The 180,106-nt window shown below is 67.5% G+C and carries 183 protein-coding genes; 107 read left to right on the top strand and 76 right to left on the bottom strand.

All coding sequences use genetic code 11. The features are described from left to right. Positions 1-212: 212 nt before the first annotated feature. Both AB0M15_RS34690 and AB0M15_RS34685 read right to left on the bottom strand, forming a co-directional pair. Positions 213-770 carry a GNAT family N-acetyltransferase gene (locus AB0M15_RS34690; RefSeq protein WP_363828223.1) on the bottom strand — a complete coding sequence of 186 codons (558 nt, stop codon included), beginning with the start codon at positions 768-770 and terminating at the stop codon, positions 213-215. Between the two features lie 30 nt (positions 771-800). Continuing rightward, positions 801-2,123, bottom strand: coding sequence for a hypothetical protein (locus AB0M15_RS34685; RefSeq protein ID WP_363828219.1), 1,323 nt, complete (start codon positions 2,121-2,123; stop codon positions 801-803). 229 nt (positions 2,124-2,352) lie between these two features. On the opposite strand from AB0M15_RS34685, the gene AB0M15_RS34680 reads away from it, so the two are divergent. The 6 genes from AB0M15_RS34680 to AB0M15_RS34655 all read left to right on the top strand — a co-directional run bounded on the left by AB0M15_RS34680 (position 2,353) and on the right by AB0M15_RS34655 (position 6,282). Further along, on the top strand, positions 2,353-2,541 hold the full coding sequence (locus AB0M15_RS34680; RefSeq protein WP_363828215.1) for a hypothetical protein: 189 nt from the start codon (positions 2,353-2,355) through the stop codon (positions 2,539-2,541). A gap of 64 nt (positions 2,542-2,605) precedes the next feature. Further along, positions 2,606-2,959, top strand: a complete 354-nt coding sequence (locus AB0M15_RS34675) for a hypothetical protein (RefSeq protein ID WP_363828211.1) — start codon at positions 2,606-2,608, stop codon at positions 2,957-2,959. A 294-nt stretch (positions 2,960-3,253) separates the two neighbouring features. After that, complete coding sequence (tgmA, locus tag AB0M15_RS34670) at positions 3,254-3,526, top strand: putative ATP-grasp-modified RiPP (protein ID WP_363698768.1); 273 nt, start codon at positions 3,254-3,256, stop codon at positions 3,524-3,526. Then, complete coding sequence (tgmB, locus tag AB0M15_RS34665) at positions 3,526-4,503, top strand: ATP-grasp ribosomal peptide maturase (RefSeq protein WP_363828206.1); 978 nt, start codon at positions 3,526-3,528, stop codon at positions 4,501-4,503. The genes tgmA and tgmB overlap by 1 nt, the downstream gene beginning before the upstream one ends. A gap of 50 nt (positions 4,504-4,553) precedes the next feature. Further along, a complete protein-coding gene (gene tgmC / locus AB0M15_RS34660) occupies positions 4,554-5,681 on the top strand; it encodes an ATP-grasp peptide maturase system methyltransferase (RefSeq protein ID WP_363828201.1) in 1,128 nt (375 codons plus the stop codon). Positions 5,682-5,802: 121 nt separating this feature from the next. Next, a complete protein-coding gene (locus AB0M15_RS34655) occupies positions 5,803-6,282 on the top strand; it encodes a hypothetical protein (RefSeq protein WP_363828195.1) in 480 nt (159 codons plus the stop codon). A 147-nt stretch (positions 6,283-6,429) separates the two neighbouring features. Here the strand turns inward: AB0M15_RS34655 and AB0M15_RS34650 are convergent, their stop codons facing one another. From AB0M15_RS34650 to AB0M15_RS34635, 4 genes are all read right to left on the bottom strand, one after another. Next, on the bottom strand, positions 6,430-7,653 hold the full coding sequence (locus AB0M15_RS34650) for a DNA recombination protein RmuC (protein ID WP_363828190.1): 1,224 nt from the start codon (positions 7,651-7,653) through the stop codon (positions 6,430-6,432). 62 nt (positions 7,654-7,715) lie between these two features. Next, positions 7,716-9,131 (bottom strand): MFS transporter, encoded by a 1,416-nt coding sequence (locus AB0M15_RS34645; RefSeq protein ID WP_363828187.1) that lies wholly within the window; start codon positions 9,129-9,131, stop codon positions 7,716-7,718. Between the two features lie 39 nt (positions 9,132-9,170). Further along, positions 9,171-9,959, bottom strand: a complete 789-nt coding sequence (locus tag AB0M15_RS34640) for a polysaccharide deacetylase family protein (RefSeq protein WP_363828184.1) — start codon at positions 9,957-9,959, stop codon at positions 9,171-9,173. A 74-nt stretch (positions 9,960-10,033) separates the two neighbouring features. Beyond that, positions 10,034-10,918, bottom strand: a complete 885-nt coding sequence (locus AB0M15_RS34635; RefSeq protein WP_363828181.1) for a DUF817 domain-containing protein — start codon at positions 10,916-10,918, stop codon at positions 10,034-10,036. Between the two features lie 71 nt (positions 10,919-10,989). Between AB0M15_RS34635 and AB0M15_RS34630 the strand changes: the two genes are divergently transcribed. The 9 genes from AB0M15_RS34630 (at position 10,990) to AB0M15_RS34590 (ending at position 22,347) form a co-directional block, all read left to right on the top strand. Then, entirely contained in the window at positions 10,990-11,514 is a 525-nt protein-coding gene (locus AB0M15_RS34630; protein WP_363828178.1) for a GNAT family N-acetyltransferase, read from the top strand. A gap of 34 nt (positions 11,515-11,548) precedes the next feature. Then, complete coding sequence (gene ychF / locus AB0M15_RS34625; RefSeq protein ID WP_363828175.1) at positions 11,549-12,625, top strand: redox-regulated ATPase YchF; 1,077 nt, start codon at positions 11,549-11,551, stop codon at positions 12,623-12,625. Positions 12,626-13,023: 398 nt separating this feature from the next. Continuing rightward, positions 13,024-13,404 carry a helix-turn-helix domain-containing protein gene (locus AB0M15_RS34620; RefSeq protein WP_363828170.1) on the top strand — a complete coding sequence of 127 codons (381 nt, stop codon included), beginning with the start codon at positions 13,024-13,026 and terminating at the stop codon, positions 13,402-13,404. Beyond that, complete coding sequence (locus AB0M15_RS34615; RefSeq protein WP_363828167.1) at positions 13,397-14,662, top strand: type II toxin-antitoxin system HipA family toxin; 1,266 nt, start codon at positions 13,397-13,399, stop codon at positions 14,660-14,662. The genes AB0M15_RS34620 and AB0M15_RS34615 overlap by 8 nt, the downstream gene beginning before the upstream one ends. 190 nt (positions 14,663-14,852) lie before the next feature. Then, positions 14,853-16,325 (top strand): DUF3375 family protein, encoded by a 1,473-nt coding sequence (locus AB0M15_RS34610; RefSeq protein WP_363828164.1) that lies wholly within the window; start codon positions 14,853-14,855, stop codon positions 16,323-16,325. After that, positions 16,322-17,107 carry a DUF4194 domain-containing protein gene (locus AB0M15_RS34605; RefSeq protein WP_363828161.1) on the top strand — a complete coding sequence of 262 codons (786 nt, stop codon included), beginning with the start codon at positions 16,322-16,324 and terminating at the stop codon, positions 17,105-17,107. The genes AB0M15_RS34610 and AB0M15_RS34605 overlap by 4 nt, the downstream gene beginning before the upstream one ends. A 17-nt stretch (positions 17,108-17,124) precedes the next feature. Next, entirely contained in the window at positions 17,125-20,475 is a 3,351-nt protein-coding gene (locus AB0M15_RS34600; RefSeq protein ID WP_363828157.1) for an SbcC/MukB-like Walker B domain-containing protein, read from the top strand. Continuing rightward, entirely contained in the window at positions 20,475-21,635 is a 1,161-nt protein-coding gene (locus tag AB0M15_RS34595; RefSeq protein ID WP_363828154.1) for a Wadjet anti-phage system protein JetD domain-containing protein, read from the top strand. The genes AB0M15_RS34600 and AB0M15_RS34595 overlap by 1 nt, the downstream gene beginning before the upstream one ends. Continuing rightward, positions 21,628-22,347 carry a class I SAM-dependent methyltransferase gene (locus AB0M15_RS34590; protein WP_363828149.1) on the top strand — a complete coding sequence of 240 codons (720 nt, stop codon included), beginning with the start codon at positions 21,628-21,630 and terminating at the stop codon, positions 22,345-22,347. The genes AB0M15_RS34595 and AB0M15_RS34590 overlap by 8 nt, the downstream gene beginning before the upstream one ends. Positions 22,348-22,618: 271 nt before the next feature. Here AB0M15_RS34590 and AB0M15_RS34585 read toward each other — a convergent pair whose 3' ends face one another. Continuing rightward, positions 22,619-23,266, bottom strand: a complete 648-nt coding sequence (locus tag AB0M15_RS34585; protein ID WP_363828141.1) for a LysE family translocator — start codon at positions 23,264-23,266, stop codon at positions 22,619-22,621. A 167-nt stretch (positions 23,267-23,433) separates the two neighbouring features. Here AB0M15_RS34585 and AB0M15_RS34580 point away from each other — a divergent pair, with 167 nt between their 5' ends. The 8 genes from AB0M15_RS34580 to AB0M15_RS34545 all read left to right on the top strand — a co-directional run bounded on the left by AB0M15_RS34580 (position 23,434) and on the right by AB0M15_RS34545 (position 30,054). Then, the gene (locus AB0M15_RS34580) at positions 23,434-23,613 is read left to right on the top strand and encodes a DUF5302 domain-containing protein (protein ID WP_328328093.1); all 180 of its coding nucleotides are present in this window, start codon (positions 23,434-23,436) and stop codon (positions 23,611-23,613) included. Positions 23,614-23,725: 112 nt separating this feature from the next. After that, positions 23,726-24,427: a GntR family transcriptional regulator gene (locus AB0M15_RS34575; protein WP_363828131.1), complete on the top strand. Its 702-nt coding sequence runs from the start codon at positions 23,726-23,728 to the stop codon at positions 24,425-24,427. Positions 24,428-24,531: 104 nt separating this feature from the next. Beyond that, entirely contained in the window at positions 24,532-25,632 is a 1,101-nt protein-coding gene (locus tag AB0M15_RS34570; RefSeq protein WP_363828124.1) for a TIGR03364 family FAD-dependent oxidoreductase, read from the top strand. After that, the gene (locus tag AB0M15_RS34565) at positions 25,629-26,309 is read left to right on the top strand and encodes a phosphonatase-like hydrolase (protein WP_363828121.1); all 681 of its coding nucleotides are present in this window, start codon (positions 25,629-25,631) and stop codon (positions 26,307-26,309) included. The genes AB0M15_RS34570 and AB0M15_RS34565 overlap by 4 nt, the downstream gene beginning before the upstream one ends. After that, complete coding sequence (locus tag AB0M15_RS34560; protein ID WP_363828114.1) at positions 26,309-27,349, top strand: 2-aminoethylphosphonate ABC transporter substrate-binding protein; 1,041 nt, start codon at positions 26,309-26,311, stop codon at positions 27,347-27,349. Before AB0M15_RS34565 ends, AB0M15_RS34560 begins: the two co-directional genes overlap by 1 nt. Then, positions 27,346-28,419, top strand: a complete 1,074-nt coding sequence (locus tag AB0M15_RS34555; protein ID WP_363828105.1) for an ABC transporter ATP-binding protein — start codon at positions 27,346-27,348, stop codon at positions 28,417-28,419. Before AB0M15_RS34560 ends, AB0M15_RS34555 begins: the two co-directional genes overlap by 4 nt. Continuing rightward, positions 28,419-29,273 carry a 2-aminoethylphosphonate ABC transporter permease subunit gene (locus AB0M15_RS34550; RefSeq protein ID WP_363828102.1) on the top strand — a complete coding sequence of 285 codons (855 nt, stop codon included), beginning with the start codon at positions 28,419-28,421 and terminating at the stop codon, positions 29,271-29,273. Before AB0M15_RS34555 ends, AB0M15_RS34550 begins: the two co-directional genes overlap by 1 nt. Continuing rightward, positions 29,257-30,054 carry an ABC transporter permease subunit gene (locus tag AB0M15_RS34545; protein WP_363828099.1) on the top strand — a complete coding sequence of 266 codons (798 nt, stop codon included), beginning with the start codon at positions 29,257-29,259 and terminating at the stop codon, positions 30,052-30,054. Before AB0M15_RS34550 ends, AB0M15_RS34545 begins: the two co-directional genes overlap by 17 nt. On the opposite strand, the gene AB0M15_RS34540 is transcribed toward AB0M15_RS34545, so the two are convergent. The 4 genes from AB0M15_RS34540 to AB0M15_RS34525 are packed head-to-tail and all read right to left on the bottom strand — an operon-like array spanning position 30,014 to position 33,981. Continuing rightward, positions 30,014-30,451 (bottom strand): SRPBCC domain-containing protein, encoded by a 438-nt coding sequence (locus tag AB0M15_RS34540; protein ID WP_363828096.1) that lies wholly within the window; start codon positions 30,449-30,451, stop codon positions 30,014-30,016. The two genes, AB0M15_RS34545 and AB0M15_RS34540, sit on opposite strands and share 41 nt — an antisense overlap. Next, positions 30,441-30,758 carry a metalloregulator ArsR/SmtB family transcription factor gene (locus AB0M15_RS34535; RefSeq protein WP_363828089.1) on the bottom strand — a complete coding sequence of 106 codons (318 nt, stop codon included), beginning with the start codon at positions 30,756-30,758 and terminating at the stop codon, positions 30,441-30,443. Before AB0M15_RS34535 ends, AB0M15_RS34540 begins: the two co-directional genes overlap by 11 nt. A 37-nt stretch (positions 30,759-30,795) precedes the next feature. Beyond that, entirely contained in the window at positions 30,796-32,886 is a 2,091-nt protein-coding gene (locus AB0M15_RS34530) for an alpha/beta fold hydrolase (RefSeq protein WP_363828080.1), read from the bottom strand. A 27-nt stretch (positions 32,887-32,913) separates the two neighbouring features. Further along, positions 32,914-33,981, bottom strand: coding sequence for a class I SAM-dependent methyltransferase (locus AB0M15_RS34525; protein WP_363828074.1), 1,068 nt, complete (start codon positions 33,979-33,981; stop codon positions 32,914-32,916). A gap of 90 nt (positions 33,982-34,071) precedes the next feature. Between AB0M15_RS34525 and AB0M15_RS34520 the strand changes: the two genes are divergently transcribed. The 5 genes from AB0M15_RS34520 (at position 34,072) to AB0M15_RS34500 (ending at position 41,232) form a co-directional block, all read left to right on the top strand. After that, positions 34,072-37,002, top strand: coding sequence for an AAA family ATPase (locus AB0M15_RS34520; protein ID WP_363828071.1), 2,931 nt, complete (start codon positions 34,072-34,074; stop codon positions 37,000-37,002). A 10-nt stretch (positions 37,003-37,012) separates the two neighbouring features. Beyond that, entirely contained in the window at positions 37,013-38,194 is a 1,182-nt protein-coding gene (locus tag AB0M15_RS34515) for a cytochrome P450 (RefSeq protein WP_363828068.1), read from the top strand. 114 nt (positions 38,195-38,308) lie between these two features. Continuing rightward, the gene (locus AB0M15_RS34510) at positions 38,309-39,280 is read left to right on the top strand and encodes a hypothetical protein (RefSeq protein ID WP_363828065.1); all 972 of its coding nucleotides are present in this window, start codon (positions 38,309-38,311) and stop codon (positions 39,278-39,280) included. 53 nt (positions 39,281-39,333) lie between these two features. Further along, positions 39,334-39,963, top strand: a complete 630-nt coding sequence (locus tag AB0M15_RS34505) for a DedA family protein (protein WP_363828062.1) — start codon at positions 39,334-39,336, stop codon at positions 39,961-39,963. A 75-nt stretch (positions 39,964-40,038) separates the two neighbouring features. Next, positions 40,039-41,232: a hypothetical protein gene (locus AB0M15_RS34500; protein ID WP_363828059.1), complete on the top strand. Its 1,194-nt coding sequence runs from the start codon at positions 40,039-40,041 to the stop codon at positions 41,230-41,232. On the opposite strand, the gene AB0M15_RS34495 is transcribed toward AB0M15_RS34500, so the two are convergent. Then, the gene (locus AB0M15_RS34495; protein WP_363828056.1) at positions 41,195-42,049 is read right to left on the bottom strand and encodes an acyltransferase domain-containing protein; all 855 of its coding nucleotides are present in this window, start codon (positions 42,047-42,049) and stop codon (positions 41,195-41,197) included. The genes AB0M15_RS34500 and AB0M15_RS34495 overlap by 38 nt on opposite strands. A gap of 129 nt (positions 42,050-42,178) precedes the next feature. Here AB0M15_RS34495 and AB0M15_RS34490 point away from each other — a divergent pair, with 129 nt between their 5' ends. Next, entirely contained in the window at positions 42,179-42,718 is a 540-nt protein-coding gene (locus tag AB0M15_RS34490; RefSeq protein ID WP_363828053.1) for a GNAT family N-acetyltransferase, read from the top strand. 1 nt (position 42,719) lies between these two features. Here AB0M15_RS34490 and AB0M15_RS34485 read toward each other — a convergent pair whose 3' ends face one another. The 4 genes from AB0M15_RS34485 to AB0M15_RS34470 all read right to left on the bottom strand — a co-directional run bounded on the left by AB0M15_RS34485 (position 42,720) and on the right by AB0M15_RS34470 (position 47,204). Beyond that, positions 42,720-43,007: a 4a-hydroxytetrahydrobiopterin dehydratase gene (locus AB0M15_RS34485; RefSeq protein WP_343982505.1), complete on the bottom strand. Its 288-nt coding sequence runs from the start codon at positions 43,005-43,007 to the stop codon at positions 42,720-42,722. Between the two features lie 20 nt (positions 43,008-43,027). Continuing rightward, a complete protein-coding gene (locus AB0M15_RS34480; protein ID WP_363828049.1) occupies positions 43,028-44,422 on the bottom strand; it encodes an MFS transporter in 1,395 nt (464 codons plus the stop codon). 34 nt (positions 44,423-44,456) lie between these two features. Beyond that, on the bottom strand, positions 44,457-46,433 hold the full coding sequence (locus AB0M15_RS34475; protein ID WP_363828046.1) for an AarF/UbiB family protein: 1,977 nt from the start codon (positions 46,431-46,433) through the stop codon (positions 44,457-44,459). 195 nt (positions 46,434-46,628) lie between these two features. Continuing rightward, positions 46,629-47,204, bottom strand: a complete 576-nt coding sequence (locus AB0M15_RS34470) for a TetR/AcrR family transcriptional regulator (RefSeq protein WP_363828043.1) — start codon at positions 47,202-47,204, stop codon at positions 46,629-46,631. Between the two features lie 57 nt (positions 47,205-47,261). Here AB0M15_RS34470 and AB0M15_RS34465 point away from each other — a divergent pair, with 57 nt between their 5' ends. Then, the gene (locus tag AB0M15_RS34465; protein ID WP_363828040.1) at positions 47,262-48,065 is read left to right on the top strand and encodes a deoxyribonuclease IV; all 804 of its coding nucleotides are present in this window, start codon (positions 47,262-47,264) and stop codon (positions 48,063-48,065) included. Between the two features lie 31 nt (positions 48,066-48,096). Here AB0M15_RS34465 and AB0M15_RS34460 read toward each other — a convergent pair whose 3' ends face one another. From AB0M15_RS34460 to AB0M15_RS34440, 5 genes are all read right to left on the bottom strand, one after another. Continuing rightward, a complete protein-coding gene (locus AB0M15_RS34460) occupies positions 48,097-48,849 on the bottom strand; it encodes a succinate dehydrogenase/fumarate reductase iron-sulfur subunit (protein ID WP_363828037.1) in 753 nt (250 codons plus the stop codon). Further along, complete coding sequence (locus AB0M15_RS34455; protein WP_363828035.1) at positions 48,846-50,726, bottom strand: fumarate reductase/succinate dehydrogenase flavoprotein subunit; 1,881 nt, start codon at positions 50,724-50,726, stop codon at positions 48,846-48,848. The genes AB0M15_RS34460 and AB0M15_RS34455 overlap by 4 nt, the downstream gene beginning before the upstream one ends. Before the next feature lie 19 nt (positions 50,727-50,745). Continuing rightward, a complete protein-coding gene (locus tag AB0M15_RS34450) occupies positions 50,746-51,549 on the bottom strand; it encodes a hypothetical protein (RefSeq protein ID WP_363828032.1) in 804 nt (267 codons plus the stop codon). A 76-nt stretch (positions 51,550-51,625) separates the two neighbouring features. Next, positions 51,626-51,919: a hypothetical protein gene (locus tag AB0M15_RS34445; RefSeq protein WP_363828029.1), complete on the bottom strand. Its 294-nt coding sequence runs from the start codon at positions 51,917-51,919 to the stop codon at positions 51,626-51,628. Positions 51,920-52,026: 107 nt separating this feature from the next. Further along, positions 52,027-52,653: a hypothetical protein gene (locus AB0M15_RS34440; RefSeq protein WP_363828026.1), complete on the bottom strand. Its 627-nt coding sequence runs from the start codon at positions 52,651-52,653 to the stop codon at positions 52,027-52,029. Between the two features lie 40 nt (positions 52,654-52,693). Here AB0M15_RS34440 and AB0M15_RS34435 point away from each other — a divergent pair, with 40 nt between their 5' ends. From AB0M15_RS34435 to AB0M15_RS34410, 6 genes are all read left to right on the top strand, one after another. Then, entirely contained in the window at positions 52,694-53,083 is a 390-nt protein-coding gene (locus tag AB0M15_RS34435; RefSeq protein ID WP_363828023.1) for a (deoxy)nucleoside triphosphate pyrophosphohydrolase, read from the top strand. 165 nt (positions 53,084-53,248) lie between these two features. Next, positions 53,249-54,295, top strand: a complete 1,047-nt coding sequence (locus tag AB0M15_RS34430; RefSeq protein ID WP_343982555.1) for an ABC transporter permease — start codon at positions 53,249-53,251, stop codon at positions 54,293-54,295. Between the two features lie 3 nt (positions 54,296-54,298). Next, complete coding sequence (locus AB0M15_RS34425) at positions 54,299-55,303, top strand: ABC transporter permease (protein ID WP_363828020.1); 1,005 nt, start codon at positions 54,299-54,301, stop codon at positions 55,301-55,303. A gap of 19 nt (positions 55,304-55,322) precedes the next feature. Then, on the top strand, positions 55,323-56,390 hold the full coding sequence (locus AB0M15_RS34420; RefSeq protein WP_363828017.1) for an ABC transporter ATP-binding protein: 1,068 nt from the start codon (positions 55,323-55,325) through the stop codon (positions 56,388-56,390). Between the two features lie 28 nt (positions 56,391-56,418). Further along, a complete protein-coding gene (locus tag AB0M15_RS34415; protein ID WP_363828014.1) occupies positions 56,419-57,456 on the top strand; it encodes a dipeptide ABC transporter ATP-binding protein in 1,038 nt (345 codons plus the stop codon). Between the two features lie 187 nt (positions 57,457-57,643). After that, positions 57,644-59,356, top strand: coding sequence for an ABC transporter substrate-binding protein (locus tag AB0M15_RS34410; protein ID WP_363828011.1), 1,713 nt, complete (start codon positions 57,644-57,646; stop codon positions 59,354-59,356). An 80-nt stretch (positions 59,357-59,436) separates the two neighbouring features. Here the strand turns inward: AB0M15_RS34410 and AB0M15_RS34405 are convergent, their stop codons facing one another. Then, positions 59,437-61,797 (bottom strand): tetratricopeptide repeat protein, encoded by a 2,361-nt coding sequence (locus tag AB0M15_RS34405; protein WP_363828008.1) that lies wholly within the window; start codon positions 61,795-61,797, stop codon positions 59,437-59,439. Between the two features lie 130 nt (positions 61,798-61,927). On the opposite strand from AB0M15_RS34405, the gene AB0M15_RS34400 reads away from it, so the two are divergent. The 5 genes from AB0M15_RS34400 (at position 61,928) to AB0M15_RS34380 (ending at position 68,009) form a co-directional block, all read left to right on the top strand. Then, positions 61,928-62,224 (top strand): LuxR C-terminal-related transcriptional regulator, encoded by a 297-nt coding sequence (locus AB0M15_RS34400; RefSeq protein WP_343982572.1) that lies wholly within the window; start codon positions 61,928-61,930, stop codon positions 62,222-62,224. A 44-nt stretch (positions 62,225-62,268) separates the two neighbouring features. Beyond that, positions 62,269-63,180, top strand: coding sequence for an N-acetyl-1-D-myo-inositol-2-amino-2-deoxy-alpha-D-glucopyranoside deacetylase (gene mshB / locus AB0M15_RS34395; RefSeq protein ID WP_363828004.1), 912 nt, complete (start codon positions 62,269-62,271; stop codon positions 63,178-63,180). Between the two features lie 49 nt (positions 63,181-63,229). Further along, the gene (locus AB0M15_RS34390) at positions 63,230-65,593 is read left to right on the top strand and encodes a tetratricopeptide repeat protein (RefSeq protein WP_363828001.1); all 2,364 of its coding nucleotides are present in this window, start codon (positions 63,230-63,232) and stop codon (positions 65,591-65,593) included. 56 nt (positions 65,594-65,649) lie between these two features. Further along, on the top strand, positions 65,650-66,165 hold the full coding sequence (locus tag AB0M15_RS34385) for a flavin reductase family protein (protein ID WP_363827997.1): 516 nt from the start codon (positions 65,650-65,652) through the stop codon (positions 66,163-66,165). Positions 66,166-66,230: 65 nt separating this feature from the next. Beyond that, positions 66,231-68,009, top strand: a complete 1,779-nt coding sequence (locus AB0M15_RS34380; RefSeq protein ID WP_363827994.1) for a VanW family protein — start codon at positions 66,231-66,233, stop codon at positions 68,007-68,009. 46 nt (positions 68,010-68,055) lie between these two features. Here AB0M15_RS34380 and AB0M15_RS34375 read toward each other — a convergent pair whose 3' ends face one another. Continuing rightward, complete coding sequence (locus tag AB0M15_RS34375; RefSeq protein WP_363827991.1) at positions 68,056-68,487, bottom strand: type II toxin-antitoxin system PemK/MazF family toxin; 432 nt, start codon at positions 68,485-68,487, stop codon at positions 68,056-68,058. Positions 68,488-68,546: 59 nt separating this feature from the next. On the opposite strand from AB0M15_RS34375, the gene AB0M15_RS34370 reads away from it, so the two are divergent. Then, positions 68,547-69,935: an MFS transporter gene (locus tag AB0M15_RS34370; protein ID WP_363827987.1), complete on the top strand. Its 1,389-nt coding sequence runs from the start codon at positions 68,547-68,549 to the stop codon at positions 69,933-69,935. Here the strand turns inward: AB0M15_RS34370 and AB0M15_RS34365 are convergent. Further along, positions 69,912-70,850, bottom strand: a complete 939-nt coding sequence (locus AB0M15_RS34365) for a GNAT family N-acetyltransferase (protein ID WP_363827984.1) — start codon at positions 70,848-70,850, stop codon at positions 69,912-69,914. The two genes, AB0M15_RS34370 and AB0M15_RS34365, sit on opposite strands and share 24 nt — an antisense overlap. A 130-nt stretch (positions 70,851-70,980) precedes the next feature. Between AB0M15_RS34365 and fdxA the strand changes: the two genes are divergently transcribed. After that, entirely contained in the window at positions 70,981-71,307 is a 327-nt protein-coding gene (gene fdxA / locus AB0M15_RS34360) for a ferredoxin (RefSeq protein ID WP_131285641.1), read from the top strand. Between the two features lie 108 nt (positions 71,308-71,415). On the opposite strand, the gene AB0M15_RS34355 is transcribed toward fdxA, so the two are convergent. Beyond that, positions 71,416-72,393, bottom strand: a complete 978-nt coding sequence (locus AB0M15_RS34355; protein ID WP_363827980.1) for a hypothetical protein — start codon at positions 72,391-72,393, stop codon at positions 71,416-71,418. Positions 72,394-72,487: 94 nt separating this feature from the next. Then, the gene (dapD, locus tag AB0M15_RS34350; protein WP_363827976.1) at positions 72,488-73,426 is read right to left on the bottom strand and encodes a 2,3,4,5-tetrahydropyridine-2,6-dicarboxylate N-succinyltransferase; all 939 of its coding nucleotides are present in this window, start codon (positions 73,424-73,426) and stop codon (positions 72,488-72,490) included. 89 nt (positions 73,427-73,515) lie between these two features. Between dapD and AB0M15_RS34345 the strand changes: the two genes are divergently transcribed. The 5 genes from AB0M15_RS34345 (at position 73,516) to AB0M15_RS34325 (ending at position 77,499) form a co-directional block, all read left to right on the top strand. Then, positions 73,516-74,352: a nucleoside hydrolase gene (locus AB0M15_RS34345; protein ID WP_363827973.1), complete on the top strand. Its 837-nt coding sequence runs from the start codon at positions 73,516-73,518 to the stop codon at positions 74,350-74,352. A gap of 42 nt (positions 74,353-74,394) precedes the next feature. Next, complete coding sequence (locus AB0M15_RS34340; protein WP_363827970.1) at positions 74,395-75,255, top strand: phosphotransferase; 861 nt, start codon at positions 74,395-74,397, stop codon at positions 75,253-75,255. Beyond that, a complete protein-coding gene (locus tag AB0M15_RS34335; RefSeq protein WP_363827967.1) occupies positions 75,252-76,133 on the top strand; it encodes an NAD-dependent dehydratase in 882 nt (293 codons plus the stop codon). Before AB0M15_RS34340 ends, AB0M15_RS34335 begins: the two co-directional genes overlap by 4 nt. Before the next feature lie 78 nt (positions 76,134-76,211). After that, complete coding sequence (locus AB0M15_RS34330; protein WP_363827964.1) at positions 76,212-76,976, top strand: TipAS antibiotic-recognition domain-containing protein; 765 nt, start codon at positions 76,212-76,214, stop codon at positions 76,974-76,976. A gap of 100 nt (positions 76,977-77,076) precedes the next feature. Next, positions 77,077-77,499, top strand: a complete 423-nt coding sequence (locus AB0M15_RS34325; protein WP_363827961.1) for a hypothetical protein — start codon at positions 77,077-77,079, stop codon at positions 77,497-77,499. A gap of 179 nt (positions 77,500-77,678) precedes the next feature. Here AB0M15_RS34325 and AB0M15_RS34320 read toward each other — a convergent pair whose 3' ends face one another. Genes AB0M15_RS34320 through AB0M15_RS34310 form a run of 3 tightly spaced genes read right to left on the bottom strand, consistent with a single transcriptional unit; the run spans position 77,679 to position 80,279 of the window. Next, positions 77,679-78,680 carry a LacI family DNA-binding transcriptional regulator gene (locus AB0M15_RS34320; RefSeq protein ID WP_363827958.1) on the bottom strand — a complete coding sequence of 334 codons (1,002 nt, stop codon included), beginning with the start codon at positions 78,678-78,680 and terminating at the stop codon, positions 77,679-77,681. Between the two features lie 49 nt (positions 78,681-78,729). Further along, complete coding sequence (locus tag AB0M15_RS34315; protein ID WP_363827954.1) at positions 78,730-79,656, bottom strand: ribokinase; 927 nt, start codon at positions 79,654-79,656, stop codon at positions 78,730-78,732. Further along, positions 79,653-80,279, bottom strand: coding sequence for an SIS domain-containing protein (locus AB0M15_RS34310; protein WP_363827951.1), 627 nt, complete (start codon positions 80,277-80,279; stop codon positions 79,653-79,655). Before AB0M15_RS34310 ends, AB0M15_RS34315 begins: the two co-directional genes overlap by 4 nt. A gap of 157 nt (positions 80,280-80,436) precedes the next feature. Here AB0M15_RS34310 and AB0M15_RS34305 point away from each other — a divergent pair, with 157 nt between their 5' ends. Genes AB0M15_RS34305 through AB0M15_RS34295 form a run of 3 tightly spaced genes read left to right on the top strand, consistent with a single transcriptional unit; the run spans position 80,437 to position 83,514 of the window. Beyond that, entirely contained in the window at positions 80,437-81,783 is a 1,347-nt protein-coding gene (locus AB0M15_RS34305; protein WP_363827946.1) for a sugar ABC transporter substrate-binding protein, read from the top strand. Then, complete coding sequence (locus AB0M15_RS34300; protein WP_363827938.1) at positions 81,780-82,727, top strand: sugar ABC transporter permease; 948 nt, start codon at positions 81,780-81,782, stop codon at positions 82,725-82,727. Before AB0M15_RS34305 ends, AB0M15_RS34300 begins: the two co-directional genes overlap by 4 nt. Next, positions 82,717-83,514: a carbohydrate ABC transporter permease gene (locus AB0M15_RS34295; RefSeq protein ID WP_363827933.1), complete on the top strand. Its 798-nt coding sequence runs from the start codon at positions 82,717-82,719 to the stop codon at positions 83,512-83,514. The genes AB0M15_RS34300 and AB0M15_RS34295 overlap by 11 nt, the downstream gene beginning before the upstream one ends. 35 nt (positions 83,515-83,549) lie before the next feature. On the opposite strand, the gene AB0M15_RS34290 is transcribed toward AB0M15_RS34295, so the two are convergent. Next, the gene (locus tag AB0M15_RS34290; RefSeq protein ID WP_363827926.1) at positions 83,550-83,882 is read right to left on the bottom strand and encodes a TraR/DksA C4-type zinc finger protein; all 333 of its coding nucleotides are present in this window, start codon (positions 83,880-83,882) and stop codon (positions 83,550-83,552) included. A gap of 11 nt (positions 83,883-83,893) precedes the next feature. After that, complete coding sequence (locus tag AB0M15_RS34285; RefSeq protein WP_363827923.1) at positions 83,894-84,553, bottom strand: maleylpyruvate isomerase family mycothiol-dependent enzyme; 660 nt, start codon at positions 84,551-84,553, stop codon at positions 83,894-83,896. 55 nt (positions 84,554-84,608) lie between these two features. Between AB0M15_RS34285 and AB0M15_RS34280 the strand changes: the two genes are divergently transcribed. From AB0M15_RS34280 to AB0M15_RS34245, 8 genes are all read left to right on the top strand, one after another. After that, the gene (locus tag AB0M15_RS34280; protein ID WP_363827919.1) at positions 84,609-85,265 is read left to right on the top strand and encodes a CGNR zinc finger domain-containing protein; all 657 of its coding nucleotides are present in this window, start codon (positions 84,609-84,611) and stop codon (positions 85,263-85,265) included. Between the two features lie 17 nt (positions 85,266-85,282). Then, a complete protein-coding gene (locus AB0M15_RS34275; RefSeq protein ID WP_363828255.1) occupies positions 85,283-85,531 on the top strand; it encodes a hypothetical protein in 249 nt (82 codons plus the stop codon). Beyond that, positions 85,426-85,983, top strand: coding sequence for a VOC family protein (locus tag AB0M15_RS34270; RefSeq protein ID WP_363828252.1), 558 nt, complete (start codon positions 85,426-85,428; stop codon positions 85,981-85,983). Before AB0M15_RS34275 ends, AB0M15_RS34270 begins: the two co-directional genes overlap by 106 nt. After that, positions 85,970-87,031: a succinyl-diaminopimelate desuccinylase gene (dapE, locus tag AB0M15_RS34265; RefSeq protein WP_363827916.1), complete on the top strand. Its 1,062-nt coding sequence runs from the start codon at positions 85,970-85,972 to the stop codon at positions 87,029-87,031. The genes AB0M15_RS34270 and dapE overlap by 14 nt, the downstream gene beginning before the upstream one ends. Before the next feature lie 44 nt (positions 87,032-87,075). Further along, the gene (locus AB0M15_RS34260; protein ID WP_363827912.1) at positions 87,076-87,945 is read left to right on the top strand and encodes a TIGR00730 family Rossman fold protein; all 870 of its coding nucleotides are present in this window, start codon (positions 87,076-87,078) and stop codon (positions 87,943-87,945) included. A gap of 109 nt (positions 87,946-88,054) precedes the next feature. Next, positions 88,055-89,062, top strand: a complete 1,008-nt coding sequence (locus tag AB0M15_RS34255) for a DivIVA domain-containing protein (RefSeq protein ID WP_363828249.1) — start codon at positions 88,055-88,057, stop codon at positions 89,060-89,062. Continuing rightward, positions 89,062-89,499 carry an SRPBCC family protein gene (locus AB0M15_RS34250; protein WP_363827909.1) on the top strand — a complete coding sequence of 146 codons (438 nt, stop codon included), beginning with the start codon at positions 89,062-89,064 and terminating at the stop codon, positions 89,497-89,499. Before AB0M15_RS34255 ends, AB0M15_RS34250 begins: the two co-directional genes overlap by 1 nt. Beyond that, positions 89,496-90,059, top strand: a complete 564-nt coding sequence (locus AB0M15_RS34245) for a DNA-3-methyladenine glycosylase I (protein WP_363827906.1) — start codon at positions 89,496-89,498, stop codon at positions 90,057-90,059. Before AB0M15_RS34250 ends, AB0M15_RS34245 begins: the two co-directional genes overlap by 4 nt. On the opposite strand, the gene AB0M15_RS34240 is transcribed toward AB0M15_RS34245, so the two are convergent. After that, positions 90,056-90,934, bottom strand: a complete 879-nt coding sequence (locus AB0M15_RS34240; RefSeq protein WP_363827903.1) for an MBL fold metallo-hydrolase — start codon at positions 90,932-90,934, stop codon at positions 90,056-90,058. The genes AB0M15_RS34245 and AB0M15_RS34240 overlap by 4 nt on opposite strands. A 102-nt stretch (positions 90,935-91,036) precedes the next feature. Between AB0M15_RS34240 and AB0M15_RS34235 the strand changes: the two genes are divergently transcribed. Continuing rightward, positions 91,037-91,897: a LysR substrate-binding domain-containing protein gene (locus AB0M15_RS34235; protein WP_363827900.1), complete on the top strand. Its 861-nt coding sequence runs from the start codon at positions 91,037-91,039 to the stop codon at positions 91,895-91,897. Positions 91,898-92,110: 213 nt separating this feature from the next. Then, positions 92,111-92,779 carry a snapalysin gene (gene snpA, locus AB0M15_RS34230; RefSeq protein WP_363827897.1) on the top strand — a complete coding sequence of 223 codons (669 nt, stop codon included), beginning with the start codon at positions 92,111-92,113 and terminating at the stop codon, positions 92,777-92,779. A gap of 65 nt (positions 92,780-92,844) precedes the next feature. Here the strand turns inward: snpA and AB0M15_RS34225 are convergent, their stop codons facing one another. Beyond that, positions 92,845-93,636: an enoyl-CoA hydratase-related protein gene (locus AB0M15_RS34225; protein WP_363827895.1), complete on the bottom strand. Its 792-nt coding sequence runs from the start codon at positions 93,634-93,636 to the stop codon at positions 92,845-92,847. A 32-nt stretch (positions 93,637-93,668) separates the two neighbouring features. Beyond that, positions 93,669-94,499, bottom strand: a complete 831-nt coding sequence (locus AB0M15_RS34220; protein WP_363827892.1) for a PaaX family transcriptional regulator C-terminal domain-containing protein — start codon at positions 94,497-94,499, stop codon at positions 93,669-93,671. A gap of 185 nt (positions 94,500-94,684) precedes the next feature. Here AB0M15_RS34220 and AB0M15_RS34215 point away from each other — a divergent pair, with 185 nt between their 5' ends. Both AB0M15_RS34215 and AB0M15_RS34210 read left to right on the top strand, forming a co-directional pair. Further along, on the top strand, positions 94,685-94,852 hold the full coding sequence (locus AB0M15_RS34215; protein WP_012923066.1) for a DUF3117 domain-containing protein: 168 nt from the start codon (positions 94,685-94,687) through the stop codon (positions 94,850-94,852). Between the two features lie 120 nt (positions 94,853-94,972). Next, the gene (locus AB0M15_RS34210) at positions 94,973-96,508 is read left to right on the top strand and encodes a leucyl aminopeptidase family protein (protein ID WP_363827890.1); all 1,536 of its coding nucleotides are present in this window, start codon (positions 94,973-94,975) and stop codon (positions 96,506-96,508) included. Between the two features lie 18 nt (positions 96,509-96,526). On the opposite strand, the gene glgA is transcribed toward AB0M15_RS34210, so the two are convergent. Beyond that, complete coding sequence (gene glgA / locus AB0M15_RS34205) at positions 96,527-97,681, bottom strand: glycogen synthase (RefSeq protein WP_363827887.1); 1,155 nt, start codon at positions 97,679-97,681, stop codon at positions 96,527-96,529. A gap of 157 nt (positions 97,682-97,838) precedes the next feature. Beyond that, positions 97,839-98,378 (bottom strand): GNAT family N-acetyltransferase, encoded by a 540-nt coding sequence (locus AB0M15_RS34200; protein WP_363827884.1) that lies wholly within the window; start codon positions 98,376-98,378, stop codon positions 97,839-97,841. Between the two features lie 65 nt (positions 98,379-98,443). Between AB0M15_RS34200 and glgC the strand changes: the two genes are divergently transcribed. The 8 genes from glgC (at position 98,444) to AB0M15_RS34160 (ending at position 106,793) form a co-directional block, all read left to right on the top strand. Then, positions 98,444-99,670: a glucose-1-phosphate adenylyltransferase gene (gene glgC / locus AB0M15_RS34195; RefSeq protein WP_363827879.1), complete on the top strand. Its 1,227-nt coding sequence runs from the start codon at positions 98,444-98,446 to the stop codon at positions 99,668-99,670. Continuing rightward, positions 99,667-101,112 (top strand): kynureninase, encoded by a 1,446-nt coding sequence (kynU, locus tag AB0M15_RS34190; RefSeq protein WP_363827872.1) that lies wholly within the window; start codon positions 99,667-99,669, stop codon positions 101,110-101,112. The genes glgC and kynU overlap by 4 nt, the downstream gene beginning before the upstream one ends. After that, the gene (locus AB0M15_RS34185; protein WP_363827865.1) at positions 101,109-102,425 is read left to right on the top strand and encodes an NAD(P)/FAD-dependent oxidoreductase; all 1,317 of its coding nucleotides are present in this window, start codon (positions 101,109-101,111) and stop codon (positions 102,423-102,425) included. Before kynU ends, AB0M15_RS34185 begins: the two co-directional genes overlap by 4 nt. A 178-nt stretch (positions 102,426-102,603) precedes the next feature. After that, entirely contained in the window at positions 102,604-104,112 is a 1,509-nt protein-coding gene (locus AB0M15_RS34180; RefSeq protein ID WP_363827862.1) for a 2-hydroxymuconic semialdehyde dehydrogenase, read from the top strand. Further along, complete coding sequence (locus tag AB0M15_RS34175; RefSeq protein WP_363827859.1) at positions 104,109-104,525, top strand: RidA family protein; 417 nt, start codon at positions 104,109-104,111, stop codon at positions 104,523-104,525. The genes AB0M15_RS34180 and AB0M15_RS34175 overlap by 4 nt, the downstream gene beginning before the upstream one ends. Before the next feature lie 5 nt (positions 104,526-104,530). Then, positions 104,531-105,049: a 3-hydroxyanthranilate 3,4-dioxygenase gene (locus AB0M15_RS34170; protein WP_363827856.1), complete on the top strand. Its 519-nt coding sequence runs from the start codon at positions 104,531-104,533 to the stop codon at positions 105,047-105,049. Beyond that, positions 105,049-106,059 carry an amidohydrolase family protein gene (locus AB0M15_RS34165; protein WP_363827853.1) on the top strand — a complete coding sequence of 337 codons (1,011 nt, stop codon included), beginning with the start codon at positions 105,049-105,051 and terminating at the stop codon, positions 106,057-106,059. The genes AB0M15_RS34170 and AB0M15_RS34165 overlap by 1 nt, the downstream gene beginning before the upstream one ends. Beyond that, positions 106,059-106,793, top strand: a complete 735-nt coding sequence (locus AB0M15_RS34160; protein ID WP_363827850.1) for an alpha/beta hydrolase — start codon at positions 106,059-106,061, stop codon at positions 106,791-106,793. Before AB0M15_RS34165 ends, AB0M15_RS34160 begins: the two co-directional genes overlap by 1 nt. A gap of 37 nt (positions 106,794-106,830) precedes the next feature. On the opposite strand, the gene AB0M15_RS34155 is transcribed toward AB0M15_RS34160, so the two are convergent. The 3 genes from AB0M15_RS34155 to AB0M15_RS34145 all read right to left on the bottom strand — a co-directional run bounded on the left by AB0M15_RS34155 (position 106,831) and on the right by AB0M15_RS34145 (position 109,651). Next, a complete protein-coding gene (locus tag AB0M15_RS34155) occupies positions 106,831-107,889 on the bottom strand; it encodes a Fic family protein (RefSeq protein WP_363827847.1) in 1,059 nt (352 codons plus the stop codon). Between the two features lie 146 nt (positions 107,890-108,035). After that, positions 108,036-108,710 (bottom strand): O-methyltransferase, encoded by a 675-nt coding sequence (locus AB0M15_RS34150; protein ID WP_363827842.1) that lies wholly within the window; start codon positions 108,708-108,710, stop codon positions 108,036-108,038. Between the two features lie 158 nt (positions 108,711-108,868). Next, the gene (locus tag AB0M15_RS34145) at positions 108,869-109,651 is read right to left on the bottom strand and encodes a DeoR/GlpR family DNA-binding transcription regulator (RefSeq protein WP_328327915.1); all 783 of its coding nucleotides are present in this window, start codon (positions 109,649-109,651) and stop codon (positions 108,869-108,871) included. A 101-nt stretch (positions 109,652-109,752) separates the two neighbouring features. Here AB0M15_RS34145 and AB0M15_RS34140 point away from each other — a divergent pair, with 101 nt between their 5' ends. Continuing rightward, entirely contained in the window at positions 109,753-110,655 is a 903-nt protein-coding gene (locus tag AB0M15_RS34140) for an SIS domain-containing protein (protein ID WP_363827830.1), read from the top strand. Continuing rightward, positions 110,652-111,125, top strand: a complete 474-nt coding sequence (locus AB0M15_RS34135; RefSeq protein ID WP_363827827.1) for a polyketide cyclase — start codon at positions 110,652-110,654, stop codon at positions 111,123-111,125. The genes AB0M15_RS34140 and AB0M15_RS34135 overlap by 4 nt, the downstream gene beginning before the upstream one ends. Here AB0M15_RS34135 and AB0M15_RS34130 read toward each other — a convergent pair. Together AB0M15_RS34130 and AB0M15_RS34125 are read right to left on the bottom strand one after the other, a co-directional pair. Next, positions 111,058-111,447, bottom strand: a complete 390-nt coding sequence (locus AB0M15_RS34130) for a GNAT family N-acetyltransferase (protein WP_363827824.1) — start codon at positions 111,445-111,447, stop codon at positions 111,058-111,060. The genes AB0M15_RS34135 and AB0M15_RS34130 overlap by 68 nt on opposite strands. Positions 111,448-111,676: 229 nt before the next feature. Next, a complete protein-coding gene (locus AB0M15_RS34125; protein ID WP_363827820.1) occupies positions 111,677-112,846 on the bottom strand; it encodes an MFS transporter in 1,170 nt (389 codons plus the stop codon). A gap of 74 nt (positions 112,847-112,920) precedes the next feature. Here AB0M15_RS34125 and AB0M15_RS34120 point away from each other — a divergent pair, with 74 nt between their 5' ends. The 7 genes from AB0M15_RS34120 to AB0M15_RS34090 all read left to right on the top strand — a co-directional run bounded on the left by AB0M15_RS34120 (position 112,921) and on the right by AB0M15_RS34090 (position 118,493). After that, complete coding sequence (locus AB0M15_RS34120; protein ID WP_363827817.1) at positions 112,921-113,496, top strand: CGNR zinc finger domain-containing protein; 576 nt, start codon at positions 112,921-112,923, stop codon at positions 113,494-113,496. Beyond that, positions 113,497-113,718 (top strand): biotin/lipoyl-binding carrier protein, encoded by a 222-nt coding sequence (locus AB0M15_RS34115; RefSeq protein ID WP_363827814.1) that lies wholly within the window; start codon positions 113,497-113,499, stop codon positions 113,716-113,718. A gap of 330 nt (positions 113,719-114,048) precedes the next feature. Then, positions 114,049-114,732 (top strand): RNA polymerase sigma factor SigE, encoded by a 684-nt coding sequence (sigE, locus tag AB0M15_RS34110; protein ID WP_363827811.1) that lies wholly within the window; start codon positions 114,049-114,051, stop codon positions 114,730-114,732. Then, on the top strand, positions 114,729-115,343 hold the full coding sequence (locus tag AB0M15_RS34105) for a zf-HC2 domain-containing protein (RefSeq protein ID WP_363827808.1): 615 nt from the start codon (positions 114,729-114,731) through the stop codon (positions 115,341-115,343). The genes sigE and AB0M15_RS34105 overlap by 4 nt, the downstream gene beginning before the upstream one ends. A 17-nt stretch (positions 115,344-115,360) precedes the next feature. Continuing rightward, on the top strand, positions 115,361-116,434 hold the full coding sequence (locus AB0M15_RS34100) for a sigma-E factor regulatory protein RseB domain-containing protein (protein ID WP_363827805.1): 1,074 nt from the start codon (positions 115,361-115,363) through the stop codon (positions 116,432-116,434). A 79-nt stretch (positions 116,435-116,513) separates the two neighbouring features. Beyond that, complete coding sequence (locus AB0M15_RS34095) at positions 116,514-118,079, top strand: trypsin-like peptidase domain-containing protein (protein ID WP_363827800.1); 1,566 nt, start codon at positions 116,514-116,516, stop codon at positions 118,077-118,079. A gap of 75 nt (positions 118,080-118,154) precedes the next feature. Next, positions 118,155-118,493, top strand: a complete 339-nt coding sequence (locus AB0M15_RS34090; RefSeq protein ID WP_344842194.1) for a sec-independent translocase — start codon at positions 118,155-118,157, stop codon at positions 118,491-118,493. Between the two features lie 386 nt (positions 118,494-118,879). Here the strand turns inward: AB0M15_RS34090 and AB0M15_RS34085 are convergent, their stop codons facing one another. Beyond that, on the bottom strand, positions 118,880-120,025 hold the full coding sequence (locus AB0M15_RS34085) for an Mrp/NBP35 family ATP-binding protein (RefSeq protein ID WP_363827796.1): 1,146 nt from the start codon (positions 120,023-120,025) through the stop codon (positions 118,880-118,882). A gap of 116 nt (positions 120,026-120,141) precedes the next feature. On the opposite strand from AB0M15_RS34085, the gene AB0M15_RS34080 reads away from it, so the two are divergent. Beyond that, complete coding sequence (locus AB0M15_RS34080; protein WP_363827793.1) at positions 120,142-122,145, top strand: hypothetical protein; 2,004 nt, start codon at positions 120,142-120,144, stop codon at positions 122,143-122,145. Here the strand turns inward: AB0M15_RS34080 and AB0M15_RS34075 are convergent. From AB0M15_RS34075 to AB0M15_RS34055, 5 genes are all read right to left on the bottom strand, one after another. Then, the gene (locus AB0M15_RS34075; RefSeq protein WP_363827791.1) at positions 122,117-122,653 is read right to left on the bottom strand and encodes a DUF1003 domain-containing protein; all 537 of its coding nucleotides are present in this window, start codon (positions 122,651-122,653) and stop codon (positions 122,117-122,119) included. The genes AB0M15_RS34080 and AB0M15_RS34075 overlap by 29 nt on opposite strands. After that, positions 122,643-123,908, bottom strand: coding sequence for a CBS domain-containing protein (locus tag AB0M15_RS34070; RefSeq protein WP_363827788.1), 1,266 nt, complete (start codon positions 123,906-123,908; stop codon positions 122,643-122,645). The genes AB0M15_RS34075 and AB0M15_RS34070 overlap by 11 nt, the downstream gene beginning before the upstream one ends. Positions 123,909-124,123: 215 nt before the next feature. Beyond that, positions 124,124-124,651 (bottom strand): hypothetical protein, encoded by a 528-nt coding sequence (locus AB0M15_RS34065; RefSeq protein ID WP_363827785.1) that lies wholly within the window; start codon positions 124,649-124,651, stop codon positions 124,124-124,126. Positions 124,652-124,663: 12 nt separating this feature from the next. Then, a complete protein-coding gene (locus tag AB0M15_RS34060) occupies positions 124,664-125,473 on the bottom strand; it encodes a hypothetical protein (protein WP_363827782.1) in 810 nt (269 codons plus the stop codon). Then, positions 125,463-126,419: a LuxR C-terminal-related transcriptional regulator gene (locus AB0M15_RS34055; protein ID WP_363827779.1), complete on the bottom strand. Its 957-nt coding sequence runs from the start codon at positions 126,417-126,419 to the stop codon at positions 125,463-125,465. The genes AB0M15_RS34060 and AB0M15_RS34055 overlap by 11 nt, the downstream gene beginning before the upstream one ends. Before the next feature lie 152 nt (positions 126,420-126,571). Here AB0M15_RS34055 and AB0M15_RS34050 point away from each other — a divergent pair, with 152 nt between their 5' ends. Continuing rightward, positions 126,572-127,546: a CoA ester lyase gene (locus AB0M15_RS34050; RefSeq protein WP_363827774.1), complete on the top strand. Its 975-nt coding sequence runs from the start codon at positions 126,572-126,574 to the stop codon at positions 127,544-127,546. Here the strand turns inward: AB0M15_RS34050 and AB0M15_RS34045 are convergent. From AB0M15_RS34045 to AB0M15_RS34035, 3 genes are all read right to left on the bottom strand, one after another. Further along, positions 127,543-128,163 (bottom strand): VOC family protein, encoded by a 621-nt coding sequence (locus AB0M15_RS34045; RefSeq protein WP_363827771.1) that lies wholly within the window; start codon positions 128,161-128,163, stop codon positions 127,543-127,545. The genes AB0M15_RS34050 and AB0M15_RS34045 overlap by 4 nt on opposite strands. A 48-nt stretch (positions 128,164-128,211) precedes the next feature. After that, positions 128,212-128,880: a peptidylprolyl isomerase gene (locus tag AB0M15_RS34040; protein WP_343982782.1), complete on the bottom strand. Its 669-nt coding sequence runs from the start codon at positions 128,878-128,880 to the stop codon at positions 128,212-128,214. 74 nt (positions 128,881-128,954) lie between these two features. Next, complete coding sequence (locus AB0M15_RS34035; protein WP_363827765.1) at positions 128,955-129,344, bottom strand: hypothetical protein; 390 nt, start codon at positions 129,342-129,344, stop codon at positions 128,955-128,957. Between the two features lie 211 nt (positions 129,345-129,555). On the opposite strand from AB0M15_RS34035, the gene AB0M15_RS34030 reads away from it, so the two are divergent. Both AB0M15_RS34030 and AB0M15_RS34025 read left to right on the top strand, forming a co-directional pair. Further along, positions 129,556-131,160: a protein kinase gene (locus AB0M15_RS34030; RefSeq protein WP_363827762.1), complete on the top strand. Its 1,605-nt coding sequence runs from the start codon at positions 129,556-129,558 to the stop codon at positions 131,158-131,160. Between the two features lie 138 nt (positions 131,161-131,298). Continuing rightward, positions 131,299-132,489 carry an acyl-CoA dehydrogenase family protein gene (locus AB0M15_RS34025; RefSeq protein WP_363827759.1) on the top strand — a complete coding sequence of 397 codons (1,191 nt, stop codon included), beginning with the start codon at positions 131,299-131,301 and terminating at the stop codon, positions 132,487-132,489. Here the strand turns inward: AB0M15_RS34025 and AB0M15_RS34020 are convergent. Further along, a complete protein-coding gene (locus tag AB0M15_RS34020; protein WP_363827756.1) occupies positions 132,477-133,460 on the bottom strand; it encodes a winged helix-turn-helix domain-containing protein in 984 nt (327 codons plus the stop codon). The two genes, AB0M15_RS34025 and AB0M15_RS34020, sit on opposite strands and share 13 nt — an antisense overlap. A gap of 126 nt (positions 133,461-133,586) precedes the next feature. Here AB0M15_RS34020 and AB0M15_RS34015 point away from each other — a divergent pair, with 126 nt between their 5' ends. Next, positions 133,587-136,367, top strand: coding sequence for a BTAD domain-containing putative transcriptional regulator (locus AB0M15_RS34015; RefSeq protein ID WP_363827753.1), 2,781 nt, complete (start codon positions 133,587-133,589; stop codon positions 136,365-136,367). Here AB0M15_RS34015 and AB0M15_RS34010 read toward each other — a convergent pair. Both AB0M15_RS34010 and AB0M15_RS34005 read right to left on the bottom strand, forming a co-directional pair. Next, positions 136,364-137,395: a helix-turn-helix domain-containing protein gene (locus AB0M15_RS34010; RefSeq protein ID WP_363827750.1), complete on the bottom strand. Its 1,032-nt coding sequence runs from the start codon at positions 137,393-137,395 to the stop codon at positions 136,364-136,366. The two genes, AB0M15_RS34015 and AB0M15_RS34010, sit on opposite strands and share 4 nt — an antisense overlap. Before the next feature lie 220 nt (positions 137,396-137,615). Beyond that, positions 137,616-138,722: a magnesium and cobalt transport protein CorA gene (locus AB0M15_RS34005; RefSeq protein WP_363827747.1), complete on the bottom strand. Its 1,107-nt coding sequence runs from the start codon at positions 138,720-138,722 to the stop codon at positions 137,616-137,618. A gap of 74 nt (positions 138,723-138,796) precedes the next feature. Between AB0M15_RS34005 and AB0M15_RS34000 the strand changes: the two genes are divergently transcribed. Further along, complete coding sequence (locus tag AB0M15_RS34000) at positions 138,797-139,315, top strand: general stress protein (protein ID WP_363827740.1); 519 nt, start codon at positions 138,797-138,799, stop codon at positions 139,313-139,315. On the opposite strand, the gene AB0M15_RS33995 is transcribed toward AB0M15_RS34000, so the two are convergent. Beyond that, on the bottom strand, positions 139,312-140,295 hold the full coding sequence (locus AB0M15_RS33995) for a helix-turn-helix domain-containing protein (protein ID WP_363827733.1): 984 nt from the start codon (positions 140,293-140,295) through the stop codon (positions 139,312-139,314). The genes AB0M15_RS34000 and AB0M15_RS33995 overlap by 4 nt on opposite strands. A gap of 162 nt (positions 140,296-140,457) precedes the next feature. On the opposite strand from AB0M15_RS33995, the gene AB0M15_RS33990 reads away from it, so the two are divergent. Next, complete coding sequence (locus AB0M15_RS33990) at positions 140,458-140,961, top strand: MaoC family dehydratase (RefSeq protein ID WP_343982806.1); 504 nt, start codon at positions 140,458-140,460, stop codon at positions 140,959-140,961. Here AB0M15_RS33990 and AB0M15_RS33985 read toward each other — a convergent pair. Genes AB0M15_RS33985 through AB0M15_RS33960 form a run of 6 tightly spaced genes read right to left on the bottom strand, consistent with a single transcriptional unit; the run spans position 140,954 to position 148,488 of the window. Continuing rightward, a complete protein-coding gene (locus AB0M15_RS33985; RefSeq protein ID WP_363827722.1) occupies positions 140,954-142,750 on the bottom strand; it encodes a xylan 1,4-beta-xylosidase in 1,797 nt (598 codons plus the stop codon). The two genes, AB0M15_RS33990 and AB0M15_RS33985, sit on opposite strands and share 8 nt — an antisense overlap. Positions 142,751-142,761: 11 nt before the next feature. Continuing rightward, a complete protein-coding gene (locus AB0M15_RS33980) occupies positions 142,762-144,354 on the bottom strand; it encodes a glucoamylase family protein (RefSeq protein ID WP_363827715.1) in 1,593 nt (530 codons plus the stop codon). Positions 144,355-144,369: 15 nt separating this feature from the next. Further along, positions 144,370-145,182, bottom strand: a complete 813-nt coding sequence (locus tag AB0M15_RS33975; RefSeq protein ID WP_363827712.1) for a carbohydrate ABC transporter permease — start codon at positions 145,180-145,182, stop codon at positions 144,370-144,372. Continuing rightward, positions 145,182-146,135 carry a sugar ABC transporter permease gene (locus AB0M15_RS33970; protein WP_363827709.1) on the bottom strand — a complete coding sequence of 318 codons (954 nt, stop codon included), beginning with the start codon at positions 146,133-146,135 and terminating at the stop codon, positions 145,182-145,184. Before AB0M15_RS33970 ends, AB0M15_RS33975 begins: the two co-directional genes overlap by 1 nt. 6 nt (positions 146,136-146,141) lie before the next feature. Beyond that, entirely contained in the window at positions 146,142-147,434 is a 1,293-nt protein-coding gene (locus tag AB0M15_RS33965) for a sugar ABC transporter substrate-binding protein (RefSeq protein ID WP_363827706.1), read from the bottom strand. A 13-nt stretch (positions 147,435-147,447) separates the two neighbouring features. Continuing rightward, a complete protein-coding gene (locus AB0M15_RS33960) occupies positions 147,448-148,488 on the bottom strand; it encodes a LacI family DNA-binding transcriptional regulator (RefSeq protein ID WP_363827703.1) in 1,041 nt (346 codons plus the stop codon). 128 nt (positions 148,489-148,616) lie between these two features. On the opposite strand from AB0M15_RS33960, the gene AB0M15_RS33955 reads away from it, so the two are divergent. Further along, positions 148,617-149,204, top strand: a complete 588-nt coding sequence (locus AB0M15_RS33955) for a histidine phosphatase family protein (protein ID WP_363827700.1) — start codon at positions 148,617-148,619, stop codon at positions 149,202-149,204. Between the two features lie 16 nt (positions 149,205-149,220). Beyond that, on the top strand, positions 149,221-149,607 hold the full coding sequence (locus AB0M15_RS33950) for a hypothetical protein (RefSeq protein ID WP_363827697.1): 387 nt from the start codon (positions 149,221-149,223) through the stop codon (positions 149,605-149,607). Positions 149,608-149,658: 51 nt separating this feature from the next. Here AB0M15_RS33950 and AB0M15_RS33945 read toward each other — a convergent pair whose 3' ends face one another. Further along, a complete protein-coding gene (locus AB0M15_RS33945) occupies positions 149,659-150,204 on the bottom strand; it encodes a TetR/AcrR family transcriptional regulator (protein WP_363827695.1) in 546 nt (181 codons plus the stop codon). A gap of 88 nt (positions 150,205-150,292) precedes the next feature. Here AB0M15_RS33945 and AB0M15_RS33940 point away from each other — a divergent pair, with 88 nt between their 5' ends. After that, complete coding sequence (locus AB0M15_RS33940) at positions 150,293-150,727, top strand: DUF4267 domain-containing protein (RefSeq protein WP_363827692.1); 435 nt, start codon at positions 150,293-150,295, stop codon at positions 150,725-150,727. Here the strand turns inward: AB0M15_RS33940 and AB0M15_RS33935 are convergent. Next, entirely contained in the window at positions 150,653-151,444 is a 792-nt protein-coding gene (locus AB0M15_RS33935) for a GNAT family N-acetyltransferase (protein ID WP_363827689.1), read from the bottom strand. The genes AB0M15_RS33940 and AB0M15_RS33935 overlap by 75 nt on opposite strands. A gap of 41 nt (positions 151,445-151,485) precedes the next feature. Next, a complete protein-coding gene (locus AB0M15_RS33930; RefSeq protein ID WP_363827686.1) occupies positions 151,486-151,902 on the bottom strand; it encodes an NUDIX domain-containing protein in 417 nt (138 codons plus the stop codon). A gap of 242 nt (positions 151,903-152,144) precedes the next feature. On the opposite strand from AB0M15_RS33930, the gene AB0M15_RS33925 reads away from it, so the two are divergent. From AB0M15_RS33925 to AB0M15_RS33895, 7 genes are all read left to right on the top strand, one after another. Then, positions 152,145-153,029, top strand: coding sequence for a PHP domain-containing protein (locus tag AB0M15_RS33925; protein ID WP_363827684.1), 885 nt, complete (start codon positions 152,145-152,147; stop codon positions 153,027-153,029). Next, complete coding sequence (locus tag AB0M15_RS33920; RefSeq protein WP_363827681.1) at positions 153,026-153,643, top strand: MarC family protein; 618 nt, start codon at positions 153,026-153,028, stop codon at positions 153,641-153,643. The genes AB0M15_RS33925 and AB0M15_RS33920 overlap by 4 nt, the downstream gene beginning before the upstream one ends. Continuing rightward, positions 153,643-154,542, top strand: coding sequence for a PD-(D/E)XK nuclease family protein (locus AB0M15_RS33915; RefSeq protein WP_363827678.1), 900 nt, complete (start codon positions 153,643-153,645; stop codon positions 154,540-154,542). Before AB0M15_RS33920 ends, AB0M15_RS33915 begins: the two co-directional genes overlap by 1 nt. A gap of 123 nt (positions 154,543-154,665) precedes the next feature. Further along, positions 154,666-155,508, top strand: coding sequence for an alpha/beta hydrolase (locus AB0M15_RS33910; RefSeq protein WP_363827675.1), 843 nt, complete (start codon positions 154,666-154,668; stop codon positions 155,506-155,508). Further along, a complete protein-coding gene (locus AB0M15_RS33905) occupies positions 155,505-156,344 on the top strand; it encodes an alpha/beta hydrolase (protein WP_363827672.1) in 840 nt (279 codons plus the stop codon). The genes AB0M15_RS33910 and AB0M15_RS33905 overlap by 4 nt, the downstream gene beginning before the upstream one ends. 182 nt (positions 156,345-156,526) lie before the next feature. Further along, positions 156,527-157,357 carry a hypothetical protein gene (locus tag AB0M15_RS33900; RefSeq protein WP_363827669.1) on the top strand — a complete coding sequence of 277 codons (831 nt, stop codon included), beginning with the start codon at positions 156,527-156,529 and terminating at the stop codon, positions 157,355-157,357. After that, on the top strand, positions 157,354-157,665 hold the full coding sequence (locus AB0M15_RS33895; RefSeq protein ID WP_363827666.1) for a hypothetical protein: 312 nt from the start codon (positions 157,354-157,356) through the stop codon (positions 157,663-157,665). Before AB0M15_RS33900 ends, AB0M15_RS33895 begins: the two co-directional genes overlap by 4 nt. Here the strand turns inward: AB0M15_RS33895 and AB0M15_RS33890 are convergent. The 3 genes from AB0M15_RS33890 to AB0M15_RS33880 are packed head-to-tail and all read right to left on the bottom strand — an operon-like array spanning position 157,642 to position 160,228. Continuing rightward, positions 157,642-158,607, bottom strand: a complete 966-nt coding sequence (locus AB0M15_RS33890; RefSeq protein ID WP_363827663.1) for an ATP-binding cassette domain-containing protein — start codon at positions 158,605-158,607, stop codon at positions 157,642-157,644. The two genes, AB0M15_RS33895 and AB0M15_RS33890, sit on opposite strands and share 24 nt — an antisense overlap. Positions 158,608-158,610: 3 nt before the next feature. Next, the gene (locus AB0M15_RS33885) at positions 158,611-159,438 is read right to left on the bottom strand and encodes an ABC transporter permease (protein WP_363827660.1); all 828 of its coding nucleotides are present in this window, start codon (positions 159,436-159,438) and stop codon (positions 158,611-158,613) included. Then, entirely contained in the window at positions 159,431-160,228 is a 798-nt protein-coding gene (locus AB0M15_RS33880; protein ID WP_363827657.1) for an ABC-2 family transporter protein, read from the bottom strand. Before AB0M15_RS33880 ends, AB0M15_RS33885 begins: the two co-directional genes overlap by 8 nt. Before the next feature lie 294 nt (positions 160,229-160,522). On the opposite strand from AB0M15_RS33880, the gene AB0M15_RS33875 reads away from it, so the two are divergent. Both AB0M15_RS33875 and AB0M15_RS33870 read left to right on the top strand, forming a co-directional pair. Further along, a complete protein-coding gene (locus tag AB0M15_RS33875; protein WP_363827654.1) occupies positions 160,523-161,029 on the top strand; it encodes an RNA polymerase sigma factor in 507 nt (168 codons plus the stop codon). Further along, positions 161,026-162,090 (top strand): hypothetical protein, encoded by a 1,065-nt coding sequence (locus tag AB0M15_RS33870; protein WP_363827651.1) that lies wholly within the window; start codon positions 161,026-161,028, stop codon positions 162,088-162,090. Before AB0M15_RS33875 ends, AB0M15_RS33870 begins: the two co-directional genes overlap by 4 nt. Positions 162,091-162,284: 194 nt before the next feature. Here AB0M15_RS33870 and AB0M15_RS33865 read toward each other — a convergent pair whose 3' ends face one another. After that, on the bottom strand, positions 162,285-163,142 hold the full coding sequence (locus AB0M15_RS33865; protein WP_363827648.1) for an alpha/beta hydrolase: 858 nt from the start codon (positions 163,140-163,142) through the stop codon (positions 162,285-162,287). Between the two features lie 107 nt (positions 163,143-163,249). Between AB0M15_RS33865 and AB0M15_RS33860 the strand changes: the two genes are divergently transcribed. Beyond that, positions 163,250-163,999, top strand: coding sequence for a ParA family protein (locus AB0M15_RS33860; protein WP_363827643.1), 750 nt, complete (start codon positions 163,250-163,252; stop codon positions 163,997-163,999). Between the two features lie 14 nt (positions 164,000-164,013). Here the strand turns inward: AB0M15_RS33860 and AB0M15_RS33855 are convergent, their stop codons facing one another. Together AB0M15_RS33855 and AB0M15_RS33850 are read right to left on the bottom strand one after the other, a co-directional pair. Next, on the bottom strand, positions 164,014-164,997 hold the full coding sequence (locus tag AB0M15_RS33855; RefSeq protein ID WP_363827640.1) for a DUF4349 domain-containing protein: 984 nt from the start codon (positions 164,995-164,997) through the stop codon (positions 164,014-164,016). Between the two features lie 116 nt (positions 164,998-165,113). Further along, a complete protein-coding gene (locus tag AB0M15_RS33850) occupies positions 165,114-167,147 on the bottom strand; it encodes a DEAD/DEAH box helicase (protein ID WP_363827637.1) in 2,034 nt (677 codons plus the stop codon). 322 nt (positions 167,148-167,469) lie between these two features. On the opposite strand from AB0M15_RS33850, the gene AB0M15_RS33845 reads away from it, so the two are divergent. Further along, complete coding sequence (locus AB0M15_RS33845; RefSeq protein WP_328335020.1) at positions 167,470-168,144, top strand: ferritin-like fold-containing protein; 675 nt, start codon at positions 167,470-167,472, stop codon at positions 168,142-168,144. A gap of 81 nt (positions 168,145-168,225) precedes the next feature. On the opposite strand, the gene AB0M15_RS33840 is transcribed toward AB0M15_RS33845, so the two are convergent. The 4 genes from AB0M15_RS33840 to ligD form a co-directional block, all read right to left on the bottom strand. Then, positions 168,226-168,504: a GlsB/YeaQ/YmgE family stress response membrane protein gene (locus AB0M15_RS33840; RefSeq protein ID WP_328327789.1), complete on the bottom strand. Its 279-nt coding sequence runs from the start codon at positions 168,502-168,504 to the stop codon at positions 168,226-168,228. Between the two features lie 131 nt (positions 168,505-168,635). Further along, entirely contained in the window at positions 168,636-168,863 is a 228-nt protein-coding gene (locus AB0M15_RS33835) for a DUF3107 domain-containing protein (protein WP_328327787.1), read from the bottom strand. Positions 168,864-168,966: 103 nt separating this feature from the next. After that, entirely contained in the window at positions 168,967-169,596 is a 630-nt protein-coding gene (locus AB0M15_RS33830; protein ID WP_363827632.1) for a TetR/AcrR family transcriptional regulator, read from the bottom strand. A gap of 81 nt (positions 169,597-169,677) precedes the next feature. Next, positions 169,678-170,604, bottom strand: coding sequence for a non-homologous end-joining DNA ligase (gene ligD / locus AB0M15_RS33825; protein WP_363827629.1), 927 nt, complete (start codon positions 170,602-170,604; stop codon positions 169,678-169,680). 18 nt (positions 170,605-170,622) lie between these two features. Here ligD and AB0M15_RS33820 point away from each other — a divergent pair, with 18 nt between their 5' ends. The 3 genes from AB0M15_RS33820 (at position 170,623) to moeZ (ending at position 175,940) form a co-directional block, all read left to right on the top strand. After that, positions 170,623-171,531 carry an alpha/beta hydrolase gene (locus tag AB0M15_RS33820; RefSeq protein WP_363827626.1) on the top strand — a complete coding sequence of 303 codons (909 nt, stop codon included), beginning with the start codon at positions 170,623-170,625 and terminating at the stop codon, positions 171,529-171,531. Positions 171,532-171,793: 262 nt separating this feature from the next. Continuing rightward, the gene (locus tag AB0M15_RS33815) at positions 171,794-174,538 is read left to right on the top strand and encodes a Calx-beta domain-containing protein (RefSeq protein ID WP_363827623.1); all 2,745 of its coding nucleotides are present in this window, start codon (positions 171,794-171,796) and stop codon (positions 174,536-174,538) included. 226 nt (positions 174,539-174,764) lie between these two features. After that, a complete protein-coding gene (gene moeZ, locus AB0M15_RS33810) occupies positions 174,765-175,940 on the top strand; it encodes an adenylyltransferase/sulfurtransferase MoeZ (protein WP_343983017.1) in 1,176 nt (391 codons plus the stop codon). A gap of 36 nt (positions 175,941-175,976) precedes the next feature. Here the strand turns inward: moeZ and AB0M15_RS33805 are convergent, their stop codons facing one another. The 3 genes from AB0M15_RS33805 to AB0M15_RS33795 are packed head-to-tail and all read right to left on the bottom strand — an operon-like array spanning position 175,977 to position 178,386. Next, a complete protein-coding gene (locus tag AB0M15_RS33805) occupies positions 175,977-176,930 on the bottom strand; it encodes a GNAT family N-acetyltransferase (RefSeq protein WP_363827620.1) in 954 nt (317 codons plus the stop codon). Between the two features lie 17 nt (positions 176,931-176,947). Continuing rightward, on the bottom strand, positions 176,948-177,751 hold the full coding sequence (locus AB0M15_RS33800) for a maleylpyruvate isomerase family mycothiol-dependent enzyme (protein ID WP_363827617.1): 804 nt from the start codon (positions 177,749-177,751) through the stop codon (positions 176,948-176,950). Continuing rightward, positions 177,748-178,386 (bottom strand): TetR/AcrR family transcriptional regulator, encoded by a 639-nt coding sequence (locus tag AB0M15_RS33795; protein ID WP_363827614.1) that lies wholly within the window; start codon positions 178,384-178,386, stop codon positions 177,748-177,750. The genes AB0M15_RS33800 and AB0M15_RS33795 overlap by 4 nt, the downstream gene beginning before the upstream one ends. An 87-nt stretch (positions 178,387-178,473) precedes the next feature. On the opposite strand from AB0M15_RS33795, the gene AB0M15_RS33790 reads away from it, so the two are divergent. From AB0M15_RS33790 to AB0M15_RS33780, 3 genes are read left to right on the top strand one after another with little or no spacing between them, the layout of a single operon-like run. Further along, complete coding sequence (locus AB0M15_RS33790) at positions 178,474-178,740, top strand: DUF2277 domain-containing protein (protein WP_344115569.1); 267 nt, start codon at positions 178,474-178,476, stop codon at positions 178,738-178,740. Positions 178,741-178,755: 15 nt separating this feature from the next. Further along, positions 178,756-179,103: a hypothetical protein gene (locus AB0M15_RS33785; RefSeq protein ID WP_363827611.1), complete on the top strand. Its 348-nt coding sequence runs from the start codon at positions 178,756-178,758 to the stop codon at positions 179,101-179,103. A gap of 46 nt (positions 179,104-179,149) precedes the next feature. Beyond that, on the top strand, positions 179,150-179,776 hold the full coding sequence (locus AB0M15_RS33780) for an LLM class flavin-dependent oxidoreductase (protein WP_363827608.1): 627 nt from the start codon (positions 179,150-179,152) through the stop codon (positions 179,774-179,776). Positions 179,777-180,106 lie beyond the last annotated feature (330 nt).

Raw genomic sequence — 180,106 nt, 5'->3', positions numbered from 1 at the left:
ACAAGAACAAGAACAAGAACAAGAACAAGAACAAGAACAAGAACAAGAACAAGAACAAGAACAAGAACAAGAACAAGAACAAGAACAAGAACAAGAACAAGGGTGCCTGCTGCCGCTGTGGTTGCCGCGGTGCCGGCGCTCAGGTTATGTCTGTGGCGCAGTAGAGAGGCTCATCTGCATATCGAGGCTGGGCCAGCCGAGCCTTGCACTTCTCATGACGCCGACAACCTCAAAACAAGCCGATCGAATACCGGTGAGTCCGGAAACGGCTGCTTCTCTCCGAGCTGGACCCAGCCCCAGGAGCGGTACGCAGCCTGCGCCGGAACATTGTCCTTGCGCACCAGGAGTTCAGCGACAGGCTCAGGTCTCCCTTCGAGCAGCGCGTCATGGACACGGCGGCCAATGCCTTTCCGCTGGTGACCCGGATGAGTGGCGAACTCCCGGAACATGTAGAGCGGAACCGACTCGATAGGAAGATCCCACTCCGGGTACGTCGAGCGGAGTTCATCCCAGATCGCGCCATGTTGATCGCGCGGGCTGCCGAAGGCATAGCCGGCGACGGTGCCGGCGATCCGGGCGGCAACGAGCTCGAAATCGCGGCCGGGGAGGTACAGCTCCACCAGGCGCTCCCAGAACTGATCCGGGTGGAACCAGGGATCGTGCATCTGATCGGCATGCGAAGCGGCATACACCGGCAAGATGTCGTCCCGAAGTTCCAAGGTGGAGGTTGCGTCGTGCCGCTCGATGGTTAGCTGGTCGAGGTCGCTCATGCCGCTCTGACTACCCCTCTTCAAGGCGGATCAACCTGCACTGAGCTCAAGACACTCACGGAACTCCAGGACCGCCGGCTTCGAGATCTGCGGCGCTGGTACTGCACCGAGTACTTCCTTGGCGAGGGCAACGATCGGTCGAATCCGGTCCCTGCTCGGCAGGCTCTGGAGTGCGGCCGATGCATGCTCGATGCCAGTACTCACATCGCCGCTGTTCACCATCCACAGAGCCCGTTGCAGTTCGATCTGCGCCGGACCGCGCCGGTACTTCGAGGGGTATGCCTTGATCGCCCTGTCCTGAGCAGCCGTCGCTTCGTTCGCGTCCCCGAGGTACGTGTAGACGTAGCTTTCAGTGAAGCGGAGACGATCCTCTGGCCAGCCGTAGATGGAGTCCCGATTGTCGATCGTTTCGGGAGGCAGACTGTCGTAGATTGCGCGCACCTCGTGCAGCGCTGCTTCGGCCTCGGCACGGCGGCCGGCGAGGGCGAACGTCTGGGCCTTGCCTGACATCAGCTCGGCGCGGTCTGTGGGAGTGGAGCCGTTGGCGAACGACTCAGCATGCTCGATCATCTGCAGAATGGCCGCGGTTGGCCGCGCTTCGTAGAGACCACGGACGACTTCACGACCGCGAATCCACATGATCGTGCTCGGGTCGCCAGACTCTTCGGCAAGGTTGCGAGCAGTACGCCACCAACGGCGCGCTTGACGGACGTCGCCGACATTGGCGATCGTCATGGCCATCAGGGAGGCGAGCGTTGCGCCGTACTGACGAAGCTCTTTCATCGGAGCAGGTCGGCTGCCGCGCTCCAACGCCACTTGCAGGCCTAGCATGTCCACCATCAGCGACTGCAACAGCTCCTGCGGCGGCATGCTGATGTAGCTGTAGCCGTACTCCCAGACGATCTCTCGCCACTCATCCGCAGCGGTGTCCGCTCGTTCTTCGGCGAGCCCGAGAGCTAGTCCGTGGCGGGTTGCTTCTAACGCAAGCCCCGGCGCAAGGGCACCGAGCGAGGTTGCACTTCCGAGGCCCAGAAATTGGCGGCGATCAAGCATGTCAGCGTCTCCTTCGGCTGCCAGCAGCTGCACCGCAAGAGCGGTGTAACTGCGCGCATCCAACAAGGGCGGCTCAGCGCTTGGCGGCGGGAGCATGTCCGCCAGTGCTCGAAGCTCACCTTCGGCCTCTAACACCCTATCCAGATGATCAGCCATCTCAGGGCGAGGGGCGCGGACGCCGCGCTCGAGGTCGGAGATCTGCGACTTGCTTGTAGTGGGCGAGATCAGCCAACTGGCGAAGGGAAAGAGCACGCTTGGCGCGCAGAATTTCAGTCCCGCGCCGAACGTCTCCCCGTCCATTGAGATCCTCTCGCCGTGTCCGAGTGTCCATGGACACTCAGCGGACACTCCGCATCTTCCATGACACGCATCGTGACGGGCAAGGTGAAACACGGCATCACCGTCCGTGATCAACCAACCTACCGGGGAGCTGTCGGATCATGACCGCACCTATCTGGATCTTGGCGCTTGTTGCGGCCACGGCCTATGTCTTCATCGTGCGCGACATCATCGGGGAAGTGCGGGGCCGATGACCACGCTCGCGGAAGCCCCACTCCCAACCGACCGCTGCGTCCGCGTCTGGTTTGGTGAGCACGTCATCGCGGAGTACACAGCTGAGCCACAGACGGCGATGCGATACCAGGCCGCAATGGCTCGCCGCTTTGCCAGCCTGCGGGTAACCATCGAGCCGGCGGTGGCAGATGCTGACCTCTCGTGAAAGGCCAGCGTCGCCGCCCTTGGTGGGATCGACTCTGGGAGCGGCTGGTCGCCAAGTTCCGGCAGTGGATGGACGAGGAGCGTTGAGTGGCGACGTCGACTACACACGGCCGCTCCTCCTCGGCTACATCCTGAAGCACCTACTCATGACCGATGGTGAACTGGTCGACATCAAATCCCAGCTCGAGGACTTCGCTCGAATCGAGGGGTTTGCGATGGGGACGATCTACACCGAGGAGACGGACACCTCGCCGGCCGCCTTTGAAGCCCTGATCGAGGCTGTAAACCGGTACGAGGTGACCACCGTCGTCATCCCGAGCCGACTGCACTTCGACGCCCTGGCCGTCGCGCACGACGTCAAGAACACCTTCGAGCGAGCGACCGGCGCTCGCGTCGTCATTGCGAGTCCCGTCCCATGAGCTGGCGAAACCGGTGGGGAGTCGTCGTCCTGAGCCCTCACCTGCAGAAGATCACTGCACACGTACCGGTTCCGCCTTCCTCTCCTCTGTGGAGGGCTCGGCCGCAGATCCCAGAAACCGGCCAATCCATCTCCATGACCGGGATTGCAGTCCTGATGAGAGGCAGATAGGGCCTGACCGCGCGGCCGTCCCTCATCGAACGCGTCTGACGAGGGATTGCACGCGCCCCAACGCGCACCGTGCCAGTTGGTACAGAGCGACACAGTAATCAGCTACCGACCGAGGGTGAAGTTGATGACTACTACGAAATCGATCAGGCCGTGGGGTCTCAATCGTGCGAGTGACTTCGCGGAGACTGCTCAGCTCGACTATGTCGAGGTAGATGTCGATCCGGCGACTCAACTGGGCCGCTTCAAGGATGCCGGTGGCGCCGAGATCATCCCGCTGATGGCATCTCCGAAGCACGGGTCGGGCACCACCACCAACCCGCGTACGGCAACTGGCCAGGACGGTGGTGGCGGTCCGGCTCCGGACAGCGACAACGGGTACGACAGCGACCGCGACTGATGTCCGCCGCTGCCGGTAACCAGCCAGTGGTCCTCGTAGTCACTGGAGCAGATGACGTCACTGCGGATCCTGTGATCGCTGAGCTGAACCGGCGCGGCACGTGTGAAGTCGCTCGGGTTGATCCGGGCGACTTCCCGCACGACGTCGCGATGTCGGCATCGCTCGATGTCGAGCGCGGACGGTGGGGCGGCCAGTTGACCACTCCCAGCCGCACGATCGAACTCGCAGAGGTCGCCGCGGTCTACTGGCGACGACCAACACCGCACAAGTTCCCAGGCCTGGATGATCAGGACGCAGAGTTCGCCAAGGTCCAAGCACGCGAAGGCTTCGGTGGAGTGTTGGCGAGCTTGCCAGGATGCCGCTACGTCAACCACCCTCACCGCAACTGGGCAGCGGAATACAAACCGAGCCAGCTCACCGTCGCTGCAGAGTTGGGCTTCACTATGCCCCCGACGCTGATCACGTCCGATCCCGATGCAGCTCGGGCGTTCGCTCGAAAGCACTCACCGGCCATCTATAGGCCCCTGCGAGTAACTGCTCTGATGAGAGACGGGCGACCGCAGGCAATGTGGACGCAGCGCGTCGAGCCCGAAGACCTCGATGAGACGGTGGCTGGCACCGCGCACATGTTCCAAGCCGAGGTCGTTGGCAAGGTGGCAGATCTACGCGTCACTGTCGTTGGCAACCAAGTGTTCTGCGTGCGGATCGAGTCCTCTGACGGTCGACTTGATTGGCGATCAGACTACGACACGTTGAAATACGAGGTGGTCGACCTGCCGCACGCGCTGATTACGAAGCTGAAGGAGTACCTGCGCCGATTCGGCCTCTCCTTCGGCTGTTTCGACTTCGGGGTGAGCGACGACGGCACGCCATACTTCTTGGAGTGCAATCCCAATGGACAGTGGGCATGGATGCAACCACCCACCGGACTGCCGATGACTGAAGCCTTTGCTGATGCCCTGGAGGGAACGCAGTGAGCCTGGACGAATTAGCCAAGGAAGCCTCAGGGCTACGACACGACCTTGCGGTGCGGCTGGAACGTGATGGCTACATCCGTACGCCGCAGTGGCGAGCGGCCGTCGAGGAGGTCCCACGGCACGAGTTCGTTCGGCAGTTTTTTGATCGAGTGGACGTGTCCAACGCGCCGACGCTGTGGGATCCAACGAGCCCTGAACGGTCGACGATCGATCGCTGGTTACTGCTGGCGTACAAAGACGCATCCCACGTCACCCAACTCGACGGCAGAGTCGCGCCAGGCGATGTCGCCGGCCCCGTCGAGGGCAACCCCACGTCGTCCTCGACAATGCCGAGCCTCGTCGTGCGGATGTGGGAGGACCTCGAGGTCAGGGATGGCGACCGAGTCTTGGAGATCGGCACCGGCACTGGGTACTCAGCAGCTCTTGGCTGTCACCGACTCGGACCGGACAACATCACCTCGGTCGAGTTCGATCCGGGAGTCTCTGAACGAGCGCGGCAAGCTCTCGCGCGCGCCGGTTACCGCCCGCAGTTGATCGTCGGAGACGGCGAGAAGGGTTCACCCGGCAGAGCTCCATACGACCGCATCATCGCGACGTGTTCCTTCCGATATGTGCCGCAGGCGTGGCTAGAGCAGTCCAAGCCCGGCACGATCATCCTCGTGACGCTGTCCGGCTGGATCGGCGCAACAGGCCTGGTGAAGCTGACTGTGACTGGCGACGGGTCGGCTGAGGGACAGTTCTTGCCGGGATACGTCAGTTTCATGCCATCCCGAGCACACAGCCCGGAGCCTGCGCTGATCCCAGACATGCTGGGTGACGCCGACACCCGGAAAACAGGTCTCGGGCCGGACGTGCTGATGACCTACGGCCCAGCCCAACTCGTCGCACAACTGGCCTTGCCCGAGGCGCAGTACATCCACTTCGGCCACGGCGGCGACCTTCCTGAGCATCTACTTGTGCAGCCGGACGCGTCGTATGCAGCATTCACAGGCACCGCGGGCAACTGGACTGTTCGGCAGGGTGGGCCGCGTCGTGTCTGGGATCAGGTCGAGCGCGCTGTCGAGGACTGGCACAGTTCCGGCGAACCAAGGATCGAAACGTTCCGGGTGATCGCCGCAGCGGCTGAACAGCGGGTACAGATTCTCAGTGGGCATAGCTGGCGACTGCCAAGTTCCTAGAGGTCGCGTGCGAGCCTCGGGCTCACTTGAGCTCGCCTGAATCCGCTCAGGTCACTGCCCGGAGGCCAGGGACCTGGCGAGTAGCTATGCAGCTACCGAAGAAAGAGGAGCGTTGTAGGCGATGAGGATTGGCATTACCGGGCACTCGAATCTGACACCACCTTCCGAGAAGTTGGTCTATGACGCAATGCGCGGAGTTTTGAAGCCGTATCTGCAGGAAGAGGTCAGCGGGGTAACGTGCCTGGCGCGAGGAGCGGATCAGATATTCGCCCGGGTGATCGGTGATGTCGGTAGTCAATTCGCAGTTGTTCTCCCTTCGCGGAATTACCGTGACAAGAAGGTAAAGCCTGCCAATCGCGATCTGTTCGATGAGCTGCTCTCCGCGGCGGTCGAGGTGACCTATCTGCCGTTTGATGAGCCGGGCCGGGATGCATATATGGCCGCGAGCGAGGAATTGGTGTCCCGCAGCGATTTGCTGATCGCTGTGTGGGATGGCAAGCCTGCAGGTGGGTACGGCGGGACGGCTGATGTCGTGGCCTATGCGCTGAGCCAGGGACGCCGAGTGCTCGTTCTCTGGCCGGAGGGAGCTGAGCGGGACTGAGTGCCGTGCCCACATAGCCTGAGACGGTCCTCGCCGGTCGATGCTTGAGGTCGGCGGACTGCGGGTCGGGTGGCGAACTCCGCGAAGCAACTCGGGTCGTCTGGCGATGGGATGCAGGGCTAGACAGGCGTGGGGGGTCTTTGCTCGTCAGCCGGTTTGGGAGTCGAGGCCTGGGAGGGGTGGGGGTTCTCGGTGGGTTTTGTCGATGGGTGGGCTAGGGAGCCAGCGGTGGGTGTCGGGGGTTTCGTCGAGGGCTAGGAATTCGGGGGCGGTGAGGGGGCGGGCGGAGGCTTCGATGGATTCCATGGCGGTTAGTTCTGCTTCGGTGACGTGGAGGTCTCGGAGTTTGCGGGCGGTGGTGAAGACTCGGCGTTCGAAGGAGCCGACAGTGGAGTTGTAGGCGTCTACGGCTGAGGTCAGGGAGCGGCCTACGCGGTTGAGGTGGTCGCCCATCGTGCCTAGGCGTTCGTAGAGTTCTCGGCCTAGTTCGAAGACCTGTTGGGCTGATTCGGTCAGGGCTGATTGGTTCCAGGCGTAGGCGGCGGCGCGCAGGGTGGCGATCAGGGTGGTGGGGGTCGCCAGGATGACGCGGCGTTCGGCGGCGTACTCGAGGAGGGAGGGCTCGACGTCCAAGGCGGCGGAGAGGAAGGACTCGCCGGGGACGAAGAGGATGACGAACTCGGGGGTCGAGGGGAGTCGTGACCAGTAGGCCTTGGCGGAGAGTTGGTCGACGTGGGTGCGGAGGTGGCGGGCGTGGGCGCGGAGGCGTTCCTCGCGGAAGTCGGCGTCGTCGCTCTCGGCGGCTTCCAGGAAGGCCGCCAGCGGGACCTTGGAGTCGACGACTAGGTTCTTGCCCTCGGCAAGTCTCACCACCATGTCGGGACGCAGCAAGCCGTCTTCGCCGACCGTTGTGGTCTGCTCGGTGAAGTCGCAGTGGGCGACCATGCCGGCCAGTTCGACCGTACGCCGGAGGTGCAGCTCGCCCCATCGCCCGCGCACCTGTGGTTTGCGCAGTGCGGTCGACAGTGAGGCGGTCTCGCGACGGAGCGCCTCGCCGCTCATCCGCACCTCGTTGACCTGTTGGTGCAGCTGGCTCTGCCAGGCGGCGCGGCCCTTCTCCAATTGGTTGAGCTGGGCATGCAATCGGTCGAGCGACTCCTTGACCACCGCTTGCCCGGACATCTGTTGCCCGACCGTCGTCCGCTCCTGCGTGAGCTCGACCACCCGATCCTCGGCTGCGTCGCGCTCAGCGGTGATCCGCGCGAGCGACGCGCCGTCGCGCCCTCGCGACCAGAGCAGGCCGAAGACCCAGCCGAGCCCGAGCCCGACCAGGAGGAAAACCAAGAGCAGCAGAACCGCGGTACCGGTCATGTCACAGACAGTCGCAGACCCCGCCGACAATTTCCGCACGACAAGCCCGGTACCACCGAACCTCAGTGTGTGAGCTGCGCCGCGGCAGCCTTGCGAGCCGCCCCTGAGCGAGCGATCCGCCAGGCGGGGAAGGCGCCGAGCAGGGCAACAATCGCGAAGACCGACAGCAGCAGATGAGCCGAGGAGAGGACTGACGGTTCGCCGAGCTTGACCAGTACGCCGGCCAAGGCCGCGCTGAAAGCACTCGACATCAAGAAGACCGTATTGATGCCCGCGGACGCCTTGGCTGCCTCCTCCGGGTCCTCGACGCTGCTGAACGCCGCGACGGCCAGGTGCGGGAAGGCGATACCAATCCCGGCGCCGGCCGCGAACAGGGTCACGAACCACAGAGCAACCACCAAGGCGGACGGCCCATCAGCCTGCAAGGCGGCGTACGCCGCAAGCCCGATCGCCAGCAACATGGGTCCACCCACGATCAGCCGGCGTACGACGGCAAGGCGGGTCGCATTAGCGCTGACCGTCTGGCTGAGCGACCACCCAAGCGACAATGCGGCACCGAGGAACCCAGCCAGCAGCGGCGACAACTTGCCCAGCTCCTGCCCGAAGAGCGGGATGAACGCCTCGGTACCGATGCCAAAGGCAAGGATCCCAACGGTCAGGTAGACCCACTTCAGCGACTTCCCCGCAGCAAACGTCACCCGCGGCAAGACAGCCGCCTTGGCGGTCCGCTCGAACAAGACAAAGACGACGCCAAGCCCCAATCCGACCACCAGCACCACCGCGGTCGCCACCCCAGCCGGCACGATGCTCGCTATGCTGACCATGGCGACCGCCGCGGTCAGCAACACCAGCGACACCCCCGGTACTGCGGAGCCGACCGCCGCACGCTCAGTACGAGGAATCACCCGTACAACGACCACCATCAGTACTGCGGCCAGCGCAACGAGCAACCAGAACGCCGGCCGCCAAACGCCCAGTTGCCCGAATGCGCCACCGGCAGACGGCCCGACCAGGTTGCCCACACCCCACATCGCCGACACGAGCGCCGCCGCCTTCGCCCACAACCGCTCCGGCAGCGCCCGCTGGATAAGCGCATACCCGAGCCCCGCGAGGAGACCGCCACCGAATCCCTGCACTGCCCGCCCGGCCAGGAAGACCCCGATCCCCGGGCTCACCGCTGCGATCAGGGAGCCGAGCCCGAACAGCCCGAAGGCGAGCAGATAGGCAGCCAGGGAGCCGCGCGTGATCAGGATCCGGCTGACCAGCATCGAGCTGATCACCGACGCGACCAGGAAGGCCGTCATCGTCCAGGCGTAGAAGCCGGTACCGCCGATGTCGCCGACGATCGTCGGCAGCAGGCTGGTGGTGAGGTAGACGTTGCTCGCCTCCATCAGCACGCCGCCGGCCAGTACCACCGCCACGGGGGCGTAGGTGAGGCCGAGGAGTTCGCGCCAGGAGCCGTTCGTCTTGGTGTCCATTGCTGGACAGTAAGACTTGAAGCAAGGTTGAGATCAAGGTCAGCAGGCCATCGCGGGGAAGCTGTAGCCCTGCGCCTTGAGCAGGCGGAGCGCCTTGTCGAGCGCCGCCACGGTCTGGCTGCGGTCGCCGCCACCGTCGTGCATCAGGATGATGTTGCGCTTGTGGGCGTGCGTCATGATGTTGTTCACGATCGCGTGCACGCCGGGCCGGGCCCAGTCGCGCGGGTCGACGTCCCAGAGTACCTGGACCATACCGGCGGCCTTGATGTCCGCGCGGACCTTCGGGTTCGAGGCGCCGAACGGCGGCCGGAAGCACTTGGACAGCGGGCCGTCGAAGATCTCGTGGTGCCGCTTCGCCGCCGAGATCGCGGTCAGCTGCGGGTGTGAGATCGAGTGGCTGCCGATTGTGTTGCCTGCGGCAAGTACTTGCTCGCGAAGCCCCGGGTGCGCTGCCTGCATGTTGCCGAGTTCGAAGAAGGTCGCGTGGGCGCCGTACTTCTTCAGCACCTGCAGGATCTTCGGCGTCCAGTACGGATCCGGGCCGTCGTCGAAGCTGAAGAACAGCACCTTCTTGTTGCCCGCCGACGCCGCGAGCGTCGGGTCGCCGGCCGGTTTGCGCGGCTTGCCGCTCTCCGGCGAGCCGGAATTGGTCGGCGGCGTGGGCGTCGTGGTCGGCGTCTCGATCGGCGTCGACGACGGGCTGCTCGGTGACGACGCGGAGGTCGGCTTGGGCTGGTTCGTGTGTCCCAGCGCCAGGGCGATCAACGAGCCGACGACCAGCGCCGAGGCGGCGGCGGTGGCGATGATGGCGGCAAGCTTTCGGGACATGATGCTCCCTTGCAGATCAGGCGGATGTTCCCCAGATACGCTCCCCCTCAAGGAGCTTTCGTTGGTAAGACGCCTTACATCCGGGCCCGGTTGGCATCGCTGTGTTGCGGGGAGATCTCAGTAGCTTTCGGAGTCGCAACAGTGGCGAGCGTGCCGCGGTGGTACAGCCTGCCCTCCAAGGACTTCACGCTCGCGACCAGCACGAAGCTCATGCTGACCAGCAGCGCCCACGCGCCGAACTTCGCCGGGTGCACCAGGTGCCAGACGTTCACCTGGTCGGGGTAGTTCCAGGCATCCAGGAAGGTGCCGAAATTCTCCGCGATCCAGAGGAAGAAGCCGATCAGCGCGAACCCCAGAGCCAGCGGCATTCGGTACCTCCGGGTGCCTACCGTGTAGAAGACCCACGTGCGCCGCAGGACGAGCATAAGAGCCAGCGCGATCGGGATGCGCAGGTCGACGATCCAGTGGTGGGTGAAGAAGTTCGCATAGATCAGTACTGCGAGCACGGTGGTGAGGACCGGTCGATAGCCGCTGACCCGCAGGTCGAACCGGCGCCACGCCTGGCAGATATAGCTGCCGACCGCGGCGTACATGAAGCCGGCGAAGAGCGGTACGCCGGCGACCTTCGTCACGGCGTCACCGGGGTACTGCCAGGAGCCGATCTGGACCTTGAAGAGTTCCAGTCCGAGGCCGACCAGGTGGAAGCCGAAGATCACGGCGACCTCACGCCAGGTCTCCAGGCCGGCCAGCCAGAACCCGAAGGTGAGCAGGATCGAGTAGACCAGCAATGCGTCGTACCGGGCGATCGGCAGGTCGACGTACTTCGAGAGCGCAAGGCCGGCGAACAGCGCGGCGGCGAACAGGCAGGAGACCAGCTCGGTCCAGCCGAACCGCAGGAATTGCGAGCAGGCGAACACGATGCGTGATCGGTTGGGTGCGAGTTTTCTCCAGCTGGTCACAGAAAGGAGACGCTGCTTGCTCTCGGCTGGTTGGGACGGATAGATCACTTCCAACGGTTGGAGGTGCTGCGATGGATCCGAAGGTGGTCTACCAGACGGACCGGCTGGTCGTACGCGACTGGGCGGAGAGCGACGGGGACCGGGTGTTCGACATCTACCGGCGCTGGGAGGTGTCGCGCTGGCTGGGCGCGGACCCGCGGGTGATGACGGATCGTGACGCGGCGTCACGGACGATCGAGCGGTGGAACACGCGCAACTCGGATGACCTCTACGGGATCTGGGCCGTGGAGGAGAAGGCGACCGGCGTGGTCGCGGGGACGGTGTTGCTGGTACCGCTCCCCTCTGACGGCCCGTCGTCGAAGGGTGAGGTCGAGGTGGGGTGGCACTTCCACCCCGACTCGTGGGGGCGCGGGCTCGCGACGGAGTCGGCGCAGGGGGCGATCGCGCATGGGTTCAAGGCGGGCCTTGGGGAGATCTATGCGGTCGTACGGCCGGACAACGGTCCGTCGATCGCGGTGTGCAAGCGGCTCGGGATGCAGCCGCTGGGGTTGACGTCTCGCTGGTACGACGCGGAGCTGGAGTCCTTTGTGATTTAGGTCGAGTGGGCCACGCCGCGTAGTCTTGCTGCCCGTGGCACTCTCCATCGGAATCGTCGGGCTCCCCAATGCGGGCAAGTCCACGCTCTTCAACGCGCTGACCAAGAACAACGTGCTCGCGGCGAACTACCCGTTCGCGACGATCGAGCCCAACGTCGGAGTGGTCGGCGTACCGGACGCGCGGCTCGCGAAGCTGGCTACCTTGTACGACTCTGCCAAGGTGATCCCGGCGACGGTGCAGTTCGTCGACATCGCCGGCATCGTCCGCGGCGCGTCGGAGGGCGAGGGGCTGGGCAACAAGTTCCTCAGCCACATCCGCGAGGGCGACGCGATCTGCCAGGTCACCCGGGTGTTCCGCGACGACGACGTCACCCACGTCGACGGCAAGGTCTCGCCGGCCGACGACATCTCCACGATCCAGACCGAGCTGATCCTGGCCGACCTGCAGACGGTGGAGAAGGCGATCCCGCGGCTGGAGAAGGAAGCCCGGCTGAAGAAGGAGAGCGTCGCCGTCCTGGAGGCGGTGCGCGAGGCGCAGAAGCACCTCGAGGCCGGTACGCCGATCATCGCCACCAACGTCGACCGCGACGCGATCCGCGAACTGATGCTGATGACGGCCAAGCCGTACATCTTCGTCTTCAACTGCGACGCCGACGAGCTCGCCGACGAAGCCCTCAAGCAGAGCATGCGCGACCTGGTCGCCCCCGCCGAAGCGATCTTCCTGGACGCCAAGTTCGAAGCCGAGCTGGTCGAACTCGACGACGAAGCCGAAGCCCGCGAAATGCTGGCCGAGATGGGTGTGGAAGAGCCCGGCCTGGACGTCCTGGCCCGAGTAGGCTTCGAGACCCTAGGCCTACAGACCTACCTGACGGCAGGCCCCAAAGAGTCCCGGGCCTGGACCATCAAGAAGGGCGCCACCGCCCCCGAGGCCGCCGGCGTGATCCACACCGACTTCCAACGCGGCTTCATCAAAGCCGAGATCGTCTCCTTCGACGACCTGATGGAAGCCGGCAACATGGCCGCCGCCAAGTCCGCCGGCAAGGTGCGCATCGAAGGCAAGGACTACATCATGGCGGACGGCGACGTCGTGGAGTTCCGCTTCAACGTCTAAAGGACACCGCCTCCGGCGGCGACTAGCCTATTGGCGCCTCCGGCGCAAGCACGCGACGCAGCCTTCGCCAAACCTCGGCGGCGCGCCGCAGCCGTCCGCCGAGGCTTCCAGTGGATCTCGAGCTCGAATCTACGGAGCAACTCGAGGAAGCCGTCTTGAAGCTCGCCGCCATCGGTACGACAGTCGTCAAGCCGCCTACCAACTACCCTTGGGGCAGCTCTTCAAGATGGTGCACGGTCCCGATGGCCACCGCGTAGGACTCAAAGCGCCCAAGCTATGAGCCGTCATGGTATTCGGCTTCGCGATGTTGTCTTCGTTCGAAGACAGCTATCTCTTGTCTTCGTTCGTGGACAGAGGGATGATGTCTACGTTCGGAGACAGCGCTGGAGGGAGGGCTCATGCGTGATACAGCGATTCCCGACTGGAACAAGTTCGGGGCGACCATCAAGGCTGAGCGTGAGCGTCTGGCGTTTAGCCAGCATGAGTTGGCTGCGCGCGCGGGCGTGTCCCGATCGTGGCTAGCGAAGCTTGAGGCGGGTCACCGCGGTGCGGAGTTCGAACAGATCCTGCGTCTTCTCGAGGCACTCGGGTTGTCTCTCATTCTTCGTTCGTCTGCACCAGCTGGAAGTGAGGCGAACGCGAGCATGGCTCCGGGCAGTCGGCCCGCTCTGGACACGCAGGCCATGCAGGAGTTGATGGACAGGCATCGGCTCAGCGCTGAGAACCGTCGGCGCGCCTGGTCTGACGCCCATCGCTCGGGTTCCTCAGACCATGACTGAGTCCTTGGCGGTTCTGCTCTACGGGCAGCTTGTGGGGCGGCTGGACCGAACGAGTCCAGGTGCTCTGCCAACCTTCAGGTATGAGGACGCCTACGTTGCTGCGGGTGGTGTTCCGCTGTCGCTGCGGCTCCCGGTCGCGCCAACGACCTACCCGGCACGCCGCGTCGAGCCGTATCTGCGTGGTCTGCTTCCAGAGAATCGGGAGACTCTCGCTAGATGGGCCGAGCGGCTCGGAGTCGCAGTGGACGACATCTTCGGGATTCTGGCCGAAATGGGATGGGAGTGTCCCGGTGCGGTGCAATTTTGTCGTTCCGAGGATGTCGAGGAGTTGCTCGATCGAAGTGGGGAGTACTTGCCCGTCGATGACAGCTACATCGCCAAACGCTTGCGTGAACTCATTGAGGCGCCCGCCTCGTGGACCATGCCAGACGAGCATTGGTCGCTGGGAGGGCAACAGGAAAAGTTCGCTTTGATGGCGGTCGAAGGTCGCTGGCACGAGGCGCAGGGGTCCGCAGCCACCACGCACATCGTCAAGCCGGGTATCAAGATCTTGCTCCACCAGGCACTCGTCGAACATCTGACTATGTCGGCGGCATCCGACCTGGGGGTCGATGTCGCGGCAAGTCGCATCATTCAATTCGATGATCAGTGGGCGCTTGTGATTGAGAGATTCGATCGGATTGTGGGCGATAGCTCAATAGTTCGCGTCCATCAGGAAGATTTCTGCCAGGCGCTCGGCCGGCTTCCGGAGGCGAAGTACGAGGCGCGTGGCGGTCCCGGGCTCGCTGATATGTCGGGCCTCGTCAAGAGGTGGTCATCACAGCCGGACGACGACTTGATGGCGCTCGCCGACTTCGCAGCTGTCAATCTCGTCGCGGGGGCGCCTGACGGACACTCGAAGAACATCTCGCTGCTTTTGGCTCACGACGGACAGCGTCGAATTGCACCCCTCTACGACCTGGCCACTGGCTTGAGTTACGACCGTGGGTCGGTCGAACGAACCGTGGCGCTTTCCATCGGCGGTGAGCGGATCTTCAGCCGGATAAGGCGTAAGCAGTGGGAGAGGGCGGCAAGAACTCTAAGTATGGACCCCACTCTGCTTATCGATCGTGCCAGCGGATTGGCCGAGCAGTACCCGGCTGCCTTCGAGCGAGCTGTGGCCAACGCCCAAGACGTCCCAGGAGCGGACGAAGTCGGCAGCCGTACACTCCCGGCGCTGCGCGAACACTGTAAGAGTCTCTTGCAACAGATCGGGTAGATAAATGAGGTGATACGAGCTTCGCGGCACGAACTGAAGCCGTGTGTGCCCTCTGCGGCGGGCGGACTGGGGTGTGCACACCACGAAGATCGACAGAATCTTCAGAGGTGTCACGAAAAGTGTCGGCGGTGACATCTAGTCTCTCGAGCAGAGAACTAAGATGCATGCCACCGGGGCGGGGAGGGGGGTCGTGGCGGACATTGAGGGCGAAGTTGCGCGTACGCAGACCGCGCTGAACACGCCGACGTTGAAGTTACTCACTCATAAGTGGGCCGCCATCGCGGTGCCGATCCTGGCTGTCTCGTTCCCAGACGGCGGAACCCCGATTCCGGTCGAACGGTTCCACGCGATGGTCGATGCGAGGCTCGATGAATTGAGGGTCGCCGGCTACGACGTGCCAGCCGGAGACGGCAAGGCGCTCGCGATGTTCTGGGTGCGGGAGAAGTGGCTGTTCCGCGACCCCGGCGACGGTGAAGAGACCTATCAGGCGGCCGGCGATGCGAACCAAGCCGTTACCTACGTGGCCCGTGCGAGTCGCACCCAATTGAATGTGTCGCTGTCTCGCATCGTGACGCTGATGGATGTCGTCTCCCAAGCGGCGCTGGCGGCCAACCCGAACCGTGAGGAGCGGGTGCTGCGACTGTCGGAGGAAATAGCGCGGCTGACGGCTGAGCGTGACCGCCTCGCCGAGGGCGGGGAGATGCCGGAAGCGACCGAGGCTGAACTGTCGGAGCAGTTCTCCAACGTCCTTCGAGAACTCGACGGTCTGCCGTCCGACTTCCGGCGTGTCGAGGAAGCGGTCCGTGCCATGCACCGCGTCATTACCCGCAACTTCCGTGAAGAGTCGCGGCCCATCGGCGAGGTGGTCGATGACTACCTCGACCGCTCCCGGAACTTGCTTGCGTCGACACCGGAGGGTCGAGCCTTCGCCGGGGCGCTTGACCTTCTGCGCAACCCGGATTGGGTGTCACGCCTCAGGCAGGACTTGAACACGATCCTGGGACATCCTTGGGCCGGCACCCTGTTGCCCGACGAGCAGCGACAGATGAAGACGACAGTCGACGTTATCCGCCGAGGCATCTCAGATGTGCTCTCGCAGCGGCAGCGGCTGTCCTCGACGTTGAATGACCACATCGAGAACTACGACCATGTCAAGAACCGCGAACTCGAATCGGTGCTTCGAAGCATCAACAGCGAGATGCGGCTGTGGATGCGGTCCGCGCGACCCCGCGCCCACGTCGAGGTCGAACTAGTGCCGCCTGCACTTGGCATCGAGGGGTTGAAGCTCAAGACGTTCGATCCTGAGAGCGAGCGACCCCCGGAGCCCTTGGAGGACGTGACTGACGAAGCCCCGGAAGCCTTGTCGCTGGACGACATCAGGAAGCAGGGAGGACCGTCATTGGCTGACCTTCGCTCCGAAATCGCTGACCGCCTCACGACGGGGGCCGTGGAATCGGCGGCGGCACTGTTCAACACGCTCCCGGAGGACCTGCGGCGTCCTGTCGAGATTCTGGGCCTGCACTACCTGCTCACCGGGATGGACGCGAATGTGGACACCTCGGTTCGGGAACTTGTTTCTGCGGTTCGTCCGGACGGCACTACTCGCCAGTTCCTGATGCCACATGTCAACCTGTCTGACTCGGTGCACGGAGACGACGAATGACGACCGATCAGTGGGACCTCGACGACCTTGCTCCTGATCCCAGCGACGACGCGCTGGAGCGGGAGGGGTTGGAGGACGAGCCGACCTCGACGGCCATGTTCGAGGGGGACGGCAGCACTATCTACCCCGAGCAGCGTCGCTGTCTCCACGCTTTGCTCAAGCACCGCTACATCTCCGCAGACAAATACCCCGAGCATTGGGCCGTCCTGCTGGCGAACGAAGAACTCATCAAGAGTCGCCTCAACGACATCTTCTTCGACCTCGTGGTTGAGCGCTCCTATCAAGTTGCGTTCAAACGACAGGCCCGGACCGATTCTGACGACCCGCTACCGACGCTCTTGCAAGACCGTGCGCACACGAAGGAAGAAACCATCGTGTTGATGTTCCTTCGCCAACGGTTCTTCGCGCAGCGCCAAGACGGAGACAACGCGGTATTCGTTGAGCGCAGCACCCTCCTCGACGAGGTTGCGACCATGCGCCCCGAGGACGCCACCCACCGGGCGATGGACCAGAAACGAGCCACCAAAGCTATCGACGGACTCGCCACCGCCGGTGTCCTACTCAAGACCGGAGACACCGACCGGTTTCGCATCTCACCCATCATCGAGGTTCTGTTGCCCGTTGAGACGTTGCTGAAGCTGCAGAGGTGGTTGATGGCGCAGAACGGAACCGACGCACTGACTCCCGAGGCCCGTGAGTCGGCATACAGCACGTTCGATGCGGAATTTGACCTCGACTCCGAGATCGAAGATGGCGCCGGCGGCGAGGATGATGACCAATGACACTCATTCCTGAGGCGATGCTCACCGAGGGCGCCACCCGGTGGAAAGCCGAGTCCCTCCAGATGGTGAATTGGGGTGGATTCCAAGGTCGCACCGAGACTCGCTACTCGCTGACCGGCTCGACCCTCATCTCCGGTGCATCCGGAACTGGGAAGTCGACCATGCTCGACGCCTACCTCGCACTGATGATGCCGTCGGACACCCCATTCAACGGCGCATCCAACGATGCAGGTGGGCGTGCTCGCTCAGTCGAACAACGCAACCTGGTGACGTACCTGCGAGGCAAGACCGACACCAGTAGCGTTGACGGCAGCGACGAACTCCGTGATCAGGTGCTGCGCGGCAGGGACGGTGGTCCGGTCTGGGGTGCGCTCGGCATGACGTTCGTGAACACGAATGGCCGCAAGTACACCGTCATGCGCGTGTACTACGTGAAGGCCGGTGCGCGCCTCAACGGCGAAGTCGCCACCACCTTCGCGGCCCTGGACGGATACCTCGACCTATCGCGGCTCGAACCCCTCGCCGCCACTCGATTCGACAAGCGGAGTATGCGGGCTGCGTTCGCCAGCATCATCTTGTTCGACACGTTCGCCCAGTTCGAGCAGAACCTGTACACGCGCCTCGGCATCGGACCAAACGGTGGCGAGGGTCGTAAAGCGCTCCGATTGCTAGCTCGTGTGCAGGCCGGCATGCAGGTCAAGCGGGTCGACAACCTCTACAAGTCGATGGTCCTTGAAGAACCGATTACCTATGCTGCCGCTGACAAGGCAACCCGTCACTTCGCCGACATCGAAGCCTCGTACATGAAGATGGTGGACGAGGCAGAGAAGGTGAAGGCTCTGCGCCGTCTACCGGACCTGCAGAAGGAATTGGCCGACGGCGAATCCGAGGGCGAAATGATTCGCCAGTTCGGTGCCGACCTTGACGGTCCGTCGCCGTTCCGGCTGTGGAGCCTTCGCAAGGAACGAGACCTCCTCGACGGCGCCGTGGTCGCCAACCGTCACGAGCACGCCGAAGTAACGACACGTCACAGCCAAGCACGCACCAATGAAGTGTCGTACGGCGAACGGCTGCGTCAGATTGCCGGCGAGAAGCGTGCCAATGGCGGGTCGGCAATCGATGAACGCACCCAACGCATCGCGGCCCTCCAACGGTCGCGGCACGGTGTATACGAAGCCAACATCAGGTTCCAGACACGAACCGAGCCAATCGGCCTCGTCGTCCCGGAAACAGTCGATGAGTTCGTGCTCGCGCAGGTCGCCGCGGCCGACTTTCTCAGTGGGTTCGAGGAGCGTCAACGAGGCCTCAACATCGAGGCGAACGGGCTCCGCGAAGAACAACTCGCACCGTTGACCGAACAGCAACGGAGCTTGCTTGGCGAACGCGGCTCACTTCAGGGCCGCGCAGGTATGGTCCCGCGTCCATTGCACGAAGCGCGCGTCGGGATGGCCGAGGCAGCCGGGCTCGACCCGATGAACGACCTACCCTTTGTCGCCGAACTCATCGACGTTCGCCCCGATGAAGAACCGTGGCGTCGTGCCATCGAGACCACTCTCGGCGGATTGGCACGGGTCATCCTCGTGGACCGAAACACCCGCGATCACCTGTCCCGCTCCATCGATGGGGTCCGCATCCGGCCCCGCATCCAGTTCCAAGCCGTGACGCTCGCCGACCACGAAGATTGGTCCGGTGAGCCTGAGTACGTGTCCGGGAAACTCCTCTTCAAGGAGTCGCCGTTCTCTCGTTGGGTCCAAGGTCGCGTATCCGACGACGGTAACGACCACCTTTGCGTTCCGGACAGCGGTAGCCTGACCGGGCCAGGAGCCCGGGTCACGCCATCCGGTCAGACACGCAACGGTGACCGTGGCGCGCACGGTGAATCCGGTGAGGGCAACATCATTGGATTCTCCAACAAGCGCCGCCTGGCTGACATCGAAGAACTCCTTGCCGTGCTCGACCCTCAGATTGAGACTGTGCGGAAGCGCATCGAGGACGTCGAGCGACGGCTCGCTGACTTACGCCGTCAACGTGACGCCACCAGGTACGTCCAGGACGTCACGTGGGAGTCCATCGACTACCTCGGCATCGACAAGCAGGTCGAAGACCTCGAAGAGGAAATCCGGCGGCTCCGCGACGCGAACCAGATTCTCGATGCCCTCCAAGGCGAGGAAGAGCGCCTCAAGCCACTCCACGCCGCCGCGAACAAGGAACGTATCCTCACCGAGGAGCGACTCGAAAAGCTCGGGAAGCAGCACGGCGACCTCGCGTCCGACCAAGACGTCGTCCAGGACGGCATCGACAACATCGTGGCCAACCAGATCGCCGACGTCTCACCAGGACAACAGGCATATCTCGACACCCTCTACGCCACGCACTGGGGCGACACCGACCCCGAGTTGTTCCGTCGTCGCCATGTCACCCAGATGAAGACCCGGCTCCGCGAAGACCTGGGCAAGGTCCAAGCCAGCATCAAAAAGGTCACCGACTCGATGGAATCGATGTTCGAGAACTACAAGGCACGGTGGGTCGAACACAACCTCGGCACCAGTGTCGCCTCCGCCGACGGCTACCGAGAGATACTCGACCGCATCCAGGCCGAGGGCCTGCATGAGCGACGCGACAAGTGGCGACGTGAACTCGCCAAATGGTCCAGCGATGACCTCCTCGAACTGAACGACGCGTTCGAAACCGCTATCGAAGACATCGAAGCCCGACTCGAACCGGTCAACGAAATCCTGTTCACGCTCCCGTTCGGCGGCAAGGGACACCTCCAAATCAACCTCCGCCGGTTGCCGTCGGAGGAAGTCACGAAGTTCCGGCGCACACTGCGAGCGCTGTCCTCCGGTATCGCCCTCGAAACCACCGATGAGCAGGTCGGGGCCCGGTTCAAGCAGTTGCGCGCCTTCATGACCGACATCTCCGTCCCGGAGGGGCACACCAAGTCCTCCACCTCAAAGCGTGACCGGCTCCTCGACGTACGCCAGCACGTTTACATCACTGCCGTCTGCCTCAACGACCGTGGCAACGAAGTCGCCACGTACGACACCCTCGGCAGCAAGTCCGGCGGTGAGACTCAAGAACTCGTAGCCTTCATCGTCGGCTCTGCGCTTCGTTACCAGTTGGGTGACGAAACCCGTTCATGGCCGCGATTCGCGCCCGTCTTCCTCGACGAAGGATTCGTGAAGTCCGACTCCGAGTTCGCAGGCCGGTCGGTCAAAGCATGGCAAGACCTGGGCTTCCAACTCATCATCGGAGCTCCGCTCGACAAGGTCACCGCCCTTGAACCCCACATGGATCTCATCCTCACTGTCACCAAGAACAGCAAGGGGTACTCCTACATCACCGACCTGCCGGACGGAGCCCAGTAGTGAAGACCCCGGCTCAGGTCATCGCCGACATCGAACGACGCCTCACCAACAACTGGCACCTCGATGTCGCGGGCAGCAAAGACTCGTTCCCTCACTCGTTCCCGCTCGGTAGGCCGACAAAGGCAGACCTCAACGCCAACTTCACCGCGTTCTACGACCGAATCGTCGAATGGCAAGACTGGGCCCAAGCCACCGAAACGGCCCTGACCTTCGAGAACAGGTCTGTCAAAGGGACCATCCAGCCCGTCCCCACCCACCTGACCGTCGACAGCATTGACCATGCCGTCGAAATGGTGGCGGGGGAGTGGCCCGACCGGCTGCGGCGGGGCCGGACACGCCTCGCGACCTTGCGACGCTGCTACCCACACCTCGCGGACCACGGGCGCGCGCTCCGGCTCCTCGACAGATACAGCCCGGTGGACTACGACCTCACGCTGACGGTCGCTGACTGGTACCTCGAAGACCCCACCCGAGCCACCGCCGGCGTAACCCCACGACAAGTGCCTCTTCCCGGCGTGCATGCCAAATGGCTCCAAATCCGCACCGCTGGCGTGCTGGCACTCACCGGCCTCGACACTCTCGGACTATTGCCACGCCACCCTGCCCGCATCCACTTCACTTACCTCGATCCAGACCACCGCGGCGCAGGCCGTCGCTGGCACGACTCTGCCACCGTCGGCGACTCGTTCGAACCCGCCTACCAGCCGACCGTCGTCGTCATCTCAGAGAACAAGGACACCGCTATCCATTTCCCGCCGCTTGCCGGTGGTATCGCCGTCGAAGGCGACGGATTCGGCGGCAGAACCGCGGCCGCGTTCCCCTGGCTCGCGAGAGCACGCCGACTCCTCTACTGGGGCGATATCGACGCCCACGGCTACGAAATCCTCAATGGCTACCGAGCCGACGGTCTCCCCGTCGCGTCTATCCTCATGGGCCCTGCAACCTACAAGGCGTACGAGCCATACGGCACCAACATGGACAAGAACAACGTCCCGCTCAGACCTGGCACCGCTAAATCCCTCCCACACCTGACCGACGCCGAACGAGCCGTCTACGAGACTCTGCTCGACCTCGTCAACAGCGGCCACCGACGCATCGAACAGGAGCGCATCCCATTGAACGTGGCGCACGCAACCGTGATCGCGAGCGAGCATGCCTGATGCCTTGTTTGCTGTACCTCGGTTGGCGGAGATCTATGACGCGTTGGAGCCGGAGCGGCGTGATCTCGAGGCGTACGCGGCGATGGTTGACGAGTTCGGGGCGCGGCGGGTGCTGGACGTCGGGTGTGGGACGGGCGTCTTCGCGTTGATGCTTGCCGAGCGGGGGATCGACGTCGTTGGGGTCGATCCGGCGTTGGCTTCGTTGGAGGTGGCGCGGGGGAAGGCGGGGGCTGAGCGGGTTCGGTGGGTACATGGGGATGCGGGGTCGTTGCCGTCGGCGCAAGGTGAGTTGGCGGTGATGACGGGGAACGTGGCGCAGGTGTTCGTCGGGGATGACGAGTGGATGGCGACCCTGAAGGCTGTCCGGCGGGCGTTGGTGCCGGGCGGTCGTTTTGTCTTTGAGACAAGGGATGCGGCGCGGGAAGCGTGGCTGGGGTGGAACCGGGAGGAGACCTACAGCCGGGTTGAGCTGGCCGGTGTCGGTGTGGTGGAGCACTGGACCGACTTGGTGGAGGTTCGGTTGCCGTTGGTGACGTTCAAGCGGACTTACGTTTTCGCCGACGACGGCGCGGCGCTGACGTCGGAGTCGACGTTGCGGTTCCGGTCCCGGGCCGAGGTCGAGGAGTCGCTGGCGGACGCCGGGTTCGCGGTTGACGAAGTACGGGATGCGCCGGATCGGCCGGGGCTCGAGTTCGTCTTCGTCGCCAGTTAGGTGGAGCGGCCAGGGTGCCGGGCAGGGGATGGGGGATCACCGGCACCCTGACCTGTCAGGGGGCCACACGGAGGTGGCGGACGGCCGCGGCGGAGCGTTGGGCCGGTGGGGATCGCCGCGCTGAGTGGGGTGATCGAGGTGTACCGGTGGTCCGGGGGCCGTAGCAATAAATGTACGTCGGTGGACCAAGGGGGAAACGGGCGTCAGCGAGAGGAAAAGGCGCCTCAAACGCTTGAAAACGCGGGAAGTTGGGCGGCGGGTAGCCGGTGGGCTACGGAGCGGCGACCGGCTGGGCCCGGTCTGTGGCGAGCCTCACTGCGAAGACAGCCAGCGCGGTACCGGTGAGGTACCGGTGGATGCGGGACCAGAGGGGTTTGCGGCTGAAGAAGGTCGCCACCGAGCCGGCGGTGATGACGAAGATCGCGTTCACCGCGACGCCGACCGCCAGTTGGGTGAGGCCGAGTAGCAGGCTCTGGGTGCCGACGTGGCCTCGCGACGGGGCGACGAACTGGGGGAGCAGCGAGATGTAGAGGATCGCGATCTTCGGGTTGAGCAGGCAGGTCAGCAGGCCCATGCCGAAGAGCTTGCGAGGACGATCCGGGGTGAGCTCGGACGGGGTGAAGGCGGAGCTGCCGCCGGGGCGGAGGGCACCCCAGGCGAGCCAGAGCAGGTACGCCGCGCCGGCCAGCTTCAGGATCAGGTAGATCTCCGGTACCAGCGCGAAGAGAGTCGCCAGGCCGGCGGACGCGGCGAGCAGGTAGACGAGGAAGCCGACGCCGACGCCCGCGAGCGAGGTGAGCCCGGCGCGACGGCCCTGGACGACGGAGCGCGAGACGAGATAGATCATGTTCGGGCCGGGGATGACGACCAGGCCGAGCTCGACCAGCGCGATCCCGATGAATGCTTCCGTGCTGACCATGAACTGTCCCCTTCGCCGGTCCGTCGCCCGCGACGCTAACAGCCGGGCGGGGGCCGGTCGGAGGCATTTTCGGGGGCTGAGATGGGGGCCGCTGATAATCGGTGGCGTGGTGGTAGGCACAATTGGTTAGCTAGAGGTTGAATGCCTGACGGTTTGAAGGAGACGGTATGAGCGACACGCCCAGCGAGCCGGCCAAGGACGATCTGCAGAAGAAGTTCCGCGAGGCGCTGGCCAAGAAGAACCAGCAGCACGACTCGCACCCCGGGAGTGGGCCGCGGCACGAAGGTGTCGGCGAGGCGCACAACGACAAGCAGAAGCGCCAGTTCCGGCGCAAGTCCGGCAGCTGAATTCCGCCGCCCATCCATCCACCTCGAGCCCCGGGTTGCCGCCCGGGGCTCTACTGTTCCGTGAGCGATGCAGCTCAAGGGACAGTAGCTTTTGCCGGGTATCGTCTGGCGGGTGAGCGTGCCGTTGCATTTCGCTGTCAAGACCCGGCTGGTCGAGTTGCTCGAAGAGCTCGGTGAGGGGGGCGCGCTGCCGCCCGAGCGGACGCTGGCGAAGGAGTTCGGGGTCTCCCGGTGGACGATGCGGCAGGCGATCCGTGAGCTGATCGCGGACGGCCGGCTGCGGGCGCGGCAGGGGCAGGGGACGTTCGTGGCGACGCCGAAGCTGATCCAGCCGCTGGCGCTGGTGAGCTACACGGAGGCGTTGCGGGCGCAGGGGCAGCAGCCTGGGCGCGAGCTGGTGGCCTTCGAGGAGATCGAGGCCGACGAGTTGCTGTCCGAGCAGCTCGGGATCGAGGTCGGCGATCCGGTGCATCGGCTGGAGCGGGTGCTGCTCGCCGACGGACAGCCGATCGGGCTCGAGACGACGTACATGTCGGTGGCGCGTTTCCCGACGTTGCGCGACGTGCTCAAGCCGGAGGGGTCGCTGTATCGCTGCCTGACGGATGAGCTCGGGGTTCGCTTCGGCGAGGGCGAGGAGCTGGTCGAGACGGTGATCGCGACCCCGCGCGAGGCCGATCTGCTGAAGGCGACCCAGTCGCTGCCGATGCTGCTCCTCCACCGCACCAGTCGCGACACCGACGGCCGCCCGATCGAGGCGGTCCGTTCGCTGTACCGCGGCGACCGGGTCGGGTTCCGCGCCACCCTCCGTCCTTAGCCGGTACGCCGTCCGCGGTGCCACCCCGCGTGTTTGCCTCGGGTTCATTTCGGGTTCGGGGTGTGTGGGCCTGCCAGTAATTGGTCCGGACCAATCTTTGGGTCATGCGGATTGTGGTGGTCGGTGGTGGCGTACTGGGGACGTTTCATGCCTGGGAGGGGGTGAGGCGCGGGTACGACGTGGTCCAGATCGAGCGGGAATGCGAGGGCCGCGGCGCCAGCGTCCGGAACTTCGGGCTGGTCTGGGTCAGCGGTCGAGCCGACGGGGCCGAGCTCGAGACCGCGTTGCGCGCCCGGGAGCTCTGGGAGGGCGTACCGGGAATCGGCTTCCGCCCGGCCGGGTCGCTGACGGTCTGCCGGACCGAGGGCGAGTTGGCGGTGGCGAAGGATGCCGCCAGCCGGCCTGAAGCGGCTGCCCGCGGATTCCAGTTGCTCGACGCCGAGCAGACCCGGCTACGCAACCCCGCGCTGAAGGGCGATCTGTTGGGGGCGCTCTGGTGTGAGCGGGACGCGATTGTCGAGCCGCGGAAGGTGCTGCCTGAGTTGCGGGCGGAGTTGGAGAAGTCGGGGCGGTATCAGTTTGTGCCGGGGCGTGAGGTTCGTGAGGTTCGGACGGGGGAGGTTCGAGACGATCACAGTGAGATCCACGCCGCCGACGAGATCTTCCTCTGCACCGGCGCTTGGCACGGTGGCCTGATCCGCGAGTTGGCCGGCGAGTTGCCGGTACGCCGGGTCCGGCTGCAGATGATGCAGACGGCCCCGCTCGACGAGCAGCTCACCACTGCGGTCGCCGACGCGGACAGCTTCCGGTACTACCCGGCGTACCAGGGACCGGCGCTCGATGCGCTCAATCAGACGCCTCAGGCAACTGTTGCCGCCGACAATGCGATGCAGTTGCTGATGGTCCAGCGCGCCGACGGTGGGTTGACCATCGGCGACACGCACGAATACGCGGAGCCGTTCGGCTTCGACGTACAGAACGATCCGTACGACTACCTCAAGGAAACCGTCGAGAGCCTGCTCGGGCGCGAGCTGCCCCCGGTCGTACGCCGGTGGGCCGGCGTCTACTCGCAGTCCACCGAAGGCGAGATCGTCGTACGCCGAACTGTCGCCGACAACGTCACCCTGGTCACCGGCCCCGGCGGCCGCGGCATGACCATGTCGCCCGCGATCGCCGAAACCAGCTACTCGGAGGCAGGACTGTGATCCAGCTCGTAGTGCTCGACATGGCCGGTACCACGGTCGCCGACGACGGCCTGGTGGAGAAGGCCTTCACCCAAGCGATCGGTGCTCAAGGCATCGAAGAAGGCAGCCCGAAGTACGACGAGATGCTGGCCCACGTCCGGGCGACGATGGGCGAGTCGAAGATCACCGTCTTCCGGCACCTGCTGGACAACGACGAAGCGGCCGCCCAGCAGGCCAACAAGGCGTTCGAGACCGCGTACGGTGCACTGGTCGACGAAGGTCACTGCGCGCCGATAGCTGGCGCGGAGGAGGCAATCCGGGAGATGCGGCAGAGCGGCGTCAAGGTCTGCCTGACCACCGGGTTCGCCGAGACGACCCAGCAGCGGATCCTCGCCGCGCTCGGCTGGAAGAACCTGGCCGACCTCACCCTCTGCCCGGCGCAGGCGGGTCGCGGCCGGCCGTACCCGGACATGGTCCTGAAAGCACTGCTCGAACTGAAAGCCGATGCCGTGGCCGGCGTGGCCGTGGCCGGCGATACGGCGTACGACATGACCTCGGGGGTCCGGGCCGGTGCCGGGATCGTCGCCGGGGTCCTCACCGGTGCCCACGGCAACGATCAGCTCGTTGCCGCGGGTGCCACGCATGTACTCGAGTCGGTCCGGGACCTGCCCGGCCTGCTAGCCAAAACGGAGTTGTGATGTTCCGCTCGCGTGTCCTCACCGGTCTGCTCGCCGGTGCCCTGCTCACCTCACTCGTCGCCTGCGGTGGTACCGGCGCAGCCTCCACCACCTCTGACAACAGCGGCAAGGTCGTCACCGTCTACAGCGCGGACGGTCTGGCCGACTGGTACAAGACCCGGTTCGAAGCCTTCACCAAGCAGACCGGTACGAAGGTCCAGCTGGTCGAGGCCGGTTCGGGCGAGGTCGTCTCCCGGCTGCAGAAGGAGAAGTCGAACCCCCAGGCCGACGTCGTCATCACGCTGCCGCCGTTCATCCAGAAGGCGTCGGCCGACAAGCTGCTGCAGGACTACCAGGTCCCCGGCAGCGACCAGGTCAAGGGCCCGAAGGCGGCCGACTACGTGACGGTGATCGACAACTACCTGAGCTTCATCGCCAACCCGTCGAAGGGCGCGCTGCCTCGGACCTTCGACGAGCTGTTGGATCCGCGCTTCAAGGGCAAGATCCAGTACTCGACGCCCGGCCAGGCAGGCGACGGTACCGCGGTACTGCTGTTGCTGCAGCACCTGCTCGGCAAGCAGGGTGCGCTCGACTACCTGAAGAAGCTCGAGGCGAACAACGTGGGGCCGTCGGCGTCGACCGGCAAGCTGCAGCCGAAGGTGAGCAAAGGCGAGATCTACGTGGCCAACGGCGACGTGCAGATGAACCTGACCTCGATCGCCAACGACAAGTCGGCCTTCCAGGTGTTCTTCCCGGCGACGGCTGATGGCAAGCGCAGTACCGTCGCGCTGCCCTATGTGATGGGTCTCGGCGCGGGGGCGCCGAACAAGGATGGCGGCGAGAAGCTGATGACGTACCTGCTCTCGCCTGAGGCGCAGCAGACGGTCTCCGGTGATGCCTTTGGGATCCCGGCGCGGTCGGACGTCAAGCCGACTGATGCGAACTACCAGTTGGTGCTGAAGGCAACGACTGGGGTGGAGGTCTGGCAGCCGGATTGGAATGCGGTGCTCGCCTCGCTGGACGCGGACGTCGCCGACTACAACAAGGCAGTCCAGGGATGACTGTTCGGCTCGAGGACGTGACCGTTCAGTTCGGTCACACGGTCGCGCTGGAAGGGCTCGACCTCACGGTCGCGGCCGGTGAGACGGTGGCGTTGCTCGGGCCGTCGGGGTCTGGCAAGTCGACTGCTTTGAAGGCGGTCGCGGGGTTCGTCCGGCCTAGTCGGGGGCGGGTCTGGCTGGCCGGGCGGGACGTTACCGACGTACCGCCGGCTCGGCGGGGGATCGGGGTGGTGGTTCAGCAGTACGCGCTGTTCCCGCATCTCCGGGTCGCCGACAATGTCGCCTTCGGGCTGAAGGCTGCTCGCAAGCCGAAGGCGGAGGTTGCTCGGCGGGTCGCCGAGATGCTCGAGATGGTGGGGATGGCGATGTTCGCGCGGCGGTACCCGCGGGAGCTGTCCGGTGGACAGCAACAGCGGGTCGCCATCGCCCGGGCTCTTGCCATCCAGCCGCCCGTACTGCTGCTCGACGAGCCGTTGGCCGCTTTGGACGCGCAGTTGCGGGCCGACATGCTCGGCGAGCTGCAGAAGCTGCGGCGGGAGGTACCGGACGTGGCGATCGTGTACGTCACCCACGACCAGTCGGAGGCGCTCGCGCTGGCCGACCGGATCGCTGTCATGCGCGATGCTCGACTTGTCGACATCGCGCCGGCCGCCGACCTGTATGCCGCTCCGCCGTCGGCTTTCACCGCCTCCTTCCTGGGTGGCGCCAACTTGCTGCCGGTCGAGGTCGTGGACGAAGGAGTCCGCCTGGCGGGGCAGACGGTGAAGGGTCTTCGGCCCTCCGCGGCAGCCGCCAGCCGCCGGTCCGGCGGCGTTGCGCCGGGTGAGGGGCTGCTGCTGTGCATCCGCCCGCATGCGATCAAGCTCGGTACGGAGGGATGGCCGGCTCAGTTGGTTGCTGCGCAGTGGCGGGGGGCTTCTAGTCGGTTGACTTGCACGATTGATGGGCTGCCGGGAGTGCCGGTGCAGATTGATGTGGCGGCTGATGGGCGGGTGCCTGCGGTTGGGGCGAAGGTATCGATCGAGTTGCCGGTTGAGGCGTGCACGTTGGTTGCGGCGGAGGGGCGCTGATGGCTGTCGAAGCGCTGGGGACGCCTATTGCTTTGGGGAAGCAGGCGCAGTCGAAGCGGGTTAGCCGGACGGTGTGGTTGTTGCCGCCGTTGGTGGTGTTGGCGGGGTTGGTTGTCTATCCGTTGGTGTTGGTGGCGCAGGAGTCGTTCACCGGTGGGTTCGCGACCTGGCGGGCGGTGGTTGGGTCGGGGGAGTTTCGGGATGCGTTGGTGCGTACGGTGCAGATCGCCGTTTGCTCGACGGTCGGGTGTTTGGTGGTGGGGACGTTTCTGGCGGTGGTGATCAGTTTTGTGCCGTTTCCAGGAGCGAGGGTGATCTCCGGGTTGGTGGACGCGATGTTGGCGTTGCCGTCGTTTCTAGTGGCGTTGTCGTTCACGTTCATCTACGGATCGGCGGGCGTGCTGGGGGCGCTGGTCGGGGACAGCGGATTCTTGACGACGCCTTGGGCCGTGATTCTGGCCGAGATCACCTTCTACACGCCGTTCGTGATGCGGCCGCTGCTCGGGGCGATGGCGCAGATTCCGCGGGTGCAGCTCGACGTCGCGGCCAGCCTCGGCGGTGGGCCCTGGCGGGTACTTCGCCAAGTCGTACTGCCCGAGGTGAAGCCGGCCCTCGCGGCGGGCGGCGGGCTGACCTTGTTGCTGACGCTCAACGAGTTCGGCATCGTGCTGTTCCTCGGAGCGCGCGATACGACGACGTTGCCGATGCTCGTGCATACCAAGGGCATCGTGATGTTCGACTACCCGGGCGCGTGCGTGATCGCTGTCGTCCAGGTGCTGCTCTCGATCGGCCTGTACGTCGCCATGCGGGCCGTCCTGACCCGGCAAGGAGGCCGCCGTGCTGCTCTGGACTAGGCCCGGCAAGGTCATCACGTGGGTCGCGTTCGCCCTCGTCTTCGGCGTACTCGTCCTGGCGCCGTTCGTCGTCGTCGCGGCGGCCGCCTTCGCGGGCAGCTGGAACGGCGTGTTCCCGTCGAGTCCGACCGGCGAGCATCTGAGCGAGGCGTTGTCAGGCGATGAACTGGCGTCGCTCACAGTCAGCCTGCAGACGGCGTTCCTCGGTGGGTTGCTCGCTGTGGTCCTCGGCACGTGGGCCGCGCTCGCCGCTCGCAGTGCGCCGAAACCCCTGGCCCGGTTGGCGGACGCGCTGCATCACCTGCCGATCGCAGTACCGTCCGTGGTCGTCGGCCTCAGCCTGCTCGTCGCCTTCTCCCGCCAGCCGGTACTGCTCAACGGCACCAAGTGGATCGTGGTGATCGCCCACCTCGTCCTGATGGTTGCCTTCAGCTACGGAACTGTCGCCGCCGCGCTCCAACGAACAGACGACGCGTACGCCGACGTCGCGGCCTCGCTCGGCGCGTCGTCCGCGCGAGTGCTCTGGCAGATCCGGTTGCCGATGCTCCGTCCGGCGATCGTCTCCGCCGCCAGCCTGTCGATCGCGCTCTCGATGGGTGAGGTCGGCGCGACGATCATGGTCTACCCCGCCTCCTGGCGAACCCTGCCGGTCAGCGTCTTCGCCCTCACCGACCGAGGCCAAACCTTCACCGCCGCAGCCGAGTCGCTGGTGCTGCTCGCTGTGACGTTAGTACTGGTCGTCACCCTCGATCGCTTACGCGGCCGCTCGGTAGAGCGCTGACCAATTCGGCTAGCCGGTTGAGCTGGAGCTCCCAGCCTTCCAGGTGACCGGCGGCGTCCTCGGGGCTGCTCAACGCAGTGTGGTTGAGCAGCATCCGGGTGCCGCCCTCGACTTCGGTCAACTCGACCCGGACCTGCGACGGCCCACCTTCGTGATCCCACTGCCAGGTGAAGGCGAGCAACTTCGGCGGATCGACCTCGGTGTAGCTCCCGCGAACGACGTACGGGCCCATCGTCACGACATACTCGCCGCCCACCCGCACCTCCGCCTCGACCTTCAGCTCCAGCGCCGGGTTGGGGCAGTACCACCGAGTCAGCAGCTCAGGCCGCGTCCAGGCGTCGTACACCCGATCAATCGTTGCCTTCAGCAACCGCTCGATCCGGACGTCAGTGCTCATCGTCACTCCCCAAGAGTTCTTCCAGCCGATCGACCGCGCCGTTCCAGTACGCCGTGAGATCACCGAGCCAAGCCTGTACCTCGGTCAGCGCGGCAGGTTGCAAGGTGCACACGACGGTCCGCCCGAGCTTGCGCCGGGTGACCAGGCCGGCGTCGACCAGGACGCCGACGTGCTTGGTCATCGCGGGTGGGGTGATGGCGTGTGGGGTGGTGAGCTCGCTCATCGTCGCCTCGCCCTGGCTGAGCCGCTGCACGATCGCCAACCGGGTCGGGTCCGCGAGTGCGGCGAAGGTGGTGGCCAAGGGCATGAGTGACACTTCACCAAGTGGTGAAGTATTTGTCAAGCTACAGCAGTTCGTTGAGCAGGGTGGCGGCGCGGACGGCTGCGTTGGTGGGGATGGGGAGGTAGTCGATGGGGTGGGTCAATTGTTTGGCGATGGCTTCGGCGAGGAGTTGGGGGTTGCGTGCTGCTTCGTAGGGGAGGTGCTGGCCTGCGTTGTGGCGGTCGAGGCGGGCTCGGACATGGAAGTTCTGTTCGAAGTGGTGTTCTAGCGGGACGTAGATGAAGGGGATGTGGAGGGCGGTCAGCTCCATGCAGGTGGAGAGACCGCCTTGGGTGATGGCTAGGTCGGCTACTGCGAGGTGTTGGTTCAGGTTGGGGAGGTAGCCGTGGGTGGTGACGCCCTCGGTGGGTGGCAGGTCCGTTGGGTCGATGCGGGGACCGGTGACGAAGACGAAATCCAGGCCGGGTACCAGGCGTCGGGCCAGGGGTACTGCGTCTAGTACTCGGTGGAGTAGAGCCTGGCCGGCTGCTGAGCCGCCAACGGTTACGACGCACAGCAGTTGGTTGGTGCGGTAGCCCAGGTCCTGCCGAGTCACCGGGGCAGTGGGCGGGGTTATGTAGCCGGTGAAGGTGTAGTTGGTGGTGGCCCAGTCGCGGATCGAGGGGAGGCCTTGGCCGAAGGTGGTGGTGACGATGTCTTCCGGGTCGCCGACGAAGATCGAGTGGTCGCGGAGGCGCGGGTAGCGGGCTCGGTGTTCGAGCATCTCGGCGTTGTAGTCGGCGGTCAGAGCGGCTTCGGCGGGACCGCCGTCCGGCATCGGGAGCCAGCCGATGAAGTCGGTGAGCCAGGCGTAGCTGAAGTGCTTGAGCTCGGGGTTCTCGTGCAGGAAGTAGTCGACCTCCCACGCCTCGTCGGCGATCACAAGGTCGTAGTACCGGTCGTCGACCAGGTCGGCGAAGGTGAGGAAGTTCGCGACCAGGATCTCGTCCATCCGGCGGATCGCCTGGAACGCGTGCAGGTCGTGGTCGTCGGCCTCGAAGTCGACGTGCGCGGCTTCGCTGATCAGCAGGCCGGAGGCAGGGTGCACTGTTTCGCCGGCATCCTGCAGGACTCTAGTGACGGGATGCTGCGCGAGCCAGTCGAGCTGCAGCTCCGGGCGCAGCACCCGGAGCTCCTGGGCGATGGCGAGGTCGCGCTTTGCATGTCCGAGGCCGATGGGCGACGAGAGATAGAGGGCTCGGCGGGGGCGGTTGAGTGCCCGCACCCAGGTACGCCGCACAGGCTGGGATGTCGCGATGAAGTCTTTGAGGAGGCGGTTGAAGAAGACCGGATCGCGGGCGTGCGGGGCATGGCCGCCGCCTTCGACGGTGACCAGGGTGCCGCCGGTCACCTCGGCTAGCCGTTGGGCCTCGGCGAACGGCCGTACCGGGTCGTCGGTGCCGTGGACTATGAGCACTGGGCATTGCACAGCTGGAATCGACGGCTGCTGGGCTTGGCGAGCGGCTTCGGTGTCGACTAGGCGGTCGGGGCCGATCTGTCGGCCCCACCGGATGCTGTCCTCGATCTGCTTGCTCGAGTGCGGCTCGTTGAAGACCTGGCCGAAGAAGAACTCGAGGAAGTCCTCGTAGCCGCCTTCCTGCCAGTAGTGGCGGTTGTACTTCGCCCAGCCCTCGCTGGACGGCTGGCGCTCGCTCCACAGCCCCTTGGGATCCGGGAGGAGGCCGGGTGCGCTCCCCACGCAAACAACCCCGCGCACCCGACCCGGCTGAGCTGCAGCCACCTGCAAGGCCCAGGGAGCGCCGCGGGAGAAGCCGACCAGCACGCACTCGGTGACCCCAGTAGCGTCCAGTACCGCGAGCGTGTCAGCCACGTACTCCGCTTCGGCGTACGCCGCGGCTCCTACCGGCTTGCTGGACGCCCCGGAGCCCCTGCCGTCGAAGGTGATCACCCGGAAGTGCCTGGCCAGGTACGGCACCTGCGCCTTCCACATGCGGGACGGCACGATCGACCAGGTCGGCATCAGGACGACCGTGGGCCCGCCGTTCCCCCTCTCGACGGCGGGCCCGTCCCGCACCTGGTACGCGATGGTCACCCCGTCCCGCTCGACCGTCCCCACCTGGTCAGCCGGTCGAGCGGGACGTTCGGGTCTCATCTGCATTCCCCCCATTTCGGCACTGTCTCAGGGCCGGACCTCGAAGACCAGGTTGAACGGTGTCTCGGCGGCGGTACGGAACCGGGTGAAGCCGGCGGCCGTGGTGACGTCGTGGATCCTGGCCGGCCCGGCCTGGGTTCCCAGCGCCAGACCGACGTCCTGGGAGAGCGAAGCCGGAGTACAGAGCAGCGTGGAGAAGCCGTAGTACGCACGGCCGACCGGGTTGAGGTTGTCCTCGACACGATCGCCTGCCATCGGCTCGACGACCATCCAGGTGCCGTCGGACGCCAGCGACTCGCGTACGTGCTTGGCGGCGCCCACCGGGTCGCCCATGTCGTGCAGCGCGTCGAAGGTCGTCACCAGGTCGTAACCGCTTCCGCTGTACTTCGTCGCGGGCGCCACCTCGAAGGTCACGCGATCTGCGACACCCGCCTCGGCCGCGCGCTGGCGGGCCGTCTCGATCGACTCCGGGTGGTAATCCGAACCGATGAAGGTGGACTGCGGGAACGCATGTGCCATCAGGATGGTCGAGGCGCCGTGGCCGCAGCCGATGTCGGCCACTCGGGCTCCCGACTGCAGCTTCTGCACCACGTCGTCGAGCGCGGGGAGCCAGCCGGCGATCAGGTTGGCGTTGTAGCCGGGGCGGAAGAACCGCTCGCAGCCGAGGTGTACGTCGGAGTTGTGCTCGTGCCAGCCGATCCCTGCGCCGCTACGGGCCGCCTCGATCGTCTCGGTGGTGTGTTGCACGGTGCCGAGCGCGATCTGGAAGAAGCCGGGCAGGAAGGCCGGGCTGCTCTCGTCGGTCAGTGCCACTGCCTGCTCGGGTGGCAGTAGGTACTTGCCTGTCTGCGGGTCGTACTCGACGAAACCGCCTGCTGCTTGGGCATTGAGCCACTCGCGGGCGTAGTGCTCGCTGGTGGAAGTCTTCTCCGCCAACTCGGCCGGTGTGGTCGCGCCACCGTCGGCCAGTGCATGGTAGTAGCCGAGGCGGTCGCCCATCACCACCAGCGCGGCGTTGAGTGTCGCGCCCACCTCACCTACCGCCTGGCCCACGAAGGCCATCAGCTTGTCCATGTCGATCGCAACTGTCGTCATCTCAGTTCCCTCCCTGGATCTGTACTGCGAACCTAGGAAGCGCGGGTATTCGCTCGCATCAGGTGACCCACCTGGTGTGTACTGCCAGACATGCTGATCGGGCGGGAAGCCGAGCGGCGGGCGATCGAACGGCTGGTCGCGGGGGCGCGGGTGGGATCCAGCGGGGTACTGCTGATCACCGGGGAGCCGGGGATCGGCAAGACAGCTCTCGTGACGGAGACGGCGATGCTCGCCGCAGGCCTGCGCGTCCTCAAAGCCCAAGGCACCGAAGCCGAACAAGAACTCCCCTTCGGCACCCTCCTCCAACTCCTCCGACCAGCCCTCGGCGAACTACCCCGCATTCCCGCTCCACAACGCAGAGCCCTCGCCGCTGCCCTCGCCCTCGACACCGCTCCGCCTACGGCGGAGGAAGAGGACGGGCTGGGCCAGGCGCTCCGGGCTGAGGTCAGGGAAGGCGAGGTGGCGCAAGGGCAGCGCCCCGATGGTGGGACGGGGGCGCCGGGTCACGCCAGTGTTGAGCGTGGGGCGGGGGCACGGGGGCACGCCAGTGTTGAGCGTGGGGCGGGGGCACGGGGGCACGCCAGTGTTGAGCGTGGGGTGGAGGCGCCTGGGCGTCCCAGTGCTGAGGAGCGGTTTGCGGTGGGGGCTGCGGTTTTGAGTCTGGTGTGCCGGTATGCCGAGGGGGCGCCGGTGGTGTTGTTGGTGGATGACGCGCAGTGGGTGGATCTGCCTTCGGCGGAGGCGCTGTTGTTTGCGGCGAGGCGGTTGGTGGCGGACCCGATCGGGCTGGTGATCGCGGCGCGGACGGGGGAGCAGCATCCCTTGGCCCAGGCGGATCTGCCGGAGTTGCGGTTGGACGGGGTGGGGCTGGCGGCGGCTCAGGAGCTGGTGGCCGGGTTGCCGGTGGATCTGGTGGCCAGCCTGCATCGGACGGTGGCGGGGAACCCGTTGGCGCTGCTAGAGCTGGCGAGGGATCCCGAGCAGCTGCAGCGAGTACCACCTGGTGTGCCGGTCCCCGTACCGGCTCTGCTTGCGGATGCCTTTGCTGCAAGGGCTCACAAGCTCAGTGAGGCTGCGCAGCGAGCGCTGCTAGTGGCCTCGGTAGAGGACGGGGACCTGGGAGTAGTGGCGAGAGCCTGCGCCGAGCTGGGGGTAGACGTCGCAGTGCTGGGTGAAGGCGAGCAGGCCGGACTCATCCACCTCAGAGATGGACGGGTGGAGTTCAGACACCCCCTGGTGCGGTCTGCCATCTATGCCAACGCGGAGCCCGCGCAACGCCGTACTGTCCACCTCGCGGTCGCCAACGCAGTACAGGATGCCGACCGCCGCGCCTGGCATCTCTCCGAGACAGTGCTCGGCACAGATGACGCAGCAGCCGCCGCACTAGAGCTAGCAGGCGACCACGCCGTCGACCGAGGAGCCCACGCAGTAGCGGCGACCGCCTACGAGCGAGCCGCCCGCTTGACCGGTACTACGAGCGCTCGCGCGCTGCGCCTGGTCGCGGCCGGTCAAGCAGCCTGGTTCGCCGGCCTGCCAGACCGTGCCGACGCCCTACTCAACGAGGCGCTCACCCTCGACCCACCCGGCCCCGTCCGCACCCAGGCCGACGAGCTCCGCGGTGACATCGCCGTGAAGTGTGGCTCCCCAGCACGCGCCCGCGACATCCTCGTCGCCGCAGCAGCCGAGACCACCGACCCGGAAGCAGCAGTGGGCCTCCTCGCGGACCTAGTGAGCGCCTGCTTCCGTCTAGGCGACGCATCGACAGCACTGAAGGCCGGAGCCGACCTGGCCGAGCTACTGCCACAGGTGGAGCGCCCGGGCACCCGCGTCATCGGCCTACTGGCCAGCGGCATCTCCAAGGTGCTCGGCGGCCGCGGTGGCACGGAGGAGATCCGGCAAGCCATCGCTCTGGCACCGTCGGTCGCCCTGGATCACGACCGGCGACGGCAGATCTGGATGATGCTCGCGCCGCTCTTCCTCCGCGAGACCGGCACCGGCCGCGCACTGATCGAGGAGGCGATGCGGGAGCGCCGTGACCAGGTGGCAGTAGGAGTACTACCGGGCGTGCTCTTTCACCTGGCGCGTGACGACGCCACGACCGACCGCTGGGCCGACGCAGCGGCGTCGTACGACGAAGGTGTCTGGTTGAGCCGGGAGGCTGGACAGACGACCGAGCTCGCCATCAGCCTGGCCGGCCTGGCGTGGTTGTCGGCGCACCAGGGACGCGAGAAGGAGTGCAGGGAGAGTGCGGCCGAGGCGATGGAGATCTGCGCGGAACGGCAGATCCATCTCGGGCTGGTCTGGTCGCTGTTCGCGTTGGGGGATCTCGAGCTGGGCAAGGGCGATCCGCAGCGGGCCCTACCGCAGTACGAGCGGTTGGTGGAGGTACTGGCTTCGCTGGGGGTCCTGGACCCCGACCTGTCGCCGGCGCCCGAGTTGGTGGAGGTCTACCTGCGACTGGGGCGAGCTGAGGACGCAAGGAAGGCGGCGCAGGCGTTCGCAACGCAGGCGACCCAGAAAGGGCAACCCTGGGCGCAGGCGCGAGCAGCCCGCGCACTGGGGTTGGTCGAGGACGACGAGCAGCAGTTCCAGGAGGCGCTGGAGTGGCATGCGCGAACACTGGACGTCTTCGAGTTCGCACGCACTCGCCTCACCTACGGCGGCTGGCTGCGCAGGGCTAGAAGGAGAGTGGACGCCCGCGAGCAGCTACGCGAAGCAGTAGCGGCCTTCGACCGGTTGGGCGCACCCGGCTGGGCAGACCAGGCTGCTGCGGAGCTCAAGGCGACAGGGGAGACAGCGCGCCGTCGCGAGCCCAGTACTGCGGACGACCTGACTCCACAGGAGCGGCAGATCGCACTACTGCTCGCCGGCGGCCAGAGCATCCGTAGTGTCGCGGCCCGGCTCTTCCTGAGTCCCAAGACGGTCGAGTACCACCTGCGCAAGGTCTACACGAAGCTCGGCATCCACTCCCGCCCCGAGCTGGCCGAGATCCTCGAGAAGGCTGGCCCGGACCGTACGTAGGCTGGCAGGTGTGAACTCCTCGCCTTTCGTCGAGACCAGCGGGATCGCCCGGCACCAGAGCTTCGCGGAGCTCGGCGCGAAGGGCCCGATCCATCATCTCCAGCTGTTCACCGGGGTACCGGTCTGGCTGGTGACGGGCTATCCGGAGACGCGTGAGTTGCTCGCGCATCCCGACGTGGTCCGCTCGATGACGGATGGCCCGCATCGCGACGAGATCAACAGCGAGTTGATCAGCGCGATGGAGTACCACATGCTCAGCGTCAATCCGCCGGATCACACCCGGTTGCGCAAGCTCGTCTCGGCCGCCTTCACCCGGCGCCGGATCGAGCTGCTCGAGCCCCGCATCCGCGAGATCGCCAGTAGCCTCCTGGACGAGATGGCGGCCGCGGGCGGTGAGGCCGACCTGGTCGAGGCGTACAGCTACCCACTGCCGATCACAGTCATCTCGGAGCTGATCGGCATCCCGGCGATCCGGCGGGACGACTTCCGGCGGTGGTCGTCGATCACGGTGAACGCCGCCGTGCACCCGGCCGGGGTCTACATCGAGGCGGCGACGGCGATGCTGGCGTTCATCCGCGAGCTGATCGAGACCAAGCGCGAGACGCCGTCCGACGACCTGCTGTCCGACCTGATCGCGGTCCGCGAAGGCGGCGACCGGCTCAGCCAGGACGAACTCACCTCGATGGTCTACCTGCTGCTCGCGGCCGGCCACGAGACGACCGTCAGCCTGATCACCAACGGCGTCCACGCCTTGCTCCGGAACCCGGACCAACTCGCCCTGCTCAAGTCCGAGCCCGAGCGGCTCCCGGCCGCCGTCGAGGAACTACTCCGGTACGACGGCCCGCTCCAAGCCGCGATCCCGTACGCCGCCCAGGCGCAGATCCAGATCGGCGACGCGATCATCGAGCCCGGCGAGGTGATCGTCTTCGCGCTGCTGGCCGCCAACCGCGACCCGGAGAAGTACCCCAACGCCGACCAGCTCGACATCGCCCGGGACTCCTCGCATGTGGCGTTCGGCCATGGCATCCACCACTGTCTCGGCGCCCCGCTGGCCCGGCTGGAGGGCCGGATCGCGCTCGGCCTGCTCTTCGACCGCTTCCCCGACCTGCAGCTCGCCGAGCCCGACCAGGACCCGGTCCGCAACCCGGCCCTGATCATGAACGCCATCACCCGCCTGCCCGTCCGCCTCTAGGACGGAGTCCCCGGGCAGCCGGCCGCCTCTAGGGCGGAGCCCCAGGGGCAGCCGTCCGGGCAGAGGCCCAGTAATTGGAAGGCGATCCGGTCCGGGGCGTGGCATGGTCCGACTGTGGATGCTGCGACCTGGACGTCTGAAGAGTGGCTCAGTCAGGCACAAGCCTGGCTTGACGAGCAGCTGGCGGCTGCCGGCACCGAGCGCGTGGGTGAGCTGGCCCAACCGCGGGTACGCGCCTGGGGGACGGTGCTGCGCGCCGACACGACCGCCGGCCCGGTCTGGCTGAAGGCTCCTGGCCCGGCAACGGTCTTCGAAGTACCGCTCTACCGACTCCTGGCGACGCTAGTGCCGCGGTTCGTGCTGGACCCGATCGCTGTCGACGTGGAGCGCGGCTGGGTGCTCCTACCGGACGGCGGACCCACCCTGCGCGAGCAGTTGGGGGACCGGGACCTGTCCGAGGTGATGACCCGAGTACTTCCGCAGTACGCCGAACTGCAGCTCGAACTGCAGCCGCACGCCGAGGATCTCCTGGCCGCCGGTGTCACCGACATGCGGCCGGCTGTGATGCCGCAGCGCTTCGACGAGGCGCTGGAGGCCACCGGCCGGTACGTCGATACGTCGGGCGACGCGGAGGCCAAGGAGCGACACGAGTGGATCGCGGGCCAGCGCGCGGAGTTCACCGCACGCTGCGCCGACCTGCCCGATCGGGCCAGCCTCGACCACAACGACCTGCACACGAACAACATCCTCGGCGGCCCCGACGACTCGGTGCGGTTCTACGACTGGGGCGACAGCGTGCTGGCGCACTCGTTCAGCACGATGCTGATCCCGCTGCTGGCACTGACCAAGCTGCTCGAGGTCGGCCCCGACGACGAGCAGGTACGCCGTCCGCGCGATGCCTACCTGGAAGTGTTCGGGAATCCGGCCGAGCTGGTCGCCGAACTCGACCTGGCCTGCTGGATCGGCAAGGTCGCGCGGACGCTGGTCTGGGAGCGTTCCCTGCACGGCGACCCTGGCGAGTACGCCGACGCGCCGCTGGAAACTCTGTGGTCCTTAAGGATGAATTCCTGGCACTTCCCCGCCTGAGCCGGCGTTCTCCGATTGGGCCGGGGTTGACATCTGATGGCATGCTTCCTGGGGTGACAGAGTTGATGGACGCCGTTCGGCACCTCCTCGGGATCGCCACGGCATCGCATTGGCTGATCCTGGTGCTTTTCGTCGCCGCGACCGTCGACGCCGTCTTCCCCGTCGTTCCGAGCGAGGGCCTGGTGCTCACCGCCGGGATGGCGGCCGCGGCCGGCCATCAGAACCTGCTGCTGGTGATCGTCGCCGCGATGGTCGGCTCCGTGATCGGCGAGTCCATCTGCTACTTCCTCGGCCGCGGCTCCGGGCCGGCCCTGCATCGCTGGATGCGCCGGCAGGAGAAGCGGCAACGGATCTTCGAGAAGGTCTCCAAGGCGCTGCACTCGCGCGGCGGGCTGATCCTGATGACGGTGCGCTACATCCCGGGCGCGCGGATGGTCGCGACGCTGACCGCGGGCGCGACGGCGTACTCGTTCCGCAAGTTCATCCTGTTCACCATCGCCGGCGTGACGATCGCCTACACCTACGTCGCGCTGCTCGGCTACCTGGGCGGCGACGCGTTCGCGCACGACTCGCTCAAGGCGCTCGCGTTCAGCCTCAGCCTGGCGTTCACGATCGGCGTCGTGGTCGAGACCGCCCGCCGGATCACCAACCGGCGCAAAGCCGCGAAGGTCACAGCCGGGTAACGATCAATCGTTCGCTTTCCGCGCGAACGCGTGTCCGGGGCCAACTCGGCGGACGGTCCGTGCGTCAGTAGAGACGTGGTGAGGCCCGCAGTACTGCGTTTGCTGACCTGTACCGTCGTGATGGCGGCACTGGTCGGTGGCTGCGCCGACGTCCCACTCGATGGGGCGGCACCGGGTGGCAACCCGTCGGCGCCGACCAAGCCGCCGACCAAGAAGCCGAGCAAGCCGGGGCATACCCCGAGCAGCACGCCCAGTGCGACTCCCAGCGTGACGCCGGATCCGTCGACCACCCTCACGCCCGGCGTGAAGGCACCGGCCGCCGCACCCGTCACCCGCAGGTTCCCCAAGACGCTGAGGAACGGCAAGCCGCCGCTGTTCGTGGTCATCTCGTTCGACGGCGCCGGCGATCTCCCGCTGTGGGCGCACTGGCGAGCCATCGCCAAGCAGGGCAACGCCCGGATGACGTTCTTCCTGTCCGGCCCGTACCTCTACCCGCAGTCGCGCAGGACCAACTACAAGCCGCCGTACAAGAAGCCCGGCGCGTCCGACATCGGCTGGGGTGATCCCGAGAAGATCCAGCGGCGGGCCGTCGTGCTCCGCCAGGCGATCGCCGAGGGCCACGAGATCGGTACGCACGCCAACGGGCACTTCTGCGGCAAGGACGGCATCGACCGCTGGACCGGCCCGCAGTGGACCAAGGAGCTGACCGCTTTCGACGCGATGGTGCGCACCGGCCCGACGGTGGCCGCGGGCAAGACGCTGGCGCCGCCGTTCGATCCGACTACGGTCAAGGGGATGCGGACCCCATGTCTGGAGGGCAACAGGCCGGCGTACCGGGCAGTTATGAAGCAGCGCGGGATGCTGTACGACGCCTCCGAGCCGGGCTACATCGCCTGGCCGAAGAAGGAGGACGGGCTGTGGAACTTCCCGTTGCAGTCCGTGCAGCTCGCGGGGACGCACAAGAACACGCTGACGATGGACTACAACCTCTGGTACAGCCAGACGGAGGCGCACGAGGCACCGGTCGCGCATGCACCCGCACTCAAGGCGCAGGTGCTCGCCACCTACCGCAGCGCGCTGGCCCGCTCCCGCGCGGGCGGCAACCCGCCGCTGTTCCTCGGCAACCACTTCAACCGCTGGAACAACAGCGTGTACTCCGATGCGCTGACCAGCTTCGTCGAGGAGACCTGCACGCAGCCGGACGTCCGCTGCGTCTCCAACATCGAGCTGATCAGTTGGCTGACCAAGTACGGCGTACCTGAAGCCTGAGGTAGCCGAACGCGTTCTGCCAGGTGCCGCCGGCCTTGATCCGGGCGACGATCAGGCGCTGCAGGGTCGTGTCCTGCGGGAAGTCGTCCAGGTGGTCGAGGTCGTGGCTGCGGAAGGTGAAGAAGATCGCGCTGTCCTGGGAGTCGCGCGGTACGCCGTACGGGGTGAAGCGGCGGCCGAAGCGGACCATGTTGGAGTCCTGCGGCAGGTTGTCGAGCAGGTACGGATCGAGCAGCCAGGAGCCGAGCGTCGCCGTCTTCACCGGGTACTCCGGGAAGACCCGCGGGAAGAACTCACGAGCCTGCGCGAAACTGTCGTCGATCGACTCGGGGGTCAGCGGGCCGGTCTCCGGGATATGCACGCCGATCACCCATTCACCGGGCTCGGTCCCCGGTACCGGGTTGCCGTCCGGCACCTGGTGCAGCATGAACTGCAGCCGGCCGAGCGCGAAGATCATCCCGGTCCAGTGGATGCCCAGCCACCAGTGCGTGGCCAGCCCGTACTCCCCGAAGGTCCGTCGATGGACGTCCAACTGCTTGCCCAGGTCAGCCAATGTCGCCCAGCTGACTTCATCGCTGATGCCGCGCTGCTGGTGATACCGGCGGATGTCCGGCACCGTCGCGAGGAGTGCCGCCACCGTCACTCGCGGGTCGTCCGGCATCTTCACGGACTCGCCCTCGGCCGGAAACGTCCCGATCGCGGCCCGAATCTGCCCGGCCAGGTCCTCGACGAGGACCGGATCAGCCTCGAACTTCTCCGCGTCCTCCCGATCGGCATCGGTGAAACCCAGCAGTCGATACTCCTCAACGGTGGTCACCCCCCAACCGTAGTCGTTGGATAGTTACCAGTCTCGCGAGATACCGGCCATATCGTTGCCCATGGGCCGTCTGTGTCCGCGATCCGGAAGGCACGTTGGTGGGGCTTCGGGGTCAATAGGATCGTGCGTATGGTCCTTGAGTTTCGGTCGGCGGGTGTCGGTGATGCCGAGCAGGTTGCGGGGCTGCACGCGGATAGTTGGCGGCGGCATTACCGCGGGGCGTTCGCCGATTCGTTCCTTGACGGCGAGCTGGTCGCGGAGCGGGTGGCGGTGTGGTCGAAGCGGCTGGGCGAGCCGGAGGGGACGGCGACGATCGCTGCCGAGCGGGACGGAGAGTTCGTCGGGTTCGTCCACGTGATGTTCGATGTCGACCCGGAGTGGGGGAGCCTGGTCGACAACCTGCATGTGTCTCATAGCCAGCAGCGCGGTGGGATCGGGCGGCAGTTGCTCGGGCGGGCTGCGGAGGCTGTGGTTGAGCAGGCTGTTGGTGATGCGATGTACCTGTGGGTGCTGGAGCAGAACGTCGCGGCGCAGCAGTTCTACCTGGCTGTCGGAGCCAAGTGCGTGGAGACCGCGCCGGTGGCGCCGCCGGGCGGCGATCCAGCCCGGCTCAACGGCACACCCAACGGCCTGCGAATGGCCTGGCCGGACGCAGCCGCCTTCAAGTAGGTCAGCCGGCGGCGGTGTCGATGTGGCGAGCCAGGACGAGGTCGTCGTCGGTGAGCCCGCCCGCTTCGTGGTTGGTCACCCGGAAGGTGATCGTGGTGTAGCGGATGTCGATGTCCGGGTGGTGGTTCATCGACTCGGCCAGCTGGGCGACCGTCGCGACCAGCCGGATGCCGTCCATGAACGAGTCCTTCTTCACGCTGCGCACCAGCGCGTTGTCCACGACCTTCCACTCCGGCAGGTGGTCACGCAACGCGGCATCGATCTGGTCATCGGTCAGCAGCTCAGACATGAGCCACACTCTAGTCCTACTTACCATTCGGTACGGATGCGGTTTGCGGCGCCGAGCGCGGCGAGGGCCAACCCGGCGCTGGTGCTGATGATGGCGCCGAAGACCCAGGCGCCGGGGGCCTCGGCGTTGAGGGCGAGCAGGGTGCCGCTGACGGCCAGAGCGGTGGCGATGCTCATCGTGCCGGCCATCTGGGCGGCGCTGACGTTGCGGCCGGAGTTGCTGTCGTCGGACAGGCCGAGGGTCAGCACCGACAGGCTCGACGAGCTGAGACCCATTCCGATGCCGGCGATCGTCCAGCCGATCAGGCCGAGCCAGATGAGGCCGTCGGCCCACGCCAGGAGTGACGCGCCGGCGAGTCCTGCCGTCATCAGGGTCAGGCCTGTTCGGAGTACCGTCACCCGCTGGAAGCCGTGGTCGCGGCCTTGCAGCCAAGAGCCGAAGGCCCAGCTGACTCCGGTGATCGAGAGCGTGATGCCTGCGCGCGACGGGCTGAAGTCGTGGCGCAGGGTCAGCAGCAGTGGGAGGTAAGCGCCGGTTCCGGCGAAGGCCGCGCCGGTCAGGCCGCGCACTGCGACGACAGAAGGAAACCCGCGACGGAGTACGAAGGTGCCGCGCGGCATCACTCGCACCGCCGCCACGCCGAGCACCACCAGGCTCGCCAGAATCGTCAACCCTGCAAGGAAATGGTGTCGCTCGAGGTGATCGCCCGCGAGCGTCATCGAGAAGAGCGCGACGGACGCACCGAACGCCCACGGCATGGCAGCCCGCCACGCGGCCAGCCCCGCGGCATCCTCCGTACTCCGCTCAGGCGCGGGTGTCCGCCGGGAGAGCCGCATCGCGGGCTGGAGGAGGAACCAACTCGGCACGAGCAGTACGACCGCACCGAGGAACACCCAGCGCCAGCCCACCTGCTCGGTCACGAACCCGGTCAGCACCGGACCGGCCACCGACGGGAGGATCCACATCGCCGCGAACAACGAGAACATCCGCGGGCGCAGTACGGCGGGAAGCGTCCTGGCGACGAGCACCATCAACGCCACGTCGAGCAGCCCCTCCGCCAACCCGCTCAGCAACCGCCCGGCCACCACCATCGGCATCCCTTGTGCGGTGCCGACGAGCAACTGGGCCAGGGCGAACGCGATAGCGCCAGCCCGCAAGGCCGGGATCGGCCCGCGCCGATCTGCCCACTGGCCGGCGATCGCGAGCGCGACCAGGTAGCTCGCGTTGGGCGCCGCGCTCGCCAGCCCGAACAGCCCCAGCGCGTCGAACTCCCCGACCATCGTCGGCAGCGCCGTCCCGACCGCGCGGTTCTCGAACGCGCCCAGCGTCACCAGCGCGACAGCGCCGAACACCAGCGGCAGATGCGGGCCGCTGAACAGCCGCGGCGGTTTCGTGGGGACCTCGGTCACAGACATGGCCCCCATGGTTGAACTTAAAGCGCGCTCGAGGTCAATTGCGGGATCGGGCGTCGGGCAGCCGGAAGACCAGGACCAGGACGCGGAGGACCAGGACCGCGCAGATGACGAGCAGGTTGTAGGCGAAGAGTTGGTACAGGGTGACGGTGTCGGTGACCTTGGGCCCGCCGGGGGTGCCGAGCAGGAGTACTGCCATCAGGCCGGCGGTTGCGCCGAGGACTGCCAACAGGGCCTGGTGGAGCAGGCCGGTCAGGTGGCGGCGGTCGCGTTCGTCGGCGAACAGGCGGACGTTGAGGCCGAGGCGGCCGCTCTCCGCCGCGGCGGCGATCCGGTCGATGCGCCGTGGGAGCCGGCGGAGCATCGGTAGCAACGTGGCCAGCTCCTCGGTCGCAGTACGCCGAAGTGCGTCGGGCGCGAGCCGGTCGGTGACGTGGGCAGCCGCGAAGGAGCGGGACGCGGCGACGAGATCGAAGGCGGGGAAGATGCGCGCGATCGTGCCCTCGACCGTCGCCAGCGCGCGGAAGACCGCCGCGACCTCCGGGGGCACGCCCAACTCGTGCGTGGTGATGATCTTGAACAGGTCGTTGAACATGGCCGGCCCGATCGCCGCGCCGGCGCCCAGATGCCGCGCCATGAACTGCCCGACCGCGCGCTCCAGGCTCTGCTCGTCGATCACGTCCGGCCGATAGACGATCTCCAGCAACGCATCGGTCGCGGCCACCGGATCGCCGTGGTCGACGGCGAGCAGGAATCGCTGCAACGCCTCGCGGGTGGACGGATCGAGTCGCCCGACCGAGCCGAGGTCGAGCATGCCGATCCGGCCGTCGGTGAGCAGCAGGAAGTTGCCCGGGTGCGGATCCGCGTGGAACACACCGTCGATCGCGACCTGACCGAGCAGGCACTCGAACAGCACCTTCGCCAACTTGGCCGCGTCCAGCCCTCGCTCTGCGATCGACTTGGCGGCGCCTCCGAGACCGATCCCGTCGAGATGCTGCATGGTCAGCACGCGGCGGGTCGAGTACTTCGGATACAGCTCCGGTACGACGACATCGCGGTTCCCAGCCACTGACTTGCCGGCCGCGACGCTGGCCATGTTGCCCGCCTCGACGGTGAAGTCGAGCTCCTCCCGCATCGCGTCCGCGAACCCGGTCGCGAGCGAACGCACGCCCATCGACCTTCCCCAATCGGTGTTGCGCTCGAGCAACCGCGCCAGCCGCTGCACGATGTCGAGGTCGCGCTCGACGACCGACGCGATGCCGGGACGCTGCACCTTCACCACGACCGGTACGCCGTCCAGCAGGGCCGTGTGCACCTGAGCCACCGAGGCGGCGGCGAGTGGCTCGGTGGCGAGGTCGGCGAACACCTGCTGGGGTGGCGCGCCGAGTTCCTCAGTGAGTACAGACTCGATCTGGTGCCACGGCGCGGGGGAGACCTGGTCCTGCAACCGGCTCAGCTCCAGTGCGACCGATGGCGGGATCACGTCGCTGCGGGTCGACAGCACCTGGCCGAGCTTCACGAAGGTGACGCCCGCCTCGTCGAGCGCGAGCCGCAGCGATCGGGCGAGGTCCGCCTGGCCGGCCGCGTTCTCGTGTCCGGGGCGGCGGCGGCCGCGCAGGTACGGGCCGAGGCCGTGCTTGATCGCGATCCGGAGGATCTGCAGGTACCGCCGGGTGCGCGCCAGCTTGCCGCTCAGGTCGCGGCGCAGATCACGGGCCCTGGGCAACGATCCGGTCGGCACCAGCGCCTCGGCGAGGACCAGGAAGATGAGTCCGGCAAGCATCGAGCACAACGCCGTCAACGCCAGCAGGGCGAAGGCCGCGCCGTTCGACCCGGTCCACGGCGGTGGCCCGGAGACCGCCTTCGCCAGCGGCCCGGCAAGCGCCAGCGTCAGCGCGGCACCGACCGCCAACCGCCCGAACCCGAACCGGACCCCCAGCAAGCGTTGAGAAATCGGCACGAACAAGAACATGAAGATGCCGATATTGACCAGCCCGATCAAAGCCACGTCCATGCCCGCACCCTAGGGCCCACACCCGTCCACCCGCCTCACCCACGCGGGGGATCGGTCTCCCCGCCCGGTATGGGCTGGGCGGGGAGACCGAGTGGCGGGCGTCGAGGGAACCCGCCTGCCCGGACCTACACAGTCCGGGCGGCCCCGGCCGACCCTGATTGCGGCCGAGGCTGCTTGCCTTCTTTCGTTGGGGGTTCAGACGTCCTTGAGGGCGGCGTCGAGGGTGCGGTGGAGGTGGGCGGGAGCGGCACCGGACTTGGCCAGCACGCTGGTGCCGATGACGGCTGTCAGCAGGGCGCTCGCGGAGTCGGCGGGTGTGCGGTCCGAGGTGAGCTCGCCGGTGGTCCGGGCTCGCTCGAGGGCGGCCCGGAAGGTGTGCTCGATCTGGCGGAAGAGGTCTTTGGCGACGTCGGCGACACCCTCGTCGGTGCTGCCGAGCTCGGCGACGGAGTTGACGATCAGGCAGCCGTAGCGGTGGTCGCCGATGCCGGCCAGGGTGCGCATCGCCTCGCGGAGCCGGGGCAGGATCGGGCCGGGGCCGTCGAGTCCTGCTGACAGCGCGGTGACGCGGTTGGCGGAGTACCGGCGGAGCGCCAGCTCGAACAGGTGGTGCTTGCTCTTGAAGGTGTTGTAGAGGCTGCCGCGGCCGATGCCGAGCTCGTCGGCCAGGTTCTGCGGGGTGGTCGCCGCGAAGCCGCGCTGCCAGAACACCTCGACCGCCTTGTCGAGCGCCTCGTCGGCCTCGAACTTCATCGGTCTGCCCATCGCCATGGCGCCATAGTAGGCACTTGTTGAATCCAAGGTCAAAAAGTCGGGTACGCTGGCCAGGTGATCGGATCGCATGTAGCTGTCGGGGGCGGGCTGGTGAAGGTCGGCCTGGCCGAGGCTGACCAGATCGGCGCCGAGATCATCCAGCTCTTCGCGGGCAACCCCCGGAGCTGGGCGCCAGGCGCCGCCAACCCAGCCGCAGACGAGGCCTTCCGGGCCGCCTGCGCCGAGCGGCAGTTGCCGGTGGTGGTGCACGCCCCGCACCTGATCAACCTCGGCGCTCCGTCAGACCTTGTACTGTCTCGCTCGCTGGCCGCCCTGGAGCTGACCCTCCAACGCGCGTCGGACCTCGGTGCCATCGCTGTTGTCGTCCACGCCGGATCGTCGGTCACCCCGGGCCGGCGGGCAACGGCCTTGGCTGCCCTGCCCAACCTGATCAGCCCACTCGTCGACCGGGCCGACCCGGAGGTCCGGCTGCTGATCGAGCCGACCGCGGGCGCGGGCGAGTCGATGGCTTCGACGATCGCCAGCACGGCCGAGTACCTCCAGGCTGTGAACGACGAGCGGGTCGGGCTCTGCCTCGACACCTGCCATCTGCATGCCGCCGGCGAAGACCTCGCGGCGCCGGACTTGCTCGACGACCTGCGGAACATCGCCCTCATCCACGTCAACGACAGCCGCGATCCTCGGGGCTCTCACCGCGATCGGCACGAATCGCTCGACGCCGGCACGATCGGCCTGCCGACGCTGGCCGCCTTCCTCGCCCATCCGGTGCTGGCGGAAGTACCGATGCTGGTGGAGACGCCGACCCACGAGCGCGACGTCGCTCTCCTCAAGAGCGTGAAAAGGCCCACCCCGGTGTGAACCAGGGCGGGCCTCATCAGTTGCTGAATGATCAGCCTTCGCGGCGGCGGATCTTGTTGCCGAGCCAGACCAGCGGGTCGTACTTGCGATCGGCGACACGTTCCTTCATCGGGATGAGGGCGTTGTCGGTGATCTTGATGTGCTCGGGGCACACCTCGGTGCAGCACTTGGTGATGTTGCAGAAGCCGAGACCGTGGTCCTCCTGGGCCGACTTCTGCCGGTCCGCGGCGTCCAGCGGATGCATGTCCAGCTCGGCGATCCGCATCAGGAAACGCGGACCGGAGAAGGACTCCTTGTTCTCCTCGTGATCCCGGATCACGTGGCAGGTGTCCTGGCACAGGAAGCACTCGATGCACTTGCGGAACTCCTGCGAGCGCTCCACGTCGACCTGCTGCATCCGGTACTCGCCCGGCTTCAGGTCGGCCGGCGGAGCGAACGCGGGCACCTCGCGTGCCTTCTGGTAGTTGAAGGACACGTCGGTGACCAGGTCCTTGATCACCGGGAACGTCCGCAGCGGGGTGACCGTGACGGTCTCGCCCTCCTCGAACGTGTTCATCCGGCACATGCACATCAGCTTCGGCATGCCGTTGATCTCGGCGCTGCAGGAGCCGCACTTGCCGGCCTTGCAGTTCCAGCGGACCGCCAGATCCGGGGTCTGGGTCGCCTGCAGCCGGTGGATGACGTCGAGGACGACCTCGCCCTCGTTCACCTCGACCTCGAAGTCCTCGAGGTCACCACCGTCACCGTCCCCACGCCACACCCGGAACTTCGCCAGGTAGCTCATGCCGGCAGCTCCTCCTCAGTGAGGTACTTCTTCAACTCGTCCAGCTCGAACAGTTCCAGCAGGTCGTCGCGCATCGGGATCTGGTCCTTCTTGACCACGGTGACCCCGTCGCCGGCGCTCTCCAGCGAGCAGACCAGCAGCAGCTTGCGCCACTCCGCGTTCATGCCCGGGAAGTCGTCGCGGGTGTGACCGCCACGGGACTCCTCGCGCAGCAGCGCGGCCTTCGCGACGCACTCCGACACGGTCAGCATGTTGCGCAGGTCGAGCGCGAGGTGCCAGCCCGGGTTGAACTGCCGGTGCCCCTCGACCGTCATCTTCGCGATCCGGCCGCGGAACTCGGCCAGCCGCGACAGCGCCTGCTCGATCTCGTCGGCCTTGCGGATGATGCCGACCAGGTCGTTCATCGACTGCTGCAGTTCCTGGTGGATCGTGTACGGGTTCTCGCCACCCTCGAGCTCGAACGGCGCGAGGGCCTCGGCGGCCGCCGCGTCGACGTCGGCCTCGGAGATCTTCGGCCGGTTCTCGCCGAGCGACTCGACGTACAACGCCGCACCGGCTCCGGCGCGACGGCCGAAGACGAGCAGGTCGGACAGCGAGTTGCCACCGAGCCGGTTCGAGCCGTGCATGCCACCGGCAACCTCACCGGCGGCGTACAGACCCTTGACCGACGACTGCGCGGTGTCCGGCTCGACCTCGACGCCACCCATCACGTAGTGACAGGTCGGGCCGACCTCCATCGGCTCGGCCGTGATGTCGACGTCCGCCAGCTCCTTGAACTGGTGGTACATCGACGGCAGCCGGCGTTGGATCTCCTCGGCGGGCAGCCGGGAGGAGACGTCCAGGAAGACGCCGCCGTGCGGGGTTCCGCGGCCGGCCTTGACCTCGGAGTTGATCGCCCGGGCGACCTCGTCGCGGGGCAGCAGTTCCGGTGGGCGCCGGTTGTTGTCGGCGTCCTTGTACCAGCGGTCGGCTTCTTCTTCGGTTTCGGCGTACTGCGCGCGGAACACGTCCGGCACGTAGTCGAACATGAACCGCTTGCCTTCGGAGTTCTTCAGCACGCCACCGTCACCGCGGACCGACTCGGTGACCAGGATGCCCTTCACCGACGGCGGCCAGACCATGCCGGTCGGGTGGAACTGGATGAACTCCATGTTGATCAGCGTCGCGCCGGCCCGCATCGCGAGGGCGTGACCGTCACCGGTGTACTCCCACGAGTTCGAGGTGACCTTGAACGACTTGCCGACACCGCCGGTGGCCAGGATGACGGCCGGCGCGTCGAACAGGACGAACCGGCCCGACTCACGCCAGTACCCGAAGGCGCCGGAGATCGCGTCGCCGTCCTTCAACAGCTCAGTGATCGTGCACTCGGCGTAGACCTTGAGGTTGGCCTCGTAGTCGCCGGTGGCCTTGAAGTCCTCCTGCTGCAGCGAAACGATCTTCTGCTGCAGGGTGCGGATCAGCTCCAGGCCGGTCCGGTCGCCGACGTGCGCGAGCCGCGGGTAGGTGTGACCGCCGAAGTTGCGCTGGCTGATCTTGCCGTCCGGCGTCCGGTCGAACAGCGCGCCGTACGTCTCCAGCTCCCAGACCCGGTCGGGGGCTTCCTGCGCGTGCAGTTCGGCCATCCGCCAGTTGTTCAGGAACTTGCCGCCACGCATCGTGTCGACGTAGTGGGTCTTCCAGTTGTCGTTGGAGTTCGCGTTGCCCATCGCCGCGGCACAGCCACCCTCGGCCATCACCGTGTGCGCCTTGCCGAACAGCGACTTGCAGATGATCGCGGTGCGCTTGCCCTGCTCACGGGCCTCGATCGCGGCCCGGAGACCGGCGCCGCCGGCGCCGATCACGATCACGTCGTACTGGTGTCGTTCCAGCTCAGTCATAAGAGATCAAACGTCCGTATCAGTTGATGAAGCGCAGATCGGAGAACCAGCCGGCCGAGACCGACATGATGTACGCGTCGGTGATGATCACGGTGAAGAGCGAGATCATCGCGTACGTGCCGTGCTTGGGGTTCAGCTTCGACACGAAGGTCCAGTACCGGTAGCGCAACGGGTGCTTGGAGAAGTTCTTCAGCCGGCCGCCGACGATGTGCCGGCAGGCGTGGCACGACAGCGTGTACATCCACAGCATCACCAGGTTGATCCAGATGATCAGCGTGCCGAGGCCGATGCCGAAGCCACCGTCCTTGCCGTGGAAGGCCTGGGTGCCGTCGTAGACGTTGAGCAGACCGAACAGCAGCGCGCCGTAGAAGAAGTACCGGTGCAGGTTCACCGCGGTGATCGGGAACTTGCGCTCACCGTTGTACTTCTTGTGCGGCTCCGGCACCGCGCAGGCGCCCGGTGCGATCAGCAACGACCGCCAGCCCGCCTTGCGGTAGTAGTAGCAGGTACCGCGGAAGCCGGCCAGGACAGCGAACGTGATGATGCTGAACGGGATCACCCGGGGGAAGTCCCCGAACCAGGTGCCCAGGTGGCTCGAGCCCTCGACACAGGACGAGGTCACGCACGGCGAGTACAACGGGGTGAGGTAGTGGTACGCGTCGACCCAGTAGTACTTGTTCATGAAGATCCGGACCGTCGCGTAGACGACGAAGAAGCCCAGGATCACGCCGATCCGCAGCGGCGCGAGCCACCAGCGATCGGTCCGTAGAGTCTTCTGCTTGATCTGTGCGCGACCCGGCGCGCTAACGCCCGTCGTCGCCATCAGAACCGTCCTCGCTTCGCTGCGGGCGGTTCTGCTGGCGAAACGCCACTGTGCTTATGTACCTCGCTGCGCTCGGTCATGGAGCGCGCCGGTCAGGGGCGCCGAAGCCTTCGTGCTCCGCGTCGGTCCACATGGACGCGTCGTATTCCACGTCGGGGATCTCCTCGAGTTCCTCCGGAACGGGTCCGGGTCTGTGATGAGGGTCGGGAGGGCCGAGCTCGGCCAGGTCGTCGCTCAGCCTGGCCACGTCCGACACCAATCGGCGAACGCCGAGGGTGTCACCGTACTCCTGGCTCAACTTGCCGACGCCGGCGTGTAGCGCTGCCAATGCTCGCTGCACCGCTGCCACGGCGCTGTTGCCGTCACCCATACCGACTCCAGTGATGGTTTTGTCGCTGTAAGTATGGGCACACTTTGCCCTCGCGCGGCGCACAACGGAAGACCCCTCGGTACGGCGTGTTCCTAGTTAGGTTTACCTCAGTTGCCGATGGCTGTCGGGTGGAGTAAAGGGCCGAATCCGGCCTTGAGTACAAGGAGATTCGCGGGCGGCGTCAGTACTTCGACCTCGCGCAACCCGGCCGGCCGGGCGGGTGTGTCGTATCCCTCCCACGACCAGCCGAGCACCTTGCCGGCCAGTACCAGGGCAGGCCGGCCGTCGAAGCGGATCATCGCGCCGTCGGGCAACTCGTCGAGGCCGGCGATCGTGGTGCGCTGCTGCCGGGTTCGCGGTTCGACCCGTTCGAGATGGAGCTGGGCGTCCATCGCGGTGGCCCGCGGCCGTTCGTGCAGACCACGGGCGGCGGCCCATGCACCGGCGTACAGGAGGTAGTCGCGGCGGCGGCAGTATGCGCACGGGCGGTGGCCGGCGGCGAGGGCGACCGCTTCGTCGAAGAAGAACAGCGCGGTCCAGCGTCCGGGCGGCATCGGATCGCGCTGGACGCCCTTCCAGTCCAGGACGCAGCAGATCCAGGCCTTCGACCGCCAGCGGGTGGTGCCGAGGGTGCGGTCGGGATGGTGGATGGTGCCGCGGTTGCCCATCAGCAGACCGCGACCGGCGTCGGCCACGATCTCCTGGGTCGGCAGCACTCGGTTCTGTAGTGGCACCCGGCCATCATCCAGGCAAGCTCTGGAAGAGTGCAGCCCCATGAGTGAGCCGCAGGTGGTCGTCGGGGTGGCCGTGATCCGGGACGGCCTGGTGCTGGCGGCGCTGCGTCCTGGTCCGGACGGTGGCTGGGAGTTTCCGGGCGGCAAGGTCGAACCGGGGGAGACCGATGCACAGGCCGCGATCAGGGAATTACGCGAGGAATTGGCGGTCGAGATCGAGCCCGGGGTGTCCCTCGGTCCGGCCCAGCCCATCGGAGATCGTTACCAGTTGCGCGTGTACGCTGCGGCGCTGATACGTGGTGAACCGGTTTTGTCCGAACACAGCGCGATCCGATGGGTAGGCGCGGCCGAGTTGGCACTGCTGGATTGGTTACCAGCTGACCGTCCGTTCCTTCCCGCTCTACGCCAAGTAGTCGAAAACGGCACATAAGTGCGGGTGGCACTGAATGCCCGGGTAACCGTGGCACTAATCCGTCACGATTCCGTGACATCGGTGAGTGCCCGGTGGCGTCCACACTGCGAGATCCGTAGGGTTCCCGGCAACTCGACCGTCGGGGTGACGACGTGCGATTCAAGGGGAAGGTAGGCAACAGCGATGACGCTGGGGGTTACAGAAGACCTGTCTCCGGACGGCGGTCTTCCGGCAGACGGCTTGGCCGAGACAACTGAGGCCAAGCAGATCGAAGGCCGGTCCCTAGGGCAGATCGCCTGGGCCCGGCTGAAGAAGGACAAGATCGCGGTGATCAGCGCGGTCATCATCCTGCTGATCATCGCGGTGGCGATCTTCGCCCCGCTGATCGTGAAGATCAACGGCTTCCCGCCGGACCAGTTCAACAAGCTGAACAAGGACGGCACGCCGCTGCTGAACACGCGCGACGGCAGCATCCCGATCGGCGGTCTGTTCGGCAGCGGTTCGAGCAGCGAGCACTGGCTCGGCGTCGAGCCGCAGAACGGCCGCGACGTGTTCTCCCGGCTGGTCTACGGCACCCGGGTATCCCTGCTGGTCGCGCTCGGTGGCACGATCATCGCGATCGTGCTCGGCACCGTGATCGGCATGGTCTCCGGCTACTTCGGTGGCTGGATCGACACCGTGCTGAGCCGGCTGATGGACATCATGCTGAGCTTCCCCTCGCTGCTCTTCATCATGGCGCTGACGCCGGTGGTCGCCGACCGCGGCCAGGCCCTGTTCGGGATACCCGACGACAACCGGCTCCGATTAGGCGTGCTGATGTTCGTCCTCGGCTTCTTCGGCTGGGCCTATCTGGCCCGGATCGTGCGCGGGCAGACGCTCTCGCTGCGGGAGCGTGAGTTCGTCGAGGCCGCCCGCTCGCTCGGGGCCGGCCCGATGTACGTGATCTTCAAGCAGATCCTGCCGAACATGCTGCCGACCCTGCTCGTCTACACGACGCTGCTGATCCCGAGCAACATTACCGCGGAGGCCGCACTGTCCTTCCTCGGTGTCGGTATCAAGGAGCCCACCAGCTCCTGGGGCCGGATGATCAGCGACGCCTCGCAGTGGATCGAGAGCAATCCGCTGTACCTGTTCTTCCCGGGTATGGCGCTGTTCATCACCGTTCTGGCGTTCAACCTGCTCGGTGACTCCGTGCGTGACGCCCTCGACCCGCGTGCCGGGAGGAGCTGACCCATGGGCCGCTATCTGATCCGCCGGCTGCTGCAGACGGTCCTCATCCTCTGGGTGATCTCTGCCATCACGTTCTTCCTGTTCTGGATCACGCCGGCGAACCCCGCCCTGCTGATCTGTGGCAAGAACTGCGACACCGCGACGATCCAGACCGTGAACGAGACCTACGGGTTCGACGACCCGCTGATCGTCCAGTACGGCACGTACATGAAGGGCCTGGTCAACCCGGGCGGCCGGGACATCGGTACCGCCGGCAGCGAGCACAACTGCGCCTGGCCGTGCTTCGGTGAGTCCTACCAGAACGGCATCCCGGTCTGGACCTCGATCTCCGACGCCTTCCCGCCCACCCTGTGGCTGGCCGTCGGGGCCGCGATCATCTGGCTGATCGGCGGCGTGATGCTCGGCCTGCTGGCCGCCCTGCGGAAGGGCAAATGGCTGGACAAGCTGAGCGTCGGGCTGGCGCTGTTCGGCGTCTCGTTCCCGACCATCGTGTTCGGTTATCTGCTGTTGTTCCTGTTCATCGTGAAGCTCAAATGGCTGCCGTTCCCGGACACGGCCAATTCCGAGCTGTTCACCGTCGGGCCGTTCAAGTGGCTGCAGTTCTACATCCTGCCCTGGCTGACGCTGGCGCTGGTCTACGCGGCGCTGTACACCCGGATCACCCGGGCCAACATGATCGACACGATGAACGAGGACTACATCCGCACCGCCCGGGCCAAGGGCCTGGGTGAGGGGACAGTGATCTTCAAGCACGGTCTGCGGTCCGCGCTGACGCCGATCGTGACGATCTTCGGCCTGGACCTCGGTGGTCTGCTCGGCGGCGCGGTGATCACCGAACAGGTCTTCAGCATCACCGGGCTGGGCAAGTTCTCGATCGACTCGGTACTCGGCAACGACCTGCCCTCGATCATGGGTGTCGTCTTGTTCGCCGCGATCTTCGTCGTGCTGGCCAACGTGATCGTCGACGTCCTGTACGCCTTCATCGACCCGCGCGTGCGGTTGTCCTGACCCGTCGAGGAGACGACAAGTGACCGAGACTGTGACGACCACAGCATCCACGGACCGCACCGGCAAGCCGTTCCTTGAGCTCAAGGACCTGCAGGTGCACTTCCCGACCGACGACGGCCTGGTCAAGGCCGTGAACGGACTGAGCTTCAGCCTGGAGCGCGGCAAGACGCTGGGCATCGTGGGCGAGTCCGGCTCCGGCAAGAGTGTGTCCAGCCTGGCCATCATGGGCCTGCACAAGGGCAGCCGGGCCAAGGTGACCGGTGAGATCTGGCTGGACGGCGCCGAGCTGGTGGACATGTCCATCCCGGAGATCCGCCGGCTGCGCGGCCAGCAGGTCGCGATGATCTTCCAGGACCCGCTGTCGGCGATGCATCCGTTCTACCGGGTCGGCGACCAGCTGGTCGAGGCGTACCGGGTGCACAACGACGTGACCAAGGCGGTCGCCAAGAAGCGCGCGGTCGATCTGCTCGACCGGGTCGGCATTCCGTCGCCGGACAAGCGGTTCTACGACTACCCGCACCAGTTCTCCGGCGGTATGCGGCAGCGCGCGATGATCGCGATGGCGCTGATGTGCGACCCGCAGCTGCTGATCGCGGACGAGCCGACCACGGCCCTGGACGTCACCGTCCAGGCCCAGATCCTGGACCTGATGCAGGATCTGCAGAAGGAGTTCAACTCCGCGATCGTGATCATCACCCACGACCTCGGCGTCGTCGCCCAGATGGCCCAGGACGTGGTGGTCATGTACGGCGGCCGGGTGGTCGAGTCCGGCCCGGTCCGGGACATCTTCTACCGGCCCGAGATGCCCTACACCTGGGGTCTGCTCGGCTCGATCCCGCGGGTCAACCGCGGTGGCGATCACCGGCTCAAGGCGATCCGGGGTACTCCTCCGTCGCTGATCAACCTGCCCAAGGGGTGCCCGTTCCAGCCGCGCTGCGACTACCAGCAGCACGTCGAGGGGCACTCCTGCACGGGTGAGGTACCGGAGCTGCTGCAGGTCGGCACGGACCCGCACCGGGTCCGCTGCCACATCGAGCACGCGGAGCGCACAAAGCTGTTCACCGAGCAGATCAAGCCGAACCTGTGATGCCGGCCGTCAAGTTTGAGGAGCGATCGTGAGTACGTCGACGTCGGCCGAAGAGGTCGTCCGGCCGGAGCAGGGCGAGGCACTGCTCGAGGTCAAGGGCTTGCAGCGGTACTTCCCGGTCACCCGGGGCATCGTGTTCCAGCGGCAGACCGGCGCGGTCAAGGCGGTCGACGGGGTGGACTTCACCATCCGCTCCGGCGAGACGCTCGGCGTGGTCGGTGAGTCGGGCTGTGGCAAGACGACCACGGGCCGCCTCGTCACCCGGCTGGACGAGCCGACCGGTGGCACCATCCGGTTCGAGGGCTCCGACATCACCCACCTGAGCCGGCAGAAGATGCGGCCGTTCCGGCGTCAGGTCCAGATGATCTTCCAGGACCCGTTCTCGTCGCTGAACCCGCGGCAGACGATCGGCACCATCATCGCGGCGCCGTTCGAGATCCAGGGTGTGAAGAGCGAGGGCGGCACGAAGAAGGCCGTCCAGGCGCTGATGGAGCGGGTCGGGCTCAACCCGGAGCACTACAACCGGTACCCGCACGAGTTCTCCGGCGGCCAGCGGCAGCGGATCGGGGTGGCCCGGGCGCTCGCGCTGCGGCCCAAGCTGATCGTCTGCGACGAGCCGGTCTCCGCGCTCGACGTCTCGATCCAGGCGCAGATCGTGAACCTGCTGGAGGACCTGCAGGACGAGTTCGAGCTGGCCTACATGTTCATCGCGCACGACCTGTCGGTGATCCGGCACATCTCGGACCGGGTCGCGGTGATGTACCTGGGCAAGGTCGTCGAGATCGCTGAGCGTGACGAGCTGTACAACCACGCCCGGCACCCCTACACCCACGCGCTGCTGTCGGCGGTACCGGAAGCGGACCCCGACGCAGTGGCTCATCGGGAGCGGATCCGGCTCACCGGCGACGTGCCGAGCCCCCTGAACCCGCCGTCCGGTTGCCGATTCCGGACACGTTGCTGGAAAGCGCAGGACATCTGCGCCGAGCAGGAGCCGCCGCTGGTGCAGATCGGCGCACCGGATCACCAGGCCGCCTGCCACTTCCCCGAGGAGCGCGATGTGATCTGAACATTGCGCAGAGTCACCTTAGGTCTATCGATGGCAATGAACCAATCACGATCTGGTCACCGAGCCGCAAGCTCGTTGCACCACCTGTGAATCCGTGAGTTGATAACCGCGAATTGTGACGCCAGATGACCTATCCGGCCGCCGCGACCCGGCGTGGAACGTCATGACAAGGAAGGAATTACTGGCTATGAAGTACGCCAAACGAGTAGGACAGGTAGTTGCGGCAGGAGCCTCGGTGGCCCTGCTGGCGACTGCTTGCGGCGGCGGGAACGATGACGCCGGCAGCAAGTCCACTGCAGGCACAGACGGCGCCGGGGCCAAGGGGGGCACCGTCACGGTTTACCACGTCAACGACGTCGAGCACTTGGACCCGGCGCGTAACTTCGTCACCGACTCCGGGATGATCGGCAAGCTGATCACCCGGACGCTGGTCGACTACCGTTACGACGCCAAAGAAAAGAAGATCAAGCTCGAGAACGACCTCGCGGCCAGCTACGAGGCGAGCCCTGACTTCAAGACCTGGACCTTCAAGCTGAAGGACGGGCTGAAGTACGAGGACGGTTCGCCGATCGTTGCCGCCGACATCAAGTACGGCGCGGAGCGTTCGTTCGCGGCCGACATGGCAGAGGGTGCGCCGTACGCGCACAACTACCTGGACTGCCCGGGCTACAAGGGCCCGTACGTCAACAACAACAACGGTGGCAAGGGCTGCACCGCCATCGAGGTGCCGGACGAGAAGACCGTCATCCTCAAGCTGAACCAGCCGGTCGCCACCTTCGAGGGCGCGGCCAGCATGAAGATCTGGTCGCCGGTCCCGAAGGCCAAGGACACCCACACGGCCTACGACAACCACCCGGTCGCGACCGGCCCGTACAAGATCGAGTCCTACGTCCGCAAGAAGTCGCTGACGCTGGTCCGCAACACCAACTGGGACCAGAAGACCGACCCGCTGCGCAACGCGCTGCCGGACAAGTTCGTCTTCAAGTTCGGTGACGCCGAGGCGACCGTCGACCAGCGGCTGTTCGCCGACGGTGCGGCGGACAAGAACTCGATCAGCTTCGCCGGTGTCCAGCCGGAGAACATCGCCAAGACCAACCAGCCGAACGTCAAGGACCGGGTCGTCACCGGTACCGACATCTGCCGCCGCTACATCGCGTTCAACGAGCAGAAGCCGCTGCTGAAGAACCAGAAGCTGCGCGAGGCGCTGTACTACGGTCTGGACCGCACCAGCTACCGCGACGCCCGTGGTGGCGAGCGGCTGGCCGCGGTGGTCGACTCGATCATCCCGCAGGACCTGAACGGCTACACCAAGGAAAGCTTCTTCAACTCCCCGCCCGAGGGCGACCAGGCCAAGGCGAAGGCCGCGCTGGCCGAGTCCGGCTACAAGGGTGAGAAGCTGACTCTCGGCACCGCCGACTCGGGTCTGGCCACCAAGGCGGCCGAGGCCGCGCAGGCGTCCTGGAAGGCTGTCGGCATCAACATCGACATCCGCAAGATCCCGGGCGACAACTACTACTCGACCCAGCAGCAGGACGCGTCGGCGACCGATCTGATCACCGCCGGCTGGTGCTTCGACTGGGCGACCCTGGCCACCATCGTCCCGCCGGTCTTCGGACCGGACCTGACGGCCCCGAACAAGGCCGCGCAGAACAACTACGCCCGCAGCAACACGGGCTGGGACAAGATGGCCGAGCTGTCCAAGGAGACCGACAAGCCCAAGATGGAGCAGGGCTACTCGGACCTGTACACCGAGATCATGAAGACGGCGCCGCTGGTGCCGACCGTTCAGGACCTCAACGTGTACGTCACCGGCTCGAACATCGCTGACGCGGTGGCCGACCCGAACACCGGTGGAATCCTGGACCTGACGCAGATCGGCCTGAAGAAGCCGACCAGCTGATCAAGCAGGTAGCACCATCACCTGACAGGTGAGAAGGAGGCGGTTTCCCTTCGGGGGGCCGCCTCCTTCGCTGTTGTTGCTCAGGTGCTGCGGAGGAGTTGGTGCAGGGCGGCGGCGCCGTGGGCGTCATGCTGCTCGTGGATGGACAAGGCGATCCGCCATTCGCGGCGGGCCTCCGGGAGGTGGCCCTGGGCGTGGTGGACCTCGCCGAGGCTCTTGCGGATGTCGGCCTCGACCAGCCAGTCGCCGTACTGGCCGGCGATGGCCAGCCCTTCGCTCTGGGCGGCGATGGCTTCTTCGTAGCGTCCCTCGGCCAGGCGCAGGCGGCCGAGCTCGTTCAGTACCTCGGCCTCCGGGATCGCGGCGCCCGCGGTCCGGTAGAGCTTCAGGCTTTCGCGCAGGGATTCGCCGGCCACGTCGTATTGGCCGGCCTCGCGGTAGGCGACGCCGACGTTCTGGGCGATCATGCCGCGGTACTTCTCCAGGCCGGGCTCGACCAGGAGCTCCATCGCCTCGTCGAAGTGCCGTCGGGCGGATTTGGGCATCCCTGTCTTCAGGTACAGCATGCCGAGCGCCAGGCAGGCCCAGGCGGCTCGTGGTGGGATCCCCAGGCGTAGACCGATCTCCCGGGCCCGCTCGGCGTACGGGATGCCGTCGGTGGTGCGGCCGGTGCGCTCTAGTACGTGGCTGAGGCTGCTCAGACAGAGCGCCTGGAGGTTGCCGTCGCCGGACGCGTCGGCAGTGTCCACTGCCCGGCGCAGGGGAGCGACGGCCTGCTCGTACTGGCCGAGCTCGGCATGGGCGGCGCCGAGGTCATGCAGGACGAGGCCTTCGGCGATCCGGTCGGGGCCGCCGCTGACCAGGCGTAGTACGGCCTCGTTGACCTGAAGCCACTCGAGCCAGGCCCGGCGGACGGCGTAGTACACGTTGAGACCGACCGCTAGCTGTACTGCGAGGCTGGGCTGGTCCACTGCGGCCTGCTGCACGATGCCGACCAGGTTGGCCCGCTCGTTGTCCAGCCAACTGAGGACGTCGTCCTGGCAGGAGAGGTCCAGGGCGCCGGTCAGCCACTCCTTGTCGAGCCAGCCGTCGCGGGTCACGCCGTGTCCGGCGTACTCGCTGGCCTTCCAGACGACGGCGGAGACTCGTCTGATCCACCTGGTGTTCGCTGCCGCCTTGTCCTGCTCGGTCAGCATCTGATCCGCAAGCTCACGCGCTGCGACCCGCACCAGGTCGTGCAGCCTGTACCGCCCTGGCCCGGGTGTGGCGAGCAGGTGCACGTCCACCAGCCGCTCCAGTACTACGACAGCCTCCGGCTCCGGACTGTCCGACAGAGCGGCCGCCAGCGCCGACGTGAGGTCCACCGAGTCCGACAACCCGAGCAGCGCGAACATCGTGACGGCCTGTACGTCGATCGGGTCGTCACTGCCGGCCAACTGCTCGATCGACAGCACCAGCGTCGCCCGTACGCCGGAATCGTCCAGCTGCAGCTCGTCGAGCCGGCGTCGGCCGTCCGCCAGTCGCTCAGCGAGATGGGCCACCGGCCAGGTCGGGCGGGACGCCAGCCTGGCCCCTGCCATCCGGATCGCCAGCGGGAGGCCGCCACACTGGCGTACCACCTCGGCACACTCGTCCTCTGGCGCGTCCGGGCGTTCTGAGATCCGCCGGAGCATCTCGATGGACTCCTCCAGAGGCGGCTCGCCCAGCTGGAACTGACGGCCGCCGAGCCCGGCCATGCTGCGCCTGCTCGTCACGATGACCGCGCAGCCGCCCGAACCGGGGAGGAGCGGCCGGACCTGATCCTGGTCGGAGGCGTTGTCGAGCACCAGCGCCAGGCGACGCCCGGCGAGCGCAGTACGGAAGCGGGCTGTCGCGGTGGCGAGGTCCACGGGTGGTGTCTCGCCCAGGTCCTCCAGTAGGTAGGTCAGGGCGTCCAGGGGCTCGAGCGGTGGGCCGATGCCGAAGCCGCGCAGGTCCAGGTACAGCTGGCCGTCCGGGAAGTGGTCCGCGACCTGGTGAGCCGTGTGGATGGCGAGGGTGGTCTTGCCGATGCCGCCCATGCCCGTGATGGCGGTCACACTGACGCCCTTGGAGGTGGTGAGGTACTTGGTCAGCAGCTCCATCTCCCGGATCCGGCCGGTGAAGTCGCCACTGGCGAACGGCAGCTGTCTGGGGGAGGCCGCCAGGGACGGCTTCGGTGCAGGCTTGTCCGACTTGCCGCGGCGGGAGGCGGCAGCGGCCAGCGCTGCGGTCTGGTCGGCGTCCAGGTGGAGCGCCTCGGCCAGTGCGTCGACCGTGCTCAGCTGCGGGTAGCGCCTGGTTCCGCGCTCGAGGGTGCTGATCGCCTGGACGCTCACGCCGGAGCCTTCGGACAGCTCGTCCTGGGTCAGCCCCGCGGCTGCCCGGTGCCGGCGGAGCAGCGCCGCGAACTGCGAGTCCACCTCGGTACCTCCCGATCGCCACTTTCGGTCAAGCCCTATTTGTATGGGTGAACTGTATGGGTTGTACCTGGTGACCCGGTTTGCAGCGGTCGAGAATTGAACTCGCACGACGACTGGGGAGGAGATGTGCATGTCGGTTTACCAGGCTGTTCCTGCGGTGCGACGCGAGGACTTCGCACCGGAGGTCGTCTGTGAGGTCTATGAGCTGGGCACGCATCGCAAGACGCAGGCCGCGGCCAACGAGCTCACCAGCCGCCAGGTCACCATCGGCCGGCTGATGGCCACGGGTGCCAAGGACGCCGCGATCGCCCGCCAGCTCGGGCTCTCGCTGCGGACCGTCCGGGCCGAGATCAGCGCGCTGATCGCCGGGCTCGGCGCCCGGTCGCGCTTCCAGGCAGGCTGCTTGCTGGTCCGCCGCTTCGGCTGAACAACCGGCAGGGGAGTGTCCGCGGGCCCACGTAGGCTGGCGGTATGAGTGAGCTTCCCGACCGCCGCCTGCTGCTGGTCCATGCCCATCCTGACGACGAGACGATCAACAACGGCGCGACGATGGCGCGGTATGTCGCCGAGGGCGCGCAGGTCACGCTGGTGACCTGCACCCTCGGTGAGGAGGGCGAGGTACTGGTCCCGGAGCTGGCCCACCTGGCCGCGGACCAGACCGACGAACTCGGCAAGCACCGGATCGGCGAGCTGGCCGCGGCGATGGCCGAGCTGGGCGTCACCGACCACCGGTTCCTCGGCGGACCGGGCAAGTACCGCGACACCGGGATGATCTACAACGCCGAGGGCAACGCGGACGTCCCGCCGGACACCCGGCCGGACAGCTTCTGGAAGGCCGACCTGCTGGCCGCGGCGAACGACCTGATCCCGGTCATCCGGGAGATCCGCCCGCAGGTCCTGGTCACCTACGACCAGTGGGGCAACTACGGCCATCCCGACCACATCCAGGCGCACCGGGTCGCGACCTATGCGGCTGCCCTGGCCGCGGCACCGTCGTACCGGGAGGACCTCGGCGAGGCCTGGGAGATCGCGAAGATCTACTGGCCGACGATCGGGGAGGCGAGCATGCGGGCGAGCCTGCGCAGGCTCCGTGAGGCCGGCGACACCACCACCTTCGAGGGGATGGACCCGGACGGCCCGATGCCGCCGATGATCACCCCGGACCGGCTGGTCGACTGCGTGATCGCGGCCGGTGAGTACATCGACCGCAAGATGAACGCGATGAAGGCGCACGCCACCCAGATCACCGTCGACGGCCCCTTCTTCGCCCTGTCGAACAACACCGGCAACGAAATCTTCGGCGACGAGGCCTACCGCCTGGTCAAGGGCACCGCGGCCCCCGGCCCCGGTGGCGTCGAGACAGACCTCTTCGCCGGCCTCTGATCCGAAGCCGGCCAGAGTGCCCGCGTATCGGGGTCTACGATCTGGAGACATGGGCACCCGGCTGGGTGGATTGTTGCGGGCACACCGGGCTGCGGCCGGGTTGAGCCGGGAGGCGTTGGCCGAGCGGGCCGCCTTGAGCGTCGAGGCGATCCGGGCGCTGGAGAACGGGCGTCGGCGGTATCCGCGGCCCAGCACGATCGAGCACTTGGCCGGGGCGTTGGGGTTGCCGGAGGCCGAGCAGGACCTGTTGGTGCAGGCCGCGCAGAGGCCTGCGGGGCCGGCTGTGCCGCGCCAGTTGCCGGCGGACCTCGCGGACTTCGTCGGCCGGGAGCAGGTGCTCGATGAGCTGGTCGATGCACTGACGGCTGTTCCCGGCTATCCCGGCGGAGCGGTGCTGGTGGCGATCGCCGGGATGGGTGGCATCGGCAAGACCTCGCTGGCGGTTCGCGCGGCGCAGCAGACGGTGGATGAGTTCCCCGATGGTCAGCTGTACGTCGACTTGCGCGGGCACGGTGGCGATCCCATCTCGGCACTGGACGCACTGGGCCGGATGCTGAGGACGCTTGGCGTGCACGACGTACCGGACGAGGTGGCGACCGCGTCAGCACGGTATCGGTCGCTGCTGGCCGGACGGCGCGTGCTGCTCGTGCTCGACAACGCAGCCAGTACTACGCAAGTGGCCCCGCTGCTGCCCGGTACTGCGGAGACGGTCACCCTGGTCACCAGCCGGCGACGGCTGAGCGGGCTGGACGGAGCCAAGCATCTACCCCTTGACCTGCTGTCCGAGGCGGAAGGGTTGGAGCTCCTGGCCTCAGTGGCCGAGAACCGGACGGAGCAGGAGCCCACTGCGGCCGCTGAGGTCGTCCGGCTGTGCGGGCGCTTGCCACTGGCTCTGCGGATCGCCGGCACCTATCTCGCCGACCGGCCCGGACTGTCCGTCGAGCAACTCGCTGCGGCGCTGGCCGATGAGCAGTCCAAGCTCGGCGTGCTGTCGTCCACTGGGCTGGGGGACGGAGTGCGGTCGAGTCTCGGCGTCTCGATCGAGGCGCTGGCGGCCAGTGCCCGCAAGGTCGACCAGACGGCTGCCCGTGCGTTGCCGCTGGTGTCCCTGCTCCCTGGTGACGACTTCTCGTTGCGGATGGCGGCAGCCGCGCTCGATCTGCCGTTGTTCGAGGTCGAGACGGCGCTCGAGCACCTGGTCGACGTCAATCTGCTCGAGACGCCGGCGCTGCGGAGGTACCGGATCCATGACCTGATCCGGGCCGTCGGGCACGATCTGGCCCAGTCGATGACGACCGAGGAGGACCGGGCCGCGCTGAGGCTCCGGGTGCTCGATCAGTACGCCGCGATGCTCTGGCGCGCGGATGAGCTGGATCCCCAATCGCCCGTGCGGGTCCTGTGGCACGACTCGGCCTGGGTGGCCGGCGCGCTGGATCTGCCCGATCTGGAGAGTGTCTTCGACGAAGTCGACGCGGATCGCAACAACCTCGTCCTGGCGACTCAGGCCGCCGCGACCGGGTCAAGTGCTGAGCGCGGGCGGGTCGTGCGGATCGCGATCGGGGCCAGTCTGGCCTGCCGGTACCACCGGCGCTGGCTGGAGTGGAAGCAGCTCAACGAGTTCGCGGTCGAGCTGGTCGACGAGCGAACGGACCCGATGGCCGCGTTCATGATCCATTTCGACCTGGGACTGGCCCAGGCTGAGCTGGGAGACTTCGCCGGCGGTGCGGATCACTTGGCCGTGGCCCGTCGGCTGGCCGCGGAGCTGGGCGACGACGAGTACGAGGCCAAGAGCCTGATGAACCTCGCGCACATGCTCGAACAGGCAGACCGGCTGGACGAAGGACGGGTGGCGGCCCAGGAGTCGATGGATCAGGCGATCCGGATCGGTCACGAGAGCCTGGAGACGTACTCCCGGCTGGTCCTCGGCCAGATCGCCGGGAAGGAAGGCCAGTTCGAGGCGCAGCGGGTCGCCTTCGAAGGCGCGATCGAAGTGGTCCGGCGGACGGATCGGTCGACGCGGGTGGCGGCGCTGTACCTGACGATCGCCGAGGCGTACCGGACGACCAGCCGGTACGACGACGCAGTCGACGCGCTGCGGCAGGCCGAGGTGATCCATCGCGCGACCGGGTCGGACGGCGGGGTGGCCGAGGTGCTCGATCATCTCGGCGCCGTGTGGTTCGAGCTTGGGCGGTACCAGGACGCGCTCGGGGCCCAGCAGGATGCGTTGAAGCTGGCGCTGGCGGTCGAGGCGCAGGACCGGGAGGCGAGTGTGCGGCTGCGGATGGGGCAGACCCTGGCCGCGCTCGGCCGGGTGGACGAGGCGCGAGGCGAGTGGCAGGCCGCGTTGCGTTTCTACGACAGCCATGGCAACCCTCGCTCGGAGCAGGCGAGGAAGCTGCTGGCCGGGCAGTGACAGGTTCCACACCGTGAGTTGAGGCGTCAACCTTCTCGGGGTCATAGAGTGCTGGGGTGACAACGGACCCCGGCGGCAGCATCGATTCCGGGGAGTTCCGTACGGCGATGGGCCGGTTCGCGTCCGGGATCACCATCATGAGCACCCTGCAGGACGGCGTCGCGCACGCGATGACGGCCAACGCGTTCACCTCCGTCTCGCTGGATCCACCGTTGGTGATGGTGTGTGTGGACCATGGGGTCCGGATGCACGACGCCGTACTGGAGTGCGGCTACTGGGCGATCTCGGTGCTGGCGGACTCGCACGGGGAGATCGCGGAGCGGTTCGCGAAGTCCGGGCGGGATCTGTACCGGCAGTTCGACGGGATCGCTACTGAGACCGGTCCGAAGACGGGCTGCACGCTGATCGAGGGAGCGCTCTCCTGGCTGGAGTGCCGGACCTGGGCGACCTATCCGGGCGGCGATCACACGATCGTCGTCGGCGAGGTGCTGAGCCTGGGCACAGGGCCGGCCGGTGACGCTTCGGCACTGATCTACTACTCAGGTGGATATCGGGCACTCAAGGGCAGCTAGGCCTGCCCCTTCCGGTAGTCTTTGCCGTTGCTGTTACCTGGTTACGAGCAGGAGGACTCTGTCCGGTGGGGAGAAACAAGCTCGCGGGGATCATCGCCGCGGCAGTGTTCGGGGTGCTCGTAGTCGCTTACGGTCTGGCGTTCGCGCTGACCGGCGACAAAGTACCGGGGGATACGACAGTCCTGGGGATTCCGCTCGGTGGCCTGTCCGAGAACGACGCGAAAGCCAAACTACAGGCCGGGCTGAAGGATCGCCTGGTACTGCCGATCAAGGTCAAGGCCGGTGAGTCGACCTTCGCGGTGAAGCCCGCCGACGCCGGGCTGACGCTGGACGTCGACGCGACCGTCGCCGCGGCAGGGGCCGGGCGCAGCCTGAACCCGGCCCGGATCTGGCGGGCGATGACCGGTGGCGACGCCATCCAGCCGGTGGTCGCCAAGGACGAGACCAAGCTGAAGGCGGCCATCGAGACGCTGGCCAAGCAGGTCAACCGGCCGGCCACCGAGGGAACGATCACCTTCGTGCAGGCCAAGGCCGTCCAGCACCCGTCCGCCGACGGGCTGGAGCTGGACAACGACAAGGCCACCGAGACGGTCGTCTCCGGCTTCCCGTCGGACGGCAACCCGAAGGACCTCCAGGTCAGCGTGACCAAGCCGAAGGCCGGTACCGAGGCCATCGACAAGGCGATGTCGGAGTACGCCGTACCGGCGATGTCCGGCCCGGTCCGGCTGACCGTCGGGGACAAGAGCGCCGATCTGCAGCCCGAGGAGCTCGCTCCCGCGCTGACCCTGGTCGCCAAGGACGGCGGCTTCACGCCGAGCCTGAACGGCAAGCTGCTCGAGCCGCTGTTCGCCGAGCGGTTCAAGACGCTGGAGACGCTGCCGAAGGACGCGACGATCGGCGTGGTGGGCGGCAAGGTCAAGGTGATCCCCGCCGTCGACGGGATGGTGGTGGCCCGCGACAAGGTGGTGCCGGCGATCCTCGCGATCCTGCCGAAGCCGGCCGGTCAGCGCACCGCCGCGGTCGGCCTGGCGCACACCAAGGCCAAGGTCACCACCGAGGCGGCCGCCGCGCTCGGGATCAAGGAGGTGATGGGGGAGTTCACCACGCACTTCCCCTACGCCGAGTACCGCAACGTCAACATCGGCACCGCGGCGCGCAAGATCAACGGCACCCTGCTGAAGCCGAACGAGATGTTCAGCCTGAACAAGATCGTCGGCGAGCGGACCCGCGAGAACGGCTTCACCGACGGCAACATCATCAGCGGCGGCAAGTTCGTCCTGGACCTCGGCGGCGGCGTCTCGCAGTCGGCCACCACCACCTTCAACGCGGCCTTCTTCGCCGGTCTGAAGGACGTCCAGCACAAGGCGCACAGCGTCTACATCGACCGCTACCCGGTCGGCCGGGAGGCGACCGTGGCCTGGCCGTCGGTCGACCTGAAGTTCCTCAACGACTCCGGTCACGGGATCTTCGTGCAGACCATCTTCACCGCCGCCAAGCCCGGTGGGCAGGGCACCCTGACGGTGAAGATCTGGGGCACCAAGGTCTGGGACATCACCGCGGGCAAGTCGGAACGGACCAACTTCCGCGCGCCGGGCGAGGTCTGGGACACCGCCGCGAACTGCCGGCCGCAGGCGCCGACCGGTGGCTTCGACATCAAGATCTTCCGGTACTTCGCGAAGAACGGCGTCCGGGTCAAGACCGAGTCGTTCACCACGAACTACAACGCGGCCGACACGATCCACTGCGGGCCCAAGCCCGGTACGCCGCCGGCGACCCCCACCACTCCTGGTCCGCCGGGAATGGGCAAGCCGTCAGGTCCCACAACCACCCGGCCGCCTAGCTGAGCCGTTTGCCTCTGGGCCGTCCCCTTGCGTTGGGGGCGGCCCAGTTTCATGCCCGGTGCAGTTCGTGCAACTGGGCCGCGACGTCGGTGAAGACGTCCTCGCCGATGGCCGCGCCTTCACGGCGGACCTCGGCCGGGTCGATCCGCAGTACCCGATCGATCCGTACTTCGCTGTTGCGGCCGGCCTTGTCCCACGGGCCGCTGCCGATGTCGAGCCAGACCCGGCCCCAGCGCGCCTCGTCGGCGGCGTCGCGGTCGTGATCCTTGCTGGTCAGGATCAACGCGAGCAGCCACGGCCCGTCCGAGCCGACGACCAGTACCGGCCGGTCCTTGCCGCGGTGGTGGTCCTCCTCGAACGGCACCCAGGTCCAGACCACCTCGCCCGGATCGGCCACGCCGTCGTCGGGGTGCGGCGTGTACTCGACGTGCACCGTGCCCTCGTAGTCCCCTGCGTACTCCGGCCGCACCTGCTCAGTCATGTGCCGACCCTACCGACTGCCCGCCCTCACACGATGGCCTCGCGACACGTTCCCTCCCTGTGCAGACACTCACGGCTACCCGTGGCCGGACGGCGATCCTCGCGATCCTGCTGACCGGTCAGTTCATGGCCAACGTCGACACCGCGGTCGCCAACATCGCGGCGCCGTCGATCGGCGCGACGCTGGGCGCCTCGGAGGGGCAGGTCGCGCTGGTGGTCTCCGGCTACGTCGTCGCGTTCGCCGTCCTGCTGATCACGGGCGCGCGGCTCGGGTCCTCGTGGGGGTATCGCCGGGTGTTCCTGCTCGGCCTGCAGGTGTTCACGGTCGCCTCACTGGCTTGCGGGCTGGCGCCGGAGGTCTACTCGCTGACCGTGGCGCGGTTCGTGCAGGGCGCCGGCGCTGCGCTGATGGTGCCGCAGGTCCTGAGCGGCATCCAGCTGTACTTCGCCGGCCGAGACCGGGTGAAGGCGCTCGGGTACTTCTCCATCGCACTGTCCGGGGGAGCAGTGGCCGGCCAGGTCCTTGGCGGCCTGCTGATCGCCGCCGACCTCTTCGGCACAGCCTGGCGCCCAATCTTCCTGATCAACGTGCCCATCGGACTCGCTCTGGTACTCGTAGCCAGGCGTCACCTCCCGGCCGACGCTGACGCCGCCGCAGGCGGCCCCGGCTCCGGCTCCGGCGGGGATCGGCAGGCGATCGATCCGCGCGGTGTGCTCACGCTGTCCGCTGCTGTCCTGCTGGTGGTCGTGCCGTTGCTGCTGGGCTCCGAGCGTGGCTGGCCACTGTGGTCCTGGCTGTGTCTGGCTTGCAGTGTGCCGGTCGTGGTCCTCTTCGAGCTAGGCGAGCGGCGCACAGCCGCCCGTGGTGGTCGGCCCCTGATCGCTCGACCTCTACTGCGCACACCGGCTGTCCGGGCCGGGTTGCTCGCCCACGGGCTGACCACTGGCGCGTACTTCGGTCTGCTGTTCGTCTTGGCGCTCTATCTTCAACAGGGGCTGGGGAAAGGGCCGGCCTACTCGGGGTTCGCCATGGTGGTGTGGGTGGCCGCCTTCGGGCTGGCCGGGCCGATCCTGCCGCGGTTGCCCGAGGGCTTCCGCTGGATGCCAGTGATCGGCTGCCTGATCCTGGCCGCGGGCTACCTGGCCGTGCTGGCGTTCCTGCAGCTCGGTGGGTCGGCTGGGCCGTGGCTGTTCGCTCTGCTGGGGATCGGCGGGCTTGGGCTGGGGTTCAGCGCCAACACGCTCATCGGGGCGATCACCTCGGCCGTGCCGACGCAGTACGCGGCTGATGCGTCTGGGGTCATCGCCACCAACGCGCAGCTGTCCGGTGCGCTAGGGGTGGCGGTGGGTGGTGTGGTCTATGCCGGGCAGGGGCTGAGCGTAGTACTGGCTGGGTTTGCGGTGCTTGCGCTGGCGGCGGCTTGGTCAGCTCGACGGTTGGTTCGTTAGGTAGCGGTACCGGTAGGCCGTGGCGTACCCGAGGTTGGTGTAGGTCGTCATGGCCGGCTTGTTGTCCTCCACGACCTCCAGGTAGCTGCGGCGGCCGCCCAACTGCCCAGACCAGCGCGCAAGCCCCTGCAGGATCGCTGTGGCGAGCCCACGCCTCCTGTACTCCGGGTCGACCCGCACGGCGTCCACACCCAGCCAGTGGCCCGTCATCGAGCCGCGCCCCACCGCGACCACCCGACCGTCGAGCTCCACCGACGCGAAGGCCGCCTTGGGAGCGCCCTCCATCACAGCGGGCGCCGCTGCCGGAGGAGCGTCCTCGAAGGCGGCCTCATACCAGGCTGCGTCCGGCTTGTCGCTGATGGTCACCTCAAAGTCAGGGGAGGCGTTCACCAGGTCCAGCGTCGTGTGCATGACCTGTACGTCCGCCTGCTCCGGCCGGGCGTCGACCCAGCCCAGCTGGCCGAGCTCCTGGGCCGCAGGGCTCTCCAGACGGACCAGGGCCAGGGACTGGAGTCCCCGGTCGGTGTAGAACGCCTCAGCCAGCTTGAGAGCCTCGGAGATGGGCATCTCGGGGTCACCGGCCGGCAGGAGGGAGTTGGCGCGGCCAGTCCAGCCGTCAGAGGCCCTGAGGAGCCACTGGCCGACGTACGAGGTCTCTACCGCGGGGCGGCCCAGGGCGGTGGTGAGGAAGAGTTGCTCGACGTCCACCGGGCGCAATGGCATCGGTGGGATCCGTTTGGCTGCTGAGACGTCCTGCAAACGGACCCGGTGCAGCGTACTGTCGGAGTGCCGGACCACCAGCCAACCCGCGTCGTATCCCTGCAGTACCCCGATCACATCGGTCGACTGGCCGCCCGGAAGCCGGTGGCGAACCACGACACGGTGGCCGATATCACGGGCACTGAGGCCTGACACGATGCGGACTCCTGGCAGAGTGGGGCTGGGACTACCGTGATACTAGGTAGCCGCACCACCATATGAGCATCGGGAACACCGCACCGCAGCACCCAGTCCGCTGCGCCTGCTGGCTATAGGAGGAGTACCAGTGACCTACGTCATCGCGCAGCCGTGTGTTGACCTCAAGGACCTCGCCTGTGTCGAGGAGTGTCCGGTCGACTGCATCTACGAGGGCAACCGGATGCTTTACATCCACCCCGACGAGTGCGTCGACTGCGGAGCGTGTGAGCCGGTCTGCCCGGTAGAGGCGATCTACTACGAAGACGACACCCCGGAGCAGTGGAAGGACTACTACACCGCCAACGTCGACTTCTTCAACGACCTCGGCTCACCGGGCGGCGCCTCCAAGATGGGCAAGATCGACAAGGACCACCCGTTCATCGCCGCGCTGCCCCCGCAGGAGCACGACGAGTAGAACTCGCCCGACCCCAGCTGACCAGAAGTCAGCACCTTGAACACCTAGCGGCGACCTTGGACACGTTATTTCATGTCCGAGGTCGCCCTTTGGTGTTCAAGGTCGCGACTACTGGTCGATGACGTCTACGTGGACGTGGTCGAGGTGGCGGAGGGTGTCTTTGTTGCCGGGGCGGTCGGGGGCGGTGTAGTCGCGCCAGCCGTTGTCGGACTTGCCGCCTGCGGTCCAGATCTTGTCGCTGAAGATGACTGTGCGGATGCCGAGGTGGTCGGCGCGGGCGACCAGGTACTGCGCCATGGCCCAGCCCTTGACCGTGTTGGCCGCTGAGATGGGCTTCACGAAGATGTCGACGGCCCGGCCCTCGTAGTGCGCCGAACCTTCCATGTGACCGGTCGTCACGCCGCCGGGCTCGTAGCCGCCGGTGGACACCTTCCCGAAGGTCGCGACCAGGTCTTTGCGAACCTTCTCGGCGCGCGGCGTCAGCCCGTTCTTGCCCATCGTCTCGGCCGGCATCGACTCGGTGTTGACCGTGCAGCTGAGAGCGGCCTTCGACTGCCCGGTCAGTGCGGACGCCAGGATCCGCGCATCCGCCTCATGGTCCGCATACGCATTGGGGAAGGCGCTGCGCTGCACCTTGTCGGCCGCGACCGTCACGGCGAGCTTCTGGTAGTTCGGCACCTTCACCAGTGCGTCGTAGAACTTGCCGGCCGCGTAGTGCGGGTCCTGCACCTGCTTGATCGTCCCCCAGCCCTGCGACGGCCGCTGCTGGAACAACCCGAGCGAGTCCCGGTCCCCATGCGCCAGGTTCCGCAGTCCGGACTCCTGGTACGCCGTAGCCAGCGCGACCGTAGCGGCCCGCGGCGGCAGCCCGCGGCGTACGGCGACGCCCACGATGATCGCCGCCGACTCCGCCTGCTCCAGGTCCAGTACTACGGACCCGGTGCTGACCGTGGCCTCGCACTGCTCACGTGGCGGCAGCAGCGGGCCGAAGTCCTTGCCGCTGACCCAGTGGATCCCGACACCGACAGCGACCGCGAAGGCACCCACTGCTCCTACTGCGACCAAGGCGCCCCGGTTCATCGGCATACCGGTCCCAACGTGCGACGACGGCGTACTGGTTCCGGGATTTGGGTCACGCTCTGTATGACGTGCTGCCCCTCACCTTGGTTGGCGTGATTTGTCACGCGTTGGCGTGCAGCGCCTCGTTGAGCGCGATGCCCTCACCCTTGCGCGGCCGTGCCTCGACCGCGCCGGTGATCGAGTTGCGCAGGAAGAGCAGCCCGGACTGGCCGGACAGCTCGATCGCCTTGACCACGGAGCCGTCGGGCAGCTTGAGCTTGGTACCGGGGGTCACGTAGAGCCCCGCCTCGACCACGCAGTCGTCGCCGAGCGAGATGCCGATGCCGCTGTTCGCGCCGAGCAGGCAGCGCTTGCCGATCGAGAGCACGGCCTTGCCGCCGCCGGACAGGGTGCCGAGGATCGACGAGCCGCCGCCGATGTCGCTGCCGTCGTCGACGATCACCCCGGCCACGATCCGGCCCTCGACCATCGAGGTGCCGAGCGTGCCGGCGTTGAAGTTCACGAAACCCTCGTGCATGACCGTGGTTCCCGACGCCAGGTGCGCGCCCAGGCGAACCCGGTCCGCGTCGGCGATCCGGACACCGGACGGTACGACGTAGTCCGTCATCCGCGGGAACTTGTCGACGCTCGTCACGGACAGGTGCTGTCCGGCGGCCCGGGCGCGCAGCCGGACGTGCTCGATCTCGTCGACCGGTACCGGGCCGTGCGAGGTCCACGCGTTGTTCGGCAGGGAGGCGAAGATGCCGTCCAGGCTGAGGCCGTGCGGACGGACCAGCCGGTGCGAGAGCAGGTGCAGCCGCAGGTAGGCGTCGGCGACGTCGGCCGGCGCCTCGTCGAGCGTGATCGTGGTCTGCACGACGGTCCGGCGTACCTGGCGCAGGTCGTCGTTGCCCTCGGCAGCGATCAGCTCCGCCGGCGCCTTCGTGCCCTCGGGCGCCTCGCCCAGTTCGGGGGCCGGGTACCAGACGTCGAGCACGTTGCCCGAGGTCGTGACGGTGGCGAGGCCGAAGCCCCAGGCGCGCGTGGCGTTCTCAGTCATACCCCAAAGCCTGCCAGACGCCCGGTCGGCGGCCGACCACCGGTCTTGCCAGTCGATAACCTGCTGCGGTCACCTTCGAAAGGATCCGCGTGCCGACCTCGCTCGTCCTGGACACCGACATCGGCACCGATGTCGACGACGTCCTGGCGCTCACCGCCATCCTCGGCTCACCGGAACTCGCCCTCACCGGGGTGACCACCGTGTACGGCGACGTGCTGCTGCGCGCCCGGATGGTCGCCAGAATCGCCCGCGTCGCCGGCCTCGACCTTGGCCCGGTCGTGCCTGGGCGTGGCGAGACCCGATCCGGTCGGGAGGTGTTCTGGGCCGGGCACGAGGGCGTGCTGATGCCTGACCTCGACCGGGAGGCGGTCGGTGAGGGTGATCCGATCGGGTTGCTGGCCGGGTCGTCGACCGTACTGGCGATCGGGCCGCTGACGAATCTGGCCGAGGCGGTCGAGGTCGAGGGGCATCGGATCGACCAGGTGTTCTTGATGGGTGGGGACTTCACGTCGGGGAAGGTCGAGCACAACATCAAGTGCGATGTCGCGGCGGCCGCGGTGGTGTTCGGGTCCGGCGTACCGGCGACGGTGATCGGGCTGGAGCAGACGACGCGGTTGCGGCTCGACGCTTCGATGCTGACGGAGCTCGAGGCGGCGGGGGCTTTGGGGGAGTTGCTCGGCGGTGAGATTCGGCAGTACTGGGCTTATCGGTCGCAGGACTTCAATGTGCCGCATGATCCGGCGGCTGTTTTGACGATGGTCGAGCCGTCGCTGTTCTCTTTCGCCACTGGGCGGATCGTGGTCGAGGGCGATGGGTTGACCCGGTTCAGCGTGGAGGAGGGCGGGCCGCACCGGATCGTGACGGATCTGGATCCGGTACTGGTTGCCCGGCGGATCGTGGATCGGATGCTCGCGGCGATCAGCTGAAACCCGTTTGGAAGTGGTGACGCGGCTTGTCAGGATGGCTGCATGCTGCCCGCTTGGCTCGACGTCATCGCCGGACCGGTTCTCGAGGCGACGCAAGCGCCGGCGGTCGGTGAGCTCAAGGGCGAGGTGCTGCGCGAGTGGGGTTCGTCGGAGGTGTGGCGGCTGTCCTACGGACTGCGCTGCGTGATCGTCAAGCGGGGGAGTGACGCCCAGACGAGTGAGGGTGCGGCGTACCGGCGCTTTGTCGTGCCGCTGCAGTTGCCGGCGCCTCGGTTGATCCACAGTGTCGAGACCGATGACTCTGTACTGCTCGTGCTCGCCGACGTCGGGCGCGTGAATCTGGAGCAGGAGCCGTCTGCGTCGGGCTTCCTCGCTGCGGCCGAATTGCTGGCTGAGGTGCGGTCCAAGCCGGTGGATGCTTCGAGTGAGTTCACGTCGAAGCAGTTGGCTGAGCTGGTACGCCGAAGTCCCGCCGACCCCGAGCTTGCGGAGCGGCTGCTGACCGTGGGTGCCGCGGCTCTCGATCAGTTGCATGAGGCAACGGATGCCCGGGTGGTCCATGGCGACTACGTGCCGAAGAACCTGGTCTCCGACGGCACTCGGTGGACGATCGTGGACTGGCCGCTGACCTACCTCGCGCCGCATCTGAGTGATCTCTACACCCTGGTCCGCGATGCCGTTGCCATCGGCCACCAAGCCGAGCCGATCGTTGCCCGCTACATCGATGCGGCGGGCGCCGATCCTTCGCTGGTGCAGCGACAGTTGTCGATTGGCGGGATCGCGTTCATCCTGCGCGCACTGACCTGGGTCGTCGAGGAGGGCGTCCGGACAGTACCTTCCTCCAGCGAGTGGATCAACCCACTGCTCGCTGAGCTCGACGACGTCGCGAGGGGGCTGGGATGAGGTTGTTGGTGCTCGGCGGGACCAAGAACCTCGGGCGGCATGTGGTCGAGGTGGCGCTGGCGGATGGCCATCAGGTGACGCTGTTCAATCGCGGGCTGACCAACCCGGGGTTGTTTCCCTCGGTCGAGCGGATCATCGGGGAGCGTGCCGATCCGGTCGCGCTGGCGTCGGGCGAGTGGGACGCGGTGATCGACATGTCGGGGTTCTTGGTGCGGGACATCCGGCGGAGCGTCGAGGTGTTGCGGGATCGGGTTGGGCACTACACGTTCATGTCGACGATCGGGGTCTACGCGAGCAAGACGACGCCGGCGATGACCGAGTCGGCTGAGCTGCTTCCTTGGCCATCCGGCGCTCCTGAGGACGAGTTCTCGATGGATCTCTACGGGCCGTCGAAGGCTCGGGCGGAGTTGCTGCTGACTGAGGCATTCGGAGACCAGTTGTCGGCCGTGCGATCGGGCTTCGTGGTGGGGCCGTACAACCCGGACTTCGGCAACTGGGGTGAGGCACTGGCCACGGGCAAGGCACTCGAATGCGCGGCTCGGCCCGACCAGCCGATTCAGTACCTGGACGCACGCGACCTGGTTGCTTTCCTGTTGCGCTTGAGCATTGACGGGGCGGGCGGGGCCTTCAACGCGGTGAGTGAGTCGACAACGATGAGGGCCTTGGCTGAGGCGTGGCGTTCCGTAGTACCGGGAAGTCCGCCGGTCGATTGGGATCCCCCTGAGGACCGCTTTCACCTGACCCATGACGGGACCTTTCAGCTCGACAATCGCAAGGCGCTGGCGGCGGGGCTGGTCGTGCGGCCGGCCGAGGAGTCGGCGCGGGACTTCGTCGAATGGATCCGGGCCGGCAATACCCCGCCACCACCGCCGCATTGATAGGCTTGAAGTTGACGTAGCGGCAACACCTAGCGTCATTGGTGTGGCCGGAAGGGCCGGTCGCATGATGGTGGAGGGATGGGTGGCGAGGTGGCCTGGTCGATCGCCGAGGTGGCGCGGGAGTCGGGTGTCACCTCGCGGACGCTGCGGCATTACCACGCGATCGGGCTGCTGATCCCGGCCCGGACCGCGCCGAACGGACGCCGGTACTACGAGCAGGAACAGCTGCTCCGGCTGCAGCAGATCCTCCTGCTCCGCGACCTCGGACTCAGCCTCGACGTCGTCGGCGAAGTACTCGAACGCCGCAGCAGCGCGAGCACGATCGAGGTACTCGCCCGGCACAAGGAATGGCTCTTGCGCGAGCAACTGCGCCTGGGCCAGCTGATCCGCACCGTCGACACCACCATCGCCAACCTCTCCGAAGGAGGCGAAATGAAACCCGACAAGATCTTCGAGGGCTTCGAGCACAACCCCTACGAGGCCGAGGCCCGCGAACGCTGGGGCGACGCCCAGGTGGACGCCGGCTACGACCGAATGCGCAACTGGACCGAACAGGAGGCCGACTTGGCCCGCACCGGCCACCACCGCGTCCACGAAGGAATCGCAGCCCTGAAGGCGAAAGGCACCCCCGTGCACGACCCGACAGTCCAGGACCTGATCCAACTCCACTACCAGGTAACCAGCCTCTTCTGGACCCCGAACCGCGAGGCCTACAAGGCCCTCGGCCAGATGTACGTCGACGACCCCCGCTTCACCCAAACCATCGGCGGCACCGACAACACCATCGCCCCCTACCTCCGCGACGCCATGACCATCTACGCAGACACCAACCTAACCACCTGAAGCCCACCGAAACCGCCGGGCGAGGTCCAAGCTGGTCCGTGCCTATGTCGACGAGACCGGTGACCGTGGGACGTCTGGAAAGGCCTCGCGGTTCTTCGCGATGGTTGCGGTGCTGATCGCCGACGAAGACGACCCGTCGTTGCGTCAGGCGATCGGAGTGTGTCGTCAGCGGCTCTCCGTGCCGGCGGGCAAGCCACTGCACTGGACCGAACACGTCAAGAGGTTTCCTCGGCGGCAGTTCGTGGCCGGCCAGCTCGCGGCGGTGGACGGGGTGGTGGTCAACTTCGTACTCGTCGAGAAGGCGGCTCTCGCGACAGGCGATCCGATGCGAGCCAATCAAGTTGCCTTCTACAACTACGTGGCGGGATTGATCCTCGAAGGGACATTGCTGACGGCAAGTAGCTGGCGCGGGCGGCGTTGGAGGCGGATGAGTTCGGTGGGTTCGAGCACCATCATCTGCTGGCGGTCAGGCATCAGATTCGCAGGTACGAGGGGAAGAGCTGGGGGCACGGGGTGCGGGTGATCGCCGTGCCGGGGCTGATGGAGGCGTACCCGTGGTGGCCAGGGGAAGGGCTGTGACGAAGGACGAGGCCTTCGATGGTCCGGAGCGCCTCAGCCGGTGAACCGGAGGGTCTGGCAGCAGACCTGGCGTTCTCTCCGCGGCTATCGAAGGCCTCGTGGAACTCAGAATAGCAGGGTGGGTCAGGGTTTTTTGGGGGCCGAGGTGGCTCGGATGTGGAGTTCTGTGCGGAGGGTGACTGTGGATGGGGGGCGGCCGGGGGAGGCGATTCGGTCTTTCAACAGAAGGCCTGCGGTGCGGCCTAGTTCGTAGGTGGGTTGGGCGACTGTGGTTAGGGAGGGGACTACCAGGTCGGCCCAGGGGATGTCGTCGAAGCCGACCACGGCGATGTCGTCGGGGGCTCGGAGGCCTCGTTTGGCTAGGCATTCGAGGGCGCCGACGGTCATCAGGTTGTTGGTGACGAAGAGGGCTTCGGGGGGCTCGGGCTGGTCCAGGAGGCTTTCCATGGCTGCGAAGCCGCCGGCCTCGCGGAAGTCGGCGTGGCGGACCAAGTCCTTGTCGTAGCGGATGCCTGCCGTGCGGAGGGCCGAGCGATAGCCGGCCAGGCGGTCCATCGCGGTGCTGACCCGGCGCGGGCCGGTGATGCAGGCGATGCGTTGGTAGCCGCCGTCGAGGAGGTGTTTGACGCCTTCGGCGGCGCCGTGTTCGTTGTCGACGAGGACGGTGTCCGCCTCGACGCCCTCGACCCGGCGGTCGATCAGGACCATCGGGGTTTTGGCGCCGTCGAGCAGTGCGACGCCCTCGGCGGTCGACGTCGGGGAGATCACCACGCCGGCCATCTGCTCGGTCAGTACCGCGGAGGCGTACGCCTCTTCCTTCGCGGGATCCTCATCCGAGTTGCACAGTACGACGTGGTAACCCTCCGTCTGAGCGACGTCCTCGAGACCGCGCACCAGCGAGGTGAAGAACGGGTTCTCGATGTCGGAGATCACGACGGCCCAGAGATTGGTGCTGGCCCGGCGGAGGTTGCGGGCCACTCCGTTCGGCCGGTAGCCGAGCTCCGCCACCGCCGCGCGGACCTTCTCGGACAGTTCGGGGTCCACGTTCCGGCGGCCGCTGAGCACCCGCGAGACGGTGGCCGGCGATACGCCAGATCTACGCGCGACGTCGTAGATCGTCGTCATACTCGCTCCCCGCTTGAGACCTACCCGCCGTCTGGACGGCACAAGGATCTCACGAGTCCAGCAAGGCCAAAGCTGCAGATCGGTCGGGGCAGGAGGTGGCCGCGCCGTTCATCGTTGTAGACAGCGCACCCGCGGCATTGGCCAGCCGTACGGCGTCGGCCAGCGTCGTGCCGGTGGCCAGCGAGGCCGCGAGTGAGCCGCAGAAGGCGTCGCCTGCGCCGACTGTGTCGACAGTTGCCACCGCATGCGCAGGAACACGCAATTCGACTCCAGCAACACGATCCAGCACGTAAGCGCCACGGGGGCCGAGGGTGATCACGCAGCCGCGGAGGTTCCATTCATCGGCCAGGCGACGTGCAATCACCGGTACCTGGGAATCGTTGCAGTCCAGCCCGGTCAGGGCGGCGGCCTCCACCTCATTGGGGACGAGGACGTCCACGAAGGCGGCCAGGGACGAGTCGACCGGGCCGGCGGGTGCCGGGGTGAGGATGGTGGTGACGCCGGCGGCTGAAGCCAGTCGGAGGGCTGCCCGGCTGGCCTCGACGGGGAGTTCGAGTTGGACGCTGAGGACCGCGCTCGAGGTCAGTACGGGTGAAGCCGCCTCGACGTCGGCGACGGTGATCGCGGAGTTCGCCCGCGACACGATGATGATCGAGTTGCTGCCGTCCGGAAGTACCAGCGGAAGCCCCACCCCGGTACCGAGCTCCGGATGCCGCACCACCCAATCGGTGTCCACCCCATCCGTCTTGAGCAACTCCAGGAACTCCTCGCCGTACCGATCGTCCCCGATCGTGCCGACGATCGCGGTGCGCGCTCCCATCCGCGAAGCAGCGATCGCCTGATTGACCCCCTTGCCCCCAAGGAATTCCGCGAAACCCGTGCCGTGCAAGGTCTCCCCAGGCAGCGGCCGCCGCTCGGCGCGCGCGACCAGATCCTTCATGAACGACCCGAGCACACACACGTCGTACTGCGTCATGCCTCCTCCCCGGCATCGAGCAACTTGCGCCCGAGCGCGCCGGAGGGATGGAACCGGGCGAAATCGTGATGAGTGAACTCCCGCAGTACTACGAGAGCGCACGCGAGCGCATCGCCCATCACCAACGCCGCCGTCGAGGAGGCCGTCGGCGCCAGATTGAGTGGATCTGCCTCCCGCAACACCATCGTGTCCAGCGTGTACGCCGCAAGCCCGGCGAGCGTGGACTCTTCCGCCCCCGTCATCGCAATCACTGGGATCCCCCGATCGCTCAGCATCCGCGCGAACGCGCACACCTCCGCCGTCTCGCCCGACGCCGACAACGCGAGCACGAGGTCCCGCGCCGTGACCGCACCCGAGTCGCCATGCAAGGCGTCCCCCGCGTGGATGAAGGTCGCAGGCGTCCCCGTCGACGCCAACGTCGCCGCGATCTTGCGCCCAACAAGCCCCGATTTACCCAGACCCGTGACGACCAGATGTCCTTCACAAGCGGCAACGGCGGTGAGTACGTCGAGGAACACCCCGTCGAGCCGGCCGGCCAGCGCGGAGACTGCCGCCGCTTCGGTCTCGATCGCGTGCCGAGCGGCAGCCAGACCGCGCCCGACCAGCTCCCGGGGCAACTCCACAGGCGGCGTACCCGGCATCCCTTGCCCCACTTCCGCAGTAGCTCAGAAATCGATTTCCAGCGAGAGTAGGCAAATCCACGCTCAGCTGTCAATGAAACCTTGACCGCTCCGGCCCTCGCCCGTACTTTGTGAGAAATCGATTGCCAAGGAGTCTCCGATGGCCGCACGATCCCCTGCACCTCAGTTGAGCCGACGGACCCTGCTGGGCGCGCTGGCTGCATCCGCCGTCGCCGCACCACTGCTGACCGCCTGCGGTGGCGACGACGCCGGCGGCGACGGCAAGGAGCTGTCGTTCTGGAACTTCTACGGTCCGTCGGACGACAACAGCCCGCAGAGCAAGTGGTTCGTCGCCCTGGCCGAGCAGTGGAACCAGAACAACGACGTCAAGGTCAAGCTGCGCTACATCCCCGGCAAGGACTATCTCAGCGGTACGACGCTGCAGACGGCCTTCCAGTCGGGGCAGGGCCCGGACATCTTCCTGATCAGCCCCGGCGACTTCCTGCGCTACTACAACGGCGGCGTCCTCCAGGATCTGTCCGGCAACCTGAGCGATGCGACCAAGACCGACTACCTGCCCGGCCTGCTCGAGGCTCGCAGCGTCGACGGCAAGATCTACGGCCTGCCGATGGAGATCGAGCCACTCGCCTTGTACTACAGCGAATCCGCGTTCGAGAAGGCCGGCCTGTCGGAGGCGGATCTCCCCAAGACCTGGGACCAGACCCTCGCGGTCGCCCAGAAACTGACGGGCAAGGATCGGTACGGGGTGATGTTCGAGACGCTGCCCGGCTACTACCAGAACTTCACCTGGTACCCGTTCCTGTGGCAGGGCGACGGTACGCCGATCAAGGACGGCAAGGTCGCCTTCGACTCACCGGCCGCCGTCCAGGCGCTGAGGTTCTGGCAGGACACGATCAAGAACAAGGTGGCTCCCCGCAAGGCGCTCGGCGACGGTGGCGGTGACGTCGTCTCCAACCTCGGCTCGGGCGCGGCCGCGATGCAGCAGAGCGGGATCTGGGCCGTCGCAGACCTGCGCGCGAAGGCGAAGAACTTCAAGTACGGCGTGATTCCGCACCCGACTCCGGAGGGCGGCAGGCCGGCCACGGACCTCGGCGGCTGGGCGTTCGTCGCGAACTCGAAGGGCAAGAACCCCGAGGCCGCGGCCAAGTTCATCGCCTGGGCGCTCGGGTCGACCGATGCCGAAGGGGTCGAGCGGCAGTGGCAGTGGAACACCGTGGTCAAGACCAATGTGCCGCCACGCAAGTCGGTCCAGACTGCCGCTGACGCGAAGGGTGCGTTCGCCGACGGACCGCTGAAGAAGTTCGTCTCCGAGATCGCGCCGACCGGCAAGCCTGAGCCGCGCTTCCCACCTGAGGTGTACCAGCCGATCGCGGACGCCATCCAGGCCTGCCAGCTGAATGGTTCCGATCCGGCCAAGGCGGCGGCCGATGCCGCGCAGAAGATCGACACCTTCCTGAAGTCCTACCAGGGCGCGCCCATCACATGACCGCGACGATCACCCGGCCCGAGGCGCTGGTGAAGAGCCCGCGCGAGAAGGTGCCGATGACCAAGAAGCGGCGCGAGGCGCTGGCGGCGTACGCGTTCCTCGCGCCGGACGTGATCGGCCTGCTGATCTTCGTCGCGCTGCCGATGGTGCTGGCCTTCGGCGTCGCCTTCTTCAAGGTCGACGGCTTCGGCAACTACCGGTACGTCGGTCTGGCCAACTACCGGTTGATGGCCGGCGACGACCAGCTCTGGGCATCGCTCGAGGTGACCGCGATCTACGTCGTGAGCTTCGTGCCGATCGCCTTCGTGGTGAGCTTCGCGCTGGCGATGCTGGTCCGCAACCACTTCAAGGGGATCGGCTGGGTCCGCTCGGCGTTCTTCCTGCCGAACGTGGTCAGCCTGGTCGTGGTCGGCCTGATCTGGCAGTTCCTGCTGGTCGACAAGCGCGGCGCGCTCGCCAAGCTGCTGGCACCGCTGGGGCTCGGCGACGTGTCCTTCCTCGGTACGCCGTCGCTTGCCCTGGGCACCTATGTGGTGATCTCGGTCTGGTTCCTGATGGGCTATCAGATGCTGGTCTTCCTGGCCGGGCTGAAGGACGTACCGAAGGAGCTCGAGGACGCGGCGCAGATCGACGGCGCGAGTGCGTGGCAGCGGTTCCGGTACGTGATCTGGCCGCTGCTCCGGCCGACCAGCTTCTTCGTCGTGGTCAACTCGACGATCGGCGCGGTGACCGGGCTGCAGGCGTTCGACCTCGTCTACGTGCTGACCAAGGGCGGGCCGGCCCGCGCGACGAGCACGGTCGTCATCTACATCTACGAGCAGGCGTTCACCTTCAACAACATGGGGTACGCCGCGGCGCTCACCACCGTCGTCGTCGCCCTGCTCACTGCCTGCACCGGCGTGATGTTCGCCGTCACCCGAGGAGGTCGCTTCGATGAGGACTAGGTTCTTCCCGATCCTGGCTCACGTACTGGCTCTCCTTGCTGTCGCCCCGCTGCTCTGGGTGCTGATCAGCGTGTTGAAACCTGCCGAGGATGTCTTCTCGTTCGGCTGGCCGTCGGCCTGGACGCTCGACAACCTCCAGTACGTCCTGCTGAAGATCCCGTTGCCGCGCTTCCTGCTGAACAGCGCGATCGTCTCGGTCGTCGTCACCGTCGTCGCCCTGTTCTTCCACTCGATGGCGGCGTATGCCCTTGCCCGCTTGCGTTTCCCGGGCCGCGGGATCATCTTCTCCGGCATCATGTCGACGCTGCTCGTCTCGCTGCCGGTGATCCTGGTGCCTCTGTTCCTGGTAGCCAAGCAGCTCGGCCTGCTGGACAGCTACGCCGGCCTGATCGTCCCCAGCATCTTCCATGCCTTCGGCATCTTCTTGCTCCGCCAGTACTACCTCAACATCCCGCGCGAGCTGGAAGAAGCCGCCGACCTGGACGGCTGCGGCTACTGGCGTCGTTACTGGAGCGTCATCCTGCCTCTGAGCCGTCCGGTCCTGGCCAGCCTGTCAGTGCTGTTCTTCCTGGCCAACTGGAACGCCTTCCTCTGGCCCCTCACCATCACCCGCAACCCCGACCTCCGCGTCATCCAGCTAGGCATCGCCGGCATGCAAGGCCAGTACGCCTCAGCCTGGAACCTCATCCTCGCCGCCGCGGTCATCGCCGCCATCCCCACCGTCATCGTCTTCGTCGCCGGCCAGAAACGCCTGGTCGACGCCATGAAGACCACCGGCCTGAAGTAGGCCGCCTGCGCGGACGCGGCGCCGCCGCCGACTGGTCAGGTCGCGCAGTCGATGCAGGTCCGTGCGGTCGGTCGGGCGAGGAGCCGGCCGACGGCGATCGGCTTGCCGCAGGTTTCGCAGCGGCCGTAGTCGTCGGCGTCGAGGCGGCCGAGGGCGTCGTCGAGGTTTGCAAGGTGTTTGTGGGCGTCCTCGAGGAAGGTCGTCGTCTGGGAGCGTTCGAAGGCGATCGTGGAGCCCTCGGGGTCGTGTTCGTCGTCGGTGGCGACCAGGCGGGAGGCTTCGACGATCGCTTCGAGGTCGGCGGTGAGCGCGGCGATCCGGTTCGCCGTACTGGCTCGATCGGCGAGGAGTGCTGCGCGGAGGTCCACGTCTTTGATTGTCAGGGCCAGGGGTTGAGGTCGGGAAGGGCGCCTGTGAGCGGGTGCGGCCGTCCGGCTAGCCAGGCGGTCAGGTCGGTCAGGGAGCCGGTGAGGACCACGTCTTCGCCGGTGCCGTTCTCCCAGCGGACCTCGCCCGCGTCGAGGACCAGGTGGACCCCGGTGGGTGTTCGGGGCCGGAGGAAGTCGAGGAGGTGGAGGCAGAAGTCTTCGGACCAGTCGTCGGTGGTGGGCTCGAGGGCGAGATCGACGGTGTGCACTTCGTACTCCCGCCAGCCGGCGTACACGGTCGCGGCCAGATCGCTGTCTCGGTGTCGCACCGGGCGCGACCAGTCGTCGACCTTGCCCCAGGCGTCCAGCAGACCGGCGCTCGAGGTCGACACATGATCCCGCAGCTCGTCGGCGGAACGGCCGGCGCCGACCTCGATCGCGGCATCACGAGCCGGGCGGCCACCGTCGTACATGTCGATCAACCGCCCGGCGAGAGCCTCCTCGACCTGCCGCGTCATTGCCTCACTGAAGTTCGCGATATGCGTCAGCACATGCCCCCGCGACCATCCCGGCAGACCCGAAGGTGCCCGAGCGGTTTCGTCGTCGAGGTCGACGAGCGGGGCATTGAGCCGAGTGATCGACGCCTCGATCGGGGTCTGGAGGTCGCTCATGGGTCCGCCTAATGGTAGATCTTATTCTGCCGTTAGAGGCGATAGTATGCCAAACGTGGCTCCACTCGCCTTCGAAATCTCAGCAACCATCCGGCACGACGGCCAGGGCGGCGTCGCAGACGGCCTGGCCACGGTCGAGCTGACCGAGACCTGGATCCGGGCAAACGCCCCGCTCGTCGAGGAGGTGCTCGGCGGGCCCTCCGTCGAGGAGATGCCCGGCGGATCCCCCGCCTCGTCCTCGCTGCGGTCGAGGGGGTTCGACTTCTCTGCCCTCGTGGTTGATGACGGGGTGCGGGAGCAGTTGGTGGGTGTGCGGCGGGCGGTGCGGTCGTTGTTTGCTCGGGCGGTCAGTCCGGCGCCGCCTAGTAAGGCGGATGACGGCAGGTTGCTCGACTCGGCGACCGCCTTGCGGAGGTTGAACGAGGCGGCGGACGCGCTCGGCAGCGCGCAGTTGGAATGGCCCGACGGAGGTGAGCCGATCGTGCGTTGGGCGGGCGGCGCGACCGAGCCGGTCGAGTTGCTGTTGGGAGCGGTTGGGCGGTCGGGGATCGACTTCCTCGCGAGTCCGGACCGGCTCCGCCTTCGCGCCTGTCCGGCTGCCCGCTGCGTCAAGTACTTCCTGCAGGACGATCCGCGGCAGACCTGGTGCTCGCCGTCCTGCGGCAACCGTGAGCGCGTCAATCGTCACTATCAGCGAAAGCACGCGGGATAACCATTAGCCTCGGATACATGAGTCTGGGGCGGTTCAAGGATCTGTGTATCGATGTGGCGTCCCCGAGTGTGATGACGTCGTTCTGGGGCCGGCTGCTCGGCCTGACCTCGCCTGCGGACAACCCGGAGGTGCTGGTCGGCGACCGGCCGGAGAAGACGATCTGGCTCAACCGGGTGGCCGAGCCGCGGACGGTCAGCAGCGGGTGCATCTGGATGTCCACACGAGCGCGATCGAGGAGTTGGAGCGAGCCGGGGCGACCGTGCTGAGCCCGATCTCGGAGCGGCAGCACTGGGCCGTCATGGCGGATCCCGAGGGCGGCGAGTTCTGCGGATTCGTGCGTGAGAAGGCCACGGAGTACCGGTTGATGGAGCTGGTCGTGGACTCGGCCGACCCGGAGGCGCAGGCGCGCTGGTGGGCCGGGGTGGTCGGTGGTGAGGTCGGGCACGAGCCGGACAAGCCGTGGTATTGGCTGGAGAGCGTGCCCGGGCTGCCGTTCAAGTACTGGGTTTTCAACCCGGTGCCGGAGCCGAAGACGGTGAAGAACCGGATCCATTGGGACATCACGGCGCCCGACCTCGACGCCGTCCTGGCCGCAGGTGCGACACTGCTGCGGCCCAAGGACGACGAGATCGGCTGGCACGTCTGCGCGGATCCCGAGGGCAATGAGTTCTGTGTTTTCCTACCAGCGGTTGTTGAGGATTCTGATGGCGAAGCTTGATCTGTCCCTGTCCGGCCCGGACCTTTGTACTGCGCTGGTCGACGTCTCGTCGGTCAGCGGGACCGAGGAGGAGCTGGCCGACGCGGTCGAGTCGGCGCTGTCGGCGTACGCGCATCTCGCCGTCTCGCGGCACGGCAACACGGTCGTCGCCCGGACCGAGCTGGGGCGCGCGGAGCGGATCGTCGTCGCCGGGCACCTGGACACCGTGCCGCTCAACGACAACCTGCCGGCGCGGCGCGCGGACGGGCTGATCCACGGGCTCGGCGCCTGCGACATGAAGGGTGGCGTCGCCGTCGGCCTGCGGCTGGCCGCGACGCTGGCCGAGCCGAATCGCGACATCACCTATGTCTTCTACGACTGCGAAGAGATCGAGTCGGAGCGCAACGGCCTGTTCAAGCTCACACAGACGAATCCGGAGCTGCTGGAGGGTGTGTTCGCGGTCGTGATGGAGCCGTCGAACGCGGTCGTCGAGGCGGGCTGCCAGGGCACGATGCGGGTCGACGTGACGACGCGGGGCGAGCGGGCCCACTCGGCGCGGTCGTGGATGGGGAAGAACGCGATTCACGAGGCCGGCGAGATCCTCAACCGGCTGGCGGCGTACGAGCCGCGGCGGGTGCCGATCGACGGGCTGGAGTACCGCGAGGGGCTGAACGCGGTCGCGATCAGCGGCGGGGTCGCCGGGAACGTCGTACCGGATCTGTGCACTGTGTCGGTGAATTACCGCTTTGCGCCGAGCCGGTCGGAGGCCGAGGCGGAGGCGCATGTGCGGGAGGTCTTCGCCGGGTACGACGTGGTGGTGACCGACTCCGCGCCGGGCGGACTGCCGGGCCTGGAGCGCCCGGCGGCGGCCGCGTTCCTGCAGGTGGTCGGGGGTGAGCCGCAGCCGAAGTTCGGCTGGACCGATGTCGCGCGGTTCACGACGCTCGGAGTGCCGGCGGTGAACTACGGGCCGGGCGACCCGTTGTACGCGCACAAGCAGGACGAGTTCGTGCCCGAGGCGGACATCGAGCAGTGTGAACAGCGGTTGAGGACTTGGTTGACGACGTAGGGTTTCGGCGGGTCCGTGGTGTGGGTCCGCACTAATCTGGACATATGACCGAACCATCGATCCACCCCGACCGTCCGCAGGGCTCGCAGCAGCGGGGGCCTGTCGTGATGCGCCGCAACCAGGTGCAGCACTCGACCTCCGAGCAGCGGCTGCTGGACAGCCGCGGGCCGTCGGACTGGGTGCACACCGACCCGTGGCGGGTGCTGCGGATCCAGTCGGAGTTCATCGAGGGCTTCGGGATGCTGGCCGAGCTCGGGCCGGCCATCAGCGTGTTCGGGTCGGCGCGGACCAAGCCGGAGGACTCGATGTACACGGCGGCGGAGGAGTTCGGGCGCAAGCTCGCCGGCGCCGGTTACGCGGTGATCACCGGCGGTGGACCGGGTGTGATGGAGGCGGCCAACAAGGGCGCCTCCGAGGCCGGCGGGGTGTCGGTCGGGCTCGGGATCGAGCTGCCGTTCGAGAACGGGCTGAACGAGTGGGTCGACATCGGGATGAACTTCCGGTACTTCTTCACCCGCAAGACGATGTTCGTGAAGTACGCGCAGGGGTTCGTCGTGATGCCGGGTGGGTTCGGCACGCTGGACGAGCTGTTCGAGGCGCTGACGCTGGCGCAGACGCGGAAGGTGACGTCGTTCCCGGTGGTGCTGTTCGGGACGTCGTACTGGAGCGGGCTGGCCGACTGGCTGCGCGAGACGATGCTTGCCGACGGCAAGATCTCGGCGGCGGACCTGGACATGTTCACGATCACCGACGATGTGGACGAGGCGATCAGCTACATCATGAAGGCCGGCGAGATGGCCGACGCGGCGGCTGAGGAGGCGGCGGCCGCGGCCGCGCGCGACGTCGCGGAGGTCGACAGCCCGGAGGCCAGGGAGCGCCGCGAGGTCCGCCGCCTCGGCTCCGACGGCAGCTGAAACCAGTGCTGTTCCGGCGCGGGCGATCGGTGAAAGTGGGGGTTGACAACCGGCGACCGGCCCGTGGTTGTGCGGGGTTGTCCGTCGGCATGGCACGATCGGTCACGTGATGTGGTTCTTCGGGCTGATTGTCGTGCTCCTGATCGGGGCTGTTGCCGTCGTTGCCTCGGGACGGTGGGGCGCGATGGCCCCGGCGTACGACGACCGGCCGGACCTGACGGTGCCGGCGCGGCAAGCGCTCACCGCCGACGACCTCGCACAGGCCCGCTTCGGCGTCGGCCTGCGGGGATACCGGATGGACGAGGTCGACACCCTGCTCGAACGCGTCGGCCGCGAGGTGGCCGAGCGCGACCGCCGGATCGCCGACCTGGAGCGAGCCGTCAGCCCGATCATCCACGGTCCCGAAGGCGCCGGCTTCACCGCCCGCGCCGACTACCAGCCGACCGACTTCGACGACACCGGCTACAACAAACCCATCCTCGTAGGCGGCGACTTCCCCACCCCCGAGCAAGACGCAGCCCCCACACCCCCCGCCCAGCCGGTGCCAACCCCAGCAGAACCACCAGCCGCCGCCGAGGCCCCAGCCGCATCCCACGCTCCCGCAGCACCGGTTGCCGAGGCGCTGCCACCGGCAGCGCCCGCAGCACCGGCCGCTGAGGCGTCGTCGGCGCCGGAGGCGCAGCTGGGTGCCCAGCCACAAGCGGACCTGCACCCCGAACAGGCGGCCGCGCCGCCGGTAGCACCGGCCGAGGCAGCCTCGGCACCGACAGCTCCTGCTGAGCTCGAGCACCACGCTCCGCCGGTGGCTGGTGAAGTGCCGGCTGAGCCTTGGTTTGAGGAGGAGCGGGCTTCTGTGCTTGATGCGCGGCCGCAAGCTCCGGTGCCGTTGCCGCCGATGCTGCAGGAGCTCGTGCACACCAGCAAGGAGGCGGAACCGGAGTCGTGGTTCCAGGCGAAGGAGCCACCCCCGGAGTACTCCGAAGAGGACCTCGCCCAGAACGCCGCCGCCACTCCGACCACCGAGGCCGACGACGAGGACGGGACCGACGCGGACGGGCAGCAGCGGGGCCGGCACAGTGCCGCGCCCGACGTGAGCGCCGTCCAGCGTCCGAACTGATGTCCTGCCACGCCGAAGCCGCCATCGACCTGCCGCTCGACCCGCAGGCCGCCTGGGACGCGGTGATGGACTGGAACGGCCAGTCCGCCTGGATGCTGTTCACCCGCGTCTGGTCCACCGACAACGACGGCCGCGGCGTCGGCGGGGGAGTAGCGGCGCGGACAAGTGTCGGTCCCTTGGGATTCACTGACGACATGGTCATCACCCACTGGGATCCACCCAACGAATGCACCGTGAAACACCTCGGCACCATCGTCCGCGGCACCGGTACCTTCGCAGTCCGGCCGACGACGAACGGCAGCACGTTCACCTGGTCCGAGGACGTCATCCCACCCCTGGGCGCCCTCGGCCGGATCTCCTGGCCGCTCATCCGGCCGGCCTTCGAGCTGATGATGCGCATCTCACTCAAGCGCCTCGCGGCCGTGGTCGCCCGATGACGGCCGTGACCGGCCCCGACGGGCTGCTGCGGTGCAGCTGGGCCACCTCCGCGCCGGAGTACATCGCGTACCACGACGACGAGTGGGGCAAGGAGATCCGCGACGACCACGGCCTTTACGAGCGGATGACGCTCGAGGGGTTCCAGTCCGGGCTGTCCTGGATCACGATCCTGCGCAAGCGGGAGAACTTCCGCAAAGCCTTCGACCAGTTCGATCCGGAGCTGATCGCGGCGTACGGCGAAAAGGACTTCGACCGGCTGATGGGCGACCCGGGCATCGTCCGCAACCGATTGAAGATCAACGCCACCATCACCAACGCCCGCGCCCTGCTGGAACTGGAGCCCGGCGAGCTGACCGACCTGCTGTGGTCGTTCAAGCCCGCCGACCGCCCGGCCCCGAAGACGATGAGCGACGTCCCGGCCACCACCCCGGAGTCGATCGCGATGGCCAAAGCCCTGAAGAAGAAGGGTTTTGTCTTCATCGGCCCCACCACCAGCTACGCCCTGATGCAAGCCACCGGCATCGTCAACGACCACCTCGCCGACTGCATCGCCCGCTAGCCGTGATCGGCGCAGAGGCAGCGCACGCCGGAGGCGATCCAGTCCTGCCCGGTCCAGTCGGGATGCCGCTTCAGCATGACCTCGGTGACCTCGGCGACGATCGTGGCCTCGGCCATCGACGAGTCGCGCCGACGCCAGGTCTCGTCGCGGAGTAGTTCGAGGTAGTCGCGGGTGTCGGCCAGCAGTTGGGCGCCACCGACCTCGCCATGCCCCGGTACGACGGTCCGCACCGGCTCGGCATCGGCCAACTGCTGCATCACCGCCAGCCACCGGGTGCCCGACACGTCGACATCATGCGGCGGGAACCACGGGAAGATCGCGAACTGCCCGGACTCCACCAGATCGCCGGTGAAGAGCACGTCATCCACCCGCACCACCTGATCACCCTTGCTATGGGCGCGACCAGTCGCCTGCAACTCGACCACCCGCTCACCGAGATCCAGCGTGTAGGTGTCGGGGTAGATCGTGTCCGGGCGGGCCAGCTCGACACCCTCCAGCGCCTGCGCGACGGTCTCGCCCAGACCGCGGAACATCTCGAGATACCCGGGCCCCTTGGTCACCAGGTCGTCGGCCTGCGCCTGGTTGACCAGGTAGGTCGCCTCGCCGGCGAAGCTCCGGGCGCCGAACGCGTGCTCGGGGTGGAAGTGGGTCGTGGTCAGGTACAGGCGTCGTCCGGCGGCGTACTCGAGCGCGAACTCCAGCACCCGCTCGGCGTTCCGCGGACCCATCCCGGTGTCCACGACGAGCACCGCCTCGGTACCGCCGATCACCCCGATGTTGGGCACGAGCGGCACGCTCCGGTCCGGGATGACCAGCACGTCGCGGCCGATCTCCCGCGCGCCGCCGACCTCGACGACAGGTTCAGGCAATTCCATCGAAAACTCCTTCTGGTCTCCCTTCCAGTCCAGCCCGGGCCGACCATCCACGTCCAAGTCCGGTCCTGATGGCTCGATACCTTCCGGGTATCGTCGCTGGTGATGGACCTGCGTACCCTCAACTACTTCGTCGCCGTCGCCGAGGAACTCCACTTCGGCCGGGCCGCCGCGCGCCTCGCGATGACCCAGCCACCGCTGAGCCGCGCGATCAAGCAACTGGAGACCGACCTCGGCGCGGTCCTCCTGACCCGCTCCCCGGCCGGCGTCGCGCTGACCCCCGCCGGCACCGCCCTGTACGACGAGACGCGGCTGCTGCTCAAGCAGGTCGACCAACTGAAGTCCCGCGTCGCCATCGCCGCGGGCGCCGACACCATCACCATCGGCACCCTGGGAGGCAGTGTCGAGCAGGCCGGCCCCGCTCTCATCACCGCCTTCCGCGAACAGCACCCCGGTATCACCGTGCTGATCCACGAAGCCGACTTCACCGACCCGACGATCGGCCTGCGTACCGGATTGGTCGATGTCGCCATCACCCGCTCACCCTTCGACGACACCGGCATCGCAACCCAGGTCCTCCGTTCCGACCCGGTCGGCGCAGTGCTACGAACCGACGATCCCCTGGCCGACCGCGAGTCCCTCACGGTGACCGACCTGGCCGACCGCCCCTGGTTCCGCCTCCCCGAAGGCACCGACCCCATCTGGCGGGCCTACTGGACCGGTAGTACCGGAAGTGAAGGCCCGGTAGTGCGGACGGTTCATGAGTGCGTCCAGTCGGTGCTCTGGAACGGGACCGTCGGCATCGCACCACTTCCGCACGAACTCCCACCCGGCCTGACAATCGTTCCACTGAGCGACGTACCGCCCAGTCATCTGGTGCTCGCCTGGGCCAGTACGAATCGCATCCCGGCGATCCGCTCACTCGCCCGGGTCGCCGCCACCCTTCATCGCGGACCCGTGCGTTGACGCACGCGTTTTCCCGCTGAGCGGACAGGGCAGCGGGGCAAACGCCTGAATACCCCTCGCGTTTTCAGCGTCAACACAGCGTGCGCGCAGGTATACCCTCGGCTATTCCCCGTCCTGGTGCGGAAAAAGGCCCGGCTTGCTATCACTGCTGGGTCAACAGCGTTCGGTGACGATCCGATCGCTCTCCGCCCCAGAAACGAATGAGGCCCGCCCATGCCCCATCGCAAGCTCATCTCCTCCCTGGCCGTCCTGGCCACCGCCGCCCTCGGCTTCTCCGCTGCCGCGGCCGGTCAGGCAACCGCCGCTCCCGCCCCCGAGCGCGCGGAGGCGACCACCGTCTCGACCTACGCCGGTTCGCCGGCCGAAGCCGCCGCCAACAAGGCGTTCTACGACGCGGTGATGAAGTCCGCGCTCGCCAAGCAGGCCAAGAGCGGCAACAAGCTCGCCGCGGTCACCGTCCGGTACCGCAACGCCGCGTCGTCGTTCTCGAGCCAGATCTCCCAGTCGACGTCGATCTGGAACTCGTCGGTCGCCAACGTCAAGCTGCAGCAGGTCACCAGTGGCTCGTACGACTTCTACTACACCCAGGGCAACGACCCGCGCGGTTCGTACGCGTCCACCAACGGCCACGGCCGGGGCTACATCTTCCTCGACTTCGCCCAGGCGCAGCAGTACAACCCGACCCGGATCGTCGCCCACGAGACCGGCCACGTGCTCGGCCTGCCGGACCACTACTCCGGGCCGTGCAGCGAGCTGATGTCCGGTGGCGGCCCCGGCCCGTCCTGCACCAACGCGTACCCGAACTCGACCGAGCGCAGCCGGGTCAACCAGCTGTGGGCCAACGGCAAGACCGGTCTGAGCACCTTCCAGACCATCCGCTGATCTTCAGCTGAACAGAGCTGCGGCCCGGAGACCCTCAGGTGGGTTTCCGGGCCGCAGTACGTCTGCTACTTGCCGTGGAAGGTCGGCTTCTCCTTGGCGACGAAGGACGCGACCGCGTTGCGGTGGTCCTCGGTGTCGCCGGTGAGCTGCATCTTGCCGCCCTCGAAGGCGAGCGACTCGGCCAGTGTGTGCGTCGCGGAGTACGCGATCGACTGCCGGATCGATCCGTACGCGACAGTCGGCCCGTTGGCCAGCTTGGTCGCCAACTCGGTCGTCGCCGAAGCGAGCTCCTCAGCCGGTACGACGGAAGTCGCCAGCCCCAGCGTGAGCGCCTCAGCGGCCGGGACCGTCCGCGGGAAGTACAGCAACTCGGTCGCGCGCGCCGTACCGATCAGCCGCGGCAGCGTCCAGGAGACCCCCGTGTCGCACGACAGCGCGATCCCCGCGAAAGCGAAGTTGAAGCCGGCCGTCTCGGCGACGATCCGGAAGTCGCAGGCGAACGCCATCGACGCGCCGGCCCCGGCGGCGACCCCGTTCACCGCGGCGATCACCGGCTTCGGCATCTCGGCCAGCGCCAGCGCGATCGGCGCGTAGTGGTCGGGAACCGTGCTCCACAGCGCGTCCGTGTCGTTCGCCTCGAGCAGCCGGATGTGCTCCTTCAGGTCCTGCCCGACGCCGAAGGCACGCCCGGTGCCGGTCAGCACGACACACCGGACGGCGTCGTCCGCGGCCGCCGCCTGCACGGTGTCCCGCAGCGCCACCTTGGTCGGGGTGTCGAACGCGTTCATCGCGTCCGGCCGGTTCAGGATGATCGTCGCGACGCCGTCGGCCACGTCGTACAGCACAGAGTCACTCATCGTTGCTGGCTCCCAACACTCGGTGAAGATTGTCAGTGAATCGTCAGGCAGTTGTCCACGAAACGCCCGGCCGCGTGGCCCAGCCGGGTGGCGTGGAAGTCGAAGAACGCGGCTGCCTTGGTACCGGCCCAGTCGGCCGGCAGCAGCTCGGCCGGCAACCCGGGATCGAGGAACAGGAACTTGCGCCATTCGTGCAGCAGTTCCGACCGTACTGCGAACGCCTGCTCGTCGGTCAGGTCGTCCCCGGCGCTGTCGACCAGCGCCTTCGCGTCCTTCAGCCAGGAGTCGTACGACGCGCCGAGTTCGTCCAGCTTCCAGACCCGGCGGGCGAACCCGGCAGCGTCGTCCTCGACCGGCGCGCGGAACCGGTCCACGGCGATCCCTTCCAGGCCGAGGATCTGGTCCACCTCGGTGTCGTTGCGCAGGCCGACCCAGGCCGCGTCGGACAGCGGAGCCCAACCCAGGAAGGCGAGTTGGCTCGCCAGCTGCTCGCGCCGGCGGGCGTTCGGTACCTCCCGCAGGATGCCCAGATGCCAGTGCCCGTCCCAGCCGCCGGGTGCCTCGCCGTCGCTGTCCGGACCGTCCGGCGGGAGGTTGCCGTCGGCCTCGGTCCGGTAGATCCGTACCGCGGCGTCGTCGAGGCGGCGACGCGCCCGGGACGTCAACGCGTAACCGGGCTGCCCGTCGATCCGTACCGGTTCCAGCCAGCCCTGCCGGACCATCCGCGACACGGCGGTCCGAACTGCCGGTGGATGTACACCCAGCGGGGCAAGCAGCCGGACCAGGGCGGCCACCGGTGCTTGCGCTCCCCGCGCGCGCAGGTGGTCGCCGTACAGGTCGAAGAGGGCTGAACGGGCATGCACGAGACCTGAGTCTGCCGTATGGTGCACGGCTCTGGCCCAGGATCGGGGATAATGGGTCGAGATACACACTTTGCGATGCGCGCCGACGGCGCATCACCGCACGGGCGCCGGCGACTCCAGCGCCCGAGTGGTGTCGTCGCTCAACACCGAAGAGGGCAGTATCCAATGAGGGAAGGGGTGCGCGCATGGCGGCGATGAAGCCGCGGACGGGCGATGGTCCGCTCGAGGTCACCAAGGAGGGCCGGGGCATCGTGATGCGGGTTCCGCTCGAGGGCGGCGGTCGGCTCGTCGTCGAGCTGAACGCCGATGAGGCGACCGAGCTGGGGAACGCGCTCAAAGCCGTTGTCGGCTGATCCGATTCTCCGGTGTGCTCCAGGTGAGCGCATCCATAACTCCACGACCCCGGTGGGTGCCTTTTCCGGCACCGGCCGGGGTCGTTACGGTGACATCGACACTTTCTTTTGATCAAAACAGTGAGGACGTCCAAGGTGGCTCGCCGCAGCAGCGCCCGCAACAGCTTCCCGACCCTGCCTGCCGTCGTCTGGCAGCCGGGCCTCCCCGTGCACGGGTCGCGGACCTGGGTGATCGTGGTCGGCGAGGCGGGTCTGCCGGCCGTGGCCAAGGAGGCCGGCGAGCGGCTCGGGGTGGATCTCGGCAAGTTGCTCGAGGCGCAGCGCGCGAGCGGGTTCAGCGCGGCGGCGGGCGCGACCGCGGCGTACCCGCTGCTGACCGGTGAGGTCACCGAGGTGCTGCTGGTCGGTGCCGGCGACGGGACCGCGGCGGAGCTGCGACACGCCGGTGCGGCGATCGCGCGGTTCGGCCGGGGCAAGGACGAGCTGACCACGGTCGTTGCCGAGGGCATCGACGACGAGGCGCTCCAGGCATTCGCCGAGGGGATCGCGCTGGGGTCGTTCACGTTCACCCGCAAGACGGTCGACGTGGGCAAGCCGCTGGTCGAGCGGGTGGTGCTGACCGATGGGACCGAGCTCGACCGCGCCGCGGTACTGGAGCGCGGACTGGTGATCGGCCGGACCGGCTGGCTGGCGCGGCAGTTCGCGACCACGCCCTCGAACGAGAAGGACCCGGCCTGGATGGCCGCCCGCGCCACCGAGCTCGCGGCCCAAACCGGCCTCGAGGTCAAAGTCTGGGACGAGAAGCAGCTCGCGGCTGATGGGTTCGGCGGCATCCTCGCGGTCGGCAAGGGGTCGACCCGGCCGCCGCGGTTCATCCGGCTCGACTACACCCCGGCCGGCGCGACGAAGAACACGCCGTACGTCGTGCTCGTGGGCAAGGGCATCACCTACGACACCGGTGGCCTGTCGCTGAAGCCGCGCGAGGGCATGGTGTCGATGAAGCGCGACATGACCGGCGGCGGCTCGGTGATCGCGACGATGTCGGCTCTGCGCGACCTGGGTGCCCAGGTCAAGGTCACGGGGTTGATCTGCTCGGCGGAGAACATGCCGTCGGGGACGGCGTACCGGCCGGACGACGTGATCCGGCACTACGGCGGGCGGACGACCGAGGTCAAGAACACCGACGCCGAGGGGCGGCTGGTGCTCGCCGACGGGCTTGCCTACGCGGTGAACGAACTGAAGCCCGACGCGATCGTCGACATCGCGACGCTGACCGGCGCGATCAAGGTGTCACTCGGCTCGATGCTGTACGGCGGCCTGTTCGCCACCGACGACGGGCTCGCGTCGCAGCTGACCGACGCGGGCGAGGTATCCGGCGAGCGCTTGTGGCGGATGCCCCTGCCGGACGTGTACACCGACCTGATCTCCACCCCCGTCGCCGACTCGGTCAACAGCTCGAAGGGCCCCGGCTCCATCACCGCCGCCCTCTTCCTGAAGGCCTTCACCGGCGGCCTCCCCTGGGCCCACCTGGACCTCTCGAGCATCGCCGAGTCCCCCCGAGACGAACACGAATACTCCCTAGGCGCCACCGGCGCCGGCGCCCGCCTCCTCACCACCTGGCTAACCAGCGAAGCCCCAACCGCCGGCATCGGCTGAGGCTTCTGTAGGTAGTAGCTACAGAAGCGATTGGTACAGCTCGACGGTGCGGTTGGCGACGGCGTCCCAGCCGAAGTCGGCGATGGCTCGGGTGCGGCCTGCCTTGCCCATCGCCTCGGCTTTGGCTGGGTTGGCGACCAAGGCGTTGATGCCTTCGGCCAGCTGGCGTTCGAACGTGGTGGGGTCGTTCTCGTCGTACGGGACCAGCGTGCCGGTCTCGCCGTCGACGACGACGTCGGGGATGCCGCCGACCGCGCTGGCGACGACGGCGGTCTCGCAGGCCATCGCCTCCAGGTTGACGATGCCGAGCGGTTCGTAGATCGACGGGCAGCAGAACGCGAGCGCGTGGGTGAGCACCTGGCGGACCTCCTCGCGCGGCAGCATCTCCGAGACGATGAAGACGCCGTCGCGGCTGGTCTTCAGCTCGTCGACGAGGGCGTCGGTCTCGGCCTTCAGTTCGGGGGTGTCGGCGGCGCCTGCCAGGAGTACGAGCTGTACTGACGGATCGAGCTGCAGCCCCGCGCGGAGCAGATGCGGGACACCCTTCTGGCGGGTGATCCGGCCGACGAACGTCACGTACGGGCGGCTGAGGTCGACGCCGAGGCGCTCGAGCACGTCCGTCGACGGGTCCGGGTGGTAGAAGTCCGCGTCGATGCCGTTGGTGATGATGTGGACCTTGGCCGGGTCGATCGCCGGGTAGCTGGCGAGGATGTCGTCGCGGGTGGCGTTGCTGACCGCGACGACCGCGTCCGCAGCCTCGTACGCCGTCCGCTCCGCCCAACTCGACAGCCGGTACCCGCCGCCCAGTTGCTCGGCCTTCCACGGGCGCAGCGGCTCCAGCGAGTGGGCCGTCACCACGTGCGGGATGCCGTACAGGAGCTTGGCCCAGTGGCCGGCCATGTTCGCGTACCAGGTGTGGGAGTGGACGAGCTGGGCCTCGCCGACGGCTGCCGTCATGGTCAGGTCGGTGGACAGGATCCGCAGCGCCGCGTTCGCGTGCGGGATCCGCGGGTCGTCCTCGGAGTGCGCGATCGCGCCGGCTCGTGGTTCGCCCATGCAGTGCACCTCGACCTCGAGCAGCTTGCGCAACTCGCGGACCAGGAAGTCCACATGCACCCCGGCCCCGCCGTACACGTCCGGCGGAAACTCACGCGTCAGGATCGCGATCTTCATCCCCCGACCATAAGCCACGCCACCCCCTCACCTCCCGCTCCCAGCCGCGTGACATCTGAGGGGTTAACCCCTCAGACGGTGGGTTGCCCAGCGAGATCCTGAGCAGGCAACCCACCAACTGAGGGGTTAACCCCTGAGATGTTGCGAGGTGGGGGCGTCAGGACATGTGGGTGGCGACCCAGAAGCGGAGTTTGCCGTGGCGTTCGTCTTCGAGTTCGCCGCCGGCCGCGAGGATGACCTTGCGGGACGCCTCGTTGCCGGTGTCGCAGGTGACCAGGGCGGGATCGATGCCGAGTCGGGCGGCGATCGGCAGCGACTGGTGCAGCATCTGGGTGGCGTGGCCGCGACGCCGGGCGGACGGGCGTACGCAGTACCCGATGTGCCCGCCGAGCTCGAGCAGCGGCGGCGTCAAGGTGTGCCGGATCGCCAGCCGGCCCAGCCACTCGACCCCGTCGTCGACGAACCAGAGCGTCGTCTGGTGCACCAGATCGGGCGGCGGCGGAATCCTCTCGTCGGCATCCGCACGGATCGCCTCGACCATCCGCGCGAACTCACCCGGATCCTCCACCTGCTCCCGGGTCCACCGCTCGCGGAACCCACTCGCCCCCATCCACCGCTCATCCGAAGACGGCAACTCATCCCAAGCCTCGAGGAAGGATCGGTGAACTGCAGTAGTGGGTTCAACGAGAATTGGCATACACCTAGTGTCACGACACTCTCAACCGTCTTATGCGAGCGGGGTTGTAAAGCTAAGGTGCGGACATGGCGAAGGCACCCAGAATTCTCGGAATCGTGCTGGCCGGTGGCGAGGGGAAGCGGCTGATGCCGCTCACGGCGGACCGGGCCAAACCGGCCGTGCCGTTCGGGGGCAGTTATCGGCTGATCGACTTCGTACTGTCCAACCTGGTCAACGCGGGCATCCGCAGCTTGTGCGTACTGACGCAGTACAAGTCGCACTCGCTCGACAGACACGTCACGGTCACCTGGCGGATGTCGACCTTCCTGGGCAACTACGTCACCTGTGTGCCGGCCCAGCAACGGCTCGGCCCGCAGTGGTACCAGGGCAGCGCGGACGCCATCTACCAGTCGATGAACCTGATCAACGACGCCAAGCCCGAGATCATCGTGGTGTTCGGCGCGGACCACGTGTACCGGATGGACGCCTCCCAGATGGTCGCCGACCACATCGCGCGCGGCAACGGCGTGACGGTGGCCGGGATCCGGGTACCGCGCGCCGAGGCGTCCGAGTTCGGCGTGATCAAGACCGCCGACGACGGGCACACGATCGCCGAGTTTCTGGAGAAGCCGGCCGACCCGCCGGGGCTGCCGGACTCGCCGGACGAGACGTTCGCCTCGATGGGCAACTACGTGTTCAGCGCCGACGTGCTGGTGGAGGCGCTGCGCAAGGACGCCGCCAACCCCGCCAGCAGGCACGACATGGGTGGCGACATCGTGCCGATGCTGGTTGCCGAGGGCAAGGCCGGGGTCTACGACTTCAAGGACAACGACGTACCGGGTGCGCTCGATCGCGACCGGTCGTACTGGCGGGATGTCGGGTCGCTCGACTCGTACCACGAGGCGCACATGGATCTGGTCTCGATCCAGCCGGTCTTCAACCTGTACAACTCCGACTGGCCGATCTTCACCTCGCACCCGCAGCTGCCGGGCGCCAAGTTCACCGACAACGCGACCGTCGGCGAGTCGATCGTCTGCGCGGGCTCGATCATCTCCGGCGCGACCGTCGACCACTCGGTGCTCGGCGCCAACGTGATCGTCAGTGCGGGCGCGAACATCAAGAACGCGGTCATCATGGACAACTGCAAGATCGGCGCGAACGCCGTCCTGAAGAACGTCATCCTGGACAAGAACGTGATCGTGCCGGACGGCGTCGAGGTCGGCGTCGACCCCGATCGCGACCGCGAACGCGGCTTCACCGTCAGCAAAGGCGGCGTGACAGCGGTCGGGAAAGACACGGTCATCGAGTCGTGACGTCGGACGAGACGGAACCGGGCCGGCCGGAGCTCGACTCGGTGGGGCCGGACATGGAGCAGTGCGATCCGGTGGGTCCGGACTCGGAGCAGCTCGACCCGGTGGGGCCGGGCCGGGAGACGACCGGCTTGGTGCGGGCTGGGTGGGTGCGGCCGGACTGGATTGTGGATCCGGGGGAGGCGGAGGCTGCGGCAGTTGCACTCGATGAGGGTGATCCGGGGTGGCGGGAGTTGTTCGATGTTCCGCCGGTGCACCTCGGGGGGTACCCGGAGGTCGCGTACTTCGCGGGGAACTCGCTCGGGTTGCGGCCGAAGGCGACTCGGGTCGAGCTGCTCGAGGACCTCGACTCCTGGGGACGCTGGGGCGTCGACGGGCACCACGACGCCGACCGGCCCTGGCTTCCGTACCACGCCTTGCTGACCGAGCCCGCGGCCCGGCTGGTCGGCGCCCTGCCGACCGAGACCATCGTGATGAACTCGCTGACGGTCAACCTGCACCTGCTGATGGTGTCGTTCTACCGGCCGACGGCCGACCGCTTCAAGATCGTCATCGAGGACGCGGCGTTCCCGTCGGACAGCTACGCCGTACGGTCGCAGGCCGCGTTCCACGGCTACTCACCCGACGACGCGGTGGTGCGACTCCGCCCGCGCCCCGGCGAGGACGTACTGCGCACCGAGGACGCGCTGAGTGCTGTGTCGGCCCCGGATGTCGCCCTGGTCCTCCTAGGTGGCGTCAACTACCTGACCGGCGAACTGATGGACGTCCCGGCGATCACCGCGGCCGGTCGGGCGGCAGGTGCGGTCGTCGGGTGGGATCTCGCGCACGCCGTCGGCAATGTGCCGTTGTCACTGCACGAGTGGGACGTCGACTTCGCCGCCTGGTGCTCGTACAAGTATCTGAACTCCGGCCCGGGCGCCTTGGCCGGCGCGTTCGTCCACGAGCGTCATCTGGGTGGTTCGCTGCCGCGCTTCGAGGGGTGGTGGAGCACGGAGGAGGCATCTCGCTTCGAGATGGCGCCCGAGTCGCGCCCGCCGGCCTCGGCCGATGCCTGGCAGGTGTCCAACCCGCCGATCTTCTCGATGAGCCCGGTCCGGACGTCGCTGGAGATCTTCGACAAGGTCGGCATCGCGGTACTCCGCGAGCGCAGTCTGCGACTCACGGCGTACCTGGAGAAGCTGCTGGCCGGGATCACGCCCTCGCGGCCGTTGCAGGTGATCACGCCTACTGATCCGCTGCGTCGGGGTGCCCAGTTGTCGCTCCGCATCGGCGGCGGGCTGCGAGCCGGCGCGCTGGCCGAGACGCTGCGCTTCGAGCACGGCGTGATCGCCGACGCGCGCGAACCCGACGTACTGCGGCTGGCTCCTGTGCCGCTCTATTCCCTCTACCACGACTGCTGGCGCGCAGTTGAAGCGCTGGCCGAAGCTGTCCCGGAGAATGCATGACTGAGCGTGTAGCCATCGTCGGTGCCGGCCTGGCAGGGAGTCTGCTCGGGTGCTATCTGGCCCGGCGTGGGCTGTCGGTCGACCTGTACGAACGCCGCCCGGACCCGCGAGCGGGGCAGCCGGAGCGGGGCCGGTCGATCAACCTGGCGATCTCCGAGCGCGGGCTGGACGCGTTGCGCCGGATCGGGCTGGTCGACTCGGTGATGGCCGACGCGCTGCCGATGAAGGGGCGGATGATCCATCCCGTCGCCGGTGAGCTGGACTTCCAGCAGTACAGCGCGTCGGGGGAGCGGGCGATCAACTCGATCAGCCGGGGGACGCTGAACAACGCCCTGCTCGACGCGGCGGCCGCGGCGCCTGGGGTCTCGGTGCATTTCGAGCACCGGCTGGTGGAGCTGGATTCGTGCACCGGGTCGATAGTCTTCGAGTCACCCGGCGGCAAGGTGAAGGTGTCGGCGGACGTAGTACTGGGCGCTGACGGCGCCGGCTCGGCAGTACGCGAACAGCTGCTGGCCGAAGGCGCTGTCGGAGAGTCCGTCGACTTCCTCGACTACGGCTACAAGGAACTGAGCATCCCCGCGGTCGATGGCGCCTTCGCTCTGGATCCTGGCGCCTTGCACATCTGGCCGCGCGGCACCTCGATGATGATCGCCCTGCCGAACCCGGACCGCTCCTTCACCTGCACCCTCTTCTGGCCCGCCGGCGACTTCGATGCCCTGAGCAACGCGGTCTCCATCGAAGCCCACTTCCGCAACCACTACCCAGACTTGTTGCCCTTGGCCCCTTCTCTGGTGGACGACTATCTCCACAACCCGGTCGGCGTCCTGGGTACGGTCCACACCCAACCCTGGCAGGCTCACGGCCGTACGGCCCTGATCGGCGACGCCGCCCACGCCATCGTGCCCTTCTACGGCCAAGGCGCCAACTGCGCCTTCGAAGACGTCGTCGAGCTGGACCGCTGCCTGGCAGACACCGGCGGCTCCTGGGCCCGAGCCCTCCCTCTCTACGAACACCGCCGCCGGGAAAATACCGAAGCAATCGCCGCCATGGCCCTAGACAACTTCGTAGAAATGCGCGACAAGGTCACCTCGCCCGTCTTCCGCCTGGGCAAACGCATCGAACACACCCTGGAACGCCTCCTCCCCGGCCGCTACGTCTCCCGCTACGAGCTGGTCTCCTTCTCCACCACCCCCTACGCCGAAGTCCAACAACGAGTCCACCGCCAACACCAGTTCCTAGCCGCCGCTGTGTTCCTAGGAGCCGGCGTACTCGGCGCAGCCACCCGGATCGCCCGCTCGGGGAGGAAAGGATGACCGCCATCGCCAGTGCCAATGGGGGCACCCGCGCCAGCAACTGCTCTCGCGCCAGCCAGCCCTCCGGGCTCAGCTCGGGGCACCGCAGCCCTCTCGCCCATGGCCGGAGGCATTGCCGCCCTCTCGTCCTTGCTCCGGCCGATGTGGCGGCCTGCCGCCACGAGGCGAGGTGGTGTCGGTGAGCGCGGGGTTGTGGCAGCCGGGGTTGCTCACCGGGCAGCCGTCGTCGGTGGGGTTGTTGCGGAACTTCGTTGGTGGTTCGTTTGTTGAGGGTGGCTCGACGTTTGCGAAGGTCAGTCCGGTGACGGGTGAGCAGATCTTCGAGGTTGCTGAGGCTGATGCTTCGGTGGTGGATGCTGCTGTGACGGCTGCTCGGGCTGCGCTCAGTGGGCCCTGGGGGCGGATGAGTGAGCAGGAGCGGGCGGTTGTGCTTCGGCGGGTGGCTGACGAGCTCGAGCGGCGGTTCGAGGATCTGGTGGCTGCTGAGGTGGGGGACACCGGGAAGTCGATCAGTCAGGCCCGGACCTTGGACATCCCTCGGGGAGCGGCCAACTTCCGGTCGTTTGCGGACTTTGCGACTACTGCTTCCACCGAGTCGTTCGCAACGACGTTGGCCGACGGGCGGCGCGCGCTGAACTACGCGGTGCGGAAGCCGGTCGGAGTGGTCGCGATCATCGTGCCGTGGAATCTGCCGTTGCTGCTGCTCACCTGGAAGGTGGCGCCGGCGCTTGCCTGCGGCAACACTGTGGTGGTGAAGCCCTCGGAGGAGACGCCCTCCTCGGCCACCGTTCTCGCCGAGGTGATGGCGGCTGCCGGCGTACCGGATGGGGTTTTCAATCTGGTGCACGGCTTCGGTCCGTCCTCGGCCGGTGAGTTCCTGACCAAGCATCCGGGCGTCGACGCGATCACCTTCACCGGCGAGTCCGCCACCGGCAGCGCGATCGCCAAGGTCGCCGCCGACGGTGTGAAGGCTGTGTCCTTCGAGCTGGGCGGCAAGAACGCCGGCCTCGTCTTCGCCGACGCCGACCTCGACGCGGCGGTCGAGGGATCGGTCCGCTCGGTCTTCACCAACGGCGGCCAGGTCTGCCTGTGCACCGAACGCCTGTACGTCGAACGCCCCGTCTTCGAGGAGTTCAGCACCCGCCTCGCCGCCCGCGCCGCCGAACTCACCTTCGGCTGGCCCGCCGACGAGGCCACCGTCAACATGCCGCTGATCTCCAAGACCCACCGCGACAAGGTCCTCTCGTACTACGACCTCGCCCGAGCCGAAGGTGCCGACGTCCTCACCGGAGGGGGCGTACCGTCCTTCGGCGACGCCCGCGACAACGGTTGCTATGTGCAACCGACCGTCGTGACCGGCCTGCCGTCGACCGCCCGGACGAACACCGAGGAGATCTTCGGCCCGATCTGCCACATCGCCCCGTTCGACACCGAGGACGAGGCGTTCGCCCTGGCCAACGATTCGCAGTACGGGCTGGCGGCAACCGTCTGGACGCGCGACGTCGGCCGGGCGCATCGGGCCGGCGCGGCTCTCGACGTCGGCATCGTCTGGGTCAACACCTGGTTCCTGCGCGATCTGCGCACGCCTTTCGGTGGTACGAAGCTCTCCGGCATCGGCCGCGAAGGCGGGAACCACTCCCTCCACTTCTACTCAGAACTGACCAACGTCTGCGTGGAGCTGTCGTGAGCGATGCGAAGGTGGTGGCCGGGAAGGCGACGCCGCGCGGGCGGTTTCCGCATGTGAAGGTGGCGGGTGGATTCGCCTTCGTGTCGGGGACATCCAGCCGGTTGCCGGACAACACGATCGCGGGCGCGTCGGTGGACGAGTTCGGGACGACGACGCTGGACATCCGGGTGCAGACGCGGGCGGTGCTGGAGAATATCCGGGACATCCTGGGCGTGGTCGGGGCCGGGCTGGAGGACGTGGTCAGCGTGACGACGTACCTGGTGTCGATGAACGACTTCGGCGGGTACAACGAGGTCTACGGCGAGTTCTTCGACGAGAGCGGACCGGCCCGGACGACGGTCGCCGTGCATCAGCTGCCGCATCCCCAGTTGTTGATCGAGATCCAAGCAGTCGCAGCGGTCAAGGAGAGGTGAAGACGATGGCGAACCTGGAGTCGACGAACTTCCCCGAGTGGGTCGAGCAGAACAAGCACCTGCTCAAGCCGCCGGTGGGCAACAAGCAGATGTTCCCGACCGGCGACGACTTCATCACGATGGTGGTCGGCGGGCCGAACCAGCGCAACGACTTCCACGTCGATCCGTACGAGGAGTTCTTCTACCAGATCAAGGGCACGATGCACGTCGACGTGATGACGGACGACGGGCCGGCCCGGGTGGACATCAACGAGGGCGAGATGTGGATGCTGCCGCGCAACATGCCGCACTCGCCGCAACGTGACGCGGACTCGATCGGCCTGGTGATCGAGCGAGTCCGCGAGCAGGGCACGCTGGAGAAGTTCCGCTGGTACTGCGCCAACTGCAACGCGATCGTGCACGAGGTCGAGCTCCAGGTGAACGACATAGTCGAAGACCTGCCACCCGTCTTCAAAGCCTTCTACGACAGCGAAGAAGCCCGTACTTGCCCACAGTGCGGCACTCTCCACCCAGGCAAGGCTTGATGCCTACAGCGGTGGATATCCACACTCACCTTGTGCCGAAGGGGTGGCCGGATCTCGCCGCGACTTGTGGTGGGGAGGGGTGGCCGTGGTTGCGGGTGGATTCTGAGCGGGCTGCGATGATCATGGTCGGGGAGAGCGAGTTCCGGCCGATCGGTGCGCAGACCTGGGATCCGGCGACCCGCCGAGTGGATATGGATGCTGATGGCATCGATCTGCAGGTGGTTTCGCCTACGCCGGTGTTCTTTGCGTATGAGCGGCCGGCCGATCAGGCGATCAAGGTTTCGCGGATCTTCAACGATCTGACCTTGGAGACGCTGGCGGGGGACAGCAGGCTGGTGCCGTTCTGCCAGGTGCCGTTGCAGGATCCGGATGCGGCTTGTGAAGAGCTGGATCGGTGTTTGGCGGCGGGGCACGTGGGGGTCGAGATCGGCAATCACGTGGGGGACAAGGATCTCGACGACGCCGGGATCGTTGCCTTCCTCAAGCATTGTGCCGAGGTGGGCGCGCCGGTGTTGGTGCATCCGTGGGACATGCCGGGCGGACCGAGGCTCGACCGGTGGATGGCCCGCTGGCTGACCGGGATGCCGGCTGAGACACATCTCTCCGTGCTGGCGATGATCCTCGGCGGCGCCTTCGACGAACTGCCCGAGTCGTTGCGGATCTGCTTCGCCCATGGCGGCGGGAGTTTCGCCTTCTGGCTGGGGCGAGTGGAGAACGCCTGGAATCGCCGTGGCGACGTAGTACGGGGCAAGTCGCAGTACCCGCCCAGCCACTACCTCGGCCGCTTCTCCGTCGACACCGTCGTGTTTGAGCAACCAGCGTTGCGGTTACTGGTCGATACCCTCGGCGAGGACCAGGTGATGGTCGGTAGTGACTATCCGTATCCCCTGGGTGAGCGACCTGTCGGGGAGGTCGTCCGGCGGGCCGACTGGCTCTCGGAGGCCCAGCAGGTCAAGCTGCTGTCAGAGAACGCCTTACGTTTCCTGGGGGACCGAACTGGGAGGTCTTGATGACTGAGGACCGCTCTGTACTGACCCGTGAGGCCCGCGACCCGGACGAGGAGCTGAGCTACGGCAACTACCCGGAGCAGATGGTCGACGTCTGGCATGCGCAGGAGCAGCGGCCGGCGATCATCTTCATCCACGGCGGCTTCTGGCGCCCGGAGTACGACCGGGTGCACGCCCGCCCGCTAGGCGAGGCACTGGCCGACGAGGGCTGGCCGGTTGCCTCGATCGACTACCGCCGCGAGCCGGGCAACCCCGACGCCACCGCTACCGATGTCCGCGACGCCCTGGACCGGCTGGAGGACCTGATGGACCTCCGGGCCGGCTTCGTGCTGGCCGGGCACTCCGCGGGCGGCCACCTCGCCTTGTGGGCGGCTGCGACGTTCAACCCCATCCGCCTCCGCGGAGTTGTTGCTCTGGCCCCAGTAGCCGACCTGCTGATGGCCGATCAGCTAGAGCTCGACAAGACCGGAGTACACGACTTCCTGGGTGGAGGCGTCCGCAACGACCTGGACCCGACGCACCTGCCGGCGCCGATCATGCCGGTGTCGATCGTCCACGGCACAGCCGACGCCCGGGTTCCCATCGCTGTCTCCGAGTCGTATGTCGCCGCCCACCCCACCGCCAGACTCGTCCGGGTGGAAGGTACGGGCCACTACGAGCTGATCGATCCCCTGAGCGACGCCTGGCCCCATGTGACAGCCGAGATCAGCAGGTTCGCCGGCTGGGCGCAGCAGTAAGCCCAGGGATCGAGTCGATGGCGGCCGCAGGCCGTCCCTACCGAGTGCCGGGGATGCGGCGCCAGCGGGCTGCCCGGCCGGTGCCTTCAGGCATCACCCGCTTCTCCGCCTTGAGTTGATCGAGCACCAGCCGGATCGTCTGGTCGCTCACCCCGGGCAGCGCCAGCCGAACCTCGGCCAGCTTGAAGACCGGCGCAGCATGCTTCAGGACGTGAGTACGGACCCGCTCCTGCTTGGTGCTCCCCGAGCGATCCGCCGCAGCCTTCCGGGCGAAGGTTTCGTACGCCGTCGCGAGCGTCGCCACGAAATAGCTGAGCCACGGCCACGGATCGGATTGGTCGGAATGCCAGTCGTGCGTCGAGCGGAGCAGCGTTTCGTAGTACTCGTCCGCCGAATCGGCGATCGACTGCTCAAGTGACACCCACCGGCAGACCTCGTAGCCCGAATCGATGAGCAACGCGTTGGTCAGTGCCCTCGCCACCCGCCCGTTGCCATCGGCGAACGGGTGAATCACGAGCAGATCCAGCACAGCCAGTCCGACCAGAAGGATCGGATGATGCCTCTCGGCCAACTGTGCCGCCTGGTACTGCTCGAGCAAGCCGACGAGATAACTCTCGGTCTTCGCGGCGCTGACCGGGACGAATCTCACCGTCACGGTGCCGTCCGGCGATCGATCGACCACGAGGTTGTCGTCGAGTTTCAGCCTGCCGCCATCCAGCGCGGTCTCGGACCAGAGCAGTCGGTGCAGGTGCAGGATCAGACCGAGGTTCAGCGGGTGCCAGTCCTCCTGGAAAAGGTAGTCCAGAGTCTTCCGGTACCCGGCGAATTCCTGCTCACTCCGGTTTCGCAGCTGTACCACTTCACCGTCGATGATTCGCCGCGCCCGCCGGACATCAGCCACCACTACGCCTTCGATGGCAGACGACGCAGTGATGCTCTGAACCCTGGCCCGGCTCGCGAGTTCGGTCAGCAGGGCCGGTAGCTGATGGCGGTAGAGGGCCTCGCTGCCCCGGCCCGTGTCGATCGCCCGGAGATGCATGACGACGTGCGCCGGTACCTGCCCGATGAGCCGATCGAGGTCCGCGAAGGAACGCATCCCCTGAACCTCCAAAAGAACCTACATTGGTGCTAATCAGAAGCCAGATTAGCACCATTGTTGCTTTCTTTAGGTAGTTCAGTCGAGCACATCTAACTCGACGTGCTCGTTCGACGTCATCGAGTGACTGCCGGTTGAGGTGAGGGTCAGGCGCGCTTGACGGCGGCCAGGAGGCCGTCGCTGGTGGGCAGTAGCGCCGAGGTGAGGTCGTCGTTGTCGCGAATGGCTCGGATGAGGTCGCGGACGGCCGTGGTGTCCGGGTCGCGGTGGGAAGGGTCGGCGACCCGGCCGCGGAGGAGTGCGTTGTCGAAGGCGACGACGCCGCCCGGGCGCAGCAGGCGGAGGGCCTCGTGCAGGTACGCCGTGTACTCCCGCTTGTCCGCGTCGCAGAAGACCAGGTCGTAGTGACCGTCGGTCAGCCGGGTGACGACGTCCAGGGCCGAGCCGGCGATCAGCCGGAACCGGTTGGACGGTACGCCGGCGTCCAGGAAGGTCTTGCGGGCCAGCCGCTGGTTCTCCGCGTCCAGGTCGACCGTCGTCAGCGTGCCGTCGGCGCGCATGCCGCGCAGTAGCGCGAGGCCGGAGACGCCGGTGCCGGTACCTATCTCCACGACCGCCTTGGCGCCCACCGCGGCCGCCAGCATGCTCAGCGCGGAGGCGGCACCCGGGCCGATCGAGGAGATGCCACTGTCGTCGGCGCTCGCCCGTGCACCAGTGACGACTTCGTCCTCACCGGTGTAGTCCTCGGCGTAGGCCCAGGACGTGGGGTCGATGCCCGTGGCGATGATGCCCTCCCTGATCGATGCCGCTGCGGTACTCATCTAGCCAGAAGCCTAGCGTCCCGCGATGCCCAGACCGCGCCTCCCGCGCTGAGGTTGCGCACTCTTGCTCGTAACTTCTAGCCCTGAGCAGATATGATCGTGTTGACTAGGCAGCAAACACCCAGCGAAGGAGGTACGGACAGATGTCAGGCCACTGCTCAGGAGCGAATGACGTCGATCCCGGCTTCCTTGAAGATCGACAGCTGCGACTCGTCGGCCTGCGCGTCGGTGACGAGCGTGTCGATCTCGCTCAGCTCGCAGATCCGGGCGAAGGCGCGCTGGCCGAGCTTGCTGGAGTCGGCCACCACGACCACCTTGGCGGCCCGGCTGACGATCAGCTGGTTGATGTTCGCCTCGCCCTCGTGATGGGCGGTGGCGCCGGTCTCGTCGATCCCGTCGACGCCGATGAAGGCGATGTCCAGCGACAGGTCGGCCAGGATCCGGTGCGACAGCGGGCCGATCATCTCGTACGACTGCGGCCGCGCGACGCCGCCGGTCAGCACCATCTTGACGTGCGGGCGGACGATCAGCTCGTTGGCGATGTTCAGCGCGTTGGTGACGAGCGTGAAGGCCGGCTCACCGTGCTCGGCGGACAGCTCCGGCCGGGTCGCCAGCGTGCGCGCCACCTCGGAGATCGTCGTCCCGCCGTTCATCCCGATCACCATGCCGCGCCGGACCAGGGTCGCCGCGGCCTGCGCGATCCGCTGCTTCTCCGACGCGAAACGCGCAGTCTTGTAGCGCAGCGGCAGGTCGTAGGAGACCGCGTTGGCGACCGCGCCGCCGCGGGTCCGGGTCAGGAGCTGCTGTTTTCCCAGGTGGTCCAGGTCGCGCCGGATCGTCGCCGCGGAAACGTGCAACTGCTCCGCGAGCTCGTCGACATCGATCGCGCCCTTTTCCGCGAGCGACTCGAGCAACGTATTCAGGCGTTCATAACGCTTCACCCGGGGCTCCTCCTTCACACAATCGGTCAGCGGGATAGCTGCCGGTTGGCACCATTCGATCACGTTCGAGCAGTTTCGACCATTACAAGTCCGGAGACGACATGACCGACACGCCCTTTTTGGCCGATACGCCCTTCGTGAGCACTGAGATCGCCACTCAGCCCGAGCTGTGGCGGCAGGTGTCAGCCGGTTTCGCGCAGTACGGTGGCGCTTTGCCCACGGCCGGACAGCGGGTTGCAGCGGTCGGCTGCGGCACCTCCTGGTTCATGGCGATGGCGTACGCCGCGCTGCGCGAGGACCTCGGCCAGGGCCTGACCGACGCGTTCGCCGGGTCGGAGTTCCCGGCCAGCCGCGAGTACGACGCGATCGTGATCATCAGCCGGTCCGGTACGACGACCGAGGTGCTCGACCTGATCCGCAACACGACGCTGCCGACGATCGCGATCACCGCGACGCCGGGCTCGCCGATCGTCGAGCTCGCCGACCACACGATCATGCTCGACTTCGCCGACGAGCAGTCCGTCGTACAGACCCGGTTCGCGACCACCACGCTGGCGCTGCTGCGGGCGTCGCTCGGGCAGGACCTGTCGCAGGCCGCCGCGGATGCCGAGGTCGCCCTGACCATCGACGTGGACGAGCTGGCCAAGCTGGAGCAGGTCACCTACCTGGGCACCCGCTGGACCATCGGACTGGCGCACGAGGCCGGCCTGAAGCAGCGCGAGGCAGCGTCGGCCTGGACCGAGGCCTACCCCGCCATGGACTACCGGCACGGCCCGATCGCCATCGCCCAGCCCGGCCGCGGCGTCTGGATCTTCGGCGAGCCGCCGGCGGACCTGCTCGACGACGTGTCCGCCACCGGCGCCACGATCGTCCATCACGCCGACCTGGACCCGATGGCCTCCCTGGTCGTCGCCCAGCGCGTAGCAGTCGCCAAGTCCCTCTCCCTCGGCCTCAACCCCGACCAACCCCGCAGCTTGTCCCGTTCTGTCATCCTCGGCGGGTGACTGACAAAGAACGCTTCGAAGTACGGCGACAGATCGCTGCCTCACCTGCGGAGATCTTCGCCGTACTCCGAGAGCCCAGCGGCCATGTGGCGATCGACAGCACCGGCATGCTCCAGTCGGCCGAGGGCAAGCAGGTCACGGCGGTCGGCGACGAGTTCGTCGTTCACATGGACCGGGAGGCGCTGAACGACCTCCCGATGGGCAAGTACGACGTCACGGTGATCATCACCCGCTTCACCGAGGACACCGAGCTCGAGTGGACGATCTCCGGATCGATCCAGCCGCCCATCAAGCACCTGTACGGCTACCAGCTCCAGCCGAGCGCCGTGGGCACCCTGGTGACGTCCTACTACGACTGGAGCCAGATCGAGGAGCGCTACCGCGGCAGGGTGAACTTCCCGATCATCCCCGAGGCGGGTCTGCGCGCAACTCTGGGCATTCTGGCGCGCACAGTCGAGCAGCGGTCATAGGAGACACCAGCACCCAGCCCAGCCGGTCATAGAGCCGCTGCCCTTGCTCGGTAGCGACCAGTACTCCGGTACGCGCGCCGCCGCGGCTCGCAGCCTGGCTAAGCGCTCGCATGACGGTGGTACCGAGTCCCCGGCGCTGGTGGCCGGGCTCGGTGATCACCTGATCGATCACTGCGTACTCGCCGGTGCGCGCCGCCTTGCCGCGCGCCGCTAGTGCGCCGTCTCTGCTGACAACCACCTCGATGACACTGTCGACCTGTTCCACCCTGAGCTCGTACTCCGCTGGGCAGCTCGGCGCCTCCGCGGTCAGCTGGGTGCTCATCAGATACTCCGGCTCCTGTATCTCCCACCGCCCGTCCAGAGCCGGTGCCGGGGCGCAGATCTTCAGCCAGGTGTCTGGCGCTGTCAGTCGGGTTGCTAGCTCCGGCGCATGGGTGGGAAGCACATAGCGCGTGAGGTGTCCCGGCCTGTTGACATCGATGCGGTAGCCCTCGGGCACCTCCACCGGCGCAGGTGTTGCGCGCACTATGGCCCAGCCCTCGGCCCAGGCTTTAACCAGCATGTGCGACCGCCTTATAGCTCGATAGATAGCCAAGGGCTGAAGCGCCGACCAGGCTTGCTGCGATCAGTAGGAGAGCGGTGTCGGTGCCGATAGCTGGGACTAGCAGGCCAGCGGCCGCCTGGCCGACGGCGGCGGCACCTATTCGGAGGCTGGCGGCTGAGGTGCTGACCCGGCCTTGTAGAGCTAGTGGGCTGTAGACCTGGCGGGCGGCGAACATGGCGGGGAGCATCGGACCCTCCAGGAGGCCTGTGACGGCTGCGAACACCACCAGCACAGCGAAGCTGCTCGCCAACGGCCAAGCGGTGAAGGCGAGGCCGTAGGCGGCTACCGACACCATCACAACGTGCTCTGGGCGCCAGCGGGTCTGGAAACGACCTAGGAGAAGGGCTGTCGTGACGCTGCCCAGCTCTAGCGCAGTCCAGAGGTATCCGGCGGCAGAGCGTGGCATGCCGAGCGAGGCCATGTGGAGCGGCAGCGTGATGAGCAGCATGCTGACCACGCCCATCAGGAGAGTCGTGGTCACCGTGGAGGCTCGCAGGCGCGGAGTGCGGGCTAGGTGGGTGAGGCCGGCTATTACAGAAGCCAGGAAGGGTTCCTGGGTCTTGTGGGCGGGCGATAGTGCAGGTAGGCGACCGATCGCCAGGATGCTGAGGGCGGCGGTCAGGGCGATCACTGCGGCGGCGGCTTCTACCGATGCGGCTGCGGCGATGGTGGCGGCTGCGGCAGGGCCGGTGATGGTGGCGGCGCCGAAGCTGGCTGCCTCTAGAGAGTTGGCCCGGGGGAGACGCTCGGGTGGGACCAGGCTCGGGAGCATGCTGGTGAATCCGCCGCTGACCAGTGGAAGCGTCATGCCGGCTAGTGCTGCGAGCGCGGGAGTGACCCAGTGAGGGCTGTGGCCCACGACGGCGAGCATGGCGATCATGACGGCGCCTACGACGGTCTGGTTGAGGGCTAGCGCAGTACGGCGGTAGGGCGTTCTGTCGAGCCAGGCGCCGAGCAGGGGGCCGGTGACGATTGCGGGGAGCGCGTAGGCGGCTCCCGTGATGCCGGCCAATGCAGCGCTGTCGGTGCGGTCCAGGACGAGCAGGACGAGGGTGAAGACGACCATCTCGGCGCCGACCCGCGCGATGGTCGCGGCGGTCAGGTAGCGGGCCAGCATCGTCCCCTCCTCAGTTTCGTAACGGATAGATGGCCGTTACGCGTTACGTTAACAAAGGCGTTACGATCGGTCGAGTGGATAGTTTGACGACGCCGGACCGGATGATCCGGATCGCGGTCGACCTGGTGAACACCAAGTCGCTCGATCCGGAGACGCTGACGTCGGTCGACGCGTTGCGCGAGTTCCTGCTCGAGCACGGCGAGCCGACGGCGACAGTCGACGACGGGGACCTCGCCGCCGTCAAGGCGGTCCGGGAGCGGATCCGGCCGGTGTTCCACGCCGAGCCGCGGGAGGCGGCCCGCATCCTCAACGAGTTGCTGAGCGACTTCGCAGTACGGCCGTATCTGTCGGATCACGACGGGTCGCCGTGGCACCTGCACGTCGCCAAGCCGGAGGCGACGTGGGCCGAGTGGGTGGCGGCCGGGGCGGCGCTCGGGCTGTCCGGATTCGTGGCCGGGCACGGCTTCGACGCGATCGACACCTGCGCCGCGGCGGATTGCGAGCGGGTCTTCGTCAACGCGGCGGAGCGCCGCCCACGACGGTTCTGTACGCCGACCTGCGCCGGCCGGACCCGCGTTGCGTCGTACCGGGCCCGCACCAAGGCAGCGGGGCCTAGGATCGCAGCGAGGCCCCGGCAACAGGAGGAATGAGTGGCGCACATCGTGGTGGCAGAGCTGGTGGCGAACGTCCAGACGATCATCGCCAAGGCCGGGGACACGGTGGAACCGGAGGACACCCTGGTCATCCTCGAGTCGATGAAGATGGAGATCCCGGTGCTCGCCGAGGTGGCCGGCACGATCACCGAGCTGAAGGTCTCCGAGGGCGAAGTCGTCCGCGACGGCGACCCGATCGCGGTCATCGAAGAGAACTAGTGCCCCGCGTTGGCGGTTGCTTGGCGCTTGCGGCGCCCAGGCACGCACCTCGCGGCAGCGGAGGAACGGCCACGATGGAAAAACATCGAGGCCGCCCCTCCGCCACCGCGATGCACGCACCTGACCACCGCAATCACTCAAGCAACCGCCAACGCGGGGCACAGGCGTTCAACCTTTGTCGCCGCTCGCGCGTCTGGTAGATGAGAGTTCCATGAGAGCTGCCGAGGCGGGGAACTTCCCGTCAGCGGGGGCCGTTGACTCGTCGTACTGGCATCCCAGGGTCGAACCAGGGTGTACCCGACGTGCGAAGAGGACGGTGAACGCGGCACCATGGTGTTCTCACTCGTTGCCGAGCGGACCCAGGGAGGCGTTGCCGTGAAACCGGTCGACACTCCTGTGGTGCCCGCTGCGAGCACCCCGAAGGTCCAGCCGGAGATCGAGGCGCTGCCGTCCTGGGACGAGATCGTCCGGGCCCACTCGGCCCGCGTCTACCGGCTCGCGTACCGGCTCACCGGCAACAAGCACGACGCCGAGGACCTGACCCAGGAGGTCTTCGTCCGGGTCTTCCGCTCGCTGTCGTCCTACACGCCCGGCACCTTCGAAGGCTGGCTCTACCGGATCACCACGAACCTGTTCCTGGACGGCGCCCGCCGCAAGCAGCGGATCCGCTTCGACGGGCTGCCCGACGACGCGCATGACCGGCTCCCGGCCAAGGGCTCCGGCCCGGCCGAGAAGCTCGACCACGACCTGTTCGACCACGACGTGCAGTACGCGCTGGACGCGCTGCCCGAGGACTTCCGGGCGGCCGTGGTGCTCTGCGACATCGAGGGCATGACGTATGACGAGATCGCCGACGTGCTGGACGTGAAGCTCGGCACCGTCCGCAGCCGGATCCACCGGGGCCGTTCGATGCTGCGCAAGCACCTCGAGCACCGTGCGCCGCGGTCCGGCCAGACCCGTATCAGTGGCCCGCCCGCGGACGGGCCCCTCGCTGCCGGAGGTGACGACCGGTGACCGTGCAACATCCCTTGGACAAGCTGAGCGCTGTCGTCGACGGTGAGCTCGACCACGACTCGCGCGACAAGGTGCTGAGCCACCTGGTCGGCTGCGACGACTGCCGCTCCGAGGTGGACGCCCAGCGGCGGCTCAAGGCCCGGCTGGCCGCGACGCCCGCCCCGGACCCGTCGATGGACCTGATGCAGCGCCTGATGGGCGTCTCGTCGTTCGGCACGGAGCCGCGCGAGGAGATCCGCCCGGTGCTCACCCCGGCCGCCTTCACGCTCATGCCGCAGCGGTCGGCCTTCCCGGCGGCTCGGAGCGACGCCACGCGACCAGGGTCTCGTACTGCGATCCGCAGCCGCCGGCGTACCGGCGTACTGGGTGCAGCGGGCTCTGCCGCGGCTGTGGCCTCCCTGCTGGGCACTGCGTTCGTCCTGGGCGACCCGGCCCGGTCGGAGCAGCCGCCGTCGCTGCAGCCGCCGGTGGCGAGCTTCAGCGTCGACCACGCGGCAGCGGCCGCCGGTGCTCCGTTCGCGGACCCGGTAGCGCTCATGAACTCCTTCAACGGGGCTGGCTACGCCGGGCTGAGCCCGACCCTCCAGCCGGTGGCCCTGACAGGCCGCTGACGAGGAGGGACACCGCTGTGAGCCTCTCCCGGCTCGCCGTACTGGTCGGCACTGCGCTGATCGGCTTCGGCCTGCCCATGCCTGCTGCTGCCACGCCTGTTCCGGTGGCGCAGCGCGAGGACAACCCGAACGCTGTCGCCTGGCTGGAGCGGGCGGCGGCGGCGCCGGATCACGTGTCGTACCACGGCACGCAGATCATCACGTCCTGGGGATCGCAGGGGTCCAGCTCCGCGATGCTCGACATCGTGCACGCCGCTTCGCAGGGGTCCGAGATCAGCGTGGTCGGCTCGTCCGCGTCACCGGGCGCCAAGGCGTTCGTGCAGCGCGCCAGCCACGCAGTGGGGCCGACTGTCGACGGTGGGCCGCTCTCGCTGCTCAAGGCGACGTACGAGCTCGCCTACAAGTGCTGCACGGACACGATCGGGCGGGCCGCCGTACTGATCGAGGCGCTCCGGGGTGACCAGACGCTGGCTGCGCGGTTCTGGATCGACCAGGCGACCGGGCTGCTGCTGCAGCGGCAGCTGTTCAGCGACGACGGCAAGACGCTGGTCCGGGCGACCGTGTTCACCGACCTGGAGGTCGAGCAGTCCGAGTTCATCGGCCACCTGCCCCCGATGGCTCCGGGCAGCGTGGAGGCGGTCGGGATGGGCAGCGTCGACGGGCTGCGCTCGCAGGGCTGGACCTGCTCGCCCGTGCTCCCGGCATCGCTGCAGCTGTACGACGTACATCAGGACCAGGCGACCAAGTCGCTGCAGTTCTCGTACTCCGACGGGCTGTTCAACGTCTCGCTCTTCGAGCAGCGCGGGGAGCTCGACCCGGCGGCAGTGGCGGGCTACACGGCGTCGACGACACCAGAGGGTGCCCGGGTCTACCAGCGGTACGGCATGCCGTCGTACGTCGTCTGGTCGTCGGGTGGGATCGTCTACACGATGGTCGGCGACCTGCCGTTCGAGACGCTCGGCAAGGTGGTCGCGGCGTTCCCGCATGTGCCGCCGCCCAACGTCACGGCGGTCCAGCGGATGGGCACCGGGTTGGCTAAAATCGCCTCTTGGCTCACACCGATGGGTGCGCTTTCCCACAAGCTGGGATAATGAATTGTGGGACTACCTGCCGGCACCCCGGTGCGGGCGGTTCCCGACTCCAAGATGACGACGACGTGAGGCGGGCACCGTGAGCTGGGATGACGCCGAACCGACGCGCCGGAACCCTGCCGTTCCGGACGGCAGCCAGGAGGGTAGGTCGCCGGTCGGCGACCCGACCCTCGCCGACGCGGCAGCAGGTCTGACTGCACCGACGCCGGTGACTCCTGCGCCTGCCCCGGCGCCCACACCTGCCCCTGCCGGGCCTCCGGCGGGCACGGGCTTCACCGGGATGGCTCCTTCGACCAATGGGTATGCGGGGAGTCCAGCGGTCTCCGCGCTGACTCTGCCGAACACCATGGCGGGGTCGCAGCCGCTCCCGGCGCCGGGCAGCAGCAGTTCGGCGTACCGGCAGAGCAACGGGCGGTCGACGACCCAGCGGAGCTTCGGGCGGCCCGAGCCGCAGGAGAACGGGTTCCGGCCCACGTACTCCGCCGGACAGGCCTGGCCCGCCACGCAGCCGACGTACGTGCCTCCGCCGCCGCTGGACTGGCACCAGCAGCAGGCCCGCGCGTACACGCCGGCGCCGCCGGAGAAGCGCAACAAGATCATCAGCCTGGCCGCCGTGGTCGCGCTGCTGGTCGGTCTGGTCGCAGGCGGAGGTGCGGCCGTGGCGGTGGTGGCTCTGGACAAGAACAGCGTCGACGACTCCGGCCCGGAGATCGGTACCGGCGCCGACCCGAAGATCAAGACCGGCTCCGTCTCGGCCGTCGCCCAGACGCTGCTGCCGAGCGTCGTTCAGCTCAAGGTGGAGGGGTCGGACGACTCCAGCGCCACCGGCTCCGGCTTCGTGATCGACGGCTCCGGGCACATCCTGACCAACAACCACGTCGTCGCGGCCGCGGCGGACGGCGGTTCGATCCAGGTGGTGACGGAGAAGGGCAAGGTCGCCACGGCTCGCCTGGTCGGCCGCTCACCGGCGTACGACCTGGCAGTGGTCCAGGTGTTCGGGATCGATGCGCCGTCGGTGCAGTTCGGCGAGTCCGCGAAGGCGGTCGTCGGGCAGGACGTGGTGGCGATCGGTTCGCCGCTCGGCCTCGCCGGGACCGTCACCTCCGGGATCGTCTCGGCGAAGAACCGGCCGGTGACCGCCGGTGGTGAGGGCGAGATCTCGTACATCAACGCGCTGCAGACCGACGCGGCGATCAACCCGGGCAACTCGGGCGGGCCGCTGGTCGACATGGAAGCGCATGTGATCGGTGTGAACTCGGCGATCGCGACGGTGCGCGGTGCTGAGCCGGGTGCCAGTGGAAACATCGGGCTCGGTTTCGCGATCCCGATCGACCAGGCGCGGCGTACTGCCCAGCAACTGATCGCCTCCGGCCACGCGTCGTACCCGGTGATCGGCGCGAACGTGGACATGCAGTTCGAGGGCGGCGCCCGGGTCAGCGAGATCCTGCCGAAGAGCGCGGCCCAGCGAGCCGGACTGCGGACCGGCGACGTGATCACCCAGATCAACGGCCAGTCGGTGGACACCGCCGAGGCGCTGATCGTGGCGATCCGGACGCACCAGCCCGGCGAGAACGTCAAACTCGTCTTCGAGCGCGGCGGCAAACCGCGCGAGGTGACGCTCAAGCTGACCGCCCAGGAAGGCTGAGCGACCCGGACTGGTTGTCGACCAGCGGCGGGCTAGGCTGTCCGCGGCGCAACGGAACCTCGGAAAAGGTGGGGCATGTTCAACATCGGTCCGCTCGAGATAGCGGTGATCGCCATCGTCGCCATTCTCGTCTTCGGCCCCGACCGGCTTCCGGAGTTCGTCCGTACCGCCGCCAAGCTGCTCGGCCAGGTCCGTGGCATGGTCAGCAAGGCTCAGAACGACCTCCGCGAGGAGCTCGGCCCGGAGTTCGCCGACCTCGACGTCCGCGACCTCAACCCGCGCAGCTTCGTCCGCAAACACCTCCTCGACGGCATCGACGGCGACTTCGACGACAAGCCGGTCTCCAACGGCTACACCGCCCCCGAACGCCTCCCCGCCGGCACCCGAGCCCCCTTCGACCCCGAAGCCACCTAGTCGTCTAGCGCGAGGTACTGACCCACGCCGGCGCCTCGTTCGCTCCTGCGTCGCTCTTCGGCGCTGAGCTCCCACCCACCCCGCTGCGCGGGCTCCTGCGTCGCCCGCTTGGTGAAAGCGGGCTGGTTGTCGCTGGAGCCGCATGGGGGTGGTGACTGCCAAGTCGTCCACCGGGCTGGTGTCAGGCGTGAGGTGATTGGAGCGGACGCGGACGGGCCCGTCGACCGGGGCAGCTCTCGGCGGCAGCGTGGCTACCCGCCCTCAGCACACACATGACGACGGGGCCAGGGTGTGGGTCGAGTAAGCGGGCGCAGCACGCGCTCAGGGTGGGTGGGAGCTGCCGACGGAGGAGGCTGCGTAGCGAGGCCGCGTGGGAGAACTACAGGTCAGCGACCAACAGGCGAGAGACCGAGTTGACGGCCGAGCAGCCCGCGGGGCTTGCCGCCTAGGCGTTCGGCGATTTCGCTGAGTACCAGTGCGGCCGGGGTCTCGGGGTCGGCCATTACCAGTGGCTGGCCGATGTCGCCGCCGCTGCGGAGGCGTTCGTCCAGTGGGACCTCGCCGAGCAAGGGGATCTCGTACCCGAGTCGCTGCGACAGTGTCGACGCCACGCGGGCTCCGCCGCCGGAGCCGAAGATCTCGATCCGGTGGGAAGGGCCGCAGTGGGGGCAGGGGAGGAAGGACATGTTCTCGATCACGCCGGCCACCCGCTGGTGCACCATCTGCGCCATCGTGCCGGCCCGCTCGGCCACCTCGGCGGCGGCCTCCTGCGGGGTCGTCACCACGATGACCTCCGCGCTGGTCAGCCGCTGGCCGACCGAGATCGCGATGTCGCCGGTACCGGGCGGCAGGTCGAGCAGCAGGACGTCGAGGTCGCCCCAGTAGACGTCGGCCAGCATCTGTACCAGCGCGCGGTCCAGGATCGGCCCGCGCCAGGCGACGACCTGGTCGCGCTTGGGCTTGAGCATGCCGATCGAGATCACCTTCACGCCGTGCGCGGGCACCGGCATGATCATGTCGTCCACCGCGGTCGGGCGCTCGTCCGCGACCCCGAACATCGCAGGGATCGAGTGGCCGTAGATGTCGGCGTCCAGTACGCCGACCGACAGCCCCTTGGCCGCCATCGCGACGGCCAGGTTCACCGTCACCGAGGACTTGCCGACGCCGCCCTTGCCGGACGCGATCGCGAACACCTTGGTCAGCGAGTCGGCCCGCGCGAACGGGATCTCCTTCTCGGCCACCCCACCGCGCAGCTGTGTCTGCAGGGCGGCGCGCTGCTCGGTCGACATCACGCCGAGCTCGATCTCCACCCCGGTCACGCCGTCGAGCGCGCTGACGGCGGCGGTGGTGTCGCGGCGCAGGGTGTCCTTCATCGGGCAGCCGGCGACGGTCAGCAGGATCTTCACCGCGACCACGCCATCGGTTTTCACCACGACGGATTCGACCATGCCGAGTTCAGTGATCGGCTTCTTGATCTCCGGGTCGATGACGCCACCCAGTGCGGCGGTCACTTGGTCAGCAGTTGGGGCCATGTCCACAAGGCTACGTGCTCCACAAGCCCCGCCCGACCCCAGTCCACTGTGACCTCAAGCCCAGTAGGCAGGCCTAACCTCCCTCAACCCACCTGAAGGACGGCTAGCATCGCCGGATGCCCCGCCCGGCGATTACCCCACTGCATGAGCGGCTGCGCCGGGTCGCCCTGGGGCTGGAGAAGCGCAACCTGCCGCACCACCAGCTCCGGGCCCTCGCCGATCTCGACCGGATGGAGCGGCCGCGATCGCCCCGCAAACTGCGGAGGATCCCGCCGGAACGGATCGCCTGGTACGCCCGCCTGCTCGCCGAGATCACCGTCGCCGGCTCGGGCGATCCGGTCCGCGGTGTCTTCGTCGATCCGCGGGTCGCGGCCACGGCCCGGTACTACCTGACGTCCCTGTCCGACCCGCTCTCCCGCGAAGTGATCCGCCAGATCTGGCTGGGCGACCCGACCGGGCCACTGACCGAGATCGTCCGGCAGCAGCTCCCCGCCGACCTGAGAGACCAGGCGGTAACCCTGTTCCTGCTGGGTGACTTCGACCGGTACGTCCTCGCGGATCCCTCTGGCGCCCTGGTCGAAACCGCCCGCGCGGAAGGCGATCCGGCCCTCCGTGTCCAGCTCGCAACAGCCGCCCGCCGCTGGAACCGCCTGAACTGGGCCTACCGCGTGGCGGCCGTCCCCGAGCGCCTGCTCCCGGAGGAGTGGGACGCCGTCATCGAGCTGCTCACGGCCGGGGAACGGCAGGAGTACCTCTGGCAGGCGATCAGCAAAGCCCCGTTGAGCTGGTCCGCCCGCGTTCTCGCAAAGCTGTCCCATCCGGCCGGCGAACACCTCTCCCGACTGGCAGTGCGCTACACCGAGATGGCATCGGCAGTACGACCCTTCGAACTCTTGATCCGACTGGACGCGGGTCTCGACCGGACCCAGAGGTGTGCGTTCAAGCTGACCGCGGACGGTTTGACGCTGGTCGCGATCGGTCCGCGCGAGATCAGCCTCTGGAGTCTCGCCCCGGCATCGCAGCGAGTGGAGGAGACGCGCCGGATCCCGGCGCGGACGCTGCTCGGCGACCGGGAGGTGGCGATCAGTCCGGACGGCTCGTTGCTGGCGGTGGCCGTACCCGGCCCGAACGGGCGGCCGGAATCGGTGCAGTGGTGGCGGCTACCCGAGGCCGAGCCGGTCGGGGCCGAACGCGTGCGGTTCCACTCGCCGAGTTTGCTGGCCTTCGCGCCGGACGGAGCATCGCTGCTCAGCGTCGGTAAGACGTCGTCCAGGGTATGGCATGTCCCGCAAGCGCGGAGACCCGGCGGGCGACGGCTGCGGGCCGCCGAGCGTGCGTTGTTCAACGGGTCGGTCGGGGACTGGCCATGTCTGGCGATGAGCCCGGACGGGTCGCTGGTCGCCGTCGGGCAAGGCAAGTCGGTCCGAATCCGGCGGTGGCCGGACGGTACGACCATCGCGCATCTGCCGGTGGCGCGGACCGGCTTGACCCAGCTCCGCGAGCTGCTGATCTCTCCCCAGGGCGACACTGTGGTGGTCTACGGTCTGGCTGGAAGAGACGGGAGGCGACTGGTTGTCGCGTCCTTGTCGGCCGGCGCACCGCTGGCCGCACAGACGATCGCCAAGCCCGTATCGCAGCCAGTCGTCACTCCCGATGGCGAGCACCTCGCTGTTGTGGAGCAGACCGGCCTGAGCCTCTGGCGGCTGCCCGGCTGCACGCGCGGCGACACCCCGCCGGCCGACATGAACGCACCGGCCAACCTGCAGGCAGTCATCAGTCCGGACTCGCGCCTGCTGATCCTGCGCGGGTACCAGAGAACCGAGCTTTTCGAGCTCCCCTCAGGGCGCCGGCTGGAACCACTCGAACTGACCAATGCCGACCTGCTGCCGGACCCGGACGGCGCGCTGCTCGTCGGGACCGCCCGCGGCGGAGCGATCGAGGTCTGGCGCTACCGCCGGTCGCTGGTGAGCGAGCTGGCCGAGCGGCCGATCAACGAGCTGACCGGGCGGGAGACCGAAGCGTTCTACGGCGAGTACGACGACCCCGCCGACGCGGCCCTGGCGGAGCTGGGGGCGGCGGTGCTGCGCTACCTCAGACGCGATCGTCCTCGCGGTCTTTGAGGTCGAGTTCGGCCAGCAGGGAGCGTAGTTCCGAGCGGAGGAAGTCGCGGGTGGCGACCTCGCCGATGGACATACGCAGCGCCGCCATCTCGCGGGCCAGGAACTCCATGTCGGCGCGGGTCCGGGCGTCGACGTCGCGGTCCCGCTCGTACTGGACCCGGTCGCGGGCCTCCTGCCGGTTCTGGGCGAGAAGGATCAGCGGCGCGGCGTACGACGCCTGGAGGCTCAGAGCCAGCGTCAGGAAGATGAACGGGTACTGGTCCCAGCGCATGCTCTCCGGCGCGAAGATGTTCCAGAGCACCCAGAGCACGATCGTCAGGGTCATGTAGACCAGGAACTGGCCGGTGCCGAGGAACCGGGCGATCCGTTCCGACAGCCGGCCGAACGCGTCCGCGTCGTACGCGCGCCGCCGCACGATCGTCCGCCGCAGCTCGCGGGGGATGTCCAGCCGGTCGGCGGCCGGCCGGGTCAACCGGCGCTCGTCGGTACTGCGGTCGTCACGGGGCATGGCCGTCCACCTCCTGCTGATCGGGTTCGCGCCAGTCGTCGGGGAGCAGATGGTCGAGTACGTCGTCCACGGTGACCGCACCGAGCAGCCGGCCCTCGTCGTCGAGCACAGGCGCCGCCACCAGGTTGTAGGTGGCGAGGTACTTGCTCACGGCATGCAAACTGTCATCCGGTCGCAGCCCGTCGAGGTCCGTGTCCAGTACTCCGGACACCAGCGCGGACGGTGGTTCGCGCAGCAGCCGCTGGATGTGGCCGATACCGATGAACCGGCCGGTCGGCGTCTCCAGCGGCGGGCGGCACACATAGATCATCGCGGCCAGCGCCGGGCTCAGCTCGGCATTCCGCACATGCGCCAGCGCATCGGCGACAGTGGCGTCCGCCGGCAGGATCACCGGCTCCGAGGTCATCAGACCACCAGCGGTCCGCTCCTCGTACGTCAGCAGCCGCCGGACATCCTCGGCCTCGTCCGGCTCCATCAACGTCAGCAGTGCCTCGGCGGTCTCCGTCGGCAGCTCGGCGATCAGGTCGGCCGCGTCGTCGGGCGACATCTCCTCGAGCACGTCCGCAGCCCGCTCGGTGTCCAACCCGGCCAGGATCTCCACCTGGACGTCCTCGGGCAGCTCCTCCAGTACGTCCGCCAGCCGCTCGTCGTCCAGCGCGGCAGCGATCTCCTTACGCCGCTTGGGCGACAACTCATGCAGTACGCCGGCCAGGTCCGCCGCCTTCATCGAGTCGAAGGCCGCCAAGATGTGAGTAGCGCCCTGACCCTCCTCCACCGACGCGAACCCGCTCACGTCGGCCCAGTCGAGCACATGCGACTGCCCCCGGCGCCGCCGGAACCGCTTCCCGCCCTCGGTGACGGCCACCTTCGTCAGCACCCAGTCGCGGGTCCGCCACTGCTCCATCGCCAGGTCGAACACAGTCGCCTGCGCACCCGACTCGATGATCGTCACAGTCCGGTCCAGCAGCTCACCGAGCACCAGTACTTCGGTACTGCGCTGCTCGAACCGGCGCATGTTGACCAGCCCGGTGGTGATCACGTGCCCGACATCCACCGAGGTCACCCGGGTCATCGGCAGGAAGATCCGCCGCCTGGTGAACACCTCGACGACTAGGCCCAGCACCCGCGGCGGCTGCGTCCCTTGCCGGAGCATGACGACGACGTCGCGGACCTTGCCGACCTGGTCCCCGTTCGGGTCGTACACGGGAAGACCAGCCAGTCGGGCCACGTAGACGCGCGTAGGAGGGCCGCTCATAACTCGAAGGCTAGTGCCCCGAGCGCGCTCACCCCGCCCAAGACATGATTAAGAGGGCGTCTGGGAGCTCCACGCCTACTGCGGGGCACTCGGCACGGCACCTCGCCGCACTGGTGCAAAGGTGACGATGCTCCGCATCGACCCCTCCGCCCCAGCACGCCGAGCTACCGCACCGAGCACCTCCTCGCTACGGCGTGGAGCTCCCAGACGCCCTCTCAGGTCAGCTTGGGACGGCGTTTGGAGCGCCGGTGGAAGGTGATCGGCCGCTTGCCGCGGGTGGTCGCAGTGCTCCCTGTAGGCGTCTCCAGCCGGGACTGCCCGTCGAACCGGCCGACAGCCTCGGTGATCTCACCGGTGGGCTCTAGGACGAGCAGATCGGCCTCTACGCGCCAGCGGTCGAGTTGAGTGTCCAGACCGTCCGCATTGAGCCGCTCTGTGCGCAGTACCAGCGCAGCGGCCGTCCACTCCTCGCTAGCGGGATCCAGACGCCGTACCGACGCCTTCCACCCGGCCAACCGGTTCGTAGCGGGCTTAGCCGGTACGACGACCTCAGCCGTCCCCGCCTCAGCCAACCCAGGCAGCGGCTGCTCAGCACTACCAGCCCTGTCGACCAGTACTACGTACGCCCCGTCCACCGTGGCGAACCAAGCCGGCGCGGGCCGCCCACCGTTCCAGGACAACCAAACGAGCCCGGCCTTCTTCATCACCCCGGCGATCTCCGCAACAGCCTCGTCAGTCGTCACCCGCCAAGACTGTCACAGGTCGCGCAGTGCAGCCTGTGCTCCGGCCTGGAACCGCGTCTGCGCGCCCAACTCCTGCATCAGCGCAGCTAGCTTCCGCTGCGCCGTCCGGGGGCTCACCCCAAGCTCACGAGCGATCTGCCCGTCCGAGAGCCCCGACAGCAGCAGCGAGGTCAGCAAGCGAGCCTCTGCCTCGTCGTCGGGCACAGGAGGCAGTGCCCGCTCCCACAGCCGCTCGAACAGCTCCTGGTAGGCATCGAGCAGCCCACACGGCTGCAGGATCGCAGCGCGGTCCTCACCGAGCATGATCAGCGCCATCCGGTCGTCGACGAGGTACAGCTCCACCGGGAGCGTCGGTACCACCCGCACCTCGCCGCACGGATCCGGCTGCAAAGCGGCCGCCTCGTAGATCGTCCGGCACTCGACGTGCACCTCAAGTGGCACCTGTGGCGACCGGATCAGGCGCCGCACCTCATGCCGGCCCGCTTGCTGGACCTGCACGATCCGCTGTCGCACAGCAGCGGCATCCCCGACGTACTCGAGCAGGGTCGGCCGTGGCGCGGTCACATGCTTGCGGTAGGCAACCATTAGTGACGAGATGTGCTCCCGGGCCTCCCGCAGTTGCCGCTCGCGGTCGAGGATCAGCACCTCGAGCGCGATGTCCGGCGCCACCGCCTCATGCCCGCCGTCGACGGGTGTCGCCAGCCCCTTCGCCACCAGGGCCGTCAACACATCACCGGCCGGTACGGGCTGGTGCGCGATCAGGGCCCGGTACGCCGCCTGCTCGGCCGACGTGAGGCCGAGTACTGCGAGGTCATCCGTCATGTGAGTCCAGCCATCCCCGGAGTACGGCCTGGTGGCCTGCCTGGAACCTGGTGTCGGCACCGAGTCGCTGACGCATCCGCTCGATCCGGGAGCGGACATTGCGCTCGGTCCAGCCCAGCTGGGTCGCTGTCTCGCTATCGGTGAGCCCCGACATCAGCAGGGCGAGCAGCTCCCGCTCCTGCTCGGTAGGACGGTCGGTACGGCCCGACTGCCCGGCATACGTCGCCAGCGGGACCGCCCGGCTCCACAGCAGCTCGAACAGCGCCTGCAGAGTCGCCACCAGGGTCGGATCGTGGATCAGCAGCGCAGCGGAGTACTGACTGGCGCCGATGTCGATCGGCACGAACGCCATCGGCCCGTCGGTCAGGATCAGCTTGAGCGGTACTTCACCCACCCGGGCCCGGTCGCCGTCGTTGACGCCGCTGACCCGCGACGCCAGCCGCCCGGGCCGGTCGACGGACCCCTTCCGGTCGTACAGGATCCGGAGGGAGATGCCTTCGCGCAGGTGCTCCAGCTCGTTCTGATGGACCTGACTCGGGTCGGCCATGAACGGGGGAGCATCCGAGAAGCACACCTCGCTCCTGGCGCTCCGGACCAGCCGCTCGATGCCCGCGGCGATCTCGGGCTCACCCCGGAGTACTTCGATCAGCTCGGCCGGCTCGCTGCGCGTAGTACTGGTGTGGAAGCTGGTGGCGAGCAGCACCGTCTCCTGCCGCGCCTTGGCCAGCTCCAGCTCGCGGTCCCGGAGCAGGAGCTCCAGGGCGATGTCGGGCGGGAGTACCAGGTAGCGGGGCGGGTTGGAGGGCATCAGGGTGAGCAGACCGAGCTCGACCAGCCGTTTGGCGGCAGCCGGGTCACTGACCTCCGCCTCGGTCACCGGCAGCCGGGACACCAGGTCTTCGTAGAGGTCCTGCTCAGCACGAGTTAGTCCGAGAGGCTCCAGCACAGCACCGATCATCGCTCACGCCCGGGGTCGTTCGGGAGCCGGTGACCCCGGACACATCCCCGTCGGGCGTGAGGGATGTCACCGACGTACGGTCGGCGGTTTCGCCGTACGCTGCGAGTGACCGACGGGTAACCGGACTGAAGGATGCGGCGATGGCTGACGAGACGACCACCACCAAGGCGCTCCGGAGCAGGCGTTCGTGCCTGGCGACGCCGGGCTCGAACCCGCGCTTCCTGGAGAAGGCCAAGGGCCTGGACGCCGACCAGGTGTTCCTCGACCTGGAGGACTCGGTCGCGCCGATCGCGAAGGTGGACGCCCGCAAGAGCGTCGTCGCCGCGCTGAACGAGGGCGGCTGGGGCAACAAGATCCGGGTGGTCCGGGTGAACGACTGGACCACCGAGTGGACCTACGGCGACGTGATCGAGGTGGTCGCCGGGGCCGGCGCCAACCTGGACTGCATCATGCTGCCGAAGGTGCAGACCGCCGAGCAGGTGGTCGCGCTCGATCTGCTGCTGACCCAACTGGAGAAGGTGCACGGTTACGAGCAGGGCCGGATCGGGATCGAGGCGCAGATCGAGAACGCGCTCGGCCTGACCAACGTGAACGCGATCGCGGCCGCCTCGCCGCGGGTCGAGACCATCATCTTCGGCCCGGCGGACTTCATGGCCTCGATCAACATGAAGTCGCTGGTGGTCGGCGAGCAGCCGCCCGGCTACGACGTCGGCGACGCCTACCACTACATCCTGATGCAGATCCTGATGGCGGCCCGCGCCTACGGCAAGCAGGCGATCGACGGCCCGTACCTGCAGATCAAGGACGTCGACGGCTTCCGCCGGGTGGCCGGCCGCGCCGCCGCCCTCGGCTTCGACGGCAAGTGGGTGCTGCACCCGGACCAGATCGCCGCCGCGAACGAGGTCTTCTCGCCGCGGCAGGAGGACTACGACCACTCCGAGAACATCCTCGACGCCTACGACCACTTCACCTCGGCCGCCGGCGGCGCCCGCGGCGCGGTGATGCTCGGCGACGAGATGATCGACGAGGCCTCCCGCAAGATGGCCCTCGTCATCTCCGCCAAGGGCCGTGCCGCCGGCATGACCCGCACGGACGTCTGGAAACCAGAAGACTAGACCTGGGACATCAGCGCGAGCAGATGTCCATCGGGGTCGGGGAAGAACGCCATCCATTCCTCGACCCCGTCGTCATGTTTGTGGATCAGATGCGGCGCCGCCTCGAACGTGACGCCGCGCGCCAGCAGTTCGTCGTACGCCGCGTTGATGTCATCGACCCGGAAGTACAGGACCGACGGCTCGCCGGCCGCCTCCTCGCTCGCGCTGAGGAAGAGCCGCGTCCCACCGCAGTCGAAGAACGCCAGGTCGCCGAAGGTGTAGAGATGCGGCAACCCGAGCACCTCCCCGTACCACCGAACGGCGACCTGGATGTCGCGCACCGGCCGGGAGATCTGCCCGATCACACCTAGCTGAACCGCCATCGCCGAGACTCCTTCTCGCGGGGAGCGCAGTACGCTGCCGACCGGTATGCCGCGCCAGTCGCGCAGCTCGGCCCGGCGATCCAGGCCGAGCTTCTGCAACGCGTTGGCGACATGGAACTTGACCGCGTCGACGCTGATCCCGCGGCGGGCGGCGATCTGCCGGTTCGACATCCCGTGCCGGACCGCATCCACCACCCGCCACTCGGCAGGAGTCAGGACATCTGGGTGCCGCGGGCGACCGCGTCTGGTGGTCACGCCCTCAAGCTAGCCCCGGAAGTACCCGAATTACCCTCCCCTGAGGAATTAACCCAGGGTGAGGACCTTGAGGATGCGGATCGGGTAGGTGGGCGGGCCGTCCTGGTCCGGGTCGGCGATGCCGGCCTTGACCATCCGGTCGAAGGTGGACATCCCGAAGATCACATGCCCGAGCACGGTGTAGTTCGGCGGGATGTTGGCGAACGAGTGCACGACGAAGAACTCGCTGCCGTTGGTCCCCGGTCCTTGGTTGCCCATGGCAACGGTGCCGCGCGGGTAGGTCTCCTTGCCGGTGACCTCGTCGGGGAACTTGTACCCCGGTCCGCCCTCCTCCTGGCGGTAGATGTCACCGCACTGCAGGACACCCAGCCGGGCCGAGTTCGTCAGCCGGAAGCACTGCGTCCGGTCGTAGAACCGGCTGTTGACCAGGTGGACGAAGCTGGACACGCCGCACGGTGCGTTGGCCCGGTCCATCCGCACCACGAACGGGCCGTAGTTGGTCACGAAGAACACGTCGACCGTGCCCTTCGCGAGTGCCTTCGCCTTCGGCACTGTGACCGGCTTGGCAGCCGGGTTCTCCGGCGTCGGCGTGAACTCGCACCGCACGGTCGGCCGCTGGTGCCCGGCCGGTACCGCGGAGGCCGCGTTCGCGGTGGTGGACGTGAGGGTCGCGGCGGCGAGGCCTGCCACAACCAGCAAACTCAGTCTGCGCAACATGGTCGCCAACCTAGTCCTGACATGACAGCGCTGTCACCGGAAACGGGTGTTGTTTCCGGTGACAGGACGCTGGGTCAGCACTCCTCGAGGCCGTCGATGCTGTTCGTCGCGTTCTCGATGTAGTAGCTCGACATGTAGCCGCGGATGTTGTTTGGTGTCTCGACCCAGACCCAGTACGGGTTGCCGCCGACGACGGTCCCGGTGCTGACCTGGCAGAAGATCCTGACGACGCTCCAGTTGTTGACGTAGTCGACGATGTTCGAGCAGTTGAACGGTCCCGGGTACAGGCTGCACTGCTCGCCGCCTGTGCGTACCGCGACGCCGTCGCCCCAGACGCCGTAGAAGCCGGCGCCGTGGCCGGCCGCGGATGCGGTGGACGCGCCGACGGTGACGAAAGTGGTGCCGGCCAGTAGCAGTCCGGTTCCCGCGGCGGCGATCCGCCGGGCGAAGCGAGAAAGAGTCAAGGAACAGTCCTTTCGTGAAGACGAACCCGTCGCGCAGTGCGACCGGGACGTCACGAAAGGTGCCAGCGCAGGCGTGCCGGGGCAATGCTTTTTGATACTGGTCTAACCGAGCAGCTCAAAGGTTTGCTGAAGTAATTCGCCGTGGACTCGCACCTGATGGACGAGCCGCCTAGGGTAGGGCGGCGATCCGGCTGACTGTGAGGTGTTGGGTGTGAGCGGCGAGGTACTCGCGGGGCGCTATCGATTGCTGGCTCCCCTGGGGCATGGCGGCGCAGGCGAGGTGTGGCGGGGTGAGGACACGGTCCTGGCCCGGCCGGTGGCGGTGAAACTGCTGCGCCGGCTCGAAGGCGACCAGATGGACGCCGTCGAGCGATTCCGCACCGAGGCGCAGGCGGCGGCCCGGCTGACCCATCCGAACGTGGTCGCGACCTTCGACGTCGGTACCGCGAACGGCCAGGTGTTCCTGGTGATGGAACTCGTCGACGGTCCCGACCTGGCGCAGTTGCTGCGCACCAAGGGCCTGCCGTCCGAGCGCTTCGTCGCCGACATCGCCATGCAGGGCGCGCGTGCCTTGGACGCGGCCCATGCGGCCGGGATCGTGCACCGCGACGTCAAGCCGGCCAACTTCCTGCTGGCCCCCGACGGCACCCTCAAAATCACCGATTTCGGCATCGCCCAGGCAAGCGGCGTGGACGGCGCCACCGGCCCGGTCCTGCTCGGTACTGCGGGCTACGTCTCGCCGGAGCAGGTCCGTGGCGAGCGCGCGACGCCTGCGAGCGACTGGTACGCCCTCGGCTGCGTCCTCTACGAACTACTCGAAGGCACCACCCCCTTCGTCGGCGCAGACGTCATGGACGTCATGCACCAACACCTGGACGCCACCCCAGTCCCAGTACGCCGTACCGACACGGTCCCCGGCCTAGCCGACCTCGTCATGCACCTACTAGCCAAAGACCCCTCCGCCCGCCCCTCCTCCACCGCAGCCCTAGCCGCCTACCTAAAGCCGACAGCTCCGCCCCCACCGGCGGACGACAACAGCACCCGAGTGCTCCCACTCCTCCCTGCGGGAGGATCGGTAGCGGAACCGGGAAGCCCAGCGGGCGATCTGGGCGGCGGCGCAGCCGCCGGCGCGGCGTACGGCGTGGCCGGGCCCGCCTCTGGCGGGGTGGCGGGCGGGCAGCTGCCAGCTGCTGCCGGGGTGTTGCCTGCGGGAGCGTTTGATGAGCATCCGGAGCGGGAGGAGCCTAGTAAGCGGCGGGTGACTTTTACTCGGGTGCTGGTTGGGGCTGCTGTGTTGGTGGTTGGTGTGATGATCGCCGCGCTGTTGCGGGAGGGTGTGTCCTCGGATACGCCGGCCGAGGCCGGGGGAGTGCCGTCGGCGACGCCGTCGACCACCGTGAAGGCGGTCGCCAAGCCGAAGGCGACTCCGACGCCTACTCCGACCAAGACGCCCAGCAAGAAGCCGACGCCGAAGGAAACGCCGACCAAGAAGCCTTCGAAGCCGCAGAACAACACCTCAGCGGCACTGCGGACGCTGGCCCAGATGGTCCGCGACCACAAGCAGGAGCACGCCAAGCGGACCGTGCAAGAGGCAGCGAAGGATCTGGAGCAGGCGGCTAAGGCGCTCGACGAGGGCGACACCGAAGAGGCTGTGCAGCAGTACCAGCAGGCCAGGCGGCGGCTGATCGAGGCGCAGCAACAGGGCCGGTGGCAGTCGACGCCACAGATCTCCGGGATGTTCGCCGCGGTCGGCGCGGCGCTGCGGGCGAACGACTCAGGCGACGGCGATACCGGCAACGGCTGGAACCGCAACTGATCCGAGCCTCGTACGTGAGGCAGACGACGGTTGGGGCGTGGTCGGTGTCACAGCGGGTGTCGATCCTGGCGAGCATGCTGGGTGACCCGCGATACTCGCGAGTAGTGTCGACGTGGGCCGACCGAAGGAGCGCCGCTGATGAGCAGGTTGCAGCAGACCGAGGGACTCACCGACATCCAGGAAGAGATCCTGAAGACGGTGCGCGCCTTCGTCGAGTCCGAGATCCTGCCGGTCGCGACCGAGCTGGAGCACAAGGACGAGTACCCGACCCAGATCGTCGAGGGCCTCAAGGAGCTCGGTCTGTTCGGGCTGATGATCCCCGAGGAGTACGGCGGGCTGGGTGAGTCGCTGCTCACCTACGCGCTCTGCGTCGAGGAGATCGCCCGCGGCTGGATGAGCGTGTCCGGCATCATCAACACGCACTTCATCGTCGCGTACATGCTGATCCAGCACGGCACCGACGAGCAGAAGCAGAAGTACCTGCCGAGGATGGCGACCGGCGAGGTCCGCGGCGCGTTCTCGATGTCCGAGCCCGGCTGCGGTTCCGACGTCGCCGCGATCAAGACCAAGGCGGTCAAGGACGGCGAGACCTACACGATCAACGGCCAGAAGATGTGGCTGACCAACGGCGGCAGCGCCAACCTGGTCGCCGTGCTCACCAAGACCGACGAGGGCTCCGATTCGGTCTACAAGAACATGACCACCTTCCTGGTCGAGAAGGAGCCGGGCTTCGGCGAGGTCGACAAGGGCCTGACCGTGCCGGGCAAGATCGAGAAGATGGGCTACAAGGGCGTCGACACGACCGAGCTGATCTTCGACGGGTACCAGATCGCGGCGGAGCAGGTGCTCGGCGGCGTACCGGGCAAGGGTTTCTACCAGATGATGGACGGCGTCGAGGTCGGCCGCGTCAACGTCGCCGCGCGTGGCTGTGGGGTGGCCCGGCGGGCGTTCGAGCTCGGCATCTCCTACGCCCAGCAGCGCGAGACGTTCGGCAAGAAGATCGCCGAGCACCAGGCGGTGCTGTTCCGGCTGGCCGACATGGCGGTCAAGGTCGAGGCCGCGCACGAGTTGATGGTCAAGGCGGCCCGCAAGAAGGACTCCGGGTCGCGCAACGACTTCGAGGCCGGCGTCGCGAAGTACCTGGCCAGCGAGTACTGCTCACAGGTGGTGGAGGACTCGTTCCGGATCCACGGCGGCTACGGGTTCTCGAAGGAGTACGAGATCGAGCGGCTGTACCGGGAGGCGCCGATGCTGCTGATCGGGGAAGGCACGGCCGACATCCAGCGGATGATCATCGGCCGCCGCCTCCTCGAGGACTACAAGCTGTGAATCGGCAGGTCTGAGCCGTCCAGCAACGCCTTGCCGAGTGGAGTCAGGTCGTGCAGTACCGCCTGACCCGCCCGGCGGGTGGTGATCAGTCCGGCCTCGCGCAGGATGCCCGCCTGGCGGCTTGCCCCGGCCAAAGAGATGTCGCAGCGTCGGGCCAGCTCGGTTGTCGTACAGACATCTGAGATGGCCGCTAGTGCCGATGCGCGAGTACTGCCGAGGAGTGCGGCCAGTGGCTCGGTGCGGGACTCCACACTGGTGAGGTGCAGCATCCCTGGGGCTTCCCGGACCGGATAGACGAGCACCGGCGAGAGCTGCGGGTCGCGCAGCTTGGTAGGCGTCCGCCAGCAGAACACTGACGGCTGCAGCCGTAGCCCACGGCCCTCCAGGTGCAGGTCCCGCTCGGCGAAGCCCATGATCTTCAGTACCGGCCGCTCCCACCGCACTGCGGGATGCAGGTTGCTTAGCAGGTCGTCCACCCCGGAGGTGGTCAGCCTGCTCACCTGCTGGTGCAGGTCGCCCCGCACTGATGCACGGATGGAGTCCCAATACGGCGCTATCGCATGCCGGTGATAGATCCGGAGGGACTGTCCCAGCCCGTTGACTGCATCGCGTCGCCCGACTGCCAGGTCCCGGGTCCAGCTCGACCCAGGCCGCCGAACCATCTCCAGCTCCTGGTTCATCCGGCGGGGTGCAGTGGACAGCACCTGCTCGACGGCATCGTCGAAGGAGCCGCCGGCGGGCGGGGGAGTCAGGAAGTCGGGCGAGTAGCCGCGGGGTGGCGTCAGGTGCAGTAGCCGCTCCGCATGCCGCGGGAACTGCCGCCGCGTCCGCTCACGCCAGTAGCCGTACTGGCCCGCGCCGTCACGGCCCTGGAGCTGGTGCAGGCTCAGCAGCACCTCCCAGAGCGGGTCAGGTTCTTCGGCCAGCGTCGTCCGGGTCAGGTCCTGACTGGTGAAGTGGATCCGCAACAATCGAAACGCCCCCTCCTAGGTGCTTCAATCTTGCCGGGAACACCCTGTCAGCAGCCTGTCACGCAAAAGGTGCACCAGCGCCCACTAGCGGTAACCTGCCAGCCTGCGGCTGGGGAGCGGAGGCAGATGAGGCAGCGATCGGGTCCTGAACCGGGGGTCTCCATCCGGTTGCTGGGTACTGTCGGCGTCCAGCTGGACGGGCGGCCGGTGGAGATCGGCGGCGAGCGGGTCCGGGCCCTGCTGGTCGTGCTGGCGCTGGCGGTTGGGGAGCCGTTGCCTACCGGCGTACTGGCCGACCGGATCTGGGGTGACAAGCCACCTGCCAACATCGGGCCGAGCCTGCACACGCTGATGACCAGGCTGCGCCGCAGCGTCGGCGCCGACTTCGTGATCACCGGTCCCACCGGGTACAGCCTGCAGGTCGAACCGGACCAGGTCGACGCCCTCCGCTTCGCCCGGCTACTCCGTACTGCGGCCGAGCACACCGACCCACAACGCGAGTACGCCGGACTGGCCGAAGCCCTGGCCCTGTGGGGTGGCCGGCCGTTCGAGGGAACCCGCTCAGCCTGGCTGGAGGCCATCGAAACGCCCAGGCTCATCGAGCAGCGCCTGGGCGCCATCGAACGCCTCGTCGACCTCCGCCCGTCCGATGCACCGTCCGCCGATCTACTGGTCGAGTTGAGGGAGCTAGCCGCCGAACACCCCCTCCGCGAATCCCTCTGGGCCCGCCTCCTGCGCCTACTCACCGAGACCGGCCGTACTGCGGAAGCATTGGAGCTGTACGAGTCGATTCGCCAGCGCATCGCCGACGAGCTGGGAGTGGACCCCGGAGCCGAGCTGCGCACCATCTACACCGAGCTGCTCACCGGGGAGTCGGACGAGAAGCCACCGGCCCCCAACCAGTTGCCCGCTGACGTGCCTGGCTTCACCGGCCGCAAGCAGGCACTCGCTGCCCTCGACAGCGCGTACTCCGAGCCGAGCAGCGAGTCCGCCCTGACGATCGTGCTCCATGGACCGGGTGGCGCTGGCAAGACCAGCCTGGCCGTTCACTGGAGCTACCAAGTCGCAGGGGACTTCCCCGATGGTGTGCTATTCGCGGACCTCGGCGGGTACGGTCCGGGCGAGCCGGTGGATCCGGCTGTCGCCCTGGGATACCTGCTGCACGGTCTCGGCGTACCGACTGCGAACATCCACCCCGGTGTCGAGAGCCGCAGTGCCCTGCTGCGGTCGACGCTGGCAACCAGACAGGTGTTGCTGGTGCTCGACAACGTGCGTGATGCCGAGCAGGTGCGGCCGTTGCTGCCCGGCTCAGGCGGGACCGTGCTGATCACCTCACGCAGCCGCCTACGAGGCCTCGTTGTCCGAGAGGGCGCCCAGCAGATCGCAGTCGACCAGCTCTCGGGTATCGACGCACGGGCCCTCCTAAGCGAGCGTATCGGCGTACTGGACGCCGATACCGATCTCTTGGACCAGCTGGCCGACCGCTGCAACCATCTGCCCCTGGCACTGGTCATCGCGGCCGAGCAGGTGGCTAGTCGCACCACTGCCGACCTGGAGGAGCTGGTCCAGGAGCTGGAGCACCGCTGGCTCGACGTACTCGACACCGGCGACGACCCGGCGACCGACCTGCGGGCAGTGTTCTCCTGGTCGTACCGGGCTCTAGATCCCGATGCGGCCAGGTTCTTCCGGATGCTCGGTTTGCACCCGGCTCGCCGATTCTCCGCAGCGAGTGCCGCCGCTCTTGCCGGTGTCAGCGAACGGATCGCGATCCGCCTGCTGCGCCGGCTGGTCGACCTTCACCTGCTCGACGAGACCGGCGCCGACCGGTACCAGCTCCACGACCTGCTGCGCGCGTACGCCGGCGAGCAGGTCCGCGAGGTCGACACCGCGGAGGATGCCGACGCTGCCTGGCGCCGGTTGCTGGACTGGGCCATGCACTCGGCCGCGGCGGCCCGCGACGCCAAGGGCGAGCCGAATCGGCTGAGGTACCTCGACGCCCCACTGCCTGGAACCCAGCCGGTCCGGTTCGACGACCGGCCGACCGCCCAGGCCTGGCTGGAACTCGAGCTGCGCTCGCTGATGGCGATCGTCCGCGCGGCGGCCGCCCGCGGGTTCCACGAGCAGGCGGCCAAGCTGGGTCTCCTGCTGTGGGCTCCGCTCGCGGTCCTGGTGAGTGCGACCGAGGCGATCGCGATCCAGCAGATCGCCGCGACATCCGCCGAGTTGGCCGGCGACCAGTTGGTCGAGGCGATGGCACTCAACCAGCTCGGCACCAGCCATGGCGTGGCCGGCGACCTCGATCAGACCGAGGCGCTGCTGCAGCGATCGCTGGAGATCTTCCTGGCGATCGACAGCGCCGCAGGTGAGGCACTGGTCCGTGGCAACCTCGGCTTCCTGTACCAACTCCGCGATGCCCCCGACCTGGCCGTCCAGCACCTCGAACGGGGCTTGGAGCTGAATCGCAGCCAGGGCGAGCCGCATGCGGTCGCCACCCTGCTGATCAACCTTGCGATGACCTATGTCGTGTCCGGCCGGTTCGACCGGGCAGTGGAGCTCGCCACCGAGGCAGCCGAGGTAGGCAGACCGCTGGTCAACCAGCGGTACGTCGCCCACGCGATGGACACCATGGGGCAGGCCTTGACCGGGTTGGGTCGGCATGCCGAGGCCGCCGACCGGTTCGAGACCTCACTGGCCCTGCACCGCCGCGACAACTACTTGGTCGGTGTGGCCAACAGGCTCGCCCGGCTGGCGCTTGCCCGGTACGCCGCCGGGGACGTCGACCGTGGCCGGGTAGCGGCCGCCCAGACCCGTGCACTGATCGCCGAGCACGGCACTGAGCGGCTGCGGGAGGCAGGCAGCGACCTCGACGCCCTACTCGCCGAGCTCGACCGAGTAGAAGAGCCCTAACGCACCAGCGCAGCCGCCGGTACTGCCGTACGCGGCCGCACAGCGCCCGAGCCGTGGCCGGACAGCAGCCAGATCCCCAGCTGGGTGACCTCATGCCGTACGGAGGCGCCCACCCGACGTGTGGTGATCAACCCTGCCTCGCGCAGCACGGTCGCCTGGTGGCTGGCCGCGGCCGGGGAGATCTTGCAGCGGCGGGCGAGCTCGGTCGTCGTACAGCCGGTCACTGTGGCTTCCAGGGCGGCTGCCCGGGTGGAGCCGAGCAGCGAGCCGAGGACGTCCGAGGTGGCGCCCGAATCGAGTGACGACTGGCGCAGGATGCCCGGCGCGTGCTGGATCGGGTAGACCAGGATCGGCTTGAGCTCCGGATCGCGCAGCTTGGTCGGCACCTGCCAGCAGAACGCGGACGGCTGCAGCTCGATGCCACGCCCGTCCAGGTAGAGGTCGCGGTCGTTCATGTCCAGCACCTGCAGCACCGGCGCGACCCAGCGGACCCGCGGGTGCAGCGTCGACAGCAGCCGGTCGACACCGTGCCGGGCCAGCGCCTCGCCGCGGTGCGAGTGGTCGGCGGACACGTGCGTACCGATCGACTTCCAGTACGGCGCGATCGCGGCATCGTGGTACGACCGGATGGCCCGGCCCAGCTTGTGCAGCGAACTGCGGTCGCCCTGGGCCAGCTCACGGGTCCACGGCGAGACCGGCCGGTACTTGCTCAGCAGCTCCAACTGGCTGCGCAGCTCCACCTTCGGGGTCGACAGCATCAGGTCCAGCCCGGTCTCGAAGTCCGGTGCGGACTCGGCCGGGGTGAGGAAGTCGGGTGAGTAGCCCTTGGCCGGGGTCAGCTCGAGCAGCAGCCGCATCTGGTCCGGGGTCACTCTGGTCCGGATCGAGCGGCGCCAGTCCTCGAAGATCAGCCGGCCCTCGGAGTGCTGCAGCATGTGCAAGCTGAGCAGGATCTCCCACAACGGCGCGGGCTTGGTCGATACCGTCGTCCGGGCAAGATCGCGCGGCGTGAAATGTATGCGGAGCATGGGGCCCTCCCTGATCCTGAGCATCACGACATCCCCCAGATGCCGTCGGTCGCAGAATGTGGCGGATCGCTGACCGAAAGCGACGCGTCGATTGAATCAGGCGGATGGGGCCAACAACAACCGGATCTGTCTCACTCCGCCGGGGCACTGGCGGCCATGGCACGAGGTTGCCAACTCACCGTGCAATGTCTACAAGCGGTGATTGGGTGACCACGAGGTGTCAGAGCCAGCGATTGCGCTTGAACAGCAGGTAGAGCACCGTGCAGGCGACGGCCATCAGCCCGAGGGCGCCGTAGTACCCGTAGTGCCAGCCCAGCTCGGGCATGTTGTCGAAGTTCATCCCGTAGACGCCGGCGACCAGCGTCGGCACCGCGATGATCGCGACCCAGGCCGAGATCCGCCGCATGTCGTCGTTCTCCGACACCTGCACCTGGGCCAGCCCGGCCTGCAGGATCGAGCTGAGCAGCTCGTCGAAGGAGATGACCTGCTCCTTCACCCGCAACAGGTGGTCGTCGACGTCGCGGAAGTAGTTCCGGATGTCGTCGCCGATGATCGGGTGCGGCAGCGTCGACAGCAACCGCATCGGGCCGGTCAGCGGGGCCACTGCCCGCTTCAGCTCCAGTACCTCGCGCTTGAGCTGGTAGACCCGGTCGATGTTGCGCCAGCCGCGCGGACTGAACATCTCGATCTCGATCAGGTCGATATCGGCCTGTACCGCGTCCGCCACCGCCAGATAGGTGTCCACCACGTGGTCGGTGATCGCATGCAGAACAGCACCCGGTCCGGCGGCCAACCGCTCGGGCGCCTTCTCCAGCTCCTGCCGCAGCCCGGTCAGCTCGCCGTGGTCCCCGTGCCGCACGGTGATCACGAAGCCGGGACCGCAGAACACCATCACCTCACCGGACTCCACCACCTCACTGGTGGCCGTCAGGTCGCCATGCGGGACGTACCGGACCGTCTTCAGTACTGCGAAGAGGGTGTCGCCATACCGCTCCAGCTTGGGGCGCTGGTGTGCCTCGGTGGCGTCCTCCAGGGCCAGCTTGTGCAGGCCGAACTGGTTGCCGACAACGGCCAGTTGGTGCTCGTTCGGCTCGAACAGGCCGATCCAGACGAAGCCGTCGCCGCGCCTGGCCCGGGTGAGCGCGTCGACATAGGACCCGGTCCTGGTGTCGCGACGGCCGTCGCGGTAGTAGGCCCAGTCGACCAGGGCGCCGTCCAGCTTGCCGCTGCCGACCAGATCGAGGGGTGCGTCAGTGCCCGGGGGACGTCGCGCGAAGACGCGTCCTACCCGGCGTGTCGCGCCCATGTCCCACTTCCGCCCGGCCATCGAGGCGAGGCTATCAATGTGCCGTCACCAGTCGTCGGCAATGATGGTGTTGGACGCAAGCGAGAGGAACGACGATGACCACGCAGGGCATGGGTTCGATAGACCCCCGGCCGACCGGCCTGACGATCGGGACCTACGACACCTACCGGGAGGCACAGCGAGCGGTCGACTACCTCTCGGACGAGAAGTTCCCGGTCGAGCACACCACCATCGTCGGCAACAACCTGCGCCAGGTGGAGAAGATCACCGGCCGGCTGACCTGGGGCCGGGCACTCACCGCCGGCCTGGCCAGCGGCGCCTGGTTCGGCCTGTTCGTCGGTGTGCTGCTCGGTCTGTTCACCAACGGCAACGGTGGCTGGCTGGCCGCGCTGATCACCGGGGTGGTGCTCGGTGCGATCTTCGGGATGACGTTCGGCGCGATCGGCTACGCGCAGTCCGCCGGACGCCGTGACTTCACCTCGCGGACCGCGGTGGTGGCGACGACGTACGACGTACTGTGCGACTTCAAGTTCGCTGAAGAGGCCCGCAACCACCTGGCCAAGCTGGCGCTCAAGGGTGAGGTGGCTCCCCGCCTGCCGGAGCAGACCAACTAGTAGGGAGTGGTCCCGTCCAGCAGTGCGATGCCGAGGGTGGTCGCCTGGTGGATCACCGACTTTCCCTGGCGCCGGGACTGGATCAGGCCGGCGTCTCGTAGTACGGCGGTCTGGTGGCTGGCCGTCGCGAGGGTGATGTTGCAGGAGCGGGCCAACTGGGTCGTGGTCGCACCCTCGATGGTCAGCGCCAGCACTACTGCGCGGGTCTTGCCCACCAGGGCGGACAGCCGCTCATCGCCGTCGGCGTCCGCCTTGCCCTGCTGCAGCAGACCACCGGCGTGCTGGATGGGGAAGACGAGTACCGGCGGCAGGTCGGCGTCCAGGAGCTTCGTGGGGTCTCGCCAGCAGAAGTACGACGGCTGCAGCCGCAGGCCCCGGCCGTTGAGTTGCAGCTCCTCGTCGGCGAAGGCGGCGATCTCCAGCGTCTCGCCGCGCCAGCGTGCCTCCGGGTGGATCGCCTCGAGCATCGACGCCACACCAGCGGTCGTCAGCTGCCTCATCCGCCGCCGGTTGTCCAGTTGCACGGCCGACCGCAGCGACGACCAGTACGGTGCCAAGGCTTCGCGGTGGTAGACGCGTACTGAGTGGCCCAGTCGGTGCAGGGTCTCCGGCCGGGCCTCGGCGAGCTGGCGCACCCAGTTGGCCGCAGTACGGCGGGTGGACAGCCGGGACAGGTCGCTGCGCAGTTGGCGGCGCGGTACGGACAGCATCAGTTCGAGGGCGTGGTCGAGCCCGCTCGACTGGGCTGACGGCGTCAGGAAGTCGGGGGAGTAGCCGACCGGCGGAGCAAGGGCGGCCAGCGGGCCCACTGTCTCCCGCGGCAGCGTCCGGCGCATCCGCTGCCGCCAGGTGCCGTAGGCCACGGGGTCGTCGTCCACCTGCAGCATGTGCAGGCTCAGCAGTACCTCCCAGAGCGGGTCCGGCTCGGCGGCGAGCGTAGTACGGGCAAGGTCGTCGGCCGTGAAGTGGATCCGCAGCATGAGCACAGAAAAACATCTGTCGCTTACCGATGGCTCACCGCGTGACGGATCTCTCGCTCTCCGCAACCCTACTGAGAGGTAGGCCACGCGGCGCGGTACTGCCGTTAACCCCAGGTTTTGGGCAGCATGGGGCTCGGGACGGGGTCACTGGAAGGAGCAGGGATGCAGTTCGGTCGCAGTTACGAGGAGTTCGAGGTCGGTGCGGTCTACAAGCACTGGCCCGGTAAGACGGTCACCGAGTCCGACGACCACCTGTTCTGCCTGCTCACGATGAACCACCACCCGCTGCACCTGGACGCCAACTACGCCGAGCAGACCACCCAGTTCGGCAAGAACGTTGTGGTTGGCAACTACATCTACTCGATCCTGCTCGGTATGTCGGTGCCGGACGTGAGCGGCAAGGCGATCGCCAACCTGGAGATCGAGTCCCTCCGGCACGTCGCCCCGACCTTCCACGGCGACACCATCTACGGCGAGACCGTCGTACTGGACAAGTGGGAGTCCACCTCCAAGGATGACCGAGGCATAGTCCAGGTCCAGACCAAGGGCTACAAACAAGACGGCACCGTCGTCTGCCTCTTCACCCGCAAGGTGATGGTCCCCAAGAACTCCTACCTGGAGGCCCGCGGCGGCGAGCAACCAGGCAGGCCCACCCCGCTCAGCTAGGGCGCAGCTCGACCAGTACCGCGGACGGCATCTCGAGAGTGATAGTGAGGTCCTCGCCGGTACGTTCCAGCGCCACCGTCTGGAGTTGACTGCGCTCGGCGAGCCGGCCCCATTGCTCGTCCGTCGGCCACTCGCCGACTCCGAGCGCAGCCGCCTCCGCCACCAGGTCCCCTGACCTTGAATTCAGCCAGGTGGCGGTGGCCACCCAAGTCGGATCCACTCCCGCGAAGGACAGCGTGATCTCGCGGGTCAGGTCTGGCGCACCGTCCGCCTTCGACTGATCGAGGGTCAGGTTCCACAGGAGCACGGCGATGCGGTCACGGTCTCGGGACGCCCAGGCCTCCACCAGGCTGCCGCCGCCGTCGCCCTCGAGGGTCAGCGGTAGTTCGACCGGGCCGAGGCGGCTCAGCAGCGACATCGCGTGGAAGCGCGGTTTCGCCAGGCCGCCGACGGTCTGCAGGCCGAAGCCGCCGTGCAGCAACCGCGGCGGCCGCCCGAGTTCCTCGAAGTGGTCCGACGCGACCCAGTAGGACAGCGCATCGATCCGCCCGGCCGCCGACCGCATCCCACGCAGCAGGAAGACCCCGGAGAAGATCGAGTCGTTGATCGGGTTGAAGTGCCGTGGTGTCACGCCCCACTCGGTCCACAGGATCCGCGCCTCGCTGAAGCCGTGCCGATCCAGCGACGCCTGGACATCGAGCGGCGGGCTGCCGTAGGTATGCGTCGTCACGAAGTCGACCGGCGTTCCCTGAGCAGCCGCATGCGCGAGCAGGTCGTCGACCCACCCGGCCGCCGCCGAGGACGGACCGCCGACGGCCAGCCGCTCGTCGACGGACTTCACCGCGGCCGCGCTCACGTCGTACAGGTGCATCCATTCGGCCTTGGTGCCGGACCAGAAGACCTCGAGGTTCGCCTCGTTCCACACCTCGAAGTCCCAGCGCAGTACCTCCTCCAGCCCGTACCGCTCCACGAGATGCCCGACCAGCGCCCGCACCAGGTCGTACCACTGCTCGTACGACGCCGGTGGCGAGATGATCGCGCCGTACTCGAAGACTGTCCGCGCCGGATCCGACGCGAGCTCCCGCGGCATGAACCCGAGCTCCACCACCGGCCGCAGCCCGATCCCCAGCAGCTTGTCGTAGATCGCGTCCACGACGCTGAAGTCGTAGCCCTCGGCACCGAAGACATGGGTGTCGTCGTGGAAGATCGCATGCGCCCGCACGGTCCGCACCCCGAGCTCGTCGTGCATCCGGCGCAACGCGTCTTCGAGCTCACCGCCGATCTCCCGACCACCGGTGAGGTCCTTGCAGAGCAACTGGCTGAGCCGCTCACTCCCGATCATCGGCACCCACGGCCGCTGCAATTCGGTGCCTTCGGCAACGGCATCGACGATCAACGCGACGCCAGGCACCTTGCCGTCCGCGACCAATGGAGTAGCCGCCACCGAAGGACCCGGCCGGCCGTGCACAGTCACCTCCGGCACACTCGCCACCGCGTACCTGTACGCCGTACCAGCTGTGCAGGTCGTATCGACGTACGGCGGCGACGGCACCGACAAGATGTCACCGCTGTGATGGTCGACCGGCGCGAGCTCCTCCGAATCGGTCCCGCGCAGGATCACGTACCCGACCGCGCCCGGCACCGTCGACCAGTCCACCGTCACCTGCCCGACCCCGCCGACCGCCGTCACCGACGCCGGCGGCTCCAGGTCCGGCAGGTTCACCCGATCGCTTTCGTCGCTGCGGATCGCGATCCGCGAGTCCCAATCAGCCTTCGCATCGCTCTGCATGCCGCTCCCCGTCACTCGATACCGGACCCGAACCGCTCCATCGAGATCAACGGCCGGATCCCTCGTTCGGCCCGCCGGTCGGCGAAGTTCCGCCGGATCAGGTCGTTGCCGAAGACGTTGCCGATGGCACCCATCACCATCGCCTGGTCGAGTGCCAGGTACCGCTTGGCGATCAGCCCCGACTTCACCGCCACCGAGTCGTAGAACCCGCCCGTACCGTAGGCATGCAGGTTCCGCTCGATCTTGCTCAGGTTCTCGATCGCCTGCCGCGGCGCGTACGACATCGCCAGGAACGCCGCATGCGGGGTGACCACGCCGTCGCCGTACGTCGGATTCGGGTTGACGCCCGCGCGACAGTCCCCGAACCCGCTGTCGAAGTTGGTGCCCTCCAGGTCCGACGGGTAGCCGCCCGGATCCATCCCGATCGGCTCGACACCGTAGACCGAGTAGCCGCCCTTCGGGTTCGACGCGGGGGAGAAGCCCCAGTACCCGTACTTCGCCTCGTCCAGCCCGTGCTCGATCTGCGCCCGGACGGTCAGCGGATGGTTGATCCCCCAACTGCGCGGCGCCCAGGTCGCCTCCGGCACGAACAGGTCAGGCATCAGCGACTCGAACATGTCGCCGCCCCAGGACGGCACGAGCCGGAACCCGCGATAGGAGTAGGTGCCCTCGAAGACGTCGAGCCCGAGGTACGTCCGGTGTACGCCGACCGGCTGCTGCTCCACCCACGACCAGTCGCAGGTCTCCGGGAAGGTCCGGTACGTCGCGAAGTACTGGGTGTGCGGCACCTGGCCGAGCACGAATCCGACGTAGCCCGCGATCCGGGCCTCGGTGTTCAGGGTGTCGTAGTGGAACTTGCGGTAGTACACGTCCGGACCGGTACCGGCGTGGTTGCCCTTGTCGGTTTCCTCGTCCGGTGGCGGCGTCTCGAAGAAGCCGCCGCGCATCAGTCCGCCCGGGCGAGCAGCGGGGTTGTAGTAATAGGCGAAGTTCATCTTGTTGAGCAGCGAGTCCGCGAGCGCCCGGGCGCGCGGCTCGGCGTTGCGGACCACCATCAGCGCGCAGGCGAACCAGCCGTTGTCGACGCTCGACACGAACGGCGTGATCGGCTTGGTGCCGTCCGGGTCGACATAGCGGACCTCGCCGGTCGATTCGTCGTACCAGTTGAAGAACATCCCACTGGGCTCGTGATGGTCGACGTTCTTCATCGTGGTGAGCGTCTGGGTGATCCGGCGCAGCGACTCCTGCGGCGAGATGATGCCGAGGTGGCGGGCGACGACGACGCTCCACAGGTAGCCGCCGATGTTGGTCGGTGACGTGTACTTGCTGCGGACCGGGCTCGTCACCGAGTCGCCGATGTTGTCCGCGGGCAGGCCGGTGTGTTCGTCGGTCATCGCGACCAGGCTGCGCCAGGTGTCCCTGGCCCAGCGGCCGACGAGGGCACGGTCCTGGCGACTTGGCTGCCAGTTGCCGCGGAGGAGTTTGCCGGGGTCGGCGGGCGCCTGTGTACCGGCGTACGAGCTGGTTTGTAAGCCGGTGGATCCGGCGATGGCGGCGGTGGTCGTGGCTGCTAGCAACGTGCGTCGGGTGAGATTGGCGGTCATCCGAGCCTCCATTGGTTATTTGATGCCGGTGATGGCGATGCCCTTGGTGACGTGGCGCTGGAAGGCCAGGAAGATCACCAGTACGGGGAGTACGACGACGACCGCGCCGGCCATCAGCAGGCCGAAGTTCTGCGCGTTCTGTCCGGTCGAGTACAGCGCCAGGGCGACGGGCAGGGTGTACTTGTCCTCGGTCTGGGCCACCACGAGCGGCCAGAGGAAGTTGTTCCAGGAACCGAGGAAGGTGAGGATCCCGAGGGTGGCCAGGGCGGGCCTGGTCAACGGGAGCATGATCCGGGCGAAGATGCCGAGCTCGCTGCTGCCGTCCACCCGGCCGGCGTCCATCAGGTCGTCGGGCAGGCCCTGGAAGAACTGCCGCATCAGGAACACGCCGAACGGCGAGACCAGGAACGGCAGGATCAGGCCGGGGTAGCTGTTGGCCAGCCCGGCGTTGGTGACCAGCACGAACAGCGGTACGAACGTGACCACGCCAGGGATCATCAACGTGCCCAGGACGACCACGAACAGCGCGTTGCGGCCGTGGAAGTTCAGCTTCGCCAGGGCGTAGCCGACCATCGAGCAGAACAGCAGGTTGCCGGCCGTCACGGCGAGCGCGACGATCGTGGAGTTGAGGAAGTACCGGGGGAAGTTCGCCTTGCTGAACAGGTCGTCGTAGTTCTGCGTGGTCGGTGCCTCGGGCAACCAGGTCGGCGGAACCCGGAGCAACTCGCCCTGGGTCTTGAAGCTGCCGAGCAGCATCCAGAGGAACGGCGCGACCACCGCGATCAGTCCGAGGACCGCGATCAGGTAGATCCACCAGGTGCGTCGCATCACTTCTCCCTCAGCAGCCGGAACTGGATGAAGGTGACCACCGCGATGACGACGAACAGGATGTAGCTCATCGCCGTCGCGACGCCGTAGTTGCCGAAGCCGAACTGCTGGTAGGTGTACATCGACACACTCACGGTGCTGTTGAGCGGCCCGCCCTGGGTCATCACGAACGGCTCCTCGAAGAACTGCAGGTAGCCGATCCCGGTCGTCACGCTGGTGAACAGGATCGTCGGCCTGAGCAACGGCACGATCAGGTAGCGGAACCGTTGCCAGGAGCCCGCACCGTCGAGCTGGCCGGCCTCCTCGACGGTGGCCGGGATGCCTTGCAGGCCGGCCAGGAAGATGATCATCGCCGAGCCGAAGTTGCGCCAGACGGCCATCATGATCAGCGACGGCATCGCCCAGGTCTTCGACGCGAGCCAGTTCGGCCCGTCGATCCCGACCCAGGACAGCACGGTGTTGAGCAGCCCCGACTCCGGCGCCAGCACGAACCGCCAGATCACGGCGATTGCGACGATCGAGGTGATCACCGGCAGGTAGTACGCGACCTTGAACAGACTCTGGAACCGCTTGACGCCCCGATCCAGCAACACGGCCGCCGCCAGCGCGAGCGCCAGCGTCAACGGCACGCCTACCAACACGAAGTACGCCGTATTGAGCGCAGCCTTCCGAAACGTCTCGTCCTGCAAGGCCTTCACATAGTTGCTGAACCCGACCCCGTTCACCGCGAACGGCGTCCGCAGATCCCGCTGCTTCAGATCGGTGAAACTCATCCCCAGCGACCCGAGCACAGGCCCGGCGGTGAACGCGAGGAACAGGACGACGAACGGCAGCGTCAGGATCCACGCAGCTGCGGTCTGTCTTCCCCGCGCTCCGGACCGGCGGTAACGAACCGCCGGGCCGGAGTTCTTGCTTCGAGGTACTTCAGGAGCTTGCAGCGTTGCTGAACTCATCGTCGGTCAGCTACCGGTGCCGATCGACGCGGCCTTGGTCTGGATCGCCTTCGCGGTGTCGGCGGGGGACTGGCCGGACTTGGCCATCTTCTCCACCTCGGCGTCGAACGCGGTGGCGACCTGCTCCCAGTTCACGATCGCCGGCGGCGCCTTGGCGTCCTCGAGCTGCTTGCCGAACACCGGCAGCAACGGATCATTGGCGATGCTGGGGTCCTCCCACGCGCTCTTCACGGCCGGAAGGTCCGTCGACAGCTTGAACCACTGCGCCTGCGTCTTCGCATCCGACAGCCACTTGACCAGCTTCCAGGCGCTGTCCTTGTTCTTGCTGTTCTTGAAGACGACGAAGTTGCTGCCCCCGACGAACGACGTCGCGGTCTTGTTCTTCGGCAGCTGGAAGACGCCGATGTTCGGCTTGATCTTCTCGCCACCGAGCTTGGCCACCGACCCGGCCATCCACGGCCCGGAGATGAACATCGGCACCTCACCGCTGACGAACTGCGCCTCGGTCTGGTTCGGCGGCAGATCGGTCCCGGCCAGCTTGTCGGTGAAGAAGCTCTGGTAGTACTTCAGCCCCTCCTGCATCTGCGGGGTGTCGAAGGTGAACTCCTTCTGATCGTCCCCGGTGATCGCGGCACCCGCCGACCACGCGAACGGCATCACGGTCTGCCAGGACCCGGTACCACCAGGCTGCAGGTTGATCCCGTACTTCGCGCCCGCCTTCTCCTTCATCGCCTTGGCCATCGCCTTGAGCCCGTCCCAGTCGGTCGGGGGAGTGGTGATGCCGGCCTTCGCGGCGAGATCCTTGCGGTAGTAGACCAGCCGCGTCTCGACGTACCAGGGCACGCCGTAGCTGGTGTCGCCGACCTTCGTCGTCTCGTTGGCGCCCTCGAAGAAGCCACTCGTGTCGATGCTGCCCGGCGTCGGGTCGAGCGCGTCGAGGTCGGCGAACTCACCCATCCAGGTGGTACCGACCATCGCGGCGTCCGGCACCGTCTGCGCGGTGATCGCGGTGGTGAACTTGCTGTGCGCGGCATCCCACGGGATCGGCGTGACCTTCACCTTGACGCCCGGGTTGGCCTGTTCGAAGGCGGCGGTCAGCTTGGGCAGGTTCTCACCCTCGGTGCCCATCGCCCACACGGTCAGGTCTCCGGTGGCCGGCCCGTCGCCGATGCTGGTAGTTGCCTTGGGCGCCGAATCGCCGCCGTCCGCGGAGCGACCACAGCCGGTCAGTGCCAGCGCGGTCGCGGTCAGTGCCGCACCGCCGATCACCAGTCGGCGGCGGGTGGTGTGGGTGAACATCAGTTGTTTCTCCTCAACCGGTTGATCGTGTTGCCTTTGTTTCCCCCGGTCCTGTGCCGCAGCTGCCCCGCAGCACAAGTTCAGTTCCCAGTACGTCGTTACGCGCCCGGGTCCGCTCCCCGGTGATCCGTTCGTGCAGTCGCTGAGCCGCCAACCGCCCCAGCTCAGCCATCGGCTGCCGCACGGTCGTCAGTCCCGGCATCACGTACCGAGCCGCCATCACGTCGTCCCATCCGGTCACCACGACCTCGTCCGGTACGACGACGGCCCCGTCCCCCAACGTCTTGAGAATCGCCAACCCCAACTCGTCGTTGGCACAGACCAGTCCGTCGACCTCAATGTTTGCCTCAAGCAACTTGCTGGCATAGGCCTCACCAGCCGTCTCCGTCAGCGGCACCCGCTCCGGCTTCGGTACCTCCAGTCCGCGAGACCTGAAGGCGGCGGAGAATCCGACGTAACGCTCGGACACGTCGTACGAGCTGTCTGGGTCACCGACGAACAGCAGCTTCTGTCGCCCGTGCTCCAGCAGCCGGCTCGTCAACTGCTCGGCGCTCGACGCGCTCTCGCTGCGGACCGAGTCGCAGCCGGTCACCGGCGGGTGCGCGACCAGTACGATCGGAACGTTGGCCCGCCGCAGGTCGTGGACCACCGGCAGCTCGAGAGCATTGCCATGGACAACTATTCCGTCGACCCGGCTGGCCAGATCGCGAATGGTGCGGGACGGATCCGGGTTGCCGTGGGTGACGGTCAGGATGACGCTCTGGCCGTGTTCGCCGGCCCAGCGCTCGTATCCCATCAGCAGGTCGCCGTAGAACGGGCCGGCCAGGTCGGGCAGCACGAGCCCGTGCGCCTCATGACGTTGCACCGCGAGGCTGCGGGCGGCCCGCAGCGGAACGTAGTTCAGCTCATGCGCCGCCTGGTCGACCCGGGCCCTGGCCTTCGCCGACACCGGCCCGGTCCCTTGCAGGACACGCGAAACCGTCGCGATCGACAGCTTCGCCAGCGCCGCGACGTCGTAGATCGTCGCGGGCTTGCTGGTCGGGCCGGATGCCATCCGCGATCCTCCTCGGGTCGGTGCGCGGTGAAAGTGGAAGCGCTTACAGTTTTCGACTTTGCCCTGTCCCGATGCTGTTGGTCAAGGGCTCGTCGCGGGTGGATCGCCATTTCTGCGACGATGTCCGGGTGAGCACACACGCAGAGTCAGCGGAGCGGAAGGACCGGCTCTGGCTGGTCCGCCACGGCGAGACGGAGTGGAGCAAGTCAGGGCGGCACACGTCCACGACGGACCTGCCGCTGACCGCGGAGGGCGAGCGGATCGCGGCGTCGCTGACCGAGCGGCTGGCCGTCCACGACTTCGACCTCGTCCTCACCAGCCCGCGGCAGCGGGCCCGGCGGACAGCAGAGCTGGCCGGTTTCCCGAAGGCCGAGATCGACGACGATCTGGTCGAGTGGGACTACGGCGACTACGAAGGCATCACCACCGCGGACATCCGCAAGACCGTGCCTGGCTGGACAGTCTGGGCCGATCCCGTACCCAACGGCGAAACCCCCGCCCAGGTCTCGACCCGCCTGGACCGAGTCAACTCCCGGATAGCCGCGGTGGACGGCGACGTCCTGGTCTTCGGCCACTCCCACGCCCTCCGAGCCCTGACCGCCCGCTGGCTGGAACTGGACGTCACCGAAGGCCGCCACTTCGTCCTCAACACAGCCACCATCTCAATCCTCGGCTGGGAACGAGGCTCCCCAGCCATCCACCAGTGGAACGCCTGACCGCCACACTGGAGCCATGCCCCGCAAGCTGCTCAGCCTGGTAGCCCTCACCGTCGCCCTCGCCGCCTGCGACAACCGCATCAACTGCAGCCCCTGTGGACCGCCGGGGCAGATCGAGGTGTCAGCGTTGCGAGCCGGCTCGACCTCGGTGTGGGTCTGCCTTGACGATGCTTGCAGTGGACCGGTCGCGCTGAAGTCGGACAGATCGACGGTATGGATCGGTCGCGAGATCTATGACGCGAAGTCGGTCCGGCTGCAGGTGTATCGCGGTGAGCGGCTGACGGATACGTTCGGTGGCTCGGTCAGCCTGCGCCGACCGTCAGGCAAGGGCTGTGGCTGTGGTGAGTCGATCCGGCTCGCTCCTGCCGGCGGCGTGCTCCAGCGAGTCGACGGAACACGCTGACCACCCGATCGCTTGAGCCGGCCGACCGTAAGCGGCCGCCGATCGGGTGGGTCAGCCGGTGATCAGGGCTATCAGGCGGTTGACTCGGTGGTGTTGGTGGTCGGGCCGGAGGCGGGAGCCGGCTTGCAGAGTGGCTAGACCGTGGAGTGAGCTCCAGAAGAGTTCGGTGAGGGTCTCGGTGTCGTCCTTGGCGAAGGGTGCGACGCCGGCCTGCAGGGACTGGAAGGCTGCGCGCAGGCTGGGTGGGATGTCGCCGGTGGCGAAGGTCAGCTCGGTGGGGCGGACGAACATCGCCTGGTAGAGCGCGGGATGCTCGGCGGCGAACGACAGGTACGCGTCTGCCAGACCGCGCAGCCCGGTCGCCTTCTTCAACTCGACGCCGAGTTCTTCGATGCCCTCGAGCGCGACCGCGGCCGCGATCGCATCCATGTTCTTGAAATGGCTGTAGAGCACCGGCTGGCTGTACTCGACCTTGTCGGCCAGTTTGCGGGTGGTGACCGCCTCCCAGCCCTCCGCCTCGGCTAGCTTCCGGGCGGCCGCGACGATCAGGCGGCCGCGCTCCTGGCGCGCCTTCGCTTTCCTCTGCTCAGCTGGCATGTGGTGATCCTAGCACTGCTAGACAAACTAGCGGCGACAGTGTTAGCGTCGCTATGAAAGCTAGCAACGCTAGAAATTGGAGCCTGAGATGTCCCTTCGCCGTATCACCACCATCCTCACCGTCGTCCTCGCGCTGGCGCCGATCACCTTCGGACTGAACTTCCTGCTCAACCCGCTGGGCGCCGCGAGCGGGTTCGGCATCGACCCCTGGCCGACCGGCAACGCTGGCGGCTACTACCTGGTCAAGGCCGGTCGCGACCTCTTCATGGGTCTCAACCTGCTGGTCCTGCTCGCGCTCGGTCAGCGCCGCGCGACCGGCATCGCGATGGCCCTCGTCACGCTCGTCCCGGTCGTCGACATGATCGCCGTCCTCACCCACGGCGGCTCAGTCGCCACTGCGCTCGGCATCCACGGCCTGACCGCCCTCATCGTCGCGGCGGTGGCCGTCCTACTCCTCCGGGAGCGCCCACTCGTACAGGTGGACGGCGCAGAGCTCCCGAAATCCGAGGCCCGCATAAACTGACCGGCCGGCGGGGGACGCCCCCAGTACGGCGTACTCCACACCTGAGTCCCGCGCGTCCCGTAGTACGGCGGCCGTGATCGCAGCGCCGATCCCGCGCCGCCGGGCCTCGGGCACAGTCATCACGAAGTACAGGCCCGCGACACCGGCCGCCAGGAACACGGTCGCGGTGGCAACCGGTTCATCCTCGAGATAGCCGACGTAGTGCCGCCACGGATCGGCAAGCCCGAGTCGCCAATAGACCGAAGTCACCCACTCTGCTTCCTTCACCCCTTCCCCGAAGCCCTGACCCAGCGTCTGGGCCCAGACCGCCAGCTGATCGACCTCTGCCAGCCGCTCGACCCGCAGCCCGGCCACCTCCGCCTCACGCAACTCAGCGAGCCGGAGGGCCATACCTGGCTCAGGCCCGCCATACGAGAAGCCGCCGGCCACCAACCGCTCCCCAAGATCCAGCGGCCGCATCGACGGCCCGACATGCCAACACCCCGGTACGCGGAGTTCCTTCAGTTCTTCCAGGGATTCCGCGATCAGCCGATCCGCCGCGTCGCCGTCGTCGACAGCACAAGAAACCACTGCGTTGTGATAGTCGAGCGGCGATCCACCCAGAGTCCAGCGCACCCCGTCAGCAGACCGCTGGCGCCCACCGCCGGCCGCTCCCATCGTGAGCAGCAGCTCGGCCGTGTTGTCCTCGATCGCCCGGACCAGCTCCGCGTCGTCCATGCCCGCCAGTCTCCGCCAACCGGTCCAGGTGTTCGACCTGTTTACCCCGGCAGGGCGTTCCATTGGGCCAGCGTCGAGGCGAGCAGCGTCGCGGTCGGGAGGTTCTCGAACTCCTCGCGGTTCACGAATCGCGCGTCCAGCGCGTCGTCGCCGGCCGCCAGCGTGCCACCGACCGACTCCGCCTGGTAGTCGCGAATCACGTACAGCTTGCCGTTCGGGGCGTCCCGCTCGACCTCGCCGACGAACTCGCCGACCTCGACCCGCAGCCCCGTCTCCTCGGCTACTTCCCGCGCCACCGCGGTCGGATCGTCCTCACCCGGCTCGACCCGCCCACCCGGCAACGACCACAGCCCGCGCCCGGGCTCGTTGGCCCGCTGAATGACCAGCAGCCGGTGCTGCTCGTCGTACACAAGAGCCCCGACACACTCCACGCGCTCGGCCTCCGGCGGATGTTCCATGTGGAAAACGATAGGGCTTGTGCGCCGTGTCGGCGGTTCCGTTGCGCTACCGGCGCCCAGGCACGCACCTCACGGCAGCGGAGGAACGGCCACGATGGAAAAACATCGAGGCCATTCCTCCGCCACCGCGAGGCACGCACCTGGACACCGCTATCGCTAACGGAACCGCCGACACGGCGCACCGGGCAAGCACCGATAGCATCACTGCTGACAGTTGTCCAGAGAAGGGATCCCGATCACTCGTGCGCATCGACCTGCACACCCATTCGAACCGCTCGGACGGCACCGACCCGGTCGACGTCCTGATCGCACACGCGAAGCGGGACGGCCTGGACGTGATCGCGCTGACCGATCACGACACGGCCGACGGCTGGGGCGAGGGCCGCCGTGCCGCCGAGGACCTCGGGATCGGTTTCGTGCCGGGCATCGAGATCTCCTGCAAGCTGAACGGCATCAGCGTCCACCTGCTCGGGTACCTCCCCGACCCGTCGTACCAGCCGCTGGCCACCGAGCTCGCCACGGTCCGCGACGGGCGTACCGACCGGATCCCGTCGATCGTCGCCCGGCTCAACAGCATGGGCGTCGCGCTGACCGTCGACGAGGTGCTGGCCCAAGCCACCGGTACGCCGTCGGTCGGCCGCCCGCACGTCGCCGACGCCCTGGTCGCCAACGGCACGGTCGCGAACCGCAGCGAGGCCTTCGACCGGTTCCTGGCCGACGGTCGTCCGGGGCACGTCTCGCACTACGCGATCGAGCCCGGCCACGCCATCGACCTGGTCCGCGAAGCGGGCGGCGTACCGGTGATCGCCCATCCGTGGGGCCGTTCGAGCTACAAGGTGATGGACGCCGAGCGGATCGGCCAGCTCGTCGATGATCACGGCCTGGCCGGCATCGAGGTCGACCACCAGGACCACTCGCCTGAATCCCGTACTGCGCTGCGCGCGATCGCCAACGACCTCGGCATCATCTACACCGGGTCGAGCGACCACCACGGCATCGGCAAGATCGACCACGAACTGGGTGTGAACACGACCGAGCCGGAGCAGTTCCAGCGGCTCCTCGACGTCGCCAAGTCGAACGCGGCGGCCGCCCCCGGCGCGACGGTGCCCGAGGCCTACCTGCCGTGAACAGCGTCATCAACCTCTCGCTGCTCAGCTCGGTCTTCGTCACGCTGTTCGTGATCATGGACCCGCCGGGCACCGTGCCGGTGTTCATCTCGCTGACGGCCGGGCAGTCGCGCGCGGTCCGGAAGAAGGCGGCGTGGCAGGCGGTCCTGGTCGCCTTCGGCGTGATCGTCGCGTTCGCTGCCTTCGGTCAGCAGATCCTCAGCCACCTGGGCATCTCGCTGCCGGCCCTGCAATGCGCGGGCGGTCTGCTGCTCCTGCTGATCGCCCTGCAGTTGCTGACCGACACCGCCGAGGACCCGGTCCAGACGAAGAACGTGAACATCGCCTTCGTCCCGCTCGGTACGCCGCTGCTCGCCGGTCCCGGCGCGATCGTCGCCACCATGGTGTTCGTCCAGCAGGCCGACGGCAGGCTGCGCGATGTGGTCGCGATCTCGGTCGGGATCGTGCTGATCCACCTGGTGATGTGGCTGACGCTGCGGTTCTCCGGGCTGATCATGCGGGTGCTGGGGGAGAACGGTGTTCTGCTCGTCACCCGGATCGCGGGTCTGCTGCTGAGCGCGATCGCGGTACAGCTGGTGGCGGATGCGGTGACCGACTTCATCAAGGCGGGTTGATGAGCGACACCCTGCCGGGGATGCCGACGAAGCTGTTCGTGGCGACGCCGACGAAGCTGCTCAACTTCGCCGACTGCAAGCGGAAGTACCGGTACACGTACCTCGAGACGCCGCGCCCGCCGAAGGGGCCGCCGTGGGCGCACAACACCGTCGGCGGAATCGTGCACGAGGTGCTGGCGGAGTTCTTCGGACGGTGGCCGGCGTCCCGGCGTACGCCGGACGAAGTCGTCGCCAAGATGCGCTCGAGCTGGCGGCAGGAGGGATTCCGCGACGAGCAGCAGGCACTCACCTGGCGCGAACGCTCCACGGAGATGGTCCTCGGCTACCTCCGCGACAGCGACCCGTACTACGAACCGCTCGGGGTCGAGCGCACTGTCGCCTTCACCACCGAGCGCGCCAGCCTGCGCGGGCGCGTGGACCGCATCGACGAACGCCCCGCCCGCGACGGCAGCGGCGGGACCGAGCTGGTCATCGTCGACTACAAGACCGGCCGTCACCCGCTGACCAGCACGGACGCGCGATCATCGCTGGCCATGGCGCTCTACGTGCTGGGAGCTCGACGCGTTCTGCGCCGGCCGTCGACGCGGGTCGAGTTGCATCACCTGCCGACCAACACCGTCGCCGCGGCCGACCACGACGATGCCTCGCTGGCCCGCCACCAGCGTCGCGCCGAGTCGATCGCGGACGACGCCGCGGCGGCCGAGGCGCGTTGGCACAGCGGGCTCACGCCGGCCGAGGCCGACGAGCACTTCCCACCCGAGCCGTCCGCATTGTGCGGCTGGTGCGACTTCGCCCGGATCTGCCCGCAAGGCCGCCGAGTCGCCGCACCACGAGACCCCTGGGCCGCCCTCGAAGGCACCGACACGGACGCTGTCGAGCCGGTGGCTGAGGCGGGCTGACGCCGCTGGCACGGTCGGCCGGCTCATGCCAGCCGGATGTGCGCGGCGTACCAGCGCTCTTCAGCAGTCTGTAGTCACCACCTTTCGAAGCGAGGGGTGGCTGCTGACCCGAGGGGTGACTGGATGACCGTCAAGACCGTCGGCCGGGTGGCTGTGCCCGGCGCCGCGCTGTACTACGAAACGACCGGCACCGGCCCGGTCCTGCTGCTGATCGCCGGGGGCGGTACCGACACGGCGGTGTTCGACGGCATCGTGCCGCAGCTCGCCGCGCAGTACACGGTCGTCGCCTACGACCCGCGCGGCAACTCGCGCAGCCCGTTCGACGGTGAGCCGGTCGACGAGCGCGTCGACGTCGCCGCCGAGGACGCGCTGGCCGTGCTCGACGCGGTCGCCGGATCCGAATCGGCGTACGTGTTCGGCAGCAGCTCCGGCGCGATCACCGCGATGGAGCTACTGATTCGCCACCCGGACCGGATCCGGCTGGCGATCGCCCACGAGCCGCCGGCTGTCGAACTGTTGCCGGAGGCAACCGAAGCGCGCGCGTTCTTCCGCTTGGTCTACGACACCTACCGGCACGACGGGCGGCAGGCAGCGGACAAACTGTTCCTGGGCGGGATCGGCATGAGTGAGGACGACCAGCTGCCGCCGACCGAGGAGCTGCCGCCGGAGTTCCGCGAGGTCGCCGAGCGGATGGACGCCAACAGTGAAATCTTCTACGCCCACAAGCTGCTGCCTTTCACGAGCTGGGTGCCCGACGTTGCCGCGCTGGTAGAGCTGGAAGACAAGTTCGTACCGGCCGTAGGCAGCGAATCATCGAAGGTCCTCCCCGCCGAACCCATCCTCGCGCTGGCCGACCGCGTCGGCTGGGACGTCGTCGCGTTCCCCGGTGGACATGGCGGCTATGCCACTGACCCATTCGAATTCGCAACGCTGCTGCAGCGCGTCCTGACGGGATCCCTACGATGACCGCCCGCACCCTCAACCGACTCCCGGTCCCCGGCGCCACGCTCCACTACGAGGTCACCGGCACCGGCCCCCTGCTCCTCCTCATCGCCGACGGCGACAGCGACGCAGGCGCCTTCGACAGCATCGTCGGCCCCCTGGCCGCCACGCACACGGTCGTCGCCTACGACCCCCGAGGCAACTCCCGCAGTCCGTACGCCGCCGAGCCAACCGGCGACGTAGTAGCAACCTCAACAGCAGACGCCTTGGCCCTCATCGACCTACTCTCCCCAACTGCCCCCGCGTTCGTCTTCGGCACCGGCACCGGCGCGATCACCGGCCTCGACCTGATAACCCACCACCCAGACCGCGTGCGCATGCTTGTAGCCCACGAACCCCCGTGCGTAGAACTGTTGCCAGACGCAACCGATGCCCGAGCCTTCTTCGAAGACGTCCACGAAACCTACCTCCGAGAAGGCGCCCCGATGGCCCAACTCCTCTACGCCGGCGGCACCGGCCTGGACGAGGACGACCTCCCCGCCCCCGAGGACCTACGCCCCGAATACCGCGACCTCCTCAACCGCACCCAAACAAACCTGAAAACCTACTTCGCCCACAAACTGATCCCCTTCACCACCTACCACCCCGACCTCCCCGCCCTCCTCCCACACACCAACAAAATCGTCCCCGCCGCCGGCCGCCAAGCCGCCGCCCACCTCCCCGCCCGCCCCATCTCCATCCTCTCCACCCACCTAGGCTGGCCGGTCGTAACCTTCCCCGGCCCCCACACCGGCTACGCCAGCCACCCCACCCCCTTCGCCACCCTCCTAACCCAAGTCCTGGAAGCCGAACTCACGTAGCCCAAAGAACAAGAGCGAAGAACAAGAGCAAAGAACAGTGCGCCTGTCGGCGTGTGGTTGACGAGGTGCCGCGCGCGCAGGTCGCTGACCTCGGCAGAAGTTATCCACAGATCCGGAAACACCACCCACCGCCCCCTTCCCACTGACTACGGTCGAATCATCGACCGAAGCAAGGGGAAGAGATGCCGCCCACCTCACCCAACCTGGACGGGCTCCCAGAGCCCCGCGAGTTGCATGCGCGGTTCTCGGCTGAGTATCCGTTGGATTGGGGGGAGCCGCTCTGGACTACCGCGCAGATCGCGGCGGAATACGGAGTACGGGCAACCAGGCGGGCGTTGCTTCAGCTGGAGGGGATCGGGTGGCGGAATGCCGCGGCGACGAAGGAGTTGCTCGGTTCGGTCGCGGACGGCGCGAAGCTGTATCAGTTGGAGCGGCGGATCAAGTCGCCGCAGTCGTTGGCGCGGAAGCTCAAGAAGCAGATCGGTGGTAACCGCCGGGAACCGTCGATCGAGGATCTGCAGCGCTACACGATGATGACCGGCGATCATCTGCGCCTGGTCGACTTGCTGAAGGAGACAGCCGCACGGCTCCAGGACCGTGGCTGGGAATTGCAGCGCATCCGCAACTCGTACGTGCCCGGCAGTCGGTACAAGGGAATTCACCTCGACACCCACGACCCGCGGGGGCAGCGCATCGAGGTCCAGGTGCACTCGGCGGCGTCGCTCGCCGTCAAGGAGGCGACTACCAAACCGTACGAGGTCGAGCGTGACGAGCGGCGCTCGAAACCTGAGCGGGAACTGGCACGAGGCGAATGCATCCGGCTTTCGGAGAGCCTACCCACGCCGCCCGGGCTCGATCGGTTGGTCGAGCTCGGCGGCTGTCCGGTCACCGTCCGCGGCTATGGTCTTGACCGTAACCCGGATCGACCGAACGCAACCACGAGTCCACACCAGTCCAGCGATCGCCGTCAGGGCGTTGTGCGGCGGGCCGACAGGAAAGGTCAGGAGCTATGAGTCTCTATCTGGTCAAGGAAGCCGACAGATTCGTCTGGGTGGCGGCACTGATCGGCGAGGACATCTACACCTACGTTCCGGACACCGGCAAGTTCCATCGCAATGAGGGCCTGCGCGAAGACTTCTTCATGGCCCAGGACCTGCACTACGAACGGGTGACCGTCAGCAAGGCCAGAGCGGTGATCGACGCCGGTCTCGAACCACTGGACGAAGAACTGATGGGCGACCACCTCGACGACTGGCGCCGAGACGCCGAAGCGCTCACCCCAGAGCAGGTCTTCGCATCACACGTCGCTGATCTTGCCTGAGGTGGCGTAGAGGCGGGCGATTATTGATTCGATGGTGGGGTCGGAGATGGAGAGGTCGACTAGGGGGTAGGAGGCGGCGATCTGGGCTACCAAGGGGGCCGCGCTGGTGGTGGGTGGGAAGGTCAGGTGTTGGCGGGGGCCTTCGGTTTTGGTGACTGTGGTGCCTGGGATGTTGATCGGGGGGAGGGAGGTGGCTAGGTCGACGATGAGGGTTCTTGGGGCTGATTGGCTGGAGCGGAGGACGTCCAGGGTGCCGTCGAAGACCTGGTGGCCGTGGTCGATGACCATGACTCGGGAGCAGAGGGCTTCGATGTCGTCCAGGTCGTGGGTGGTGAGGATGATGGTGGTGCCGCGTTCTTCGTTGACCTGGGCCAGGAATTCTCGGAGGCGGGCTTTGCTGATGATGTCCAGGCCGATGGTCGGTTCGTCCAGGTAGACGATCTCGGGGTCGTGGAGGAGGGCGGCGGCGATGTCGCCGCGCATGCGTTGGCCTAGGGAGAGTTGGCGGACGGGGACGTCCAGTAGGTCGCCCAGGTCCAGGAGTTCTACGAAGGTGGCGAGGTTCTCGCGATGGCGGGCGCGGGGGACGCCGTACATCTTCTGGAGGACGGCGAAGGAGTCCTTCAGGGGGAGGTCCCACCACAGGGTGGTGCGTTGGCCGAAGACCACGCCGATCCGGCGAGCGAGCCGTAGGCGGTTGCGGGACGGGTCTACGCCGGCGACGCGGATCGAGCCGGCGGTGGGGACCAGGATGCCGGTGAGCATCTTGATCGTGGTGGATTTGCCGGCGCCGTTCGGGCCGATGTAGCCCATCACCTCGCCGGGCTCGACGCTGAAGGTCAGTCCGTCGACGGCCCGCACCTCCCGCCGGGTACGCCGGAGCCCGACCCGGCTCGACACCGTGAAGGCGCGGGACACGTTGGAGAGTTCGATCACTGACACGGTTCAGCTCCCTGTACTGCGGTAGCGGCGAAGCCCGCCGCGCCAGGCCAGCGACGCCACCGTGATCATCACGACGGCGACCAGCGGCGCGAGCAGGCCGACCCAGGACGGCAGCCCCAGCGGGGCGGGTTTGCCCAGCACGTAGAGCACCGGGTAGTAGTTCACGAAGGCCAGCGGGACCACGAAGGTGACGGCCCGGACGATGTTCTTACCGAAGATCGACAGCGGGTACTGGGTGAGCTGCTGCCCGCCGTAGGTGAACGAGTTCGCCAGCTCGGCCGAGTCGATCGAGATGAACTGGAACGCCGCGCCGAGCACGAAGATGCAGGCGAAGATGATCGTCCCGGTCAGCATCGACACCACCAGAACGATGCCCTTGGCAACGGTCCAGTCGAGCGGCAAATGCCATACCGCAAGCACGAGGATGATCGACGCCTGCAACGGTCGGCCGAGTCGCCGCAGCGCGAAGTTGTCGGTGATCGCCTGGATGAAGGCCGGCGCCGGCCGGACCAGCCAGACATCCAGCTCACCGGTACGGATCCGCTGCCCGATCCGCTCGATCGACCCGGTGAGCAGATCGGCCAGCCCGAGGGCGGCGGACGTCGTACCGTAGAGCAGCGCCATCTCGGCCAGGCTGAAGCCGCCGAAGGACTCGATGTGGCTGAACATCAGCAGCACCGCCCCGAAGTCGCCCACCGTGATCAGCGCCGTGCTGACCAGGTTCAGCAGGAACGACATCGGGTAGACCATCGACGACCTGATCCACATCGTCACCAGCATCCAGTACTGCCCCGGCCAACCGAATGCCCTGTGAAGCAACGACTCATCCACCAGCGATCACCACCTTCCGGGTCGCGAACGAAGTGGCCAGCCACCCGGCCATCCCCAGCAGGACGATCCACAGCAACTGGAAGCCCACAGCAGAAACCAATCCACCCGGATTCCGCCCCAGCCAGACATCGATCGGCACCTGCAGCGTCGCGGCCCAAGGAGTCGCCCGAGCCACTGAACCGATCCACCCCGGGAAAACCACCAGCGGCAAAGTCGCTCCGGAGAAGAACAGCGACAGCACCAGCGCCGCCGCCTCGGTACCGCGCGAGTCGGTGATCCAGAACCCGGACAGCGCAACCAGGTACCTGACCCCGAAACTCACCAGCACGGCCAACGCCAGCGACACCGCCACAGCCAGCCACTGCACAGCCGACGACGGCCAACTCAGATCGAAGACCAGCGCACCGACGAGCAACGGCAGCCCACCCCGGGCCAGCAACTGGAAGACAGCCCGCCCCGCGTCGACCGACATCCACCAGATCATCAGCCGCGTCGGCCGGTACAGATCGACTGCGATCTCACCGGACCGGACCCGTTCGCCGAGCTCGATCGTGGTGGTCGCGCCGAAGATCCCGACCGGCATCAGCAGGCCCTGCTGGAGCCAGACGAAGGTGAGCGCGTCGGCCGCGTCGTACCCGCCGAGGCCGGGCCGCGCGTGCCACAGGGTCAGATAGACGCCGCAGAAGATGAAACCGAACACTGTGTTGGTGAAGGTACCGGACAAGGTGGCGATCCGGTACGTCGAGAACCGGCGGAACGACCGCACTGCGATCGCCCAGTAAACGCCCACGAAACCCCCTTCGGATCAGTCCAGGGATGTCCGAACAAGGTCAGTGGCACACGCGGAACCGCCCCCGATCCGGGATGGGCGGGGGGTTCGGACACCACTGTGCAGGCGCGCCGAAGCGCACCCGTTTGTCAAGGCAAGAAACGCGACGGTACGCCGGGCCGCCGGGTACGGTCAACTCAATTGAGCCACGGCTGTGACGCAGCAAGGCCATGACCTGGCCCGCCCGGTCTCGTTGACCTTGCCGGAGGGCCCCAACCGGACGGCTGTTCCCGGGGTAGACAAGGTATGCCGACGATGACGAACGAGCCGGTACCGGCGCAGGCCCCGCCCGCGGACGGGGCCGGGTTCGTCGAGTGGGTGCGGCCGCACCTGCCCGCGATGGCCAGGCTGGCCGCGCGGCTCGCGGTCGGCGCCGACCGCGACGACATCGTCCAGGAAGCACTCACCCGGGCCTGGATCAAACGCGACCAGTACGACGGAACCCGCGGCACCGCCTCGTCCTGGCTGCTCGCGATCACCGCGGACCAGGCTCGTAAGGCGGTCCGCCGGCTGCGGCCGGTCGCTGAACTGGTGGAGCACGACGAGGCCGTGGCCCGGCCTGACGTCGAGGGACAGGTCGACGTCAACCAGGCGCTCGGCACCTTGTCCGCCCGGCAGCGGCTGGCCGTCGACTGCTTCTACTTCGCCGACCTGTCGATCGCCGACACCGCGGCAGTGATGGATTGCTCCGAAGGCACCGTCAAGTCAACTCTTTCCGACGCGCGGGCCCGCCTGCGCTCCCTGCTGGAGGTCAGCGAATGAACCCGACCGACAAGGTCGACGACCTGCTGGCGGAGGCCGGCGCCCAGTGGCGCGCGACCCAGCCGTCGCCCCCCGAGCCGGACCTCGACCGGATCATGAGCAGCAAAAGCAGCCCCAAGCGCCGCTGGCTGATCCCTACCCTGGCCGCGGCCAGCGTCGCCGCGATCGCCACCGCCGCGCTGATAATCCCGGATCACGATGAACCGGCCGTTGCCCCACCGGCGACCGGCCCGACCCCGATGCTCGCCCAGGGCAGCGCCGCGGCGGGCAAGCCCACCGCGGACGACCTGCTGGTGCGTAACGGCGACAAGGTCGAGGTGAACGGCGACATCATCGCCGCTCCCGGCAAGGACGCGATGTACTGCCCGGTCGAGGCGACCAACCTGCCGCTGATCGACCCGGCCACCCAGCCGGCGCCGAGCTGCGACGGGAGCGGTGTCAAGCTGATCGGCCTCGACCCGGCCAGGCTGACCGGCGCGAAGCTCGTCAAGGGGGTCAGCGTCGGCCAGGCGCACGTGGTCGGGGTCTGGAAGGACAAGACGATCACGGTCGAGCAGCAGACGGCGTACCTGAAGCCACCACCGTGGAACCCGGACGCGATCGCCTGCCCGGCGCCGGCCGGCGGCTGGCCGTCGAAACCGAGCAACTTCACGTCGACGCCGGTGCAGAACTTCCTCGATGCCCGCAAGGACGAGATCTCCGGGACGCGGCTCAAGTACCCCGCCGGACGGAGCCGGAAGGCGCCGGTGGTGATCGCGATCGGCGTCGCGCACGGTGACCTGGCCGCCTTCCGGAAGACGTTCGAGACGATCTACCAGGGCAATCTCTGTGTCTACCGGGCCAAGGTCAGCCTGACCGACAACTACCGGATCACCGATGCCGTCACCGACCTGATGGTCGGCCGGAACGATCTCGGCATCACCTCCGGCGGCGGGCAGGGGCCCGACGACGGCACCGTCCCGATGGACCTGCTGGTGCTCGACGAGAAGGCGCGGGACGCCTTCGCCCCGCTCGGACTGGCCAACTTCGAGTTCACCGTCGACGTCCGCCCGGTCCGCTGACGGCCTTTGCCACAAGCAACAACGCGGAGTGGCAAACCGGATGACCTCACGGCTGGGTTATCTTTTCAGCGGGTTAGACAGCCCTGGCGCCCAGACCATCGCCAGGCCTGTTGCACCAGGCCGGCGATTTGAGGACGCGCCGGGCAGCAGCTCCCATTCTGCCCGGCGCGTCGTTACATTCCTTCGGCTCAGCCTCAGCGTTTGTGGAAGAAATCCACCAGCAGGCGAGCAGTCGCGGCCGGCTGATCGATCGCGGGGGAGTGACCGGCGTCCGGAACGACCTGAGCCCGTACGCCGAGCCGCTCGGCCATCTCGTCCTGCACGGCCAGCGGCCAGCCGTCATCCGTCTCGCCGTAGACGACCTGCACCCGAACCCCCGCCTTGGCCAGCTTCTCGGTCCGGTCGTCGGAGTCCATCAACCGCCGGGTGACCGCGGCCAGCCCGGCCGGGGTGTTGCCGGTGAATCGTTTGCGCAGGAAGGCCGCGACGTCGTCGGCCGGCCGCACGTAGCGGGGCTCCTTGACGTCGTGCTCGAGCTTGAGGTCGTACACCTGCTCGATCGGCAGGTTGTCGAGTCCCATCGCGAGCATCTGCAACCCCTGCAGTTTCGCCTCGTCGCTGAACGCGCCCGGCCCCGAGCAGAGCAGCGTGATCGTCGAGAACACGCTCGGATCGGTCAGTACCGCCTCGCGCGCGACCAGCCCGCCGAACGAGTGCCCGACCAGCTGGCTGTAGCCGCCGAGCGCCTTGCTCATCGCCACCACGTCGGCGCCGAACTCGGCCAGCGTGTACGCTGCGGAGTCGTCCGGTCCCGGCGTCTCGTACTGCCCGCGCTGGTCCACCGCGACCGTCCGCCACCCGTAGCGCGCCAAGTGGTGCACCAGCGGCGTGAAGTCCTCTTTGCTCCCGGTCCACCCGGGAACGAGCAGGACGGTGCCCAGCGGGATGCCGACATCCGGCTGGGCCTGGAGCGTCGCGAAGGAGCCGCGATCGGTCTCCAGAGTCGCGGGGTGAACCCCGTCGGGCAGTGTCAGCGTCCGTGGCGTACTCACGTCACCACGGTAGCGGGTCGGCCGGATCAGCCTGAGACCTCAACAATGCTTCAAGTTCAGGCTCGCCCCGGAACACTGGGCGTTCGGCGGTGCGGCACAATGGCCGGGTGCCTCGCACGATTGCGGTAGCGAACCAGAAGGGCGGCGTGGCCAAGACGACCACGGTGGCCTCGCTCGGCGCTGCCCTGGCCGAGCTCGGCCAGCGAGTCCTGCTGGTCGATCTGGACCCCCAAGCCTGCTTGACGTTCTCGGTCGGGCTCGACCCCGAGGACCTGGACAAGTCGCTCCATCACGTGCTGCTCGGCGGGGTGAAGGCGCGGGACGTGATCGTGCCCTCCGACGAAGGCCCCGACCTGTTGCCCGCGACGATCGAGCTGGCCGCGGCCGAGCTGAGCCTGGCGGCCGAGAGCAATCCACAGCATCTGGTCCGTACTGCGCTGCGACCGGTCGAAGCGGCGTACGACTGGATCCTGATCGACTGTCCGCCCACCCTCGGGCTGCTGACAGTCAACGGGTTGTCCGCGGCGACCGACGTACTGATTCCCCTGCAATGCGAGACGCTGGCGCATCGCGGCGTCGGCCAGTTGCTGGACACCGTCCACGATGTCCAACGACTGACCAACCCGAGTCTCGAAGTACTCGGTGTCCTGCCGACCCTGTACGACGGTCGCACCACCCACGCGCGTGCTGTCCTGGAGACGATCGCCGAGACGTACGCGCTGACCGTGCTCGCCCCGGCGATCCCGAAGTCCATCCGGTTCGCCGAGGCGCCCGCGATCGGCCAGACGATCCTGACCACCGCACCCCGCTCGGCCGGCGCGAAGGCCTACCGAGCGGTGGCGAGCTCCCTGCTCTGAAGCTCCAAGGCGCCCTAGGGCGTCGATGGCGTGTTCGGGTGTTTCGGGAGTGGTGGAGTGGTGGCCGGCCCGCCTGCGGTGGCGACAGCTGGTACCGGAGTACGGCGGAAGCGGTGCCGGAGGCGCCAGATCGGGTAGCCGATCAGGGCCAGGGCAATCAGGAACGGGAGCAGCGCGCCGACCGCCGTCGCCAGCGCCGAGAAGGTCGCGGTGAACGCGTCCCAGCCGCCGCGCAGGCCGGACAGGAAGCCGTGGGTCTCGGCCTTGGCCGGTTCGGGCGCCTTGCCCTTCTCCGCGAGCGTCAGGTTGAGGGTCGCCAGCTCGGTCTGCAGGGACAGGTTCTTCTGCTTGGCGAGCAGCGCCTCGAGGTCCGCCTCGCGGCGGGTCAGTTCGCTCTCCACCGAGACGATCTCGCCGATCGTGGTCGCCTTGGTGAGCAGCGCGCGCATCCGGTCGAGGCTGGCGCGCTGGGAGGAGATCCGGCTGTCGACATCGACGACCTGCTCGGTCACGTCGCTGGACTCCTGATGGATCGCGGTCCGGTCGCCGAGGCCGGAGAGCCGTTCGATCGCGACCTCGTAGGCCGCCGTCGGCACCTTCACGACGAGGTTCGACAAGACGATCTTGCCCTCCTCGTTGCTGCTGGAGTCCTCGGACGCGACCTGGCCGCGCAGGCTCGCGACGATGCCGACCGCCTTCTGGCGCTGGGCGTTCACGTCGCCGTTCTTGACGTTCACGGTGAGCGAGCCGGTCTTGATGATGGCCCGGGTGATCGGTGGCTGGGCCACGCCGCTTCCCGGCGCCGCGGGGGCGGCCGGCTTGCCGCCGGCATCAGCCTTGCCCGGGACCTTGGAGTCGGCCGCGCCGTCGGCCTGCTGTGGTGCCGCCGCCCCCGAGCTGCTGCTCGACTCGTTGCCGCTTGCACCGCAGCCGGACAACAGCACGGCCGCGGTCAGGATCACTCCTGCGACCGCGGCCGACATACGCGTCCTAGTCATCGCCACACCCTTCCCTCCACGATGTTTGCCTTCGTGGAGGGACGGGAGCGCGAAGCCGGGCGTTGCGCTCCGGCGGTCACCTTTCAGGCACAGGCAGGTGACGCGCCGGTCACAACCTATTCAGGTGCGGTGAAGGTCGGCACGACCACGCCGGCCGCACTCTTCTTCACAGCAGCCTTCTTCACGGTCTTCTTGGCGGTCGACTTCTTCGGTGCGGCCTCATCCGTGGCCACAGCCTTCTTGACCGCCGTCTTCTTGGCAGCCGCCTTCTTCGCCGCGGCCTTCTTGACCGGCTTCTCAGCCGGTACTTCGGCAGCGGGCTCAGCAGCTTGCTCGGCAACCGCCGGCTCGGCGACCTTCTTGGCAGCCCGCTTCCGAGTCGCCTTCTTCACCGGCGCCTCAGCAGCCGGCGCCTCGACCGAAGCCTGTGCGGCAACTGCCTCGACCGCAGGCGTACTCGCCTGAGCCACCGTGTTGGTGTCGCTCGACTCGGCCGAGGCCGACCGCTCGGTCGCGCGACGGCGACTCCGCGTCCGCTTGGCCGGCGCTTCAGTCGTCTCGGTCGCGGTCTCGACCGGTGCAGCTTCGACCGGCGCAGCCTTGGCCGGGGCGGCCTCGGCCACGACCGGTGTCTCGGCGGCCGTCACCGCTTCAGCATCGGCACCACGGCGACGCCGGGTGCGGGAGCGCGGCTTGCGCTCACCCGCCGGCGCCTCGGTGACCTCGCCAGGAGAGTCGACGACCGCCGGTACGACGGTGTTGGTGGTGACGTCGGCCTCGGACTTCTGCTCGGTCGACTCGCCACCCTCGAGCGGCTGACCGGCACGCAACCGGCGACGGTTGCGGTTCGGCCGCTTCCGCGCCGGACGGTCCGATCCACCATGAGCGGCAGCTGCGTCGCCCGCGGGCTTCGAGTCACCGTCGTGGCTGCGGACCCGGTTCCGGTCCTGTTCGCCACGTCGCCCGGACGGCTTGTCGCCGCGGGACGGACGGTCGTTGCGCTCCTGCCGCTCGACGGCTTCGCGCGGCGGCTTGATCCGGCCCTTCGCCTCGGTCGGGATGCCGAGGTCGTGGTACAGCTCGGGCGACGTCGAGTAGATCTCCTGCGGCTCGTCGTACGGCAGGTCGAGCGCCTTGTTGATCGTCTTCCAGCGGACCAGGTCCGGCCAGTCGACGAAGGTGACGGCGATGCCGCTCGCACCGGCCCGGCCGGTCCGGCCGATCCGGTGGATGTAGGCCTTCTCGTCCTCGGGGCAGGTGTTGTTGATGACGTGCGTGACGCCCTCGACGTCGATACCCCGGGCCGCGACGTCGGTACAGATCAAGACGTCGATCTTGTCGCCGCGGAACCGGGTCAGCGCCCGCTCGCGGGCCTGCTGGTTCAGGTCACCGTGGATCGCGGCGGCCTTGAAGCCGCGGTCGATCAGGTCGTCGGTGAGCCGGGACGCCTCGCGCTTGGTCCGGCAGAAGATCATCACCCGGCCGCGGTCGTCGGCCTGCAGGATCCGGGCGACCACCTCGGGCTTGTCCAGATCGTGCGCCCGGTAGACGAACTGCGCCGTCGTCGGGACCATCTGGGTGTCCTCGTGCGACTCGGCCCGGATGTTCAGCGGGTGCCGCATGTGGGTGCGCGCCAGGCCGATCACGGCCGACGGCATCGTTGCCGAGAACAACATGGTCTGCCGCAGCTCGGGGGTCTTGCGCAGGATCCGCTCGACGTCGGGCAGGAAGCCGAGGTCGAGCATCTCGTCGGCCTCGTCCAGGACGAGCACCTTGATGTGGCTCAGGTCGAGCACGCCGCGGTTGGCCAGATCGAGCAGGCGGCCCGGCGTACCGACGACGACGTCGACGCCGGCCTTCAGCTGGTCGAGCTGCGGGTCGTACGCGACACCGCCGTAGATGGTCAGGATGCGGACCGAGCGGACGGTCGACGCGGTCACCAGGTCCTTGGCCACCTGGATGGTCAGCTCACGGGTCGGGGTGACCACCAGAGCCTGGGGCTTGCCGGGCGCGGCCAGCTCCTCGTAGTCGGCCTCGCCGGGGGAGATGGTGCGCTGCAGCAGCGGGATACCGAACCCGAGGGTCTTACCGGTCCCGGTACGAGCCTGGCCGATCAGGTCGGTGCCCATCAGGGCCACCGGAAGTGTCATCTCCTGGATCGGGAAAGGCTCTTTGATGTTGACGCGGTCGAGCGCGTCGCAGATCTCGGGCAGGACGCCGAGCTCTCGGAAGGTGGTCAGGCTGATCGCCTCTCACATGCTTGTACGGACAGTTGCATCAGTGGCCGGGTGGGCGTGGAATGCCCTACTTTTCACGGCGCGGGACACTGTGCAAGCGGCTCGCACCAGCTGCCCATCTGGGCGCGTCACCGGCGAAACACGGTCCAGTGTAGCCGGAATACCCGGCACGGCCGCTTCGTTGCATTTCCGCCGCCGCGAGCCCGGGCCCGATAGTGTGCGCTGCATGACCGAGATGACGGCCTTCGATGATCCCGCCTACCGGGCCGCGGCGGTGGATCTGCTGGGAGTTCTGGCGTACGGCGAACTGACCGCGTTCGAGCGGATCGCCGAGGATGCCAAGCTCGCCCCGACGCTCGACGACAAGGCCCAGCTGGCCCAGCTGGCGACCACCGAGTTCGGCCATTTCGTCCAGTTGCGGGACCGCCTCGTCACCCTCGGGGTGGATCCGATGGACGCGATGCAGCCGTTCGTCACGCCGCTGGACGCCTTCCACGACCACACCGCGCCGTCGGACTGGCTCGAGGGACTGGTCAAGGCGTACGTCGGCGACGGGCTCGCGAACGACTTCTACCGTGAGGTCGCGGCGTACGTCGACGCCGAGACCCGGGCGCTGGTGCTGGAGGTCTTCGCCGACTCCGGCCAGGCCGAGTTCGTGGTGGACCGGGTTCGGGCCGCGATCGAGGAGGACCCCAAGCTGGGTGGCCGGCTCGCGCTGTGGGGACGCCGCCTGGTGGGCGAGGCCCTCAGCCAGGCCCAGCGGATCGCCGCCGACCGCGACCCGCTTGCCGCCCTGCTGGCCGGCAGCGTCGACCGCCCCGGCCTCGACCTGGCCGCGATCGGCCGGATGTTCACCCGCCTGACCGAGGCCCACACCGCCCGGATGACCGCGCTCGGCCTGCAGGCCTGACCTGCAGCGCCTCAAACGGTGCCGAAACGCAGAGCGGCCGCCTGCCCCTGATCGGGGTGGCGGCCGCTGTGACGATCCTGCTCAGACTCTGGCTTTACCGCTGTTTCGCGACGAGATGATCGCGACGACGACGGCGGCACAGATGATCTGGATCAGGTACTGGATCCAGTCCGGTCCGCTGGTGTCCTTCACACCGAGGGCGTAGGCGATCACGCCGCCGATGAAGGCGCCGATTCCGCCGCCCAGAATGGTCCAGCCAAGGCTGATGTTCTGCTTGCCCGGAAGTACGAGTCGCGCGAGCGGCCCGAAGATGATTCCGGCAATGAGGCTCACGATGATCATCCAGACCCAGAAACCCACGATTCCTCCTTGAGCGATGACTGACCTGCCGACGACTGGTGCCCAGCGCTAAACCTGACCACCGGTCATACAGGTCTACGACTCATCGTCCTCGGTTCGTGGCGCTCCGCAACCAGGACACGCAGGCGAGCTCAGATCGCGCCGAAACCGACCTTGCGGATCGCGACCTCGCCGATCTCCACGTACGCCAGCTTCTCGGCCGGGATGAGCACCCGGCGGCCCTTCTCGTCCGTCAACTGCAACAGACCGGTCTTGCCACCCAGTGCGTCCGCGACGGCCTTCTCGACCTCTTCGGGGCTCTGCTCGCTCTCGAGCACCAACTCGCGATTGGCGTGCTGTACGCCGATCTTGACCTCCACGAAACCCTCCCGGGCACGTTCCGACCGGCGGCTCTCGCCGGTACCCGATTCGAGCCTATCCGGTGCGGACCCCGGGTTCTCACCCGTCCGCCTAGAGCAGAACTCAGCTCTCGGTACGCGGGAAGCCGCGGATGCCACGCCAGGCGAGGCTGGCGACCAGATCAGCGGCCTGCTGCTGCATCAGCGTGGGGTTGTCCGAGGCGAGCCAGTACCGCGCGCTCACCTGCGCCATCCCGACCAGGCTGACGGCGAGCACCATCGACTGCTCCTTGTTCAGCCCGGCGTCCGCGCTGATCACCTCGGAACACGCCTCGGCGCACGCGTGGGTGACCCGGTCGACCCGCTCGCGGACGGCCGGCTCGTTGGTCAGGTCCGACTCGAAGACCAGCCGGAAGGCGCCCTGGGCGTTGGCGACGTATTCGTAGAAGGCGTGGATCGTCGCGCCGACCCGCTCCTTGTTGTCCTCGGTCGAGCGCAGCGCGCCCCGGACCGACGCCACGATCGCCTCGCAGGACGAGTCGAGCAGCGCGAGGTACAGCTCGAGCTTGCCGGGGAAGTGCTGGTAGAGCACCGGCTTGGAGACGCCGGCCCGATCGGCGATGTCGTCCATCGCGGCGGCGTGGTAGCCGTTCGCGACGAACACTTCCTGGGCCGCCTCGAGCAGTTGCGCGCGGCGGGCCAGCCGCGGCAGGCGGCTGCCGCGCTTGGGCGCGGTCTCAGGTGTCGTCGACACGTCGGGCTCCTTCGGTGGTGCGGCTCGGGAGCAAACATCCCCCGAATAGTTGAACCGAATCTTACCTACCGGTACTGACCACTACGACGGTAGCGGCTTCGGGTCGTCGTACAGGCCGTCGAGGACGTCGCCGTACTCCTCGATCCGGGCCAGCACGTCGTGCGGCAGGAAGGTCAGATCGGCGGGTTCGGTGGCGCCGGCCACCTCGTCCCAGTCGATCGGCGTCGATACCCGCGGCTCCTCGGCGCCCCGCAGCGAGTACGGCGCCAGCGTGGTCTTCGCGCTCGCGTTCTGGCTCCAGTCGATGAACACCTTGCCCGGGCGGAGTGCCTTGGTCATGTTCGCGGTGACGTTCTCCGGCAGCGCCTCGGCCAGTTGCTCGGCCAGCAGCTTGGCGAAGGCGCTGGTGGCGCGGGACGAGGCGGGTTCGATCGGGACGTACAGGTGCATGCCCTTGTTGCCGGACGTCTTGGGCCAGCCTTCGAGGCCGAAGTGGTTCAGCAGTTCGCGCAGGGCCAGCGCGACGTCGCAGCACTCGACGATCGTCGTACCGGGGCCCGGGTCGAGGTCGAAGACGATCAGGTCGGCCATCGGGTTCTTGCCCTCGTCCGACAGCCCGATCCGCCACTGCGGGACGTGGAGTTCGAGGGCGGCCAGGTTGGCGAGCCAGACGATCGTCTGGATGTCGTCGGCGATCACGAACTCCGCCTCGTCCCGCCCGGTGGAACTCCCGGGGGTAGGCAGTACCACTGTGCGGACCCAGTCCGGCGTACCGCGGGGTGCGTTCTTCTCGAAGAAGTACGCCGCACCGGTGCCGTCCGGCCAGCGCTTGCGGGTCAGCGGCCGGTCCGACAGGTGGGGGAGCAGCACCGGCGCGACCTGGTGGTAGAAGTCGATCACCTCGGCCTTGCTGAACCCGGTCTGTGGATACAGCACCTTGTCCAGGTTGGTGAGCTTCATCGTCTGCCCATCAACCTCAGTGGTCAGCTGCTTCGGTCCCGGCGCCATGCGTCCTACCATGCACTAATGGACAGTTACGGGGCGGTAACTGGCGCTTCGACGCCGCAGGAATGGCCTGCACGGACTGTGCCGGTCTCGGGTGTGGATCTGCTGGTCAGAGACGTCCCGGGCGCTGACGAGAAGCTTCCGCCCGCCCTCTTCGTGCACGGCTTGGGTGGATCGTCGCTGAACTGGACGACGCTCGGTCTGCTGCTGAACGACACCGTCCGCGGCATCGCCCCGGACCTGCCGGGGTTCGGTCAGACCCCGCCGCTGGCGGGGATGGGCGGGATCAGCGAGCAGGCGGACCTGCTCAGCGAGCTGATGACCAGGGAGTTCGACGAGCCGGTGCACCTGTTCGGCAATTCGATGGGTGGCGCCGCGGCGGTCGCACTCGCGGCGCGGCGACCGGCCGACGTGGGCTCGCTGACCCTGGTATCGCCGGCGCTGCCGCATCCGCGTGTCTCGGCCAGCGCGCTCTGGTTCACCGCGATCTCCACGCCACGCCTCGGCAGGGCCGTGCTCGAGCGGACCCGGCGGATCCCGTTCGAGCGGCGGTTCAAGGCCTCGCTGTCGGTGATCTTCGGTGAGCCGCGGCTGCTGCCACCGGAGGTGCTCGAAGCGTACGAGGCGGAGTTGCGCGCCCGCGACACCCAGACGTGGGGGACCGAGGCGACGCTGGAGGCCGCCCGCAGCATCCTCGCCTCGCAGTTCACGCGGCCGCGACGGTCGTTGTGGGCCGACGCTGCCAAGATCCGTTGTCCCGTTCTGCTCGTCTACGGTGGCCGGGACCGGCTGGTCGACCCGAAGATCCGGACCAAGGCCCAGCGGACGTTCCCGAACGCCCGGCTGCTCTATCTGCCGAACTCGGGCCACGTCGCCCAGATGGAACACCCGGACCTGGTCGCGCGGGCATTCCGTCAGCTGATCGCATAACTGCAATCAACCTGCCATCAGATCCTCACATTTGCAGGGCGTTCAGCCCGCACTATTGGCAGTCGACGACTGACGTACGAACAGTTCGGCACGGCCGGGGGTACCGACTCAGGTAGCAGGCCGGGGGCCCGAAGATCATCCCCAGGGATGATCTTCGGCCGATTTCGCCGAACTCGACAACCTGCCGCCAAAGCCGGGAGTCAGTCGAGGTGATCTGTCTGCTGACGAGAGGACCGCTGTGCGGGTATTCGGAAGAGCGGGGATGGCTGTCGCGCTGCTCGGTGGAGCGCTGCTTTCCCCGGTGGGGCTGGCGCACGCCGCGCCGCCGGAACCAGGACAATCAGTTGCCCAAGGCAAGAATTGGACGGTACGCCCGGTAGCCGATGGCTATCAGGTGACGTTGCGGCTGGACGCGCCGGCGCCGATGCGCAACGCGCTGCCGCTGATCGCGGTGAACGGCGAGCCGGTGGGGGTGGCGAAGCAGTCCAAGGACCAGCGCACTGTCTCGCTGGTCAGCCCCGACCCGTCGTTGCTGCACGCAAAGTACGTCGAGCTGGTCTGGTCGGGGGATCTGGGCCGGAACGACGGGAAGAAGAGCAAGAGCCTGACCGGTGGCGTGACCACCGACAAGGACTGGCTGAAGGCACCGCTCGGCCCGAAGCTGGCCGTCGATCCCGGTGCCGCCGGCAAATATGCGGTAGAGACGGCGGAGTACAACCTGGGTGACCAGGCGGTCTACCTGCCCGGGCTCGGCCAGAAGTCAGAGGTCGTCGGCAAGGTTTACTCGCCGAAGGGTGCCGTCGGCGCCCGGCCGCTGGTGATCTTCCTGCACGGCCGGCACTCGGTCTGCTACGGCAACGCGACAGAAGAGCCGACCAACCCGTGGCCGTGTGCCAAGGGCGAGAAGGCGATCCCGAGCTACCGCGGCTACGACGGCCCCGCGAAGGCGCTCGCGAGCAACGGCTACCAGGTCGTCTCGATCAGCGCGAACGCGATCAACGCCTACGACGGCGGCGTCTTCGACACCGGCGCGCAGGCCCGGGCCGAGCTGATCCTCGACCACCTCGACCTGTGGAAGAAGTGGTCCACGGTCGGCGGCGGCCCGTTCGGCAAGAGATTCGTCGGCAAGGTCGACCTGAACAACGTCGGCCTGATGGGTCACTCACGCGGTGGCGAGGGTGTTGCCCGCGCGGCGGTACTCAACGCTGATCGCGGTGGGAAGTACGGGATCCGCGCGGTCCTGCCGCTCGCCCCGACCGACTTCGCCCGGGCCACCGTGCCCGGCGTCGCGATGAGCGTCATCCTGCCGTACTGCGACGGCGACGTCTCCGATCTGCAGGGGCAGAAGTTCTACGACGACACCCGGTACTCCGTGACCGGTGACGCCGCGACCCGCTCGACCGTCACGGTCCTCGGCGCGAACCACAACTTCTTCAACACCGAGTGGACTCCGGGTCAGTCGGTGGCGCCGTCGAACGACGACTGGTACAGCGACAACGACAAGGCCGCGCCGTGCGGAGCGAAGTACGCGGGCCGGTTGACGCCGAAGCAGCAGCAGGCCGTCGGCACCGCGTACGTGGCCGGCTTCTTCCGGCTGCAACTCGGCCACGAGACGAAGCTGCTCCCGCTGCTCGACGGCTCGAACGCGCACCCCGCCTCGATCGGCAAGGCCGTAACCCGTGTCGTGTCGCAGGCTCCGGCAGCGACTCGGCGCGACATCAACAAGCTCGATGCGGCGCTGCCGAAGGGCTCGATCACGGGTAGCGCCAAGGCGATCGTGTGTGGCGGGGTCGACGAGGCCACGCAACGTGCTGCTGCCGTCGCCACCTGCCTCAAGACCGACAACAGCTCGGACTCGCCGCACTGGGTCACCGCGTACCTCGCCTCGAAGACGCCGACCACAGCAGTCACCAAGCTCACCTGGACCGGTAAGACCGGCGTCGTCCGGATCAACCTCAGCGCGTACCAGCGGGATGTCCGTCGGTACTCCGCCCTGACGTTCCGGGCGACGCCCGACCCGTCGGGTGCGCCCAAGACGGACCTGAGCGTCCGGGTGGTCGACGGGCATGGCCGCAAGGCCGTAGTACCGGTGTCGGCGGTCAGTGACGCGCTGCTGCGGATGCCAGGAGCGCATGACAGCGGTCTGCCGAAGAACCTGCTCCGGACGGTACGGATCCCGACCAGCTCGCTGAAGGGGATCGATCTGCGCGACGTCCGGGCGATCGAGCTGGCGACCGACAAGGTCGCGACCGGTTCGGTGTTCGTCAGCGACCTGGCCTTCGCCACCCCGGGGCTCGGAGTGTCGGCGCCGTCGAAGCTGCCGCAGGTGTCGGCGTCCAGCATCGGCAAGATCCCGGAGGGCAACTCGGGCGTCAAGAACGTCGACTTCTGGGTGACCCTGTCGCGGCCGAGCATCCGCCCGATCAGCGTGTACGCCGAGTCGAACAGCGACTCGACGTCGGTCGGATCGATCGCCAAGCAGCTGGTCTTCAAGCCGGGCCAGACCAAGCAGAAGGTGACCGTCCCGGTCACGGGCAACACCCGGGACAGCTACGACACTCCCTTCGGCCTGGTGCTGTCGGTGCCGCACGACGCGCTGCTCGGGCAGTCCATCGGCAATGCCGAGGTGATCGACGACGACCCGACGCCGACCCTGACGATCGGGTCGCCGACCGCGGCCGAGAACGCGGGCACGATCAAGTTCCCGCTCAAGCTGTCGGCACCGAGCGACAAGTACGTCTGGCTCAGTGGCGACCTCAAGGACGGTACGGCCGTGATCCGCAAGGACTTCACGACGCTGGAGGACGACGGCACCCAGAATCCGCCGGACACCACCGTCTACGGCCAGCTCGAGCCCGGGAAGACCACCGCCGACATCGAGGTCAAGCTGATCGACGACAAGGTCAAGGAGCCGACGGAGACCTTCTCGGTCAACCTGACCAGTGTCGAAGGCGTCGACTACAAGGTGCCCGCGCTGATCAAGGCGACCATCACCGACAACGACTGATTCTCCGAGTCACCTGAACCGGCGGCGTCCGCCACCTCCCAAAGGGTGGGCGCCGCCTTTCGGTGTCTCCGGGCGCCGCTGATTTTGAGACGCAGGGTCCGGCATGCGGACCTGGCGGGCCTGCCCTGGAGTGGTGCGGGAACATGGAGGAGGAACCGGGGGTTGTAACCGGAGTTCCGCGAAGTTTCCCGCTGACGAGGAGTGTCACGTGCCACAGCTGCCACCGCTGGTCGAGCCGGCCGACGAGCTGACCATCGACGAGGTCCGCCGGTATTCACGGCATCTGATCATTCCCGAGGTCGGGATGGCCGGCCAGAAGCGGCTGAAGAACGCCAAGGTGCTGGTGATCGGCGCCGGCGGCCTGGGCAGCCCCGCGCTGCTCTACCTGGCCGCGGCCGGCGTCGGGACGCTGGGCATCGTCGAGTTCGACACCGTCGACGAGTCGAACCTGCAGCGCCAGATCATCCACGGCCAGTCCGACGTCGGCAAGTCCAAGGCGCAGTCGGCCAAGGAGTCGATCCTCGAGACCAACCCGTACACGAACGTCGTCCTGCACGAGACCCGGCTGGACAACGACAACGTCTTCGAGATCTTCGAGCAGTACGACCTGATCGTCGACGGCACCGACAACTTCGCCACCCGCTACCTGGTGAACGACGCCGCGGTGCTGCTCGGCAAGCCCTACGTCTGGGGCTCGATCTTCCGCTTCGACGGCCAGATCAGCGTCTTCTGGGCCGAGCACGGTCCCTGCTACCGCTGCCTGTACCCCGAGCCTCCGCCGCCCGGCATGGTCCCGTCCTGCGCCGAAGGCGGCGTACTGGGTGTGCTGTGCGCGTCGGTCGGCGCCGCCCAGGTGACCGAGGCGATCAAGCTGCTCACCGGCATCGGCGACGTGTCGCTCGGCCGGCTGAACATCTACGAGGCGCTCGACCTGAACTGGCGCGCGCTGAAGGTCCGCAAGGACCCGAACTGCGCGATCTGCGGCGAGAACCCGACCGTCACCGAGCTGATCGACTACGAGAACTTCTGCGGCGCCCTGACCGAGGAAGCGGCCGACGCGGCCGTCGGCTCGACGATCTCGGTGAAGACGCTGAGCGAGTGGATCAAGCTCAAGGACAACGGCGAGAAGGACTTCCAGCTGATCGACGTTCGCGAGCCGAACGAGTACGAGATCAACCGGATTCCGGGCTCGGTGCTGATTCCCAAAGACCAGTTCCTGACCGGTGCCGCGCTGGAGAAGCTGCCGCAGGACAAGCAGCTGGTCTTCCACTGCAAGTCCGGCGTCCGCTCCGCTGAGGTGCTCGCCATCGCCAAGGCGGCCGGCTTCGCCAACGCGGTGCACGTCGGTGGCGGCGTGGTCGCCTGGGTCGACCAGATCGATCCGTCGCAGCCGGCTTACTGAGTCCCTGCCCCGCCCTCTTCTTGAGGGCGGGGCTTTTCATTTGGTGGCCAGCGTCCGTTGCCAGCCGTCGGCGATCTCGACGGTGCGCATGCCGACCGATTCGTAGAGGCCCAGGGCCGGAGTCGGGTTGCTGGTGTCGACGTGGAGGAGAGTGCCGGCCAGGCCGGCGTTGGCGTCTTCGGCGAAAGCGCGACGCAGCAGGTACTTCGCCAGGCCGAGTCCGCGGGCTTCGGGCAGTACGCCGAGGCGGCCGATGTAGCCGCAGTCGTCGGTCTCGACGAAGGCGTGGTTGCAGTCGCTGGCGGCGATGATGCGGCCGTCGCGCTCGACCATGGTCAGTTGCGACCAGTCGAAGCCGGTGCGCTTCTCGTGGGTTTCGAGCCATTCGTCGTACGGCGGGAGCGCGGCACTGTCCTGACCGGCGAACGCCGTGGACATCATCGTGTGGAAAGCCCGGCGGGTTTGGTCGTTGTGGGCGCCGGTGCGGATCGTAGTACCGGTTGGTGGGTCGGGCAGGGGGAGTGGGCCTGCGTGGTCGATCCGCATCTGCTGGTACGAGGTGGCGAACTCGAAGCCTTGCCGGCTGACCACCTCGCGCAACGCGTCGTCGGCACGGAACATCCCGACCTCGACGGTCACTTCGGAGTATCCGTTCTCGCCGCCCAGCTCTTGTGCGCGCTCGGTGCAGTTCGCCAGCAACCAGGCCGAGACCGCCGGATCGTCCGAGACAACGCTCGCCTGGACGAACCGGCGATCCCCACCCAGCAACACAAACCCGAATCCAACGGCCTGACCACCTTCGTCCAGGACCAGCCAGCCGTCGCGTTCGAGCGTGATCGTCGGCGCGGTGAGGCTCTCGGTGATCTCCGACAGTGTGACCATCGGGCGCCCCAGGATCCGCTGGAAGTACCCCACGGCGAGTCGGTGGATCGCGTCGGCATCCCGTAGCTGCGGCGGACGGACCGTGAGCCCGGCGGAGAGTTCAGTCATCCGCCCATACTGCTTGTTCAGAAGGGCATGCGGCAGCTGGCGACGGCCTCGGCGCCGGCTGGGTCGCCGTCGAGGAATTTGACGGTGGGCTGGTCGTCGCGGCCGGAGAGGGTGCGCATGTAGCCGACCGCGTCGGTGCTCACGGTGGCGATCGGGTCGCCCTGGCCGAGGCGATAGGTGCCGCCGCCTTGGCCGGTGAGGGTGAGAACCACCGGCGTACCGGACCAGAACGGGCCGTCCACGATGTCGAGCATCACCTGGGCGATCAGCTCATCGGCGTACGGGCCGGCGTCGAACTCGCGGCCGAGCGCCTGGCAGACGTCGTCGCGGTGCATCCACAGGTCGCGGGCGAGCAGGATGTCCTGGATGTAGCCGAGACCGAGCTTGTCGAAGCCGGGGACGCCCTCGATCTTCACCTGCATCCTGCGGATCAGCGCCGGGTTGCGGCTGATCGTCTTGGTGGCCTTCGACCAGAGCTTGTCGAAGCGGTTCTGCAGCACGTCGTACGGCGTACCGCGGTGCTCGTCGGCCTGGATCATCATGTGCGCGTCGAGCAGCCCGATCGTCGGGTAGACCTTCCGCGCCCGGCGATCGCGGAGTGGGAAGGACCACGGTTTGTTGACGTCCTCGGCCTGTCCGCACAGGTGCCCGACGACGTCGGCGACATCCCACTCGTCGCAGACCGTCTGGGTTTTCCAGTCGGTGCCGTCGAGGGTCGGCATCAGGTCGTGCCAGGCCGCGACCTCGGCGTCGCGGTGACGGCGGGCGGCGGCGCGGTCGGCGCGGGCGATTTCCCGCGCGGCTATCGCTGTGGTGGTCATTTCTCTTTCCCCCTGGTCGGTTGGTAGCGCTGATAGAACATCTCGAGCACGACCGGCATCAGCTTCATGAACCGGCCGTTCTCGAAGGGCGCCTGTGGTTCGTTGGCCATCTGCTGCGACAGCACGCCGGCGGTCATCGCGGTGAACAAGGCGATGCCGTCGTCACTGGTCGCTCCCGGATGCAGTTGCCCGGCGTCGACCTCCTGCTGGAGGAAGGCCTTCAGATCCGCCAGGCCCTCGACTGCCGGGGCGAAGGCCTCGGGTGACGGCTCGAAGCCGGGGATCGTTCGCCAGAAGAGCAGTTGGGTGAGCACCTGGTTGGCCATGCACCAGCGGCTGAAGGCGGTCATGGCGGCGTTCAGTTGGTCCGCGGGCTCGGCGGTGTCGCGGGCTGCTCGCTGGACGTCGCGGATCTGCTCGGCGCCGCGCTGGAAGAGGGCGTCGTAGATCGCGAGCTTGGACGGGAAGTACTGGTAGAGCGACGGCGGCTGCATGCCGAGCCGCCGGGCCACCGCGGACAGGCTCAGCGCGGCGACGCCCTCGGTCTCCATCAGCGCGACCGAGACGTCGAGGATCTCGTCGATCGTCTGCTGCCGGCGCCGGGACCTGCGGTCCGATGCTGCTGCTGTGCTCATAGGTTGAGGAAAACCTAATGGTCGTAGGTAAGTCAATAGCTCGTAGAGTTCTGCTGCGCTGTCCCCGGCGGCACGTACTGTTTTCGCATGTGCAGAAACATCACCGTTCTTCGTGGACTTGAGCCGGCGGCGACCTCGGAAGAGATCTACGCGGCGGCGCTGCAGTACGTGCGCAAGGTGACCGGCGTCGGCTCGCTCAGTGCGACCACCCGTGGTCCGATCGAGCGCGCCGCCGCCGAGGTCGCCAAGATCACCGAGGCGCTCTTGGAAGAGATGCCGGACCGCCGGGTTCCACCGCAGACCGTGCCGCCGTTGCGCCGCCCCGAAGTACGGGCTCGTCTCGGCCTGGACTGACGGCGCGTGGGGGGCGTGCCTGACTGGCGTCGGCAGGGGCTGGTTTTCGGCCTGATCGTGGTCGGCGTCGTCCTGGTCCTGGCCTGTATGAACGCCGAGACCGAGCTCCAGCGCCGCCGCCGTGCGGCCTGCGACGGCTCCCTCGCCCTGCCGCCCGTGGCCTATGTGCTGGGCGCGATCGGCCTGCTGGTCGGGGTGCTCGCGTTGCTGCTCTTGATCCGCTTGTCCGGCGGCAGCCGCCAAGTGATCACCGTCGTCCTCTTCGCCACGGCGGTGGCCGGTGTGGTCTTCGAGGTCTTCGCCCTGATCACCGCGATCCAGCAGTCGGCACCGATCTCCGCGATCTGCCGCCGTCCTCTCTGAGTGGGGTAGATTTCCGGATGGAAAACCCTTACCGAGGAGGCAGCGGATGCGGTTCGCGATCAAGACCAGGCCCGAGCACACGAGCTGGCAGCAGTTGCGGGACGTGTGGATCGCGGCCGACGAGTACGAGGTCTTCGAGTCGGCCTGGCACTGGGACCACTTCTACCCGCTGAGCGGCGACATGACCGGCCCGAATCTCGAGGCCTGGACGACGCTGGCCGCCCTCGCCCAGGCGACCAAGCGGATCCGCGTCGGTTGCCAGGTCACGGGGATGATCTACCGCCACCCCGCAGTACTGGCGAACATGGCGGCCACCACCGACATCATCTCCGGCGGCCGCCTCGAGCTCGGCATCGGCGCCGGCTGGAACCAGATGGAGTGCGACGCCTACGGCATCGAGCTGCCCCCACTGAAGGAACGCTTCGACCGCTTCGACGAAGGCACCCAGGCGCTGATCGCCCTCCTCACCGAGAAGGTCGCCAACTTCGACGGCCAGTACGTCAAACTCACCGACGCGTACTGCGAACCGAAGCCCGTCCAGACCCCGCACCCGCCGATCACCATCGGCGGCAAAGGCCCAAACGCACCCTCCGTGCGGTCGCCCGCTGGGCCAAGCACTGGAACGTCATCGTCGCCAGCCCCGACGAATGGAAACCCCTCAAAGACATCCTGATCGCCCACTGCGAAGACCTCGGCCGAGACGTCACCGAAATCACCTGCTCGGTCAACGTCCGCATAGACCCCGACCAGGAACTCTCCCAAGCCATCGACACCGCAATCACCACCGCCACCTCCTACGGCGAAGCAGGCGTAGACCTGGTAGTCCTCAATCTCCCCCTAGACACCCCACCCACAATCCTCGACCGCCTGGCCAAAGCCCTCACCTGACAGGAACAACAGACAAGAGCAACAGACAAGAGCAACAGACAAGAGCAACAGACAAGAGCAACAGACAAGAGCAACAGACAAGAGCAACAGACAAGAGCAACAGACAAGAGCAACA

It is taken from the genome of Kribbella sp. NPDC051718 (genome assembly GCF_040681515.1).
Taxonomy (GTDB): domain Bacteria; phylum Actinomycetota; class Actinomycetes; order Propionibacteriales; family Kribbellaceae; genus Kribbella.
This window is presented reverse-complemented; position numbering and strand designations above follow the sequence as displayed.

Coding starts and splice junctions, on each gene's coding strand:
- AB0M15_RS34690 (WP_363828223.1), bottom strand. CDS start 770: ATGAGCGACCTCGACCAGCTAACCATCGAGCGGCACGACGCAACCTCC.
- AB0M15_RS34685 (WP_363828219.1), bottom strand. CDS start 2,123: ATGGACGGGGAGACGTTCGGCGCGGGACTGAAATTCTGCGCGCCAAGC.
- AB0M15_RS34680 (WP_363828215.1), top strand. CDS start 2,353: ATGACCACGCTCGCGGAAGCCCCACTCCCAACCGACCGCTGCGTCCGC.
- tgmA (WP_363698768.1), top strand. CDS start 3,254: ATGACTACTACGAAATCGATCAGGCCGTGGGGTCTCAATCGTGCGAGT.
- tgmB (WP_363828206.1), top strand. CDS start 3,526: ATGTCCGCCGCTGCCGGTAACCAGCCAGTGGTCCTCGTAGTCACTGGA.
- AB0M15_RS34655 (WP_363828195.1), top strand. CDS start 5,803: ATGAGGATTGGCATTACCGGGCACTCGAATCTGACACCACCTTCCGAG.
- AB0M15_RS34650 (WP_363828190.1), bottom strand. CDS start 7,653: ATGACCGGTACCGCGGTTCTGCTGCTCTTGGTTTTCCTCCTGGTCGGG.
- AB0M15_RS34645 (WP_363828187.1), bottom strand. CDS start 9,131: ATGGACACCAAGACGAACGGCTCCTGGCGCGAACTCCTCGGCCTCACC.
- AB0M15_RS34640 (WP_363828184.1), bottom strand. CDS start 9,959: ATGTCCCGAAAGCTTGCCGCCATCATCGCCACCGCCGCCGCCTCGGCG.
- AB0M15_RS34630 (WP_363828178.1), top strand. CDS start 10,990: ATGGATCCGAAGGTGGTCTACCAGACGGACCGGCTGGTCGTACGCGAC.
- AB0M15_RS34620 (WP_363828170.1), top strand. CDS start 13,024: ATGCGTGATACAGCGATTCCCGACTGGAACAAGTTCGGGGCGACCATC.
- AB0M15_RS34615 (WP_363828167.1), top strand. CDS start 13,397: ATGACTGAGTCCTTGGCGGTTCTGCTCTACGGGCAGCTTGTGGGGCGG.
- AB0M15_RS34605 (WP_363828161.1), top strand. CDS start 16,322: ATGACGACCGATCAGTGGGACCTCGACGACCTTGCTCCTGATCCCAGC.
- AB0M15_RS34600 (WP_363828157.1), top strand. CDS start 17,125: ATGCTCACCGAGGGCGCCACCCGGTGGAAAGCCGAGTCCCTCCAGATG.
- AB0M15_RS34590 (WP_363828149.1), top strand. CDS start 21,628: ATGCCTGATGCCTTGTTTGCTGTACCTCGGTTGGCGGAGATCTATGAC.
- AB0M15_RS34585 (WP_363828141.1), bottom strand. CDS start 23,266: ATGGTCAGCACGGAAGCATTCATCGGGATCGCGCTGGTCGAGCTCGGC.
- AB0M15_RS34580 (WP_328328093.1), top strand. CDS start 23,434: ATGAGCGACACGCCCAGCGAGCCGGCCAAGGACGATCTGCAGAAGAAG.
- AB0M15_RS34570 (WP_363828124.1), top strand. CDS start 24,532: ATGCGGATTGTGGTGGTCGGTGGTGGCGTACTGGGGACGTTTCATGCC.
- AB0M15_RS34560 (WP_363828114.1), top strand. CDS start 26,309: ATGTTCCGCTCGCGTGTCCTCACCGGTCTGCTCGCCGGTGCCCTGCTC.
- AB0M15_RS34555 (WP_363828105.1), top strand. CDS start 27,346: ATGACTGTTCGGCTCGAGGACGTGACCGTTCAGTTCGGTCACACGGTC.
- AB0M15_RS34550 (WP_363828102.1), top strand. CDS start 28,419: ATGGCTGTCGAAGCGCTGGGGACGCCTATTGCTTTGGGGAAGCAGGCG.
- AB0M15_RS34540 (WP_363828096.1), bottom strand. CDS start 30,451: ATGAGCACTGACGTCCGGATCGAGCGGTTGCTGAAGGCAACGATTGAT.
- AB0M15_RS34535 (WP_363828089.1), bottom strand. CDS start 30,758: ATGCCCTTGGCCACCACCTTCGCCGCACTCGCGGACCCGACCCGGTTG.
- AB0M15_RS34530 (WP_363828080.1), bottom strand. CDS start 32,886: ATGAGACCCGAACGTCCCGCTCGACCGGCTGACCAGGTGGGGACGGTC.
- AB0M15_RS34525 (WP_363828074.1), bottom strand. CDS start 33,981: ATGACGACAGTTGCGATCGACATGGACAAGCTGATGGCCTTCGTGGGC.
- AB0M15_RS34520 (WP_363828071.1), top strand. CDS start 34,072: ATGCTGATCGGGCGGGAAGCCGAGCGGCGGGCGATCGAACGGCTGGTC.
- AB0M15_RS34490 (WP_363828053.1), top strand. CDS start 42,179: ATGGTCCTTGAGTTTCGGTCGGCGGGTGTCGGTGATGCCGAGCAGGTT.
- AB0M15_RS34485 (WP_343982505.1), bottom strand. CDS start 43,007: ATGTCTGAGCTGCTGACCGATGACCAGATCGATGCCGCGTTGCGTGAC.
- AB0M15_RS34480 (WP_363828049.1), bottom strand. CDS start 44,422: ATGTCTGTGACCGAGGTCCCCACGAAACCGCCGCGGCTGTTCAGCGGC.
- AB0M15_RS34475 (WP_363828046.1), bottom strand. CDS start 46,433: ATGGACGTGGCTTTGATCGGGCTGGTCAATATCGGCATCTTCATGTTC.
- AB0M15_RS34470 (WP_363828043.1), bottom strand. CDS start 47,204: ATGGCGATGGGCAGACCGATGAAGTTCGAGGCCGACGAGGCGCTCGAC.
- AB0M15_RS34460 (WP_363828037.1), bottom strand. CDS start 48,849: ATGAGCTACCTGGCGAAGTTCCGGGTGTGGCGTGGGGACGGTGACGGT.
- AB0M15_RS34455 (WP_363828035.1), bottom strand. CDS start 50,726: ATGACTGAGCTGGAACGACACCAGTACGACGTGATCGTGATCGGCGCC.
- AB0M15_RS34450 (WP_363828032.1), bottom strand. CDS start 51,549: ATGGCGACGACGGGCGTTAGCGCGCCGGGTCGCGCACAGATCAAGCAG.
- AB0M15_RS34445 (WP_363828029.1), bottom strand. CDS start 51,919: ATGGGTGACGGCAACAGCGCCGTGGCAGCGGTGCAGCGAGCATTGGCA.
- AB0M15_RS34435 (WP_363828023.1), top strand. CDS start 52,694: ATGAGTGAGCCGCAGGTGGTCGTCGGGGTGGCCGTGATCCGGGACGGC.
- AB0M15_RS34430 (WP_343982555.1), top strand. CDS start 53,249: ATGACGCTGGGGGTTACAGAAGACCTGTCTCCGGACGGCGGTCTTCCG.
- AB0M15_RS34425 (WP_363828020.1), top strand. CDS start 54,299: ATGGGCCGCTATCTGATCCGCCGGCTGCTGCAGACGGTCCTCATCCTC.
- AB0M15_RS34410 (WP_363828011.1), top strand. CDS start 57,644: ATGAAGTACGCCAAACGAGTAGGACAGGTAGTTGCGGCAGGAGCCTCG.
- AB0M15_RS34400 (WP_343982572.1), top strand. CDS start 61,928: ATGTCGGTTTACCAGGCTGTTCCTGCGGTGCGACGCGAGGACTTCGCA.
- mshB (WP_363828004.1), top strand. CDS start 62,269: ATGAGTGAGCTTCCCGACCGCCGCCTGCTGCTGGTCCATGCCCATCCT.
- AB0M15_RS34390 (WP_363828001.1), top strand. CDS start 63,230: ATGGGCACCCGGCTGGGTGGATTGTTGCGGGCACACCGGGCTGCGGCC.
- AB0M15_RS34375 (WP_363827991.1), bottom strand. CDS start 68,487: ATGACTGAGCAGGTGCGGCCGGAGTACGCAGGGGACTACGAGGGCACG.
- AB0M15_RS34355 (WP_363827980.1), bottom strand. CDS start 72,393: ATGCCGATGAACCGGGGCGCCTTGGTCGCAGTAGGAGCAGTGGGTGCC.
- dapD (WP_363827976.1), bottom strand. CDS start 73,426: ATGACTGAGAACGCCACGCGCGCCTGGGGCTTCGGCCTCGCCACCGTC.
- AB0M15_RS34340 (WP_363827970.1), top strand. CDS start 74,395: ATGCTGCCCGCTTGGCTCGACGTCATCGCCGGACCGGTTCTCGAGGCG.
- AB0M15_RS34335 (WP_363827967.1), top strand. CDS start 75,252: ATGAGGTTGTTGGTGCTCGGCGGGACCAAGAACCTCGGGCGGCATGTG.
- AB0M15_RS34330 (WP_363827964.1), top strand. CDS start 76,212: ATGGGTGGCGAGGTGGCCTGGTCGATCGCCGAGGTGGCGCGGGAGTCG.
- AB0M15_RS34325 (WP_363827961.1), top strand. CDS start 77,077: ATGGTTGCGGTGCTGATCGCCGACGAAGACGACCCGTCGTTGCGTCAG.
- AB0M15_RS34320 (WP_363827958.1), bottom strand. CDS start 78,680: ATGACGACGATCTACGACGTCGCGCGTAGATCTGGCGTATCGCCGGCC.
- AB0M15_RS34315 (WP_363827954.1), bottom strand. CDS start 79,656: ATGACGCAGTACGACGTGTGTGTGCTCGGGTCGTTCATGAAGGATCTG.
- AB0M15_RS34305 (WP_363827946.1), top strand. CDS start 80,437: ATGGCCGCACGATCCCCTGCACCTCAGTTGAGCCGACGGACCCTGCTG.
- AB0M15_RS34300 (WP_363827938.1), top strand. CDS start 81,780: ATGACCGCGACGATCACCCGGCCCGAGGCGCTGGTGAAGAGCCCGCGC.
- AB0M15_RS34295 (WP_363827933.1), top strand. CDS start 82,717: ATGAGGACTAGGTTCTTCCCGATCCTGGCTCACGTACTGGCTCTCCTT.
- AB0M15_RS34285 (WP_363827923.1), bottom strand. CDS start 84,553: ATGAGCGACCTCCAGACCCCGATCGAGGCGTCGATCACTCGGCTCAAT.
- AB0M15_RS34275 (WP_363828255.1), top strand. CDS start 85,283: ATGAGTCTGGGGCGGTTCAAGGATCTGTGTATCGATGTGGCGTCCCCG.
- dapE (WP_363827916.1), top strand. CDS start 85,970: ATGGCGAAGCTTGATCTGTCCCTGTCCGGCCCGGACCTTTGTACTGCG.
- AB0M15_RS34260 (WP_363827912.1), top strand. CDS start 87,076: ATGACCGAACCATCGATCCACCCCGACCGTCCGCAGGGCTCGCAGCAG.
- AB0M15_RS34255 (WP_363828249.1), top strand. CDS start 88,055: ATGTGGTTCTTCGGGCTGATTGTCGTGCTCCTGATCGGGGCTGTTGCC.
- AB0M15_RS34250 (WP_363827909.1), top strand. CDS start 89,062: ATGTCCTGCCACGCCGAAGCCGCCATCGACCTGCCGCTCGACCCGCAG.
- AB0M15_RS34245 (WP_363827906.1), top strand. CDS start 89,496: ATGACGGCCGTGACCGGCCCCGACGGGCTGCTGCGGTGCAGCTGGGCC.
- AB0M15_RS34240 (WP_363827903.1), bottom strand. CDS start 90,934: ATGGAATTGCCTGAACCTGTCGTCGAGGTCGGCGGCGCGCGGGAGATC.
- AB0M15_RS34235 (WP_363827900.1), top strand. CDS start 91,037: ATGGACCTGCGTACCCTCAACTACTTCGTCGCCGTCGCCGAGGAACTC.
- snpA (WP_363827897.1), top strand. CDS start 92,111: ATGCCCCATCGCAAGCTCATCTCCTCCCTGGCCGTCCTGGCCACCGCC.
- AB0M15_RS34225 (WP_363827895.1), bottom strand. CDS start 93,636: ATGAGTGACTCTGTGCTGTACGACGTGGCCGACGGCGTCGCGACGATC.
- AB0M15_RS34215 (WP_012923066.1), top strand. CDS start 94,685: ATGGCGGCGATGAAGCCGCGGACGGGCGATGGTCCGCTCGAGGTCACC.
- glgA (WP_363827887.1), bottom strand. CDS start 97,681: ATGAAGATCGCGATCCTGACGCGTGAGTTTCCGCCGGACGTGTACGGC.
- AB0M15_RS34200 (WP_363827884.1), bottom strand. CDS start 98,378: ATGCCAATTCTCGTTGAACCCACTACTGCAGTTCACCGATCCTTCCTC.
- glgC (WP_363827879.1), top strand. CDS start 98,444: ATGGCGAAGGCACCCAGAATTCTCGGAATCGTGCTGGCCGGTGGCGAG.
- AB0M15_RS34185 (WP_363827865.1), top strand. CDS start 101,109: ATGACTGAGCGTGTAGCCATCGTCGGTGCCGGCCTGGCAGGGAGTCTG.
- AB0M15_RS34170 (WP_363827856.1), top strand. CDS start 104,531: ATGGCGAACCTGGAGTCGACGAACTTCCCCGAGTGGGTCGAGCAGAAC.
- AB0M15_RS34165 (WP_363827853.1), top strand. CDS start 105,049: ATGCCTACAGCGGTGGATATCCACACTCACCTTGTGCCGAAGGGGTGG.
- AB0M15_RS34160 (WP_363827850.1), top strand. CDS start 106,059: ATGACTGAGGACCGCTCTGTACTGACCCGTGAGGCCCGCGACCCGGAC.
- AB0M15_RS34155 (WP_363827847.1), bottom strand. CDS start 107,889: ATGCGTTCCTTCGCGGACCTCGATCGGCTCATCGGGCAGGTACCGGCG.
- AB0M15_RS34150 (WP_363827842.1), bottom strand. CDS start 108,710: ATGAGTACCGCAGCGGCATCGATCAGGGAGGGCATCATCGCCACGGGC.
- AB0M15_RS34140 (WP_363827830.1), top strand. CDS start 109,753: ATGACCGACACGCCCTTTTTGGCCGATACGCCCTTCGTGAGCACTGAG.
- AB0M15_RS34130 (WP_363827824.1), bottom strand. CDS start 111,447: ATGAGCACCCAGCTGACCGCGGAGGCGCCGAGCTGCCCAGCGGAGTAC.
- AB0M15_RS34125 (WP_363827820.1), bottom strand. CDS start 112,846: ATGCTGGCCCGCTACCTGACCGCCGCGACCATCGCGCGGGTCGGCGCC.
- sigE (WP_363827811.1), top strand. CDS start 114,049: ATGGTGTTCTCACTCGTTGCCGAGCGGACCCAGGGAGGCGTTGCCGTG.
- AB0M15_RS34090 (WP_344842194.1), top strand. CDS start 118,155: ATGTTCAACATCGGTCCGCTCGAGATAGCGGTGATCGCCATCGTCGCC.
- AB0M15_RS34085 (WP_363827796.1), bottom strand. CDS start 120,025: ATGGCCCCAACTGCTGACCAAGTGACCGCCGCACTGGGTGGCGTCATC.
- AB0M15_RS34080 (WP_363827793.1), top strand. CDS start 120,142: ATGCCCCGCCCGGCGATTACCCCACTGCATGAGCGGCTGCGCCGGGTC.
- AB0M15_RS34075 (WP_363827791.1), bottom strand. CDS start 122,653: ATGCCCCGTGACGACCGCAGTACCGACGAGCGCCGGTTGACCCGGCCG.
- AB0M15_RS34070 (WP_363827788.1), bottom strand. CDS start 123,908: ATGAGCGGCCCTCCTACGCGCGTCTACGTGGCCCGACTGGCTGGTCTT.
- AB0M15_RS34060 (WP_363827782.1), bottom strand. CDS start 125,473: ATGACGGATGACCTCGCAGTACTCGGCCTCACGTCGGCCGAGCAGGCG.
- AB0M15_RS34050 (WP_363827774.1), top strand. CDS start 126,572: ATGGCTGACGAGACGACCACCACCAAGGCGCTCCGGAGCAGGCGTTCG.
- AB0M15_RS34040 (WP_343982782.1), bottom strand. CDS start 128,880: ATGTTGCGCAGACTGAGTTTGCTGGTTGTGGCAGGCCTCGCCGCCGCG.
- AB0M15_RS34025 (WP_363827759.1), top strand. CDS start 131,299: ATGAGCAGGTTGCAGCAGACCGAGGGACTCACCGACATCCAGGAAGAG.
- AB0M15_RS34015 (WP_363827753.1), top strand. CDS start 133,587: ATGAGGCAGCGATCGGGTCCTGAACCGGGGGTCTCCATCCGGTTGCTG.
- AB0M15_RS34010 (WP_363827750.1), bottom strand. CDS start 137,395: ATGCTCCGCATACATTTCACGCCGCGCGATCTTGCCCGGACGACGGTA.
- AB0M15_RS34005 (WP_363827747.1), bottom strand. CDS start 138,722: ATGGCCGGGCGGAAGTGGGACATGGGCGCGACACGCCGGGTAGGACGC.
- AB0M15_RS34000 (WP_363827740.1), top strand. CDS start 138,797: ATGACCACGCAGGGCATGGGTTCGATAGACCCCCGGCCGACCGGCCTG.
- AB0M15_RS33995 (WP_363827733.1), bottom strand. CDS start 140,295: ATGCTGCGGATCCACTTCACGGCCGACGACCTTGCCCGTACTACGCTC.
- AB0M15_RS33990 (WP_343982806.1), top strand. CDS start 140,458: ATGCAGTTCGGTCGCAGTTACGAGGAGTTCGAGGTCGGTGCGGTCTAC.
- AB0M15_RS33985 (WP_363827722.1), bottom strand. CDS start 142,750: ATGCAGAGCGATGCGAAGGCTGATTGGGACTCGCGGATCGCGATCCGC.
- AB0M15_RS33980 (WP_363827715.1), bottom strand. CDS start 144,354: ATGACCGCCAATCTCACCCGACGCACGTTGCTAGCAGCCACGACCACC.
- AB0M15_RS33975 (WP_363827712.1), bottom strand. CDS start 145,182: ATGCGACGCACCTGGTGGATCTACCTGATCGCGGTCCTCGGACTGATC.
- AB0M15_RS33970 (WP_363827709.1), bottom strand. CDS start 146,135: ATGAGTTCAGCAACGCTGCAAGCTCCTGAAGTACCTCGAAGCAAGAAC.
- AB0M15_RS33965 (WP_363827706.1), bottom strand. CDS start 147,434: ATGTTCACCCACACCACCCGCCGCCGACTGGTGATCGGCGGTGCGGCA.
- AB0M15_RS33960 (WP_363827703.1), bottom strand. CDS start 148,488: ATGGCATCCGGCCCGACCAGCAAGCCCGCGACGATCTACGACGTCGCG.
- AB0M15_RS33950 (WP_363827697.1), top strand. CDS start 149,221: ATGCCCCGCAAGCTGCTCAGCCTGGTAGCCCTCACCGTCGCCCTCGCC.
- AB0M15_RS33945 (WP_363827695.1), bottom strand. CDS start 150,204: ATGCCAGCTGAGCAGAGGAAAGCGAAGGCGCGCCAGGAGCGCGGCCGC.
- AB0M15_RS33940 (WP_363827692.1), top strand. CDS start 150,293: ATGTCCCTTCGCCGTATCACCACCATCCTCACCGTCGTCCTCGCGCTG.
- AB0M15_RS33935 (WP_363827689.1), bottom strand. CDS start 151,444: ATGGACGACGCGGAGCTGGTCCGGGCGATCGAGGACAACACGGCCGAG.
- AB0M15_RS33930 (WP_363827686.1), bottom strand. CDS start 151,902: ATGGAACATCCGCCGGAGGCCGAGCGCGTGGAGTGTGTCGGGGCTCTT.
- AB0M15_RS33915 (WP_363827678.1), top strand. CDS start 153,643: ATGAGCGACACCCTGCCGGGGATGCCGACGAAGCTGTTCGTGGCGACG.
- AB0M15_RS33910 (WP_363827675.1), top strand. CDS start 154,666: ATGACCGTCAAGACCGTCGGCCGGGTGGCTGTGCCCGGCGCCGCGCTG.
- AB0M15_RS33905 (WP_363827672.1), top strand. CDS start 155,505: ATGACCGCCCGCACCCTCAACCGACTCCCGGTCCCCGGCGCCACGCTC.
- AB0M15_RS33900 (WP_363827669.1), top strand. CDS start 156,527: ATGCCGCCCACCTCACCCAACCTGGACGGGCTCCCAGAGCCCCGCGAG.
- AB0M15_RS33895 (WP_363827666.1), top strand. CDS start 157,354: ATGAGTCTCTATCTGGTCAAGGAAGCCGACAGATTCGTCTGGGTGGCG.
- AB0M15_RS33875 (WP_363827654.1), top strand. CDS start 160,523: ATGACGAACGAGCCGGTACCGGCGCAGGCCCCGCCCGCGGACGGGGCC.
- AB0M15_RS33870 (WP_363827651.1), top strand. CDS start 161,026: ATGAACCCGACCGACAAGGTCGACGACCTGCTGGCGGAGGCCGGCGCC.
- AB0M15_RS33855 (WP_363827640.1), bottom strand. CDS start 164,997: ATGACTAGGACGCGTATGTCGGCCGCGGTCGCAGGAGTGATCCTGACC.
- AB0M15_RS33850 (WP_363827637.1), bottom strand. CDS start 167,147: ATGACACTTCCGGTGGCCCTGATGGGCACCGACCTGATCGGCCAGGCT.
- AB0M15_RS33845 (WP_328335020.1), top strand. CDS start 167,470: ATGACGGCCTTCGATGATCCCGCCTACCGGGCCGCGGCGGTGGATCTG.
- ligD (WP_363827629.1), bottom strand. CDS start 170,604: ATGGCGCCGGGACCGAAGCAGCTGACCACTGAGGTTGATGGGCAGACG.
- AB0M15_RS33820 (WP_363827626.1), top strand. CDS start 170,623: ATGGACAGTTACGGGGCGGTAACTGGCGCTTCGACGCCGCAGGAATGG.
- AB0M15_RS33815 (WP_363827623.1), top strand. CDS start 171,794: ATGGCTGTCGCGCTGCTCGGTGGAGCGCTGCTTTCCCCGGTGGGGCTG.
- AB0M15_RS33805 (WP_363827620.1), bottom strand. CDS start 176,930: ATGACTGAACTCTCCGCCGGGCTCACGGTCCGTCCGCCGCAGCTACGG.
- AB0M15_RS33800 (WP_363827617.1), bottom strand. CDS start 177,751: ATGACCACCACAGCGATAGCCGCGCGGGAAATCGCCCGCGCCGACCGC.
- AB0M15_RS33795 (WP_363827614.1), bottom strand. CDS start 178,386: ATGAGCACAGCAGCAGCATCGGACCGCAGGTCCCGGCGCCGGCAGCAG.
- AB0M15_RS33790 (WP_344115569.1), top strand. CDS start 178,474: ATGTGCAGAAACATCACCGTTCTTCGTGGACTTGAGCCGGCGGCGACC.
- AB0M15_RS33780 (WP_363827608.1), top strand. CDS start 179,150: ATGCGGTTCGCGATCAAGACCAGGCCCGAGCACACGAGCTGGCAGCAG.